At 62.1% G+C, this 230,686-nt stretch carries 196 protein-coding genes and 2 pseudogenes (2 of these 198 cut by a window edge); 90 read left to right on the plus strand and 108 right to left on the minus strand.

What is annotated here, in order from left to right:
* The 3 genes from FIU86_RS16970 to FIU86_RS16980 form a co-directional block, all read right to left on the minus strand.
* Positions 1-406: the 5' portion of a FixH family protein gene (locus FIU86_RS16970; protein ID WP_152476159.1), read on the minus strand. The gene continues 62 nt to the left of window position 1, outside the view; the window shows 406 of its 468 coding nt (coding positions 1-406); its start codon is at positions 404-406; its stop codon lies off the left edge, out of view.
* The gene (locus FIU86_RS16975) at positions 403-1,971 is read right to left on the minus strand and encodes a cytochrome c oxidase accessory protein CcoG (RefSeq protein ID WP_254703872.1); all 1,569 of its coding nucleotides are present in this window, start codon (positions 1,969-1,971) and stop codon (positions 403-405) included. Before FIU86_RS16975 ends, FIU86_RS16970 begins: the two co-directional genes overlap by 4 nt.
* Positions 1,972-2,049: 78 nt before the next feature.
* Positions 2,050-2,943: a LysR family transcriptional regulator gene (locus FIU86_RS16980; protein ID WP_152476160.1), complete on the minus strand. Its 894-nt coding sequence runs from the start codon at positions 2,941-2,943 to the stop codon at positions 2,050-2,052.
* 97 nt (positions 2,944-3,040) lie between these two features.
* Between FIU86_RS16980 and FIU86_RS22625 the strand changes: the two genes are divergently transcribed.
* Both FIU86_RS22625 and FIU86_RS16985 read left to right on the plus strand, forming a co-directional pair.
* On the plus strand, positions 3,041-3,196 hold the full coding sequence (locus FIU86_RS22625; protein ID WP_172977535.1) for a hypothetical protein: 156 nt from the start codon (positions 3,041-3,043) through the stop codon (positions 3,194-3,196).
* Positions 3,197-3,402: 206 nt separating this feature from the next.
* Positions 3,403-4,230, plus strand: coding sequence for an alpha/beta fold hydrolase (locus tag FIU86_RS16985; protein WP_152476161.1), 828 nt, complete (start codon positions 3,403-3,405; stop codon positions 4,228-4,230).
* A gap of 108 nt (positions 4,231-4,338) precedes the next feature.
* On the opposite strand, the gene ccoP is transcribed toward FIU86_RS16985, so the two are convergent.
* Genes ccoP through ccoN form a run of 4 tightly spaced genes read right to left on the minus strand, consistent with a single transcriptional unit; the run spans position 4,339 to position 7,836 of the window.
* Positions 4,339-5,205, minus strand: coding sequence for a cytochrome-c oxidase, cbb3-type subunit III (ccoP, locus tag FIU86_RS16990; RefSeq protein WP_152476162.1), 867 nt, complete (start codon positions 5,203-5,205; stop codon positions 4,339-4,341).
* Position 5,206: 1 nt separating this feature from the next.
* A complete protein-coding gene (locus FIU86_RS16995) occupies positions 5,207-5,404 on the minus strand; it encodes a cbb3-type cytochrome c oxidase subunit 3 (RefSeq protein WP_152476163.1) in 198 nt (65 codons plus the stop codon).
* Positions 5,405-5,416: 12 nt separating this feature from the next.
* Positions 5,417-6,187 carry a cytochrome-c oxidase, cbb3-type subunit II gene (gene ccoO, locus FIU86_RS17000; RefSeq protein WP_152477211.1) on the minus strand — a complete coding sequence of 257 codons (771 nt, stop codon included), beginning with the start codon at positions 6,185-6,187 and terminating at the stop codon, positions 5,417-5,419.
* Positions 6,188-6,231: 44 nt separating this feature from the next.
* The gene (gene ccoN / locus FIU86_RS17005; RefSeq protein WP_152476164.1) at positions 6,232-7,836 is read right to left on the minus strand and encodes a cytochrome-c oxidase, cbb3-type subunit I; all 1,605 of its coding nucleotides are present in this window, start codon (positions 7,834-7,836) and stop codon (positions 6,232-6,234) included.
* A 201-nt stretch (positions 7,837-8,037) separates the two neighbouring features.
* Between ccoN and FIU86_RS17010 the strand changes: the two genes are divergently transcribed.
* On the plus strand, positions 8,038-8,892 hold the full coding sequence (locus FIU86_RS17010; protein WP_152476165.1) for a universal stress protein: 855 nt from the start codon (positions 8,038-8,040) through the stop codon (positions 8,890-8,892).
* A 377-nt stretch (positions 8,893-9,269) separates the two neighbouring features.
* On the opposite strand, the gene FIU86_RS17015 is transcribed toward FIU86_RS17010, so the two are convergent.
* From FIU86_RS17015 to FIU86_RS17030, 4 genes are read right to left on the minus strand one after another with little or no spacing between them, the layout of a single operon-like run.
* Positions 9,270-9,977, minus strand: coding sequence for a sugar phosphate nucleotidyltransferase (locus tag FIU86_RS17015; protein WP_152476166.1), 708 nt, complete (start codon positions 9,975-9,977; stop codon positions 9,270-9,272).
* A 10-nt stretch (positions 9,978-9,987) separates the two neighbouring features.
* The gene (locus FIU86_RS17020; RefSeq protein ID WP_152476167.1) at positions 9,988-10,986 is read right to left on the minus strand and encodes a GDP-mannose 4,6-dehydratase; all 999 of its coding nucleotides are present in this window, start codon (positions 10,984-10,986) and stop codon (positions 9,988-9,990) included.
* Complete coding sequence (locus FIU86_RS17025; RefSeq protein WP_152476168.1) at positions 10,983-11,879, minus strand: NAD(P)-dependent oxidoreductase; 897 nt, start codon at positions 11,877-11,879, stop codon at positions 10,983-10,985. Before FIU86_RS17025 ends, FIU86_RS17020 begins: the two co-directional genes overlap by 4 nt.
* A gap of 35 nt (positions 11,880-11,914) precedes the next feature.
* Positions 11,915-12,793, minus strand: a complete 879-nt coding sequence (locus FIU86_RS17030; protein WP_152476169.1) for a hypothetical protein — start codon at positions 12,791-12,793, stop codon at positions 11,915-11,917.
* A gap of 231 nt (positions 12,794-13,024) precedes the next feature.
* Between FIU86_RS17030 and FIU86_RS17035 the strand changes: the two genes are divergently transcribed.
* A complete protein-coding gene (locus FIU86_RS17035) occupies positions 13,025-14,053 on the plus strand; it encodes a DMT family transporter (RefSeq protein ID WP_152476170.1) in 1,029 nt (342 codons plus the stop codon).
* Positions 14,054-14,067: 14 nt separating this feature from the next.
* Here FIU86_RS17035 and FIU86_RS17040 read toward each other — a convergent pair whose 3' ends face one another.
* A complete protein-coding gene (locus FIU86_RS17040) occupies positions 14,068-14,733 on the minus strand; it encodes a glycosyltransferase (RefSeq protein ID WP_172977537.1) in 666 nt (221 codons plus the stop codon).
* A 138-nt stretch (positions 14,734-14,871) separates the two neighbouring features.
* On the opposite strand from FIU86_RS17040, the gene FIU86_RS17045 reads away from it, so the two are divergent.
* Together FIU86_RS17045 and FIU86_RS17050 are read left to right on the plus strand one after the other, a co-directional pair.
* Positions 14,872-16,512: an ABC transporter substrate-binding protein gene (locus FIU86_RS17045; RefSeq protein ID WP_152476172.1), complete on the plus strand. Its 1,641-nt coding sequence runs from the start codon at positions 14,872-14,874 to the stop codon at positions 16,510-16,512.
* Positions 16,505-17,485 (plus strand): FkbM family methyltransferase, encoded by a 981-nt coding sequence (locus tag FIU86_RS17050; protein WP_152476173.1) that lies wholly within the window; start codon positions 16,505-16,507, stop codon positions 17,483-17,485. Before FIU86_RS17045 ends, FIU86_RS17050 begins: the two co-directional genes overlap by 8 nt.
* Positions 17,486-17,946: 461 nt before the next feature.
* Here the strand turns inward: FIU86_RS17050 and FIU86_RS17055 are convergent, their stop codons facing one another.
* The 3 genes from FIU86_RS17055 to fnrL all read right to left on the minus strand — a co-directional run bounded on the left by FIU86_RS17055 (position 17,947) and on the right by fnrL (position 21,254).
* On the minus strand, positions 17,947-19,137 hold the full coding sequence (locus FIU86_RS17055; RefSeq protein WP_152475289.1) for an IS91 family transposase: 1,191 nt from the start codon (positions 19,135-19,137) through the stop codon (positions 17,947-17,949).
* A 12-nt stretch (positions 19,138-19,149) separates the two neighbouring features.
* Positions 19,150-20,037: a site-specific integrase gene (locus FIU86_RS17060; protein ID WP_152475288.1), complete on the minus strand. Its 888-nt coding sequence runs from the start codon at positions 20,035-20,037 to the stop codon at positions 19,150-19,152.
* A 470-nt stretch (positions 20,038-20,507) separates the two neighbouring features.
* The gene (gene fnrL, locus FIU86_RS17065) at positions 20,508-21,254 is read right to left on the minus strand and encodes a transcriptional regulator FnrL (RefSeq protein WP_152476174.1); all 747 of its coding nucleotides are present in this window, start codon (positions 21,252-21,254) and stop codon (positions 20,508-20,510) included.
* A 68-nt stretch (positions 21,255-21,322) separates the two neighbouring features.
* On the opposite strand from fnrL, the gene hemN reads away from it, so the two are divergent.
* The gene (hemN, locus tag FIU86_RS17070; protein ID WP_152476175.1) at positions 21,323-22,678 is read left to right on the plus strand and encodes an oxygen-independent coproporphyrinogen III oxidase; all 1,356 of its coding nucleotides are present in this window, start codon (positions 21,323-21,325) and stop codon (positions 22,676-22,678) included.
* 7 nt (positions 22,679-22,685) lie between these two features.
* Here the strand turns inward: hemN and FIU86_RS17075 are convergent, their stop codons facing one another.
* The 6 genes from FIU86_RS17075 to greA all read right to left on the minus strand — a co-directional run bounded on the left by FIU86_RS17075 (position 22,686) and on the right by greA (position 26,461).
* Entirely contained in the window at positions 22,686-23,102 is a 417-nt protein-coding gene (locus tag FIU86_RS17075; RefSeq protein ID WP_152476176.1) for a GNAT family N-acetyltransferase, read from the minus strand.
* The gene (gene tsaB, locus FIU86_RS17080; RefSeq protein WP_152476177.1) at positions 23,092-23,754 is read right to left on the minus strand and encodes a tRNA (adenosine(37)-N6)-threonylcarbamoyltransferase complex dimerization subunit type 1 TsaB; all 663 of its coding nucleotides are present in this window, start codon (positions 23,752-23,754) and stop codon (positions 23,092-23,094) included. Before tsaB ends, FIU86_RS17075 begins: the two co-directional genes overlap by 11 nt.
* Positions 23,755-23,758: 4 nt before the next feature.
* Positions 23,759-24,319 carry a NifU family protein gene (locus tag FIU86_RS17085; RefSeq protein ID WP_152476178.1) on the minus strand — a complete coding sequence of 187 codons (561 nt, stop codon included), beginning with the start codon at positions 24,317-24,319 and terminating at the stop codon, positions 23,759-23,761.
* Between the two features lie 86 nt (positions 24,320-24,405).
* Positions 24,406-24,861 carry a universal stress protein gene (locus tag FIU86_RS17090; RefSeq protein WP_103764669.1) on the minus strand — a complete coding sequence of 152 codons (456 nt, stop codon included), beginning with the start codon at positions 24,859-24,861 and terminating at the stop codon, positions 24,406-24,408.
* A gap of 85 nt (positions 24,862-24,946) precedes the next feature.
* On the minus strand, positions 24,947-25,963 hold the full coding sequence (locus tag FIU86_RS17095) for a hypothetical protein (RefSeq protein WP_152476179.1): 1,017 nt from the start codon (positions 25,961-25,963) through the stop codon (positions 24,947-24,949).
* A gap of 27 nt (positions 25,964-25,990) precedes the next feature.
* Positions 25,991-26,461 (minus strand): transcription elongation factor GreA, encoded by a 471-nt coding sequence (gene greA, locus FIU86_RS17100; protein WP_152476180.1) that lies wholly within the window; start codon positions 26,459-26,461, stop codon positions 25,991-25,993.
* A gap of 283 nt (positions 26,462-26,744) precedes the next feature.
* Between greA and FIU86_RS17105 the strand changes: the two genes are divergently transcribed.
* The 3 genes from FIU86_RS17105 to FIU86_RS17115 all read left to right on the plus strand — a co-directional run bounded on the left by FIU86_RS17105 (position 26,745) and on the right by FIU86_RS17115 (position 31,046).
* Entirely contained in the window at positions 26,745-28,391 is a 1,647-nt protein-coding gene (locus tag FIU86_RS17105) for an electron transfer flavoprotein-ubiquinone oxidoreductase (RefSeq protein ID WP_152476181.1), read from the plus strand.
* A gap of 119 nt (positions 28,392-28,510) precedes the next feature.
* Complete coding sequence (locus tag FIU86_RS17110) at positions 28,511-30,223, plus strand: tetratricopeptide repeat protein (RefSeq protein ID WP_254703873.1); 1,713 nt, start codon at positions 28,511-28,513, stop codon at positions 30,221-30,223.
* Positions 30,210-31,046: a 4-(cytidine 5'-diphospho)-2-C-methyl-D-erythritol kinase gene (locus FIU86_RS17115; protein ID WP_152476182.1), complete on the plus strand. Its 837-nt coding sequence runs from the start codon at positions 30,210-30,212 to the stop codon at positions 31,044-31,046. The genes FIU86_RS17110 and FIU86_RS17115 overlap by 14 nt, the downstream gene beginning before the upstream one ends.
* 9 nt (positions 31,047-31,055) lie before the next feature.
* Here FIU86_RS17115 and FIU86_RS17120 read toward each other — a convergent pair whose 3' ends face one another.
* Positions 31,056-32,057 carry a polyprenyl synthetase family protein gene (locus FIU86_RS17120; RefSeq protein WP_152476183.1) on the minus strand — a complete coding sequence of 334 codons (1,002 nt, stop codon included), beginning with the start codon at positions 32,055-32,057 and terminating at the stop codon, positions 31,056-31,058.
* Between the two features lie 56 nt (positions 32,058-32,113).
* Between FIU86_RS17120 and FIU86_RS17125 the strand changes: the two genes are divergently transcribed.
* From FIU86_RS17125 to FIU86_RS17135, 3 genes are all read left to right on the plus strand, one after another.
* Positions 32,114-32,335: a DUF2007 domain-containing protein gene (locus tag FIU86_RS17125; RefSeq protein WP_152476184.1), complete on the plus strand. Its 222-nt coding sequence runs from the start codon at positions 32,114-32,116 to the stop codon at positions 32,333-32,335.
* Complete coding sequence (locus FIU86_RS17130; RefSeq protein WP_254703874.1) at positions 32,332-33,087, plus strand: tRNA1(Val) (adenine(37)-N6)-methyltransferase; 756 nt, start codon at positions 32,332-32,334, stop codon at positions 33,085-33,087. Before FIU86_RS17125 ends, FIU86_RS17130 begins: the two co-directional genes overlap by 4 nt.
* 111 nt (positions 33,088-33,198) lie before the next feature.
* Positions 33,199-33,363 (plus strand): YdcH family protein, encoded by a 165-nt coding sequence (locus FIU86_RS17135; RefSeq protein WP_152476185.1) that lies wholly within the window; start codon positions 33,199-33,201, stop codon positions 33,361-33,363.
* A 50-nt stretch (positions 33,364-33,413) separates the two neighbouring features.
* On the opposite strand, the gene FIU86_RS17140 is transcribed toward FIU86_RS17135, so the two are convergent.
* From FIU86_RS17140 to FIU86_RS17160, 6 genes are all read right to left on the minus strand, one after another.
* On the minus strand, positions 33,414-34,352 hold the full coding sequence (locus FIU86_RS17140; protein ID WP_152476186.1) for a transcriptional regulator GcvA: 939 nt from the start codon (positions 34,350-34,352) through the stop codon (positions 33,414-33,416).
* Positions 34,353-34,649: 297 nt separating this feature from the next.
* The gene (gene phbB, locus FIU86_RS17145) at positions 34,650-35,372 is read right to left on the minus strand and encodes an acetoacetyl-CoA reductase (protein ID WP_152476187.1); all 723 of its coding nucleotides are present in this window, start codon (positions 35,370-35,372) and stop codon (positions 34,650-34,652) included.
* 109 nt (positions 35,373-35,481) lie between these two features.
* Complete coding sequence (locus tag FIU86_RS23120) at positions 35,482-35,652, minus strand: hypothetical protein (RefSeq protein ID WP_368373138.1); 171 nt, start codon at positions 35,650-35,652, stop codon at positions 35,482-35,484.
* A gap of 36 nt (positions 35,653-35,688) precedes the next feature.
* Complete coding sequence (locus tag FIU86_RS17150) at positions 35,689-36,309, minus strand: patatin-like phospholipase family protein (protein WP_368373139.1); 621 nt, start codon at positions 36,307-36,309, stop codon at positions 35,689-35,691.
* A 73-nt stretch (positions 36,310-36,382) separates the two neighbouring features.
* Entirely contained in the window at positions 36,383-37,558 is a 1,176-nt protein-coding gene (locus FIU86_RS17155) for an acetyl-CoA C-acetyltransferase (protein ID WP_152476188.1), read from the minus strand.
* Between the two features lie 129 nt (positions 37,559-37,687).
* Positions 37,688-38,527: an EAL domain-containing protein gene (locus FIU86_RS17160; protein WP_152476189.1), complete on the minus strand. Its 840-nt coding sequence runs from the start codon at positions 38,525-38,527 to the stop codon at positions 37,688-37,690.
* A 113-nt stretch (positions 38,528-38,640) separates the two neighbouring features.
* Here FIU86_RS17160 and FIU86_RS17165 point away from each other — a divergent pair, with 113 nt between their 5' ends.
* From FIU86_RS17165 to FIU86_RS17185, 5 genes are all read left to right on the plus strand, one after another.
* Complete coding sequence (locus tag FIU86_RS17165) at positions 38,641-39,219, plus strand: DNA-3-methyladenine glycosylase I (protein WP_152476190.1); 579 nt, start codon at positions 38,641-38,643, stop codon at positions 39,217-39,219.
* A gap of 76 nt (positions 39,220-39,295) precedes the next feature.
* Entirely contained in the window at positions 39,296-41,053 is a 1,758-nt protein-coding gene (gene ilvD, locus FIU86_RS17170) for a dihydroxy-acid dehydratase (protein WP_152476191.1), read from the plus strand.
* Between the two features lie 8 nt (positions 41,054-41,061).
* Complete coding sequence (locus FIU86_RS17175) at positions 41,062-41,637, plus strand: hypothetical protein (protein WP_152476192.1); 576 nt, start codon at positions 41,062-41,064, stop codon at positions 41,635-41,637.
* Between the two features lie 99 nt (positions 41,638-41,736).
* Positions 41,737-42,507 (plus strand): DUF6478 family protein, encoded by a 771-nt coding sequence (locus tag FIU86_RS17180; RefSeq protein ID WP_152476193.1) that lies wholly within the window; start codon positions 41,737-41,739, stop codon positions 42,505-42,507.
* A 10-nt stretch (positions 42,508-42,517) separates the two neighbouring features.
* Positions 42,518-42,889, plus strand: coding sequence for a hypothetical protein (locus FIU86_RS17185; protein ID WP_152476194.1), 372 nt, complete (start codon positions 42,518-42,520; stop codon positions 42,887-42,889).
* 152 nt (positions 42,890-43,041) lie between these two features.
* On the opposite strand, the gene FIU86_RS17190 is transcribed toward FIU86_RS17185, so the two are convergent.
* The 4 genes from FIU86_RS17190 to mutL all read right to left on the minus strand — a co-directional run bounded on the left by FIU86_RS17190 (position 43,042) and on the right by mutL (position 47,331).
* Positions 43,042-43,623 carry a GNAT family N-acetyltransferase gene (locus FIU86_RS17190; protein WP_152476195.1) on the minus strand — a complete coding sequence of 194 codons (582 nt, stop codon included), beginning with the start codon at positions 43,621-43,623 and terminating at the stop codon, positions 43,042-43,044.
* 19 nt (positions 43,624-43,642) lie between these two features.
* Positions 43,643-44,128 carry a GNAT family N-acetyltransferase gene (locus FIU86_RS17195; protein WP_152476196.1) on the minus strand — a complete coding sequence of 162 codons (486 nt, stop codon included), beginning with the start codon at positions 44,126-44,128 and terminating at the stop codon, positions 43,643-43,645.
* A 108-nt stretch (positions 44,129-44,236) separates the two neighbouring features.
* A complete protein-coding gene (locus FIU86_RS17200; protein ID WP_152476197.1) occupies positions 44,237-45,472 on the minus strand; it encodes a DNA recombination protein RmuC in 1,236 nt (411 codons plus the stop codon).
* Entirely contained in the window at positions 45,469-47,331 is a 1,863-nt protein-coding gene (mutL, locus tag FIU86_RS17205; RefSeq protein WP_152476198.1) for a DNA mismatch repair endonuclease MutL, read from the minus strand. The genes FIU86_RS17200 and mutL overlap by 4 nt, the downstream gene beginning before the upstream one ends.
* A gap of 182 nt (positions 47,332-47,513) precedes the next feature.
* Here mutL and FIU86_RS17210 point away from each other — a divergent pair, with 182 nt between their 5' ends.
* Both FIU86_RS17210 and FIU86_RS17215 read left to right on the plus strand, forming a co-directional pair.
* Positions 47,514-47,891 carry a rhodanese-like domain-containing protein gene (locus tag FIU86_RS17210; RefSeq protein WP_152476199.1) on the plus strand — a complete coding sequence of 126 codons (378 nt, stop codon included), beginning with the start codon at positions 47,514-47,516 and terminating at the stop codon, positions 47,889-47,891.
* Positions 47,892-47,990: 99 nt separating this feature from the next.
* Positions 47,991-48,671, plus strand: coding sequence for a hypothetical protein (locus FIU86_RS17215; RefSeq protein ID WP_152476200.1), 681 nt, complete (start codon positions 47,991-47,993; stop codon positions 48,669-48,671).
* Positions 48,672-48,680: 9 nt separating this feature from the next.
* Here the strand turns inward: FIU86_RS17215 and FIU86_RS17220 are convergent, their stop codons facing one another.
* Together FIU86_RS17220 and FIU86_RS17225 are read right to left on the minus strand one after the other, a co-directional pair.
* Positions 48,681-49,715 carry a succinylglutamate desuccinylase/aspartoacylase family protein gene (locus FIU86_RS17220; protein ID WP_152476201.1) on the minus strand — a complete coding sequence of 345 codons (1,035 nt, stop codon included), beginning with the start codon at positions 49,713-49,715 and terminating at the stop codon, positions 48,681-48,683.
* 140 nt (positions 49,716-49,855) lie between these two features.
* Positions 49,856-50,509, minus strand: a complete 654-nt coding sequence (locus tag FIU86_RS17225) for a peroxiredoxin (protein WP_152476202.1) — start codon at positions 50,507-50,509, stop codon at positions 49,856-49,858.
* 151 nt (positions 50,510-50,660) lie between these two features.
* Here FIU86_RS17225 and FIU86_RS17230 point away from each other — a divergent pair, with 151 nt between their 5' ends.
* From FIU86_RS17230 to FIU86_RS17245, 4 genes are read left to right on the plus strand one after another with little or no spacing between them, the layout of a single operon-like run.
* Positions 50,661-52,103, plus strand: coding sequence for an aldehyde dehydrogenase family protein (locus FIU86_RS17230; protein ID WP_152476203.1), 1,443 nt, complete (start codon positions 50,661-50,663; stop codon positions 52,101-52,103).
* Positions 52,104-52,108: 5 nt separating this feature from the next.
* On the plus strand, positions 52,109-52,891 hold the full coding sequence (locus tag FIU86_RS17235; protein WP_152476204.1) for a glycosyltransferase family 25 protein: 783 nt from the start codon (positions 52,109-52,111) through the stop codon (positions 52,889-52,891).
* Entirely contained in the window at positions 52,888-53,748 is an 861-nt protein-coding gene (locus FIU86_RS17240) for an alpha-1,2-fucosyltransferase (RefSeq protein ID WP_152476205.1), read from the plus strand. The genes FIU86_RS17235 and FIU86_RS17240 overlap by 4 nt, the downstream gene beginning before the upstream one ends.
* Positions 53,749-53,803: 55 nt before the next feature.
* Entirely contained in the window at positions 53,804-54,850 is a 1,047-nt protein-coding gene (locus tag FIU86_RS17245; protein WP_152476206.1) for a serine/threonine protein kinase, read from the plus strand.
* Positions 54,851-54,908: 58 nt separating this feature from the next.
* Here FIU86_RS17245 and FIU86_RS17250 read toward each other — a convergent pair whose 3' ends face one another.
* From FIU86_RS17250 to FIU86_RS17305, 12 genes are all read right to left on the minus strand, one after another.
* A complete protein-coding gene (locus tag FIU86_RS17250) occupies positions 54,909-55,553 on the minus strand; it encodes a pseudouridine synthase (RefSeq protein ID WP_152476207.1) in 645 nt (214 codons plus the stop codon).
* Between the two features lie 95 nt (positions 55,554-55,648).
* Positions 55,649-58,099, minus strand: coding sequence for an FAD-dependent oxidoreductase (locus FIU86_RS17255; protein ID WP_152476208.1), 2,451 nt, complete (start codon positions 58,097-58,099; stop codon positions 55,649-55,651).
* The gene (locus FIU86_RS17260; protein ID WP_152476209.1) at positions 58,092-58,766 is read right to left on the minus strand and encodes a hypothetical protein; all 675 of its coding nucleotides are present in this window, start codon (positions 58,764-58,766) and stop codon (positions 58,092-58,094) included. The genes FIU86_RS17255 and FIU86_RS17260 overlap by 8 nt, the downstream gene beginning before the upstream one ends.
* Before the next feature lie 13 nt (positions 58,767-58,779).
* Entirely contained in the window at positions 58,780-59,679 is a 900-nt protein-coding gene (locus FIU86_RS17265) for a homocysteine S-methyltransferase family protein (RefSeq protein ID WP_152476210.1), read from the minus strand.
* 22 nt (positions 59,680-59,701) lie between these two features.
* A complete protein-coding gene (locus tag FIU86_RS17270; protein WP_152476211.1) occupies positions 59,702-60,772 on the minus strand; it encodes an alcohol dehydrogenase family protein in 1,071 nt (356 codons plus the stop codon).
* Complete coding sequence (locus tag FIU86_RS17275; protein WP_152477214.1) at positions 60,769-61,395, minus strand: LysE family translocator; 627 nt, start codon at positions 61,393-61,395, stop codon at positions 60,769-60,771. The genes FIU86_RS17270 and FIU86_RS17275 overlap by 4 nt, the downstream gene beginning before the upstream one ends.
* Positions 61,396-61,458: 63 nt before the next feature.
* Positions 61,459-63,903, minus strand: a complete 2,445-nt coding sequence (locus tag FIU86_RS17280; protein ID WP_152476212.1) for an FAD-dependent oxidoreductase — start codon at positions 63,901-63,903, stop codon at positions 61,459-61,461.
* Positions 63,896-64,429, minus strand: coding sequence for a hypothetical protein (locus FIU86_RS17285; protein WP_152476213.1), 534 nt, complete (start codon positions 64,427-64,429; stop codon positions 63,896-63,898). The genes FIU86_RS17280 and FIU86_RS17285 overlap by 8 nt, the downstream gene beginning before the upstream one ends.
* A 53-nt stretch (positions 64,430-64,482) precedes the next feature.
* Positions 64,483-64,851 carry a GFA family protein gene (locus FIU86_RS17290; RefSeq protein WP_152476214.1) on the minus strand — a complete coding sequence of 123 codons (369 nt, stop codon included), beginning with the start codon at positions 64,849-64,851 and terminating at the stop codon, positions 64,483-64,485.
* Positions 64,844-65,245: a GFA family protein gene (locus FIU86_RS17295; RefSeq protein WP_152476215.1), complete on the minus strand. Its 402-nt coding sequence runs from the start codon at positions 65,243-65,245 to the stop codon at positions 64,844-64,846. The genes FIU86_RS17290 and FIU86_RS17295 overlap by 8 nt, the downstream gene beginning before the upstream one ends.
* Before the next feature lies 1 nt (position 65,246).
* Positions 65,247-65,867 (minus strand): LysE family translocator, encoded by a 621-nt coding sequence (locus FIU86_RS17300; protein WP_152476216.1) that lies wholly within the window; start codon positions 65,865-65,867, stop codon positions 65,247-65,249.
* 10 nt (positions 65,868-65,877) lie between these two features.
* Positions 65,878-66,426 carry a helix-turn-helix domain-containing protein gene (locus FIU86_RS17305; RefSeq protein WP_152476217.1) on the minus strand — a complete coding sequence of 183 codons (549 nt, stop codon included), beginning with the start codon at positions 66,424-66,426 and terminating at the stop codon, positions 65,878-65,880.
* A gap of 277 nt (positions 66,427-66,703) precedes the next feature.
* Between FIU86_RS17305 and FIU86_RS17310 the strand changes: the two genes are divergently transcribed.
* A complete protein-coding gene (locus tag FIU86_RS17310) occupies positions 66,704-68,368 on the plus strand; it encodes a DM9 repeat-containing protein (protein WP_172977538.1) in 1,665 nt (554 codons plus the stop codon).
* 110 nt (positions 68,369-68,478) lie between these two features.
* Here the strand turns inward: FIU86_RS17310 and FIU86_RS17315 are convergent, their stop codons facing one another.
* Entirely contained in the window at positions 68,479-68,940 is a 462-nt protein-coding gene (locus tag FIU86_RS17315; protein ID WP_152476219.1) for a GAF domain-containing protein, read from the minus strand.
* A 69-nt stretch (positions 68,941-69,009) separates the two neighbouring features.
* Positions 69,010-70,182 carry an acetyl-CoA C-acyltransferase gene (locus FIU86_RS17320; protein ID WP_152476220.1) on the minus strand — a complete coding sequence of 391 codons (1,173 nt, stop codon included), beginning with the start codon at positions 70,180-70,182 and terminating at the stop codon, positions 69,010-69,012.
* A gap of 112 nt (positions 70,183-70,294) precedes the next feature.
* Here FIU86_RS17320 and FIU86_RS17325 point away from each other — a divergent pair, with 112 nt between their 5' ends.
* From FIU86_RS17325 to FIU86_RS17335, 3 genes are all read left to right on the plus strand, one after another.
* Positions 70,295-70,633 carry an STAS domain-containing protein gene (locus tag FIU86_RS17325; protein ID WP_152476221.1) on the plus strand — a complete coding sequence of 113 codons (339 nt, stop codon included), beginning with the start codon at positions 70,295-70,297 and terminating at the stop codon, positions 70,631-70,633.
* Between the two features lie 9 nt (positions 70,634-70,642).
* Positions 70,643-71,110 carry an ATP-binding protein gene (locus FIU86_RS17330; RefSeq protein ID WP_152476222.1) on the plus strand — a complete coding sequence of 156 codons (468 nt, stop codon included), beginning with the start codon at positions 70,643-70,645 and terminating at the stop codon, positions 71,108-71,110.
* A 204-nt stretch (positions 71,111-71,314) separates the two neighbouring features.
* Complete coding sequence (locus FIU86_RS17335; protein ID WP_152476223.1) at positions 71,315-72,892, plus strand: gamma-glutamyltransferase family protein; 1,578 nt, start codon at positions 71,315-71,317, stop codon at positions 72,890-72,892.
* A gap of 41 nt (positions 72,893-72,933) precedes the next feature.
* On the opposite strand, the gene hspQ is transcribed toward FIU86_RS17335, so the two are convergent.
* Entirely contained in the window at positions 72,934-73,260 is a 327-nt protein-coding gene (hspQ, locus tag FIU86_RS17340) for a heat shock protein HspQ (RefSeq protein WP_103762965.1), read from the minus strand.
* A gap of 201 nt (positions 73,261-73,461) precedes the next feature.
* Here hspQ and FIU86_RS17345 point away from each other — a divergent pair, with 201 nt between their 5' ends.
* A complete protein-coding gene (locus FIU86_RS17345; RefSeq protein ID WP_152476224.1) occupies positions 73,462-74,055 on the plus strand; it encodes a lytic transglycosylase in 594 nt (197 codons plus the stop codon).
* A 20-nt stretch (positions 74,056-74,075) separates the two neighbouring features.
* On the opposite strand, the gene FIU86_RS17350 is transcribed toward FIU86_RS17345, so the two are convergent.
* The 5 genes from FIU86_RS17350 to FIU86_RS17370 form a co-directional block, all read right to left on the minus strand.
* A complete protein-coding gene (locus FIU86_RS17350; RefSeq protein WP_152476225.1) occupies positions 74,076-74,672 on the minus strand; it encodes an outer membrane lipoprotein carrier protein LolA in 597 nt (198 codons plus the stop codon).
* Between the two features lie 114 nt (positions 74,673-74,786).
* Positions 74,787-75,365, minus strand: coding sequence for an exopolysaccharide biosynthesis protein (locus tag FIU86_RS17355; RefSeq protein ID WP_152476226.1), 579 nt, complete (start codon positions 75,363-75,365; stop codon positions 74,787-74,789).
* An 83-nt stretch (positions 75,366-75,448) separates the two neighbouring features.
* Complete coding sequence (locus FIU86_RS17360; protein ID WP_152476227.1) at positions 75,449-78,418, minus strand: DNA translocase FtsK; 2,970 nt, start codon at positions 78,416-78,418, stop codon at positions 75,449-75,451.
* 15 nt (positions 78,419-78,433) lie between these two features.
* The gene (locus FIU86_RS17365; protein WP_172977539.1) at positions 78,434-79,612 is read right to left on the minus strand and encodes an aminotransferase class I/II-fold pyridoxal phosphate-dependent enzyme; all 1,179 of its coding nucleotides are present in this window, start codon (positions 79,610-79,612) and stop codon (positions 78,434-78,436) included.
* Positions 79,613-79,823: 211 nt separating this feature from the next.
* Positions 79,824-81,152, minus strand: a complete 1,329-nt coding sequence (locus FIU86_RS17370) for an amidase (protein WP_152476228.1) — start codon at positions 81,150-81,152, stop codon at positions 79,824-79,826.
* Positions 81,153-81,239: 87 nt separating this feature from the next.
* On the opposite strand from FIU86_RS17370, the gene FIU86_RS17375 reads away from it, so the two are divergent.
* The gene (locus FIU86_RS17375) at positions 81,240-82,490 is read left to right on the plus strand and encodes an FAD-dependent monooxygenase (RefSeq protein ID WP_172977583.1); all 1,251 of its coding nucleotides are present in this window, start codon (positions 81,240-81,242) and stop codon (positions 82,488-82,490) included.
* Between the two features lie 78 nt (positions 82,491-82,568).
* On the opposite strand, the gene rsmD is transcribed toward FIU86_RS17375, so the two are convergent.
* Positions 82,569-83,123, minus strand: a complete 555-nt coding sequence (gene rsmD / locus FIU86_RS17380; protein ID WP_152476229.1) for a 16S rRNA (guanine(966)-N(2))-methyltransferase RsmD — start codon at positions 83,121-83,123, stop codon at positions 82,569-82,571.
* Positions 83,120-84,325, minus strand: a complete 1,206-nt coding sequence (locus tag FIU86_RS17385) for an NAD(P)/FAD-dependent oxidoreductase (protein WP_152476230.1) — start codon at positions 84,323-84,325, stop codon at positions 83,120-83,122. Before FIU86_RS17385 ends, rsmD begins: the two co-directional genes overlap by 4 nt.
* 90 nt (positions 84,326-84,415) lie before the next feature.
* Between FIU86_RS17385 and FIU86_RS17390 the strand changes: the two genes are divergently transcribed.
* Positions 84,416-84,904, plus strand: coding sequence for a peroxiredoxin (locus FIU86_RS17390; protein WP_152476231.1), 489 nt, complete (start codon positions 84,416-84,418; stop codon positions 84,902-84,904).
* A gap of 49 nt (positions 84,905-84,953) precedes the next feature.
* Here FIU86_RS17390 and FIU86_RS17395 read toward each other — a convergent pair whose 3' ends face one another.
* The 6 genes from FIU86_RS17395 to FIU86_RS17420 all read right to left on the minus strand — a co-directional run bounded on the left by FIU86_RS17395 (position 84,954) and on the right by FIU86_RS17420 (position 90,984).
* On the minus strand, positions 84,954-85,253 hold the full coding sequence (locus FIU86_RS17395; protein WP_152476232.1) for a 4a-hydroxytetrahydrobiopterin dehydratase: 300 nt from the start codon (positions 85,251-85,253) through the stop codon (positions 84,954-84,956).
* Positions 85,250-86,437: a GNAT family N-acetyltransferase gene (locus tag FIU86_RS17400; RefSeq protein ID WP_152476233.1), complete on the minus strand. Its 1,188-nt coding sequence runs from the start codon at positions 86,435-86,437 to the stop codon at positions 85,250-85,252. Before FIU86_RS17400 ends, FIU86_RS17395 begins: the two co-directional genes overlap by 4 nt.
* A gap of 59 nt (positions 86,438-86,496) precedes the next feature.
* Positions 86,497-87,264, minus strand: a complete 768-nt coding sequence (locus FIU86_RS17405; protein ID WP_152476234.1) for a glycerophosphodiester phosphodiesterase family protein — start codon at positions 87,262-87,264, stop codon at positions 86,497-86,499.
* On the minus strand, positions 87,261-87,722 hold the full coding sequence (locus FIU86_RS17410; protein ID WP_152476235.1) for a RidA family protein: 462 nt from the start codon (positions 87,720-87,722) through the stop codon (positions 87,261-87,263). The genes FIU86_RS17405 and FIU86_RS17410 overlap by 4 nt, the downstream gene beginning before the upstream one ends.
* Positions 87,723-87,940: 218 nt before the next feature.
* Positions 87,941-89,248, minus strand: a complete 1,308-nt coding sequence (locus tag FIU86_RS17415) for an HlyD family type I secretion periplasmic adaptor subunit (protein WP_152476236.1) — start codon at positions 89,246-89,248, stop codon at positions 87,941-87,943.
* A complete protein-coding gene (locus FIU86_RS17420; RefSeq protein ID WP_152476237.1) occupies positions 89,245-90,984 on the minus strand; it encodes a type I secretion system permease/ATPase in 1,740 nt (579 codons plus the stop codon). Before FIU86_RS17420 ends, FIU86_RS17415 begins: the two co-directional genes overlap by 4 nt.
* A 166-nt stretch (positions 90,985-91,150) precedes the next feature.
* Here FIU86_RS17420 and FIU86_RS17425 point away from each other — a divergent pair, with 166 nt between their 5' ends.
* Positions 91,151-91,948 (plus strand): VacJ family lipoprotein, encoded by a 798-nt coding sequence (locus FIU86_RS17425; protein WP_254703875.1) that lies wholly within the window; start codon positions 91,151-91,153, stop codon positions 91,946-91,948.
* The gene (locus tag FIU86_RS17430) at positions 91,941-92,543 is read left to right on the plus strand and encodes a phospholipid-binding protein MlaC (RefSeq protein WP_152476238.1); all 603 of its coding nucleotides are present in this window, start codon (positions 91,941-91,943) and stop codon (positions 92,541-92,543) included. The genes FIU86_RS17425 and FIU86_RS17430 overlap by 8 nt, the downstream gene beginning before the upstream one ends.
* Before the next feature lie 80 nt (positions 92,544-92,623).
* On the opposite strand, the gene FIU86_RS17435 is transcribed toward FIU86_RS17430, so the two are convergent.
* Together FIU86_RS17435 and FIU86_RS22630 are read right to left on the minus strand one after the other, a co-directional pair.
* On the minus strand, positions 92,624-94,816 hold the full coding sequence (locus FIU86_RS17435) for a transglycosylase domain-containing protein (RefSeq protein WP_152476239.1): 2,193 nt from the start codon (positions 94,814-94,816) through the stop codon (positions 92,624-92,626).
* Between the two features lie 188 nt (positions 94,817-95,004).
* Positions 95,005-95,172, minus strand: a complete 168-nt coding sequence (locus FIU86_RS22630) for a hypothetical protein (protein WP_216647186.1) — start codon at positions 95,170-95,172, stop codon at positions 95,005-95,007.
* On the opposite strand from FIU86_RS22630, the gene FIU86_RS17440 reads away from it, so the two are divergent.
* The 5 genes from FIU86_RS17440 (at position 95,162) to FIU86_RS17460 (ending at position 100,179) form a co-directional block, all read left to right on the plus strand.
* Positions 95,162-95,500, plus strand: coding sequence for a P-II family nitrogen regulator (locus FIU86_RS17440; RefSeq protein WP_057790819.1), 339 nt, complete (start codon positions 95,162-95,164; stop codon positions 95,498-95,500). The two genes, FIU86_RS22630 and FIU86_RS17440, sit on opposite strands and share 11 nt — an antisense overlap.
* A gap of 29 nt (positions 95,501-95,529) precedes the next feature.
* On the plus strand, positions 95,530-96,861 hold the full coding sequence (locus tag FIU86_RS17445; RefSeq protein WP_152476240.1) for an ammonium transporter: 1,332 nt from the start codon (positions 95,530-95,532) through the stop codon (positions 96,859-96,861).
* Positions 96,862-96,960: 99 nt separating this feature from the next.
* A complete protein-coding gene (locus FIU86_RS17450) occupies positions 96,961-97,884 on the plus strand; it encodes a CPBP family intramembrane glutamic endopeptidase (RefSeq protein ID WP_254703876.1) in 924 nt (307 codons plus the stop codon).
* Positions 97,885-97,945: 61 nt separating this feature from the next.
* Positions 97,946-98,908 carry an acetyl-CoA carboxylase, carboxyltransferase subunit beta gene (gene accD, locus FIU86_RS17455; protein WP_152476241.1) on the plus strand — a complete coding sequence of 321 codons (963 nt, stop codon included), beginning with the start codon at positions 97,946-97,948 and terminating at the stop codon, positions 98,906-98,908.
* A complete protein-coding gene (locus FIU86_RS17460; protein WP_152476242.1) occupies positions 98,905-100,179 on the plus strand; it encodes a folylpolyglutamate synthase/dihydrofolate synthase family protein in 1,275 nt (424 codons plus the stop codon). Before accD ends, FIU86_RS17460 begins: the two co-directional genes overlap by 4 nt.
* A gap of 214 nt (positions 100,180-100,393) precedes the next feature.
* Here the strand turns inward: FIU86_RS17460 and FIU86_RS17465 are convergent, their stop codons facing one another.
* Both FIU86_RS17465 and FIU86_RS17470 read right to left on the minus strand, forming a co-directional pair.
* Complete coding sequence (locus tag FIU86_RS17465) at positions 100,394-101,260, minus strand: SDR family oxidoreductase (RefSeq protein WP_152476243.1); 867 nt, start codon at positions 101,258-101,260, stop codon at positions 100,394-100,396.
* A gap of 17 nt (positions 101,261-101,277) precedes the next feature.
* Positions 101,278-101,715 (minus strand): VOC family protein, encoded by a 438-nt coding sequence (locus FIU86_RS17470; RefSeq protein ID WP_152476244.1) that lies wholly within the window; start codon positions 101,713-101,715, stop codon positions 101,278-101,280.
* 94 nt (positions 101,716-101,809) lie between these two features.
* On the opposite strand from FIU86_RS17470, the gene FIU86_RS17475 reads away from it, so the two are divergent.
* From FIU86_RS17475 to FIU86_RS17490, 4 genes are all read left to right on the plus strand, one after another.
* Positions 101,810-103,294, plus strand: a complete 1,485-nt coding sequence (locus FIU86_RS17475; protein ID WP_152476245.1) for an AMP nucleosidase — start codon at positions 101,810-101,812, stop codon at positions 103,292-103,294.
* Positions 103,295-103,508: 214 nt separating this feature from the next.
* A complete protein-coding gene (locus tag FIU86_RS17480) occupies positions 103,509-103,943 on the plus strand; it encodes a universal stress protein (protein ID WP_152476246.1) in 435 nt (144 codons plus the stop codon).
* A gap of 41 nt (positions 103,944-103,984) precedes the next feature.
* The gene (locus FIU86_RS17485) at positions 103,985-105,529 is read left to right on the plus strand and encodes a sodium:alanine symporter family protein (protein WP_152476247.1); all 1,545 of its coding nucleotides are present in this window, start codon (positions 103,985-103,987) and stop codon (positions 105,527-105,529) included.
* Positions 105,530-105,708: 179 nt separating this feature from the next.
* Positions 105,709-106,494 (plus strand): hypothetical protein, encoded by a 786-nt coding sequence (locus tag FIU86_RS17490; RefSeq protein ID WP_152476248.1) that lies wholly within the window; start codon positions 105,709-105,711, stop codon positions 106,492-106,494.
* Between the two features lie 157 nt (positions 106,495-106,651).
* Here FIU86_RS17490 and FIU86_RS17495 read toward each other — a convergent pair whose 3' ends face one another.
* Together FIU86_RS17495 and FIU86_RS17500 are read right to left on the minus strand one after the other, a co-directional pair.
* Positions 106,652-107,734: a PAS domain-containing protein gene (locus tag FIU86_RS17495; RefSeq protein WP_152476249.1), complete on the minus strand. Its 1,083-nt coding sequence runs from the start codon at positions 107,732-107,734 to the stop codon at positions 106,652-106,654.
* 114 nt (positions 107,735-107,848) lie between these two features.
* Positions 107,849-108,562 carry a Crp/Fnr family transcriptional regulator gene (locus tag FIU86_RS17500; RefSeq protein WP_172977541.1) on the minus strand — a complete coding sequence of 238 codons (714 nt, stop codon included), beginning with the start codon at positions 108,560-108,562 and terminating at the stop codon, positions 107,849-107,851.
* A 141-nt stretch (positions 108,563-108,703) separates the two neighbouring features.
* Between FIU86_RS17500 and FIU86_RS17505 the strand changes: the two genes are divergently transcribed.
* From FIU86_RS17505 to FIU86_RS17535, 7 genes are all read left to right on the plus strand, one after another.
* Positions 108,704-109,339 (plus strand): sulfotransferase family protein, encoded by a 636-nt coding sequence (locus tag FIU86_RS17505; RefSeq protein WP_152476251.1) that lies wholly within the window; start codon positions 108,704-108,706, stop codon positions 109,337-109,339.
* Positions 109,340-109,406: 67 nt separating this feature from the next.
* Complete coding sequence (locus FIU86_RS17510; protein WP_152476252.1) at positions 109,407-110,252, plus strand: helix-turn-helix domain-containing protein; 846 nt, start codon at positions 109,407-109,409, stop codon at positions 110,250-110,252.
* Positions 110,249-111,247, plus strand: a complete 999-nt coding sequence (locus FIU86_RS17515) for an ArsJ-associated glyceraldehyde-3-phosphate dehydrogenase (RefSeq protein WP_152476253.1) — start codon at positions 110,249-110,251, stop codon at positions 111,245-111,247. The genes FIU86_RS17510 and FIU86_RS17515 overlap by 4 nt, the downstream gene beginning before the upstream one ends.
* A complete protein-coding gene (gene arsJ, locus FIU86_RS17520; RefSeq protein ID WP_152476254.1) occupies positions 111,244-112,524 on the plus strand; it encodes an organoarsenical effux MFS transporter ArsJ in 1,281 nt (426 codons plus the stop codon). Before FIU86_RS17515 ends, arsJ begins: the two co-directional genes overlap by 4 nt.
* Positions 112,525-112,870: 346 nt before the next feature.
* Positions 112,871-113,158: an HU family DNA-binding protein gene (locus FIU86_RS17525; RefSeq protein WP_057790788.1), complete on the plus strand. Its 288-nt coding sequence runs from the start codon at positions 112,871-112,873 to the stop codon at positions 113,156-113,158.
* A 73-nt stretch (positions 113,159-113,231) separates the two neighbouring features.
* Entirely contained in the window at positions 113,232-114,104 is an 873-nt protein-coding gene (locus FIU86_RS17530; protein ID WP_152476255.1) for a DMT family transporter, read from the plus strand.
* A 59-nt stretch (positions 114,105-114,163) separates the two neighbouring features.
* Positions 114,164-115,006 (plus strand): methyltransferase domain-containing protein, encoded by an 843-nt coding sequence (locus FIU86_RS17535; RefSeq protein WP_152476256.1) that lies wholly within the window; start codon positions 114,164-114,166, stop codon positions 115,004-115,006.
* On the opposite strand, the gene aroC is transcribed toward FIU86_RS17535, so the two are convergent.
* Entirely contained in the window at positions 114,949-116,052 is a 1,104-nt protein-coding gene (aroC, locus tag FIU86_RS17540) for a chorismate synthase (protein WP_152476257.1), read from the minus strand. The genes FIU86_RS17535 and aroC overlap by 58 nt on opposite strands.
* A 266-nt stretch (positions 116,053-116,318) precedes the next feature.
* Here aroC and FIU86_RS17545 point away from each other — a divergent pair, with 266 nt between their 5' ends.
* The 4 genes from FIU86_RS17545 (at position 116,319) to FIU86_RS17560 (ending at position 122,413) form a co-directional block, all read left to right on the plus strand.
* Positions 116,319-117,962, plus strand: coding sequence for an ABC transporter substrate-binding protein (locus tag FIU86_RS17545; protein WP_152476258.1), 1,644 nt, complete (start codon positions 116,319-116,321; stop codon positions 117,960-117,962).
* Between the two features lie 553 nt (positions 117,963-118,515).
* Positions 118,516-119,865 (plus strand): aminotransferase class III-fold pyridoxal phosphate-dependent enzyme, encoded by a 1,350-nt coding sequence (locus tag FIU86_RS17550; protein WP_152476259.1) that lies wholly within the window; start codon positions 118,516-118,518, stop codon positions 119,863-119,865.
* Positions 119,866-120,021: 156 nt separating this feature from the next.
* Positions 120,022-121,398, plus strand: coding sequence for a cytochrome ubiquinol oxidase subunit I (locus tag FIU86_RS17555; RefSeq protein WP_152476260.1), 1,377 nt, complete (start codon positions 120,022-120,024; stop codon positions 121,396-121,398).
* A gap of 4 nt (positions 121,399-121,402) precedes the next feature.
* Positions 121,403-122,413, plus strand: a complete 1,011-nt coding sequence (locus FIU86_RS17560; RefSeq protein WP_152476261.1) for a cytochrome d ubiquinol oxidase subunit II — start codon at positions 121,403-121,405, stop codon at positions 122,411-122,413.
* A gap of 20 nt (positions 122,414-122,433) precedes the next feature.
* Here FIU86_RS17560 and FIU86_RS17565 read toward each other — a convergent pair whose 3' ends face one another.
* Positions 122,434-122,721, minus strand: coding sequence for a hypothetical protein (locus FIU86_RS17565; RefSeq protein ID WP_152476262.1), 288 nt, complete (start codon positions 122,719-122,721; stop codon positions 122,434-122,436).
* 67 nt (positions 122,722-122,788) lie between these two features.
* A complete protein-coding gene (locus FIU86_RS17570; RefSeq protein ID WP_152476263.1) occupies positions 122,789-126,367 on the minus strand; it encodes a hydantoinase B/oxoprolinase family protein in 3,579 nt (1,192 codons plus the stop codon).
* 123 nt (positions 126,368-126,490) lie between these two features.
* Between FIU86_RS17570 and FIU86_RS17575 the strand changes: the two genes are divergently transcribed.
* Both FIU86_RS17575 and FIU86_RS17580 read left to right on the plus strand, forming a co-directional pair.
* Positions 126,491-126,907 (plus strand): TIGR01244 family sulfur transferase, encoded by a 417-nt coding sequence (locus tag FIU86_RS17575; RefSeq protein WP_152476264.1) that lies wholly within the window; start codon positions 126,491-126,493, stop codon positions 126,905-126,907.
* On the plus strand, positions 126,904-127,626 hold the full coding sequence (locus FIU86_RS17580) for a 2-dehydro-3-deoxygalactonokinase (protein ID WP_152476265.1): 723 nt from the start codon (positions 126,904-126,906) through the stop codon (positions 127,624-127,626). The genes FIU86_RS17575 and FIU86_RS17580 overlap by 4 nt, the downstream gene beginning before the upstream one ends.
* Here FIU86_RS17580 and FIU86_RS17585 read toward each other — a convergent pair.
* The 4 genes from FIU86_RS17585 to FIU86_RS17600 are packed head-to-tail and all read right to left on the minus strand — an operon-like array spanning position 127,623 to position 131,522.
* Positions 127,623-128,555 (minus strand): metal ABC transporter permease, encoded by a 933-nt coding sequence (locus FIU86_RS17585; RefSeq protein ID WP_152476266.1) that lies wholly within the window; start codon positions 128,553-128,555, stop codon positions 127,623-127,625. The two genes, FIU86_RS17580 and FIU86_RS17585, sit on opposite strands and share 4 nt — an antisense overlap.
* Positions 128,552-129,751 carry a metal ABC transporter permease gene (locus tag FIU86_RS17590; protein WP_152476267.1) on the minus strand — a complete coding sequence of 400 codons (1,200 nt, stop codon included), beginning with the start codon at positions 129,749-129,751 and terminating at the stop codon, positions 128,552-128,554. The genes FIU86_RS17585 and FIU86_RS17590 overlap by 4 nt, the downstream gene beginning before the upstream one ends.
* 6 nt (positions 129,752-129,757) lie before the next feature.
* On the minus strand, positions 129,758-130,546 hold the full coding sequence (locus FIU86_RS17595) for a metal ABC transporter ATP-binding protein (RefSeq protein WP_152477219.1): 789 nt from the start codon (positions 130,544-130,546) through the stop codon (positions 129,758-129,760).
* Between the two features lie 10 nt (positions 130,547-130,556).
* Positions 130,557-131,522, minus strand: a complete 966-nt coding sequence (locus tag FIU86_RS17600) for a metal ABC transporter solute-binding protein, Zn/Mn family (RefSeq protein ID WP_152476268.1) — start codon at positions 131,520-131,522, stop codon at positions 130,557-130,559.
* A 248-nt stretch (positions 131,523-131,770) separates the two neighbouring features.
* On the opposite strand from FIU86_RS17600, the gene FIU86_RS17605 reads away from it, so the two are divergent.
* The 4 genes from FIU86_RS17605 to FIU86_RS17620 all read left to right on the plus strand — a co-directional run bounded on the left by FIU86_RS17605 (position 131,771) and on the right by FIU86_RS17620 (position 138,669).
* Positions 131,771-134,149, plus strand: coding sequence for a M10 family metallopeptidase C-terminal domain-containing protein (locus FIU86_RS17605; protein ID WP_152476269.1), 2,379 nt, complete (start codon positions 131,771-131,773; stop codon positions 134,147-134,149).
* 137 nt (positions 134,150-134,286) lie between these two features.
* On the plus strand, positions 134,287-136,986 hold the full coding sequence (locus tag FIU86_RS23040) for a calcium-binding protein (protein ID WP_152476270.1): 2,700 nt from the start codon (positions 134,287-134,289) through the stop codon (positions 136,984-136,986).
* Between the two features lie 68 nt (positions 136,987-137,054).
* The gene (locus tag FIU86_RS17615; RefSeq protein ID WP_152476271.1) at positions 137,055-137,918 is read left to right on the plus strand and encodes a sulfotransferase; all 864 of its coding nucleotides are present in this window, start codon (positions 137,055-137,057) and stop codon (positions 137,916-137,918) included.
* Positions 137,919-137,931: 13 nt separating this feature from the next.
* A complete protein-coding gene (locus FIU86_RS17620; RefSeq protein ID WP_172977542.1) occupies positions 137,932-138,669 on the plus strand; it encodes a class I SAM-dependent methyltransferase in 738 nt (245 codons plus the stop codon).
* Here FIU86_RS17620 and FIU86_RS17625 read toward each other — a convergent pair.
* The 4 genes from FIU86_RS17625 to FIU86_RS17640 all read right to left on the minus strand — a co-directional run bounded on the left by FIU86_RS17625 (position 138,659) and on the right by FIU86_RS17640 (position 144,928).
* Complete coding sequence (locus tag FIU86_RS17625) at positions 138,659-139,981, minus strand: hypothetical protein (RefSeq protein WP_152476273.1); 1,323 nt, start codon at positions 139,979-139,981, stop codon at positions 138,659-138,661. The two genes, FIU86_RS17620 and FIU86_RS17625, sit on opposite strands and share 11 nt — an antisense overlap.
* Entirely contained in the window at positions 139,978-140,721 is a 744-nt protein-coding gene (locus FIU86_RS17630; RefSeq protein WP_172977543.1) for a sulfotransferase family 2 domain-containing protein, read from the minus strand. The genes FIU86_RS17625 and FIU86_RS17630 overlap by 4 nt, the downstream gene beginning before the upstream one ends.
* Before the next feature lie 61 nt (positions 140,722-140,782).
* Positions 140,783-144,004 carry a glycosyltransferase gene (locus FIU86_RS17635; RefSeq protein ID WP_152476275.1) on the minus strand — a complete coding sequence of 1,074 codons (3,222 nt, stop codon included), beginning with the start codon at positions 144,002-144,004 and terminating at the stop codon, positions 140,783-140,785.
* 81 nt (positions 144,005-144,085) lie between these two features.
* Positions 144,086-144,928 carry an ABC transporter permease gene (locus FIU86_RS17640; protein ID WP_254703877.1) on the minus strand — a complete coding sequence of 281 codons (843 nt, stop codon included), beginning with the start codon at positions 144,926-144,928 and terminating at the stop codon, positions 144,086-144,088.
* Between the two features lie 90 nt (positions 144,929-145,018).
* Here FIU86_RS17640 and FIU86_RS17645 point away from each other — a divergent pair, with 90 nt between their 5' ends.
* Together FIU86_RS17645 and FIU86_RS17650 are read left to right on the plus strand one after the other, a co-directional pair.
* On the plus strand, positions 145,019-146,239 hold the full coding sequence (locus FIU86_RS17645) for a capsule biosynthesis protein (RefSeq protein ID WP_152476276.1): 1,221 nt from the start codon (positions 145,019-145,021) through the stop codon (positions 146,237-146,239).
* 11 nt (positions 146,240-146,250) lie between these two features.
* Complete coding sequence (locus tag FIU86_RS17650; protein ID WP_152476277.1) at positions 146,251-146,919, plus strand: ABC transporter ATP-binding protein; 669 nt, start codon at positions 146,251-146,253, stop codon at positions 146,917-146,919.
* Between the two features lie 32 nt (positions 146,920-146,951).
* On the opposite strand, the gene FIU86_RS17655 is transcribed toward FIU86_RS17650, so the two are convergent.
* Complete coding sequence (locus tag FIU86_RS17655; protein WP_152476278.1) at positions 146,952-148,091, minus strand: glycosyltransferase family 4 protein; 1,140 nt, start codon at positions 148,089-148,091, stop codon at positions 146,952-146,954.
* On the minus strand, positions 148,084-149,004 hold the full coding sequence (locus FIU86_RS17660) for a glycosyltransferase (protein ID WP_172977544.1): 921 nt from the start codon (positions 149,002-149,004) through the stop codon (positions 148,084-148,086). The genes FIU86_RS17655 and FIU86_RS17660 overlap by 8 nt, the downstream gene beginning before the upstream one ends.
* 92 nt (positions 149,005-149,096) lie before the next feature.
* On the opposite strand from FIU86_RS17660, the gene FIU86_RS17665 reads away from it, so the two are divergent.
* The 5 genes from FIU86_RS17665 (at position 149,097) to FIU86_RS17685 (ending at position 156,259) form a co-directional block, all read left to right on the plus strand.
* Entirely contained in the window at positions 149,097-150,404 is a 1,308-nt protein-coding gene (locus FIU86_RS17665) for a hypothetical protein (protein WP_152476280.1), read from the plus strand.
* Entirely contained in the window at positions 150,401-151,636 is a 1,236-nt protein-coding gene (locus tag FIU86_RS17670; RefSeq protein ID WP_152476281.1) for a glycosyltransferase, read from the plus strand. The genes FIU86_RS17665 and FIU86_RS17670 overlap by 4 nt, the downstream gene beginning before the upstream one ends.
* A gap of 140 nt (positions 151,637-151,776) precedes the next feature.
* A complete protein-coding gene (locus FIU86_RS17675) occupies positions 151,777-153,192 on the plus strand; it encodes a mannose-1-phosphate guanylyltransferase/mannose-6-phosphate isomerase (protein WP_152477221.1) in 1,416 nt (471 codons plus the stop codon).
* Positions 153,189-155,108 (plus strand): glycosyltransferase 61 family protein, encoded by a 1,920-nt coding sequence (locus tag FIU86_RS17680; protein WP_152476282.1) that lies wholly within the window; start codon positions 153,189-153,191, stop codon positions 155,106-155,108. The genes FIU86_RS17675 and FIU86_RS17680 overlap by 4 nt, the downstream gene beginning before the upstream one ends.
* Positions 155,105-156,259 (plus strand): UDP-galactopyranose mutase, encoded by a 1,155-nt coding sequence (locus FIU86_RS17685; protein WP_152476283.1) that lies wholly within the window; start codon positions 155,105-155,107, stop codon positions 156,257-156,259. Before FIU86_RS17680 ends, FIU86_RS17685 begins: the two co-directional genes overlap by 4 nt.
* 3 nt (positions 156,260-156,262) lie before the next feature.
* On the opposite strand, the gene FIU86_RS17690 is transcribed toward FIU86_RS17685, so the two are convergent.
* The gene (locus FIU86_RS17690) at positions 156,263-158,914 is read right to left on the minus strand and encodes a calcium-binding protein (RefSeq protein WP_152476284.1); all 2,652 of its coding nucleotides are present in this window, start codon (positions 158,912-158,914) and stop codon (positions 156,263-156,265) included.
* A 272-nt stretch (positions 158,915-159,186) separates the two neighbouring features.
* On the opposite strand from FIU86_RS17690, the gene FIU86_RS17695 reads away from it, so the two are divergent.
* From FIU86_RS17695 to rfbA, 8 genes are all read left to right on the plus strand, one after another.
* Positions 159,187-160,170 (plus strand): DUF2793 domain-containing protein, encoded by a 984-nt coding sequence (locus FIU86_RS17695; RefSeq protein ID WP_152476285.1) that lies wholly within the window; start codon positions 159,187-159,189, stop codon positions 160,168-160,170.
* Between the two features lie 3 nt (positions 160,171-160,173).
* Positions 160,174-160,350, plus strand: a complete 177-nt coding sequence (locus FIU86_RS22635; protein WP_172977545.1) for a hypothetical protein — start codon at positions 160,174-160,176, stop codon at positions 160,348-160,350.
* A gap of 77 nt (positions 160,351-160,427) precedes the next feature.
* A complete protein-coding gene (gene rfbC / locus FIU86_RS17700) occupies positions 160,428-160,994 on the plus strand; it encodes a dTDP-4-dehydrorhamnose 3,5-epimerase (protein ID WP_152476286.1) in 567 nt (188 codons plus the stop codon).
* Positions 160,991-162,034, plus strand: a complete 1,044-nt coding sequence (gene rfbB, locus FIU86_RS17705; RefSeq protein ID WP_152476287.1) for a dTDP-glucose 4,6-dehydratase — start codon at positions 160,991-160,993, stop codon at positions 162,032-162,034. The genes rfbC and rfbB overlap by 4 nt, the downstream gene beginning before the upstream one ends.
* 153 nt (positions 162,035-162,187) lie before the next feature.
* Positions 162,188-162,853, plus strand: coding sequence for a sulfotransferase family 2 domain-containing protein (locus FIU86_RS17710; RefSeq protein ID WP_152476288.1), 666 nt, complete (start codon positions 162,188-162,190; stop codon positions 162,851-162,853).
* Positions 162,850-163,701 carry a dTDP-4-dehydrorhamnose reductase gene (gene rfbD, locus FIU86_RS17715; RefSeq protein WP_152476289.1) on the plus strand — a complete coding sequence of 284 codons (852 nt, stop codon included), beginning with the start codon at positions 162,850-162,852 and terminating at the stop codon, positions 163,699-163,701. Before FIU86_RS17710 ends, rfbD begins: the two co-directional genes overlap by 4 nt.
* Before the next feature lies 1 nt (position 163,702).
* Positions 163,703-164,581 (plus strand): class I SAM-dependent methyltransferase, encoded by an 879-nt coding sequence (locus FIU86_RS17720; RefSeq protein ID WP_152476290.1) that lies wholly within the window; start codon positions 163,703-163,705, stop codon positions 164,579-164,581.
* An 11-nt stretch (positions 164,582-164,592) separates the two neighbouring features.
* Entirely contained in the window at positions 164,593-165,459 is an 867-nt protein-coding gene (rfbA, locus tag FIU86_RS17725; protein WP_152476291.1) for a glucose-1-phosphate thymidylyltransferase RfbA, read from the plus strand.
* A 99-nt stretch (positions 165,460-165,558) separates the two neighbouring features.
* On the opposite strand, the gene FIU86_RS17730 is transcribed toward rfbA, so the two are convergent.
* From FIU86_RS17730 to FIU86_RS17740, 3 genes are all read right to left on the minus strand, one after another.
* Positions 165,559-166,671, minus strand: coding sequence for a site-specific DNA-methyltransferase (locus tag FIU86_RS17730; RefSeq protein ID WP_152476292.1), 1,113 nt, complete (start codon positions 166,669-166,671; stop codon positions 165,559-165,561).
* Positions 166,672-166,764: 93 nt separating this feature from the next.
* Positions 166,765-167,409, minus strand: coding sequence for a ribonuclease HII (locus FIU86_RS17735; protein WP_152476293.1), 645 nt, complete (start codon positions 167,407-167,409; stop codon positions 166,765-166,767).
* A gap of 104 nt (positions 167,410-167,513) precedes the next feature.
* Complete coding sequence (locus FIU86_RS17740; RefSeq protein ID WP_152476294.1) at positions 167,514-168,044, minus strand: hypothetical protein; 531 nt, start codon at positions 168,042-168,044, stop codon at positions 167,514-167,516.
* Between the two features lie 212 nt (positions 168,045-168,256).
* Here FIU86_RS17740 and FIU86_RS17745 point away from each other — a divergent pair, with 212 nt between their 5' ends.
* The 3 genes from FIU86_RS17745 to FIU86_RS17755 all read left to right on the plus strand — a co-directional run bounded on the left by FIU86_RS17745 (position 168,257) and on the right by FIU86_RS17755 (position 170,960).
* Positions 168,257-168,499: a hypothetical protein gene (locus FIU86_RS17745; RefSeq protein WP_152476295.1), complete on the plus strand. Its 243-nt coding sequence runs from the start codon at positions 168,257-168,259 to the stop codon at positions 168,497-168,499.
* A gap of 19 nt (positions 168,500-168,518) precedes the next feature.
* Positions 168,519-169,223, plus strand: a complete 705-nt coding sequence (locus FIU86_RS17750) for a hypothetical protein (RefSeq protein ID WP_172977546.1) — start codon at positions 168,519-168,521, stop codon at positions 169,221-169,223.
* Between the two features lie 126 nt (positions 169,224-169,349).
* Positions 169,350-170,960: a BCCT family transporter gene (locus tag FIU86_RS17755; RefSeq protein WP_152476296.1), complete on the plus strand. Its 1,611-nt coding sequence runs from the start codon at positions 169,350-169,352 to the stop codon at positions 170,958-170,960.
* 46 nt (positions 170,961-171,006) lie between these two features.
* Here the strand turns inward: FIU86_RS17755 and FIU86_RS17760 are convergent.
* The 5 genes and pseudogenes from FIU86_RS17760 to FIU86_RS17780 form a co-directional block, all read right to left on the minus strand.
* Positions 171,007-171,572: pseudogene (locus FIU86_RS17760) on the minus strand (integrase core domain-containing protein); the annotation flags it as partial.
* 341 nt (positions 171,573-171,913) lie between these two features.
* The gene (locus FIU86_RS17765; RefSeq protein ID WP_152476298.1) at positions 171,914-174,349 is read right to left on the minus strand and encodes a tetratricopeptide repeat protein; all 2,436 of its coding nucleotides are present in this window, start codon (positions 174,347-174,349) and stop codon (positions 171,914-171,916) included.
* Between the two features lie 68 nt (positions 174,350-174,417).
* The gene (locus FIU86_RS17770) at positions 174,418-175,113 is read right to left on the minus strand and encodes a sugar transferase (RefSeq protein ID WP_152476299.1); all 696 of its coding nucleotides are present in this window, start codon (positions 175,111-175,113) and stop codon (positions 174,418-174,420) included.
* Between the two features lie 892 nt (positions 175,114-176,005).
* Entirely contained in the window at positions 176,006-176,662 is a 657-nt protein-coding gene (locus FIU86_RS17775; protein ID WP_152476300.1) for a hypothetical protein, read from the minus strand.
* A 155-nt stretch (positions 176,663-176,817) separates the two neighbouring features.
* Positions 176,818-177,678: a glycosyltransferase family 2 protein gene (locus FIU86_RS17780; protein WP_152476301.1), complete on the minus strand. Its 861-nt coding sequence runs from the start codon at positions 177,676-177,678 to the stop codon at positions 176,818-176,820.
* Between the two features lie 253 nt (positions 177,679-177,931).
* On the opposite strand from FIU86_RS17780, the gene FIU86_RS17785 reads away from it, so the two are divergent.
* Positions 177,932-178,672, plus strand: a complete 741-nt coding sequence (locus tag FIU86_RS17785) for a WecB/TagA/CpsF family glycosyltransferase (protein WP_152477223.1) — start codon at positions 177,932-177,934, stop codon at positions 178,670-178,672.
* Positions 178,673-178,725: 53 nt separating this feature from the next.
* Here the strand turns inward: FIU86_RS17785 and FIU86_RS17790 are convergent, their stop codons facing one another.
* The 5 genes from FIU86_RS17790 to FIU86_RS17810 form a co-directional block, all read right to left on the minus strand.
* Entirely contained in the window at positions 178,726-179,499 is a 774-nt protein-coding gene (locus tag FIU86_RS17790; protein ID WP_152476302.1) for an SDR family oxidoreductase, read from the minus strand.
* The gene (locus FIU86_RS17795; protein ID WP_152476303.1) at positions 179,492-181,081 is read right to left on the minus strand and encodes a GMC oxidoreductase; all 1,590 of its coding nucleotides are present in this window, start codon (positions 181,079-181,081) and stop codon (positions 179,492-179,494) included. Before FIU86_RS17795 ends, FIU86_RS17790 begins: the two co-directional genes overlap by 8 nt.
* 9 nt (positions 181,082-181,090) lie before the next feature.
* The gene (gene xrtD, locus FIU86_RS17800) at positions 181,091-182,635 is read right to left on the minus strand and encodes a VPLPA-CTERM-specific exosortase XrtD (protein ID WP_254703878.1); all 1,545 of its coding nucleotides are present in this window, start codon (positions 182,633-182,635) and stop codon (positions 181,091-181,093) included.
* Positions 182,636-182,892: 257 nt separating this feature from the next.
* Complete coding sequence (locus FIU86_RS17805) at positions 182,893-183,630, minus strand: GNAT family N-acetyltransferase (protein ID WP_152476305.1); 738 nt, start codon at positions 183,628-183,630, stop codon at positions 182,893-182,895.
* A 310-nt stretch (positions 183,631-183,940) separates the two neighbouring features.
* Positions 183,941-185,308, minus strand: a complete 1,368-nt coding sequence (locus FIU86_RS17810) for an oligosaccharide flippase family protein (protein ID WP_152476306.1) — start codon at positions 185,306-185,308, stop codon at positions 183,941-183,943.
* A gap of 390 nt (positions 185,309-185,698) precedes the next feature.
* Here FIU86_RS17810 and FIU86_RS17815 point away from each other — a divergent pair, with 390 nt between their 5' ends.
* From FIU86_RS17815 to FIU86_RS17835, 5 genes are read left to right on the plus strand one after another with little or no spacing between them, the layout of a single operon-like run.
* A complete protein-coding gene (locus tag FIU86_RS17815) occupies positions 185,699-186,823 on the plus strand; it encodes a Gfo/Idh/MocA family protein (RefSeq protein WP_152476307.1) in 1,125 nt (374 codons plus the stop codon).
* On the plus strand, positions 186,811-187,785 hold the full coding sequence (locus FIU86_RS17820) for an NAD(P)-dependent oxidoreductase (RefSeq protein ID WP_152476308.1): 975 nt from the start codon (positions 186,811-186,813) through the stop codon (positions 187,783-187,785). Before FIU86_RS17815 ends, FIU86_RS17820 begins: the two co-directional genes overlap by 13 nt.
* The gene (locus tag FIU86_RS17825; RefSeq protein WP_152476309.1) at positions 187,782-189,035 is read left to right on the plus strand and encodes a glycosyltransferase; all 1,254 of its coding nucleotides are present in this window, start codon (positions 187,782-187,784) and stop codon (positions 189,033-189,035) included. Before FIU86_RS17820 ends, FIU86_RS17825 begins: the two co-directional genes overlap by 4 nt.
* Positions 189,032-189,991, plus strand: a complete 960-nt coding sequence (locus FIU86_RS17830; RefSeq protein WP_152476310.1) for a glycosyltransferase family 2 protein — start codon at positions 189,032-189,034, stop codon at positions 189,989-189,991. The genes FIU86_RS17825 and FIU86_RS17830 overlap by 4 nt, the downstream gene beginning before the upstream one ends.
* Before the next feature lie 13 nt (positions 189,992-190,004).
* Complete coding sequence (locus tag FIU86_RS17835) at positions 190,005-192,119, plus strand: NAD-dependent epimerase/dehydratase family protein (RefSeq protein WP_152476311.1); 2,115 nt, start codon at positions 190,005-190,007, stop codon at positions 192,117-192,119.
* A gap of 48 nt (positions 192,120-192,167) precedes the next feature.
* On the opposite strand, the gene FIU86_RS17840 is transcribed toward FIU86_RS17835, so the two are convergent.
* Genes FIU86_RS17840 through FIU86_RS17855 form a run of 4 tightly spaced genes read right to left on the minus strand, consistent with a single transcriptional unit; the run spans position 192,168 to position 205,049 of the window.
* Positions 192,168-192,848, minus strand: coding sequence for a 4'-phosphopantetheinyl transferase (locus tag FIU86_RS17840; RefSeq protein ID WP_152476312.1), 681 nt, complete (start codon positions 192,846-192,848; stop codon positions 192,168-192,170).
* 8 nt (positions 192,849-192,856) lie between these two features.
* Positions 192,857-197,548 carry a MupA/Atu3671 family FMN-dependent luciferase-like monooxygenase gene (locus FIU86_RS17845; RefSeq protein ID WP_152476313.1) on the minus strand — a complete coding sequence of 1,564 codons (4,692 nt, stop codon included), beginning with the start codon at positions 197,546-197,548 and terminating at the stop codon, positions 192,857-192,859.
* Positions 197,549-197,562: 14 nt separating this feature from the next.
* Complete coding sequence (locus FIU86_RS17850; RefSeq protein WP_152476314.1) at positions 197,563-198,576, minus strand: glycosyltransferase family 2 protein; 1,014 nt, start codon at positions 198,574-198,576, stop codon at positions 197,563-197,565.
* Positions 198,573-205,049 (minus strand): type I polyketide synthase, encoded by a 6,477-nt coding sequence (locus FIU86_RS17855; RefSeq protein WP_152476315.1) that lies wholly within the window; start codon positions 205,047-205,049, stop codon positions 198,573-198,575. Before FIU86_RS17855 ends, FIU86_RS17850 begins: the two co-directional genes overlap by 4 nt.
* 355 nt (positions 205,050-205,404) lie before the next feature.
* On the opposite strand from FIU86_RS17855, the pseudogene FIU86_RS22870 reads away from it, so the two are divergent.
* Positions 205,405-205,745 (plus strand): annotated as a pseudogene (locus tag FIU86_RS22870) (transposase); the annotation flags it as partial.
* Positions 205,746-206,036: 291 nt separating this feature from the next.
* Here FIU86_RS22870 and FIU86_RS23045 read toward each other — a convergent pair.
* The 3 genes from FIU86_RS23045 to FIU86_RS17875 all read right to left on the minus strand — a co-directional run bounded on the left by FIU86_RS23045 (position 206,037) and on the right by FIU86_RS17875 (position 208,627).
* Positions 206,037-206,327 (minus strand): serine O-acetyltransferase, encoded by a 291-nt coding sequence (locus FIU86_RS23045; RefSeq protein WP_302848753.1) that lies wholly within the window; start codon positions 206,325-206,327, stop codon positions 206,037-206,039.
* 262 nt (positions 206,328-206,589) lie between these two features.
* Entirely contained in the window at positions 206,590-207,936 is a 1,347-nt protein-coding gene (locus tag FIU86_RS17870) for a hypothetical protein (RefSeq protein ID WP_152476317.1), read from the minus strand.
* A 73-nt stretch (positions 207,937-208,009) separates the two neighbouring features.
* The gene (locus FIU86_RS17875; RefSeq protein WP_152476318.1) at positions 208,010-208,627 is read right to left on the minus strand and encodes a polysaccharide biosynthesis/export family protein; all 618 of its coding nucleotides are present in this window, start codon (positions 208,625-208,627) and stop codon (positions 208,010-208,012) included.
* Between the two features lie 334 nt (positions 208,628-208,961).
* On the opposite strand from FIU86_RS17875, the gene FIU86_RS17880 reads away from it, so the two are divergent.
* The 4 genes from FIU86_RS17880 (at position 208,962) to FIU86_RS17895 (ending at position 212,851) form a co-directional block, all read left to right on the plus strand.
* Entirely contained in the window at positions 208,962-209,816 is an 855-nt protein-coding gene (locus FIU86_RS17880; protein ID WP_152476319.1) for an ExeA family protein, read from the plus strand.
* Complete coding sequence (locus FIU86_RS17885) at positions 209,817-211,370, plus strand: lipopolysaccharide biosynthesis protein (protein WP_152476320.1); 1,554 nt, start codon at positions 209,817-209,819, stop codon at positions 211,368-211,370.
* 241 nt (positions 211,371-211,611) lie between these two features.
* A complete protein-coding gene (locus FIU86_RS17890) occupies positions 211,612-212,265 on the plus strand; it encodes a CpsD/CapB family tyrosine-protein kinase (protein WP_172977547.1) in 654 nt (217 codons plus the stop codon).
* Between the two features lie 325 nt (positions 212,266-212,590).
* Positions 212,591-212,851 carry a hypothetical protein gene (locus tag FIU86_RS17895; protein WP_152476322.1) on the plus strand — a complete coding sequence of 87 codons (261 nt, stop codon included), beginning with the start codon at positions 212,591-212,593 and terminating at the stop codon, positions 212,849-212,851.
* Positions 212,852-213,214: 363 nt separating this feature from the next.
* Here FIU86_RS17895 and FIU86_RS17900 read toward each other — a convergent pair whose 3' ends face one another.
* The 3 genes from FIU86_RS17900 to FIU86_RS17910 all read right to left on the minus strand — a co-directional run bounded on the left by FIU86_RS17900 (position 213,215) and on the right by FIU86_RS17910 (position 217,400).
* Entirely contained in the window at positions 213,215-215,215 is a 2,001-nt protein-coding gene (locus tag FIU86_RS17900; RefSeq protein WP_152476323.1) for an acyltransferase family protein, read from the minus strand.
* Positions 215,216-215,544: 329 nt separating this feature from the next.
* Positions 215,545-215,913: an EamA family transporter gene (locus FIU86_RS17905; protein ID WP_152476324.1), complete on the minus strand. Its 369-nt coding sequence runs from the start codon at positions 215,911-215,913 to the stop codon at positions 215,545-215,547.
* Entirely contained in the window at positions 215,910-217,400 is a 1,491-nt protein-coding gene (locus FIU86_RS17910; protein WP_172977548.1) for a UbiA family prenyltransferase, read from the minus strand. Before FIU86_RS17910 ends, FIU86_RS17905 begins: the two co-directional genes overlap by 4 nt.
* 114 nt (positions 217,401-217,514) lie before the next feature.
* Between FIU86_RS17910 and FIU86_RS17915 the strand changes: the two genes are divergently transcribed.
* Positions 217,515-219,260: a glycosyltransferase family 39 protein gene (locus FIU86_RS17915; protein ID WP_152476326.1), complete on the plus strand. Its 1,746-nt coding sequence runs from the start codon at positions 217,515-217,517 to the stop codon at positions 219,258-219,260.
* A gap of 661 nt (positions 219,261-219,921) precedes the next feature.
* On the opposite strand, the gene FIU86_RS17920 is transcribed toward FIU86_RS17915, so the two are convergent.
* The 3 genes from FIU86_RS17920 to FIU86_RS17930 all read right to left on the minus strand — a co-directional run bounded on the left by FIU86_RS17920 (position 219,922) and on the right by FIU86_RS17930 (position 229,153).
* Positions 219,922-222,273, minus strand: a complete 2,352-nt coding sequence (locus FIU86_RS17920; RefSeq protein WP_172977549.1) for an acyltransferase family protein — start codon at positions 222,271-222,273, stop codon at positions 219,922-219,924.
* Between the two features lie 1,037 nt (positions 222,274-223,310).
* On the minus strand, positions 223,311-227,501 hold the full coding sequence (locus tag FIU86_RS23050) for an Ig-like domain-containing protein (RefSeq protein WP_152476328.1): 4,191 nt from the start codon (positions 227,499-227,501) through the stop codon (positions 223,311-223,313).
* Between the two features lie 749 nt (positions 227,502-228,250).
* A complete protein-coding gene (locus FIU86_RS17930; RefSeq protein WP_254703879.1) occupies positions 228,251-229,153 on the minus strand; it encodes a 2OG-Fe(II) oxygenase in 903 nt (300 codons plus the stop codon).
* Between the two features lie 337 nt (positions 229,154-229,490).
* Here FIU86_RS17930 and FIU86_RS17935 point away from each other — a divergent pair, with 337 nt between their 5' ends.
* Positions 229,491-230,686: the 5' portion of a hypothetical protein gene (locus FIU86_RS17935; protein ID WP_152476329.1), read on the plus strand. 295 nt of this gene lie beyond the right edge of the window; 1,196 of the gene's 1,491 nt are visible here — the first part of the coding sequence; it begins with the start codon at positions 229,491-229,493; its stop codon lies beyond the right edge, outside the window.

Raw genomic sequence — 230,686 nt, forward strand, 5'->3', positions numbered from 1 at the left:
GCGCTTCCATGCGGATGTTCCAGTTGCCCGCACCCAGCGGCACCGTGGCAAAATACGCCTCGCCGTCGAACCGGAATTCGGGCGTCACGTCATCCTGCACATGGGTCGCCCGCCCCACCGTGGCATCGAGCGCCGCCACTTCCACCGGCTGGCCGTCCGCATCGGTGATCTTCAACTCCAGCAGACCCGCCTTGTGCGTGGCCGCCACGCTCCAACCCAGCGCCTCCTGCGCGTCGCGCCGGTCATCGAAACTCTGGCTGGCGACGTAAGAATTCTTCGTCTCCAGCCCCGGAAAGGTCTTCACCGCCGAAAACGCCAATATCAGGTTCACCGCGATGATGATCGAAAACGCACCGGCAAAACCTGCAAAGACGTGCCATCCCTTGATCGTGAAATCGCGTTTCATTCGCCCCTCCCGTTGAACACCGTGTCCTTGTGGGCGCGGTCCCCGTTCGAGATATCTTCGACCCACAGGCGCACGTCCGTCGCATCGCTCTGCGCCGCGTCCGATCCCGGCGGCGCAATCAGGTAGACGCGCTGCAAATAGGTCTCGTTGGCGGGCACCTCTACCGTTTCATAGGGGGTTCCTTCAAGCTGCACGCGAATGGCCGGGTCGCCCTTGGCCGAAATCCGCATGGGCCGCGCCTCGCCATGCTTGTTGCGCAGCCGCACCTCGTAGGTGTTGCGGATCGACCCGTCCGACAACGTGACGAAGGTCGGGTTGCGCACCGGCGCCACCGTCAGGTCGATATCCGCGCGGATGAACAGCGCAAACAGCAGCCCCGCCCCCACCAGCGACCACAACGAGGTATACATGATCGTGCGGGGGCGCAGGATATGCTTCATCACCGGCTTGGGCGGCTTGCCCTCGCGCTCGCGCTCCTCGTCGGTCAGCGCCATGTAGTCGATCAGGCCGCGCGGCTTGCCGATCTTGGCCATGATGTCGTCGCAGGCGTCGATGCACAGGCCGCAGGTGATGCACTCCATCTGCTGCCCGTCGCGGATGTCGATCCCCATCGGGCAGACATTCACGCAGGCCATGCAGTCGATGCAGTCGCCCGGCCCCTTCGCCGCCGCCGCGGCATCGGGCACCATGTCGCTCTCGTTGTTCGGCACCGGCGTTCGGGCATAGCTGCCGCCCGCCGTCCCCCCGGCCGCGTGCGAGGCCGCCTCGGCCTTGACCGCATCCTCGGTCTGCCGCCGCCGCACGTTGCCCTTGCCCCTCGGCTCGCCCCGCCAGTACCGGTAGCCGATGGTCAGCGTGTCCTCGTCCATCATCGCCGCCTGGATACGCGGCCACGGGCAGGCATAGATGCAAATCTGCTCACGCGCGAACCCGCCGAAAAAGAACGTCGTGGCGGTCAGGATCGCAATGGTCGTATAGGCGATGGGATGCGCGTTCAGCGTGAACAGATCCACCAGCAGCGTCGGCGCATCGGTGAAATAGAACACCCACGCGCCCCCAGTGGCCACCGCGATCAGCAGCCACAGCGCCCACTTGGTCAGCCGCAGCCGCAGCTTGCGGGCATCCAGTTTCTTTTGCCGGTGCAGCCGCAGCCGCGCGTTGCGATCCCCCTCGACCCAGCGTTCCACCAGGATGAACAGGTCCGTCCACACCGTCTGCGGGCAGGCATAGCCGCACCACACCCGCCCCAGCGCCGAGGTGAACAGGAACAATCCCAGCCCCGCCATCACCAGCAATCCGGCCACGAAATAGAATTCGTGCGGCCAGATCTCGATCCAGAAGAAAAAGAACCGCCGGTTCGCCATGTCCACCAGCACCGCCTGGTCGGGCAGCGACGGCCCCCGGTCCCATCGGATCCACGGCGTGACGTAATAGATCCCCAGCGTAAAGATCATCAGGATCCACTTGAAATTGCGGAACCAGCCGCTCACGCGTTTGGGAAAGACAGGCTCCCGCGCGGCGTAAAGGCTCTGCGGGGTCTCGGGAGAATCAGATGTAGAGGACACGGATAGCTCTCGCTCCGATAAAGGTCTGTTGCGCCAGCCCGTTCTGGCACGACGGTTGTTCCAAAACCTTGACTCAGATCAACCCTTTTCGTCGCAGGGCGCGTCCTTCTGACGGCGCAGCCACGTCACGAATTGACGCGCCTTCGGGCGCAAGACACCGGGCCGGGTGACGATATGATACCCCGTCTCACCCGCATCCCGAAAGAGCAGCTTCAGCCGCCCCGCATCCAGTTCCGCCTGGACCGAGGACATGGCGGTGCTGATGATCCCCTGCCCCACGCGGGCGCCTTCCAGCATCAGGTTGCCGGGCACCTGCGTCACGCTCTTGGCGCGGCCCTCGGTGACGCCGTGCTTGCGCAGCCAGTCGGTGGATTCCGACGTGCCAAGCTCCTCCAACCACGGATAGTCCAGCAAATGCTCGGGCCGGGTGATCTCGCAGTCGCCCACCAGCTTGGGCGCGGCGGTGATCACGATATCCGAGGGCACCAGCATTTCCACCTCCAGCCCCGGCCAGTTGCCGTCGCCAAAGCGCAGCGCAACGTCATAGCCCCCCGGCGTCAGCTCGTGCAGCTCCGCCGACGGGTTGATCATCAAATCGATGCCGGGGTGCCGCGTCTGGAAATCTATCAGCCGCGGCATCAGCCACGTCGTCGCGAACAGCTGCGTGGTGGACACCTGCACCGCCCGGTCCGCATCCGCCCCGGTCAGCGCATCGACACTGCGCGCGATGGTGTCGAACCCGGTCTTCAGCGCATCGGCCAGTTCGCGGCCCTCGGTGGTCAGCTGCAACTTGCGCCCGCTGCGGTCCACCAGCGGCACGCCCATCCTGCCCTCCAGCGCCTTGACCTGCTGGCTGATCGCCGCGTGGCTGACGTTCAGCGCCGCGCCCGCTGCCTGCGCCGAGCCGGTCTCGGCAAGGGCCGCGAACGCGCGCAAGGCCGTCAGGGGCGGGAGGTTAAGCCAATCCGTCATGTAATCTCATCTTACATATCTGAATTTTTCCTGAGTCGCAATAGCACGCTATAGCTGCCAGATTGAGGCTATCACACGAACCCGAAAGGAACACGACATGCTTGGAATTCTTTCAGATAGCTTCCGCACCGCCACCCGCCTCAACGAAACCGATGCGCGCAGGGGCCGCAACCATTGGGGGCCTCACACGCGCTTCGACACCCTCCGCGATGCCGAGCTTGAAGCACACCGCATCGGCCGCCTGCCGCGCTAGACCAACGCGATGTTTGAGTCCCGCATCTTTCATCCCAAACCGGCTCCGCGCCCCCGGCCCTGTCCCTGGCCGTGGCGGACGCGCCGCTGGTCTAATGTCCCACTCCCGAGCGCACGCTGAGCGCTCGGGCGTCTCCCCCGACTGACCCGTGGTCCCGGTCGCCTGGCCGCGCCACGGGTCTCTTTTTCATCGACAGGATCACCCTTATGACCTGGCACATTGATCGCACCGCAGATACCCCCGCCGGCACCGTCGCCTGGGGCAGCACCGGGTCCGGCCCGCCGCTCGTACTCGCCCATGGCTGGCCGTGGTCGTCGGTGTCGTGGCACCGGCTCATCCCCACGCTGGCCCAAACGCATAATGTCCTCTGGTACGACATGCCCGGATACGGTCGCTCGGACAAACGCGCCGATCAGCCCACCGGCCTCGACGTGCAGGGACAGGTCTTTGCACACATGCTGCGCCATTGGGGCCTCGACCGCCCCCGCGTCGTGGCGCATGATTTCGGCGGCGCAACCAGCTTGCGCGCGCATCTGTTGCACGGGGCCGAGTTCGACCATCTGGTATTGATGAACGTGGTCGCGATGCGGCCCTGGGGGTCGGAGTTCTTCGACCATGTCGGCCGCCATATCGACGCCTTCACCGGCCTGCCCCCGCATATCCACACAGCCGTGGTGCGGGCCTATATCGATGGCGCGTTGGTCACTGACCTTGCCCCCGACGATACCGAGGCGCTCGTCGCCCCCTGGCTGGATGAGGCGGGCCGCGACAGCTTCTACCGCCAGTTCGCACAGGCCGACGAACGTTTCACCGCCGAAATCGAGCCGCAGTACGGCGATGTCCGTTGCCCGGTTAAAATCCTCTGGGGAGAGGCCGATCCATGGATCCCGCTCGACCGTGGCCGCGCCCTGCACGCCCAGATGCCGACGGCCGCGTTCCAGACACTGGCCGGCGTCGGCCACCTGCCGCAGCTCGAAGCACCCGAAGCCGTGCTAAGCGCCCTAACCGACGTCCTTGATCAACAAGACAGCTGAACAAAAAACACCGGCCCTTCCTGAAATGCGCGAACAGAGGGAAGGGCCGGTGCCAAATCCGGGGGTCTGGGTACCCAGACCTCCGGAAATCTCGTGTCAGACGTCAGGTCATTCGCCACCGCCCAGTTGGTGAACGTAAGCGGAAACCGCGCGGATCTCCGCTTCACTCAGGCGGTTCTGCCAGGGCGGCATCACGCCAAAGCGCGAGTTCCATACCGTCTCATACAGCGCGTCGTAATCCCCGCCATACAGCCAAATCGCGTCGGTCAGGTTGGGCGCGCCCTGTTCGACCATGCCCATGCCGTTCTCGCCGTGGCAGGCGGCACAGTTATATTCGAACACTTCCGCACCCGCCTCGGCGGCCTGCGCGTCCTGCGGTTCACCCGACAGGGACATGACGTAATTCACCACCTGCATGACTTCTTCCTCGGTCAGAAGCTCGTCACGGCCAAAGGCCGGCATTTCCGAGTAGCGCGCATCAGGGTCCTCGTCATTGCGGATCCCGTGGGTAACGGTCGTGTGGATCGCCTCCATAGAGCCGCCCCACAGCCACGCGTCGTCCGACAGCGTCGGATATCCCGTAAACCCGCCGCCCTCTCGCCCGTGGCACTGCACGCACCAGGTGTTGAACACCGCCTCGCCAGCCGAGCGCGCATAGCCCGCCAGTTCGTCGTCGCCGGGAATGGACGCCAGCTCGACACTGGCCAGCCGTTCGTTGATCTGAGCGTTGGCCGCCTCGGCCGCCTCGATCTCGGTCTGCACGTTGGCCCGGGTCGAGTACCCCAGATAGCCCTGCGTCGCGCCCGAGATCATCGGCCAGGCCGGATAGGCGATCGTATACCAGACGCCCCAGGCGATCGTGGCGTAGAACACCCACAGCCACCAGCGCGGCAACGGGTTGTTGTACTCCTCGATCCCGTCCCATTCGTGGCCGGTGGTCTCGACCTCATGGTTGTCTTGCGGTTTCTTAGCCATTTTATTGCTCCTCGTCCGAGGCACGGCGCGTGGCCGGGGCCGGCGCGTCTTCATTGCGGAAGGGAATGTCTGCGACATCCTGGTAGGCGCCCCGCGATCCGGGCCGCATGACCCAGATCACGACGCCGATGAAGAAGGCGAAGAGCGCCAGCAGCATCCAGCTGTCCGCGAACTCCCGCAGCAGGGAATAGGTGTCCATCGTCGTCCCTCCTTACCGGCTTGCCACGGGCGTGAAGGTCGAGAAATCGACCAGCGTGCCCAGCATCTGCAGATAGGCGATCAAAGCGTCGGCTTCGCTGATGCCAGCGCGACCGTCGAAATTGGCCACCTGCACCTTGTCGCCATACCGCTCGATCAACCCGTCATAGTCGCTGTCGGGATCGGCCTGCGCCCGGAAATCCGCCTGCGCGTTTTCCACATGCGCGTCCTCGTACGGCACACCCACCAGCTTGTGCGTCGCCAGAAGGTCTTCGACGTACTGCCCGTCGATCAGCCGCTCCTCCAGATAGCCGTATTTGGGCATCACCGATTCCGGCACCACCGATTGCGGGTCGCGCAGGTGATCTACATGCCAAGCATTGGAGTAGCGCCCGCCGACACGCGCCAGGTCCGGCCCGGTCCGCTTGGACCCCCACTGGAACGGGTGGTCGTACTGGCTTTCCGCCGCAAGGCTGTAATGCCCGTACCGCTCCACCTCGTCGCGCATCGGCCGGATCATCTGGCTGTGACACACATAGCACCCCTCGCGGATGTAGATGTCACGTCCGGTCAGCTCCAGCGGGGTGTAGGGGCGCATACCCTCCACCTCTTCGATAGTGTTCTCCAGCCAGAACAGCGGTGCGATCTGCACGATGCCGCCGATGGTCACCACCAGGAAGGCAAAGATCGCCAGCAGGGTCACGTTGCGTTCCAGGATCTGGTGCCGGTCCAGGAAGGTCTTCTTCTTGGGCCGGTCCCCCACGCCCGAGGCCGAAGCCGGCATCGGGGGTTTCTGCATTTTATCGTCAGCCATTTTTCCGGCCCTCCTTATTCAGCCGGGACAGCGGAGTTGTCGGTCTGCACCGCCGGGCTCCGTCTGACTGTCATGTAAAGGTTGTAGCACATGATCAGGGCACCGGAGAGGAACAGGACCCCACCCAGACCGCGCACCACGTACATCGGCAGCTTCGCACTCACCGTGTCGGCGAAAGAGTTCACCAGGAACCCGTTGGCATCCACTTCGCGCCACATCAGGCCCTCCATGATACCCGTCACCCACATCGACGCCGCGTAAAGAATGATCCCGATCGTCGCCAGCCAGAAGTGCCAGCTCACCAGGCTCAGGCTGTACAGCCGCTCGCGGTTCCACAGCTTCGGCACCAAGAAGTAAAGGCAGCCGAACGTGATCATCCCGTTCCAGCCCAGCGCGCCCGAATGCACGTGCCCGATGGTCCAGTCGGTGTAGTGCGACAGGCTGTTCACCGCGCGGATCGACATCATCGGCCCTTCAAAGGTGGACATCCCGTAGAAGCCAAGGCTGATCACCATCATCCGGATCACCGGATCGGTCCGCAGCTTGTCCCACGCACCCGACAGCGTCATCAGACCGTTGATCATCCCGCCCCAGGACGGCATCCACAGCACGATCGAGAACACCATGCCCAGCGTCGAGGCCCAGTCGGGCAGCGCCGTGTAATGCAGGTGGTGCGGACCGGCCCAGATATAAAGAAAGATCAGCGCCCAGAAGTGGATGATCGACAGTTTATAGCTGAACACCGGCCGCCCGGCCTGTTTCGGCACGAAGTAGTACATCATCGCCAGGAACCCTGCGGTCAGGAAGAACCCCACGGCGTTATGGCCGTACCACCACTGCGTCATCGCATCCTGCACGCCCGAAAAGACCTGAACGGATTTCGAGCCGAAGATGCTCACCGGGATGCTCAGGTTGTTCACCACGTGCAGCATGGCAACGGTGATGATGAACGACAGGTAGAACCAGTTCGCCACGTAGATATGCGGCTCCTTGCGCTTCACCAGCGTGCCGACGAAGACGGCCAGGTACGACACCCAGACAATGGTCAGCCACCAGTCCACGTACCACTCGGGTTCCGCGTATTCCTTGGATTGCGTCGCGCCCAGCAGGTATCCCGTGGCGGCCAGCACGATCACCAGCTGGAACCCCCAGAACACGAACCACGCCAGGTTTCCGCCCCACAGCCGCGCCGCGCAGGTGCGCTGCACCACGTAAAACGACGTCGCGATCAGCGCGTTACCGCCAAACGCGAAGATCACCGCGCTGGTGTGCAAGGGCCGCAGCCGGCCAAAGTTCATGTAGCCTTGCGCCCATTCGAAATTGAGGCTCGGAAAGGCCAGCTGGAACGCGATGAACGTCCCCACCAGAAAGCCCACGACCCCCCAAAGCGCCGTGGCGATCACCCCGGCGCGCACGACCCCGTCCATGTATTCCCCGGACAGATCGACCACGGGATGGTCCTCGTCCGTGTTGCGCAGCACCCAGATGAACATGCCCGCCGCCACAAGGGCGATGGTCAGCGCATTCACAAGGTACGCGATATCCCGCGCCTGGTTGGCGGCGAACAGCGCGAAAAACGCGATCAGCCCCAGCAGGATCAGTTTTACGTAGTTACCCATTTTGCGTCCCTTTGCCATACACCCGAGTCGGCCTTTTGGGCCGCCCGGGTCTTTCAGACTGTCCCGCTTATTTCCGATGCCGAGTCACCCTGCTTTGATCTCGATCAAAGGATTGCCGCCTTGCGGTTGATCGTCATCAAGGCGCCGCGGCCGAACGCGGCGTATCCTCGCGTCGAAACGGCCCTTGAAAGGAGCGATACAATGTTCTGGAAGACGATCTTCTGTGCCCTGTCCGATGCCCGCCGCGTCGAGCACACGCTGACCTACGCCGCCGACCTCGCGCGCCTACACGGCGCGCATCTCGACGTGCTTTGCCTTGGTGTCGCACGCGATGCCTCAAGTCAGTATTTTTCCGGCGCGGGCGCCGCCGGCGGCGTCGTTCTGCTTCAGAACGTCTTCGAAAACTGCCAGGCCGAGGCCGTTGAAATCGACACCGACGCCCGTGCCATCCTTGAAAAGCAGGACGGCTTCTTCTGGTCCTGCGATCAGGGCGTCGCGCAACTGGCCGATCTGGGTCAACACGTTGCCGACCGCGCCCGCTTCGCCGATGTGGCGGTGCTGCCCATGCCTTATGGCGAGGGGCTGGGCCCCGAGCTTGCCCCACTGACCGAGGCGATCCTGTTCGACGGACGCATCCCCGCGATGATCCTGCCCAACGCGCCCGACCTGGCGGTCAGCCCGAAAAAGGTGGTGGTTGCCTGGAACGATGGCCGCGAAGCGCTGCGCGCCGCCCGCGACGCCCTGCCGATGCTGCAACGGGCCGACCGCGTGCACGTGGTGGTGGTCGACCCGCCGGTGCACGGCCCGAACCGCTCCGATCCCGGCGGGCTGATCTCGCAATTCCTCGTGCGCCACGGCGTCACGGTCGAGGTCGACGTGCTGTCGAAAACCCTGCCCCGCGTCGCCGACGTGCTCTTGCGCCGCGCACAGGATATCGACGCCGACGCGCTGGTCATGGGCGCCTACGGCCGTTCCCGCGTGCGCGAGGCGGTCTTCGGCGGCGCCTCCCGCTACATGCTGGAGCACGCGCCCCTGCCGCTCTTCATGGCACACTGAGCAGCGGCGTCCGCAGACTCCCAGCGGCAAGTTTCGACAAAGGAAACAGACCGCCCCTGATGTGAGGGGGGGGCATCCAAACTCCAATGCCTCTGCAGGCATCAGTGAGGGAAACCTGATCGCGGGACCGGCCGCTATGCGGGACTTTCAAGACTTTCGGACTCGTCAAGCAAGCCTTGGCTTTCGGCCCTTAGCGGCACTTCACGGCGACTAATGACGCTGCACTGCAACTTTCGCGAAGCCGACATTCATTGCGAAGTCGACACACCCAGGTTTTTTATAACCCCAACATATCGTTGGGGTCTTTTTTTGCGCAATAAATACCGACTTTCCAAAAGCTCAGCCCGGCATTGCAGACTCGTCCCGACCCAGCCGTATCATTGCAAAAACGCTCCCGGGTTATCTGCAAATTCCTGTTGAGCGCGCTCGTATTCGCCTGGATTCCCGATATCGATCCAGCGGCATGGCTGGGTGAAGCCGGACACCTTGTGCGCCTCTTCGATTAGCCGCAAAACGAGGGACGGAGCGTCGAGGTACGCATTGGGATGGATTAAAGACTTCACGTGCGGCGAATACACATAGATCCCCATACTTGCCGCGTAAGACATCTTTGGCTTCTCGTCATACCCGGTAACTGTGTTTTCATCGCCAAGCGACAGAACGCCAAGCTGGATCTGCACCTCGGTCGTGACGACGCCGACCGTCAGGTCGGCGCCCGTGTCCAAGTGGTGCTGCATCATGGCATTGAAATCGATATCCGACAGTAGATCGCCGTTCATCACGAAAAATGGCTCATCAAGGCCCGCGATCGTACCGATGGCCCCGGCGGTGCCCAAGGGCTTTTCCTCGACGTGATAGATGATGTTCATGCGCTCTGATATCGAGTTTTGCGACAGGTAAGTCTGGATCAAATTGCCAAGATAGCCGATGGCAATCACTACGTCCGTCACACCGGCCTTTTCCAGCCGTCGCAGGATGATCTCGATGATCGGCAAATCGCCGATCGGCAGCAAAGGCTTAGGCAGAATAGCTGTATAAGGACGCATCCGCAGACCTTGTCCGCCAGCGAGGATAACCGCTTTCATATGGACCTCCTCAAATCTGGTAGCCGTCAGCGGTGAAATATTCGAGGTTCTCCTCGACCCATCGCGCGGTTTGGGCAAGCCCCTCGGCGAGTGAGACCTTGGGCGCCCAGTCCAGCATCTCCGCAGCGCGCGCGGTCGACGCGATGAGGCGGTTCACCTCGCTTTTCGCAGGGCGTTGCCGGTCGGATTGATCGGCGATGATGCGTGGCGATTTTCCCAGAACCGCGCAGATTTCCTTTACCAGATCGCCGATGCTGATCTCGACACCGGTGCCAAGCTGGGTGACCTCGCCCACAGTCGCGCCAACCTCGGCAACGCGCATGGCCCCCGCCACCGTATCCTCGACGAACAGCAGATCGCGCGTGGGATGCAGCGAGCCTAATCTGACCTCGTCGCCGCGCAGGGCTTGACTGATGACGGTGGGAATGATGGCGCGGGCCGGCTGTCGCGGCCCGTAGGTGTTGAAGGGGCGGCAAATCGCAACCGGCGTTCCGAAGGCCCGGTGATAGCTTAACCCAAGCTGGTCGGCGGCGATCTTGCTGGCGGCGTAAGGCGACTGCGCCTGAAGTGGATGCGCCTCGTCGATCGGCGCGTAAAGCGCGGTGCCGTAGACCTCGCTGGTCGAGAAGATCACCAATTTCGACACCCCTGCCGACCGCGCCGCCTCAAGCACGTTGGTGGTGCCCATCACGTTGGTCTGTACCACATCGACGGGATGAACATAGGAATAGGGAATGCCGATATGCGCGCCGAGGTGAAAGATCGTATCGCAATCCATCGCGGCGGCGCGCAAGGCTGCTGGGTCTTTCAGGTCGCCCATGACGAACCGTATACGGCGACGCAGGTCCGGATTCATATAAGCCGCGGCGCCCCCGACCCCACGCGAAGAATACCGCGTGAACACCGTCACATCCGCGCCCGCCCGGACCAGCGCCTCGGACAGGAAACTGCCGATGAATCCCGCTCCGCCCGTGACCAGAACGCGCCTGTCTTTCCAGAAATCCGTCATATCGTCGTCGATGCCTTCCTGTGAGGTTGGGTCGTCTGCATGGCCCGCTCAAGCGCGGTCTCCAGATCGTGGCGTGGCTGCCAGCCGGTGCGCGCCATAAGGTGCGCGGGGTCGCCATAACAAATGTCGACCCCCTCTTCGGCGTCGGACGGATCGCGGCTGACCCAGCTTGCGCCAAGCGCCTCGGCGATCCGATCAAGCAGATCGCGGATGCGTGTCGGGCGGCCCGTCGCCACGTTCAGTGCCTCGCCCGGCGCACCGTGCAGTGCCATCGCGATAAGGGCGTCCGCCGCATCCTCGACGTGCATGAAATCCCGGACATGGTTCACTGGCCCGACTTCGAAACTGCCGCCACGGGCCGCCCGAGCCTTGCGGATGAAGACCTCCGGTGCCAGATGGGCAGGCTGCCCCGCCCCGATCAGATTGAATACTATACCTGTCTGAATATCGTGCCCATCTCGCGTATGGGCCCGCTGGCCAAGCTCCATCGCGGCCAGTTTGGCGCGGCCATAGTCCGATGTCGGCTTTTTGGGATCATCCTCGCGCGTTGCGCGGGTCTGAGCCGCCCCGTGCCCATAGATCGCCGCCGAGCCCGTCAGGACCAGACGTGGCCATGCGCCCGCAAGTCCGAGTGCTGTGATCCATGTTTCTGTCAGGACAAGGTTGTCTGTGACGTCGCCCACCCCGGGCAGAACCCCCGCCGCGTCGATAGCATAGTCGGGGCGCGTGTTGTCCAGAAACGCGGCAAGGCCTGTGGCATTGCCGGTATGGAAGATTTCCCGCGAGACGGCGATTGCCTCCAGCTCCCACGCCGCCGCCCGCGCCACGACTGCCTGCCCCAAGAAACCCGACGCACCGGTGACAAGCAGCTTGTTTTTGCGCTGGCGGATCATGAGGCCGGCCCTTCAGTTCTGCCGAGACCGGCCGGTCATCGGCCCGCCTGCACGCTAGAAAGGTCCGGGAACACCTCCTGTGCCTCGGACGCCGGGCGGGCCAGGTAAATTTGGGCAAAGAAGTACCCGGTCGTCTCAAAGCCCGAGGTGTCATGCCCCGCGGCCTCTGCGATGGCCATGGCGCGCGCCTGTTCGCTGGCACTGTCAAAACGGCGATGCGGAAAGGGCTGCAGGCCAAGCGTGTCGATCACCAGCCCATGATCACGCAGCACGTCGAAGGCCTCAATCCTTTCGTTCCCGCGCACGGGCGACGTGACCACCCATGGCTTGCATTCCCCACAAGCGCCCAGAAGACGGTCCAGCGCGGTGGGCATCAGATGCGCCACGCTGCCGCATTCGACGATCAGGTCCACCTCGGCAAGCTGCGCGGACAGCGCAGGCGACGGCGCGTTCTGCTCCAGGTCTTCGTCAAAGCCGTGGTCGAACAACCCCACCGCCTTGCCATAGCGGACCGCGTTCGTGGCCACATCCAGGCCGGTAAAGCGCGCACCCGGATAGCGCGCTGGCAATCTCTCTAGCCAGCTCCGGTCCTGATGCTCCATCGCCGACGCGGTCAGTGTGTCCAGCGATCCGTCCTCGTAGCGGTCCAGAAACTCGGTCGCCGAAACCTCGTGCTTCATCAGCGCGGTGACGATTCCGTAGCTGCTGGCGAAATCCAGAATGTCCGGCGCCGCGATACCGCGCACCTCCATCAACCTGTCCAGTACCGCGCGGAACACCGACACCGCATGCGCATGGTTGCTGTAGCCAAGCGATCTCAGCATCCGGTAATAGCCCCTGCAATCCGGCTGGTCGTAGGTATCATCGAACAGCGTGACGAAAGGCGTTCGCGTCTCAGGCTGGGTCAATGGCATCCGGTAATCCGCTTTGGGTAAGGTCTGAAAAGGCAGTCCTACGTAATTGCAGGCTTTGAGACATGCATTCAACTTCGTTTTCCGAAACATCGTTGATTTCTTCGTGTGAAACGGCGCGTGGAATTTCACGTGTCCGTCACGCAAATGAAACAGAGCAAGATAGCATGCAGCACCTCCCACGATCTCGAATAGCCTGCAACACGTAGCTCAACGCCAGCAAGGAGACCCGACATGGCGCATACGACAAACTTGGAGCAAGGTGGCTCCAAGGTGCTAATGGGAACGCTCCTGGCCTGGCTGGCGGTGCTGATCTACGCCTCCTCGAACTCGATCGTCACGCTACTGACGGAGATCGGAGAGGTGAACCAGGTCATGGGGCGCAACGCCATCACCTTTTGCAACTTGCTGGCGCTGGGGTCGGCGATTTCACTGATCCCTATGATATTTCTCTTTCATAAGGACTGGACCCGCGACAAGCTTCGGGCGCTGACGCGCAAGGATTGGGGCGTCCTGACACTCTCCGCCATACTGTCTTCGGCCCTCACGCCGGCGCTTTTTTTCTATGCGCTCGACCATACCACCGTGACCAACGTGGTGCTGGTCGGCCGGATCGAGCCACCGCTCTTTATCCTGGCGGCCTGGTTCTTTTTGAAAGAGACGCTCGACCCTTGGGCACTGGCGGGCGGCGTCGTCGCACTTGTCGGCGCCGCGCTGATCATCGCGCTCAAGGGTGACGGGTCGTCTTTCTCGCTGGGCATGGGGGAGCTTGCAGCGGTTGCGGCAACCCTTTCCTTCATCGCCTCTACGCTGGTGGCGCGCGTGGGGTTGCAAGGCGTGCCGCTCGGCATCTTCTCGATCTACCGGACCATTCTGGGCACGATCATCTATGCGGTCATCGCGCTTTACCTCTACGGTCCGTTCCACTTTCAGGACCTGTTCGCGCCAGTCGTGCTGAAGTGGATCTGGGTTTACGCGATCATCGTCATCATTATCGGGCAATTCGCCTGGAATATCGGCCTGAAATATGCCCGCTCCGGCGATGTCGCGCTGGCCACCTCTTTCTCACCGCTGGCCGCGATCATGATCGCCATGATCCTGCTTGGAGAGGAACCGGGTGCGGGTCTGATCCCCGGCGGGGCGGTTATCATCGCCGGTGTCGCGCTGGCGCAGTATGGACGCTTTCGCAAGAAACGGGCCGAGAAGCGCGCCATGGAACGGTCGATGGAGTTGGAAGGCAGCGCGAACTTCAAGGGCGTGTGACGCCCTTGCGCAGGTCAGGCGTTGATCTTGTGGGCGTAATGCTGAAGGAACAGGTGCAGAATATTGTCGGCCATGGCGTTGTAATGTTCCTTGTTCCGCGGATCATGACTGATCTGGCCGATCGCCACCTCGATGACTTCGTGATCGGCCGCATGCACCCGCAACATCACGTCGATATCGGCCGCGTTGTTGTCGACAAGCGCGTCGATTTCGATCAGGTCGCGGTTGAACAGGTAAATTCCGGAATTTACCGCGGTTATATGCTGAAGGCCGGGGAAAATCTGCCGGATCGCGGGCCGGACCAGCAGCCGCGTCATCGGCATGTCGTCATTGGGATCCTGCCAGTTGCCCTTGACCATACCCACATTGGGCTCTCGCGATTCCGCCAGGACCACAACCATGCCCGGATCGAACGTATCCAGATCGGCGTCAAGCTTCATCACCCAGGACGATTTCGCGGCTTTGTAACCGGTTTTCAGCGCACGTCCCATTCCCAGCCGCGGCTCAGGGACCACGACGGCCCCGGCCGCGGCAGCATTGGCGGCGGTGCTGTCCCAGGAGTCGGTATCGACCACGACAACCTCGCGCACACAGGGCAGGTTGATCACGGCGGCCACGACGCTGCCGACGGTCTCGGCCTCGTTTCGTGCCGGAATGACAATCGAAATTCCGTCGGACATTGTCGGTCTTTTCCTTTTCGGGGCAGTCTTTGCGCGAAGTTGTTGCAAGTGCGGCCTAGGTTTACAATCGTGCTTGCATGGTTCCAACGACAATATGAACTGAGTAACAGGTTTCATTTTCAAGCGGCAGGGTAACCGATGACCAACACCAAACGCGCCGCACCCGTGCGCCCGATCGTGAGGAAACTCGCGCGCGAGGCGCGCGATGGCACGCTCTCGCGGCGCGAGTTCCTGGCGCTGGCCAGCACATTCGGCGCGTCCGCCGCCACCGCCTATGGTCTAATCGGCCTGTCTGCGCCGGCTCGCGCTTCCAGTGAAGGCACCAAGGGTGGCATACTGCGCATCGGCAGTCGCGTGATCGAGATCGTCGATCCGCGCAAGTTCGCCAAGACGGAACAGGGCAACCTGGCGCGCACGTTCTGCGAACCGCTCGTGCGGTGGGAGGACGACGCCACTTTCGCGCCCGTCCTTCTTGAAAGCTGGGAGGTCAGTGAAGACGCACGCACCTATACGCTCAAGGTCCGCCCCGGGGTGACCTGGACCAATGGCGACACGCTCGATGTCGATGACGTGATCCACAACCTGCGCCGCTGGTGCGATACGCGGGCCGAGGGCAACTCGATGGCCACCCGGATGGCGCCCCTGATAGACACTGCTACCGGGCGCATGGCCGAGGACCGGGTCGAGCGTGCGGACGACATGACCGTGCGTCTGCACCTGCCGCAACCCGATATCACGCTGATCGCAGGCATGGTCGATTACCCTGCCTTGGTTGTGCATCGCAGCTTTGACGACGACAGCAGCCTGATGGACACGCCCCTTGGCACCGGCCCGTTCGAGCTGGTTTCGCTTGAACTGGAATACAAGGCCGTGGTCAAGCGTCGTGAACAGGGCCAGTGGTGGGGCGGCGAAGCGTATCTGGACGGCGTGGAATTCATCGACTTCGGCGCCGATCCGGCGGGCATGGTCGCTGCCTTCGACTCGGGCGAGATCGACGCCAACGAAGATACCCCGCCCGACTACGCAGACGCGCTCGACAGCTTCGGCCTTGTGCGACAGGAACGCACGACCCAGAATACCATCGTCGCCCGGATGCGCGTCGACACAGCCCCTTATGATGACATTCACCTGCGTCGCGCCATTCAGAAAACCGTAGATAACCGCATCGTGTTGGCGCTCGGCGTCGATGGTGACGGCACCTTGGCAGAAAACCACCACGTCTCGCCCGCGCATCCCGAGTATGCCGAACTGCCGCCGTTCGAGGCTGACCCCGCCGAGGGCTTCGCCATGGCCCAGGCGGCCGGCCACGCCGAGACGTTGATCGACCTCGTGTCGATCGACGGCGACTGGCGCACCGCCACCTCCGACGCCATCGCCGCGATCCTGCGGCAGGCCGGGTTCAACATTCGCCGCACGGTCATCGCCGGACAGACATACTGGAACGCGTGGAACGAATACCCCTTCAGCACGACGGCCTGGGGCGGACGCCCGCTTGGCGTCCAGATCTACGCGCTGGCCTACAAGTCGGGCCAGCCGTGGAACGAGACCGGCTTTGACGACCCCGAATTCGACGCGCTGTTGGATCGGGCCCTGGCCGAGCCCGACGCGGAAGACCGCAGCCAGATCATGGCGCAGCTTCAGACCATCCTGCGCGACAGCGGCGTGATCATTCAGCCGTTCTGGCGCAACCAGATCATGCACCATGCCGAACACGTCCACAACTACAGCCGAGACCGCTACCGCGAGCTTCACCTGCATGAGGTCTGGATGGATGGATAACAGCGCGGCGCATACCTCGGCAGACCGCCGAACGCCTCGGGAAAAGACCACATCGCTGGCACCCGAAACGCGGACGCTCACCTTCTCGGGTCCCGGTGCACAGCTTCAATACGCGATCCTGATGGCCCTCTTCCATGTCGCGCTCAATCGCAGCCTTTTCGGCATCTTCGCGCGCGGCCTTGGACGGATTTTCCCGGCGGACAATTCGGCCCTTATCGGCATCGACGGCGCACCGCCTTTTCGCGTCTCGCTCAACGATGGCTACTGGACCCGCTTCGCGCTCTGGCATCAAACTTACGAGCCCGAAATCGCCCGTCTTCTGGCTGCCGCCGCGCCCCTTTCCGACCTTTTCTGCGATCTCGGAGCGAACAAGGGCTACTGGACCCTGCGCGCCTCGACGCGTTTCAAGCAGATCATTGCCGTCGAGGCCGCCGCAAAAACTTTTTCAACGCTCAAGGCCAATGTCGGACACCTGCCCAACGTGGCACTGGAACGCGCGGCCATCCACGCACAGTCTGGCCAGCGCATGACCTTCGTAAACGTCGCCAACAGTCATGCGTCTTCGCGCCTGCTGAACGGTGGCGCGGCCGGCGAGGACAACACGACCGAAACTGTATATACCCGCAGCATCGACGATCTGGTGCCCGCTGGTCAGCCTGCGCTGATAAAGCTCGATGTCGAAGGCGCGGAACTCAGCGCTTTCGCGGGTGCCACGCGCGCGCTCCGCGACGGCGCCGTAATCATCTACGAGGAACACGGCAGCGACCCCACCTGCGCCGTCACCCGTCACCTGTTGGAACAGCCCAATCTGCAAGTCTATTGTTACGAAGACGCGCTCCTGCGCCTGAACTCGGTGGCAGCCGTGCGCGCTCTCAAAACGGATCGTTACAAAGGTTACAATCTCTTGGCAGCCCGAGCGGACTCACCGCTTTTAAGGGGCATTGTACAGTCGTCGCCGTACACTGACACATAAGTTTTTCGGGTCTGCAGAAAGTGACGAAGCTCGTGTATTCGTGTCACTTTAAAGCATTTTCACCAACATCTGCTTTTCCAGAGCAAGCATCGGTTCCTCGCAACCACAGCGAACTTCCGATTCCCTGAAGGTTTTTCGATGCGGGCCGGGGCGCAACATTTCCTTTCCGCGAGGCGTGCGGCCCGCGTTGACAAACCTCGGAAGGAGGAAGCCGCGGGGGCTGGTTGTGGTTTATGGGGAAAGAGTGCTGGCGGATGAGGCTGACTTAGCCACGAGTGGGCGGTCGACTGTGTTTGAAGCGCTTGCCGCAGTCATTTTTCGGCACCTGGATCGTGAGCATTCCATAGATCGAGCGCTGACGATGCAATTAAGACCATCAATTTGGATGATGACTGCAAGCGATTTGGACCGATCAGCCGAAGACGGTCGGAGCGTATCGAAGTGAGTGTTAACGCAGTTGATCATGCGGCTTGCTCCCGTGGTGGCGCGCGTGACTGTGGTATCTGACCGTGCCGGAAGATCTCGATGATGCGCATGTCGCCGCCGCAGCAGGGGCATGGCTCGCGCAAAGTAAGAGGGATGATATCGGGATCTGGCTCAGGTTCAGAGGTTTGTTCGGCGAGTTGGACGCCCAGTATGGCTCGGATTTTGGTGATGTTTGTTTTGCGCGCCGCACTGGCCAACAGGCCGTAGTGCCGGATGCGATGGAACCCGTCCGGGAGAACATGCATCAGGAAGCGGCGGATGAACTCGGGCGTTGCCAAACGCATGACCTTTTGACGGTCACCACGTTTGATACGATAGTCCTTCCAGCGGAACGCGACGGTATCGGCATCCGCACTGACCAGTCGATGGTTCGAGATCGCGACCCGGTGGGTGTAACGGCTCAGGTAGGCCAGCACAGCCTCAGGCCCGCCGAACGGAGGTTTGGCATAGACCACCCAGTCGGTTTTGCGGAGCGGGGCAAGCCACTTCGCGAAGGCATCCGCTTGCGCCAGGTAGGCGAGATCGCCAAAGAAGAAAGTGAGTTGGCCAGCGCGGTGCAACTCGAGAATGCCATCCAGGAACAGGCGCGCCAAAACGCGCACATGCAGGAAGAACCCTGGCGTGCAGGCCACCCATCTGGCACCGTCCGGTGACAAGCCACCGCCTGGGACAATCATGTGGATGTGCGGATGGTGCGTCAGTGCAGAGCCCCAGGTGTGAAGAACGCTGGTCATGCCGACCTTCGCCCCAAGGCGCTCGGGATCAGAGGCAATTGTCATCACCGTTTCTGCCGACGCGCGGAACAACAGGCTGTAGACCGCCTTTGGGTTCCAGTACGCGATGCGGGCGATCTCTGCGGGCAACGTGAAGACGACGTGGAAGTACTCGACCGGCAGCAAATCTTCAGCGCGCGCTTCCATCCAGTCCCGCGCGGCGGGGCCCTGGCACTTGGGACAATGCCGGTTCTTGCAGCTGTTATACGCGATGTGATGGTGGCCGCATTTTGCGCAACCTGCCACATGCCCGCCGAGAGCTTCTGTTCGGCAGGCTTCAATCGCCGACATCACCTTGAGTTGGCCGAGACTGATGTGACCTGCATTAGCCCTTCTATATGCGGGACCATAGCTCCGGAAGATATCAGCGATCTCTAACCGCGGGCGCGGCAACCGCCGGGGCCGCTACTCAAGTCCCCGCCTGACGGTATGATCCTGGAGCTTTTCCAGCATCTCGTAGGGGCTGACCGTGCCGCGAATGGTCTTGGTCGCGACATGCGTGTAGCGCGCCGTCGTGCTGAGCTTGGAATGTCCCAAAAGCACCTGGATCACCCGGACATCCGTTCCCGCCTCGAGCAGATGCGTAGCAAAGCTATGCCGTAAGGTATGCAGCGTCGCCGGCTTGTTGATCCCAGCCATGTGCTTGGCGGACGTGAACGCACGGTTCAGTTGGCGCGGCGACAGAGCCATGATCTTTGGCTTGCCCGGAAACAGCCATCCCTCTGGCCGAGCTTCCCGCCAGTAATCGCGGAGCAAGTCAAGTAGGGCGGGAGACAGCATCGCTTTGCGATCCTTGTCATTCTTGCCCTCGTCGACATGGATCAGCATCCGGTCGCTGTCGATATCCGAGACCTTGAGATTGCAGACCTCGGATGCGCGCAAGCCAGCGCCATAGCTGATCCCCAAGGCCGCGCGATACTTCAGCCCCGGCCCCGGAACCGCCGCCAATAGGTCGCCAACCTCCTCGACGCTCAAGACAACCGGCAGCTTCTTCGCCTTGCGCCGGAACTGCATGTACCGCTTCATCTCTTCACGCCCGCAGGTCATGCCGAAGAAGAACCGCAGCGATACGATCCTCGCGTTGAACACCCCAGTCGAGACGCCAGTATCTGTCATATGGAGCTGATACGCGCGAAGCTCGTCCGGCGTCGCGGTGTCCGGTGAGCGCCCGATGAACTCTGCAAAGTACCGGACCGCCCTGATATGGCCTTGCTGGGTCTTCGGTGACATTCCACGAATGCGCATGTCCTCGATCATCCGCTCGCGCAGCGGTGTGGTCTTCTCCTCCTTCATGAGATCCTCCTGTCATCAGATTGAGAAACCTCAATCGTCAGTCAGGTCAGCGAGATCGCAAAATTCGCGCCGTGAGGGGCGGCTCATAGCGCCAGCCAAAAGCGCCATTGCCGCGATAGCGGCTTCGTCCGTCCGCCCATCTTGTCGAACGCTGCGCCGTCCACCAACGAGCAATTCTGGCTCGAAGCGGACATTGCCGCGCGCTCTCTTCACTGTTCCTCAAATACTCGTTTCACCTCGGCGACGCCCTGACGGACGCAACCTGTCCGAAAGCATGTACAACGGTCACAAAGGTCCCGGAGGGCGGGCGAAAGCCCACGGCGCGCGCGATCATTCACCAGATCCTGCCGAACGCTCTGTTAAAACGGAAAACCAGGAAATCGCACCGTCGGCGCACCACGTGAATACCGACGTGATACCGACTTGCCGATCAAGGCCAGAGCCAGGAAATTAACGCTTTTCACGCCACCTCAGGCCAGCATCCCGCCGTCACTGTCGTCGCCCGCCTCTTCCAACAGGCGGTCGAAATCGGGCACCGTCACATGCCGCTTGCCTTCCAGATGGATCACCTGGTCGCGCTTCAGCGCGCTGATCTGGCGGCTCACCGTCTCCAGCGTCAGGCCAAGGTAATCGGCCATCGCCTCGCGTGTCAGCGGCAGGTCGAACACCACCTGTCCCGCAGCCTTGGACATGTTCAGTACCGCGTTGCGCCGGCCAAGAATAGCCAGGAACGACGCGATCTTCTCCCGTGCCGTCTTGCGCCCCAGCAGCAGCATCCATTCGCGCGCCGCATCCAGCTCGTCCAGCGTCATCTCCAACAGGCGCTGACCGATATGCGGCGTGTGAATCATCATGTTTTCAAAGGGTTGCTTGCGAAAACAGCACATCACCACGTCGCTCACCGCGACAACGTTATAGGCCGCTTTCTCGCGCCCCGGACGGCCCACGAAATCGCTCGGCAACAGCAGGCCCACCATCTGCGTGCGCCCGTCCTCCAGCGTCTGCGTCAGCATCGCGATGCCGGAAACGACCGAGCCCACGAAATCCATGCGGTCCCCGGCCCAGATCAGCGTTCGGCCCGCCTCGAAGCTGCGGTAATACTTGATCTGGTCCAGCTGCTCCAGTTCCTGCGCATCACATCGCGCGCATACCGCCCGATGCCGAATGGGGCATTCCCCGCATTCACGGGGGATCGCGTCAGGTGCGTCTTTGAGCATCGACAGTACTTTCGGTCGAGTTGATCTGCATCAAGGTTTTCGTGTTTTCCCAAACCTAATCTAACGCCATGATTGATAGAGAACAACTCCGCAGACTGGGACTGTTCGACGCGAACGTACCGCGTTACACCAGCTATCCCACGGCCCCGCATTTCTCCGATTCCGTTGGGTCCTCGACCATGCGGAACTGGATCACGTCCATAGAGCCTGGCAGCGCAATCTCGCTCTACCTGCACGTACCCTTCTGCCGCAGGCTGTGCTGGTTCTGCGCCTGCCGCACGCAGGGCACCAAATCCCTTTCGCCCGTCGCTGCCTATGTCGAAACGCTCAAGGCGGAACTGGTACTTTTGAAGGCCACCTTGCCACAGGGCGTCACCCTGTCGCGCCTGCACTGGGGCGGCGGCACGCCAACCCTGCTATCGGCCGACCTGATCACCGATCTGGCCGAATCAGTGCGTGATGCGGTGCCCTTCGGCGACGACACCGAGTTCTCGGTCGAAATCGACCCGAACGAGATCGACGCCCCCCGGATCGACGCGCTCGCCGCCGCCGGGATGAACCGCGCCTCCGTGGGTGTGCAGGACTTCGACGACGCCATTCAGCAGGCCATCGGCCGCATCCAGACCTTCGACATCACCCGCGACACCATAGACGCGCTGCGCGCCGCCGGTGTGCGCAGTCTGAACGCGGACATCCTTTACGGCCTGCCGCATCAGACCAAGGGCCGCATGGTCGAAAGCGTGCAGAAACTCCTGTCGCTCAACCCCGACCGCGTGGCGCTTTACGGCTATGCCCACGTGCCGTGGATGGCCAAGCGCCAGCAGCTTATCCCGTCCGATGCGCTCCCCACGCCAGAGGAACGGCTCGAGCTTTTCGAAGCCGCCCGCCGCCTCTTCGTCTGGGACGGCTACCGCGAAATCGGGATCGACCATTTCGCGACACCCGAAGACGGCTTGAGCATCGCAAGGAAACTTGGCCGCCTGCGCCGCAACTTCCAGGGCTACACCGACGACACGTCCGAGGTGCTCATTGGGCTGGGGGCGTCGTCGATTTCGCGCTTCCCGCAAGGCTATGCCCAGAACGCCCCCGCGACCGGTGCCCATACCGGGGCGATCCGCGAGGGCCGGTTCTCGACCAGCCGGGGGCATGTCTTCAAGGGCCAGGATCTTCTGCGGGCCCGCCTGATCGAGGCCGTCATGTGCGACTTCCGCATCGATGCCGGGGAAATCTGCGAAACCTTCAGCATGTCTCGCAAAATGGTACGAGAGATGCTGGAACCTGCCGCACGCGCGTTTGACGGGCTTCTGGACCTCAGCAACGAAGGTCTGTTCATCCCGCACGAGGCACGCCCGCTGACCCGGATGATCGCCCGCAGTCTCGACGCCTACGACCTCAGCCGCGCCGGCCACAGTTCGGCGATCTGAGTCGGGCTCAGGTCAGGCGTTTCTCCAGCACCAGCGCATCGACCGGCCCACCATCGGGCCGCTTGTAATACTTCGCGCGCCGCGCAAGCTCGGTGAAGCCGAACGAGCGGTAAAGCCCCAGCGCCGCCGCATTGTCTGCCGCAACTTCCAGGAACAGGCGCTCCGAGCCGCGCGCTTGGGCCTCGGCCTCGAACGCTTGCAAAGCCGCCCGCCCGTGGCCTTGCCGCCGCGCGTCGGAATCGGTGGCGAGCGTTAGCAGTTCCGCATCGCCTGCCACCGCTTGTCCTACAGCAAAGCCCTTGGTGTCACCGACCACAAAGATATGCGGCCGGTCCAGAAGATCGCGGAACTCGCCTGCGCTCCAGGCCCGCCCCTGCCCTTCGAACGCGCGCGAATGAAGCACGGCCATGTCGTCAGGCGTCATCAAGGATCACCGGCGGAGCATCGCGCGTGGGCGCTGCGTCGGCGGGCTTGAGGTACAGCGGCGCCGGAGGGGGCACGTCTTCGCGCCAACGGGTCGCGGCGATCCGCGCGATGGCAGAGGCCGGCGCATAGGTCGCCGGAACCGCGCGTGCGCCGATCCGTGCCGCCACCGCCTCGGCCGCCGTTCCGACACAGACCAGCCCCGGCTCCATCAGGCCTGTGTCGATCTCGTCGATCGCCATCAGGTCCGGCCCAAGTGGTGTGTCCATGCCAAAGCCCTGCACATAAGCCTGTCCACGGGGTGCGTCCCGTGTCGCCAGCACCGGGCTGTCCTGTCCGTATGCCGCGGCCTCAAGAATGCTGACGCCAATAGCCGGGATATCCAGCGACAGGGCCAAGCCTCGCGCCGCAGCGACCGAAATCCGGATGCCAGTGAAATTCCCCGGCCCGATGCCGACCCCAATGGCGTCAAGGTCACCCCAACCGGCGCCGCCATTGGCCAGAGCGTCTCCCAGCGCCGGAAACAACGCCTCTGCCTGCCCTTTCGGCATGTCGACATAGTGGTCGCTCAGAACGTCCTGCCCCGAAAGCAACAACACCCCCAGCCACGGGCCGGAGGTGTCGAATCCCAAAACGAGCGGTGCGTTGGTCACGAGGTCAAACGCCGACGGGGCGAACCTCTGTCACTTCGGGGATGTAATGCCGCAGCAGGTTCTCGATCCCCATTTTCAGCGTAATGGTCGAGGAGGGGCAACCGGCACACGCACCTTGCATATGAAGGTAAACCACGCCGCGCTCGAAACCATGGAACGTGATGTCACCACCATCCTGCGCCACGGCAGGGCGCACGCGGGTGTCCAGCAATTGCTTGATCTGGTCGATGACCTCGGAATCCTCGCCTTCGCTGGCGGCGTGGCCCGACTCCGGACCGTCACCAACCATGACCGGCTGACCGGATTGGAAATGCTCCATGATCGCGCCTAGAATTGCGGGTTTCACATGGTCCCATTCCACCGCGTCCTGCTTGGTCACGGTTACGAAATCATTGCCAAGGAACACGCCGGTCACACCCTCTACGCCGAAGACGCGCGCGGCCAGCGGAGACTTGTCGGCCGTCTCGGAAGACGGGAAATCGGCTGTCCCGGCGTCCAGCACGGTCTGGCCGGGCAGAAACTTCAGCGTTGCCGGATTCGGGGTCGATTCTGTTTGAATGAACATTGTGCGCGCCCTTTTTCTATGTTGCCCAAGATATGCGCAGCGAGACCCGCAGTGTCAAGGTTTGGAACCATTCTAAAAAGCGCGACTCAGGTGATCGCTTCCAGCCGCTCCTTGCTCAGGTCACCTGGCACGATAGTAATCGGGATCGGCAAGCCACCGGAATTCTTCGACAATTGTGACACAAGCGGCCCGGGGCCCTTCTTGTCGGCGCTGGCGCCCAGCACCAGCACACCGATCTCGGTGTCCTCCTGAACCTGCGCCATGATCTCGGCCACCGGCTCGCCTTCGCGGATCACCAGCTCGGGGTCGATGCCCTGCTTGTCTCGCATCCACTTCGCGAAGACCTCGAAATGCGCGTGGATCCGCTCGCGGGCCTCCTCGCGCATGATGTCGCCCACGCCGATCCAGTGATTGAATTCATCGGGCGGAATTACCGCGAGAATCTCAACGCCGGCCTGCGTGTTCTTGGCGCGCATCGCGGCAAATCGCATGGCGTTGAGGCATTCCCGGCTGTCGTCCAGCACCACGAGAAACTTGCGCATGATGTTCCCTTCGTCTTCCGGCGTTCATATTGACGGGTTCCGGGGCGTCCGGCAACATCCGCTTTCCGTCATCAGGACCCCAGTGTCAGTCAAACGTCCCCGCCACGCGCCCGACCAACATGAAGGCGCGCGCCGTGCGCGTGTCCGACATCTCGGACATCTCGGCATCCGTCGCCATTTCAGCGAACTGGCTGATCGTGCGGTCGAACAGCCGCAGGAAATGGTGGGCGGCATCGCGAAAAATCGTGTCCTGCTTCATACGCGCCGCGGTCAGCGCCAGCGAAGAGCGGTCCCGCACACCGCCCAAAGCCGCCACCGCCCGGCCCCGTTCGCCAGCGGCAAAGCGGCGCCAAACTTCGGGCCGGGCCATGTCGGGGCGCAGATCGTCCATGTAGATGCCTTCCTGCGACAGCAGCGTCAGCACATCCTGACTGGCCTGGATCAGCTGCGCACTCTGCCGGTTCTTCAGGGCCCGGCGCAGCGCGGCAAAGCCTTCCTTGTCCTCGGCGTTTTCCGGGAAGTTCAGCGCCCGGATGAAATCTTCGGTCGCCAGCGGCGGGGCCATGTCCTCGGCCGGGGTCCCAAGCGGCAGCGCGACCTGGTCGGTGCCAGCCTCTTCCGTCACCGGCACCGGGGTGTGCCGGGGCGCGGCGGCGTCGCGCACGGTGGAAAACGTCGCCAACGCCGTCTCGGTCTTGCGCTGGGCCGCCGCGATCTCTTCCAGCTTCTTGGCCACCGAAGGCTGCGTCACCTCGTAGGCATTCTGGTTCTGCGCCACATAGGCCTGCCGGATCGCGTCGATGGCGGTTTGCAGGCGCCGGCTCTCCTCGCGCATCACCTTGCTCGATCGTGCCGCCGTCGCGGCAACCCAGATCATCGCCACCGGCATGAAGATGGCCAGCAGGATCACCACGAATTGCAGGGCCCCGCCGGATTCCGAGAACATGCCCATCGGCTCCAGCACCAGAAAGAACACCGCCGTGCCGCCAAGCCACAGAATGGTAAGCGCCAGCGCGATTACCTCGACCCCCGTGACCCTGTCCTTGCGGGGCCGGTCATAGACACCAAGCGGTGTCTGCGGTGACTGGTTTCGGTCGGTCATGGGCAAACCTGATTGAAAATTGCCGGGTCAGATATATTCGACCTTCAGCACTTCGTAGGCCTTGTCGCCACCGGGCGTGCGCACTTCTACGCTATCGCCTTCTTCCTTGCCAATCAAAGCCCGCGCGATAGGCGATTTTACGTTCAGCAGGCCCTTTTCGATATTGGCCTCGTATTCGCCCACGATCTGATAGGACTTTTCCTCGTCCGTATCCTCGTCCACCAGCGTCACGGTGGCGCCGAACTTTATCGGGCCGGACAGCTTCTTGGGGTCGATCACGTCTGACAGGCTGATCGCGCCTTCTAGCTCCTTAATACGTCCCTCGATGAACGACTGCTTTTCCTTGGCCGAATGATACTCGGCATTCTCCGACAGGTCGCCATGCTCGCGCGCCTCGGAAATCGCCTTGATGATGGCCGGGCGCTCGACGGATTTCAGCTGTTTCAGTTCCGCGTTCAGCGCGTCATAGCCGTCCTGCGTCATCGGGATCTTTTCCATGACCTGTCCTTCTTTCCTGTCCCTAGTATCACCAAGGGGCCGCCGTTACGCGACCCCGTTCATTTGCCAAAGCGTGCGCGACAGAATGACCCGACCTGACGCGCCAATGCAAGTAGGTCATGGCCGCACTCCGCACAATCACGCCGAAACTTGCGCCTTTTTGACGCTTTTGACCGCCTGTTACGTCGTGTTCGAATTGACCTTGCGCAACCCCGCGCGATAACCAGTTGCGAAGTTTCTTACGCGGGCCGGAGTACGACCGGACGACCAGGAGAGGACCAAGATGACCCAAGTCGAACGCGAAGCCATGGAATACGACGTCGTGATCGTCGGCGCGGGGCCCGCAGGCCTGAGCGCCGCGATCCGCCTGAAACAGCTCGACCCCGAGCGCGAGGTCGTCGTGCTGGAAAAAGGCTCCGAAGTGGGCGCGCATATCCTGTCGGGCGCGGTGCTCGATCCCTGCGGTCTCGACGCCCTCATCCCCGACTGGAAGGAAAAAGGCGCGCCGCTCAACGTCCCGGTGAAAGAGGACAATTTCTTCATGCTGGGCGAGGCGGGCAAGGTCCGCATCCCCAACTTCCCGATGCCGCCGCTGATGAACAACCACGGCAACTATATCGTCTCGATGGGCAATGTCTGCCGCTGGATGGCCGAACAGGCCGAGGCCTTGGGTGTCGAGATCTTCCCCGGCATGGCCTGCTCGGAAATCGTCTATGGCGAGAACGGCGAGGTAAAGGGCGTCGTGGCCGGCGAATTCGGCAAGAACGCCGACGGCACCCCCGGCCCTGGCTATGAGCCGGGCATGGAACTGCACGGTAAGTACGTGTTCCTGGGCGAAGGCGTGCGCGGGTCGCTCTCCAAGGAGGTCATCGCGAAATACGACCTTTCCAAAGGCAAGGAGCCGCAGAAATACGGCCTCGGAATGAAGGAAATCTGGGAAATCGACCCGGAAAAGCATCGCGAAGGCACCGTCACCCACACGATGGGCTGGCCCTTGGGCAAGAACGCGGGCGGTGGCTCGTTCATCTACCACCTCGACAACAACCAGGTCTACGTCGGCTTCGTGGTGCACCTGAACTACAAGAACCCGCACCTCTACCCTTACATGGAATTCCAGCGGTTCAAGCATCACCCGGTGGTGGCCGACCTGCTCAAGGGCGGCAAGCGCGTCGCCTACGGCGCCCGCGCCATTTCCGAGGGCGGGTACCAGTCGATGCCCAAGATGGTCGCGCCCGGCGTCGCCCTTCTGGGCTGTTCCGTCGGCATGGTCAACGTGCCGCGCATCAAGGGCAACCACAATGCCATGCTGTCGGGCAAGGCCGCGGCCGAAGCCGCGCACGAAGCCATCGAGGCCGGCCGCGCCAGCGACGAGTTGTCGAATTACGAGGACGAAGTGCGCAACGGCGCCATCGGCGCGGATCTGAAAAAGGTCCGCAACGTCAAACCCCTGTGGTCCAAGTACGGCCTCACCGCCTCGCTCACGCTGGGCGGCCTCGACATGTGGACCAACACGCTGGGCTTTTCCTTTTTCGGCACGCTGGGCCACGGCAAGAACGACGCCGAGGCGACCGAACCGGCCAGCAAGCACGCCGAAATCGACTATCCCAAGCCCGACGGCAAGCTCAGCTTCGACCGGCTGACCAATGTCAGCTTCTCGATGACCAACCACGAGGAAAGCCAGCCTGCCCACCTCAAGCTGAAGGACCCGAATGTTCCGGTCGAGGTGAACCTGCCCAAATATGCCGGTCCCTCGGCCCGCTACTGCCCGGCGGGGGTCTACGAATTCGTGGAAAAGGACGGCGAGCAACAGTTCGTCATCAACTTCCAGAACTGCGTCCATTGCAAGACCTGCGATATCAAGGACCCGGCCCAGAACATCAACTGGACCACGCCACAGGGCGGCGACGGGCCCAATTATCCCAATATGTAACCGACAGGCGAAATGATGCGAATGTGAGGGCGGCAATTTGGCCGCCCTCATTGCGTTAACGGGCCGCTCATACTACTTTCGCGCAAATCATCGACCGCACAGGCAGGGAGCCCAGACCCGTGAAAATCCTGACCGCAGGCGCCATCGCCGCGATTCTGCAGGGCATCGCGTTGCCCGCACTGGCCGATATCAATGTAGGGGCCTACCTCGCGGCCCGGCAGGCCCGCTACCAGAACGACTTTGACGCCGCCGCGCAGTATTACACCCAGGCGCTGACCCGCGACGCCAGCAACCCCGTCATCCTCGAAAGCACCGCCATTGCCTTCATGGCGCTGGGCGAGATCGACCGCGCCGTGCCCGTCGCCCGCCAGATCGAGGAACAGGAGCTGCAAAGCCAGGTCGCCTTCATGGCCCTCATCGCCGAGGACGTGGCCGCCGGCAATCATGACGCCGTGATCGAACGGATCGAGGCCGGCAAGGGCGTGGGCCAACTGGCCGATGGCCTCGTGATGGCCTGGACCGAACTCGCCCGCGGCGATGTGGACGCCGCTCTCGCGCGGTTCAATGACGTATCCGAAGAACGCGGCCTGAAGAATTTCGCCCTTTATCACAAGGCGCTTGCCCTCGCCTCCGTTGGCGATTTCGAGGCCGCCGAAGCTATCTTTTCCGGCGGTGAAGACGACGCCCCCCTGCAGCGCACCCGCCGTGGCACCCGCGCCTGGGCCACGGTGCTCAGCCAACTGGAGCGCAACGACGAAGCCATCGCCCTTCTGGATGACGCTTTCGGCCCCAATGCAGACCCTCAAATCCTCGCCCTCCGGGCCGAGCTTGAAACCGGGCTGCCCGTGGCCTTCGACATGATCTCCGGTCCAAAAGACGGCGTCGCCGAGGTGTTCTTTTCCATCGGCCAGGCCTTGCTGGGCGACATGGGCGACGACTATATCCTGCTTTACGCCCGCGTGGCGCAGTACCTGAACCCCGACCATGTCGATTCAATCCTGATGTCGGCGGAACTGCTGGAATCGCTGGAACGCTACGAGCTGGCCACCCAGACCTACAAGAGTGTCCCGCGCGATCATCCGTCCTTCACCGCTGCCGAGATGGGCCGCGCCGAGGCGCTGCGCCGCGCCGACAAGATGGACGCCGCCATCGAGGTGCTGGAACAGCTGCGCGACTCGCACCCCGAACTGCCCATGGTGCATGTCGCAGCCGCGGACCTTTATCGCCAGAGTGAAGAGTACGACAAAGCGGTTACGGCTTACGACGACGCCATCGACCTTCTGGGCGAAGCGCAGCCGGGACATTGGTTCGTCTACTACGCCCGCGCTATCAGCCACGAACGGCAGGATGAATGGCCCGAGGCCGAGGCCGATTTCCGCAAGGCGCTGGAACTGAACCCCGAACATCCGCAGGTTCTGAACTACCTCGGCTATTCGCTGGTTGAGAAACAGCAAAAGCTGGACGAGGCGCTCGACATGATCGAACGCGCCGTCGAGGCGCAGCCCGAGTCCGGCTACATCGTCGACAGCCTCGGCTGGGTCCTTTACCGGCTGGGCCGCTACGAGGAAGCCATTGGTCACATGGAACGCGCCGCCGAGTTGATGCCGGTGGACCCGGTGGTCAACGACCACCTCGGCGACGTCCTTTGGGCCGTGGGCCGCGAGATCGAGGCGCAGTTCCAGTGGCGGCGCGCCCTGTCCTTCGTGGACAAGGAAAACCCGTCGCCCGATGTGGATCCCGACCGCATACGTCGCAAGCTCGAAGTCGGCCTGGACGTTGTCCTGCAGGAAGAAGGCTCGCCCCCGCTGGAGGTCGCGGATGACGGCGGCTGAGGGCTTCGCCCCGGCCAAGATCAACCTGACGCTGCACATCACCGGGCAGCGTGACGACGGCATGCACCTGCTCGACTCGCTGGTCATGTTCGCCGATGTGGGCGATCACGTGACGGTCGCGCTGTCCGACACGCCGCACCTTTCGCTCAGCGGCCCAATGTCCAAGGGCGTGCCGGACGGGCCCGACAACCTCGTTATGAAAGCCGCCGACCTGATGGGGGTCAGCGCCGATATCAAGCTCGACAAGGTTCTGCCCCATGCTGCGGGTCTTGGCGGCGGCTCGTCGGACGCAGCCGCCACCCTGCGCGTGCTGTCGCGCCTGACCGACACGCCCATGCCCGCCGACGTCACTCCCTTGGGTGCTGACGTGCCCGTGTGCCTTGGCAACAGCGCCGCGCGGATGCAAGGGATCGGCGAAAAAATCGACACGGCACACGACCTGCCCTGCCTGAACGCGGTCCTGATCAATCCCGGCGTGCCCATGCGCACGCCCGACGTCTTTGCCGCCGTCGGTCAGAAGAACAACACGCCGATGCCCCCGGAAATCCCGGCAAACCTCAGCGCGATCGAATTCATCGACTGGCTTCGTGGCATGCGCAACGATCTGGAGTATGCGGCGATCGGGCAGACGCCCGTCATCGCGCAAGTGCTGGGCGCACTCAGCGTCACGGCGGGCTGCCGCATGGCCCGCATGACCGGCTCCGGCAGCAGCTGTTTCGGCCTATACACCGGCGAGGAAACCGCCCGCGCCGCCGAGGGCCGCCTGAAAGAGGAAAATCCGGGTTGGTGGGTCACCGCCACCCGGCTCAATGCGCACCCCTGAGGGTTTGTCCTAGCGGATGCGCGCAACCACGTAATCCGACAGCGCCAGCAGCATGTCCCGCACCGGATGTTCGGGCAGCTGCTCCATCGCCGCGTTGGCCTTGGTCGTCCACTCCAGCGCGTCGTCCCGCGTCGCCTCCAGCGTGCCGTGCTTGTTCAGCAACCTAAGCGCCTCGTCCAGGTCGCCCTCGCGCTGGTCACCCTTCTCGATGGTCCGCGCCCAGAACGCGCGCTCGCTCTCATCTGCCAGCGCCACCGCCTTGATTACCGGCAGGGTCAGCTTGCGCTCGCGGAAATCATCGCCCACGTTCTTGCCCGTGGCCTTGGCGTCGCCCTGATAATCCAGCAGATCATCGACGATCTGGAACGCGATGCCCAGCGCGTCGCCATAGGCATATAGCGCCTTCACCTGCGCCTCCGGCGCTCCGACAATCACGCCACCCACCTCGGTCGCGGCCGAGAACAACGCGGCGGTCTTACCGCGCACGACCTGCAGGTAGATACCCTCGTCCGTCTTCAAGTTCCGCGCCGCGGTCAGTTGCAGCACCTCGCCCTCGGCAATCGTCGCCGCCGCGTTCGACAGGATGTCCAGTACCGTCAGCGACCCGGTCTCGACCATCAACTGGAATGCCCGCGCGAACAGGTAGTCGCCTGTCAACACGCTGGATTTATTGTCGAAAAGCAGGTTCGCCGTGGGCCGCCCGCGCCGCTGCGCGCTTTCGTCCACCACGTCGTCGTGCAACAGCGTCGCGGTATGGATGAACTCCACCGTCGCGGCCAGTTTCACGTCATCGCCGCCGCCATATCCGCACAGATCCGCCGCAGCCAGCGTCAGCATGGGTCGCAACCGCTTGCCGCCTGCCTCGACCAGATGCGCCGTCACTTCCGGAATACGCGGCGCGTGGCGCGACGCCATCCGCTCGCGGATCAGGGTATTCACCTCGTCCAGCTTGCCCTGCAGATGCGAGGCCAGCGCTTCGTGCGGTTTGGTAGCGGCGTGGTCCAGTCCCATCAAACTCCTGTCACTCAGGCTCGACAATGCGCGTCCGGTGTCCTTAAGTCATCCCCATGAAGCATCTTCTCAGCACCACCGACCCGACCGTGATGGCCTTCGCCAAGGCTCTGCTTCAGGGCGAGGATATAGACTGCTTTGAATTGGACGTAAACATGAGCATCCTCGAAGGCGGCATAGGGATCTTCCCACGCCGCCTGATGGTCAGCGAGGAAGACTACTTTCCCGCCCGCCAGACCCTTGAGGACAACGGGATAGAGGTCGAGGCGCTCTCGTGACGCTTGAGACCACCTGCGACGATTATCTCGGCGGGAGGCTGAAAATCCTTCAGCCCCGGGCGGGCTATCGCGCCGGCATCGACCCGGTGCTGCTGGCCTCCAGCATCCCCGCCAAGCCGGGCGAAACCGTGCTCGATCTCGGCTGCGGCGTCGGCGTCGCGGGGCTCTGTTTGGCGCGGCGCGTGCCCGAGCTCCAACTGACCGGACTGGAACGTCAGCCTGCCTATGCCGCCCTTGCCAAGGAGAACGGCGCGGCCAACGCCCTGCCCTTCGAGGTGATCGAAGGCGATCTTGCCGACATGCCCGGCACCCTGAAAGAGCGCCAGTTTCACCACGTCTTCGCCAACCCGCCCTATTTCGACCGCGCCGCCAGCACGGCGGCCACCGATCTCGGCCGCGAAGGCGCCGTGGGCGAGGATACTCCTCTCGCCGAATGGGTCGCCGCCGCCGCCAAACGCACCCGGCCCAAGGGCACCACCACCTTCATCCAGCGCGCCGACCGCCTGCCAGAGCTTCTGTCCCACGCCGCGCGCCACCTCGGCAGCCTTAAGCTTCTGCCACTGATTCCCCGTCCCGGACGTCCCGCCAGACTGGTCCTTTTGCGCGGAAAACGCGGCGGACGGGCCGCATTCCGGTTGCATGACGGCTGGTGCCTGCATAATGGGCAAGCGCACGTTAACGATTGCGAAAACTACACGTCGGCAACGGCTTGCATCCTGCGCGACGGCGGGGAAATGCCTTTCCCGGACTGATTTAGGCAAGTTGTAGCTAAATCCCGCCAACCGATTTTGCGGGCGCAGCGTGACAGATTACATGTTTTGTGCTGCACTATCCCGTGCACATCAGAAAGAGGAGACGCATTCATGGCATTGAGTTCACATGTCGAGGAACTTAAGAAGAAACACCAGGCTCTCTCGGAACAGGTCGAAGCGGCACAGCGTGCCCCGGGAACGCCCGACACTGAAATCTCAAGCATGAAAAAGCAGAAACTCCGGCTGAAAGAAGAGATTGAACGACTTACCCATTAGCATGCCACGCAACGACTGATCGGGATGCGCCCCCGCGGCGCATCTCGTGATTACGCGGGCAACAGCGGTACCATCTCCATCTTCGCGGTCGTCTCGAACCCCTTGGCGGTTTCGGCAAGCATCCAGTCGCGAAAAACCTTTATCTGTGGCTTATTCTCCGCGCCCTCACGGCACACAAACCGGAACTGCGCTCCGGCGCTGACCGCCTTGCCATAGGGCGCGACCAACCGCCCTTCCATCAGGTCTTTCATCACCAGCGCCCGACGCCCAAGCACCACACCCACGCCGGCCAAGGCCGCATCGATCGCGTGATCCCCTTGCGAAAATCGCGGGCCGTGCGGCTCTATTGGCGGCATGCCCACCGCACGGAACCACGCCGCCCAATCGGTCGGCGGGTCCAGGAAATCAATCGACTGGTCGACGATCAGAACCGCCTTGGCCAGGCTTTCGATCGTCGGATACCGTTCGGCCAGCGCGGGTGTCATCATCGGCGTCACCCATTCCTCGGCCAGCGGCAGCGAATACAACCCTTTGTCCGCCCCGTGGCCGAACCGGATTGCCACGTCCACCTCGTCGCGGACGAAGTCCATCAGCCGGAGCGACGCCGTGAACCGCAGCTCGATCTCGGGATGGGCCTGAGCAAATTCGTAAAGGCGGGGCGCCAGCCATTTCGCGGTAAAGGCCGGTCCTGCCGTCACTGTCAGCGTGCTGTTGTCGAGCCCCCGCCGGGTCGCCGTCCAGGCCGCTGACAGCGCCGAGAACCCGTCACGGCAGCCCGGCGCCAGCGCAGCCCCCGCCTCGGTCAGTTCCACCGCGCGGTTCAACCGCCGGAACAGCGCGGCCCCCAGATGCTCTTCCAGCGACTTTATCTGGAACGACAGCGCGGCCGGTGTCACGTTCAATTCCGCCGCCGCCCTCTGAAAGGACATGTGCCGCGCCGCGGACTCGAACGCGCGCAAGGCAGTCAACGGAGGCAGGCGGTCACTCATTTCACTAAAGTAATACTTAACTGAAACCGTGAAAAGTCTCGTTTGTGGTCTTTTCTGCAAAGACGCATATTCAACCCAGTCAAGTTTCCCTGAAAGGATCAGCCATGATCGAGACAGCCACCGATGCCAAGACCCGCGATGCCTACCGCGCCGCGCATTACGAACGCAGCCGTGCTTTTGGCGAGCTGCTCAACTGGCTGGGCCGAAAGTCACCTTCCAGATGATCGTTGCAGGTCTCTGGAAACAGAAAGGGCCGGTTTCCTGACCGGCCCTTTCGCATTTTTGGGTCAGGTAAACTTACCCGAAGAACTGCGCCCCGTTGGCCGAAATCGTCGATCCGTTGATAAAGGCGGCGTCGTCGGAGGCCAGGAATGCCACGCAACGCGCGATCTCTTCCGGCTCCCCCAGGCGACCGGCCGGGATTTGCGCGATGATCGATTCGCGCACCTTTTCCGGCACCGCCATAACCATCTCGGTGGCGATATAGCCGGGGCAGACAGCATTGGCCGTGATCCCCGCCCGCGCGCCTTCTTGCGCCAGCGACCGCACGATGCCGATATCGCCCGCCTTGGTGGCCGCATAGTTCACCTGCGCGAACTGGCCCTTCTGGCCGTTGACCGAACTGATCACGATCACGCGCCCGAACTTGCGCTCACGCATACCCGGCCAGACCGGGTGCACGGTGTTGAACACGCCCGTCAGGTTGGTGTCGACCACGTCCTTCCACTGGTCCGGCGTCATCTTGTGGAACGGCGCGTCACGGGTGATGCCCGCATTGGCCACGACCACGTCGATCGGGCCAAGCTCGGCCTCGACGGTTTCGATCCCGGCCTTGGACGCGTCGTAATCGGCCACGTTCCACTTGTAGGTCTTGATGCCGGTCTCGTCGGTGAACTTCGCCGCGGCTTCGTCGTTGCCCGCATAGGTGGCAGCAACCTCGTAGCCCTCTTCCTTCAGTTTTTTCGAAATGGCCTCACCGATACCGCGGCTACCGCCGGTCACAAGGGCAACTCTCGCCATGGGAACTCCTCCAGTCTTTCTGTCCAGTGTTGGTTTTCTTGGAAACTTTGCTACTCATCATGTGCGCAAAGCGCAACATTGTTGCGCAATTCTTTTCACTTCGCGGCACTCATCCGCCGTTCAGGTACGCCTCCGCGTCTTGCTGTCCCAAAGCCCACGTATCGCGCAGCTTTTGCGGGTCGGTAAAGTCGATCTTGTCCGCAGGCGTTTCCTCGGACGGCCAGACATAAACGCGGCCCGGCACGTCCGGCAGATTTTTGTAGGGCCGGGTCAACAGCACCAGCGTCTCGCCTTCGTCTGGGTCGGGCAGCGGAGCCTAGTCGGCCATGCCGCCATCGACCACGCGCCGGTCGCCCCAAAGCGGCGGCTCGAACACCGGCGGAATCACCGCGGCCGCATTGATCAATTCCACCAGCCGCCCGTCGCGCGCCGCCTTGTTGGCATCGACCAGTTGCGAAGTCAGGCCCATTTTCTCGGCCCAGTCGAAATGCGGGCTGCCCACGATATGCAGTTCCGCCTCATAGGCCGCGGCCAGCGCCGTGCCCGTCATGGTCGGATGGCCGGTAGAGGGCGGATGCGCAATCTGGATTTGAAAGGCCGGACCACTCGCGACCCGATCCTTGGCCGACTCGTCCAGAACCGTTTCCACCACGTCGCAATAGATGCGCTGGTGCGGCGTGATGCCTGCTTCGTCTGCGGCAAAGAGGTCGAGGTTGTGGTCGCGCTTCTCGAACGCATCGCACATCACGTCCAGCAGCCGCTCCTCGATCCCGGCAATCCACGCGGCACCGGCCAACGCGCCGCCGCTCACCCCGGTCACCCGCTCGGGCGTGAACTTGCGCGTCTGCTCCAGCCGCGTCAGGAAACCGCCCTGCCAGAAACACCGCAACCCGCCGCCGGAAAACACGATCTGCGGGGGATTGTCGGGCAATTTCATGCAAAAATCCTTTCGGGAAATCACATGGAAGAACAGGCCCCGAGGGCCTGTTTCCTATTTCAGCATCAAATGCTTACGGGCGCTCGATGCACATTGCGACACCCATGCCGCCACCGATACACAGCGTGGCGAGGCCCTTCTTGGCGTCGCGACGCTTCATCTCGAACAGCAGGGTGTTCAGAACGCGGCAGCCCGACGCGCCGATGGGATGGCCAATGGCAATCGCACCGCCGTTCACGTTCACGATCGACGGGTCCCAGCCCATGTCCTTGTTCACGGCACAGGCCTGCGCGGCGAAGGCTTCGTTTGCCTCCACCAGATCCAGGTCATCGACGCTCCAGCCCGCTTTTTCCAGCGCCTTGCGGCTGGCATGGATCGGGCCAACGCCCATGATCGAAGGGTCCAGACCGGCCGTCGCGTAGGAGGCGATCCGCGCCAGAGGCTCGAGCCCGCGCTTCTCGGCATTCTCGGCACTCATCAACAGCACGGCCGCCGCACCGTCATTCAGGCCCGAGGCGTTGGCCGCGGTGACCGACCCGTCTTTCGTGAAGGCGGGGCGCAATTTCTGCATCGCATCCATCGTGGCCCCGTGACGGATGTATTCGTCTTTGTCGACGACGGTCTCACCCTTGCGGGTCTTGACGGTGAACGGGATCACCTCGTCATCGAACTTGCCCGCCTTCTGCGCCGCCTCGGCCTTGTTCTGGCTGGCGACGGCGAACTCGTCCTGCTGATCGCGCGTGATCTGCCACTTGTCGGCGACGTTCTCGGCGGTCTGGCCCATGTGATAGCCGTTGAACGCGTCCCACAGCCCATCGCGGATCATCGTGTCGATGTATTTCATGTCGCCCATCTTGTGCCCGGCGCGCAGATGCGCGGCGTGGGGGCTGAGGCTCATGTTCTCCTGCCCGCCGGCGGCAACGACATCGGCATCACCCAACTGGATGTGCTGCGCGCCCAGCGCCACGGCCCGCAGGCCCGACCCGCATACTTGGTTGATGCCCCAGGCCGCGCTTTCGATCGGCAGGCCGGCGTTCACATGCGCCTGGCGTGCGGGGTTCTGGCCCTGCGCCGCGGTCAGGACCTGGCCAAGGATCGTTTCCGAAACCTCGGCCTTGTCGATGCCCGCGCGCTCGACGATGGCTTCCAGAACGGCCGCGCCAAGATCATGGGCCGGGGTGTTGGCGAACGCGCCGGAAAAAGAGCCGACAGCGGTCCGTGCTGCCGAAGCGATAACTACATTGGTCATAGTGTCCTCCACCAATTCTTGCTGGCCGAGGAAAAAGGGCAGCATGCCTGATGCGGCCCCCGGATTCCCCGCATTACGCAGGGTGTACCGCAGTCGCCGCAACGCGGCAACTGTAGCCGTTGTCACAGGTCAGGCCATCGCGGCCGTCTGGGTCGTTCCCAGCCATGGTGCCTGTACCGTGGGCGCCCCGAAGTAATAGCCCTGAAGGCAATGCACCCCGATATTCTGAAGGTAAACGGCGTCGTTGGGCCGCTCCACGCTTTCGGCCACTGTGACCATGTCGAACTGTTCGGCGATGGCGGTCAGCGCACGCGTCAGAACCTGGTTGTCCGGGTTTTCCGCAATTCCGCGAATGAACTGCCCGTCGATCTTGAGGATGTCGAAAAAGAAATCCTTGAGGTATCGGAACGAGGTGAACCCGGCCCCGAAATCGTCCAGCGCGAAACTGATACCCTTCCTCTGCAGATCCGCCATGAAATTGACCACCAGCTCCGGCACCAGCATGGCCGAGCTTTCGGTGATCTCCAGGATCAGGCGCTCACCCAGCGTCGGGTCCTGCCCCAATCCGCGTTTCAGCGTCCGCATCCAGCGCGGATAGCCGATGGACCGCGCCGACATGTTGATCGACAGGCGGATATCAGGATACTCGCGCAAGGTGCGGATCCCCTTTTCAAGCGAAAGGCAATCGACGATGCGGCCCGTCTCCGTCGCTTCGATCGCGTCGATGAACTCCCGCGCCGGGATGATCCGGCCGGTTTCGTCCAGCACCCGTGCCAATCCTTCGTAAAAGGCCGGCCGGTCCTGCCGCCCCGACGGCACAACCGCCTGATAGGCCAGCATCACGTGGCCATGCCGCACCGCCTCCTCGACCATCTGGATCACCGACTGGTCCCGCGCCGACACGGCGTAGGCCAGCGGGTTGTGATGCCCTTTTGGCACATTCGCCCACTTCAATCTCTTTTCACCCATGAATCTCTCCGTACTCCACCGCCGCCCAATAAGCGCCACGCAGGCTAAGGAATTGTTAAACCGGGCATTTGAGTCATACTGTCCGCAACAGGCGAAACCGGGGGGCTTGAAGGATGGAAAGATGCGGCTGGGTCGGCACCGATCCGATCTACGAGGCCTATCACGACACCGAATGGGGCGTGCCCGAATGGGACAGCCGCGCGCTGTGGGAAAAGCTTATTCTAGACGGCTTCCAGGCCGGTCTCAGCTGGATCACGATCCTGAAGAAGCGCGACAACTTTCGCAAGGCTTTCCAAGGCTTTGACCCGGATCTCATCGCCACCTGGGGCGAGGAGGACGTACAGCGCCTCCTGGGTGATCCCGGCATCATCCGCCACCGCGGCAAGATCGAGGCCACGATCACCAACGCCCGCGCCTGGCAAGACATCGAGGCCGAGCAGGGGTTCGACACCTACCTGTGGTCCTACATGGGGGGCGCGCCCTTGCAGAACCGTTGGACCAGCCTGGCCGAAGTGCCCACTGAAACCGAAATATCCCGCGCAATTTCGAAAGATTTGAAGAAACGCGGCTTCAAGTTCTGTGGCCCCACCATCGTCTACGCCTTCATGCAGGCCGTGGGCATGGTCAACGACCATGTGCTCACCTGCCACCGCCACGCACCCGTGGCCGCCATGGCCACGCCGCCGCGCTGAACTTTGCCCGCGCGAAAGCTTGCCCCCGTCGCCCCTCTGGCCTAGACCGGATCCGAAGATTTCAGGGGAGGCCCAGATGACCAAGTTCGACAAAAGCAAACTGCCCAGCCGCCACGTGACCGAAGGGCCCGCCCGCGCGCCGCATCGCTCATATTACTACGCGATGGGCATGACCGAGGAGGAAATTCACCAGCCCCTCGTCGGCGTCGCCACCTGCTGGAACGAGGCCGCGCCCTGCAACATCGCACTCAACCGCCAGGCCCAGGCCGTCAAGGGCGGCGTGAAAGAGGCCAAGGGCTCGCCCCGCGAATTCACCACGATCACCGTCACCGACGGCATCGCCATGGGCCACGAGGGGATGCGCTCGTCGCTCGCCTCCCGCGAGGCCATCGCGGATACGGTCGAGCTTACCATGCGCGGCCACTGCTACGACGCCATCGTGGGCCTTGCGGGCTGTGACAAGTCGCTGCCGGGCATGATGATGGCCATGGTCCGCCTTAACGTCCCGTCGGTCTTCATCTACGGCGGTTCGATCCTGCCGGGCAAGGCCCCCCAGATCGACGAGATCCCCGAGGAGTTCCGAACCCGCGACCTGACCGTGCAGGACATGTTCGAAGCCGTCGGCTGGAACCAGAACGGCACCATGTCCGACAAGGCGCTCGACGCGCTCGAACGCGTCGCTTGTCCCTCCGCCGGGGCCTGCGGCGGCCAGTTCACCGCCAACACCATGGCCTGCGTGTCCGAGGCGATCGGCCTGGCGCTGATGAACTCCTCGGGCATGCCCGCGCCGTATGAATCCCGCGACCAATATGCGGAGGCGTCGGGCCGCGCCGTCATGGACCTGCTGGAGAAAAACATCCGCGCCCGCGACGTGGTCACGCGCAAGTCGATGGAAAACGCCGCGCGCGTCGTCGCCTGCACAGGCGGCTCCACCAATGCCGGGCTTCATCTGCCCGCCATCGCGCATGAGGCGGGTCTCGAATTTTACCTCGACGATGTCTGCGAGATCTTCCGCGACACGCCCTATTTCGTCGATCTCAAACCGGGCGGCCAATACGTGGCCAAGGACCTTTACGACGCCGGCGGCATCCCCGTGGTAATGAAGGAGCTGCGCAAGGCGGGCCTCATACACGAGGATTGCATGACCGCCACCGGCCGCAGCATCGGCGAGGAACTCGACCGCATTGAGCGTGAAGCGGACGGCAAGGTGATCTATTCCATCGATGCGCCCCTCACCAAGACCGGCGGCGTCGTCGGCCTCAAGGGCAACATCGCCCCGCAAGGCGCCATCGTGAAGGTCGCGGGCATCGCGCCCGAGCATCAGGTCTTCACCGGCCCGGCCCGCGTTTTCGAATGCGAGGAAGACGCCTTCGCCGCCGTGCAAAAACGCGAATACGAGGAAGGCGAAGTCATCGTCATCCGCAACGAAGGCCCCGCCGGCGGCCCCGGCATGCGCGAGATGCTGGCCACCACCGCCGCGCTTTCGGGCCAAGGCATGGGTAAGAAGGTCGCGCTCATCACTGATGGCCGCTTCTCCGGCGCGACACGCGGCTTCTGCGTGGGACATGTGGGGCCAGAGGCGGCCCATGGCGGCCCCATCGCGATGCTGAAGAACGGCGACAAGATCACCATCGACGCCATCAAGGGCGAGCTTTCCGTGGACCTGCCCGACGCAGAACTGGAGGCGCGCAAGAAAGACTGGCCCGGCCCGCGCGAGACGATCTACGCCTCCGGCGCGCTCTGGAAATACGCCCAGCTTGTCGGCGAGACCTACAAGGGCGCGGTGACCCATCCCGGGGCCGAGGCCGAGCGTCACGTCTACGCGGACCTCTGACCCTGACCATGCGCGCGTTCAAACCGATCTGGCTGGCGGCCTTGCTTTGGCCGCTTGCCGCCTGCGACGACGTGGGGCTTGGCACCGCCGACGACCCCAACGTCGTCGAGGCGCTGGCACTCTATGACGGCGCGGTCGTGGTGCGCGGCCCTCGCGGCTATTGCGTCGACGCGGACAACGTGCGCCGCCAGCCTTCCAGCCGCCTCGTCTTCCTCGGCAGTTGTGAATCGCTCAGCGGCGAACCGGGCGTAACCGTGCCGCTGGCCCTGATCGCGGTCAACGTGGCGGGCAAGCAGTCGGGCCGCACCCAGCCCGCCGCCGCCACCATCGCTGCCAGCGCCGCGCCCAAGAAACCGCTCGCCGCAATAGATGCCGACGGCCTCGCATTGGTGCATCTTGATGCAGGCGGCGAGCTGGCCTTGCCTGGCGGCGACCCGCGCTACTGGCGCGGCGCTATGGTCATCAACGACCATCTCGTCAGCCTCGCGGTCTATGCTCCGGCGGGCAGCAGCCTTGCCGGGGGCTCGGGCCGGCGCTTCATCACCAACCTCGCCCGCACCCTGCGGAGCGCCAGCACGCAGTAACCCAAGGCAATCAATGCATTGTTTCCAAACGCGGGTTAATGCTATGACAATGTCTCAGGGGCAAACTGCAGCAGAACCAACCGGAATCGATCCACGCATATGGGGCTGAAACGTTCAGGACTGGATTGGCTGGCCCATCGGCGCGACCTGCGGCGGTGGCGGCAAACCGTGCGCGACGCCACGTCTATGACGCTGGAACAACTCCGCGCCGAACGCTCCGAGGCGCGGAAATTACGCTATCACCTCAACGAGTTGATCAGCCACGCCGACAACAGGCTTGCGTTGCCGATGATCGGCTCCCACGCCTTTCCCAAGCCGCATGGCACCGATTGGTCCTGGCGTCCCGCAATCTGGCGCGAACCGCTGGCGGTGCCGGGCCAATCCTCGGTCCTTAGCAAGACGCAACTGGGCAGCGAGCTGACACTGTTTCACGACTGTCAACATTCCGAATTGACCCTGCGCCAGCTGCGCAACACCCGCGAGGCCGATCTTGCGCCGTTCGGCCTGCGCATGGACGTCTTCAGCTTTGACGGCTCCTTCCTGTCCCTGGTGCTCGACCTGCCCGAGGCCGCCGTGCTGGGCCTGCAACAGCGGCATCTCATCCGCATGGACACCATCGTCGAGATGGAAAAGCCCTTGGAGATCTTCGCGCGGCTGAACATCAAGCACGGCCCGAACACCGAACAGATCGTGCGCGAGCTGCCGCTGCATGAAGAAGAGATCATGGTCGAATTCGACCTCGCCTACTCCAAGCTCAACGAGAAGCGTATCGAACGGGCCTGGATCGACCTGATTTTCGAGAACCCGCAGATGAGCCAGGTCATCCTGCGCGACCTCACCTTCAGCCGTCGACCGCGCGCGGAATTCTAGGGGGACACGGATGCAGGAACTGACATTGACCAAGACGCGCCTCTTCGAAGGGGTCTGGGAAGGGGTCATCACCGGCGCCGGCGACCGCCGCCCGGACGTGTCGGTCACGCATCTGCAAGAGACCATCGCCGGGGTCGAGGTTGTCGAGAAACCCGAGGAACAGGCCTGGGTCCTGCGCGTCCCCATCCCGGCCGACCGCATCGCTGACGGGGTGCAGACCTTCCTTATTTCCGACGTCGAAACCGGCGCGGCCCTGGGCAGCTTCTCCATCGTCTCGGGCGATGCGCTGGCCTACGACATCCGGGCCGAGGTGACGCTCCTGCGCGAAGAGCTCGACATGCTCAAACGCGCCTTCCGCCGGCATTGCCTGGAAACGATGTAGGTCCGCTGTGCGGACATTCCCGACCTATGTAGCTCTTCCAACAACGGCGGCTATCGGGCGGCACAGCAAAAAAGGCTTGATTGTGAGCGCCCGCGCGCCTCCAGCCGAAAAGCGAGAGCGGCCTCCGCGCAGAAAGACGGGTACACCTCGTGTCAGGAAAGCGACTTGACCAGGAGAACCCAGTGTTCGGTTTCGGTCTCCCAGCCGTCTTTGACGCATGGGGCTTTATCCAACTCAGAGTATCCCTTTCGCTCGTATAAACGTCTCGCTCCCACGTTTTCATCGGCGACAATCACACTCATTCTTTTGTACCCCGCGTCGCGGGCTATTTCGTCAGCGACATCAAGCAGCTTCGAACCAAGTCCCTGACCACGGTTCTCCGGGTAGCAAGCCAGAACATTGACATACCAGCTGTCTAATGCTTCGTTTTCCAGTTCCTGCAAGGGATGAAACAAGGCTGGCAAGTCATCTGCAAATTCTTCTGGTTCAGATCCGATCCCATAACCAGTGAGACCGGCAACCGCTCCGTTTCCAAAGTCAATTACCACCACTTGCCCCTCTCGTGCCTTTTCAGCCTGTCGCGCGCGACCGACGGCCCAAGGATCCTCACCCTCTTGTGCGAGCCCGGTCCAGACATGGAGCGGCAGACCTTCTCCTGCAAAGTTCACCAAGTCCGCAAGTGCATGAGCATCAGCTTCAACGGCCAATCTCAAAGGTTTTTCAAGTGGTATCATTTATCTCACTCCTAAGAATTCAGAGCGTCATAGACATTTCATGCCATGCCATTCCCCCGTGATCGGAAGCGGACGGCCTCAGATAACCAAAGCCAAGCTTCTGATAGAGCGGCACGTGATGCTCTTTGCACATTAGATAAATTGTTGCTTTATCCATCCGTCGCATCCGTCCGACGAACTCGTCCATCAGCGCCCTTGAATGGCCTCTACCTTGCTCTTCGGCGTCCACCACGACAGACATGATGACGACGTTAGGTGCGTCGGGGTCATGCCCCACAAGTTCCTTAAATTCCTCATCAGACATTTCGACTTCATGGGCACATCCGCAATTGATAAAGCCAACGATCTCGCCTCGTTCTTCAAGAATAATGAAACCATCGGAATAGCCCTCGATCCTCTTATATATCTTTTCGAGGGTTGCTGCTTCGTCGCCTTCATAGGCAGCAGTTTCGATCTCAAAGCATCGCTTTGCGTCGGATCGTCGGGCATTTCGGAACCTGCTCATGCATTTACAGTATGCACGTTGGGTCAAGTTGCATAGCCGCCATTGGTTGGGCTCGCAGCATCCGGCACTTTGGGCTCAAACCTGACCTTCGCGACTTGGCCGCTTGGCTCAACTGTCTTTGCCCAGCTTCACCACGTTAACCGGATCCTCCGGCGCCAATTCCTCGAAATCGAAATTGTCCAGCTTCGCCGCCCGCTTGCCCGCACGCTCGGCGGCAGTGGAAATTCCTTCCACGTCCCGCCGCGCCTGATCGAAATGGGTCTCCAGCTTGCCTGCGCGTTCCAGCACCAGTTCCACGTCGCGGTGCAACTGCCCCAGCATCTTGCGGATGGCTCCCGCCTGTTCGCGCATCCGCGCATCTTTCAGGATCGCGCGCATCGTGTTCAGCGTGGCCATGCAGGTGGTGGGCGACACGATCCAGACCTTCTGGGCGAACCCCTCGCGCACCAGTTCCGGGAAATTCGCGTGCAACTCGGCATAGACCGCCTCGGAGGGCAGGAACATCAGCGCGCCATCGGCGGTCTCGCCATCCAGGATGTACTTCTCGGAAATGTCCTTGATGTGCTTTTTCACCGAGGTCCGCAGGAATTTCGCCGCCTCGTTCAGCTCGTAATCGCTCGTGGCGTTGCGCAGCGCCTCGTAGGCTTCCAGCGGGAATTTGCTGTCGATGGCGATCGGCCCCGGCGGGTTCGGCAGGTGGATCAGGCAATCCGCCCGCCGCCCGTTCGAAAGCGTCGCCTGCAGCGAATAGCTGTCCGACGGCATCGCCTTGCTGACGATATCGGTCAACTGGATCTCGCCGAACGCCCCGCGCGTCTGCTTGTTCGACAGGATATCCTGCAGCGACAGCACATCCCCTGACAGCTTGGTGATATTGTCCTGCGCCTTGTCGATGGCCGACAGGCGCTCCTGTAAGGCCGTCAGGCTGTTCGTGGTCTGCTTGGACGAGCCATGAAGCGTCTCGCGCATCCGCTCCTGCATCTCGGTCAGCGCCCGCTGGCTGCGCGTCGCGTTATCGGCCAATCGGTCCTGCATCTGCTGCTGCACGCCCGCCAGCCGCTGTTCGACCATCTGCGCCAGCTGTGTCTGCCCGCTGGTCGCCGTGTCGCTGACCACCTGGATCGAACTGCGCAAACCCTCCTGCCCATTGGCAAGGCTCTGCACGTTCTGCCCCAGATGCCCCAACTGCTGCGCCAGCGGCTCTGTCGCCCTTGCCGTCCGCGCCGCGGCCCGCAGCGCCAGGATGACCAAAACGAGGATCAGCAGCACCACGCCCCCCGCCGCCAGCGCGGCCATCACCAGCGGATCGTCCAACTGATAGGTCGTCTCGCCAATCGTAATCATGTCCGCCCGAACAGCCGCTCGATATCGCTCAGTTTCAGCTCCACATAGGTGGGCCGCCCGTGGTTGCACTGCCCTGAATGCGGCGTCGCCTCCATCTCGCGCAGAAGCGCGTTCATCTCTTCACCGCTCATGCGCCGCCCCGACCGGATCGAGCCGTGACAAGCCACCCGGCTCAGGATCGCCTCGATCCGCGCCTGCACGTTCAGGCTCTCACCCATGTCGGCCAATTCGTCCAGCACGTCGCGCAGCATCTTGCCCGCGTCGCACGGCCCCAGGATCGCCGGCGTCTCGCGCACCGCGATGCTGCCCGGCCCGAACGCCTCGATCACCAGCCCCAGCCGCGCCAGATCCTCGGCCATGTCCAGCAGCAGCCCCGCCTCGCCACTGCTCAACTCGACAATCTCGGGGATCAGCAGCGCCTGACTGGCCACGCCGTTCTCGGCCATCTGCCGCTTCAGCTTCTCATAGACCAGCCGCTCATGCGCCGCGTGCTGATCCACAAGAACCATGCCGGTCTCGGTCTGCGCCACGATGTAATTCTCGTGCACCTGCGCCCGCGCCGCACCCAGCGGCAGCGATTGCGGCGTGACCGCCTCGTCGGACCTCTCCACCACCTCCGGCTCGACCCGGCCGGAATACGCGCTCTGCATCTCGGCGAAACCCGCCTCCGGCGCCTGCATCTGGTAACTCGCCGCCCGCGCCGCAGCCCCGGGCCGGTCCATCTGGTACACAGGTGCGCCGCCCGCCTGCGGCACCGGCTCGGGCCGCATCGCGCCCAGCGTCGCGCCCGCCACGGTGGTCGACGCTCGGTGCCCTGCCTCGGCCAGCGCATGGCGCAGCCCCGACACCAGCAGCCCCCGCGCCACGCCCGGATCGCGGAACCGCACCTCGGATTTCGCCGGATGCACGTTCACATCCACCAGTTTTGGGTCGCATTCCAGGAACAACGCCGCCGCCGGATGCCGGTCCCGGCTAAGGAAATCGTGATAGGCCGCCCGCAGCGCACCATAGAGCATCTTGTCCCGCACCGGCCGCCCGTTGACGAACAGGTACTGCGCCACGCTCGACCCCCGCGAATAGGTCGGCAACGCGGCATAGCCGGTCATCGCGATCCCCTCGCGCTCGGCCTCGATCCACAGCGCGTTCTCGGCAAACTCCCGCCCCAGAACCTGGCTCAACCGCCCGTGCAGCGCATCGAACAGGTCGCCGCTCTCGGCATCGGCGCGAAACACCACGCGCGGCTCACGCCCTTCGCTGACGTCGCGCAGGGTAAAGCTGACGAACGGCTCGGCCATCGCCAGCCGCTTGATCACGTCGCCCACCGCCTGCGCCTCGGCCCGGTCGGTGCGCATGAATTTCAACCGCGCGGGCGTGGCATAGAAAAGGTCCCGCAGCTCCACGACCGTCCCACGGTTCAGCGCCGCTGGCTTCACCGCGCCGATCCCCCCGCCCGCCACGGTGATCTCGACCCCGTCAAACCCCTGCGCCCGGCTGGTGATCGTCAACCGCCCAACCGACCCAAGGCTGGGCAACGCCTCACCGCGAAAGCCAAAGGAGTGGATGTTGAGCAGGTCCGACCCGTCGATCTTCGACGTCGCGTGCCGGCTCAGCGCCAGCGGCAACTCGTCCCCGGTCATCCCGCAGCCGTCGTCCCGCACCCGGATCAGTGTCTTGCCGCCATCGGCGATATCCACCTCGATCCGCCGCGCGCCGGCATCCAGCGCGTTCTCCACCAGTTCCTTGACCGCCGAGGCCGGACGCTCCACCACTTCCCCGGCGGCGATCCGGTTGATCGCGGTCTCGTCCAACTGCCGAATGACCGGACGGTCCTGGCTTATATTGGGGCTTATTTCATTCATACCCCAATACCTAGCATGATCGCGTCCGATTCTGCTAGGTCCGACTGCGCCGTTAAAACCTCCGAACGCGTTTTTATCAAGAAGCGGATCGTCACCACACGCAAGGCTTCAAGGCATCACGGGAACCCGCAGCGCAACGCCCTAGTTTTCTACCAAATGCCAAGCCCACGAAAGGCCATCCCATGCACTCCGAAACCATCGGCGCCGCCACCTTCGAGACCTGGACCATCGACGAGGTCGCCGACGCCTTCGCCGCGAACGAAATCGTTCTGATCGATGTCCGCACCATTCCCGAATACGCCTTTCAGCATATCGAGGGCGCCATGCTCTTCCCCATGCCCTTCTTCGACGCGCACAAACTGCCCGGCCAGTCCGACAAGCGCATCGTCCTGCACTGCGGCTCGGGCGTCCGGTCCGAAAAGATGGCCCGCGCCGCGATCGAGGCCGGCATAGACCGCATCGCCCATATGGAGGGCGGCTTCGGCGCGTGGAAAGAGGCCGAAAAGCCTTACATCGGCACCTCCATGAGCACCGGCGGCCCCGAGCGCGTCAACGCCTGACCCGGGCGGGTCTCCGCCGCGCGGACAGGCTTTGCGCTTGATGCGGCGCCGCGCCTCGCCTATTCCCGCGCCAAATCTACCGCGAGAGGCACGCGCCCCATGACCCTTTCCACGATCCACTCCATCGACAGGATCCTGCTTGGCGTTATAGTCGCCGTACTGGTCCTGACGGTCGGCATCTATTTCTACAGTACGGATTTCTTCTCGCTGACCTACGCGCGCGAAGATGGCTATGTCGAATACGCCACCGCGATCTTCCTGTTTGTGGCCAGCCTAGTCCTCATGATGAACGCGCGGTCGCTCAAGGCCCGCGGCGCCGGTCTCGCCCTCGCCTGTACCCTGTTCTACGCGCTGCTCTTCTTCTTTGCCGCGGGCGAAGAGGTTTCCTGGGGCCAGCGCATCTTCGGCTGGGAAACCGGCGAGACGTTCCAGCAAATCAACAAGCAGCAGGAAACCAACCTGCACAACCTGATCGTGCCCACGCCCTGGGGCGATTTCCACCTCGCGAAGACGCTCTTCGGCCCGGTCCTGACGCTGATCCTGCTGATCTACCTCGCCGTCCTGCCGCTGCTCTATCCGCGCGTCGCATGGATCAAACGCTCGCTAGACCGCATCGCCGCCCCGGTCCCCGGCACCCGTCACGCGGTGCTCGCCGTCGCCGCCAGCCTCGTGATCGCCGCCATCGACGTCTCGCGCAAATGGGAGGTCTACGAGCTCGTGTTCAGCTTGCTGGCCACGTCGATCTTCCTGCTGCCCCAGAACCGCGAGCACACGACCTGAGCCACCGGCTCAGATGATCTCGTCCTCGTCGTAAAGCGGCGCGGCCTCCATATGAGCCGCGACGCCCTCGGCGGCGTGCTCGGCCCGCGGCGTCTCGGCGATGTGAAACAGCGCCTCGCCCTCGTAGACCGCCGGCATGTTCGACCGCCCGATCACGATCCCCGCCTCTTCGCACACCACCTCGCAGTCGGTCTGCCCCATCGGATCGCTGACCGCGCCCAGCACGGCACCCGGCTCCACCGCGTCGCCGACCGCCTTGTAGCCGCGAAAGACGCCGCCCACGGGCGCCCGGTACCAACTCGACGAATTCGCCACCACCGGCACGCTGCGCTGCTTCGGCACGCCCTTGGCCCCGATCATGCCCAGCTGGCGCATCACCCGCAGACACCCGCTCACCCCGGCTCGCACCGCCAGCTCGTCGAACCGCAGCGCCTCGCCTCCTTCGTACAGCAGGACATCCACGCCCTCCTCCTCGGCGGCCAGCCGCAAACTGCCTTCGCGCAGCTTCGAGGCCATCATCACCGGCGCGCCGAACGCCTCTCCCAACGCTTTCAGTCGGTCGTTGTCCGGCGTCAGCCGGATCTGCGGCAGGTTCGTGCGATGAATCGCCGCCGAATGCAGATCGATCCCCACATCCGACCGCCGCACCACCTCTTCCATGAAGATATGCGCCAGCCGTGACGCCATGCTGCCTTCCGCGCCTCCGGGAAAACAGCGGTTCAGGTCGCGCCGGTCGGGCAGATACCGCGAATGATTGTGAAACCCGAATCCGTTGACGATTGGCACCGCCAGCAGCGTGCCCGCCATGCCCTTCAGAGGCGCGGCTCGCAACAACCGCCGCACGATCTCGACCCCGATCACCTCGTCGCCGTGAATCGCCGCAGAAACGAACAGCACCGGCCCGGGCCGCCGCCCATGAATCACATGCACCGCAAGGTTCACCGGGGTGTGGTCCGACAGGGTGCTCACCGGCACGTCCACCGTCTCACGCGAGCCGGCTTTCACCACCTTCCCACCAATCTCGAATGCGTCACGTTTCGCCATGCCCGGCTATGTCGCGCAAAAACGGGGCCCTGTCCACAACCGAACAGGGCCCTCTTCTTCTGGCTATAAATATCCCGGGGAGTTTGAGGGGCAGCGCCCCTCATCCCACATATCAAGCGCGGCACAGCCGCACCTTTTGGTCAACCCGGCAACTTCGCCATCCGCAGATAGGGCAGCACGGTGTTGAACTCCCCGAACTTGGCCTTGGCGTCCTCGTCGCTGACCGAGGTCGGGATCACCACGTCCTGGCCCAGGGTCCAGTCGGCGGGCGTCGCCACGCCCTGCCCGGCGCTGGTCTGCAACGCATCGAGCGCGCGCAGCACCTCGCCAAAGTTCCGCCCCACCGTCATCGGATAGGTCATGGTCAGCTTCAACTGCTTATCCGGCCCGATGATGAAGACCGAGCGCACCGTGGCACTGTCGGCGGGCGTGCGGCCATCGGGCAGATAGGCCTCGGCAGGCAGCATGTCGAAGGCCTTGGACACCTCCAGACCATCATCCGCTATGATCGGAAAGCCCGGCTTGGCGCCGCCGGCGGTCTCGATGTCGCCCTTCCATTTCTTGTGATCCTCCACGCCGTCAACGCTGACGCCGATCACCTTGGTGCCGCGTTTCTCCCACTCGTCGGCCAGCCGCGCGACGGCGCCGAATTCGGTGGTGCAGACGGGCGTGAAGTCCTTGGGATGCGAGAACAGGATCGCCCAGCTGTCGCCGATCCAGTCATGCAGGCTGAACTCGCCCTGATCGGTGGTCACGGTCAGGTCGGGAATGGTGTCGTTGATCCGCAGTGCCATGGGGCATCTCCTTCTTTTGCAAATCGAATTCTCGCGCTCAACATAAGAAGGCTGCGCGAAATTAACAGCCGCCCACTTGCGGCAATCCGCCCCCTATGGTCATGTGCGCGCCAAATGCCCACATATGCGGCTCAGACGAAAGGAATGCGACATGATCGAGAAGAAACAATTCTACATCGACGGCGCCTGGGTCGATCCGGTCGCGGGCACCGATCACCACGTGATCGACCCCTCGACCGAAGACCCCTGCGCCGTGATATCTCTGGCCGGCGAGGCCGATTGCGACGCCGCCGTCGCCGCCGCCAAATCCGCTTTCCCCGGCTGGATGGCCACCCCGGTGTCCGAACGTATGGCCCTGGTCGAGAAACTGCGCGAGATCTACAAATCCCGCGCCGAGGATATGGCCAAGGCCATCAGTCTGGAAATGGGCGCGCCCATCGACCTTGCCCGCGCCCAACAGGTCGGCGCCGGGTCGTCGCATATGAAGGCCATCCTGAAGGCCGCGTCGGAGTTCGACTGGATCGAACCCCTGGGCGATCACGCCCCCAATGACCGCATCATTCACGAGGCCGTGGGCGTCGTGACCATGATCACGCCCTGGAACTGGCCGATGAACCAGATCTCGCTCAAGGTCATCGCCGGGTTGCTCGCAGGCTGCACCATGATCCTCAAACCGTCCGAGGAATCGCCCCTCTCGGCCCTGCTCTTCGCCGAGATGATCGACGAGGCGGGCTTCCCTAAAGGTGTCTTCAACCTCGTCAACGGCGACGGCGCGGGCGCAGGCACGGCGCTCACCGGGCACCCCGACGTCGACATGGTCTCCTTCACCGGCTCCTCCCGCGCCGGTAAACTGATCTCCAAGAACGCAGCCGACACACTCAAGCGCGTCAGCCTCGAATTGGGCGGCAAGGGCGCCAACCTCATCTTCGCCGATGCCGACGAAAAGGCGGTCAAGCGCGGCGTCCTGCACTGCATGAACAACACCGGCCAGTCCTGTAACGCGCCCACCCGGATGCTGGTCCAGCGCGACATATACGACCAGGCGGTCGAGACCGCTGCCGAGACGGCGAACAAGGTCACCGTTGGCCCCGCGTCCGAGGAAGGCCGCCATATGGGCCCCGTAGTGAACGAGACTCAGTTCAACAAGATCCAGGACCTGATCCAGAAAGGCATCGACGAGGGCGCACGCCTCGTCACCGGCGGCACGGGCCGCCCCGACGGCCTCAACCGCGGTTTCTACGTCAAACCGACGATCTTCGCCGACGTGAACAACGACATGACCATCGCGCGCGAGGAAATCTTCGGCCCGGTCCTGTCCATTATACCCTTCGGCACCGAGGAAGAAGGCATCGAAATCGCCAATGACACACCTTACGGCCTGACCAACTATGTCCAGACGCAGGACCCGGCCCGGGCCAACCGCTGCGCCCGCGCCCTGCGCTCGGGCATGGTGGAAATGAACGGCCAAAGCCGCGGCCTCGGCTCGCCCTTCGGCGGCATGAAACAGTCCGGCAACGGGCGCGAAGGCGGCAAATGGGGGCTCGAGGACTTTCTCGAGGTCAAGGCCGTCTCCGGCTGGACCGAAGGCGCCTGAGGCGCATGGAGGTCCACGTCTTCGTGTTGCATCTCGTCCGGGCCTCGGCCCGGCGAGAGAACGCGCAGGCGCTGCTGGCCGACGCCCGCGAGATCGGCGGCTTGAAAGGCGAAATATGGCCCGCCGTCGATGGCGGCGCCATGTCCTCGACCGACCTTTCGGCCAGTGTCGGGGCCGCGCTTTTCGACCCCGGCTATCCCTTTTCGCTGAAGGCGGGCGAGATCGGCTGCATGCTCTCGCACCGCCAGATCTGGGCCGAGCTTCAGATGCGCGACGCGGGCGCCGCCCTGATCCTCGAAGATGACGCCGAGATTGACCCCGACACGTTTCAGGCCGCCCTCGACCTCGCCCGGACCCATATCGACAAGCTGGGCTACATCCAGTTCCAAACCCGCGCCTCCAAGGGCCCGTCGCATCTCGTAGACACCTCCGGCGATTGCCGCCTGGTCGTCCCGCAACAGGCCGGTCTGCGCACCACCGGCCAGATGGTCAGCCGCACCGCCGCGGCGCATCTTCTGGCGCTGTCCGACCCGTTCGACCGGCCCGTCGATACCTTCATTCAGTCCCACTGGCACACCGGCCTGCGCCCGGCGGTGATCTACCCTTCGGGCCTTGCCGATATCGGGGAAGAGCTGGACGGCTCCACCATCCAGTCCGGCGACAAGCCCTGGACAGAAAAGCTGATGCGCGAGTTTCACCGCACCCGCTATCGCGCCGCCGTCTCGCGCCTGTCGCGCCGCAGCACCGCGCCCGCCGGGGGCGGCTTCGCGCAGGACAAGGGACAATGACCACGGATCGCATCATCACCCGCCTCTTTGGCGGCGCGGGCAACCAGATGTTCCAGTATGCCGCCGCCCGTGCACTGGCCGACAAGCTCTGCTGCGAGCTTCATGTCGATAACCGCTATGTCGCGGGCTCCGCCGACCGCGGCGACTGCTTCGCGCATTACGCCAATGCCCGGTTCACACGGCAGGGCCCCCTGCCGCCCGCCAAGTCCAACGGCTGGCTGCGCTACGGGCTCTGGCGCGCCTTCGGCACGTCGCCCAGGATCTACCGCGAGAAAGCGCTGGGCTTTGATCCCGATCTCTTGGAGCTGCCGCCGAACACCTACCTGCACGGCTACTGGCAGTCCGAGCGCTATTTCGCCGAGATTGCCGAGCAAATCCGCACCGACCTTACCTTCACCACCCCGCTGGACGTCTCCAACGCCGACATCGCCGCCCGCATCGCCGACACCGCCAATCCAGTCGCGCTTCACGTCCGGCGCGGCGATTACATCGCCACCGGCGCCTATGCCGCCATGACGCCCGAGTATTACCGCAGCGCCGCCCGCCACATCGCCGACACCACAGGCATCGCACCGACCTGCTTCGTCTTCTCCAACGATCCAGCCTGGGCCCGCGACAACCTGGCCTTGGACTTTGAGACCGTGGTGGTCGACCTCAACGACGAGACCACCGGCCATTTCGATCTGCACCTGCAAACCCTCTGCGCTCACAACGTCATCGCCAACTCCACCTTCTCCTGGTGGGCGGCCTGGCTAAACCACAATCCGGACAAGATCGTGGTGGCTCCAAAAACGTGGTTCACCGACCCCAAACTCTCCAACCCCGATCTCATCCCCGACCGCTGGACACGTCTGTAGGGTTGGGCTTCCACCCCACCTTTCCCCACACGGCGAAACCCTCTACACACCCCGCATGGACACCACCCCCGATATCGCGCAGGCCACCTTCGTGCCCGAGACCGTGCACAAGCGCGATATCTTCTCCGAAACCATTTCCGGCCATCTCGAAGGCCACCCCGAGATCGCCGTCGTCCTGCGCAAGCTCGACACCGTGCCGCTCTACGCCCGGCCCCTGTCGCGCTGGCTTGCCGCCAAGGAAACCCGCGGCCTGCGTGCCGTGCAGGGGATCGAAGGCTGCCCGATCCTCATTCGCGCCGACCACGTCGGCCTCTTGCGCAGCTGGACGCAAGGCACGCCGCTGCAACTGGCCAAGCCCACCGACCCCGAATGGTACCGCGACGCCAAGCGCCTCCTGCGCGAAATGCGCCGCGCCGGCGTCACCCATAACGACATCGCCAAGCCGCAAAACTGGCTGATGACGCCCGAGGGCCGCGCCGCCGTCATCGATTTCCAACTCGCCTCTGTACATCACCGCAGGGGCAAGCTCTTCCGGCTAAAGGCGCGCGAGGACCTGCGCCACCTGCTGAAACAGAAACGCGCCTACGCGCCCGATCTGCTCACCCCGTCCGAGCACCGCATGCTGGCACAGAAATCCCTGCCCTCGCGTGTGTGGATGGCCACCGGCAAGCGGCTCTACAACTTCATCACGAGGCGGGTCATGAACTGGTCCGACGGCGAAGGCACCGAGGATAGACTGGACCGCGACGGCCCCGCCCTGCGCAAGGCCCTGCTCGACCACCCGCAGATCACCGATGTGGCGCTCTGCACCTTTGCCCTGCCCGCCAAGGGCGTCGGCCTCTACGCCTTCGTCGAAACCCCGCTTTCGGGACACGACGTCACGAAACTGGCCCCCACGCCCAAACCCGAACACATCCAGACCGTCGCCACGCTCCCACGTCATCCCGATGGCACCGCCCGCCTCGACGCGCTCACCCTCGTCGCCACCAATCGCCTCGACGAACTCGAACAGCTTCAGCAGGGCGACCCCGACCTCGCCGCCACGCTGAAGCCCATCGTCGCGCAGCGCCTCAACCTGACCGACCGCGTCCTGCGCGCCTGAGTTTCACTGTTCCCAAAATACTCAAGACCAACGGCCCGATCCGGGCGCTCCGCCCGCCTCAGAACGGCGCCTTCTGACGAAAGACCATCCCCATCCCGCCATCCGGGTGTCGCAGCCGCAACTCTTCGGAGTGCAGCATCAGCCGTTCATGCTCGAGCGCCGCACCCTCGGCATAGAACGGATCCCCCAAAATCGGATGCCCAAGGGCTTGCATATGCACCCGCAACTGGTGGCTCCGCCCGGTCTTCGGCATCAGCCGCATCCGGGTCTCGCCCTCGCCATATCGCTGCACCCGCCAGTCCGTGATCGCCGCCTTGCCGGTCTCATGACACACTTTCTGCCGGGGCCGGTTCGGCCAATCCACGATCAGGGGCAAATCCACAGTCCCGGTCCGCTCCTCCACCCGGCCCAAGACCCGCGCGGTGTAGATCTTCTTCACCTGCCGCTTCTCGAATTGCAGGCCAAGGTGCCGCTGCGCGTGGGGCGTCAGCGCAAAGACCATCACGCCCGACGTGTCGCGGTCCAACCGATGCACCAACAGCGCCATGGGAAACGCCTCCTGCACACGGGCCAGCAGGCAATCGGCCAGGTGTTCGCCCTTGCCCGGCACACTCAAAAGGCCCGGCGGCTTGGCCGCGACAAGGATCTCGTGATCCTCGTGCAGCACCTCCAGCGGGGTCATCGGCGGGTCATAGTCAGACATGGTCCGCCGCATACACCACGCACATCCGCACCGCCACCCCGGGTCGCGGCCACGCTCCGCGTTTCACTGTTCCTTAAATACTCCTGCCGGAGGCATTAAACCTTCACCCGCTCCGATTTTGGGTCATACATCGGCTTCAGCGACGCTTCGGCGCGCACCCGCGTCCCCGCCACGTCGATCTCGTAGGCGGACGCCAGAACCTCCTCAGCACTCTCACCGGCGCAGGGCACATACCCCATCCCAATCGCGCCACCGAGGTGATGTCCATACGCCCCCGAGCTCAAATAGCCCACGAGCTCCCCGTCCCGCAGCACAGGCTCGTTGTGATAGACCAAAGGTTCGGGATCGGTCAGCCGGAACTGCACCAGCCGTTTCGTCAGCCCGGCCTGCTTCTTGCGCAGAACCGCGTCACGCCCGATGAAATCGGGTTTCGCTGTCTTCACGGCAAAGCCTAGCCCGGCTTCCAGCACATGATCCTCGCAAGTGATGTCGTGCCCGAAATGCCGGAACCCCTTCTCGATCCGGCACGAGTCCATCATGTGCATCCCGCACAGTTTCAGCTCATGATCCTGTCCCGCGTCCCAAAGCGTCTCGAAGACGTGCCCCGCCATATCCGCGCTCACGTAAATCTCCCAACCCAGCTCGCCCACGTAGCTCACCCGGTGCACCCGCGCGAACCCCATGCCCAGTTCGATCTCCTGCGCCGTGCCGAACGGGTTTGCCTCGTTGGAAAAATCAGCCGGACTGACAGCCTGCATCAGCTTCCGCGCATCCGGCCCCATGACCGCCAGCACGCCTTCGCCTGCCGTGACATCGGTAATCACGACGTTGAACTCGCCCTTGTGCCGTTCCATCCACGTCTGATCCGCCAGCCGCGTCGCGGCCGGCGTCACCACCAGGTACGCCGTCTCGCTCAGCCGCGTCACGGTGACATCCGCCTCGATCCCGCCTTGGTCATTCAGGAACTGGGTATAAACGATCTTTCCATTCGGTACCGAATAGTCGCCGCCGCCGATATGGTTCAGAAACGCCTCCGCATCCGGTCCCTCGACCCGGATCTTGCCGAAACTCGACATGTCGTAAAGGCCCACGCCCGTGCGGATCGCGCGATGCTCTTCGGCAGCATTCTCGAACCAGTTCTGCCGCCCCCAGCCATAGCGATACTCCCGCTCCTGGCCGTCTGTCGCGAACCAGTTCGCCCGCTCCCAGCCGGCCATCTCTCCCATCACCGCACCGCGCTCCAGCAGGTGGTGGTGGAACGGTGACCGCCGCACCCCCCGCGCCGTGCGCTTTTGCAAATAGGGGAAATGATCGGCGTAAAGCAGCCCCAGCGTCTCCTTCGACCGCTCAAACAGGTACTGCCGGTTCCCCTGGAACGGCTGCATCCGGGAAATATCCACGTCACCCAGATCGAACGGCTTCTCGCCACTGTCCATCCACTGGCTCAGCGCATGACCCGCGCCCCCGGCACTCTGAATGCCGATCGAGTTGAACCCGGCGGCCACCCACACATTGTCCATCTCCGGCGCAAGACCCAGATGATAGGCATCATCCGGCGTGAAACTTTCCGGCCCGTTGAAAAACGTGTGAATCCCGGCATCAGCCAGCATCGGCATCCGGTTGACCGCCGCTTCGAGGATCGGCTCGAAATGGTCGAAATCCTCGGGCAACTGGTCGAACTCGAAGCTCTCGGGAATGCCCTGCATCCCCCACGGCTTGGCATTTGGCTCGAACGCCCCCAGCAAGATCTTGCCCGCGTCTTCCTTGTAATAGGCACACTCATCGGGCACCCGCAGCACCGGCAGTTGCCCCAGCCCCTCGATGCCTTCGGTCACGATATAGAAATGCTCGCAGGCATGCAGTGGCACGTTCACACCCGCCATGCGGCCCACCTCGTGGCCCCACATGCCCGCGCAATTCACGATCATGTCGCAGGCAATATGCCCCATCTCGCCACCATCGTCGGCGACCCAATCCACGCCCGTCACCCGGCGGCCCTGACGCGCGATCCCGGTAACCTTCACCCGCTCCTTCACCAGCGCCCCGTTCTGCCGCGCGCCCTTGGCCAGCGCCAGCGCGATATTGGCCGGATCCGCCTGCCCGTCCTTGTCCAGGTAAACCGCCCCGGTCACATCATCCGCGTTCAGATGCGGATAGCGCGCCTTCACCTCCGCCGCGCCGATCTCTTCCACGTCCACGCCAAAGGCCCGCGCCATCGCGGCCTGCCGGTAAATCTCCTCCCGTCGCTCATCGGTCAGCGCCACGGTGATCGACCCGCAGCGCCGGAACCCGGTCGCGACCCCGGTCTCGGCCTCCAGGTTGCCGTAAAGCTCCTGGCTGTATTTCGCCAGCTTCGTCATGTTGGCACTCGCCCTCAGCTGCGCGATCAGCCCCGCCGCGTGCCATGTCGTCCCGCTGGTCAGCTGCTTGCGCTCCAGCAGCACCACGTCCGTCCAGCCCAGCTTGGCCAGGTGATAGGCCACCGAACAGCCCACCACGCCGCCGCCGATAATTACCACGCGGGCATGCTCCGGCAGGTTACTCATCGCCTGCCTCCTTGAACGCGGCATAAAGATTCTGCCACTGGTTGGTCATCGGCCCCACCGTGCGCCACTCGACGTGCAAGCCATCGCGCTCGAAATGCCGCTCGACCCAGTCCTCGATGGCCTGCGGCTGCGACATCGAGAAATTGCTCGCGCCGATCTCGAACAGAGGCAGGTCGGCGTCGATCTCGCAGGACCGCCCGAACTCGTCTGTCGCCTGCACCTGAAGCCTGTAGCGATCCGGCGCCACATGGCTCAGCGCGAGCTTCAGCACATCCGTCGAGCCATAAGAGCCCTCCTGAATCGCTGCCGGCGCCTCCAGCACATCGGGCATCTTCCGCCAGTCGAAATCGACCGTCACACCGTCCAGCGCCGCACGGTCCCGGCTGGCGAACTGGCGTTCGTCGATCTGCAGCCATTCGGTGGTCAGTGCTGGCGCCAGCAGATAGGCCATGTCCGCGTCGCCGCTCTCGTCCGGGATCTCCCGGCTCTGCGCGGCGATCATGATATCCAGTTGCACGCCCTCGGTTTCCTGACCGTTCTCGAAACTCTTCCACAGGACGAACTTCGCGTGGCTCACCTCGAAATCCAGCCGCCCGAATTCCTTGCTTTCAAAGCGGAAGCGCCCGCTTGCCGGGACCATGCCGGGGGGAAGCGTGCCGTCACTCATCTCGTCACCTCCTTCATACGATCTCGTGTCCCGCCGCCTGAAGGCAGCGCGCAATCTCCGCGATATGCGCCGGGCCGATCTCGCAGCAGCCGCCGACGATGGTGGCCCCCTGCGCGACCCAGCCCATGACGTATTCCGCGTATTCCAGCGGGCCAAGGTCCTTGCGTTGCTCCAGCGCATCCACCGTCGGCGCATCGCCCAAGAACCCGTCGCTGATCTCCGTGAACCCGTTGGCGTAACCGCCAAAGGGCAGGCCGAAATCCTTGATGACGTCCAGCGCGGCGCCCGTGGCTTCGGGGCGCGAACAGTTCACCAGCGCCGCCGCCGGCGCGTGCCTTGCTACCGTCTCGGCCAGCTCCGCCACCGGCTCGCCCGAGCGCAGTCGCGTGCCGTCCCGGTCATCCACGCTCAACGCCAGCCACACCGGCAGGCCCTGCCCCGACGCCGCCCGCAACGCACCCTCGGCCTGATCCACCGACGACATCGTCTCCAGCAGGAAAAGGTCCACGTGATCCTTCATCAGCGCCACCGGCTCGGCATAGATCTTCGCGGCCTCGGCGGCGGGCGGGCAGGTCTCGGGCTTGTAGGACTGCACCAGCGGCCCGATCGCGCCTGCCACCCGGCCCTTGCCACCGCTCGCCGCTCGGGCCCGGCGCGCCGCCCTTACCGCCGTATCGGTCAGTTGCCCGACCTTGTCCTCCAACCCGATCCGCACCAGCCGGTCGCGCAGCACCGCGTAGGTGTTGGTCGTGGCCACCGTCGCGCCGACGTTGAAGTAGTCCAGATGCACCTCGCCCACCAGCTTGGGATGGTCGATCATCACTTGCGTCGACCACAAAGCCGTCGCCCGGTCGCCCGAGCGTTTCACCAGCTCCTGCCCGATCGAGCCGTCCAACAGTGTGACCTGTGCCATGTACTTCCTCCCGCGCCCCTGTTCAGATGTCGATGCCGTCCGGGATCAGCACCAGCTTCCCGGCATGCCGCTTCGACATGAACTCTTCCTGCGCCCTGTCAATCTCCCGCATGGGAAATGTCTTCGCGATCAGCGGTTTCACCGCACCCTGCCGCACCATCTCGACCAGCCGGGCAAAGACCGCGTGCGACTGGAAGGTGCAGCCGTGGATCGTGATGTCCCGCAAATAGATGCGCCGCAGATCCGCCTCCACCACCGGCCCGGCAATGGCCCCCGCCACCGCGTAATGCCCGCCCGGACGCAGCGCGTCGATCAACGCGCCCCAGCCCGGCCCGGCCACAAGGTCGATCACCGCATGATACGTATCGGCGGACGGCACCTCGTCCCGCCCGATCACCGCCACCGCACCGGCATCGCGCACGCACTCGGCCTTGGGCGCCGACGACACCCCCGTGACCTTCGCCCCCAGCGCCGTGGCCAGTTGCACCGCCGCCAACCCTACGCCACCGGATGCTCCGGTGATCAGCACGCGCTGCCCCTCTTCGACTCCAGCCCGGTCCAGCAGCCCCGCCGCCGTACCAAAGGCGCACGGGATCGCCGCCAGTTCCACGTCGCTCAAGGGCGCGTCGCTCACGTCAAAGAGATCCCCCTCCGGCACCACGCAATACTGCGCGAATGCCCCGTCAAATTCCGACCCCAGCGCCTCGAACCCAACCGGGTTGTCTTCGGTCGGACGCGGCTGGTTGATCGGGCAGATCACCCGCATCCCCTCGGCCACCGCGCTCACGCCTTCGCCCAGCGCCACGACCTCACCGCACAGGTCCCCGCCCTGGATCAGCGGAAAGTCCAACGCCCCGGACCAGCCGCCCTCCTCGACCCCGTCCTGCGACTCGCCCGTCGCCCCTGTCACATCCGCCGAATACCAGCCCTCGCGCGTGTTGATGTCGGTGTTGTTCACCCCCGCCGCCAGCACCCGCACCAACACCTCACCCGGCCCGGGCCGCGGCACGGGGATATCCTCGCGCCACTCCAGCTTCTCCGGCCCGCCGTGGCCGGTCAGATACACGCCGGACATGGTCGCGGGCAGGCTCATCGCGCCGCCCCCTTGTCGAGATCCTTCAGCCCCAAGAGCACCGCAGCGCCCACCATCAGCATACCGCTCACCCGGTTGATCCACACCCCGGTCAGCGATGTCACACGCCCCAAGGTGCGCGTCGCGGCCCAGCCCCAAAACAGCAGCACCAGACCGTCCACCACCAGATAGGTCACCCCCAGCACCAGCAATTGCGGCAGGATCGGCGCGCCCGCATGGATGAATTGCGGAAACAGCGCCCCGAAGAACACGACCGCGTAAGGATTGGCAGACGAAGTGACAAAGCCCTGCCGGAAAAGACGTCCTTTCGCCGCCGCCCCCAGCGCCTCGGCCCCGCCTTTGCTCAGCATCAACCGCAGCCCGATCCAGACAAGGTACGCCACGCCCACCCATTTCACGACCCACAGCGCATCGGCATTGGCCGCGATCACCGCCGTCAGGCCGAAGGCCGCCAGCGTCATCTGCACCGCGTTGGCACTGAGGTCCCCCGCCACTGTCGCCAGCGACCGGCGCAGCCCGTGGCGCAAGCTGTTGGAAATGATCAGCAACTGGCTGGTGTCCGGCGGTGTTGCGAAAAACGCCGCCAGCACGCCAAGATAGATCAGATAGGTCTCGATGCTCATCATCCGCCCTTTCGCCTTCCCGTCCCGGGCCTGACCCTTCCTGCCCCTGGCTGGACCTCTAACTCATGCCGTCAGCCTTGCATTCTCCGGATCCCAAAGCGGCTGATCCGGCTGCACCACGGCCTTGCGCCGCTCGCCATAGATCTCCACTTCCAGCTCGGTGCCCGCCGCCGCCACATCCGTCCGCAGCATCGCCAGCGCCACGCTCGCATTCACACGATAGCCCCAGGCGCCGCTCGTCGTCTCGCCCACGATCTCATCCCCGTTCCAGATCGTCGACATGTAGGGCGCATCCGCCTCCCCCGCGTCGATGATCAGCGGCGCAAAGGCTTTCTTTCGGCCCTGCTGTTTCTCCGCCAACAGCGCGGCCTTGCCCGTAAAATCCTGGTCCTTGTCGAACTTCACGAATCGCTCAAGCCCGGCCTCCAGCATCGAGTAATCCGTGCTCAGATCACCCTTCCACGCCCGGTATCCTTTCTCGATCCGCAGGCTGTTCAGCGCATACATCCCGAAGGGCTTCGCCCCCGCCTCCAGAATGGCATCATAGATCGCCGGCATCTCGGCGTTCTCGGCATGAACCTCCCAACCCAACTCGCCGGTAAAGCTCACCCGGATCAGGAAGGCAGGCCGCCCCGCCACGGTGCAATGCTGATGGCTCAGCCACCCGGCCTCCAGATCGGCATCACTGATCCCGGCCAGCACCTCGCGACTCTTCGGCCCTGCCACCAAAAGCGCCGACCGCTCGGTCGTCGTCTCGGTCACACTCACACCCGCCGGCACGCTGTTTCGGATCAGCTCGCCGTCATGCCACTGCGCCGTGGCGGCAGTGATCAGCACGAAATCATTCTCCGCCAGCCGGATACAGGAAAACTCCGTCACGATCCGCCCCTGCGCGTTAGCGACATAGACAAGGTTCATCCGGCCCACCTTGGGCAGACCCCCGGTCACGAAGCCGCGCAACCAATCGTCGGCCCCAGAGCCCTGCACCCGGAACCGCGAAAACCCCGGAAGGTCCAGCACGCCGCAGGCATCGCGCACCACTTCGCATTCTTCGCGGATGCGCTGCTCCCACGGCCCCTTGCGGTTCCACGTATGGGTGCTTTCCTCCGAAGTGTCGTCATCCGGCTGCGCGAACCAGTTCGCCCGCTCCCAGCCATTGTACGCCCCCATAACGCCGCCCAGTTCCAGCACGCGCCCATGGTTCGGCGACAGCTTCTTGTCGCGCCCCGCCGGCCATTCGTGCCACGGGAAATGCATGGCGTATTCGTTGCCGTAGACTTCCATCCCCTTGGCCACACAATAATCGTGATCGGTGTAGTCGGTGTAACGGCGCGGATCGACCGCCCACATGTCCCATTCCGGCGCACCGTCCACGATCCACTCGGCAAGCACCTTGCCCGCGCCACCGCCCTGCGCGATCCCGAAGGTAAAGACACAAGCCTCGAACGCGTTTTTCACCCCCGGCATCGGCCCCAGCAGGGGCAGCCCGTCGGGCGCATAGGGAATCGGCCCGTTGATGATCCGGCTGATCCCCGCCGTGGCCGCCACCGGCACGCGCTCCATGGAATCCGCCACGATATCCTCGATCCGTTCCAGGTCATCCGACCACAGCTGAAAGCTGAAGTCCTCGGGCATCGGGTCGGACGGCTCCACCCAATGGGCGCGGCAATTGGGTTCGTAGGGCCCGATGTTGAACCCGTGCTTTTCCTGCCGGAAGTAATAGGACACGTCCACGTCCCGCAGAAGCGGCAGCTTGCGGCCCGTCTCCTTGCTATGCGCCTCGATCTCGGGGATCTCGTCGGTCAGCACATACTGGTGGCTCATCACCATCATCGGCACTGTCCGCCCGCCATAGGGCTTGAACCATTCGCCCACGGTCTGCGCATAGTAGCCAGCCGCGTTCACCACGTAATCGCAGGCGATATCGCCCTTGTCCGTGTGTACGATCCAGCCTTCACCGTCCTGCGTCACGCCGGTGGCCGGACAGAACCGCACAATCGTCGCCCCCATGTCGCGCGCTCCCTTGGCCAGGGCCTGCGTCACCTGCGCCGGGTCGATATCGCCGTCATTGGGATCGTAAAGCCCGCCCACGATGTCATGCGTTCCGATGAACGGATACCGTGCCTTGATCTCATCGGGCGTCAGGATCTCCAGATCCATCCCCTGATGCTTGCCCATCCCCTTGGCGCGCTCGAACTCCTGCATCCGCTCCTTGGAATGCGCCAGCCGGATCGAGCCGGTCTGGTGATAGTTCATCGGGTAATCCACCTCGTCCCCCAGCCGGGCATAAAGCTCGGTGGAATAGCGCTGCATGTTCATGATGCCCCAACTGGTCGAGAAGGTCGGCACGTTCCCCGCCGCGTGCCAGGTGCTGCCCGCAGTCAGCTCGTTCTTTTCCAGCAGGACGCAATCGCTCCACCCTTTCTTGGCAAGGTGATAGAGCACCGAGCACCCCACGACGCCCCCGCCTATGATCACCACTTTCGCGTTTTTCGGCAGATCAGCCATTCTTCTTGCCTCCCTTTGCTCCCTCGGCTCCGCCGGCGGGCGTTACCTCGAATTGGTTTTTACGTGTTCTCTGTTGCTCAGTGCTGCGCCGTCCCAGCTCGCGGTCAGGCAACCGATGTTCGATCATCCGTACGCTACGCGCCCAGCCTGCTTCAAAATGAGCTTCATACACCAACAAACCGGCTGACTCGGCGCCGTACCGGGCAAGCAACTTCACTGTCGCGGTCACGTCCGTTTCCGTGGTCGTGTAATCACCCTCATCGAGCAGCGCGCCGGTCTCGAACCTTTTGCGCTGTTGCTCTCGCAACCGATGCATACGCTCATGGATCAGGTTCAAGTCTTCTGGCACCGGCTCACCGAGGTAAACTGAAACCCGCTGTTGAAGACGACCGTCCGGCCTCACTTCGAATTGCCGCTGCTTTTGTCCAGGCAGGTCCTTTGTTTGAAAATGAAATTGCCACGGCTTCCGCCCTTCGGGCAGGTCCGGCAAATCTGCATGCCATGTGATAATGTCATAGACGCCCAACGCTCACGCCCCGCCTTGCTGTACGGATCTGTAGGGATGAAACGGAAGCCCGATCATTTCTGCGGAACTCCGTCCGCGATGTCGTAGTAATCGCCCTTGTCGGCGGTGAAGATATGCTTCTCCAGACGCAGCCCCGTCGGCCCGTCCAGCGCGCCCAGGGCAAAGCTCATGGTGTCCTCGTCATGCGCTTTCCAGAACAGAAACGCCCCGCAGGTCGCGCAGAACCCGCGCTTGGCGGCGGGCGTCGCCTCGTACCACGTCACCTCGCCGGCGATCTCCAAGTCAGCCTCCGGCACGAAGGCCGAGGACCACACATGCCCCGATTGCTTGCGGCATTGCCCACAATGACAGGCCGACACCCCTTTCGGCGTGCCCGCTACGCTGAACCGGACGTTCCCGCACAAACAGCTTCCCTCAAGCATTCTCACCTCCACTGAAGCGCTCGAACTGCGGCAGCCCGTCGCCGATTTCGTAATAGTCGCCCTTGTCCTCCAGAAAGACATGGGCCGTGATCCTCAACCCATGCCCCGGCTCCAGCGATGCGGCGGCAACCACGGTGCGCGGCGCATCCCCGGGCTTCCAGAACAGGCTCGACCCGCAAAGCTTGCAGAACCCTCGCCGCGCCGTGTCGCTTGACTGGAACCACGCCAGCCCCTCGTCGCGCTCCATCACCAGGCCGTCGTCCGCCACCGAGGTCGCCGCCCAGAAAAATCCCGACTGCTTGCGGCACTGCCCGCAATGGCACCCCAGTATGTCCCGCACCTTGCCCTCCAACCGGAACGCCACCGCCCCGCACGAACAGGCCCCCCGGATCATCTCACGCCCTCCCCGGCGTCGACGCAGCACCCAACAGCACGCCGTAGATCACGAAACACGCCGCCAGCCCCCGGCGCAGCCACACGTTGAACACCGCCCCCAACGCCGCCCGGCCCAGCCCCGCGCCCAGCGCGGTGTAGCCCATGTAGCTCAGCGCGGTCAGGCTCAGCGCCGTGGGAACGATCACCCACATCTGGCTCCAGATCGGCACGTCCGGTTGCACGAACTGGCTGAAGGCCGCCAGGTACCCCGCCACGCTCTTGGGGTTGATCGTCGCAATGGCAAAGGCCCGCCAGTAGATGCTGCGCCCGGCCGGCGCGGCCACCACCACCTTTCGCCGCGCCATGATCCAGCCGCGCACACCGAGGTAGATCAGAAACCCCGCGCCGATGAATTTCGCCACCTGAAACGCTTCGGGCGAGGCCGCGATCAGCGCCGTTACCCCCGCCGCCGACAGCGTCAGGAACAGTGCCGCCTGCGTCAGGATCGCCGCCACCCCCCACAGGCTGCGGCGGAACCCGATCGTCATGCCGTTGGTGATGCAGTTCACCGCGTTCGGTCCCGGCGTGGTCACGAACACAACCCAGAACAGCGCGAAGACGGTCCATCCCTCCAGGCTCATCTCCGCCCCCTCAATAGACCGGCGGCGCGATCACCCAGATCGCGACACACGGCGCGTCATAGGGGTTCGACCACGCATAGGTTTCATGCCGGATTCGAAAACTGTCCCCCGGCCCCACGGTGAACGCCCGCCCGCCGATGCTCAGGTCCAGCCGACCGGACACGATGTACCCCACCTCCTGCGTCGGCCGCGCGGCGGGGCGCTGCATCTTCGATCCGGGCCGGAACGTGGAATGGATCACCTCGAAATCGTCGCTCAAATCCGGCGACAACAGTTCTTCGATCAGCCCTTCCTCGCCCGAGCCCATCTGCCGCCGCGCCCCTTCGCGCACGATGATGCCCTGCTCCTCGGCCGGGGCGCTGGCATGAGCGAAAAGAAACGACATCGGCACGTCGAACGCACCCGCAATCGCCCGCAGATCGGAAATCGACGGCTCGGACAGGTCCCGCTCCACCTGGCTCAGCCAACCCACCGACCGGCCCAGCGCCTGCGCCATCTCGCTCAGCGTCAGCCCCCGCGCCTTGCGCAAGGCGCGCAAGTCGGCTCCGAGGCTGCGCATGGCGGAGATCTGGCTCTGTTCCAAAGGGCACTCTTCCCGTGAAATTATTGCGTCAATTTTCACGCTGCGCGAGTCGCGTGAAAAAATCAACACAAATTTCACAGCGTTCTATACGACGGCTCTGCACACCATTGCCTGAAACCGTCCTCTTCGTGCTATGATAGGTTGTTTCCGGTTTCGATTATTTATTTCACCCTCTCAAACAGGATTAATCTCAATGCGTTTACTATGTACGACTGCCTTGATCGCGGCCATCTCCACGCCCGCACTTGCGGAAATGAGCAAGACCGATCGCGCCCTTCTCGAAAAGCTCAAGAATTCTTCGGCCTTCATGAAGGACCATATCCCCCCCGGCCACACCGCCATATCGATCGAGCGCCGCGGCGGCATCTCCACCGGCCCGCTGATCTGGGGAGGCGACCCGGAAAATCTCGAGATCAAGCCGCGCGGTATTCAATCGGCTGCAAGCATCAACTGCGACCCTGATGATACAATACCCTTCGGTGGCGATATCACGGCCGAATACAGCCATGTCGGGACATTCAGGACATCCCAAGGCGCCGCGATAAGCGCCGAATTCAGCATTTCCGCGGACTGGCCCGGCGGGTCGTCCCAGGCCGCCTTCAATACCACGATCACAAGTGAAACGGGACAAGCCACGGAAACCGGGGTTATTCTGGCCTACACCCAGACTTACAACACGATGGTCGCGCCGCTGCACTTCCGTCGTGCGCAGTTGCAGGTCATCGAACAGGTGATCGAGGGCAAGCCCTTCTCGGTCGATGTCGAGATCACCGGCGATGCCGTGGTGCAATACGCCCCCGAGGTGTCATGGCGCCGCCCCGGCGATCTTGCGGGCGCGCGGCTTGTTTTGGGCGGAAGCGAGCCCGACGCCAACGGGAACAATCGCAACCTTTACATCTGCCGTGCCGAACACAACGGCTTTCTGCATCCCGGAAAACGCATCGCCGGAAAGTGCAACATCAGCTACGGCGGCAAAGAGTATGAAAAGCGCAGCTACGAGATGTTGTCGATGCCCGATAACAGCTACTACTGGGAATGGAAGGACGACTTCGAGGACAGGCATGAAACCGACCAGGCCAGGCTCGATGACCCCGACCAATCGCCCGTGATAAGCGATGTCGAGGATGATGACCCCGATCGGCGCTACAACGGTGCTCTGCTCGTCTGCCAGGCCGAATACGAGGGTGGCTGGCATCCCGGCAAGGTGGTCAACAATCACTGCATGTTCGGTTGGGGCGGCGACGAAATCCAAGTGGGTAACTTCAAGGTGCTCATGCAAAAGACGCCGGACGGCCCATCGCAGACCGACGCCTTCGACCTCTCCACCTACCTTGCGCCCGAATTGCTGAGCTTTCGGGTCGAAGGCACGTTCGAGGGCGCCAGCGCCGTGGATTCGCGCGTCGTGGTCCAGCGCCAGCAACCCGTGCGCCCCGGCGAATGCGTCGTAGAGCCGAGTGCAGAGGTTGCCGCTGATGAACTGTCGCCCCTTCAGAAAGAGGTCGAAGTGGAGCGTACCGAAGTCAACCTGACGCCCGATCCCGGCACTGACACCGGCAACGGCCAGACGCGCACCGTCAGGATGGCGAGTGTCGGGACGAAGCCCGCGAAAACGGTCACGTTCGACAACATCGCCACGGAAAAGCCGATCGAGGGCGAGGTGCAGTCCGTGGCCAGCCTCTCCCAAGAGGTCAATCCGCTCGACTGGCAGGTCCGCACCCTTCGCCGCACGAAACCGATGATGGCCGGCGATGACATCCTGATCGTACAGCGCGCCCTGACTGACGCGGGCTGGCCGGTTTTGCATGACGGCGTTTACGGCGGGTATACGCGGCGGGCGGTGATCCTGTTCCAGCGCGCGCATGGCCTGCGCGCTGATGGAATCGTCGGGCCGGCGACCGAAAAACGGCTCGGCTTGTAACGGCCATTTCCCGACCCCGCCGCGCGGTCTGTTCGCAAACGCCGTGCGGTTGGGGAAACCGACGCGCTGCCACCGGAATACCGACGCGATACCGATCGCTGTTTTCGCCGTTAACTTTCGATTCGGCCGAACACCATTTCCAGAATGCGCGCCAGCCCGTCCGCATCCCCCTGATCGAACGCGGCAGGTTGATCGCTGTCGATATCCAGCACCGCCAGCAGCCGCCCCTGCCCGTCCCGCACGGGCAAAACGATCTCCGACCGGGTCGAGCTGGCACAGGCGATATGCCCGTCAAAACTGTCGACATCATCGACCAGCTGCACCTCGCCCGTCCGCGCCGCGGCCCCGCAGACCCCCCGCGAAAACGGGATCTGCAAACACCCATGCCCGCCCTGATAAGGCCCTATTTTCAATAGCTTGGGTTCGGTCACACGGTAGAACCCCGTCCAGTCGAACCGCGCGTCGGCATGGTGCAACTCGCACACCACCGTCGCCATCAGCGCCACCGCGTCGCTCTCGCCCTCGGTCAACGCCCCGATGGTCTTGGACAACGTGTCGTAATCCGCACGCATAGCTCACCTCCCGCGCCAAGAGTTTTCAGCAAAACTCTTGGCAAATCTTTTCCGTAAAAGATTTGCGCCTCAGTCCCGCTCGATCGCGATGGCCGTGCCTTCGCCCCCGCCGATGCAGATCGCTGCCACACCACGCTTCAAATCTCTTTTTTCCAACGCATTCAATAACGTAACCATGATCCGCGCCCCGCTTGCCCCAATGGGGTGTCCCAGCGCACAGGCCCCGCCATGCACGTTCACCTTGTCCCGCGGCAGCCCCATTTCGTGCATGAAGGCCATGGGCACTACGGCAAAAGCCTCGTTCACTTCCCACAGGTCCACGTCGTCCTTGGTCCAGCCGATCCGCTCCAGCAGCTTCTGCGCCGCAGGCACCGGGGCCGTGGTAAACCATCCCGGCGCTTGCGCATGGCTGGCATGGCCCAGGATCCGCGCCCGCACCTTCAGCCCCTGCGCCTCCGCCGCCTCGCGCGAGGCCAGCACCAGCGCCGCCGCGCCATCGCTGATCGAGCTCGAATTGGCCGCTGTCACCGTCCCGCCCTCGCGGAATGCAGGCTTCAGCTGTGGTATCTTGTCGGGCCGCGCCTTTCCGGGCTGCTCATCCGTCTCGACGACCACACTGCCCTTGCGAGTCTCCAACGTCACCGGCGCGATCTCGCCGTCGAAAGCACCGCTCTTCTGCGCCTTCAGCGCCCCTTCCAGCGACCCGATGGCATACGCATCCTGCGCCTCGCGAGTGAACTGGTATTTCTCGGCGCAATCCTCGGCGAAAGTGCCCATCAACCGCCCTTTGTCATAGGCGTCCTCCAGCCCATCAAGAAACATGTGGTCGATCACCTGCCCATGCCCGATCCGCGCCCCGCCGCGCATCTTGGGCAGCAGGTATGGCGCGTTCGACATGCTCTCCATGCCCCCCGTCACCATCGTGTCGGTATGGCCCTGCGCGATCTGGTCGAACCCGATCATCGCCGCCTTCATGCCCGAGCCACACATCTTGTTCAGCGTCGTCGCAGGCACCTCTTCGCCCAGCCCCGCCCTGAAACCTGCCTGCCGCGCCGGAGCCTGCCCTTGCCCGGCCGGAAGAACACAGCCCATCAACAGCTCAGCCACAGTCGATGCGCCCGCATCATTCAGCGCCGCGGAAATTGCCGCGCCGCCCAGGACACTGGCCTCGACCCCATCGAAATCCCCCTGGAAACCGCCCATGGGCGTTCGGGCCGCACCCGCGATCACAACCTCTTTCATGCTGACTGTCCTTTCATCTTTGCGTGCCGCTTTCGGAAAGCTCTCGGGGCCAAACGGTTTGGTAAGGAATTGCGCCTAGCCTGCACGCAACTTTCCCGTGTCCGGAGGCTTCATGCAACTTACCTGCGCCACTCACAACAACATCAAGGTTATCACGGTCGAAGACAACCGCATCGACGCGGCTTCGGCGATTCGATTCAAGGATGAAATGCGCGCCCTGACGGATGACGGCGGCGATCACGTTGTGCTCGACCTGTCCGGCGTCGCCTTCGTCGATTCCAGCGGCCTTGGTGCCATCGTCGCCTCGATGAAACAAATGGGCGACGGGCGGCGGCTGGACCTTGCCGGGCTGACCCCGGACGTCGCTAAGGTATTTCGTCTGACGCGGATGGATTCGATCTTCGTGATCCACAAAGACATGGCAGCGGCGCTTCAGCGCGCGGCGGGCTGACGCGGTAAAGTGGCCGCCACCGCCCCATCGGACGCAGGGCCGCTCATCGCGCTCTCGTCCACAGCGACGGAACTTGAAGTGCGCCATATGGTCGAGGCGCTCGGCGTGGCCTTGACCGATGCCGGGATTGACGGGGACCTGCGCAGCTCGATCACCCTCGCGGTCAGCGAGGCACTCAACAACGTCACCGAACATGCGTATGCGGGCCGTGCCCCGGGCGAGGTGCACATGACGGCCAATCTTTCTGACGACCGCGTGCTGGTCACACTGTACGATTCGGGCCGCGCCATGCCGGGCGACGCCCTGCCTCCGGGCCACCTGCCGGACAGCTCAGGCGCCCGCGCGGACCTGCCGGAAGGGGGATTCGGCTGGTTTCTCCTCCACAAGCTGTGCCTTGACCTTTTCTACACGCGCCAAGCGGGTCGCAACACGCTGCGCATGACCTTTCCGCGTTACGTGGCACCGGAAAAATCCTGACGTCACCAAATTGCCCCAATCCCATCGCACAGCCGCCCCAATGGATCGACATAAACGATACTGTAGCTGCATATGGCTTCCCTCGGCGCCGCGTTTTACAGCCCCCACCCAGTACGCGGCGTCGAGGTTCTTCTCCCCCCTGATTGGCATTTCCCGACGCACTCCCTAAGGTGGCCCCAAAAACCACCAATCACCGGAGCTTTCATGCGCGATTTCCAACGCCCCGGCCGCTCGGCCGTTCTGGCCACGAATGGCATGTGCGCCACGTCGCACCCCCTGGCCGCACAGGCCGCCATCGACATTCTGAAACGCGGCGGCAACGCCATGGACGCGGCCATCGCCGGCGCCGTCCTCCTGGGGATCTGCGAGCCGCAGATGACCGGGATCGGCGGCGACTGCTTCGTTCTGTTTACGAAACCCGGCAGCGATGACATCCATGCGCTCAACGGCTCCGGCCGCGCGCCCGCCGCCGCCAGCGCCGCCGACCTGCGCGCCCGCAGCCTCGACACGGTACCCCTGCACGGCCCCGAGGCGGTCACCATTCCCGGCGCCGTCGACGCCTTCTGCCATTTGTCCGACACCCACGGCAAGCTGGGTCTCGATGCGCTTCTCGCCCCCGCCATCCACTATGCCGAGAACGGCGTGCCTGTCGCCCCGCGCGTCGCCAATGACTGGCCCAGTGCCGGTGAATGCCTGCAGGGTCACGGTCTCACCCATTTTTCGAACGGCGGCAAACCCCTGCAGCAAGGCGAGATCTTTCGCTGCCCCGGCCAGGCCGAGGTGCTGCGCCGCGTCGCCCGCGACGGGCGCGACGCGTTCTACAAGGGCGAAGTGGCCGACGACATATTGGCGGCCCTCAACGCCATGGGCGGCGTCCACACGGCGGACGATTTCGCCGCCACCGCCTGCACGCCGACGGATCCCATCAGCGGCAGCTATTCCGGCATCGACCTGGTCGAGCATCCGCCCAACGGCCAGGGCGCCACGGCGATCCTGCTGCTCAACATCCTAACGCAGTTCGACATCGCGGCGATGGATCCTCTCGGCGCCCAGCGCGCCCATATCGAAGCCGAGGCGACCAAGCTGGCCTATGACGCCCGCAACCGCTTCATGGCCGACAGCGATCATGTCGCGCGGCTGGGTCACATGCTGTCAATGGACACCGCCCGCGCGCTCGCCGCGCTCATCGATCCGAAAAAGGCCATGCCGTCCGCGACAACGCTCAGCGAGGCCGTGCACCGCGACACGATCTACATCACCGTGGTCGACCGCGACCGCATGGCGGTGTCGTTGATCTACTCCATCTTCCACGGCTTCGGCTCCGGCATCGCATCCGAAAAGTTCGGCATCCTTCTGCAAAATCGCGGTGCCGGTTTCACGCTGGAAGAGGGGCACCCCAATGAGATGGCCGGCGGCAAACGCCCCATGCACACGATCATCCCCGGCATGCTGCGCGAGGGTGGCCGCGTCACCATGCCGTTCGGCGTCATGGGCGGCGCGTATCAGGCCAACGGCCACGCGCGTTTCGTGTCCAATCTGCGCGATTTCGGCTTCTCCTCGCAGGAGGCGATCGATGCCCCCCGCTGCTTCCCCGATGCGGGCGAGTTGCGGGTCGAGAAGGGTTACGCCCCCGAGGTGCATCAGGCGCTGGCCGATCTGGGTCACAACGTCGTCGAACCCGACGAGGCCATCGGCGGCGCGCAGGCCATCGAAATCAAGGAAAACGGCGTGCTCGAAGGCGGCTCTGACCCGCGCAAGGACGGCTGCGCGCTGGGGTATTGACGCCGCAACGAGTCCGGGGCGCGGCACCGCGCCCCAAGGGCTTAGTTCAGTTGGAAGTGAAGCGGGTACTGACCATCCTCGAACGGACCGAACAGGTCCGGGATATCCGGATGCCCCACGGGCTCGCCCGAGTAATCGGCGATCAGGTTCTGTTCGCTGACATATGCCACGTAATAGGTCTGATCGTTCTCGGCCAGAAGGTGGTAAAACGGCTGATCCTTCACCGGGCGGCTTTCCTCGGGAATCGAGTCGTACCACTCCTCGGTATTAGCGAATTCCGGGTCCACATCGAAAATCACACCGCGAAACGGATGTTTGCGGTGTTTCACGATCTGACCAAGGTGATATTTTGCGCGCGTCTTCAACATTCATCTAGCCCCTACCCGCACATCCTACCGCGTTCAACCGAGTTTTGTCCAACCTGCACGAGCAATTTATCGGGAAACAGTTTGTGAACCCGGCTCCGACAATTTGCGCCGCGCGCCTCACTCATGGCGGCAAAATCCGCCATTCCCAAGCCCCGATTCTTTCGTTAAACTTAAAAGAAAAACAAACATAGCGAGAGGCAGATGAGCAGACGTCTTCGCACGATCCTTGGAATGGTGGCCTTGGCCACTCTGAACGCCTGTGGTGGCGGCCCCAGCGGCCCGCCGCCCGACAATCTGGAAAATGCCTGCGCCATCGTGGCGCAGAAACCGCACTACCTGCGGGCCTTCAAGGCGACCGAGCGTCGTTGGGGCGTGCCCGTGCCGGTTCAGATGGCCACGATCTACCAGGAAAGCAAGTTCGACGGCGAGGCGCGCACGCCCTTCCGCTGGACGCTCGGGGTGATTCCCATGGGCCGCCAAAGTTCCGCCTACGGCTACAGCCAAGCGCTGGACGGCACGTGGGAGGAATATCTGAACGACGGCAACCGCGCCGCGCGGCGCAACGACATCCGGGATGCGACCGACTTCATGGGCTGGTACATGGCGCAGTCGAACCAGCGCTTGGGCATTCCGATGCACGACGCGCGCAATCACTACCTTGCCTATCACGAGGGGCGCACCGGCTATAGCCGCGGCAGCTACAACGCCAAACCTTGGCTGTTGCGGGTCTCGGGCGAGGTCGGCGAGCGCGCCGTCGTCTACGATCAACAATTGCGGGCCTGCGGGCGGCGCTAAGCCGCCCCGCCTCGCCCGGCCTACCTGTCGATCCGCTTGAACTTGTCCTTGCCGGGAATGACGAACCTGTCATTGCCCAGCTGTGTACCCGTTGTCAGATCGCCCAGCACCACGGTGGTCTTGCTGCCGCCGCTGTCGTTGATCACCCACTGACGCAGCTCCACCGGGTTGCCGGTGAACACCAGCTCGATATTGCCGTATTCCGGGTGCGCTGGGTCCTGCGCACGCACCGTGGTGGTCTTGCCATCGCTGCTATGGCCGGTGACCATGCGCGCGCGACCGAAATCCACGTTGCGTTGCAGGATGATCTTCAGCGGTGTGCGATCCAGCGGATAGGCCTCACCCCCGGTATTGGACTTGGGGTCGATGATGCCCACCGTGTCGCCATCGGCCACCACCAGCGTCTGCTCCGGCGGATTGTACTCGAACCGTACCCGTCCGGGCCGCTTGATATAGATCTGCCCGGTGCTGATCGTGCCATCGTCGTTGATCTGGGTGAACTCGCCCGTCGCCGAACTGAAACTGTTCAGGTATTGCGAAATCTCGTTCAGCGACAGCTTTTGGGCCATCGCCGGCGTGGCCAGCAGCATACTCAAAGCCAAGGCAACCATGCGCATGAGGGGAAACCTCTCCTTAATTCATCGTCTTCGCAAGATAGGCACGCCCGCGCTGTTATGCGATAGCAATCGGTGCAATTGCGCGTGAGCACCCACGTCTCGGGGCCCAACGCGTCATGACGGGAAAAGGTTTACCGCCGCGAACAGCGCGCCGGCGCTCGCAGCGAAGGCCACCACCATCAGCACCCCGTCCCGCACCGTGATCGCCAGCCCCAGCAGGGCAATGGCCGAAAACGGGATCAGCGCCGCGAACGGCACCACTTCCAGCGGCGGGATCATCAGGGACAGGCCCACGACCACGCAGGCGGCGGCGATCTGCGCCGGCTGCCCGGTCAGCGCCTCCAACCGGTGCCCGAAATACCGGTCCATCCACTTCGCCACGGGACGCGCCTTGCCGACCGAGCGGGTGACCTTCTCATCCTCCACCGCCCGGTTGCCGATCCGGTCGGGGATCCAGAAGCTTTGCCGTCCCAGCAGGATCTGCACGGCAATCAGGATCACGAGAATGGCAAAAAGCGTTGGTACTCCGGGGATCCCGCCCAGCGGCGACGCGCCCAGCAGCGCCGTCACGAAGATAATTGGCCCAAACCCGCGCCCGCCAATCGCATCGACCACATCCTTGACCGAGACGCTGTCTTCGCCTTCGGCCAGCCGGTCGATCTCATCCAGAAGTGTCTCGGCATCGCCGGCCATTCACCTTTCCCTCGTGCGTTGTGGTTTGTTACCACGCCAACGCGACAGACAGGCAAACGTTTCCCAGGGACGAAACAGAGGCGTTATTGCTCCGGCACCAGAATCTCGCGCTTGCCCACATGGTTGGCGGAACTGACGACGCCTTCCTCCTCCATCTGCTCGACCAGCCGCGCGGCCTTGTTATAGCCGATGGCCAGCTTGCGTTGGATATAGGACGTGCTGCATTTCCGGTCGGTGATGGCGATCTGAACGGCCTGGTCATACAGGGCATCCTCGCCGTCCGTATTGCCGCCCGTCGACAGACCCAGAACCGCATCGATCTTGTCGGCCTTGTCGTCCTCGGGGCCGTCCTGCACGCCACCCACATAGACCGGCGGGCCGAAAGCCTTCAGGTGATTCACCACCTCTTCGACCTCTTCATCGCTCACGAAGGGCCCGTGACTGCGGGTAATCTTGCCGCCGCCCGCCATGTACAGCATGTCACCCATACCCAGAAGCTGCTCGGCCCCCATCTCGCCAAGGATCGTGCGGCTGTCGATCTTGCTGGTCACCTGAAAGCTGATCCGGGTGGGGAAGTTCGCCTTGATCGTCCCTGTAATGACGTCCACCGACGGGCGCTGCGTGGCCATGATCAGGTGGATGCCCGACGCCCGCGCCATCTGCGCGAGGCGCTGGATGCAGGCCTCGATCTCCTTGCCGGCAACCATCATCAGGTCAGCCATCTCGTCGACGATGACCACGATAAAGGGCATCTTCTCGGGCGCGAATTCCTCGGTCTCGAACACCGGCTCGCCGGTGTCGTCGTCGAACCCGGTCTGCACCGTCCGGCTGAACATCTCGCCCTTGGCCAGCGCATCGGCCACCCGGCTGTTGTAGCCGTCGATATTGCGCACTCCCATCTTCGACATCTTGCGATAGCGGTCTTCCATTTCCGCCACGACCCATTTCAACGCCACCACGGCCTTCTTCGGGTCCGTCACCACCGGGCTCAGCAAGTGCGGAATCCCGTCATATACGCTCAGTTCCAGCATCTTCGGGTCGATCATCACCATCCGCAGATCCTCGGGCGTCAGCTTGTAAAGCAGGCTCAGGATCATCGTGTTGATCGCCACCGACTTGCCCGACCCCGTCGTCCCCGCGATCAGCAGGTGAGGCATCTTGGCAAGGTTCGCCACCATCGGGTCGCCGCCGATATCCTTGCCCAGCGCCAGCGGCAGCTTCTGGTTGCCGTCGCCATAGTCGCGGCTCGACAGGATCTCGCGGAAACTGACCATCTCGCGGTTGTCATTGGGCAGCTCGATCCCGATCACCGAGCGGCCCGGCACGGTGCTGACCCGCGCCGACAGGGCCGACATCGACCGCGCGATATCGTCCGCCAAGCCGATGACACGACTGGCTTTCAGGCCCGGCGCCGGCTCCAGTTCGTACATGGTCACAACGGGGCCGGGGCGCACGCTGACGATCTCGCCCTTCACGCCATAATCGTCCAGCACCGTCTCCAGCATCCGGGCGTTTTCCTCCAACGCCTCGTCGCTCAGGTGATGACGCTGGATGTTGACCGGATTGGTCAACAGGCTCAGCGGCGGCAACTCGTACTCGACCTGCGGCTTTTCCTCGAATTGCAGCTTGGGCTGCGCCTCGGCCTGCGCCCGGGTGGACGGTTGCGGCGCACGGCGCGGCGGGTGCTGCACGACCTTCTTCGGCTCGGTCGCGGGCACTTCCGCGGGCGTTGCGGCGCGCGAGTAGACCGGAACCTCCGACTCTGCCTGATATGCGTCATAGGCGCCATAGCCATCTTCGATCACCTCGTCCTCGGGCGCGGCCTCGACCATCTCCTGCATCGGTGCATGGGTCGGCGCGACGCCCGGCACAGCCTGCCCGGCGGTCAGCGGCGGCTCGGCCCGCACCGTGTTTTGCGGCGCGGTGTTCAGGATCAGCGGGTCCGGCCCACGGCCCCGGCCACGGGTCAGCGGCGCCACCGACTCGACCTGTACGGCGGGGTTCTGGCGCACCCGGCTCTTGATCACGTCAGCGATCTTGGCGGTGACGCGGTCACCACTGGGGGCGGGCATGTCGGGCATTTCCGACGCCTCGATCAGTTCCGGCTCGGGCTCACGCTCGGGGCGGCGCATCAGCGACGGCATCCGCGACAGCAGCCCGCCGGTCTTTTCCGGCGCGGGGCTCATGTCATAATCCGGCGCGGCGTGCGCGACCGATGCAGCATGGGCCTGCTGCGGGGCACTCGCGACCATCGCCGGCTCGGCCCGGTGCACGCGCGGCTCCGGCACAGCGGCCTCGGCCCGGGCCATCTCGTCGGCCTCGGCGCGCTCCTGCATCCGGCGGTCCCGGCGCTCGGCGGCGCGGGCTTGCGCCGTCTTCGCGGCCCCTGCCGCGATCCCGCCGCCACGAGCCAGCAGGGCACGCAGCGTGGCATAGGTCATGATCGTGCCCACCACCAGGAACCGTGCGATCTGCGACAGCTCCAACCGGCTGAACCCAAGGATGAACGCGCCCAGCGTCACCATCCCGGCTGCCAAGAGCAGCGACAACAGCTTCAGCCCGAAGGTCGCGCTGATCGGCAGGAAACCCAACACGGTGCCCAGCGCCATCTCCCCGAACAGCCCGCCATAACCAAAGCTGTGCGAGGCCGACCATGCCGCGCTCGGCTCCAGCGACGAGGCATACATCGCCAGAAGCGCGATCCAGATCGGCGCATAGATCAACCGGCCAATCGCCCGGTCCTGACCGCGGTGCAGGGCAAAACGCACACCCCACGCTCCCAGGACAATTGCCAGGCCCCACGCCCCCCATCCCACGATCATGAAAAGCGGCGCGGCAATCGACGCGCCCATGCGGCCCAGCATGTTCTGCACCGGCTCGTCGGTTGCGGCCATCCAGCTGGGGTCGTCAGGGTGATAGGATGCGATCATCATCGCGGCGGCAAAGCCCAGTGCCAGCAGGGCCAGTCCCAGAAGTTCCTTGCCTCGCTTCTCGATCGCCTCTGCCATCGAGCTGTCCAACAGCGGGTCACGTCCGCGCGTCTGATATGCCATGTTGCCTCTTCCTCGTTAATTATATAGACAGTCACGCAGCTGCGTCAGGCCGCGTGCCACCTCCTTCTTTGGGGCCACCATCGCGACCCTTATGTATTGCTTGCCGGGGTTATGCCCGCCGGCCTCCTGTGCAAGATACGCGCCGGGCAGCACCCGCACGCCTGTCTCTTTCCACAGCTTCAACGCCGCCGCCTCGCCATCCTCGACCGGCAGCCACAGGAAAAACCCCGCCTCGGGGCCCTGATAACCTGCCACGCCGTCGAAGATTTCGTCGGCCAGCGCGTATTTTTCCTGGTAAAGCCTGCGGTTCACCTCCACGTGCTTTTCGTCCGCCCAGACCTTGGCCGCCGCGTGCTGCAACGGCATCGGCAAGGGCGTGCCCGCGTAAGAGCGCAATTGCCGGATCCGCTTCATGCTCTGCGGCCCCGCCGCCACGAAACCCGACCGCAACCCGGCCAGGTTCGACCGCTTCGACAGGCTGTGAAACGCCACCACCCGCTCGGGGTCCGCGCCCTTATTCTTGGCGACTTCCAGCGCGCCCACGGGCGGCGTGTCGCGGTAGATCTCGGAATAGCATTCGTCGGCGAAGACCTTGAAATCGTGCTTTTCCGCCAGCCCGATCAGCGTTTGCCAGTACTCCGCATCCGCCACCGCGCCCTGCGGGTTCGACGGTGAGCACAGGTACGCCACCGTCACCCGGTCCAGCACATCGGCGTCCAGACTGGCGAAATCGGGCAGAAAGCCGGTCTCGCGCGTCGCGGGCAGGAACATCGGCTCGGCCCCCACGCTGAGCGCGGCCACCATGTAAACCTGGTAAAACGGGTTCGGCAGCAGAACGATCGGCTGCTTGCCGTTCTTCGTCTCGGGGCACAGCGTCATCATCGCGTTGTACAGCCCCTCGCGCGTGCCGTTCAGCGCCATCACGTGCCGGTCCGGGCTCAACTCCACGCCATAGCGCCGCGAAACCCAGTCACAGAACGCCGTGTTCAGCGCCGGAATACCCTCGTTCACCGGGTACTTGCGGAACTCGCCCGCGTGCTTCTCGATCACGTCCATGATCCAGCCCGGGAAATCGTGCTGCGGCTCGCCGATGGTCATGTGGATCACATCACCGCCGGGCGCGTGCACGTCCAAAAGGCTCCGCAAACGCGGAAACGCATATTCCGGAAGGTTCGAAAACCGCTCGGGAAACATCAACACTGCCTCAAAGCTACGGGATCGTTGTCGCCCCGTTTTAACCAAATCTACAAAAGCGCCCGCGTTGCGTCCAGAAAAACCAACCGGGGTCGCGGGGATTGTGGCATTTTTGGCAAGTGGTTAGCGGATACCTCTAAAGTAGGCCAAGTATTGTGGCCCTCCGGCATCACCCAGACAAGATTTTGCGTCCAGCAATGATTTCGAATGTTCAGGCCAACGCCGTCTCGGCCGCCTTGGCGACCCGCAGTATCCGCTCTTCGCCAAAAGCTTCGCCGCACATCAGCAGCCCGCAACCGGGGATTCCGGTGGGCAAGTTGACAGCGGCCAGCCCCATCAGGTTGCCCACCCGCGTGTTGCGCAGCGCCAGCAGGTTTTCGGTCACGTAATACTCGTCGTCGGTCATCAGTCGGTCCACCTCGGGCGGCAGGTTCGGCGCAGTCGGCATCAGCACCGCGTCATAGGGTTTCATCCGTTCGGCCCACTGGATTCGCAGCGCCGCCAGCAGGTTCCAGCCCGCGACGTAGTCACAAGCCCGAAATTCCTTGCCGGATTCGAACCGCTCACGGATCGGCTTGAACATCTTGTCCGGATTGGCCGAAATCACGTCGCCCCAAATGCCATAAGCCTCGGACGTGAAAAGGATCGCCGACAACGGCATCGCCTGCTCGGCCTCGGGCGAGTCCACCTCCTCGATCCTCGCGCCAGCGGCTTTCAACCTCTCCAGCGCGCTGAAATAGGCATCACGCGGTTCGTCCCGGATGTCCTCGAACACCACCGACTGCAACGCGGCAAAGCGCATCCCCTCCAGCGACGCGCCTTCCAGGTCCGCTGCCCGCCCACCTTCAAGCGCCGCCAGCATCAGCGCGCAATCCTCCACGCTGCGGCCCAGCGGCCCCACCGTGTCGAACTTCGCGCAGAGCGGCACGACCCCGTCCAGCGACACGCGCCCCGACGTGGTCTTGAACCCCACCAGATCGTTCCAGGCCGACGGGATCCGCACCGACCCGCCCGTGTCCGACCCGATGCCGCAGGCCGCCAACCCATGCGCCACGCTCGCCGCCGCACCCGAGGATGATCCCCCCGGCACCAGCTTCGGGTCGTGGATATTCGGCGGCGTCGCTGTCATCGGGTTCAGCCCCAGCCCCGAAAACGCCAGCTCGCTCATATGCGTCTTGCCCAGACAGACCAGCCCCGCAGCGGTCGCGTTGCGCAACACTTCGGCGTCCCGCTCCGGCACGCGGCCCTTCAACAGCCGCGTGCCCGCCTCCGTTGCCGTCCCCGCGCTGTCGAACAGATCCTTCCAGCTAATCGGCACGCCATCCAGCGGCCCAAACCGCCGCCCGGCTTTCGCCCGTGCCTCGGCCGCCTGCGCCTCGGCCCGGGCGCGCTCATGGGTGACGACCGAATAGATCTCGTCCCGTGCAGGATGCGCATCGATCGCCTCCAGATACGCCTCCGTCAGCGCCGCCGGCCCGATCTCGCCCGCCTCGATCCCGCGCCCCAGCTCCGCCGCACTCATCGTCAGCCACTCGTTCATCCCGGATCCTCCGCGCTCTTGCCAAGTCGTCCGCATGAACGCAGATGCCTCGTCGCAAGGCAAGCCCACCCAATGACAATCCGGCGCATGGACAATTCGGCCCGCGCCAACATATTGAACCGCATGGACCATGACAGCGATATCCTCATCGTCGGCGGCGGCCTCACCGGCCCAGCGCTCGCCCTCGCCGCAGCACAGGCTGGCCTGACCGTCACCGTGATCGACACCCTGCCCCAGACCGTGCGCGAGGATGCCGCCTTCGACGGTCGCGCCTATGCCCTGGCGCTGGCCTCGGTGCGCCTGCTGAGCAATATCGGCATCTGGCCCCGTGTTGCAGACAGCGCGCAGCCCATGCTGGAAATCAAGGTCTCCGACGGCCGCGCGGGCGAAGGGGCCGCACCCTTCTTCCTGCATTTCGACCATGCCGAGATCGAGGAAGGCCCGATGGGCCACATGCTCGAAGACCGCTACCTGCGCCGCGCCTTTCTCGAGGCGATGCAGGACGAGGATCGGATCGCCCAAGTCACCGACACCGTCACCGCACAGGACGTCTCTCCCACCGGCGTCACCCTCACGCTCGCCTCCGGCAAGACCCTCGCGGGCCGCATCGTGGTGGGCTCCGACGGGCGCGCCTCCGGCACCGCGCAGCGCGCCAGCATCGCCCGCACAGGCTGGGACTACGGCCAGACCGCACTGGTGGCCGCCATCGAACACGAGCTGCCCCATAACGGCATCGCGCACCAGTTCTTCATGCCGCCCGGGCCGCTGGCCATCCTGCCCCTGCCCGGCAATGTCAGTTCCATCGTCTGGTCCGAGACCGAGGCGACCGCCGCCCGCTTCGCCGCGCTGGATGATGCCGAGTTCATGGAGGTCCTCCGCCCCCGCTTCGGCGATTTCCTGGGCGACATCTCGCTGCGCGGCAAGCGCTTCACCTACCCGCTGAACCTGACATTGGCCAACGCCTTCGTGGCCGAACGGCTGGCCTTGATCGGCGACGCCGCCCACGGCATGCACCCCATCGCGGGCCAAGGCCTCAACGCTGGCCTGCGCGACGTGGGCGCGCTCGCCCAGGTCCTTACCGACGCCACCCGCCGAGGCGAGGATTTCGCCGCTTCCGACGTGCTCGCCCGCTACCAGCAATGGCGCCGCTTCGACACCGCAACGCTGGCGGTGACGACCGACCTCACCAACCGGCTATTTTCCAACGACAACCCCCTCCTGCGCGCCGCGCGCGACATCGGCATGGGCGCACTGTCGGCCATGCCCGCCCTGCGCCGGAAATTCATCCGCGAGGCGGCGGGCCTGACCGGCGACCTGCCGGAGTTGATGAAGGGGTGAAGCCGTGCGAAGTCGAAAATCACCCGTCCCGGACCTGATCCGGGGCCTCGCGTAGGGTGGGTGAAAACCCACGCGCCCCTACCCCGCCTCCAGAACCCGGATCACCGTATCCCCGTACCCCCGCTCATCAAGCAGACTCAAACCTTCGGGCACCGTCACCGCGCCGCCTTCCTCCCAAACCACCAAGGCCCCCGGCGCAATCCACCCTCCGGCCATTGCCGCGCTCAAAGCCGCCTCGCCCAACCCCTTGCCATAGGGCGGATCGAGGAACACCAGCCCGCAGGCCTCCGTCGCCGCGCCAAGCTTGCGCGCATCCCGGCCAACCAGCGTTGCCCGGTCCGCAACACCGCACAGCGCAACATTCTCCCGGATCAGCCGTTGTCCCACGCGCCCGCTTTCCACGAACACCGCGCGGGCCGCTCCGCGCGACAAGGCCTCCAGCCCCAGCGCCCCGGTCCCGGCAAAGAGGTCCAGCACCGCGGCGCCCTCCACGCGCTCCCCGAACCGCGCCATCAGCACGTTGAACAGGCTCTCGCGCACCCGGTCCGAGGTGGGCCGCAGCCGCGCGCCCTCGTCCCCCTTGCCGACCGAGCCCAGCCGCCGCCCGCGAAACTCGCCGCCGATGATCCTCACGCCTTCAACAGCGCCTTGAGGTCCGCGCCAGGGTCCGCCACCACCGCCGGATCGGCAGTTTTCCCATTGTCGATCAAACGCTTGCCCACCATATAGGCCCGCGCATCATTGGCCGCGTCCACCGCCAACAGCGTGTCGCCCGCGAAATACCAGAAAGAAATGCCGCCCTCGCTGTCGCGCGTCACCACCCGGTCATACCCCACGTTCAGCCCGGCAATCTGCAGCTTCACATCGTACTGATCCGACCAGAACCACGGTTGCGGCACATAGGTCTTGTCCGCCCCCATGATGTTCTCGGCCACGCATTCCGCCATGTCGATTGCATTGGGCACGCTTTCCAGCCGCAGGCGCGCGCCCCGGTACGGAAAGCTCGCACAATCACCGGCGGCCCAGATCGCCGGATCGCTCGTGCGCCCCTGCGCGTCCACCTTGATCCCGTTCTCGACCTCGACACCGGCCGCCTCGGCCAGCGCCGTGGCCGGCGTAATCCCCACGCCCACGATCACGAAATCCGCTTCCAGCTCGGTGCCGTCGCTCAACAGCGCGCCACTGACCCGCCCCTCGCCGGTCAACCGCTCCAGCCCGACGCCCTCGCGAATGTCCACCCCGTGCGAGCGGTGCAACTCCCGGAAATAATCCGACGTCTCATTCGCCGCCACGCGCTGCAGGATCCGGTCCGCCATTTCGACCAGCGTCACCTGCAACCCCTTCGAGGCGGCCACCGCGGCGGCTTCCAGCCCGATATAGCCGCCCCCGACGATCAGCACCTTCGCGCCTTCGCGAAACTCCGGCCCCATGCTGTCCACGTCGCGCAGATCGCGCACGACATAGACCCCCTCCAAGGCCCCGCCGATCGCTGGCGGCAACCGCCGCGGCACCGACCCCGTGGTCAGAACCAGATGCTCGTAAGGCACGGCCTGCCCACCGGCGACGACCACCTTGTCGGTCCGGTCAATCGCCGTCACCGCCGCGTCCAGCCGCAGGTCGATCATGTTCTCGGAATAGAAACTCTCGGGCCGCAGATAGAGCCGCTCCAATTCCATCTCGCCCAGCAGGTATTTCTTCGACAGGGGCGGGCGCTGGTAAGGCGGTGCGTGCTCTTCCCCGATCAGCGTCACCTTGCCGTCATAGCCAAGCGCCCGCAGCTTCGCCACCAGCGAACTGCCCGCCTGCCCCGCGCCCACGACAACGATCCCAGACATGTCCCCTCCTGCAAATTCCACATGGCCCTCGGGCCGTCAGGGCCTATACTTACAGGCAATCGAAACGCAAACGAAAGACAGGATGCGACAATGACGATCACCACCGGCGACAAACTCCCCGATGCGACGCTGCTCAAGATGGGTGCGGACGGCCCCGAAGAGGTCGCGCTGTCCGACAAGACCAAAGGCCGCAAGGTGGCGATCTTCGCCGTTCCCGGCGCCTTCACTCCCACCTGTCACTCCGCCCACGTGCCCAGCTTCATCCGCACCAAGGCCGATTTCGACGCCAAGGGTGTGGACGAGATCATCTGCATCTCGGTCAACGACGCCTTCGTGATGGATGCTTGGGGCAAGGACACCGGCGCCAGCGACGCCGGCATCACCATGCTGGGCGACCCGCAATCGGAGTTCACCAAAGCCGTCGGCATGGACTTCACCGCACCGCCCGTCGGCCTCATCGACCGCTCCAAGCGCTATGCCATGCTGGTCGAGGATGGCACCGTGAAGGTCCTGCATGTCGAGGACAACCCCGGCGCCTGCGAGACCTCCGCCGGTGAGTCGCTGCTCGACGCGATCTGACACGTCAGGCCGGGGCGCGCACGCGTCCCGGCCTTTGGCCAAAGGTCGCTCAGCCTTCGGCCAACTTGTCCATCTTCCGCGCCAGCTTGGTGTCGCGTGAACTCAGCCCCTCCACATCGTGGCTGGTCAGCGTCACCTCGACCGTCTTGTAGACATTCGACCACTCGGGATGGTGATCCCACTTCTCGGCCCAGATCGCGCAGCGGGTCATAAACCCGAACGCCTCGACGAAATTGGCGAACTCAAAGGTTTTGTGGATGGCATCGCGGCCCTCGACCATTTCCCAGCCACTCTCCAACAGCGGCTCCAGCGTCGTCTTCCGCGCAGTATCGCTCAGCTTCTCGCTCATTCCTGCTCCTCCACGTTTGCTTTCCTGAACGGGCCGAAGCTCGTCAGGATTTCGATGTCATCCGCCACGGCCTCTCGCTCTGCCTCAAGATAACGCGCCACGGCATCCGAAAAAGGCGGGTCACGAAACCAGTGCAGCGAATGGGTCTCGACCGGCAGGTATCCGCGGGCCAGCTTGTGCTCGCCCTGCGCGCCGGCCTCGACACGGGACAGCCCGTGTTCGATGGCATAATCAATCGCCTGATAGTAACACAACTCGAAATGCATCGCAGGGTGATGCGCCGCACAGCCCCAGTACCGGCCATAAAGCGCGTCGCGCCCGATCATGTTCAGCGCGCCCGCCACGGGCACGCCGTCCTCCAGCGCCAAGACCAGCAGGATGTCGTCCCGCAGACGCTCCTGTGCGAGGTCAAAGAACTTGCGCGTCAGGTACGGCATCCCCCATTTGCGCGCCCCGGTGTCCTGGTAGAACTCCCAGAACGCCTCCCAGTGCTCGGGCCGGATCGCGTCGCCGGTCAATTGCACGATCTCGCCGCCAAAGCCCTGCGCCTGCGCCCGCTCCTTGCGGATGTTCTTGCGCTTGCGCGAACTCAGGCTTTCCAGAAAGTCGTCGAAGCTCTCGTATCCACGGTTCAACCAGTGAAACTGCTGGGTAATCCGCGGCAACAGGCCCATCTGCGTGCCCACTTCCCGCTCGAACTCGGTGCAGAAGGTGACATGCAGCGACGACAGCTCGTTGCGGTCCCCGATGCTGACCGCGGCCTGCATCAGCGCATCGCGCCCCGGCTGCTCGTACCCCGGCCGGGTCAGCATCCGCCGTCCTGTCACCGGCGTGAAGGGCACCGCCATCTGCAGCTTGGGATAGTATCGCCCGCCGGCGCGTTCATAGGCATGGCCCCAGTTGTGGTCGAAGATGTACTCGCCCTGGCTGTGGCTCTTCACGTAAAGCGGCGCGCAGGCGATCACCTGGTCGTCCATCTCCGCCACCATGTAATGCGGCTGCCATCCCGTGCCGGCCCCGACCGAGCCGCTGTCCTCCAGCGCCTTCAGAAAACGGTATGTGGTGAACGGGTCCTCCGCCCGACCCCCATCCTCGGCCTCGGGGCAGGCGCACGCATCCCACTCGGCCTGCGCCACGTCGCCCAGGCTTTCGTAGACGCTCACAAGGACCGATCCGCCATCCATCAAGACCGCTCATCACTTTTGGAAATCATACCCTCAATCTGTGGCCGACCCGCTCCGGTTCAAGCGGGAATTGCCGGAAGGTATCCCTCGAAGGTGATGTTTTGCGCCACGCGCCGTGCCTCTGCTTCCTCTTCCGGCGACCGGATCGTCCAGCACAGCACATCCGCGCCCTTGCCCTGCAATTCCGCAACCCGGGCCCGGCCCAGGTCCTGCGCCTGATGGCTGACAAAACACGCCCCCGCGCGCTCATAGTCCGGGATATCGCGCAATCGCTCCTGCACGTCAGCACGCAAAAGGGGCCAGTCGTCCACAGCATAATCGCAACTCACGATGCCGCGCACCACGTCGGGCGCAAGGTCGCGCATCGCTATCATCATCTCGGGGTTGAACGACATCACCGCCACCGGCCCGGCATAGCCTCGCAGCGCCACTGCCGTCGCGGCCTCCAGTCGCCCGTCGGTCTGGCCCATCTGACCCTGCTGGTCCTTCAACTCGATCAAAAGCGGCACGCGCCCCGCCACCAGCTCCAGCACCTCCGGCAACGCCGGTATTCCCTCGTCCCCGCCCAGCAGCGAGATTCGGCCCAGCTCCGCCGCGTCCCGCTGCTGCACCGGCCCGGCCTGCCCGGTCAGACGCCTGAGGTCATAGTCGTGAAACACCATGGCAGCGCCGTCGCGGCTGAGTTGCAGATCGATCTCGATGCCATAGCCATGGGCCATCGCCGCCGCGATCGCCGCGCGCGAATTTTCGGGCCGGCAGTCGCTCACATCATGCAAAGCCCGATGCGCCAGCGGCGCGCGCAGAAATTCCGGGTCCAGCCGGCTCATCCGATCTGAAACACGCCTTCGATCTCGACCGCCACGCCAAAGGGCAGCGCCGGCGACGACACGGCCGCGCGCGCGTGTTTGCCCGCGTCACCCAGCGCCTCGCCGATGAAATCCGACGCACCATTGATCACCTGCGGCTGCTCGGTAAAGTCCGGAGTCGAATTCACGAACCCGCCCAGCTTCACCACCCGCTTCAGCCGGTCTAGGTCACCGCCGCACGCCGCCTTGACCTGCGCCAGCAGGTTGATCGCACAAGCCTTCGCCGCCTCGGCGCCCGCGGCCACGTCCATGTCGTCGCCCAGCTTGCCGATCATCATCTCGTCGCCCAGCTTCGGCAACTGACCCGAAACGTACAGTATGTCACCCACCTGCACATACGGCACGTAATTCGCCGCCGGTGCCGCTGCCTCGGGCAGCGTTACGCCCATCTCAGCCAGCTTGTCCTCGAATTTCCCCATGATCCCGACCTCCTCGGTTGCGTTGCCGCGAACGCTAGACGCTCGGCGCACCGATGCAACCGCAAAAACCGGCACGGGCTTTTTCTTGCGAAAAATACTCACGGTCCCGTCGTCCGCCACGCAGCCCCGCCCCCGGGACCTGCGCGTCACGCCCGCCACGCGCCCCGAGACGTCCCGAAGGGATGCCGAGACACCCCTGCGCGCCGAAGGCGCTCCGCCTACTCGCGAAACGCCTTGGCGAAGTAATCCGTCAGCGGTTTCGTCAGGTATGCCAGCGGCGTGCGGTCGGCGGTGCGGATGAAGGTCTCGACCGGCATGCCGGGGATCAGCGTCACATCCTCCGGCAGACGCTCCCGCTGGCCTTCGCTCAGCGCGACCTCGGCCCGGTAATAGCTTTGCTGCGTCGCATCGTCCTGAAACGAATCGGCCGATATCTGTACCACCTGCCCGATCAGCTCCGGCGTCGTCCGCTGGTCCAGCGCGGAAAACCGCAGCGTCACCTCCTGTCCCACGAACAGCTTGTCGATATCCGTGGGGTTCACCTGCGTGTTGATGATCAGCGGACGGTCTTGCGGCACCACGTAAAGGATCGGATCGGCCGGCCGGATAACCGACCGCAGCGCAAAGACCTGAAGCCCGTAAACCACCCCGCTCACCGGCGCGGTGATGTCCAGCCGGCTCATCTGTTCGATCAGCGCACGCCGCTCCTCCAGCAATTCCAGCTCACTTAACTGTAAGTCGCGCAAACTGGTAATCGCCTCCTCCCGGCGCCGCGTGCCCAGTTTCAGGGTCTCGATATCGATCTCGGTGATCCGCCCCTCGGATTGCGCCACCTGTGCGGCCAGCTCGCCCAGCTGGCCCAGCATCCGCGATTTTTCACGTTGCAGCGCCAGCACCCGCGAAGCCTGCGCAAGCCCTTGGTCCAACAGCGATTTCTGGTCGGCCAGTTCCTTTTCTATCAGCTCCAGCTGCTCGTCCATCGCCGCTTGCTGCGCCTCGATCCCCTCGATCTGGTTGCGGATCTGCCCCCGCCGTTTCTCCAACTGGGAAATCTCGCTCGCCACGGTCTCGTTGCGCGCCGTGAAAAGCCGCCTCTGCCCGTCCAGCAGTTCGGCCACCTCCGCATTGCGCGCCGCCACGTCGCGCACCAGATCGGGAAAGACGATCTCATCCCGCTCGTCACGCTCGGCCTCCAGCCGTCCTCGCCGCGCCTGCAATTCGAAAAGCTGGTTTTCGGCAATCGCCAGCTTCGAGCGCAAGCCGGTGGCATCCAGCCGCAACAGCACCTGCCCGGCCTCCACCGTGTCGCCCTCGTCGACCTCGATCGCCGCGACCACACCGCCATCGGGGTGCTGCACCACCTGACGGTTCTGGTCGACCTCGATCTGCCCACTGGCAATGACTGCACCCGAAATCTCGGTCACCGCGGCCCAGGTCCCGAAACCGCCCACCAGGATAAGCAGCCCGGTCACTCCCACGATCATCGGCGTGCGGACCGACCACGCGCTGCGCTTGTCGTCGCTCATCGAACCCCTCCCGGCTGGCCGCTGGCATTGATTTCCCCGGCGTTCTTCACCACGTCCTTCAGAACCTCGTCCTTGGGCCCGAAGGCGCGCACCACGCCGTCTTCAAGCATCAGCAAATGGTCGCATTCCCGGATCGCCGCGGGCCGGTGCGCCATGATCAGCACCGATTTTCCTTCGGCCTTGAACTCCCGAATGGCGTGGTTCACCGCCTCGCTGCCCTCGTTGTCGAGGTTCGAGTTGGGCTCGTCCAGCACCACCAGCACAGGGTCGCCATACATCGCCCGCGCCAGCCCGATTCGCTGCATCTGGCCGCCCGACAGGCGCCCGCCCCCTGCGGTGACCCGCGTGTCATAGCCGTCGGGCAGCTTCAGGATCATGTCATGCGCATCGGCCTTCTTCGCCGCCTCCACGATCTTGGCCGGGTCCGGCTCTTCGGCCAGGCGCGAGATGTTCTCGGCGATGGTTCCCTCGAACAGCTGCACCCGCTGCGGCAGGTACCCGATATGCTCGCCCAGCACGCGCGGCTCGAACTGATCGATCGACGCGCCATCCAGCCGGATTCGCCCACCCGCCGGCCGCCACAGCCCGGTCAGCGCCCGCGCCAGCGTCGATTTGCCGGCGCCTGACGGACCGATCACGCCCACCGCCTGGCCTGGCTCTACAGTGAAACTGATGGTCTTCAGCGCCGCCTGCTGGTCGCCCGGCGGCACCACTGTGACCTGTTGCACCTGCAACAGCGCCTTGGGCTTGGGCAGCGGCGTGCGCTGCTGCTCGGGCGGCACCAGCGCCAGCAGCTCGGTCAGCGATTGCCAGCCCCGCAGGGCCCGTTGCACCAGCGCCCACTGCCCGACGGCCAGCTCGATCGGCGCCAGCGCCCGGCCCATCAGGATCGAGCCCGCGATCATCGCGCCCGGCGTCAGCTCGTTCTGCAACACAAGGTACGCCCCCAGGCCCAGCATCGCCGATTGCAGGAACAGCCGGAACGTCTTGGTCGTGGTGGTGAACGTGCCAACCAAGTCCGAAGAATTGATCTGCGCGCGCAGCGATTCACCCCGTGCCTTCTGCCAGCGCGAGAATGCCTGGTCGCGCATTCCCATCGCCTGCACCATCTCCGATTCGTTGCGGATCTGGTTGGCCAGGTTTTCGGCGGCGGCCGAGCTCAGGGCCGACTTGGCCGCCGGTTGCTTGGTGACCTTCTGGTTGATCACGGTCACCATGATGATGATCCCGCCGCCCACCAGCGCCAGCGCGCCCAGCCACGGATGGAACAGCCAGATCCCGGCCAGGAAAACCGGCGTCCACGGCATGTCGAAGATGGCCATCAGCACCGGCGACGACAGCAACCGCTGCACCGCTTCCAGGTCGCGCATCCCGGTCTCGGACTGGTCGCCGGGGGCCAGCGCCGACTTGCGGATAACCGCATCGAACACCCGACGGTCCAGCCGCGACTGGAACCGCGCCGCGACCCGGCCCATGATCCGCCCGCGGGCATAGTCCAGAAGGCCCATCATGCTGTAAAGGAATACCACCAGCACGCTCAGCGCGATTAGCGTCTCGACCGACCCGCTGCCCAGCACCCGGTCATAGACCTGCAACATGTAGATCGGCCCGGTCAGCATCAGCATGTTGACGAAAAAGCTGAAGATCCCAACGAACCAGTAAAGCCCGCGGCTCTCGCGGCGGGCAGCACGCAATTCCTCGCGGCCCGCATCAAGTCTTGCCTTGCTAAGTTGCATCCCGTCTCTTTCGCGTGCCGCTACATCGTTGCTTGAACGATACCCAGTTCCGCCTTACTACCATTGTTACGGCTTCGCCACAGACCATCGCCGAAAAGATGGCACGCCTGTGTAAATTCAGCCGTTTGTTTATGTATGCCGCAATAGCTTAACCAAAGTCTGACCGTTGCCACATTTCTCGTCTTCCAGTCAACCAAAGCTGATCGCGGCTTGCCTTGCCCTTGTCGTGACCCTCGCCGCAGCGGGTTGCACGCCAACCCCGGCGAACCACCCGGCCGACCAGCCCTTCGATCCTTACGAAGAGGAAAACCGCCGCACCCACGCCTTCAACCGGGCGCTGGACAAAAATCTGGTGGGACCCGCGGGCAAGGGCTATTCCGGCTTCATTCCCGACGATGTCGAGAACATGGTCGGCCGCTTCGCCTTCAACCTGTCGATACCCGGCGCGGTGGTGAACAACATCCTGCAAGGCAACATGAAAGGCGCGACCGAGGATACCTACCGCTTCCTCGTGAACACCACGATCGGACTGGGCGGCCTGTTCGACACCGCGTCCGAACTCAACATGCCCCAGGCCACCGACGCCGATTTCGGCCAGACCCTCTATGTCTGGGGCGTACGCGAAGGCGCCTATGTCGAACTGCCCCTGCTCGGCCCCTCGACCGAGCGCGCGGCGGCGGGCAAGATCGTCGATCTCTTCACCAACCCGCTGACCTACGTGCTGGACGAACCCGAGAACTACTATGGCACTGTCGCCTCTGGCGTCACGGGCTTGTCGGACCGTGGGCGTTATGCCGACACCATCGATTCCATTCTTTACGACAGCGCCGACAGTTACGCGCAGGCGCGGTCGCTCTATATTCAGAACAGGCGCTTCAAGCTCGGCGGTGGCTCGGGCGGGGCGTTCGAAGATCCGTATGATGCCGAATTCGGCACGCCGCTGGAGGACCCCTACGATGAATGACATTTCCAGACGTTTCCTGATCGGCGCCGGTGCGGCCGCCACGCTGCTGCCCGCAGCCGCAACCCCCGCCTTCGCCCTAACAGAAGCCCGCGCCCGCGGCCTCATCGACCAGGTCGTGTCTGATATCAATCGCGTGATCGCCTCGGGCAAGTCCACCGGCGCGATGATCCGCGACTTCGAGCGCATCTTCGCCCGTTACGCCGACGTGAACATCATCGCCCGCTCCACGCTGGGCGCCGATTCGCGCCGCGCCTCCTCGCGCCAGATGCGGGCCTTCACCTCCGCTTTCCAGGGTTATATCGCCCGCAAGTACGGCAAGCGGTTCCGCGAGTTCATCGGCGGCCAGATCACCGTGACCGGCGTGCGCCGGGTCAAGTCCTGGCACGAGGTCCGCTCGACGGTGAAGCTGCGCGGCAGGTCGCCCTTCACCGTGCTTTTCCTGGTGTCCGACCGCTCGGGCCGCGACCTCTTTTTCGACATGGTGATCGAAGGCGTCAGCCTGCGGCTCAGCGAACGCACAGAGATCGGCGCGATGCTCGACCGCAACGGCGGCAATATCGACGCGCTCATCGCCGACGTGAAGCGCGCGGGCTGATCCCGAAACAGGTCCGGCCGATCTGCCCCGCCGCCGCATAAGCTCCGGCGGTGGCGCGGGGTTTGTTGGTCTTTTCCGAGCTATCGCCCGCCGTCCGCCGGCCCCAACAACTCTTCCAGCATCCGGTTGATCGTGTTGCCCCGGTCCCGGTCCTGACGTTGCTGCGTCTGCGTGCGCGGCTGCTGCTGAACCTGCGGCTGCGGTTCGACCCGGATCATCGGTAGGTCGTTGACCGGCACACCCTCGTTCACCCGCACCATCGTCTCGCGCCAGATATCCGCCGGAAGCCCGCCGCCAGTCACGCCCTTGAGCGGCGTGTTGTCGTCATACCCCATCCACACCCCGGTCACGTAATCGGCGGTGAAGCCAAGGAACCACGCGTCGCGTGCCGCCTGCGTCGTGCCGGTCTTGCCCGCGGCCTGCCGATCGGGCAGCTTGGCGCGCGTGCCAGTGCCCGACTGCACCACCTCGTACATCATGCCCATCAGCTTCTGCGCCGCTTCCTGCTGGATCACACGCTCTCCAATGCCGCCCCCCTTGCGCATCAGCGGGTCGTCATCGCCCAGAAGCTTCAGTTCGACCAGACCGTAGGGCGTCACCGACGAACCGCCGTTCAGGATGCCCGCATAGGCCCCCGTCATCTCCAGCAGCGTGCTTTCCGAGGCGCCCAGCGCCAGCGCCGGGCCATCCGCCAGTTCGTTGTCGATGCCGAAATCGCTGGCGACCCGGCGCACCAGGTCGCGCCCCACGCTCTCCGACACCTTCACCGCCGGAATGTTGTAGGATTTGGCAAGCGCCGTGATCAGCGGCACGCGGCCATGAAACCTGTTGTCGTAATTGTCCGGGCACCATCGGCCGGATCCTGCGATGTCCAGGCAATAGGGCTCGTCCACCACCATCGAATTTGGCTCGTACCCCAACTCCAGCGCCGTCGCATAGACGAACGGCTTGAAGGCCGAGCCGGTCTGCCTCTTGGCCATCGTCGCCCGGTTGAACGCGCCGGTCACGCGTGACTTGCGCCCGCCAACCATCGCACGCACCGCGCCATCGGCGCTCATCACCACGATGGCGGCCTGCGCCTTGGACCCTTCACTAACCTTGTTCTCGAACACATGGGTCAGCGCCTCTTCGGCGGCGCGCTGCATCCGCTGGTCAAGCGTGGTCTGGATGATGACATCCTCTGTCGTGTCGCGGGTGAACAGCTCCGGCCCGCTATCCATCACCCAGTCGGCGAAATAGCCGCCCGCCTGCGCCTCGGCGGCCTCCGACAGCGTGGCCGGGTTGTCCTGCGCCGCCTGCGTCTCGGCATCGGTCAGGTAGCCCTGCTCGTTCATCAGCCGCAGGACCGTCGCCGCCCGTGCCTGTGACCGTTCCAGGTTGGTCGTCGGCGCCAGCCGCGTCGGCGCGGTCAACAATCCCGCCAGCATCGCCGCCTGCGCCGCGTTCACCTCGCGCGCGCTGACCCCGAAATAGCGTTGCGCCGCGCCCTCGACCCCAAAGGCACCGCCGCCGAAATAAGCCCGGTTGAGATAGATCGAAAGGATCTCGTTCTTGGAATACTTCGCCTCCATCGCCATCGCATAGATCGCTTCCTTGGCCTTCCGGCTCAGCGATCCGCGGCGGCAATCCTGAACGTACTCCGCCTCGCTCTCCCACTCGGACTCGTCGTATTCAACGCCAAGGCACAGCAGCTTCGCGGTTTGCTGCGTGATCGTCGACCCACCGTGACCGCTCAGCGGCCCGCGCCCCTCGCTCAGATTGATGCGGACGGCGCTCGCGATACCACGCGGGCTCAGGCCGAAATGCCGGTAGAACCGCTTGTCCTCGGTGGCCAGCACCGCGTTGCGCAACTCGGGGCTGACGGTGTCGGCTGTCACAACGCCGCCGAACTGGTCGCCGCGCCACGCGAACACGTCGCCCTCGCGGTCCAGCATGGTAACCGAGCCGCGCGCACGACCGTCCAGCAATGCGCGCACATCCGGCAACCCGGCATAGACATAGGCCACCGCCAGGGCCGTCACCAACAACACCACCGCGGTCACGCGCCACGTCACGACCCAGATCAGCCGCAAGACCCAGCGGAACAGCCGCTTGATCCACGCCACGGGGCCGCGCCCGCCACCCGAGCCGCCACCGCCCTTGCGCCGCGTGCGCGCGGTTTTCGCAGGCTTGCGCGCAGCCGTCTTGGCCCGGCCCTTCGCCGCTGTCTTCGCGGATTTGCCGTATCGCCTGTCTGCAACGAGTCGCGGCGTTTTTCGCCCCTGATTTCCCATGCCCTAACCTGCCCGGACCTCTGGTTTTGCGTTATTCTACAGGTCCTCATTCCGAAAGTAGACCCCCAAAAGCGTACGATTTCACCCGTTGCCGCCGTGTTTCTCATGCCCCGCCCGAGCTCCTCCCGGATCGCCGCTTACGCGTGAAAGACCCGAGGACTCTACGCGCCTCACCGACTCATATTTGCCTATTTATTAGTCATTTCAATTTTTTTGCGCATAATTTGTGCATATCTTAATGATTTCTGCCCGCTTCCCCAGCGCTCACCCTTCCAGCCCGGCACATCTCCGTCACTTTCTGCATCAGCGAAATAAACCTCGCCCAAGCAACCGAAAGGGACATCTGTGAAACTCATCATTGCAACCATCAAGCCGTTCAAGCTTGAAGATGTGCGCGAAGCGCTGACAGGGATCGGCGTGCGCGGCATGATGGTGACCGAGATCAAGGGCTTCGGCTCACAGTCCGGTCACACCGAGATCTACCGCGGCGCGGAATACGCCGTGAACTTCGTACCCAAGATCAAGCTCGAGATCGCCGTTGCCGCCGGCATGGTCGACCAAGTGGTCGAGACCATCGCGACGACCGCGCGAACCGGCAAGATCGGCGACGGCAAGATCTTCGTGCTCGATATCGGGCAGGCCATGCGCGTGCGCACCGGCGAAACCAACGATGACGCGCTTTGAAGACGCGCGAAAGAAGGGATAACATCACTATGAAACGCTTTATTCATCTGGGGCTCGCCGCAACCGCAATCGCGGTCCTGCCCCAATTTGGCTTCGCACAGGAAGCCGCCGAAGCCGAAGCAGCCGCACCGGGCTTTGACGAGATCGGCCCCTACATCATGACGACCCTGCTGTTCTGCATGGCCGGCTTCCTGGTGTTCTTCATGGCCGCAGGCTTCGCCATGCTCGAAGGCGGGCTGGTGCGCTCCAAGAACGTCACCATGCAGATGACCAAGAACATCGCGCTCTTCTCGATTGCCGCGATCATGTACTGGCTCATCGGCTTCAACACGATGTACCCGGGCGACTTCAACGGCTACTTCGCCATCGGGGGGCAGACTGTGCTCGATCCGGTGGGCGTGGCCGCGGCCGATGCAGCGCTTGACTATGCATCCGTCGGTTCGGACTTCTTTTTCCAGCTGGTCTTCGTCGCCGCCACCGCCTCGATCGTGTCGGGCGCGCTGGCCGAGCGGATCAAGCTGTGGCCGTTCCTGATCTTCGTCGTCATCCTGACCGGCATCATGTACCCGATCTCGGGTTCCTGGCAGTGGGGCGGCGGCTGGCTGTCCGAGGCCGGCTTCTCCGACTTCGCCGGTTCGACCGTCGTGCACTCCGTAGGTGGCTGGGCTGCTCTGGCCGGTGCCATCGTGCTCGGCCCGCGACTGGGCAAGTACGGCAAGGACGGCAAGGTGCACCCGATGCCCGGTTCCAACCTGGCACTCGCCACTCTGGGGACTTTCATCCTTTGGCTCGGTTGGTTCGGCTTCAACGGCGGCTCGCAACTTGCCATGGGCACCGTGGGTGATGTCTCCGACGTAAGCCGCATCTTCGCCAACACCAACATGGCCGCCGCGGCCGGTGCCGTGACCGCGCTGATCCTGACCCAAGTGATGTACAAGAAACCGGACCTCACTATGGTGCTCAACGGCGCCCTCGCCGGTCTCGTTTCGATCACCGCCGAACCGCTCGCGCCCACGCTCTTCGGTGCGCTCTGGATCGGTGCCGTGGGTGGCGTTATCGTGGTCCTGACCGTCCCGATGCTCGACAAGCTGAAAATCGACGACGTGGTCGGCGCCGTACCGGTGCACCTCTTCGCCGGTATCTGGGGCACCATCGCCGTCATCTTCTACGGCGAAGCCAACCTGATGACTCAGCTGACCGGCATCGTCGCCTACGGTGTGTTCACCTTCGTGGGCAGCCTGATCATCTGGTTCATCCTCAAGGCCGTCATGGGCATCCGCGTCGGCGAGGAAGAAGAGATCGCAGGCCTCGACATGTCGGAACTGGGGATGGAAGCCTACCCCGAGTTCTCGAAGGGCTGAGACCAAATCAGTATGGGTCCTCCCGACCCTTGACACTGACCCGGGCGTTCGCGCCCGGGTTTTTTCTTTCGCCCCGGGGATCGAACGCCATTGCGGTCCATGCTCCCGCGCCCTAGCTCTGGTTCCATGTTCGACGCCTACCGCCCGCACGAAGCCCTTGTTCACCCGGCGCGCCCCACCGCCTCGCTCGTGCGCCTGGTGCTGGGCGCCGTCATGCTGGCAGTGCTGTTCCTGTCGCTGATCTTCGCCGCCTCGGCGCTGCTGAACATCGTGGCGCCCGCGACCTCCTGGGACAGCACTTTCGGCGATCTGGAAACCGGCGACACCCCGGCCGGCGTTCTGGCCAACCTCTACCTCTTCGGCTTCATCATCGTCGCCCTAGCCATGACGGGCCGCGCCATCCATGGCCGTGCGCTGCCCAGCTTCGTCGGTGACCTGCGCCTTGCACGGCTCCATTTCGCCCGCGTCTGCCTGTACATGGTCGGGCTGCACCTCGCGCTGTCGATCCTGCTGCCCGCCACGCCCGGCCTCACGCCCGAGGCAAATATCGACACCACCCGCTGGCTGACCTTCCTGCCGCTCGCCCTGCCCGCCCTACTGATCCAGACCGGGGCCGAGGAACTGGTCTTTCGCGGCTACCTGCAAAGCCAGCTCGCCGCCCGCTTCGCCAATCCCCGCATCTGGATCATTGTCCCGTCCATGTGCTTCGGCATGCTGCATTACGACCCCGCCATCAACGGCGACGCCACCTGGCTGATAGTCGGCTGGGCCACGCTCTTCGGCATCGCCGCCGCCGACCTCACGGCCCGCACCGGCACCATCGGCGCCGCCCTCGGCCTGCATTTCGTCAACAACTTCTTCGCCATTCTCGTCGCCGCACCCGCGGGCAATTTCGACGGCCTGGCGCTCTACACCTACCCCTTTGCCCTCGGTGACACCGATGCGCTCTGGCTCTGGGCGCCGCTCGACCTGATGCTCTTGCTGGTCAGTTGGCTCACCGCGCGCCTCGCCCTGCGCGTCTGATTGCATTTCCCCGCGCCACGCCTTATCTCAAGGGCGATTTGCAACGGGAACTGGGCCACAGATGAACTGGATCACCAATTACGTGCGTCCGCGCATCAACTCGATCTTCTCGCGCCGCGAGATCCCCGAGAACCTGTGGACCAAGTGCGACGAATGCGGAACCATGCTGTTCCACCGCGAATTGCGGGAAAACCTCAACGTCTGCACGTCCTGTGGCCACCACATGGCCATTACCCCGCGCGACCGCTTCACCGCGCTGTTCGACGGCGGCACCTTCACGCAAGTGTCCGTGCCCCAGCCCACCGCCGACCCGCTGCATTTCCGCGACCAGAAGAAATATCCCGACCGCCTGCGCGCCGCGCAAAAGGCAACCGGAGAGACCGAGGCGATGCTGGTGGCCTCCGGCGAAATCGGCCGCACCCCCATCGTCGCGGCGGCCCAGGATTTCTCCTTCATGGCCGGGTCCATGGGCATGTATGTGGGCAACGCCATCATCGCCGCCGCCGAGGAGGCCGTGAAGCTCAACCGCCCCCTCGTGCTCTTCTCCGCCGCGGGCGGCGCGCGCATGCAGGAAGGCATACTGTCGCTGATGCAGATGCCCCGCACCACCGTCGCCCTGCAGATGCTCAAAGAGGCCGGCCTGCCCTATATCGTCGTGCTGACCCACCCCACCACGGGCGGCGTCACCGCGTCCTACGCCATGCTGGGCGACGTGCATATTGCGGAACCCAACGCGCTGATCTGCTTCGCCGGCCCCCGCGTCATAGAACAGACCATCCGTGAAAAACTGCCCGAGGGCTTCCAGCGCGCCGAATACCTGCTGGATCACGGCATGCTCGACCGCGTGACCCCGCGCGGCGAAATGCGCACCGAACTCATCACCATCCTGCGCATGCTCATGAACCTGCCGCCCGCTGTCACCGCCGACCTCCCCGCCCCCGAGCTTCCGGTTGAGGAAGAGCCTCAGGACGCGGCACAGCCCGACACGGCCGAGGAACAGACCGCGGACGAAGCCGACAAATGACCGCCCCCACATCGGACGTCATCCTCGACCGGATGATGGCCCTGCACCCCAAGATCATCGACCTCACGCTCGACCGGGTCTGGCGCCTGCTCGATGCGCTCGGCAACCCGCAGAACGATCTGCCCCCGGTGATCCACATCGCCGGCACCAACGGCAAGGGCTCGACGCTGGCCATGATCCGCGCCGGCATCGAGGGCGCGGGGAAAACCGCCCACGCCTACACCTCGCCCCACCTCGCCCGCTTCCACGAACGCATCCGGCTCGCGGGCGAGTTGATCACCGAGCCGCACCTGACCGAGGTGCTCGATGAATGCTACGCCGCCAACGGCGATGCGCCCATCACCTATTTCGAGATCACCACCTGCGCCGCCATCCTCGCCATGGCGCGCAACAAGGCCGATTACACCCTGCTCGAAGTGGGCTTGGGCGGACGGCTCGATGCCACCAATGTCGTGGCCAGGCCCGCGCTCACCATCATCACGCCCGTGTCGATGGACCACGAGCAATATCTCGGTGACACGCTGGCCAAGATCGCCGGCGAAAAGGCCGGCATCCTCAAGCGTGGCGTCACCTGCGTCGTCGGCCCGCAGGACGAGGAAGGCATGGACGCCATCGAGGCTGCCGCCCAGCGTCTGGGCGCGCCCCTTCTGGCCCACGGCCAGCACTGGCACGTCACCACCGAGCGTGGACGTCTCATCTATCAGGACGAAACCGGCCTCCGCGACCTGCCCCTGCCCAACCTGCCCGGCGCGCACCAGTACGAGAACGCGGGCGCTGCAATCGCCGCCCTGCGTCACCTGCAACTTGGCGATGCCGCAATCGAGTCGGCGGTCACGCACGCCCACTGGCCCGCCCGGATGCAACGCCTCTCGACCGGCCCGCTGGCCGAGGCCGCACCGCAGGCCGAACTCTGGCTCGACGGCGGCCACAACCCCGCCGCGGGCCGCGCGCTTGCCACGCACTTGGCCGCCCTGCCGCCCCGCCCCACGCACCTGGTCTGCGGCATGCTCAACACCAAGGATATCTCGGGCTACCTCTCGCCACTGGCCGGCGTCGCGCAAAGCCTCACCGCCATCTCCATCCCCGGCGAGGCGAACACCCTGCCCGCCGAAGACACCGCCACCGCCGCCGCCAATGTCGGCCTGCCCTCAGGCACCGCCCCCAGCGACCGCGCAGCCATCGAGGACATCGCCGCCAAGGATCCAAACGCCCGCATCCTGATCTGCGGCTCGCTCTACCTCGCCGGCGCTATCCTGCGCGAGAATGGCTGATCGGATGCTTGTGGTCGTGCCTCCGGCATAAGTATTTGAAGAACAATGAAAGCCGGGGCGACCAAACCTTTCATTGTTCAAGAAATACTCAAATAGGGCGGGCAGCACAGGGCAAGACCGTCTGAGTTTTTCAATCTGAATGACGACAACGGTGCGCCCGCCCCGGGCCTGACCCGGGACCTTCGAGGGTGGGTAATAACCTACGCGCCGGGGCTTAGCCCGCACGCGCCTCCTCTTCCGCCAACAACGCGGTCAATCCCGCCTTGTAATCCGGATAGATCAGCTCGACCCCCAACTCGTCCTTGATCCGGCTGTTATCCACCCGTTTCGACTCCGCATAGAACGACCGCGCCATCGGGCTCATGTCCGCGTCCTCGAAACTCACCGCCGGGGGCATCGGCACGCCCAGCAATTCCGCGGCATAGCCAATCACGTCCTGTGGCGGCGCCGGATCGTCGTCGCAGACATTATAGGCCGCACCCGGATTGGGCCGCTTGATCGACGCCTCCAGCACCTGCGCGATATCCTCCACATGGGTCCGGCTGAACACCTGGCCTTCCTTGATGATCCGCCGCGCCGTGCCCTTTCGCACCTTCTCGAACGGGCCGCGCCCGGGGCCGTAGATGCCCGCCAGCCGGAAGATATGCAACGGAAGGCCCGGAATACCGGCCCAGGCCGCCTCGGCCACAACCCGCCTGCGGCCCCGCTCGGTCGACGGCTCCAGCGGGCTGTCCTCGGTCACCCAATCGCCCTCGTGGTCGCCGTAAACGCCGGTGGTCGACAGGTACCCGGCCCAATCCAGCCGTCCGGCTACCTTGGCGATGTCATCCCCCAGAGCATTCAGCACCGGGTCGCCGTCCTCCCGCGGACTGACAGAGGTCAGCAGATGCGTCGCCTCTCCCAGCGCCCCGGACAGGTCACTTCCGGGCCAGACCACGCCTTCCACGCCCTCGTCCGCCAGCGCCTTGGCCTTCTCTTCGCTCCGCGTCGTCCCGATCACGCGCCAGCCCTGCGGCACCAGCCGCCTTGCCAGCGCCCGCGCCGAAAACCCGTGCCCGAAGGACAGCAACACCTTGCCCATGCGTTTCTCCTTGTGCCTCACCCGGCTGATATATCCTCCAGCGGCCGCGACGCCACCCAGGCATAGCCGTTCTCGCACAGGATGGTGGTCTCGCGCAGGCCATGCGGCTTGTCCGTCGGCGCCTGCAACACGTGCCCGCCCGCGGCCTCGGCCTTGGCCGCCGCCTCGTCCGGGTCGCTGTCGAAAAGGTGGAGCTGCGCCCCCGCGCCGCGTGGGCCGCTTTCGGGCAACAGCCCCAGCGCGGGATGGCTGCCATAGGTCCCGTCCGCATGCAGCTGCATCAGCTGATCGCCATAGAGCATGATCGCGAAATCCCCGCTCACCCGGTGGGCCGTCATCCCGAACACCGTTTCCAGAAACGCCACCTCGCGCTTCACGTCCCGCACCAGCAGGTTCAGCCCCAGCCCCCGCAGCGACGCGCCGAACACCTCCGGCCTGACCGTCTCGAAATCCATCGCCCCCTCCCGCGCAGCCAAATCCGCGCCAGCTTGCGAAGCGCCCATTGCTCTGTCAACGTGCGCCGCACAAGTTTATTGTAACGGGTACACCATGGCTCAGACCGCCGATGACGGCCGCTATCACAGCCCCCAAGCCCCCGCGCCGCAAAACTTCACCGAGGCCGCGGCGGCGGTGGCGCATCTCGTGGCCCTCTACGACGATGCGGTGCGCTTCCTGTGCGAGGCGTTCCAGGCGGCGATGCTGAACGGCCAGCCCTCGCGCCCCGTCCGCGCCTTCTACCCCGAGATCCGCATCAGCACCTCCAGCTATGCCAAGATCGACAGCCGGCTCAGCTTCGGCCATCTGGCCGAGCCGGGCACCTACAGCACGACCGTCACCCGGCCGCGCATGTTCCGCAACTACCTGACCCAGCAGATCGGCCTCCTGCTGGACAATCACGAGGTGCCGGTGACCATCGGCGTGTCGGACACGCCCATGCCGGTGCATTTCGCCGTGGCCAACGACGCCTCCATCACCGTCCCGCAACAGGGCGCGTCCGATTTCACCCTGCGTGATTATTTCGACGTGCCGGACCTGTCGAACACCAACGACGATATCGTCAACGGCACCTACACCGTGATGCAGGAGGACCCCGCGCCGCTTGCCCCCTTCACGGCCCAGCGCGTGGACTATTCCCTCGCCCGGCTCGCGCATTACACCGCCACCGCGGCCGAGCATTTCCAGAACCACGTTCTATTCACCAACTACCAGTTCTACGTGGCCGAGTTCGAGGCCTTCGCCCGCAAGATGCTGGCAGATCCCGACAGCGGCTACGACAGCCTCATAGGCCCCGGCGACGCGCAGATCACCGGCCCCGACGAGGTGCTGCGCCCCACCTCCAAGTTGCCGCAGATGCCCACCTACCACCTCAAGCGCAAGGACAGCAGCGGCATCACGCTGGTGAATATCGGCGTCGGCCCCTCCAACGCCAAGACGGCGACCGACCACATCGCCGTCCTGCGCCCGCACGCATGGATCATGGTCGGGCACTGTGCCGGCCTGCGCAACTCGCAGTCACTGGGCGATTTCGTCCTTGCCCATGCGTATTTGCGCGAAGACGCGGTGCTCGATGCCGACCTGCCCGCCTGGGTGCCCATCCCGGCGCTGGCCGAGGTGCAGATCGCGCTGGAACAGGCCGTCGCCGCCGAGACCGAACTGGAAGGCTACGCGCTGAAAAGCGTCATGCGCACCGGCACCGTGGCCAGCTTCGACAACCGTAATTGGGAGCTGCGCGACCAGTCCGGCCCGGTCCAGCGCCTTAGCCAGTCCCGCGCCATCGCGCTCGACATGGAAAGTGCCACCATCGCCGCCAACGGCTTTCGCTTCCGGGTGCCCTACGGCACCCTGCTGTGCGTCTCGGACAAGCCCCTGCACGGCGAGCTGAAACTGCCGGGCATGGCCAGCGATTTCTACAAGACACAGGTCTCGCGCCACCTGATGGTCGGCATCCGCGCGATGGAACACATCCGCGACATGCCCCTGGAACGCATCCACAGCCGCAAGCTGCGCAGCTTCGACGAAACCGCGTTCCTCTAGGCGCCACACGGCACACAAGCACACCGGCCCCGGTCCTGATCCGGGACCTCCCGACCTGCTGTTCCCGCATCGCTCAAACCAGCCGCAAACCGACCGGAATCCGGCACCCTACGGCACCGTTTTGCTTACATAAATTGAAAATCCTCGCGCCGACTCGCCTTTTGCGTCTACGCTGTCCGAATTCCGATCCGGAATAAAAAGACAGGAGAGAACAATGTCAAAAAAACTGGTCCTGGGATTTGACGACAGTGAAAGCGCCAAGGCGGCACTCGACTTCGCAACCACCCTGGCAAAGGCACAAGGCGCGGAAATCGTCGTCGCCCACGTGCTGGAATGGTCCCCTTATTCCTTCCTGACACAGGAAGAGCTCGCCGAACGGCACCAGCGGCGCAAAGAGGAACTGGCCCGCGCCGAGGAGGCATTGCTCAAGCCCGTTCTGAAACAGTTGACCGATGCCGGCATCACCGCCACCACGGTCCTGCGCTACGGTCATATCGCCGACACGCTGGTCGACATCATCAAGGAGAACAGCGCCGAGCAGATCGTGATCGGCCGCACCGGCCATTCCGCCCTGTCCTCGCGCCTCTTCGGCTCGGTCGCGGGCAGCCTCGCACAGGCGGCACCCGTGCCGGTCACCATCGTGCCGTGACCACGCGCCAAACATTCAACGACAAGTATCGAGGGACACAGATGAAACATGCATTCAAGACGCCGCTTCTGGCGCTCTTCGCCCTGCTGGCGCTCAGCGCCCCGGCCCTGGCGCAATCCATCGACGAACGGGTCAACGAGATCTTCGCCAATTCCACCGGCTGGTTCGTCAGCCTGATCTTCTCCGACTTTCCCGGCACCAGTTTCCCCTGGATCGTGGGCTGGTTGGTGATCGCCGCCACCGTCTTCACCATCTATTTCGGCGTGGTGCAATTCCGTTGGGTCGGCCACTCCATCGCGCTCGTGAAAGGCGACTATTCCGACCCCAACGACGCGGGCGAGGTCAGCCACTTCCAGGCGCTCGCCACGGCGCTTTCGGGCACGGTCGGCCTTGGTAACATCGCGGGCGTCGCGGTCGCCATCGGCATCGGCGGTCCGGGGGCCACGTTCTGGATGATCCTCGCCGGCCTCATGGGCATGGCATCGAAATTCACCGAATGTACGCTGGGCGTGAAATACCGCAACGAATACCCCGATGGCAAAGTCTCGGGCGGCCCGATGTATTACCTCTCCAAGGGCTTCAAGGAGCGCGGCATCTTCGGTGGCGGCATCCTGGCTGTTCTTTTCTCGATCTTCTGCATCCTCGGCGCGCTTGGCGGCGGCAACATGTTCCAGGCCAACCAGGCCCACGCGCAGCTTTCGAACGTGCTGGGCGACTATCCCGGCTGGATCACCGGCCTCGTCATGGCGTCGGTCGTCTTCGCCGTGATCGTCGGCGGGCTTAAATCCATCGCCAAGGTTACCGAAAAGGTCGTACCGTTCATGGGCATCCTCTATGTCGGCACCGCGCTTGTCATCATCCTGATGAACTATGACCAGATCGGCACCGCCTTCGGGCGCATCTTCGAGGGCGCCTTCACCGGCCTCGGCGTCGCCGGCGGTATGGTCGGCGCGCTGATCCAGGGCTTCCGCCGCGCCGCGTTCTCAAACGAGGCGGGCGTGGGCTCGGCGGCCATCGCCCACTCTGCTGTGCGCACCAAGGAGCCGATCACCGAAGGTTTCGTGTCACTGCTGGAACCCTTCATCGACACGGTCGTGGTCTGCACCATGACCGCGCTGGTGATCATCATCACCGACCAGCTGGTCACCGACCCCGAAACCGGCCTCTTCGTGCTGAACGAGGCGGGCACCGCGATCCAGACCGTCGGCGACAATTCCGGCGTCGCGCTGACCTCTGCGGCGTTCCAGTCCTCGATCGACGGGTTCAAGTACATCCTGGCGCTGGCGGTGATCCTCTTCGCCTTCTCCACGATGCTCAGCTGGTCCTACTACGGGCTGAAGGCCTGGACCTACCTCTTCGGCGAGGGCCAGACGAAAGAGCTGATCTTCAAGCTGATCTTCTGCGTCTTCGTGGTGATCGGCGCGGCCTCCAGCCTCGGCCCGGTGATCGACTTCTCCGACGCGGCGATCTTTGCCATGGCGGTGGTCAACGTGCTGGGCCTCTACTTCCTGATGCCGATCGTCAAGCGCGAACTGCAGAGCTACGCCGCGCGCCTGCGCTCGGGCGAGATCAAGAAGTACAAGTAAGGCACTCCGGTCCCGCACCCGGGGCCGCCAAATGAACGACACCGCCCCCGCAGGATCTGCGGGGGCGGTTTGCGTTGGCTGCCATGACAGCCGACAGGCACAAGCTCTGCCAGCGGGCGTGTATATGTCCGGCCCGCAAAAATGCTTGTAAAAAAAGCAAAATCGCGTCAGAGTTTTCGATGTTTTGGACAATTCTTTTTTATAGGCTTGGTTTGATCATGCATAAGCTCAGTAATTTCGTGAAAGCGTTGGCGCCGATACTGGTGTTTTTCGCAACCTCCCTGCCTGCGATGGCCGCGACGATGCAGGCAACTTTCACAGGTGTCTCTTCCGGCGTTTCAAGCAGCTTCCAGGATGACGCCCAGGATTGGGGATTGGCCAGCGGTGGCCCGCTTTCCTACACGGCCTCGTATGTCTACGACACGGATGTCGCGACAACATCCGACGCCAATAACGCGGCGATCGTGGCGATCCAGGCGGCCTCCCTCACGATGAACGGACAGACCTTCAACTTCGGGTCGGGCAACGCGTCCTACAGTCCCTTCATACGCGGCTCGTCGGACATCTGGGCTCAGTACACTGCCAATAGCGACATCGTTGATGGACAGTCGCGCTATGTTCTCTCCATGGGGCAACGGGCCGTGTTCAATCACCCGGATCCGGCATTCGATGCGTCCGCTGCCAGAAATGATCCGACCAACAGCGCGCTGGCCCCGGACCTCGGGTACGAATTCTCCACCAACGAATTTTCCACCCTGATCTACGGCGCGGAAAGTTTCTTCAGCTTCAGCGAATACGATCTGCTGACCGGCGCTCGTGTTTCGCATGTCTGGGGTCTTCTCGCCCCTACGCCACAGTCGATGCAGGTGTCCGCCGTTCCGCTTCCGGCGTCGTTTTCCGTGTTGTCTCTCGCTCTCGGTTTTCTGGTTCTGATGGGACGACGCAAACGCGCTTTGTCTGCCTGATCCATGCGACCTTCGCCGGACCTGTCGCACGGGGTGCCGGTGCGCGCGCGCGGCAGCCGAACCCTAGGTGGGGCAGAAACGCGCGGGTATGCGCGAACCTTCAGATAGGCGTACAGACCCGATAGCGGCCGCGCCCTTACAGACGCCCCTCGCCACATCACAACTCGACGGTCACCCGCGTGCCCTGCTCCAGCCGCTCGACCGAAAGGTCAGCCTCCAGCGATTGCGTCAGCGCCTGCACGATGCTGCCGCCCACGCCGGGCTTGCCGTCTTCGCCGGTGGTATCCAGAGCGCCTTCGTGATGCTCCGCCCGGTTCTTCTGGGCGGCGATGCTGGGCGCCGAAAAGGGCCAGTTGCTGTTCTCCGGCAACCCGTTGCCGTCATCCTCGACCATCATGTAGACGCCGCCGCCCTCGCGCCGCGCGAACCGCACGTCGAGGGTGCCCGACGACCGCCCCTCGAACGCGTGCTCGAACGCGTTGGTCATGAATTCCGACAGCAAAAGCCCGAGCCGCGCCGCTTGATCCACGGGCAGCGAGATCTCGTCGCATTCCACGTTCACACGGATCGCCCCGCGCGGCTCCAGGCTGGACACGACCGACGCGATCCGGCTCAGGTAGGCGCCCGTGGCGATCTCCTCGCTGGCGCCCGTCCCGCCACCGCTCAACAGCTCGTCATAGAGAACCGACAGCGCCTCGATCCGCCGCCCGATCGCCTTCAGCGACTCCTCGGTCACATTCTGACGGGCCTGGATGCGGATCATGCTGACGATCATCGACAGGTGGTTTTTCACCCGGTGCTGCAACTCGCGCAGCAAACCCATCGACGCGTCGTCCCCCTCGGCCCCGCCTGCAGGCTCCGGCACCTCGCGCTGAAGGCCGAAGAAGGCCGTCAACTCGCCATCTTCTCCGTGGATCGGCGCGACCAGCAGCTGGTTGCGAAAGGCCGAGCCATCGGCGCGGTGATTGGTCAGCGTGACCTCGAATTCCTGTTCCGATTTCAGCCCGTCGCGTATGCGCGTCACATGCTGCGCGTCGGTCTCCGGCCCCTGCAGGAAACGACAATTGCGCCCGACCGCGTAACGCCGGCTGTACAGCGTAAGCGCCTCGAAGGCGGAATTGACATAGGTGATCGGATTGTCCTTGATCCGCGGATCCGTCAGCACGATCGACAACGGAGAATGCCGGATCGCATTCTTCATCACGTCATCGCCATCCATGCTGGCGTCCATCGGTCTCATGGGCCATCCCCCTCTTCACAGTATCATTTACATCGTAAATCTTGGCGAAGATAGGCCGACCTTATGGGACGTCCAGCGCGAGATCTGTACGGTGTCGTACCATAATCGGAGATTTCACGCGTCCCCACCGATTTCGGGCAATAACTCGCGGTTTGCCGCCCGCACGAGGTTGTAGCATTCGCAACTGGCGTTCGTCAGCCCGGTGCGGTCGGTGATCTTGACCCGGCCCCGCCTGTAGGAAATCAGTCCGTTCTCCTGAAGATCCTGCGCGGCTTCCGTAACCGTCGCCCGCCGGACCCCCAGCATTTCCGCCAGAAAGTCGTGTGTCAGCCGCATCTCGCTGCCGTCGATCCGGTCCGCCATCGTCAGCAGCCACCGCGCCAGGCGCTGCCGCGCGCTGTGCGCCCCGTTGCACGCGCCCGAGATCATGACCTGGTAGAGCACCGATTGCGCGCTGGCGAACAGCACCCGCTCGAACGTCTCGCGCTCGGATTTCAACTGCACGAACCGCTCCGCCGGCAGGCGCAGCGCCGCGCCCGCGATCTGCACCTCATCGGTGTGGAAGTTCCGCGACTGGCCCAACATCAGGTTCACCGCCGTCGACGCCTCGCGCCCGATATTGGCCATCTCGATGCCCGACCCGTCGCTATAAGTCGCGATCGCGGAGATCACGGCGGTTTCGGGAAAATAGACCGCATGGGTCGCCTGCCCGGCGCGCTGCAAGACCGCGCCGGCCTCCAGCGTCACATCCTCGCAGTGCCTGGTCACCGCGTCGCGCGTCGTGGCGTCCAGCGCACACAGAACCCTGTTGTTCGTACCATGTGCCATGCAGGGGCAACGCCTGCGACGCCCATTCGTTCGAAATTCACCGGTGCTGCGCAAGTTCCGGCTAGCTGCATCCGCCCGCCCGGCGCTATCATGCATGTGCATTGGCCGACTCGGGCCTCGCCTTCGGAAAGGAAACACGCCATGCCGCTCAAGGTCATCGGCTCAGGCTTCGGCCGCACCGGCACCATGTCCACCAAGCTCGCGCTGGAACAGCTGGGGCTCGGCCCCTGTCACCACATGGTCGAGGTCATGCAATCGCCCGAGCAGCCGCCCCTCTGGGACGCGCTCGCCGCCGGCCATCCGGTCGACTGGGCCGAGGTCTTTCGCGACTACACCAGCCAGGTCGATTTCCCCGGCGCCGCGGTCTGGCCCGATATCGCCGCCGCTTTTCCCGACGCCCGGATCGTGCACACCGAACGCCCCGAGGACGACTGGTGGGCCAGCTTTTCCAAAACCATCGGCAAGTTCTTCGCGCTGCGCGAAACCCTCGACCTGCCGCCACCTATTGCCGCGATTTTCAAGACCATGGACAAGATCGTCATCCAGGACGCCATAGGCGGCCTCGACCGCGACACGGCCATCGCCGCCTATCGCCGCAACAACGCGCGGGTGCGCGAAACCGTGCCCGCCGACCGCCTGCTGATCTTCTCGCCGGTCGACGGTTGGGACCCGCTCTGCGATTTCCTGGACCTGCCGAAACCCACCGGCGACTTTCCCCGCAGCAACGCGCGGGATGAATTCTGGGCCCATTTCGGCGGCGAGCCCGAAACCGTCTGACCCGGATCGCGCGAGTCGCGACATGAGGCTATTGCACGCGCCGCATTAATTCAGTAATTCACGAATTATGGAAACGCTGATTCCCCACCGGCTCGCCACCCTCGGCCATCCCCAGCGCATGGCGGTCTTTCGGCTGCTGATGCGGCGCTACCCCGATGCCGTCCCGGCGACCGAACTGGCCCGCGCGCTCGACCTCAAACCCAACACGCTCTCCACCTACGTGAACGCGCTGGTTCAGGCGGGACTGATCACGCGCACGCGTATCGGCACGTCACTTCGCTACAGCGTCAAAATGACAGCGATGCGACAAACCCTCGACTATCTCATCGGCGACTGCTGCCGTGGCCGCCCCGATGCCTGTTCCCTCACCTCCCTCCACACGCTTCTCGGAGTTCCCCAAATGACCGACCGCAAATATAACGTGCTCTTCATCTGCACCGGCAATTCCGCCCGCTCGATCTTTGCCGAAAGCCTTCTGCGCTCCGAGGCGGGCGACCGCTTCAACGCCTATTCGGCAGGCACCAAGCCCAAGTCCGAACTGAACCCCTTCGCCCTCGACGTGCTGGAGCAGAAGGGCCACGACACGTCCGTGCTCGAAGCCAAGAACGTCTCGGTCTTCCAGGGCCCGGACGCGCCGCAATTCGACTTCGTCTTCACCGTCTGCAACCAGGCCGCGAACGAAGAATGCCCGGCCTGGACCGGCCAGCCCGTCAGCGCCCACTGGGGCATGCCCGACCCCGTGAAAGCCGAGGGCACCGACGCGCAAAAGGCGCTCGCCTTCCAACAGGCCTACGGTGCGCTGCAAAACCGCATCAAGGCGTTTACAAGCTTGTCACTCGACAGTCTCGACCGGATTTCCCTACAAAAAGCCGTGGACGACATCGCAAACATCGACACCGGAGCTTCCGCATGACCACATATGCCGTCAACGGGCTGGGCCGCATCGGCAAGCTGATCCTGAAACCGCTGCTGGAACGCGGCGCAGACATTGCCTGGATCAACGATGCCGTGGGCGATGCAGAGATGCACGCGCATCTTCTGGAATTCGACACCGTGCATGGCCGCTGGGACGCCGAGTTTGCCCATGACGCCGACAGCGTCACCATCGACGGCACCCGCATCCCCTTCATCGGCACGCGCGACCTGTCGGCCCTGCCGCTCGACGGAGTCGACGTGGTCATCGACTGCACCGGCGTCTTCAAGTCCGAGGCCAAGCTGGCCCCTTATTTCGACGCGGGCGTGAAAAAGGTGGTCGTCTCGGCCCCGGTCAAGGACGGCGACGCGGCCAACATCGTTTATGGCGTCAACGACGACATCTACGATGCGGATCGCCACCGCATCGTCACCGCGGCCAGCTGCACAACCAACTGCCTCGCGCCCGTGGTCAAGGTCATCCACGAGAACCTGCGGATCAAGCACGGTTCCATGACCACGATCCACGACGTCACCAACACGCAGACCATCGTCGACCGCCCTGCCAAGGACCTGCGCCGCGCCCGCTCGGCGCTCAACTCCCTGATCCCCACCACCACCGGCAGCGCCACCGCGATCACGCTGATCTACCCCGAACTCAAGGGCCGCCTGAACGGCCATGCCGTCCGCGTCCCGCTTCTGAACGCCTCGATCACCGATTGCGTATTCGAGGTCGAGCGCGAGACCACCGCCGAAGAGGTCAACGGCTTCTTCAAATCCGCCGCCGAAGGCTCGCTCAATGGCATCCTGGGCTACGAGGAACGCCCCCTCGTCTCCGCCGATTACACCAACGACCAACGCTCCGGCATCGTCGACGCGCCCTCGACCATGGTCGTCAACGGCACCCACGTGAAGATCTACGCGTGGTACGACAACGAGATGGGCTATGCCTATCGTCTCGTTGACGTGGCCCTGATGGTCGGCGCCTCGCTGTGAGCCAGACCCGCGAACGTTCCGAGGGCCTCTCGGCCTATATCGCCGTCACAGCGGCCTACTGGGCATTCATGCTCACCGACGGCGCGTTGCGGATGCTGGTGCTGCTGCATTTCCACACGCTCGGCTTTTCCCCCGTCCAACTGGCGTATCTCTTCGTCCTTTACGAGATCGCCGGCATGGTCACCAACCTCGCCGCCGGCTGGATCGCCGCCCGCTTCGGCCTGACCTCGACGCTCTATGCTGGCCTTGGAATACAGGTTTTGGCTCTTCTTGCGCTGACCCAGCTCGACCCCGAATGGGCCATCGGCCTCTCGGTCGCCTTCGTCATGGTCGTTCAAGGCGCCAGCGGCGTGGCCAAGGACCTCGCCAAGATGTCCTCCAAGTCCGCCGTCAAACTCCTCGCCCCCACGACGGGCGGCGGCCTATTTCGTTGGGTCGCCGTGCTCACCGGCTCCAAGAACGCCGTCAAGGGTCTGGGCTTCCTCCTCGGCGCGGCGCTCCTGGCACTCATCGGCTTCACCGGCGCCGTGCTCGGCATGGCCGCGATCCTCGCCCTCATCCTCGTGGCGGTCCTCATCGCCATGCCCCCCGGCCTGCCCAAGGGCCGCAAGGGCGCCAAGTTCTCCGAGGTCTTCTCCAAGTCGCCCAACGTCAACTGGCTGTCCGCCGCCCGCGTTTTCCTCTTCGGCGCACGCGACGTCTGGTTCGTCGTCGGCATCCCGATCTACTTCTACGCCGTCCTCTCCGACGGCACGGAAGAGGGCAACCGTGCCGCCTTCTTCCTCATCGGCACGTTCATGGCCGTCTGGATCATCCTCTACGGCGCCGTGCAGGCCGCAGCCCCCCGGCTCCTGCGTGCTGCCTCCCGCCCCGAGTCCGATCTGGTCTCTGCTGCCCGTGGCTGGGCCTGGGCACTGGCCGCCATTCCCGCCGCCCTGACCGCCGCCGCGCTCGCCGCGTCCGGTCCGCAGCCGTGGCTCACCGTCACGCTGGTGGCCGGGCTGCTGGTCTTCGGCGGCGTCTTCGCGGTCAACTCGTCGCTGCATTCCTACCTCATCCTCGCCTTCACCCGCGCCGAGCGGGTGACGATGGACGTGGGCTTCTACTACATGGCCAATGCCGGCGGGCGGCTCGTCGGAACCGTGCTCTCTGGCCTCACCTACCAACTGGGCGGCCTGCCCCTGATGCTCGGCACCGCGACCGCGATGGTCGCAGCCTCCGCCTTGGCCTCCGGTCGCCTCGATCCGGCCCTGGGCCAGGAACGCCCCGCCACGTAGCGTCAGTCTCCTGTTAACCACGGACGGCCGGTTAACCCGGCCTTTCGCGAAAACGGCACTGTCGCGATACCACCCAAATACCGACGCGATACCGACGTGCGCTTTCGGGCGGTTCAAGCCCCATTAACCAAGTTTCACTGGCGATTCCCCGCCTCGCTCGCAAGATTGCCATTTGCGCGTTGTGGTCCGCCGAATCTCGTGTAAAACGGCCGAAACCCCAAAAAAACAGGCCCGAAACGCCGAATTCGGCCTTGTTTTGCGACACTATTTGTTGTGTTTGCCTACAAGATACAGTTAAATCCCGCGCAGGAGGCCCAATAAACGGGCAGTTGAAGGAGACCAGAAAATGGCAAAACCGATGACCAAAACCCAGCTCGTTGCGGCTCTCGCCGAGGAAATGGGCAGCGACAAGAAAACCGCGACAAGCGCCCTCGACTCCATGATCGAGATCATCACCAAGGAAGTGTCGAACGGCGGCGCCGTCACCCTTCCCGGCGTTGGCAAGATCTACTGCCGCGAGCGTCCGGCACGCATGGTGCGCAACCCCGCCACCGGCGAGCAGATCCACAAGGATGCCGACAAGGTCGTTAAGATGACGATCGCCAAAGCCCTCAAGGACAGCGTCAACGGCTGACCTTGTAATCCTTCCAGGTTTCGGAAAGGGTCGCCCAACCGGCGGCCCTTTTCATTTCGAGGACGAGTAAAACATGGATGTTCGCGCGTTACTCATGGGGCTGGCCTTTGCCGTCATGTGGTCCAGCGCCTTCACCTCCGCGCGCATCATCGTCGCCGCCGCACCGCCCGTGACAGCACTCGCCCTGCGCTTCCTGATCTCTGGTATCCTGGGCGTCCTGATCGCCCGAGCCCTGGGGCAATCCTGGCGCCTGACACCCGCGCAATGGCGGGCCACGATCATCTTCGGCCTCTGCCAGAACGCGCTCTATTTGGGCCTGAATTTCGTCGCCATGCAGACGGTCGAGGCCTCGCTTGCCGCCATCATCGCCTCCTCCATGCCGCTGCTCGTCGGCCTCGCCAGCTGGCTGATCCTCGGCCAGCGCGTCAGCGCCCTGGGCTTTGCAGGCCTCGCCGCTGGCATGGCCGGCGTCGCGCTGATCATGGGCACGCGGATTCAGGGCGGCGCCGACCTTTATGGCGTCATGCTCTGTATCGGCGGCGTCATCGCGCTTACCTTTGCCACCCTGATTGTGCGCAGCGCGACCTCGGGCGGCAACTTCCTGATGGTCGTGGGCCTGCAAATGCTGGTCGGCAGCGCCGCGCTCGGCGTCGTCGGGCTGTCCACGGAAACCTTTGAAATCGCCTGGTCTTGGCAACTGATCGCCGCTTTCCTCTACACCACACTGATCCCTGGCCTTGCCGCCACGCTGGTCTGGTTCGCGCTGGTCAACCGCATCGGCGCGGTCAAGGCCGCGACCTTCCACTTTCTCACTCCGTTCTTCGGCGTCACCATCGCCGCCCTCGTGCTTAACGAAGCATTAGGTTTCTGGGATATAATCGGCGTGCTGGTGGTCACAGGCGGCATTCTCGCCGTGCAGCTCTCGCGCCAGACGGCCTCGCGCTAAGGCGTCGATTTCGTGATTTCTCCGCTTTCGGGTATTCTGAAACGCGGGGGGATACGATCATGCTGCAATTCAACGCCGAGACGACGCGCCTGCTGGACCTCGTCTATCAGGGGTCCGACATCATCCAGCGGCGGCGTCTGTCGTTCGACGCTGTCCTGCCGAAGCCTGCCGAGACGATCCTCGATATCGGGAGCGGCAATGGCCTCCTTTCCGCCGAACTGGCCCGCGCCGTCGGGCCCGGCGGGCACATCATCGGGGTTGACCCCAGTCAGGACATGCGGAAGGCTGCCATCGCCCGCTGCGCGGATTTCGATTGGGTCGAGTTCCTCGATGGCACAGCCTACGATCTTCCCGTCGCAACGGACTCGGTCGACAAGGCCGTCTCGGTGCAGGTGTTCGAATATCTCGATGACCTGCCACGCGCCTGTCGCGAGGTCGCTCGCGTGTTGCGCCCCGGTGGGCGGCTGGTGGTCAGCGACATCCATTTCGACAGCTGGATCTGGCACACCGAGGATCAGCCGCGCATGGACCGCATGATCGCCTCGTGGGACGACCATTTCGTTGAGCGCCGCGTGCCTGCGGTGCTGCCGCCGATGCTGCGCGACGCGGGGTTCGAGATAGAGGATATCCGCCCGGTCACGCTGAATGATCACGATCTCAGACCGGACGGTCTGGCCCGCATGATGCTGACGTTAATGGATAACTACGCGCGGCAGAACGACCTCGTCCCCGAAGCCGATTGCACCGCATGGCGCGAAGAGCAGGAAGCGCTCGCGGCAGAGGGCCGATTCTTCTTTTCGATGACACAGTTCGCGGTAATCGCCCGCAAGTCATTAAGTCGGGATCAGCCGATCACGCCGCGCGGCCCCTCACCGACCTGCCCGCGATGCAACAGCAGGTGATCGAGGATCACGCAGGCCATCATCGCCTCGGCCACCGGCACCGCGCGGATGCCGACGCAGGGGTCGTGCCGCCCCTTGGTGACCACCTCGGTCGCGCTGCCGTCCATCCGGATCGAGCGGCGCGGCGTCAGGATCGAGCTTGTGGGTTTCACGGCAAACCGCACCACGATGTCCTGCCCGGTGGAGATGCCACCAAGGATACCACCCGCGTGGTTACTGCTGTATTCCGGGCCATTCTCGCCCATGAAAATCTCGTCGGCATTGTCGACGCCGGTCAACCTAGCGGCCGCCATGCCTTCGCCAATCTCCACGCCCTTCACCGCGTTGATACTCATCATCGCCGCCGCCAGATCGGTATCAAGCTTGCCATAAACCGGCGCGCCCAGCCCCGCGGGCGCGCCGCGGCACACCACTTCGATCTCGGCCCCGACAGAGTTCTGCGCCTTGCGGATCCCTTGCAGGTACTCCTCCCAGACCGATACCGCACCCGCATCAGGCAGAAAGAAATCGTTTCGGCCGACCTCTTCCCAGTCGATCTCGTCCCGGTCGATCGTGACCTCGCCCATCCGCGTCATGTAACCCTTCACCTGCAGCCCCGGCACAAGGCTTGCCAACGCGGCCCGCGCCAGCCCGCCAGCGGCCACCCGTGCCGCCGTCTCACGGGCGGAACTGCGCCCGCCACCACGATAATCGCGGATGCCGTATTTCTGGTGGTAGGTGATGTCGGCATGGCCGGGCCGGAAGGTCTGGGCGATGTCGCCGTAATCCTTGGACCGCTGGTCGGTATTCTCGATCATCAGTTGCACCGGCGTGCCGGTGGTCTGGCCTTCGAACACACCCGACAGGATCTTCACTGCATCCGGTTCCTTGCGCTGCGTGGTGTGCTTGCTCTGGCCCGGGCGGCGCTTGTCCAGGAACTGCTGCAAATACGCCTCGTCCACCGGAACACCCGGCGGGCAACCATCCACCGTCGCGCCCAAGGCGGGCCCGTGGCTTTCGCCCCAGGTGGTGACACGGTAGAGATGTCCGAACGTATTGAGGCTCATGCCCTGTCTCCTTTGCCGCCTGCTCTACCCGTGCGCCCCATGCGTCTCAAGCAAATTCGCCGGAGCCGAAGCTCACACACGGAACAGGTCGCAAATTTACAATTTGATGTCGCAAAAATTACAGGTTGCGCGTATCCTTCCGCCCATTCTCATTCGGCGACATACCCGGTCGAATGCTGGCGGATTCTCGAAAAGACCCCGAAATTTGCCGACCTAAGCGCCGGAAAAACAGGATGGAACAACATCCGATCAACAGGGAGACTTCGATGACGTACGAAACCGAAAATGTGCAGGTACGCCCCGTCGTACGCAAGCTGGCCGAGGACACCCGCGCCGGCAAGATGGACCGCCGCGAATTCATGGCGCTCGCCTCGACCTTCGGCGCCAGCGCCGCCACCGCTTACGGCCTTCTGGGCATGGCCCAACCCGTCATGGCACAGGATGGCGAAGGCAAGAAAGGCGGCGTTCTGCGCGTCGCCATGCGGGTTCTGGAAATCACCGATCCGCGCAAATTCGACTGGACCGAGAAGGGCAATCTGGGCCGCCAGTTCTGCGAGCCGCTGGTGCGCTGGAACTCCGACTACAGCTTTACCGGCCTTCTGCTGGACAGCTGGGAAGTGTCGGACGACGCGCAGACCTACACCCTCAATCTGCGCCAGGGCGTGAAATGGAACAACGGCGACGACTTCACCGCCGAGGACGTGATCCACAACATCACCCGCTGGTGCGACAAGTCGGTGGAGGGCAACTCCATGGCCGCGCGCATGGCGTCCCTGATCGACGCGGACTCGGGCCAACTGGCCGATGGCGTGGTCGAACAGGTCGATGATTACACCGTCAAGCTGAACCTGCCGCGCCCCGATATCTCGCTCATTGCCGGCATGGCCGACTATCCCGCGCTGATCGTTCACCGCAGCCACGGCGACGACACCGACCTCGCCCAAAACCCGATCGGCACAGGCCCGTTCGAATTGGTCTCGATGGATATCGGCACCGGCGCCGAGGTGAAGCGCCGCGAAAACGGTGAATGGTGGGGCGGCGAGGTTTATCTCGACGGCATCAAGTTCATCGACTTCGGCACTGACGGCGCGGCCATCGTCGCGGCCTTCGACGGTGACGAGATCGACGTGAACGACGAGACCACGTCTGACTTCATCGACACGCTGGATGGTCTTGGTCTGGTCAAGAGCACCATGCCCACCGCCAACACCATCGTGGCGCGGATGCGCATGGATACCGAGCCCTATACCTCGAAAGAGCTGCGCAACGCCGTCCAGATGGCGGTAGACAACAACATCGCGCTGCAACTGGGCATCAACGGCGACGGCATCACGGCCGAAAACCACCACGTCGCGCCGTTCCATCCCGAATATGCCGAGATTCCCAAGAAAGAGGCCGACCCCGCCGCCGCCATCGAAATGGCCAAGGCCGCAGGTCACGGCGAAACCGAGCTGGAGCTGATCTCAATTGACGGCGACTGGCGCACGGTGACCACCGATGCCATAGGCGCCATGCTGCGCGAGGCAGGCTTCAACCTCAAGCGCACAGTCATTCCCGGCTCGTCCTTCTGGAACGACTGGACGAAATATCCCTTCTCGACCACCAACTGGGGTCCGCGCCCCTTGGGCGTACAGGTGCTCGTGCTGGCCTACAAGTCGGGTGAGGCATGGAATGAATCCGGGCACTCGGATCCCGAATTCGATTCGATCCTCGAAGAAGCGGTTGGCGTGTTCGACGCGGACAAACGGCGCGAATACTCTGCCAAACTGCAAGCCCGCTTGCAGGACAATGGCGTGATCATTCAGCCCTTCTGGCGCAACCAGACCAAGCACTTCGCAGATCACGTGAAGAATGACCAGGTGCACCAGTTCCGCTACATGCATTTCGAAAACGTCTGGCTCGACACCTGAGCCTGCGCGAGATCATCGCTTACCCAATGGCGGCGCCTCATGCGCTGCCATTTTTTTTGCGAGTCGACGTCAGGGGTTAGCGCCCGCCGCCCTCAAAACGAATCACGCGTTATTGACCGGCGCGAATCACTTCGCCTATACCTTGTAGAACAGCATGAAACGCACGGGAACAGGGGACCGGAACCGTGCATGCATCGGGGGACGCCGTGTTGCAAACGGCACTGGGGCAAATCTCAATTTCGGCACTGCGCAGGCGCGCGGGGAATGCCGCATGACCCGGGCGACGGTCATAGCGGGCCAGCCTGCCCCGGCGATCCGTCAAAGCTTTTCCGATATCTTTCAGACACACACCGCGACCCACGCATCGCGGCACACCCTGACCGGGGACGATCAACGAGACCCGGCACGGTAACCCTACAACGCGGCAGGAGGGAATGAGGGGCCGAACCAACGGCCCCCTTTCTTTTGCGCGGTTCCCAGTGGCGTCACTGGACAGAACCCCGGCGCGGTGCCACGTTTGATCAAATCCGCGACTCAGATACGGGGGCTTTCCATGAAAGACGACAATTTCCTGAGAGAAATGAACGCACGCCACCTGTGGCACCCGATGGGCCACCCGGGCGAGCAGCAGGAACATGCCCCAACCATCATCAAAAGCGCCGAGGGCGTCGAAATAACCGATATAGACGGGCACCGCGTGGTGGACGCCGTGGGCGGGCTGTGGTGCACGAACCTGGGCTATTCCAACGATGCCATCAAGCAGGCGATCAGTGATCAGCTGTGGCAACTGCCCTATTATTCGGCCTTTGCCGGCACCACTAATCCCCCGGCAATCGAGGCCTCCTACGCGGTGCAGGAATTTTTTGCCGAAGACGGCATGGCCCGCGTCTTTTTCACCTCCGGCGGGTCCGACGCGGTCGACACGGCCCTGCGCATGGCGCGGCAATATCATCGCCTGCGGGGCGAGCCCACGCGCACCAAGTTCCTCTCGCTGAAAAAAGGCTATCACGGCACCCATTGGGGCGGCGCTTCGGTCAACGGCAACAACCGCTTTCGCATCACCTACGAGCCGCTTCTGCCCGGCTGTTTCCACCTGCCCAGCCCCTACACCTATCGCAATCCGTTCCACGAAACGGACCCCGCCAAGCTGGCCGAAAAAATCGCCGCCGCGATGGTGGACGAGATCGAATTCCAAGACCCCAGCACCATCGCCGCCTTCATCATGGAGCCGATTCAGGGCGCGGGCGGTGTCATCGTGCCCGACGCCAGCTTCATGAAGCACATGCGCGAGATCTGCGACCGCTACGGGATCCTGCTGATTTCCGACGAGGTGATCTGCGGCTTCGGGCGCACCGGCGACTGGTCGGGTGCCCGGCACTGGGGCGTGCAGCCCGACATGATGACCGTCGCCAAGGGCATCACCAGCGCCTATTTCCCCGTGGGTGGCGTCCTCCTCAGCGAGACGGTCGCGGCGGTTTTCGAGAACGCCGATGCAGGTGGCGCGATCTGGACGGGCTATACCTATTCCGCGCATCCGGTCGGGGCCGCCGCTGTCGTCGCCTGCCTGTCCGAGACCTTGCGGCTGGATACGAAAACCAACGCCGCGGCCCGCGGAACCCAACTGTTCGACGGCGTGCGGAACCTGATGGAGAAACACGACATCATTGGCGATGTGCGGGGCGGGCACGGCCTGATGACCGGCATAGAACTGGTCAGCGACCGCGCCGCGAAAACCCCGATGGATGCGACCACCGTCAAACGGGTCCACAAGGCCACCTTCGAGGCCGGCGCGATGGTCCGGATCGGAGGTAACAACCTGCTGATGTCACCCCCCCTGATCATCACCGAGGCCGAGATCGACCGCGTTCTTTCGGCCCTGGACGCGGGCTTCGCCGCAGTCTGACGGCAGCACAAGCGAAACCGCAGCGGCACTGCGCGCGTCCGAAGTTCCCATTTTCGCCGCGCTCTGTGGTCGCATTGGGCGGACATTCGCGCGTTTGGCCCTAAATTGACTAGTGGCGGATAAAAACGCCCGTCGTAACCTGTCAACTTTAGAGCCATGGACACACTCCTGCTTTCGCGCATCCAGTTCGGTGCCAACATCTCGTTCCACATCCTGTTTCCCACGATCACGATCGCGCTGGGGTGGGTGCTTTTCTACTTCAAGCTGCGCTTCAATCGCAGCGGCGAGGAACGCTGGATGAATGCCTACCGCTTCTGGGTGAAGGTGTTCGCGCTCAGCTTTGGCCTTGGCGTCGTGTCGGGGATCACCATGTCCTTCCAGTTCGGCACCAACTGGCCCGGCTTCATGGAAACCGTCGGCAACATCGCCGGCCCGCTTCTGGCCTACGAAGTATTGACCGCCTTCTTCCTCGAGGCCGTGTTCCTGGGCATCATGCTTTTCGGCATGAGCCGCGTTCCGGGCTGGCTGCACACGCTGGCCACGTTTTTGGTGGCGTTCGGCACGACCATGTCTGCCTTCTGGATCGTCGTGCTGTCCAGCTGGATGCACACGCCGGCGGGGTTCGAGATGCGCGAGGGTGTGGCCCACGCGACGGACTGGTGGGCGATCATCTTCAACCAGTCCATGCCGTACCGCGTGACCCATATGCTGCTGGCCTCGGGCCTGACGGTCGCGTTCCTGCTGGCCGGTCTGTCCGCTCTGCGCTGGCTGCGCGGCGACAAGGGCGAAGACGTGCGTGTGTCACTCGTGACGGGCCTTGGCCTCGGCGCGTTGCTGATCCCGATGCAGATCCTCGTGGGCGACATGCACGGGCTGAACACGCTGGAACATCAGCCCGCCAAGGTGGCTGCGATGGAAGGCAACTGGGAGACGCAAGGCAACGCCCCGCTTCTGCTCTTCGCGATCCCGGACGAGGCCGCGCGCGAAAACCATGCCGAGATCGGCATTCCGAACCTCGCGTCGATCATCCTGACGCACCACGCCGACGGTGAAATTCCGGGCCTCAACGACTTTGTCGCCGAAGACGGCACGATCCTTCACCCGCCGGTCGCGCCGGTATTCTACGCCTTCCGCGTCATGGTGGGCACCGGCATGGCCATGCTTCTGGTCAGCTGGGCCGCCGTCGGCTTTATGGCCTTCCGGCGACGTGGCCCCGAGGGTCTGCCCAAGCCGCTGATGCTGGCGCTGGTGCCGATGGCCTTTTCCGGCTGGGTCGCCACGCTCGCGGGCTGGTATACGACAGAAATCGGACGGCAGCCATGGCTGGTCAGCGGCGTGATGACGACCGAGCAAGCCGTGGCCGAAGTGCCCGCACCGATGGTGGCGACCACGCTGGTGATCTACCTTTCGGTCTATGTCGCCCTGCTGCTGGCCTATATCGGCGTGCTCTACTACCTCGCCTGCGTCGGACAGCAGGCGAAAAAGCGGGGCCGCCCCGACATGCCCGGGCTGAACCCGACCCCGGCAGAGTAGACGCATGGACACGTTCGGAGATCCCTCGATCTGGTTGCCGCTGGCCTTTGCCGGCCTCATGGGCCTGTCGATCCTGATCTATGTCTGCCTCGACGGGTTCGACCTCGGGATCGGGGTACTCTTTCCCTTCGCCACCGAGGCCGAGAAGGACCGCATGGTCGCTTCGATCGGGCCCTTCTGGGACGCCAATGAGACCTGGCTGGTTCTGGCCATCGGCATCCTTCTGGTGGCCTTCCCCACCGCGCACGGCGTGATCCTGACAACCCTCTACCTGCCGGTTGCCCTCATGTTGGTGGGCCTCATCCTGCGAGGCGTCGCTTTCGAATTCCGCGCCAAGGCCCCGGCAAATCGCAAGCGGCTGTGGGATCTGTCATTCTGGATCGGAAGCATCATGGCATCGCTGTCCCAGGGCTTCATGTTGGGCCTATACGTCATGGGCCTGAACATGACGCCCTTCACCCTGCTCTTCGGGGCGATCACGGCGGTATTCCTGACGGTGGCCTACTCGTTTATCGGGGCGACATGGATGATCCTGAAAGCCGAAGGCGAATTGCAGGCCAAGGCCATCCGCTGGGCGCGTGACGGGATCTGGGGCGTGATCCTTGGGCTGGGGGCCATATCGCTGGCCTCTCCCTTCGTCAGCAGCCGGATCTTCGACAAGTGGTTCACCCTGCCCGAACTTTACTTCCTCGCACCGCTGCCCCTGATCTCGGCGGGCCTGATCTTTCTGCTCTGGGGCCTGCTGCGCGGCCTACCGCGGGAAAACGACGCGCTGTGCGCCGCGCCGTTCGCCTTGACCATCGCGCTCTTCACGCTGGGCTTTATCGGCATGGCGTATTCGTTCTACCCCTATGTGGTGCCCGAGCGCCTGACCATATTCGAGGCCGCAAGCGCACCGGAAAGCCTGATGATCATTCTCGTCGGCACGCTTTTCGTCCTGCCGATGATCATCGGGTACACGGTGCTGTCCTACGTGATCTTCCGCGGCAAGGCGACGGAGCTGCGCTATGACTGACGCCCGGGACGGTCAGCGCTTCAACTGAACCGCTTCCACGCATCCTGCATGGCCTTTGACATGTCGTCCCACGCCTTGTCGGCACCGGCCTTCACGTCGTTCCATGCCGCCGTTTGATTGCGCTGCAACTCGTCCAGCTTGACCTGCATCTCGTCACGCTTCGCACGAAGCTCTTTCAGGTGTTCCTCGTACTGGCCTTGCGCATCCGCTTGTGCCTTTTCGGCCTGCGCGCGCATCTTGTCGATATTGGCCTGCCACTCCTTCATCTGAGCCTCGAGCTTCTTGGTGTAGGCGTCCTTGTCGGTCATAGGTTAGGGTCCTCCCTTATTGCTGGTCTGCGATCTTCAGATTTAAACTATACCACGCCCTGTCCCTTCATGCAGAGGGTTCTCCCCAACCTCCTCCGCCGGGTGTCTCCATGCCGAAAATCGCGCCCTTCGGAAGGTCGATCTCGTCATTGCCTGCCATTTCACGCACCGTGCCGTCCGGCATCTCGACCCAGTTGCGCCCAACTTTTCCGGGCTCACCCCCGTCGCCGCCAAAGGGCGGAATGATCCGGTGATTACTCAGGGTGGTCACTGTAACGGGTTCCAGGAACCGCATGGTGCGAAAAACGCCATGCCCGCCGCGCCACTGGCCCGCACCGCCTGAATTCGATCGAATCGTGAACGCTTCCAGACGCACCGGGAAACGCTTCTCCAGCACTTCAGGATCGGTCATGCGCGTGTTGGTCATATGGCTTTGCACCGCGTCGCAGCCGTCGAAACCAGGGCCGGCACCGGTGCCGCCTGCGATGGTCTCGTAATTCTGGAAATCGTCGTTGCCCCAGACGAAATTATTCATCGTCGCCTGGCTGCCCGCGATCACCCCAAGCGCCCCGTAAAGGGCGTTGCAGGTCGCCTGGCTGACCTCGGTATTGCCCGAGATGACCGCAGCCGGATAAACCGGGTTCAGCATAGAGCCATCCGGGATGATGATATCTAGCGGCTTCAGACACCCCTCGTTCAGCGGGATGTCCGCGCCGACCATCGTGCGGAACACATACAAGACCACGGCGCGGCAGATCGACTTCGGCGCGTTGTAGTTGCCGTCGTGCTGCGCGGAAGTGCCGGTGAAATCTATGGTCGCCTCGCGTGCGTTCCGGTCTACGCTCACGCGCACCTTGATCGTCGCACCGTGGTCCATCGGATAGGTGAACTGCCCGTCAGTCAGCTTGTCGATCACCCGCCGCACGCTTTCCTCGGCATTGTCCTGAACGTGGCGCATATAGGCCTGAACCACGTCCAGGCCGAACTGGTCCACGACCTTCAAAAGCTCCTGCCGCCCGGTTTCGTTCGCCGCCACCTGTGCCTGCAAGTCAGCCAGGTTCTGCGGGATGTTGCGGCACGGATACTTGCCCGAGGACAAGACCGCTTCGGCCTCCGCCAGCTGAAAATCGCCCTCGGCCAGCAGCCTGACGTTGTCGATCAGCACGCCCTCTTCGTCGATGTGGCGGCTGTCGGGCGGCGCGCTGCCGGGCGTGCGCCCGCCGATGTCGGCGTGGTGCCCCCGGCTCCCCAGCCAAAAGACCGGCTTGTCCTCTATGAAGACCGGCGTCACTACCGTCACGTCCGGCAGATGTGTGCCGCCTTTGAAGGGCGAGTTGAGCATGTAAGCATCGCCCGGCTTCACATCCGGGTTCAGCCGCATCACAGTCTTTATGCTGTCCGACATCGAGCCCAGATGCACCGGCACATGCGGCGCGTTGGCCACCAGCTCGCCCTCGGCGTCGAAGATCGCACAGGAGAAATCCAGCCGCTCCTTTATGTTGACCGACCAAGACGTGTTGGCCAGCGTCGCGCCCATCTGGTCGGCCACCGACATGAACAGGTTGTTGAACACTTCCAGCAGCACCGGATCGACCTGCGTGCCCGCGGCGTGGTCCCGCGCCTTGGCCTCGACCCGGTCGAGGATCAGGTTCCCCAGCCGATCCACCCGAGCGGCCCATCCGGGCTCGACCATGTTGGTGCCGGTGGGTTCGGTGATGATGGCCGGGCCCTTGACACTTGCATCGGGGCCCAGCGTTCCGCGCTCATAGATCGGCACGTCCTGCCATTCACCGTCGGTGTAAATCGGCACGTGCGCGACGGCCTGCCCGCCGCCCTGTGGCACCGGCGGCGCAGGGGTGATCCCGCTCTTTCCGGTGGCCTCGACGCTAAGCATCTCGATCACTACGCCACGGTCGTGCGAGGCAAAGCCGAATCGCGCCTTGTGCGCCGTCTCAAAGGCGGCCCGTGCCTCGTCTTCGGTCTTGGCCTCGACTGGCAGCGCCTGGTGTGAGCCTTCGTAACGCAGATGCAGCCGCGTCGTTGCAGCGACCTGGGTGCCGCCCTGTGCCTCGACCTCGGCGGAGGCATCCTCGGCCATATCCTGCGCCCGCGCCAGCGCCGACCCGATCTGATCCAAAGGCGCATCCATCTGCACCTCCTTCATCGATTTGATTTCGGCCAGGCCCATGCCGAAGGCCGACAGCACACCGGCATAGGGATGAATCATCACCCGTGTCATGCCCAGCGCATCAGCTACCAGGCAGGCATGCTGACCGCCCGCACCGCCGAAACATTGCAAGGTATAGCCCGTCACGTCATGGCCGCGCTGCACGCTGATCTTCTTGATCGCGTTGGCCATGTTGTCCACGGCAATGCGCAGGAAACCCTCGGCCATGTCCTCGGGGCTGCGGGGCGTCTCGCCCGTCTCTTGCGCGACGGTCTCGGACAGGGCGGCGAATTTCTCGCGCACAACGTCGGCATCCAGCGGCGCGTCGCCATCGGGGCCAAAGACGGCGGGGAAATGTTCGGGGTTCAGCTTCCCCAGCATCAGGTTGCAATCTGTCACCGCCAGCGGGCCACCCCGGCGGTAACAGGCCGGTCCGGGATCGGCCCCCGCGCTTTCGGGGCCGACCTGAAACCGGCCATCCTCGAATTTGCAGATGCTGCCGCCGCCCGCCGCAACGGTGTGGATGTCCATCATTGGCGCGCGCATTCTGACGCCCGCCACCTCGGTCTCGAACGACCTCTCGTAACTGCCGGCATAGTGGCTGACATCCGTCGACGTGCCGCCCATGTCGAACCCTATCAGCTTGTCGAACCCGGCGGCTTCGCCCGTGGCCGCCATGCCGACAATGCCGCCCGCCGGGCCTGACAGGATCGCGTCGCGCCCCTGGAACCGCCGCGCCTCGGTCAACCCGCCGCTGGATTGCATGAACAGCAGGCGCTGGCACGCGCGGCCAAGGTCCAGCGCATCGGCCACTTGGTCGACGTATCGCCGCAGGATCGGCGACAGGTACGCATCCACCACCGTGGTATCGCCCCGTCCCACCAACTTGGCCAGGCGCGAGACATCCGCGCTGGTAGAGATCTGGGTAAATCCGATCCCGTGTGCCATCTCGGCCACCCGGTCCTCGTGATCGGGATTGAGATAGGCATGCAGCCCAGCAATGGCCACGGCTCGGATGCCCGCGTCATAAGCCTCTTGCAGCGCCAGACATACCGACGCCTCGTCCAGATCGCGCACGACCGCGCCGTCGGCACTCAGCCGCTCGTCCATTTCGACCACATCTTCGTACAGCAGGTCTGGCCGCTTGATGGCCAGGTCAAACAGCCGCGGCCGGGCCTGATAGCCGATCTTCAGCAGATCCCGAAACCCCTTGGTTATGACCAGCAGCACCCGCTCGCCCTTGCGCTCCAACAGCGCATTGGTGGCGACGGTCGTACCCATCTTCACCGCGGCGATGAACCCGTCGGCAAAATCCTCCTCGACGCCCATCACCTCGCGTATGCCCTGCACGGCGGCATCGCGATACCGCTCGGCGTTCTCGGACAATAGCTTGTGGGTATGCACCGCGCCGTCCGGGTCCAGCGCCACCACGTCGGTGAAGGTCCCGCCCCGGTCGATCCAGAATTCCCAATGGCCCATCGTCACGCTCTCCCGACTTCGCTTTGCAGCCTTGGGGCGTACCGCGCGAATGTCAACGAAGCGGCCATTGAATTCCCACCCGGTTTTTGTCCATATGGGCACGACCCGAATAGGAGCCAGACCATGGACATTCGCCCCCTGACCAAGGAATTCGCCGTCTCGCCGCAGATCGACGCGGCCCATATCAGGGAAATCGCCGGTGCGGGGTTTCACTCGATCCTCTGCAACCGTCCGGATGGCGAGGAACTTGGCCAGCCAGATTTCGACGCGATCGAGGCTGCCGCCCGGGCCGAGGGGCTCGAAGTTCGCTGCGTGCCGATCACCTCTGGCCTGATCACGCCCGAAGCCCTCGCCGCGTTCGATCAGGCACTCAAGGAATTGCCGAAGCCGATCCTAGCCTATTGCCGCAGCGGCACGCGATGCACCATGCTGTGGGCGGCGGTCGAACATGGCCGGCGCGAAGATAAAGAGATCATCGCCCGCGCGGGCAAGGCGGGTTATGATGTCGCGCCGCTGGTGCGCCAGATGCAGGCACAATGACTCGCTGGATCGCGCTGGTCCCGGACAGTTCAGGCACGGCTGGATATCTGCTCGACGGGGCGCACCTTGAACGGCAGGTCATTGCAACGACCGAAAAGGCGGTTCGCGCCGATCTGGGTGATGCACCGCGGACCGTGAGGCTCGGCGATGGTCCACCCGATCGCCTGCCCGCCGCCGTCGTACCGCAACGCACAAGTGGCCTGTCGGCGCTGGAACAAGCCGAGCCGCCCGATATAATCGCGGCTTCGGTACGCCTCTGGATAGCCGGTGCACTTGCCTCCCGACCGCATTGGGATGGTGTGATCTGCGCCACGCAAGGCGACGTAACCCATTGGATCCACGTCAGCGCTGAAGAGGCGGTGAGCGCCCAGACCGTCCTGACACCACGGCTGATCAACGCGCTCGGCGGCGCAGCTTCGGCAGATGCCGACGCGATAGCCGACACGCTCAGCCGCCCCGAACGTCTGGCCGCGCATCTTCGGCAGGCGGAAATCACGGGCGACCGCGCCGCGCTGACGGGGCACCTCGTGGGCGCAGAACTGGCGGCGACCCGGCCCTACTGGCTGGGGCAGGAAGTGCTGGTCATTAGCGTCACGCCATCCGCTCAAATGACCGCGCTTGCGGCTCAGAGCGTTCCCGCGACGGCGCTTGCCCCGGGCGACCTTGTCCCACTCGGGCTTGCTGCGCTTGGCAGGGCATTGGGCCTCGCCGAAAGCTAGGACGGCTCCGCCCTTGCGCCGCTGCGATTGCGACAGGGCCCGAACACTGCTGCCAGCGCAAGGATCACGCCGGACACCGTAGCGATCATGCCCGCGGCACTGACCGCGTCGTCAAAGCCTAGCCACAGCGGTCCATATCCTGCCAGCACATAGCCCAGAATCGCCGAGGTCACCGCAAAGAGAACCGACCACGCCACCTGCGCCTCAAGCCCGTTCGTCATCATCCGAGCCGCGGCAGGCGGACAGATGAACATCGCGATTACGATGATCGAGCCGACTGCGTCGAAGGCCGCCACCGCCGCGATGGCGGCAGCCACGACCAGCGTCAGGCCGATCAGACCGACTGGCAGGCCCATTGTGCGGGCGAACCCCTCGTCGAAGGTCGACAACTTCAAGGGCCGCCAGAACATCCAGGTCACCGCCGTGACGAACGCCAGGGTCAACGCCATACGCGGCAGTTCGGGCGGCAGGCCGCGCAGGGCCTCCGTGTCCCACAGGGATGACCAACCGACCGCGTCCAGCCAGATCAGGCTCTCAAGGTTGCCGTAAAGCGCGTGCTCGACGTCCAGATGCACCGACGAGGTGTCTGACTGCTCCAGCAACAGAACGCCGCCCGCAAACATCGCTGTGAACACCACCCCCATGGCAGCGCCCGGTTCAATCTTGCCCAGGCGGCGGATCGTTTCAATCAATCCGACAGCGACAAGCGCCGCCGCGCCCGCGCCCAGCATCATCGGCCATGCCGCCACGACGCCGGTCAACAGAAACGCCACCACGATTCCGGGCAGGACGACATGGCTGATCGCGTCGCCGATCAGGGCCTGCCGCCGCAGCAATAAGAAGTTGCCGGGAATCGCACAGGCCACGGCGGCACAGATCCCTATCGAGATCGGTGCCAGTGAAAGGACGACAAACTCCTCCCCCATCACGGCACCTCCTTTAAGCGCAGCCCGTCATCAAGCGCCAATAGCTGGTCGGGCGTCAGGATGTCATCCAGGGGCGTCAGCCCGTCATAGCTTGCTGTGGCTTCTTCATGCGCCGGATCCGAGCGCAACGCCAGCCAGCGCCGCTCGTCACGCAGCGCCGCCGCCGCTTGAGCCCGGCCTTGATCGGTCGCCACACCATCCGGCCGGATCAGACCCTTGCGACGCATAAGTCGCAAGGTCAGGCCTTCGTAGATCGGTTGGCCCTGCGCCAGCGCCAGCAACCCTTGCCGCACGTGAACCCTGGCCCGAAACCTTCGGTGGCGCAGCACGGCCGCCAAAACGCCGCGGTTCGGCGCGGCGACAAGCGAAAGAGCGAACAAGGCGAACGACACCAGAACGACGATCGGCCCGGTCGGCAGTGCCGGCGCCGTGGCCGATAGGGCCGTCCCGGAATATCCTGCCACCCCGCCGATCAGCCCGGCCAGGATCACCACGTAACCCACCCGGTCGGTCCAGAACCGCGCCGCCACCGCCGGTATGATCAGCAACGCCACGATCAGGATAAGACCCACGATCTTGAGACCGACCACGGTGATCGCAAGTGCCACGCCCATCATCGCCAGCTCTATCCGGGGCACGTTCATACCCGCGCCGGCGGCGAACTCCCGATCAAAGGCGACCATCGTCATTGGCCGCCGCAGCAGCGCCACTAGCCCCAGTACGGCTGCGCCACCCAAAGCAATCACAACGGCATCCTGCCACAACATTCCCGCGGTCGACCCAAGCAGGAAATTTTCCAGTCCGGCCTGCCGCCCGGAACTCATCGACTGGATAACCGTCAGCAAAACGATTCCGAAACCGAAAAACACCGACAGCACTGCACCGATCGCCGCATCCTCGGACAAGCGCGTGCGATTGGTCAGGGCGCTGACAGACAAAAGGCCCACGGCGGCCGACAGGGCCGAGCCCAAAAGCAACCCGGGCAAAGCTCGTCCGTCACCGCCCAGCCCGACCATCGCAATAAAGGCTAGGGCCACCCCCGGCAGCGTGGCGTGGCTGATCGCGTCGCTAACCAGCGCCCGCTTGCCCAGGAACAGGAAACTTCCCGTGGCCCCCGCCGCCATGCCAAGCAAGGCCGCCCCGACCGTGACCAGAGTGGCGTTGTAGCCCAGTTGCAAAGTCAGCGCGTCCCAGATCATGGCATATTATCCCGTGATCCCGATCTGCGCGGTCGCCAGCCGCCCGCCATAGGCCTCTTGAAGGTTGGTCTGGGTGAACGCCTCGGCGACCGGACCTTCTGCGACCTTGCTGGTGTTGATGACAAAGACCCAATCGAAGTAAGCGGCGACGGTCGACAGGTCGTGATGCACCGCCACGACCGTCTTGCCTTGCTGGCGCAGGGACTTGAGGACCGAGATGATCGCCGTCTCCGTCGCTGCGTCAACCCCGGCAAAGGGTTCGTCCAGCAGGTACAGGTCGGCGTCCTGCGCCAAGGCCCGCGCAAGAAACACACGCTGCTGCTGACCACCCGAAAGCTGGCCGATTTGCCGATCGGCAAATCCGTCCATACCGACGCGCTCCAAGCAGTTGATGGCGGTCTGTATGTGCCTAGTCTTAACGCGCCCCAGAAGGCCAAGCTGGCGATACTGGCCCATCAGCACCACATCGAGCACACGCGTCGGGAAATCCCAATCCACGCTTGCACGCTGTGGCACATAGGCGATGCGGGCACGCATCTTTTCCAGGGGATGGCCCCAGGCCGTAACGCGTCCGGACAAGGGCGTCACGATGCCAAGCGCCGCTTTCAACATAGTCGATTTGCCCGCGCCGTTCGGACCGATGATGGCCGTCATATTTCCTGGCTGAAACGTCGCGTCTACGGAGAACACAGCGGGTTTCTCTGCATAGGACACGGTCAGCCCGCGAATGGCAAGCGGGCTTGACGCTAACGCCTCCCGGTCGCTCTGATCTCTATCCGGTGTGACCAGCTTCATGCTCATTTTCTCAGCCTTCCGCCGCCAAAAGACCCTGCATGCCACGTTCCGGGGCACGACCGCCCAAGGCGTCGGCGATGGTCGTGACATTGTGGTCGATCATCCCGATATACGTCCCTTCGTAGCTGCCCGGCTCCCCCATCGCGTCCGAGAAAAGTTCGCCGCCGATCTGAACTGCATGCCCTCGCGCCGCAGCGCCCTCGACGAGAGCCCGCACGTTTCGATCACTGACCGACGTCTCGACAAAAACGGCCTGAACGTCACGCTCCACCAGCATGTCCACAAGGGTTCGTATGCGGCTCAGACCCGCCTCGGACTCGGTCGATATGCCTTGGATACCTATCACGTCGAAATCATAGGCCGAACCGAAATAACCGAACGCGTCATGCGCAGTCAGCAGCACGCGGGCGGATGGTGGAACAGTGGCCAAAGTGGCCTTCGCATACTTTCCAAGCTTGGTCAATTCCGCCTGGTACGCGGCGGCGTTGGCTGCAAAATCCGACGCGCGTTCCGGTGCGGCCGTGCTCAGCGCGTCTCGCACACCGTTCACCACATACGCCCAAAGCTGTGGCACCATCCAGACATGCGGGTCGAACTTGTTGACGTAATCCTCGTGGGCAATCCGGTCTTCACGCGGGACATTCTCGCCCACCGGCACGGCCGTTCCGCGTTGCCCGAGCTTGAGCAGGAATTCCTCCATCTGCGCTTCAAGATAAAGACCATGCCAAAGCACCAAATCGGCGCGCAGCGCGGCCTGAATGTCGGTGCGGGTCTGGCGATAAGAATGAGGGTCCACCCCGGCTCCCATCAGCGACCTGACCTCGACATGGTCGCCGCCGACGCGCCGCGCGGCATCACCGATCATGCCGGTTGTGGCGACCACTGACAGCCGTCCCGTTCTCGCGCGCGACGGCGTGCTCGCGAACGTGCCGACCGCCAATGCGCTCAAAACGACCTGACGTCGTGAGAAATGCATCGCGGATATCCTTTCCTGCCGCAGATAAAAGTGAATATGCAAGTCATTCTCAATAAGTCAAGACCATCGCATCTTTGCCCTAAAAACGCCCTACTGGATCGTCAAATTCCTCGCGACGCCACACCGACGGCGGCGAAACCTTGCAACACGGCCCGGCCGCGACGGTTCGAGCTTCAAAACCTTCACGGAAAGTTGCAAAAGCCGGAAAAGCCGAGTCGAGGCCATAAAGAGTAGCGAGAAAAGACCACATGTGCACAATTTGCAGGCTGACCCAGACATTCGATCCGATGCGCCACGACCCCGGCGTTCTGACCCCGGAATGGCCCCTCGCAGCGCTGATCTCGGAAAGCTTCGATGCCTCCGCAGGCACATTCACGAGCTACACCATGTCGGTCGGCGACACGTTCAACGGATCAATCGCCTCGGGCACGGATCAGGACTGGATCGCAATCGACCTGACGCAGGGCGATGCCTATCAGATCTCGCTCACCGGCATCACACTGAGCGATCCGTATCTTGCCATCTACGACGACACGGGAAACCTTGTCACCCTCAACGACGATGTAAGTTATCCAAGCAATCTGAACTCGGAATTGGTGTTCACGGCAAGCTATACCGGCACCTACTATATCGAGGCCGACGCCTATAGCACCGAGACCGGCAGCTATCGTGTCAGCGTCCAGGAGACAACACCGCCACTGCCGCCGTCAGTGGCTACATACGACCAGCTCGCCGATTACCTGATCGTCGGCGAGGGCCTCTATCCTGTCACGTTCTCGGCTGCGCAGGCCGCCGCGATCACCGTCGACATCTCGGGTCTGACGGCGGTGGGTCAGCAAATGGCGCGTTGGGCGATGGATGCCTGGGAAATGGTGGCTGACGTCAATTTCGTGATCCAGAGCGATGGCACGCAAGGAAACGAGATGATCACCGTCGATGACGAGGATCCTGGCGCGTTCGCGTTCTTCCCGAACTCGGGATCGACAAGCACCAACATGGGCGACAACACCGATGGCGTGGAACTGAACGTCAACAGCAGCTGGTTCAACAGTCAGGGCACGACGCTCGACAGCTATTCATTCCAGACTTTCGTGCATGAGTTCGGTCATGCGCTTGGCCTGAACCACCAAGGCGACTACAACTTCAACGGCCAGCCCATCAACTATTCCGACAGCGCCACCTTCGCGAATGACAGCTGGCACTTGTCAGTGATGTCGTATTTCAGCCAGACCGAAAATCCGACGCAACCGGCCAGCTTTGCCTACACGGCGGGTCCCATGATGGTCGACATTCTGGCGATCCAGCGGATGTATGGTGCCCCAGGCGCAAACGGCGTGACCGCAGGCGACACAACCTTCGGCTTGAACTCGAATATCGGCAACTATCTGGACGATCTGTTCAACGTGCTGGCCACCGGCAGGACAGGTCCGAATACTGACGGCACACCCATGGCCTTTACCTTGTATGATCAGGGCGGCACCGACACGCTTGACCTAAGTTTTCTGGGCAACGGAAGAGCGGCCAACGTCAACCTGCAAGGCGGAGAATTCTCGGATATCGGTAGCCGGATCGGCCAGATCGGTATCGCGGTCGGAACGGTCATCGAGAACCTCGTGACTGGTGCCGGCAACGACACAATCACCGGCAACGAAGCAGCCAATTCCATTATCGCCAGCGCGGGTCAGGACAGCGTGAATGGCGGGGACGGAAACGACACGATCCAGGGCGGAAGCGGGTTCGACACGATCGAAGGCGGCGATGGCAATGACGAGTTGGAGGGTGGAGACCTCGCTGACTTCCTGAGCGGTGGCAACGACCAGGACCACCTTGATGGCGGCGACGGCGCGGATCAGATCCATGGTGACGCAGGCAACGACACGCTGCTTGGCGGATCGGGTGCGGACCGTCTCTTTGGCGGGGACGGCGACGACTGGATCGACGCAGGTTTCAACTTCGGCACGTCTGTTGACGGCGTCGAAGGCGGCGCTGGCAACGACACGATCTTCGGCGGCGTCGGCTTTGACCTCTTGCAGGGCGGCATCGGCGATGACGAGATCCATGGCGGCGCCCAGGCCGACAACATTTACGGCGAAGACGGCAACGACACGCTGAACGGCGAAGCCGGCTTTGACCGGCTGTTCGGCGGCGCCGGGGACGACCTGCTGGAAGACTACGAAGGTTTCGGCGGCCAGTTCGGCGGCTCGGGCAACGATACGATGCGCGGTGGCGATGACAGTACCACCTTCTTCGGCCAGATCGGCAATGACCTGATCGAGGCGGGCGGCGGCGACGATCGCATCGGCGCGAATGCCGGCTTTGACACGATCGACGGCGGCGCGGGCAACGACCTGATGTTCGGGGATTTCAACGCCGACACCTTCGTCTTCCAGGACGGCCACGGTGTGGACACGGTGGGCGACTTCGATGCGCTGAACACGTTCGAGAAGATCGACCTTCAGGCGGTCACCTCGATCACGTCGCTGGCGGATCTGAACCTGGGTTCGACCACAAGCGGCGCGGCCACGCAAGCGGGCGCCAATGTCGAGATCGACACCGGAAACGGCAACCTGATCATCCTCAACGGCGTGTCCCTCAGCGACCTAGATGCCAGCGACTTCATCTTCTGATCGCAAGCGCATCACATACTGCAACGTATTGTTGAAAATGCGCTACAGGTGGATTTTCTTCGCCTAAAAACTTGTGCCGAACACAACCTCTTGTGTAGATGTCTTGATAGTTCTGGCTAATTTGATGGAGTGATCGCGTGACGCAAATCGACTTTCTTGGTACCAACAGCAGCTTTCTCGGGGACGCTTTTTTTGACAGTAACGACAGCCTCGATAGCCTTGACGTAATCAGTCCCCGAAACCAGGTCACCTCAACAATCGAACTAGAAAACTCCGACACCGGGATCTTCACGACCATCACCGGGACAAACCTGCTCGTGAACTCCGCTGGTGACCCCGTTCAAGGCACGATCACGGGGTTCAGCTTCTCGCAGAACAATGTGGCACAGGCGACAGTCTCAGGCATCTCCTGGCCAATCACCACCCTCCTTCAGGCACTGCTCGATATCGAGGCGAACGATGATCTGACCGGCTTGGCCGCGCTGTTCAACGCAGATGGTCCGATCACTTTCGACGCCAGCGCCGCGTCCGCCGCCTTCGGCTACGACATGTCAGAACTCGAGGATCTGCTGGAGTTGATCACGCAGCCGATCACGGCGATCGGTACGTCAGGTGCCGACACTCTGATCGGAGGTCAGGGAAACGATTCACTTGATGGCGGTCTCGGCAACGACATTCTTTTCGGTTTCGATGGGAATGACACGATCAATCCCGGTGACAATAACGGCAATGGTGATACGATATATTCCAGCGCCGGGAATGACACGTTCGATTTGTCGGACATCGTGGACGGCTGGGTGCCGCTTGACTACACATTCTCCACATCGCCGATCACCGCTACAATCAACGGCCTAAATAACACTGGGTCCATCAATGCGGGCGTCGAAGGCACCGATACGATCATTGACGTGATCAACCCGCTCGCCTCCGGCTGGACGACCGGCGGCTTGCGCATCAACGGCAGCACCGGAGCGGACACGTTCAACGTGACTCTGGGCGACGAGCAATGGATGGATATTGTCGGCGAAGACGGCAATGACACCTTCAACCTGAACTTCACGGGCACGGGTTACGCGCGGATATCTTATATCTTCAGCAATGGCGCGGTCACAGCGGACCTCACAGCCGGCACGATCACGCAGGACGGCTTTACCGACCAGCTCAACCTGACAAGCACCGGAAACAATTTTTACGACATCGAGCTGCGGACAAGTGCCGGCAACGACTCACTTCTCGGCAGCGGCGATGACGAATCGTTCATCGTGCGCGGCGGCAACGACACGGTGGACGGAGGGGACGGTTTCGACCGCATCCGCTATGACCGCAGCGGCTATGATGCCGTCAGCGTGGACCTGACGACAGGTACGGCGACAGGCACGTATTTCGGCGGACTCTTCACGGACACGCTCAGCAATATCGAGGTGGTACGCGGCTCAAGAAACGGCAACGACACACTCATTGGCAGCGCGGCTGACGAGGGTATCCATGGCCGCGGCGGCAATGATGGTATAGCCGGCGGCGCAGGCAACGATGTTCTGCTGGGTGAAGACGGCAATGACACGATGGACGGCGGCGCCGGCGACGACGGCATGATCGGCGGCGCGGGCACCGACACCGCGGTGCTTGCTTCCTCTCAGTCCAGCGTCGTTATCACCCAGACCAATGCAGGGTTCACGTTTAACGGATACACGTACGGCGGCAGCGGCTTGGTCGTCCGGGACAGCGACGGTGTCGATTTCATTTCCGACGACGTGGAATTCATCCAGTTCTCCGATGGCACGCTGACCTACGCACAGCTGGAATCTCTGGCCGGCATCACCGATCTTGGCACCGCGGGAGCGGACACACTTGACGGTGGGGAGAATGGCGACTTCCTGGTCGGGTTCGGCGGCAATGATACGCTCAACGGCAACGGCGGCAACGACAGCCTGCTCGGCAGCGCCGGGTTCGACTCGATCTCTGGCGGCGACGGCAACGATACGCTTCTTGGCGAAAACCAGGCCGACTTCCTGAGCGGTGGCAACGACCAGGACCACCTTGATGGCGGCGACGGCGCGGATCAGATCCATGGTGACGCAGGCAACGACACGCTGCTTGGCGGATCGGGTGCGGACCGTCTCTTTGGCGGGGACGGCGACGACTGGATCGACGCAGGTTTCAACTTCGGCACGTCTGTTGACGGCGTCGAAGGCGGCGCTGGCAACGACACGATCTTCGGCGGCGTCGGCTTTGACCTCTTGCAGGGCGGCATCGGCGATGACGAGATCCATGGCGGCGCCCAGGCCGACAACATTTACGGCGAAGACGGCAACGACACGCTGAACGGCGAAGCCGGCTTTGACCGGCTGTTCGGCGGCGCCGGGGACGACCTGCTGGAAGACTACGAAGGTTTCGGCGGCCAGTTCGGCGGCTCGGGCAACGATACGATGCGCGGTGGCGATGACAGTACCGCCTTCTTCGGCCAACTGGGCAACGACATTATCGAAGCGGGCGGCGGCGACGATCGCATCGGCGGCAACGCAGGTTTCGACTTGATCGACGGCGGCGCGGGCAACGACCTGATGTTCGGGGATTTCAACGCCGACACCTTCGTCTTCCAGGACGGCCACGGTGTGGACACGGTGGGCGACTTCGATGCGCTGAACACGTTCGAGAAGATCGACCTTCAGGCGGTCACCTCGATCACGTCGCTGGCGGATCTGAACCTGGGTTCGACCACAAGCGGCGCGGCCACGCAAGCGGGCGCCAATGTCGAGATCGACACCGGAAACGGCAACCTGATCATCCTCAACAACGTGTCCCTCAGCGACCTGGATGCCAGCGACTTCATCTTCTGATCGGCCCCTTTACCTCCCGGCGTAGTCGATATACGCTGGGCGGATAATCCTAAGGGACCTTTCGCACGATGAACGAAAAGATCTTCGGCAAGCTTTTCCTCAGCATTGGCGCCATGAAGGCCGGAACCACGTGGCTTTTTGCCGTTCTGGAACGAAACCCCGCGCTTCATTTCACGCTCGAGAAGGAAATCCACTACTTTTACCACAAGTACGTGAATGGCCGGCACCTGAGCGAACGGCGCAGGCTACAGACGGCAAAGGACCGTTACCTTTTCCGGTTCGATCCCGAGCGGGCGAATATCGATCGGATTCGTGGCAATCTGCACTGGGTTGCCAACTACCTTCAGCGTCCGGTCGACGACTTCTGGTACCGCAACCTTTTTGATCTGCGCGATACGCAGGAATGGGCCTGCGACTTTTCCAATCTGCACTCTTTCGTCCCGGCAAAGGCATGGCCCCAGATTGCCGACAGCTGTGAGCAACTGCGCGTGCTCTACACCATGCGTCATCCGGTCAAGCGGCTCTGGAGCCATACGAAGTTTCATCTGCAGATGACGGGCGGCCTGCACCACCTTGAAGAGTGGGGACCAAGAGAGTTTGAAAATTTCGTGCGGACGCCGCATATCTGGAACAACGCCGAATATGGCGCGGTTCTGCGCAGGATGCGCGAGGGCCTTAAACCGGATCAGCGCAAGGTTATCTTCTACGAAGACCTGCATGCCGACCAGCGTGGCACGTTGGCGTCAATCGAGGATTTCCTGGGGATCACGCATTTCAACTATCCCCAGCCTTTGCTGGAACGCCGCTTCACCGAAAGCGTCAATCATAGCATGCCGGATTACTTTCCCGGATTGTTCGCGGATGACATTGATCGGATCAAGCGCGAGATCGAGGCGGAAGGGTTCAAGTTGCCGGCGAATTGGCAAGGGTAAAAAGGCGAAAGCAATGACACAAGCTCACTTCAAGCAAGCAGTTGCTCAACTACATCGGAAATATCGGGCTTACCGAAATGATAATGTTCCGTTTCCAATCGAGTCTATTATTGCATGGTACAGTCTGTTTGCCGCTCAGGCGAACCTTGATGTTCGAGGTGATATCTTGGAAATGGGCGTCGAGCACGGTGGAACAGCGTTTTTAGAAGCAGTCGCTCTTCGGGACGACGAGAACCTAGAACTTGTTGATCTGAAACAATCTCCGCGGTTCAAGGCGATGGCGGACACGCTACCTGAGAGTTTGTCGAAACGGATCCATTTCCACGAATGCTCAACACGCGCACGCGAGCTGGACGCTTTGACTGACCGAAGATTTCGCTTCATTCACATCGACGCCGGTCATTCGAAATCCGATGTTGTTCATGATATAAGACGCTTCTCTGGCGCGCTTTCTCCAGAGGGAATACTTTGCTGTGACGACGTATTTGAAATCCGTTGGCCCGGTGTAACGGAGGCAGTACTTCAAGAGATGCCTGCTACGGATCTAGTGCCCTTCCTTTTTGTTAACAGAAAGCTCTATTTCTGCTGCGCCTCAATGTCCGAGAAGTACCGCCAAACATTAACCGATGCACTCCCTGATATTAAGGGTTTCGGTGATCTAAGACATTGGACGGAAACGATGTTGGAAGCCGATACACTGATCTGGAAACAAATCCCCAGATCCGCTAATTTGGGCGACCTTATTCATTAGGTAACAGCATCCTTAACAATCGGGCAAAAATATCCTCAACCGCCGCTTCTCGATCTGTTAGCCGATAGTCCCGATTTCGAGGATTGCTCTGTAGGGTCCCTGTAAAGCCGAGGTCTTCCACGAAGTTGGACGCAACAGCTTCCGGAACCATCGCGCCTTCGACCATTGAAGCCGTCCAACGTAGGCTACCAGTACTTATGCTAGCGCGATTGCCATGCTGAACGCCGGGAAGCGAATAGAACCATCCAGGCTTGTGTTGCATTGTCCCGGCATGACAAAGATAAGCGTGGCACGAAGCTATCTCATGCACGGAGTCAATTAAGGTCATTCCGGTTAAGTCTCTCAATTGAGCGCACTGTTTCCTTGGCAACGCTTCAGAAATTTGACCGATAAGGCGCTGTGCTCCAGAAATGCGTTCTTCAAAGGACAAGCGAACCGGATCGTAGATTGGGCGCGCAAAATCTTGCGGCAAGGAAAAACCATCTAGCAAGAAAACGGCATTTGGACAGCAATCAAGGAGCTTATTGATAATTAGCGCTAATACTTCTACTTGGTCTTCCAGGGTCCGGCCTTTTTCGCGAACGGTCATATAGATTTTTGGTTCTGGCGAAGGTGACCAACTTAACGGCAGACCGATAAGCTCCATCAATTCAGTTTTGGCATTTCCATCACAGAAAACCGATCCAGGCACCAAAGTTGGACGGCTCTGCCATCCCCGTGCCTCTTTTGTTCGTTCCACCTCGTCGAAGCAGATCTTGTGGGCTTTGCAGAAAGCCGCGATATTCCCCATTGGATCATGCAATATTCGAACATCAAAGTTTGAAACCGAGTGGGCGAGATGCCAAAGCCCGGGAAATTCGTTCCACATATGATGTGCAAAGTTCGTGTGACCTGTGAAAACCAATGGGCGAGCAGTCGTATCGACCCTCACATCTGGGCAAACGTTGTTCCCCAAGATCTCCTGGGCCTTCGCAATTAAGGGCGACGCTTCACTATCGGCTACGGTATAAACACTCTCAGGTGTCACTAGTGCCAGAACTGGACACCCCAATCGCACTGAAGCTGCAACAACACAGAACGGTCCAGTCGCTCCAGAAAACCAATAAAGACATCCGTTCTGAGGCCAGTGATAGTGCGCTTCCGCTTGGCACTGCTCACCAGTGGTCGGGTCGGGCACTGTGAACAGGCCAGTTTCCGCAATATTTATCTGAAAACGGCGCAGCGCTCTATCGCTTGTCCATGCGTTACCTGCGCGCAAAGCTTCAAGGGTCCTTGAAACCTGTTGATCGTTCTTTTCGGACGCAGAGCTCAAGTCTTGGACTCCTGTTTGACGCCAGGAATCTTACGAGCAACTTGGCCGCTAGTCTTTTTTGAGCACATTCCAGCCATTAACATCTGGTCGTCCAAGTTCGCCTCTTTCAGAAGCGCAACCAACTCCGGGTCGTCCCCACCTTTTTGCTCCCCGGCCATGGACACATTGCGTCGCTCCTCGGTCCAATCGAAGTCGGGATAGGCGTCCGAAATGGTGTCGGAAAGCCTGCTCAGCATTGCGCCGAAATCGGACACCACCCCCACGACAGTCAAGCGCTCCAGCGACGACTTGGCACGCTCCAACTCGGGCTCGGGGCCGGGCACGAGGCTCGCAAGCCGGTGGGTCTGGAAATTGCGGCACTGGCGGTCATTGGGCATCGCCAGCCTGACCTTTACATACCCCTCCAGGTCCGTGTGCTTGGCCAGCACGGCACCTAATGTCTCTGCATCCTGATCCCGCTCGAACCGGTAGGCCGATTTGATCCGCGCAATGGGGTCGCGCAAGAGCATGACTGACACGATCCGCACGCCCTCGACCTGCGGCAACGGTCCCATCATCGTGTGCGACGAGAACGCCACCGCATCCGGTTCTGATCGGATCCAGTTCTCGACTTGGGCCGTGTTGTTCTGGCCCTGAAATTCGCGCGTGACCCAGCGGCTACCGAAATTATGCTTGAGCACGGCGTCAAGCGACGTACCCGCGTTCTTGAAGAGGTGATAGTGCAAAATAATCGTGCGCACCCGGCTCAGCCCAATCCCTGACAAAAGATCCGTTCGACCCTAAAGCGGACATACGTGAGTTTCAACGAACCGGTGCGTTCGGCAGGAACAAGTCCGCCGCCTCGAATGCTTCGCGCATGATTAGGCGCCCCTTACGGAACGAATAGTTCTCCGCCATATAGGTGCGCGCCGCCTCGGACATCTTGTGCCAGAGTTTGTCATCGCTATCCAGCCGCTTGATCGCCTCGATCCAGTCTTCATTTGTACGCGCGATAAAGCATTCCTGCCCATCGCGCAGACCGATACCCTCGGCCGCCACCGGGGTGAGAACACAAGGCGTGCCCCGGGCGAGCGCTTCCAACACTTTTCCCTTGATACCGGCGCCGGACAAAAGCGGCGCCACGAAGATACGGTGCGGGTCAAAGGCATCGGCAACATCATCGACAAATCCAACCGGGTCGATCGACGGCCCCTTGAGCGACTTGATCTCGTCAGTCACCCCCGCCCCGTAAACCGAAAGCACAAGGTCCTTCCGCTGCGTAGTCAAAAGCGGCATGATCTCACGCGCGAACCACAGCAGACCCTCCTGGTTCGGGTGATGGCGGAAACTGCCCAGGAACGAAATACCGGACCTTTCCTCCAATGGCGTGATCGACTCAGGAAGATTCACGACCCATGGCACGTGCATCACTTTTGCCGCGCCTTCGGTGTAGGCTTCGATCACGGCATGTTCCATTTCGTTGTAACTGAGCACGATATCGACCTGGTTGATGATATCCAGCTCGGCCGTCCTGGTCTGGCGCGCGGCTTCCATCCGCCCCTCGTTGCCGTTCGACCGTGCGGCACGAATCTCTCGCAAAAAATGCAGGTCGGCATTGTTGAACAGAACCTTGGCTTGCGGCGACAGCATACGGATCTGTTGCAACACGTCCCGAGCGACATAGAATCGAGTGATATAGAACGCATCAAAATCCGCCGCATGACGTGCGATGTATTCCTGCACGCTCATGTAGAACGGGGCGTAGATCATCTCGACGCCCATTTTTTGCAAGTCCTCGGTATACTTGCCCAAATGCGCCATGTTGGTTGGCAGGAACGTGACCTTGTAACCAAGCGACTGCACAAGACGAATTTCCTGGAGCGCGGCATAAGAACCCGCATCCTGATCCGGACGCGGCGTGGTGTAATCAATGAACAGCACGCGCCCGACTATGCCGCGGTCTTTTTCCAGGTCCGGGCTGTGCCCTTCGCGGCCAAACCGGGAATAGTCACTCGCCCAGCGTCGCTTAAACTTTGGTCTGTTGACCTCTTGGAAGCGCTTGAAACCGCTTGAAACGTCCGTTCCCGAGGTCATCCCCTCGTAATGATAAATCACGGAGGACGGCACAAACCAGGTCGTGTACCCTGCCTCGCGCACCTTGAAGGCAAAGTCTGTGTCTTCAAAGTACATCGGCTCTAGGTATTGCGACAGCCCGCCGACCTCGTCCCAGATCTGCTTGGGCACCATCATTGCCGCGCCGGACAGGTAATCGGCCTGCCGCGCGTAACAATACCGTGGATCGTTCGGGTTCTGCCGGTTGCCATAGTTCCACGGATTGCCTGTGCCCCAGATGATACCGCCTGCATCCTGAAGTTTGCCGTCGGGATACAGCAATTTGGCACCCGCCAGCCCGACGAAATCGAACCGCTCGAACGCTCCGAGAAGCTCGTCGATCCATCCGGTCGTCACCTCGACATCGTTGTTCAAAAGAACGATGTAGTCGCCCTTGGCCACAGACGCACCCGCATTGCAGGCCCTTATGAAGCGTTGCGGTTCCTCGTTGTGCAACACCGTGATCCCGGAGACGATGTTTTCCAGCTCCGCAGTCTCATCGGTCGAGGCATCATCGACCACGATCACCTCGAAGCTGGCGTCGTTCGGCGCCAGCAACAGGGAACACAGCGCCAGATAGGTAACTTCGACCTTGTTGTGCGCCGGAATGACAATGGACACCTTGGGCTTGTCCACTTTCGGAAAGGACAGAGGCTTCAACTTTACTTTGCCGTAACCGCCTTCGACGGTTTCCATCGCATGAGCGAGCTGTGCGATGTCCAGGCTGTCTTCCGTTTTACTGGCGGCGCTCGCAAACAGAGCCTTAATCCCCGCAAAGCGCCGACCTGTCTGCGGAAAGATCGAGTCCGGGAAAGGGGCCGCGCTTTCGCGTTGCAGCACGTCTGCCGGCGTCAGGATCTTCGGCATCAATAGCTGACCCTCCCAGTACGCCACCGTTCCAGATGCGTCCCGCAGGCTCAGATGATGTGTCTGGCCGTCCAGGTACTCCTCGGAAATCCGCAGCGGCGTCTGCCCACGCTGTACGCTGACCTGCTGGTCATGCCGTCCATTCACGAACAGCGACAAGTTGACAGGCGCACTGCACGACACCACCAGGGTATGACCAGAACTGTCATCGACCGTGATTTCGGCCTCGGGGGGCAGCGAAAAACTTTCGCTCTGCCCGCCCTGGTTGACCGAGATCGTGGATTCCGGCGCCGGTATAGCCGGCAAGTACGCCGACAGCCAAACACCACCGCTGGGGATCTTGTCGCCGACCAGCATCTCGGGATTGAGCCTGCCTTTCGCGCTCCCTCGACGGTTCGGCCCGACATGCACATCCGAAAGAAAGAGAAAAGGTTCGCTTCCGCTTCCGTCATCTACAAAACCGGAATAGTTCAGTGTCAGACGGATCTCGAAACGGCCGCTACCGGCTGGCAAAGGAATAGAGACATCCTGGTATTCGCTTGCGTTCCGCCCGCCCAGGGCCGCCGGGTTGAAATCGATCCTGCGTTCCGACACCACGCCGGTTTCAACATGCAGGAACGTCACCTTCAGCCGCGCCGTTGCCCGGTGCACGCCCAGAAGTGCATTGAAACATAAGCCCTTCTCTTCCACGTCCACGGTGATCGGCCGATCGATATGTATTTTGCAGGGTGACTCGCGGCGTACGACCATGACCTGGATAGTTTGCGTGCCCGGCAGCGCCCAGTCCATCAGGTGGTTCACCCAAAGCGCTGCCACTTCGCCGGGCTTGGTCTCGGCAGGTTGGGTCTGCATGGCCAAGTTCAGGGAATCCGTCGGTAGATCGACACGGCTGACAAACGAATACTCTTCCAGAGCCTGAGCGTCGCATGGTGCAAAGGGAACGCGTGCCGACTGCATCGCCAGTTCCGCCGGCTTGGTCGGAGCCTTCTCGAAATTCACAAAGACATTACGGTTCACCAAAATGGCCGATCTTATGTCGTGGGCGGATGTTCCAAATTTCATCATGTCTCAATCATCAAGATACTTAGGGCGTGGGGCAGCGCCATCTCTGCACGGCTACAAGACCTCAGGCAGAGAGTATAGCGCCTATTTGTCGAGGATGTCCCTGTGGTACCGATTCAGCAAGAATAGGCCCACCAGAAGGCCGATCAGGCCAAGCATAACGGGATAGGTGGCAGACACGTAGGTCGGACTGTAATAGGGATAGAACGCGTCGCGCATCATCCCGATCGGGTGGACCAGCGGATTGTACCACAACACGCTCCTGTAGGGCTCCGGCACCGTTTCGAACAGGAAGAAAATGCAGGAAACCAGGAAAATCGGCCGGTTCAGAACCGCCCATGACGTCTGCCAGACTGGAAAGGATACAAACAGAAAGCTGTTGAGCGTGCCCACGCCGACCGAGAATATGATAAGCATGACATAGGCGGTCGCCACCTTTCCGACATCGATGGACACATCGTCGGCAAAAAACGTCAGAATTACCGCCATGACCGCGATGTGGACCATGAACTGCGTCATCACGTTAAGGATAAAGCGCGCGATCAGCGCATCGACGAAGGTCACCCGCGGATATTCCAGCAAGGCGCGCGAAAAGTTCAAAACCTGTGCCAGCTTCATCGCGATATCGCCGTACATCAAGAATGGCAGCATGGCGCACGCATAGAAGAGCGGAAAGGACGTGCCCAGCGGAGGGTGTCTAAACCCGGCGGAGAAGATGAAAGTCATCAACCCGATCCCGGCGGCTGGCTCGATCACGGCCCAGATGTAGCCCCCCGGCGAGCGTCCGTAGGACGTCGACATTTCCCGTAGCATCAGCGCGAACACTGAACGGAAGGTCGCGAACGGCATGCGCACCTCGCGCAGTTGCGATTCTTCGTCCTCGGTCAGGCGAGGATCGTGCGGTGAAGGCGAATTGACGTCAGTCATGGAAAGAGATGGTGGCAGCGCTTTTGCAGTTCGACTATGGTCGGGTCAGTTGTTCAAAATCATTCCTAAAGGCCGGAAAGTCCAGCGTACATGTCAAACCCGCCTTCCGCACCGGCCCTGGTGCCGTCTCAGCCAGTCGGTCAACCGGCACCAGAAGAGACCCGGCAGGAATCCAAAGTCCCGCCGCCCGCTGCCAAAGCCAAGCCGCAGCGACGCCACTTCGGGCTTGTTCTCAGCTTCTTTATCTGCTGGCTCGTGCCGGTCATGCTGGTCGCGGGGTATATGTGGCTGCGCGCGGCAGACCAATATGCCTCTCACCTGGGCTTTTCGGTCCGCACCGAAGAGGCAAGCTCGGCCATCGAACTGCTCGGGGGCATCACCGACCTGTCCTCTGGCAGTTCTTCCGACACCGACATCCTGAACGACTTTCTGACCAGTCAGGAACTGGTCAGAGAAATCGACCAAGCCGTCGATCTTCGTGCGATCTGGTCTCGGGTGCCCACCTCTCGCGATCCGGTCTTCGCGTTTGACGCGCCAGGCACGATCGAGGATCTTGTCGACCATTGGGAGCGCAAGGTCACGATCATCTACGACAGCGGCGCGGGCCTGATCGACATGCGCGTTCTGGCCTTCGACCCTCAGGATGCGCGCGATATCGCCCAGGCGGTGCTGGAAGAGTCGACCCAGATGATAAACCAACTCTCTGCAATCGCCCGCGAAGACGCGATCGGCTATGCCGAAGCCGAACTCGAGGTCGCGGTTGACCGGCTGAAAACCGCGCGCACCGCGCTGACCGAATTTCGCAACCGCACGCAAATCGTCGATCCCACGATCGACACGCAAAACCAAATGGGTCTGCTTGTGAACCTGCAGCAGCAACTTGCCGAGTCTCTGATCGATCTCGACCTACTGCAATCCACGACTCAGTCCAACGACCCCAGGATCACGCAGGCCGAGCGCCGCGTCGAAGTGATCGAGTCGCGCATCGAGGCCGAGCGCCGCAAGCTCGGTCTCGGCAGTTCCGGCGAAGGCGGGGAGGTTTTCGCAAACCTCGTCGGCGAATACGAAAGCCTGATCGTGGACCGCGAGTTTGCCGAGGCCGCCTATACCAGTGCGCTGGCCGCCTACGATTCCGCGCGCGCCGAGGCACAACGCCAAAGCCGCTACCTGGCTCCGCACGTCCGCCCCACCCTTGCCGAAAGCGCCCAGTTCCCCGAACGGATGAACATCATGCTGCTGTCGGCCCTGTTCCTTTTGTTTGGATGGGCGATCGGCGTGCTGATCTACTACAGCCTCCGCGATCGGCGCTGAAAGGGCGGGCGATGATCAAGCTTGATCGGCTGTCGAAACGCTTTCCCATGCGCCAAGGCTACAAGACCGTGATCGACGATCTAACGGCTGTTTTCCCCTCGGGAAAAAGCGTCGCGCTTCTGGGGCGCAACGGCGCCGGCAAGTCGACCTTGCTGCGGATCATCTCCGGCGCCTTGCGCCCAACATCTGGACGCGTCCTGTCGACCGGCACGATTTCCTATCCTGTGGGATTTGCAGGAACCTTCCATCCGCAACTCACCGGGGCACAGAACACAAGATTCGTGGCCCGTATTTACGGCGTCGACACCGATGAACTGGTGCAGTTTGTCCAGGATTTCGCTGAGCTTGGCCGTCATTTTCACATGCCTTTCAAGACCTACTCGTCTGGGATGCGCTCCAAGCTCAGCTTTGGGGTATCGATGGGCATCCCCTTCGATACCTACCTCGTGGACGAGGTCATGTCCGTCGGCGACGGCTCGTTCCGGGAAAAAAGCACCGAGCTGTTCGCCGAGCGGCGGCGCACTGCAGGCGCGGTCGTGGTCTCCCATTCTCCGCCCATGATCAAGGCGATGTGCGACATGGCGGTGGTTCTGGAAAACGGTCATGTGGCGTTTTACGACGATGTCGACGAGGCGCTGGAGCATCATGAAGCCAACATGAAAAAGCCGCGCCCGACCTGACAAATCCCTCATGCGCTGCACATCTGCGTCGCTTAACGCTCAGCCAGTATCTCCGCCACTAATGCCAGGGCATCTTGCGCAAATCGCTCCGGCGCATACCGCGCGGACCAGAACGCTCTGATTTCGGTTTGGTATCGTTCCCGGTCGGATTGAAAGCGTGCAAGACCTGCATCAATCGCCGCCGCCTGCTCGGCCGGGCTGCCCCGCAGTAGAATCGTCAGCGGATGGTCCTTCGACAGCGCCCGCGCCCCCTCGAACTCCGATAGGATCAGCGGCAAGCCGTATTCGCTGGCCTCCAGCGCCCCGATCGGCTGTCCCTCGTAGCGCGAGGTCAGCATGTATCCGTCCGCCGAGGCCAACACAGGGCGCACATCCGCGACAGGGCCCAGCAAGCGCACCCTTTCCCCCGCAGGCCCCGCCACGCGGCGCGCCAGCGCCGCGAACCGCGGATCGTCTGTGCCCGCACCGCACAGGCTGAGCGTGATGTCGTCCGGCAAATGCCGCATCAGCTGCAAGGCGGCGGTCAGGTTCTTCTGATAGCCGACCCGTCCGGTCATGACGATATGGCGCCCTAGCCGATGCGCGTCTCCCTCTGCCCGACATGGGCCGAGATGGGATGCATTACCCAGAACATGGCATCGGTGTCCGATCATCGCGGTGCCCATCGCGGCCTGCATCCAGTCCTTTTGCGACTCCGTCAGGAAAATCAGGTCCAGCGGCTCGCACGCTTTCAGCAGGCCCCTTTCAGTACGCCGTGCGATTGGGCCGGTGCCAAAGCGATGGCCCGGCCCGAACGGCAAGCCGTGATAGGTCAACGCGAGTCGCGACGTGAACGATCCCGGCCATTGGCCGGACAAGTGCAGCTGTCGCAGAAACAGGACAGGCAGCCGCGCATGGCCCCAGACAAGATCGGCCGGCAACGCATTCAGCGCCGTCGCAAGCGCGGCGCGGCCCAGACGCCAGCGCCGCGGGTCAAGGGTGCTGGCAAGTCCCGGCAGCGCGACATGCCGTGCGCCCAGCGCCTCGATCTCGTCATACCCGCCGCGGTTATCTTCACTGAAAACAGTGACGGTCGCCTGCCCTTGCAGAGCGCGCACAAGATCGGTGATGTGGCGCGGCACGCCGGACGGGAGGCCATCGCCGCCGACAAGCACGATATGCGGCTCAGACAAGCCCAAGCGCCGCCGCTCCAAAGAACCCAGCCGTCCCAAGCGGGCTTTGGCGATAGACGCCCAACCGCCGGAACGCGGCCAGACGCGACCCTATAGGCAGCCGCCGTGCCGCCTCGAACCCGTCAAACAGCTCTGCGTTCCGGGCCGTCAGCCGGTCGCGCGAGACCTCCAGCGCCGCAGCGTTCAGCGTCAGCCGTTCGGCGAACGCCCGCCGCAGCACGGCGCGCTTGCGCCGGATCTGCGCCAGCGGCCCCCGGCCTGCCCCGATCAGGTTGCCTCCATGCTGCCGATAGAGCGCCACTGGCGGCCCGTTGTCGTGAAGCACGGTGCCGCCGATGCCGCTGACAAGCTGGTACAGCCACCAGTCGTGCGCGAAAATCGCTCCTAGTTTGGGCGCGATCTCTTGGGCCACCTCTGCGGCAGCGCGGTTCAGCACCATCGTATTTCCAGCAGCGACGTTCTCGATCAGCGCATTTTCGAGACCCAAGGGCCGGCTCCGCTTTGGCATCGCCCTTTGCCTTTCACCTTTGGTACCGTTCCACGGCTGAAGCCGCGCGCAGTAAAGACCGGGATGGTTCGCGGGCACACCATCCAAAGCCTCTCGCGCCCGGGCCAGCTTGTCCGGCAGCCAGACATCATCCTGATCCGCAAACGCAATCGGCCCCGGCTCGGCGTGTCGGATCAGGTGCAAATAGTTCGCCGCGAAACCGGACTTGGGTCCGCGGATGACGCGCACATCCTGTGGCACGACCGTGGCAAAACGCTCGATGATATCGCGGCTATCCGCGCCGCCACTGTCGTCGCTGGCCAAAAGCCGCCACCCCGCCGTGCTTTGCGATGACAGGCTGCGCAATTGGTCGGGCAAGTAAGGCGCGCCATCGTAGACCGCCATGAGGATCTGAATTTCGTCCAACCCGATGTTCCGCCTTGCGCCGTCCCCTGTGGTGATCGATGTTGGATTAGTTTATTCGGACCTCAGTTGCAAAGCTTGAAACCGGACCCTTAATGAAGCAATCCCTTTACCTGTCGCTGGCCCGCCGGTTCGTCTCGACCATCAAGCAAGAAGGTTTTCGGTCTGCCCTGCGCAAGGCTCAACTCTATACGGCGCGGCGTTTGCAGGGGATCGGCGCAAGCCATCTCAACCACTCCGAGGCGCAGGGCCACAGACCCGAGGCCTATCTTCAGGGCGTCTGGGCTGACATGGCCCGCGGCGGAGGCTTTCACGTGATTCGCGACCGCACCAGACCGCCCAGGATCGCACTGATCGGCGACCTGAATCTGCCCCAGTGCCGCAAGTACCGGATCGAGCAACTTGCCGATTTTTGGCGCGCGCAGGGAGTGGAATGCGACTATTCGCACTACGGCGACATCCCACGCTCGGCCCAGTTGCTCCAGACCGCCACCCATCTTTGCGAATACCGGCTCGAGGCCATGCCCTTGACCCAGATGTACCGCTATGAGGCACGGCGGCTCGGACTGCCGGTTCTGTACGATATCGACGACCCACTGTTCTCGGTCTCGGCTTACGAGAACTACAACAACATGACCGCGCTCGATCCGGGGCTGAAGGCGCATTTTTTGTCGGTCGCGCCACGCTATGCCGAGATGATGAACAGTGCCGACGTAGTCACCGTGTCCACCCCCGGCCTTGTCGAGCATGCGCGTCTTTTTACCAGCCGCCCCGTTCACATGCGGCGCAACTTCGCCGACGAAAGCACGTTGTCGGATGGCCGCGCCGCGATGAACGAGATCGAGGAATCGGACGACGACGGCCTCTTCCGACTGGTCTTTGCAAGCGGCTCCCAGGGACACGAGGCCGATTTCGAGATCATCGCCGATGCGGTTGCCGATTTCGTCGCCGCAGCACCCGATCGCCGCCTCCGCATCTTGGGCCATTTCCGGACAGAGCTTTTGCCGCCCGCCCTGCAAAGCCGCACCGAGCATTACAAGTTCCTGCCCTACAAGGAATACCTAACCCACCTGGCTGCCGGAAATGTGGCGGTGATGCCGCTTCAGGACGATATCTTCAACCGCTGCAAAAGCGCCGTGCGTGTCATCGACGCGTCATCGGTCGGGCTTACGTCTATCGTCAGCGATGTCGGCGACTTGAAATGCCTCATCGAGCACGGAGTCACCGGCCATATTGCCCGGACTTCGGCGGACTGGCGCGGACTGCTGGAAAAACTGTCCATTAATCGGGCAACGACCCACGAAATGGGACATGCGGCACGAAGAAAACTTGAATCGCGATGGGCGGCCCAACCAGGGCCGCATATCATCGATCAGGCAGTACTGGACTGGATTGAGACATGACCGGCAGACAGCCTCATATCCTGATCGCGAACATATTTTTCGCGCCATTCTCCTACGGCGGCGCCACCGTGGTCGCCGAGGAAATCGCCCGCGCTCTGCATAACGGCGGCCGGGCGCGCATCAGCGCCGTATCACTGATCGCACGGGCAGAAATAGCGGCCTACACGGTCATCCGATCCCAGGTGAACGGGATCAACAATTACCTGATCAACATGCCGCCGGGACGCAGCGTCAGGGAGTTCTGGGACAATCCCCGGGTCGAGACCATCCTCGAAGACCTGATCGCGGATCTGTCGCCCGATCTGATGCATGTGCATTGCATTCAAGAAATGGGCGTCGGCGCGTTGCGGGCCGCTGATCGCGCCAGCGTTCCGATCATTGTGTCGATCCATGATTTCTGGTGGATCTGCGAACGCCAGTTCATGGTCCGGATGGACGATACGTATTGCGGGCAATTCCCGGTGGATGTGGAGGCGTGCAAGGGATGCGTCAGTGATCATGACGCTACGCGCACCCGCTTTTTCGCCCTGCAAGAGGCTGCCGAACTCGCCCACACCGTCACCTATCCCAGCCGCTTTGCCCTGGAGCTTTGCGAATCGTCCGGTCTTGCTCCAGGACGTGGGATCGTATGGGAAAACGGCGTGCAATTGCCGGGGCCTACGTTCTTCACCCGCCAGCAAGCCCGGCGGGACCGTGATCCGCGCCTGGCCTTCGCTTTTCTTGGCGGGCCTTCCCAGATCAAGGGATGGCCCACCATCCGGGCCGCGTTTCAGAAACTGGAGCGCGCCGATTTCCGCGTCGATCTTGTCGACGGCAGCATCGGCGGAAGCTGGTGGCGCGGGCATGACTTTTCGGACCTGCCTGGCGAATGGCGGGTCGTGCCGCGTTTCTCGCAGGACCGGATGGACGACTTTTACGCCAATATCGACGTGCTGCTCTTCATGTCGCAATGGAAGGAAACCTTCGGCCTTGCCATCCGCGAGGCGCTGGCCCGCGGCATCGACGTGATCCAGACCGACAGTGGCGGCACCACCGAACACGTCGCGGCCGAACGCGCTGACCTCATACCGATCGGCGCCCCGCCAAAGGTCTTGCAATCCCGCCTCGAGAAGCGCCTGAACGCGGCGCGCGGGATAGATCCCGTCACGGGCATACGCAGTTTCCGCGATCAGGCCAAAGCCTTTGAGGATCTGGTATGGCATCTTCTTGGGCGCGCCGAGGTTGCCGAATGACTCCTTCTGACCGTTTCACACTCCGCACTGTCGGATCCGAAAAACCTCCTGTAAATGGTGGTTCCAGCAGGATAAGAGCGTGCTGACGGTGGCGTCGTTTCCGAATGAAAGACTACACGAGTGACAAAGGGCAAGGCGAGATGATCACACCAGTGCTTCTGTGCGGCGGCTCGGGGACCCGGCTTTGGCCGCTGAGCCGGAAATCATACCCCAAGCAGTTTGTGCCGATCTGGGGCGAGGACACGTTGTTCCAACGCTCTGCGCGGCGCCTTTCGGGGCCCGATTTTGCGGCACCGCTGGTGATTACCGCATCCGACTTCAGATTCATCGTCGCCGAACAGCTGCAGGAAACCGGCGTCGATCCCGGCACCATCCTGCTGGAACCCGAGGCGCGCAATACCGCGCCGGCGATCCTCGCGGCGGCACTTCTGGTCTCAAAAACCGATCCTGACGGGTTGATGCTGGTGGCGCCCTGCGACCATGCAGTCAGCGATCCCGATGCGTTTCGGGATGCCGTCAGGGCCGGGGTGCCTGCAGCCGAGGCCGGCCAGTTGGTCACTTTCGGCATCATGCCAGATTATCCTGAGACCGGCTATGGCTACCTCGAACTTGCCGAGGATCCCGACGGAACGAGCCCCATCCCACTGTCCGGTTTTATCGAGAAACCGGACGCCACGCGCGCAGCCGAGATGGTCGCCGACGGGCGCCACCTGTGGAACGGCGGCATTTTCCTCTTCCGGGCCAGCGATATTCTGGCCGCCTATGCCGACGCCGCGCCACACCTGATCGACCCGGTGCGTGCCGCGGTGGACGAAGCAAAGCCAGACCTGGGCTTTTTGCGTCTCGCACCCAAACCCTGGGCAACGGTCGAGGATATCTCGATCGACTTTGCCGTGATGGAACGCTCAAGCAACCTGTCGGCCGTGCCGCTGACGCATGGGTGGTCGGATCTTGGCGGCTGGGACGCCATCTGGCGCGAAAGCCCGCAAGACGGCTCTGGCGTCGCCACAAGCGGCCCCGCCACGGCACTCGACTGCCAGAACACGCTGTTGCGATCGGAATCCGATCAACTTGAACTCGTCGGCATCGGGCTGAAGGATATCGTGGCGGTCGCCATGCCCGACGCGGTTTTGGTGGCCCACGCTTCCGAGGCCCAAAGCGTGAAGAAAGCCGTCGCCGCGCTCAAGAAGAAATCCGCCACACAGGCGACCCAGTTCCCCAAGGATCACCGCCCATGGGGCTGGTTCGAGTGCCTCGCCCTCGGCGGCCGCTTCCAAGTCAAGCGCATTCACGTACATCCCGGCGCCGCCCTCAGCCTGCAAAGTCACAATCACCGCTCAGAACATTGGATCGTAGTCCAAGGTACCGCCAAGGTCACCATCGACGGCAAGGAAGAGTTGGTCACCGAAAACCAATCGGTCTACATCCCGCTCGGTGCGGTACACCGCATGGAAAACCCCGGCAAGGTGCCGATGGTTTTGATCGAAGTTCAGACCGGCAGCTACCTCGGTGAAGATGACATAACCCGTTACGAGGACGTCTACGCGCGCACATGAAAAGACTTCTGCATTCCCTGAGCCGCCGGCTCGCTTCCCCGTCGGCTCCGGCTGCGCCTGCCGCCGCACAGGCCCAGCCCGCCCAGCGCGGACCGCAGCCGCCCGCGCGCCTCTTCCCGGGGATCGGCAAGCATCACAACATCATGGATGTCGGCAACTTCCTCGCCGCCCAGACGTCTGCGGCTTTTGCCAGCGCGAATTTCACCCATGCGCGTCCATTCCCCGAAAAAACCCAGATGTATCCGTGGGCCATGGCTCAAGCCAAAGGCGACGGTCTCGTGCTTGAATTCGGCGTTGCCTCTGGCGGGACGGTCAACCAACTGGCCGACCTGCACAAAGGCCCGGTCCACGGCTTCGACGTGTTCACCGGCCTGCCAGAAACCTGGCGCCCCGGCTTTCCCAAGGGCGCCTTTGCGCAGGATGCGCTGCCCAAGGTGCGCAAGAATGTGGAACTGGTCGTCGGCCTGTTCGAAGACACGCTGCCTGGCTTCGTCGCTGCCCACCCCGAGCGCGTGAAGCTTCTGCATGTCGATTGCGACATCTATTCCGGCACGGTTACGATTTTTACCGAACTGGAACGCCAGATCGACGATGACACCATCATTGTCTTCGACGAGTACCTGAATTTCCCGGGCTGGGAGCGCGACGAGCATCGCGCCTTCATGGAATTCTGCGCGCGCACCGACCGCGTGCCCGAATTCCTCGCGTTCGTTCCTGCTTCCGAACAGGTTGTCGCCCGCGCCCCCCGCCGCCGCCCGGATCAGAAAGTGCCGCAGATCGTCACCGAGATGGTGCCCGATGCGCGCCCCGAAATCCCTACAGACGGCCTGACACTGTCCCATGTCCGCCACGTCACCTTCGACCAGATGGAAGAGGCGGGGCACGACATCCGGCGCTTTGACGACGCAGCCGCGCCGCTCGACCTGACCGACGCCAAGGCGTATCCCGGTCTCCCCGACAACTGGCGCAACCCACAGGAGCTCTTGCCCACACGGGCCGCAGTGATCCATGGCGCACAGCTTTTCGCGGATGGGTCCGTGCTCATACCAGGTGGTCTATACAACTACTACGACGGCGCATTTCATCTTGAACCCTGGCAGCAGCGACACGTTCGAACGACCCTGAAATATCTCGACCAAGACACCGGCGAGGCGCTGATCAACGCCCGCGGCCCGCGCGAAGATATGCCGGGCAAGGCATTCTCGCTGATCACGAACGCGGCAGCGAATTACGGACACTTCATTCACGACGTGCTGTCACGCATCCATTACGATGAGGTCGGCGCAATCGACCCTGCCGAACACAAGATACTGGCCCCGCGCTGTCGCTTCCCGATGCAGCGCGCCCTTCTGGAAAAGGTGTTCGACGGATACCAGATCGTCGAACTTGCCCCTGGCCGCACCTACGAGGTTGAAGAGCTTTTGTGGCCTGCGAATTTTTGCTCGTCCACGCGGTTCAACCCGGCCGCCATCGCAACTCTGGCCGACCGCCTGCGCACCGCGCTCACCCCTTATCGTGATGGCACATCGCGCAAGGTCTGCGTCTCGCGCCGCGACGGCAAGGGCGGTGGCGGGCGCGAGTTCGTCAACATGGACGACTACGAGTCGCTGGCGGAAAAACATGGCTATGAGGTGATCGAGGTCTCGAAATTGGATGTCGAAGATCAGTTCGCCCTCTGGGCCAACACCACCGACATCCTCGGCGTCCACGGGGCCGGGCTCATGAACATGATTATGATGCCCTCCGGCAGTCGCTTTACCGAAATTGCGGGCGCTCCGCGCGGGCCGGCTTTCATCGCACGCTGCGCTGTCGCCGCGGGGCATGACGTGGCCGGGTTCAACGGCCATCAGAATTCCGAGAGCCAACCCGAAATCGACCTCAAGGCGCTCGACAAGCTCCTGAAGGAGCGCAGTTGAACCAGACACCCTCCCTTCACGGACCCCGCCCAGTTCTTATCGTGGGAGCGGGCTTTGCCGGCGCTGTCTATGGCCGTACCTTGGCAGAAGCCGGCTGGCAGGTCGAGATCATCGACCGGCGTATTCACATCGCGGGTAACGCGCATGATGCGGTGGATGCCAACGGCGTGCGCGTCCACACTTATGGTCCGCACTTGTTTCACACGCAGAACAAGGAGGTTTTCGACTGGATCTCCCGCTTTGGCGCGATGGTTCCCTATCGCCACAGCGTGACGGCCCAGTTGGACGATGGGCGTCTTGTGCCGCTCCCGGTCAACCGACGCACGCTGGAAATCCTCTACGATGTGTCGCTTCCCGACGCCGAGGCGGTGAACGCACTTTTGGAATCCGTCGCTCAGCCGATCAAGAACCCGGCAAATGCGGCAGAGCATCTTCTCAGCCGTATCGGTCCGACCCTGACCGACCTTTTCTTCCGGCCCTATACCCGCAAGATGTGGGGGCTGGAACTGGAAGACATGGACGCCTCGGTGGTCCGCCGTATTCCACTGCGCCACGACTACACCAGTGACTATTTCCCGGACGACACGTATCAGGTGCTGCCCCGCGATGGTTACACGGCGCTGTTCGACAGCATCCTCGATCATCCCAACATATCGGTCACCCTCGGCACCGCCTTCGACAAGGCGATGCAAGCGGACGCACATTGGTGCTTCAACTCCATGGCGATCGACGAATATTTCGACCAGTGCTTCGGCGCGCTGCCGTATCGCTCGATCCGCTTCCACACCCAAACTCGCCCGCGCGACCAGATCGACGGCACAGCCGTGGTCAATTACACCGACGATGGCCCCATGACGCGCGAAACACGCTGGGCCCTTCTGCCCAGCCACGAGGTGGACCGGGGGCCCGATACGACCGTGACCTTGGAAGAACCGTGCTCTTACGAAGAGAACAATTTCGAGCGGTATTACCCGGTTAAAACCGCCGACGGCCGCTTTCAGGACGTGTATCGCCGCTACGCCGACGAAGCGGCCCGTCATGACAGGCTCAGCTTTATCGGGCGATGCGGCACATACCAGTATCTCGACATGCATCAGGTCATCAATCAAAGCCTTGTGCAGTGTCGAAAGTGGATCGACAGCCAGTCCTGACGCCTAGAACAGGAAGTCCGTGCCATCGAGGTCGCCATAGCTGACACCGATCAACGTGATCGAGCTGTCCACGCCCGTGGCAATCACCACGTTGTTGCCCACCAGTGCCGCTTGCGCCATGACGTCCGACGTAGCAGAGAACATGTTCAGATCGCTGAAATCCAGAACCTCCAGCGCGTTCAATGCGTCGAAGCCGACAACCGTATCGTGGCCGTGACCCGTATCGAAGACAAAGCGATCTGCATTGAAATCACCGTAAAGCAGATCGTCGCCCGCGCCACCGATCAGCGTGTCGAACCCAGCGTTTCCGCCTAGGGTGTCGTTGCCATCCTCGCCGACGATAAAGTCGCTGCCCGTACCTCCGAAAAACCGGTCGTTGCCCGCGCCACCCCACATGCGATCGTTGTCGCCTTGGCCGAAATGAGTGTCGGGTCCGTCACCGCCATACAATTGGTCATCGCCAGCGCCGCCGAACAGCCGGTCGAAGCCGTCATTTCCGTAAAGCATGTCCGCGCCATCTTCACCGAATATGTTGTCGGCATTCAGTCCCCCGTCGATCGCGTCTGCGCCAGTCCCACCGATCAACAAGTCGAAGCCGACACCCCCAAAGATGGTATCGTTGCCGGCACCGCCTTCGACCCCGTCGACAGACGTTCCATAGTTGAATCCGGCATCGATCCAATCATCACCGTCGCCGCCCCAGATACGATCGGGCCCGCGCCCACCCCACATTGAATCGTTGCCGGCATCCCCGCGCAGATAGTCGTACCCGTCGCCTCCGGTGATGACGTCATCGCCCGCCCGGCCCTCGATCTCGTCTGCGTTGCCGCCGCCAGAGATCGTGTCGTTGCCACCATGGCCGATGATCGTGTCGAACCCGGCGGCACCGGTCAGAATATCGGCGCCGTTGTAGCCGACGATCCGGTCATTGCCGCCGCCACCGGAAATCTGGCTTGCGGTCTGAGCCCCCCGTAATACGTCATGTCCGTGGCCGCCCATCTGCGCACTGGCCGGGTTGACGGCCACGTACGGCTCGGGCAGCTGCGGGAAATCGAAAGAAGGTCTTTGATAGCGCAAGGTCGGTGCCAGGGCACTGCCGGTTTCCGGCCCGAAATCCGGGCTGTCATCGGGGTAGTCCGACAAACGGGTTGAAATGCTGGCGGTCATGCCGACCGCACCGCCTGCGAAATCGGACAGGGACAAGGACGCACCGCTCGCAGAGTAGACCCGCACCATCTCGTCCCCGATATGCAGTTCGGCACCCCAGCTTCGGCTGACGACGCGTATATCGTCGGCGCCCAAACCCGGCTGCGGTCCCTGCAACTCGATCCGGTCTGTGCCGGGCTGATAGTCATTGATCCGGTCGATCTGCCCGTCTGCACCAAGCACGAAAATGTCCGCGCCAGCGCCTCCGGTCAGGATATCGGCCCCGGCTCCGTCCGATATCACGTCGTCCCCTGCACCGCCGGACATCGTATCGTTGCCTGCGGCCCCAACGATCATGTCGTCGCCGCCCGTTCCGGTCAGCCGGTCTGCCCCTGCATTGCCCGCCAGTGTCAGACCTGCGTTCCCAAGTGCGAACTCGAACTCCACTAGGTAGGGCGCCCACTGCGTCGCCACAAAAATGCGGGCCATATCGCCCACCACAACCGCGTCCAGCGCCGAAATCCCGTTCAGCGGCGTTTCCAGGCTGGCCGGGATTGTCGCCACCTCCAACAATTGGCCGCCCGGCAAAAGCGACATCACGGTCAGGCCGCGGTCACTGCCCGCCGCGACGATAAAAGGCTGGCCGGCAATTTCCATGATCGCCAGGTGATCGGCGTCGTCAAACCGGGTGTCCAGGCTGTCGACCACGTGTTCCACGGGGCGCAGACTGTTGCCCTCGATTGCCAGAACCGTCAAAGACGAACTCCCCGAGGCCGCCACGACAGCGTAACTGACGCCGTCCGCCGCGGTCAGTATCGCCACCGCACCCGGCCGGTTGATCCAGGCGCCGTCGGTTGACCCCACTATATCTACCAACGACAGACGCCCGTTGCTGCCCGCTTGCAGCAGTGCGGCATCATTCGATCCGCCATAGGTAACGACAGAATAATCGGTCCCGCCGGTCTCGATCCACGCTACTGCGCTGGCTCTTTGACTGCTCAATGCCCCCAGGCCGGCCGGCGCAAGCACCGAAACCTGTCCGTTGCCTGCGAATGACAATTGCACAAGCCCCCCGCCCCGCAACGCTGCCAAGCCGGACACACCGTCCGGCGCCATCGCGATTTCGCTAATGTCACCAAGATCGAAGGCGCCGGCGTCATACACCATCGAACCGCCAAGTCCGCCGCCGGTATCGACGCGCCCGCGCAGATCGTCATCAGCCAGCCCGGCCACCATCACCCCGGTGACGCCACCCGCTCCGTCGACAAGGGCGATATCCGAACTTTCAAGCTGCAAAAGCCCGGCGGGAATGTCCCAACTGCTTTGCAGGCTGGCCGGACCGTCCCCGCTTCCCAGCGCGAAACGGCTCAACGCGCCGCCGCCCCGCGCCGCAGCGTACAGCACCGGGTTGTCGCCTTCCATGCCAATCTCCAGGTCCGTCAGACCTACCAGCAGCTCGCTGTCGGCAACATGGACAGCCCCCCGGCCGTTCAATGTGACGCGCGGCATTCCTCACTCCGTTCCACTGTGTTCGAAAAGGTAGGGATCACCCTTTCCTCAAGGCAAGCAACACCACCGGCGCGTGGTCTCATGCGGAGTAAGATTGCGTCTCAAAGCGGGCTTTTCAGGCCAATTTTCGCTGAATTGAACCGGCCTCTGCCACCTGCCCTCAAGTTTCGGTGTTGCGTCAACGCGCTGTGGCAAAGCGCGGTCGCTTTACACTTTGTTGGAGCGTCGACGTCATTTCTCGTCGCGGCTCTTTGCAACAAAGGATCGTTCACGTGTCCGACACTTCTCCCACCCTCGGCCTGCCGCTTATCCAACCGGCTCAGGCGCAAAAACACGTCACTCATAACGAGGCGCTGCGCATTCTCGACGCGGTCACACAGCTCACCGTCACAAGCGCCGATCTGGCCACACCGCCCTCGGATCCGGACGACGGCGCTCGCTATATCGTGGCCCCGACAGGTCAGAGCGCATGGGCCGGGCAGGACAATGCCATCGCGCTGTTTACTGATGGCGTTTGGGAATTCTTCGCGCCGCGGACCGGCTGGCGGGCCGACGTGGCTTCGACCAGCGCGACCCTACGATTCGACGGCACCGCGTGGCAGGACATCGCCTTGCCCGAAACTCTGCCGCAGCTCGGTCTCAATGCATCCGCCGACACGACGAATCGTTTGGCCGTCGCCGCCGACGCCACACTTCTGACGCATGACAGCGCCGGCCACCAGCTCAAGATCAACAAAAACGGCGCCTCGGACACCGCAAGCCTGCTGTTTCAGACCGGCTTCTCGGGCCGGGCCGAGATGGGCACCACCGGCAGCGACGACTTCGCGCTCAAGGTTTCAAACAACGGCACCACGTTCCATTCCGCTTTGATTGCCTCGGCCGACATTGGCGCGCTTCAAGTGCCCAGCGGCCAGCTTTTCTTTCGCGACGTCTTCATCATGGACGATACGACCTACAGTTTCGACATACCGTTTTCCAGCCCGGCGAGAATCCTGATGTGGCTGGGCATGAACGTGCAGGGGTACTATTTCCTGTTCTCGATCACCGGCTCTCTGAACGGCGCAGGGAATTTTGGAGAGATGTTCTCGAATCCCGTCGGCAAAATCACTTTTCATACCGGGCCGCTGACTGGCACGACAGGTCCCGATGGCAACATCAACTTGGCCATCGACATTACCGGCGCCACGCCGCGTATGCACCTGGAAAACCGGTTCGGCTCGAATCGCCTTTTCACAATGGCAACACTCGGAAGGTAAACCATGAGCAATCCTGACTATCACCTTGTCGATGTACCGGGCCTTGGCCGCATTCTGGCGCCGGTTACCCTGAGCGCCCAAGATGTTCTTCGCGACCTCGGCAACGAAGAGCAGAACGATCGCACAGCCGATCCATCGTCAGACACCGCACCTGATACCGGCGGTTTCCCGACAGACTGATGTTGGCCGCCGGGCTTCTTACGTGACAATCGCGCCCTCGATTGCTAAGCGCATGGCAAAGTCACAAGGAAGTTTCAGTGAAAATCACCAAGACCGCTCTGCCCGGCGTATTGCTGCTCGAACCGCCTCGCTTCGGCGACACCCGCGGCTTTTTCAGCGAAAGCTGGAATCGCAAGACACTCGCCGCGCACGGGATCGAAATAGACTTCGTTCAGGACAACCATTCATTGTCCGGACAGACCGGCACCGTGCGCGGCCTGCATTTCCAGTCGCCCCCCCATGCGCAGGCCAAGCTGGTGCGCTGCGGTCGCGGACGGCTCTTTGATGTCGCCGTGGACATCCGCAAAGACAGCCCGACTTACGGCCAATGGGTCGGCTATGAGCTGAGTTTCGAAAACGGCTTGCAACTGCTGATCCCCGAGGGCTTTCTGCACGGGTTCGCCACGCGCGAACCCGACACCGAGATCGTTTACAAGTGCAGTGACTACTACGCTCCGGAGTGCGATGGCGCGGTGCGCTTCGACGATCCCGATATCGGCATTGACTGGAACCTTTCGGGCGACGCTGTGCTGTCCGACAAGGACGCCGCCGCTCCTCTGCTCGCCGATTTCGACAGCCCCTTCACTTGGGAAGGACCGAAATGAAGATGTTGGTGACAGGCGGCGCCGGCTTCATCGGCTCGGCGGTCGTGCGCCTGGCGATTACACAGGGCCACGAAGTGGTCAACCTCGACGCCCTGACCTATGCGGCCTGCCTCGACAACGTCGCCGAAGTGGCCGGCGATCCGGGTTACAGCTTTGTGCGGGCCGATATCCGCGACCGATCGGCGCTCGACGCAACGCTGGCGCGGTACCGACCCGATGCCATCATGCACCTGGCGGCCGAATCGCATGTCGATCGCTCCATCGACGGCCCCGGCGCCTTTATCGACACCAATGTCATGGGCACCTACACGCTGCTCGAAGCCGCCCGCGACTATTGGGACGCGAACGGTCGGCCCGAAGCCTTCCGCTTTCACCATATCTCTACGGACGAGGTGTTCGGCTCGCTGGGGCCGACGGGGATGTTCACCGAAACCACGCCCTATGACCCCCGCTCGCCCTATTCGGCGTCCAAGGCGGCCTCAGACCACCTGGTGCGCGCCTGGCACGAAACCTACGGCCTGCCCGTGGTGCTTACCAATTGTTCGAACAACTACGGCCCTTACCACTTTCCCGAAAAGCTGATCCCGGTCATCATCCTGAACGCGCTCGCCGGCAAGCCCCTGCCGATCTACGGCGACGGCTCCAACGTGCGCGACTGGCTCTATGTCGAGGATCACGCCGAGGCCCTTCTGACGGTTCTGCAAAAAGGCGCCGTCGGCGAAAGCTACAACATAGGCGGCGAGAACGAGCGCACGAACCTTGAGCTGGTGCAGACGCTCTGCACAATTCTCGACAGCAAGCGCCCCAAGGACAGCGGCACATATTCCGATCAGATCACCTTCGTCACCGACCGTCCAGGCCACGACGCCCGCTATGCCATTGACCCCACGCGCATCCGGCAGGAATTGGGCTGGCGCCCGTCCGTTACCGTTGAAGAAGGCCTGGAACGAACCGTGCAATGGTATCTAGACAACGAGCCTTGGTGGCGGGCATTGCAGGATCGGCAGGGCGTGGGGCAGCGGCTGGGGTTCGCAAAGTGAACTCATCATGCAAATTCGCGATCCGATACAGGAAATCCAACGAACTGTTCTATCAGCTGGCCCCGATTACATCTCCTCTAGCATGGGCAAGGAACCCCTAAATCTGCCGCTCATCTTTGGACCTTCAAGCCTTAAAAGCTAGTTTGGAAAGCCATGCCGATAGCCCGCCTGCCCAACGGAAAGTTTCTTTACTTCGCGCATGTGCCCAAATGCGCGGGCACGGCGGTGGAACGCTACATGATGGACCGCTTCGGTGCGCTGGGGATGCATGACGGCGCCTATGCCGCGCGCAGCGATGGCGACGCGTGGTCGCTGTCTCCGCCTCAGCACATGCCCGAAACCGTGCGGCGCGACCTCTTGCCCAACACGCTTTTCGACGCCATCTTCGCCACCGTGCGCCACCCACTTCTCCGCTTGCGCTCGGCGTTCCTTTTCCAGCGCGAGGTCGAAAGGTCTCTGCCCGCTGCGCTGCCGTTTCACCGCTGGATCGAAACTTTGCCGCGCAGCCTTGTGCTGGCCCCCTACGCCCTCCACCGCCACCTGCGCCCCATGGTTGAGACAGTGCCCCCCGACGCCATCGTCTTCAGGATCGAGGACGGGCTAGACGCTCTGGTCGCCTGGCTGGACCGACAGGCTGGCACCGAGGACGGCCCGCGCGAGATCGGCACGGCAAATCGCTTGGCCGACCGATTGCCCGACGCCCTGCCCGAGGTGCCGCTGTCCCGCAAGGTGATGGCCCGTGTGGCCGACATCTATGCCGATGACTATGCTCGCTTCGACTACCCCATAGACCCCGACGACACGACGAAGGACACATGACCACACTCGTTTTCGGCACCAACGGGCAAGTCGCAACTGAATTGCGGCTGGCCAGACCCGACGCCATCTTCCTCGGACGCGACGAGGCCGACCTTTCCGATCCCGAAACCTGCGCCGCGGCCATCGAGGCGCATCGCCCAGATCTCGTGATCAATGCCGCCGCCTACACCACCGTGGACCGCGCCGAAGAACAAGAGGCGCTGGCGTACATCATCAACGGCGTCGCGCCCGGTCGCATGGCCGAAGCCGCGGCACAATTGGGCACGCCTTTTGTCCACATCTCGACCGATTATGTCTTCGATGGTAGTGGCACCCGCCCCTGGGCTCCGTCAGACGCGGTTTGCCCGCAAAACGCCTATGGCCGCACCAAACTTGCGGGGGAGGACGCCGTGCGCGCCGCCGGCGGCGTACACGCCATCCTGCGCACGTCTTGGGTGGTGTCGGCGCACGGGGCAAACTTCATAAAGACGATGTTGCGGCTCGGGGCCGAACGCGATGGCCTGGCCATCGTCGCCGACCAGATCGGTGGGCCGACTCCAGCGCGCGACATCGCCGCCGCGTGCCTGCACATCGGCGATGTGCTCTGCCGCGCGCCCGCAACCTCCGGCACATATCATTTCTCCGGCGCCCCGTCTGTCAGCTGGGCAGACTTCGCGCGTGCGATCTTTGACAGCGCAGAGCTCGACTGCGCGGTGAGCGACATCCCGACCAGCGATTACCCCACACCTGCGGCACGGCCATTGAATTCCCGGCTCGATTGCCGCACAACCAACGAAGTGTTCGGCCTGTCCCAGCCCGATTGGCCTTCGGGGCTCGACAAAATTCTGAAAGCCCTGAAGGAGGCTTGATATGCTTGGATTATTCGGCAAAGGCCGCAAAGGCGTTCCCGACGATACCGCCGCGAACACGCAGGTCGACCCCACCGGGCCCGCAGGGTCGGGTCCAGCCGCGCTTGCCGAGATTCAATCGATCTGCCAGCGTCTCAGCAAGCCGGGCTATGGCACCGTTGCCCCCGACGAGATCGACTTCATCCAATCGCTGATCGCCGAACACCGTCCCGAAAGCTTTGTCGAGATCGGCATGGCATCGGGCATCTCCACCGGCTTCATCGCGCGGTTCATGTCCGCCCACGGCGGCAAGCGGCTCGTCTCGCTGGATCACGACGACACGTTCTTCGGCGACACGTCCAAGCCCAACGGCTTTCTCGTGCCGGAAATCTTCGACGGGAAAGGCCTTGACGTCGAGCTGATCAAGTTCCGCACCGCGCTCGACATTCACGAGGTCGAGGGCAGCTTCGACATGGCGTTCATCGACGCCAATCATCAGCATCCCTGGCCGATGGTCGACATGATGTCACTCTATCCCCGCATGTCGGGTCCGAAACTTATGGTGCATCACGACCTGCGTCTGTTCCAGTTGCAGGAGGTCATGTTCGGCATCGGCCCGAAGTACCTGTTCGACCAGTTCCCCGACGACAAGCGGATCCGCTCCAGCGCCAATAACGGCAATATCTTCGCCGTCGATCTCGACATGGACCACGACCGCTTCGAAGCGCTTTGCATGGACTTGGTGAAACTGCCCTGGTCGCTGCGCACACAACTCCAACCCAAGTATATCGACCAGATCGCGGCCATGCTTGAACGCGACTACTCCAAGGCGATGCAGGACCAGTTCCACCGCTGCGTCAAACTCTACAACGTCCAGGACAGGTTCCGCTCCGGACTCTGAGAAAGCACCCCATGACCCGTAAAGGCATCATTCTCGCCGGCGGCTCCGGCACGCGGCTTTACCCGATCACGATGGGCGTATCGAAACAGCTTCTGCCGGTCTATGACAAACCGATGATCTACTACCCCCTCTCGGTACTCATGCTGTCCGGTATCCGCGAGATCGCCATCATCACCACACCCGGGGATCAGGCTCAGTTCATCCGCACCTTGGGGGATGGCACCCAATGGGGCCTCAGCCTGACCTATATAGAACAACCCTCGCCCGACGGGCTCGCCCAGGCTTACATTTTGGCCGAAAATTTCCTAGCCGGCGCGCCCTCGGCGATGGTGCTGGGGGACAACATCTTCTTCGGCCACGGCCTGCCCCGGCAACTGGCAGAGGCCAGCGCACAGGAAACCGGCGGCACGGTCTTCGGCTACCGCGTGGCCGACCCTGAGCGCTATGGCGTAGTTGACTTCGCCGCCGACGGAACTGTCAAAACGATCGTCGAAAAACCACCCAAACCACCATCCAGCTACGCGGTCACCGGGCTCTATTTCCTTGACGGCACGGCGCCCGAACGCGCGGCCCGGGTCAAGCCCTCCGAACGCGGAGAGCTCGAGATCACGTCGCTTCTGGACATGTATCTCGAAGACGGCCTGCTGAACGTCCAGCAGATGGGTCGCGGCTATGCCTGGCTCGACACCGGCACGCACGGCTCCCTACTGGATGCGGGCAATTTCGTGCGCACACTGTCGGAAAGGCAGGGCCAGCAGGTCGGCTGCCCCGAGGAGATCGCCTTTGAAAAAGGCTGGATCAGCCGGGACCAACTTGCCGACCGCTCGAAGCTATTCAAGAAAACCAATTACGGCACCTACCTCAAGCGCCTGATTTGACCGTCATGAAAAAAGCCCCCGCCGTCATGGGCGGGGGCAAGGTGAGTGCCATGTGTCAGGCCACAGGCACCGGCGGTGTTCTTGAATTCTGGGAAACCTCTAGTTGGCGCGTTCGGCCATCTCGGCCCGGATCTGCTGCCGGAACACGTCGATGGACACGGGCTTACCGTCCCGCTTGATGCACCAGTAGGTCCAGCCATTGCAGCTGGGCGCGCCTTCCAGCGCCGCGCCGACCTGGTGGATCGAGCCTTTGACGTCATCGCCCACCAGCGTGCCATCGGCGCGCAGCTTGGCCTTGTGACGCCCGTTCATGCTCAGAAGCTCCTCGCCCGGGCGCAGCATCCCGCGCTCGATCAGCTGCCCGAAGGGCACGCGCGGCTCGGCCCGCTTGCTCGTGCTGACCTGCAGCGCGTCGCGGTCATATTTCCGCACCTTATCCAGCCGTTTCTCGGCCACCTTGCGATAGGCTTCCTCGCGCTCGATCCCGATAAACTCGCGCCCCAGCATCTTGGCCACGGCCCCCGTGGTGCCGGTGCCAAAGAACGGGTCCAGCACAACGTCGCCGGGATTGGTCGTGCCCAGCAACACACGGTGCAGCAGGCTCTCGGGCTTCTGCGTCGGATGCGCCTTTTCGCCCTGATCGTCCTTCAGCCGCTCGTGCCCCGTGCAAATGGGCAAAACCCAGTCACTGCGCATCTGAATGCCTTCGTTCAGCGACTTCAGCGCCTCGTAGTTGAACGTGTATTTCGCCGCCTCGTCCCGGCTGGCCCAGATCAGCGTCTCATGCGCGTTGGTCAGGCGCTTGCCGCGGAAATTCGGCATCGGGTTCGATTTGCGCCACACCACGTCGTTCAGGATCCAGAAGCCCGCGTCCTGCAACGCCGCGCCGACCCGGAAGATGTTGTGATAGGATCCGATCACCCAGATCGCACCGTTGGGCTTCAAGAGCCGCCGCGCGGCCTTCAGCCAGTCGCGGGTGAAGCGGTCATAGACCTCGAAACTGGCAAACTGGTCCCACGCGTCATCGACCGCATCCACCTGACTGTTGTCCGGTCGTTGCAGGTCGCCGCGCAGTTGCAGGTTGTACGGAGGGTCGGCGAAGATCAGGTCGACGCTGCCTTCCGGCAGGCCGTTCATGACCTCGATGCAATCGCCACCAAGGACAGTATTCAACGGGAGCGTTTCCACGCCCTTCTTGGTCTTTGTCGTCATCTTTTCTGCCTCTGTCCCGGCGCCTTCTTGTGCGCTCTGGTCGTTGAAGCCAAGGATGAGTCAAAGCCGATTCGCGGTCAATTTCTTTTTGAATCAGTCGGTTACGTTTTTTTCTTGATACAAGATATTGTGGACCGGCTTGAACGAACGTCTATGGTGTGGGGTCACACCAAGATTTTCCAAAGCGGCCATGTGGCTTTTCGAGCCATAGCCCGCGTTCGTCTCCCAGCCATAGCCGGGATACTGTTGCGCCAAATCCCACATGAGGCGATCGCGCCTTATTTTGGCCACAATCGAGGCTGCCGAAATCGACAGACAAACCGCGTCGCCCTTGACGATCGCGTGCCCCTCGCAGGGCATGTCACGGGGCAGAAGGTTGCCATCGACCAGTGCCAGGCAGGGCGGCCGCGACAAGCTCTCCAGCGCCCGTGTCATCGCCAGCTGTGCCGCCCGCAGGATGTTGATCTCGTCGATCTCCTCGACGCTGGCATGGGCCACCGAAATCTCGGCCACCTCCACGATCGCATCGTGCAACGCCGCGCGCCGTTTCGCCGTCAGCGCCTTGGAATCGTTCAGGCCTTCGGGGATGCGCTCCGGGTCTAGGATCACCGCTGCCGCCGTCACCGGCCCGGCGAGCGGGCCACGGCCCACCTCGTCCACACCGGCCACGCGCAGCGCGCCGGCGGCCAGCGCCTCGGTCTCGAACTGAAAATGGGGGCCATGTGCGATCGTGCTCATGGCCCCTAGTATTCGCGTTTTCATGGAAGGAAAAGAAGAGAGGTGCCCGGTGGGATGCTTTGACCCGGGCCCCTCCCTTCACTGCTCGACCGGTGCCTGCGGTCTTATTTCTGGTATCTGCCACCTCTGCGGTCGAAGAACCCATGCCGCTCAAGGCAGGTGCTGCCGTAAACTACGCCACGGCGGCCATTCCCGCGGGTCTGCACCGCGCAGCGATGCGGCAGCGCGTTGAACCGCGGATAGTTGTTCAGCAGGCAGTGCCGACCATAGCCGCGCAGCACACCGCCACGGACCCGCACGTCGCGGCGACATTGCTGCGGCAGTGCAAAACGCGCGCCGTGACGCCCGCGATTGCCATAGCCGTCATGCCCGCGGCGGTACCCGCGATTGTCGTACCGGTCATGCCCGCGGCGGTGCCCATGATTGAACCGCGGCAGATGGCCTCCCTGGTGGCGCGTCACCGCGCGGTCGTCGCGGCGCTTGTCGGCGATGGCCGCGCCGATCAGCCCCAGGGCTACCGCCCCAGCCACCCATTTGGCGACATCCCTGTCACTCGCCTGAACCGGGGCCGCTGTCATCCCCGTCACGGCCAGCGCCGCGGCCAGTATCAGCGATATGAATTTCCGATGTGTCATGTCAGATCCTTTCTCTGCATTCAGCTTTGATCGGTCTCCTCCCCCGGTCATGACGTCACCGTGTCGGCCCGGGTCAGGCGATGCACCAAGGATGGGTCCAGCCGCCCCGGACAGGCAATATCGCCCGCCTGCTATCGGATAACACCGCGGAAAAGGCCGTTTGCCGCCAACCGGATATTGAATAGCGGCGGGGATAGGCGCATCTTGGCGCAATGAAACGCACGCTCCTCTCCCTCGTCGTGACGCTCGGCCTCGCCGCCGCCACGACCGGCGCCGCCCAGGCCGCCTGCTATGCCGAGTACAAGGCCAAGCGCGACACCCCGTTCGAGCTGATCTACGAGGTCGCGCAGGTCAGCGGGCCCTGTACCGTCGCCAATGCCACAGCTCAGCTTGGCGCCCGCCTGGCCGGACAAGGCCTGACCCTGCTCAAGGTCCTGTCGGTCCGCGAAGGCTAGAAGAAGGAGACTGCCGCACGTGCAGGATTTGGAAACCTCCATCACCGACACCCGCCGCTCCGGCAGCCGGATCGTGCTCTTTGCCGTCGCGGCCATCGTCACGATACTTGTCGGTGCCGCGATCCTTCTGGTTCTGACCCTGCCCGACGCCAACGCCTTCAACGACAAGGTGGCCCAGATCTTCGCCGAGAACGACGCGCTGACCTCGGATGCCGAGATCAAACTTCTGGAAATCCTCGCCCTTTCCGGCACCGCCTTTTCCGAAACGCTGGGCAGCTATCGAATGCTCATCCTCGTGCTACTGATCTTCGCCACCGCGCTGCTGGTGGCTGCGCTGGTATTCCTCGTGATGCTCGTCGGCATGAACCGCCGCCTTGCGCAGATCGAACATTCCGGCATCCAGGTCAGTTCGCTGCTCATCAGCCGCGAGGAAAACGCCGTCTACCTCAACAACATGGGCTTCAAGCTGACCGATGCGGCGATGGAAACCCTCGCCGTTCTGGCCGAGGCACGCATGGATGACGACGTGCTTTCTGGCGCGGAGATCGAAGCGGTGATCTCGGGTCGCTCCGCCGACGACTGCGAAGAGGCCGCCGGCGCGACCCGCATCAAGCGCCTGCGCGACACGCTGGGCAACCAGATGGTCTCGGAACTGCTGGTCAAGAACATTGCCCGCCGCGGCTACATGCTGGCGATCGACAAGAAAGTCATCCGCGTGATCTGACGCCTCCCGCGCCCTCTGGCGCGCGCTTCGCTTGCCGCGCTACCAAGAGTTGTGGAACTTCCACCACCCCCCTGCGTTTTCGACACTTACGACTAAAAACCGAAAACGTCCAAGGGGGACAGACATATGGAGACGTGGATTGAACGGATGGGCCTGAAAACCGATCCGGTAATTTTCTCGATATCCGCCATCTCCACCATCGTCTTCGTTCTTGCACTGGTCATCGCGCCGGAACCCATCGGCGATGCTTTCGCCGCCGGGCGCGCGTGGATCGTTTCTAACTTGGGCTGGTTCTTCATCCTCGGCGTCAACCTCTGGCTCGGTTTCCTCGTGTGGACCGCCATGAGCCGTCACGGCCATATCCGCCTCGGCCCGCGCGACTTGCGCCCCGACTACACAAACCTGTCGTGGTTCACGATGCTGTTTGCCGGCGGCATCGGCACCGTGCTGATGTTCTGGGGCGTGGCCGAACCCATGAGCCATTTCGCAACCCCGCCACTGCCGGGGGTTGAGCCCTATTCCGAAGAAGCCGCGAAGGACGCGATTTCCATCGCCACCTATCACCTCGCCCTGCACACCTGGACGATCTTCGCCCTGCCCGGGCTCGCCTTCGCCTATTTCATCAACCGCTATGACCTGCCCGTGCGCGTCAGTTCCGTTTTCTACCCTTTGATCAAGGACCGCATCTACGGTCCGTTGGGCAAGGCCATAGACATCGCGGCGGTTCTCGGCACGCTCTTCGGCGTCGCGGTCTCGCTCGGCCTCGGCTCGTCCCAGATCGCCGCCGGGCTATCCGCGCTCTTTGGCTGGGACTCCGGCGTTATGCTCAAGGTCGCGATCCTCGCTGTCCTGACAGCCGTGGCCGTAGTCTCCATCGTCGCGGGCCTCGACAAGGGCGTAAAGCTGCTGTCCAACATCAACATCGGCATGGCCGTGGGCCTGATGATCTTCGTGCTGATCTGCGGCTCGACGCTCTTTTTGCTGCGCGGCATGGTCGAAACCGTCGGGCTCTACCTCGGCAATCTGCCGCGCCTCGCGTTCTGGAACGACATGATGGCCGATATCGGCCCCAATTCCGACGGCTGGGGCTGGCAGGGCGGCTGGACGGTCTTCTATTGGGCCTGGACGGTCACGTGGTCGCCCTTCATCGGCCTTTTCGTCGCGCGCATCTCGCGCGGGCGCACGATCCGCGAATTCGTCTTCGGCGTGCTGCTGGCCCCATCGCTCTTTACTCTGATCTGGTTCTCGATCTTCGGCTGGCAGGCAATGGAGATCGACGGCATCGGCACCGCCGCGCGCGATGCCCTGGGGGACCAGGCCGGCGCGCTCAGCGATGCGGTAGCCGAGTCCGTGCCGCTCGCCATGTTCGCCTTCTTCGAAAACTTTCCCTTCGCCGACCTCGTACAGGGTATCGCCGTTCTCGTGGTCGCGATTTTCTTCGCCACATCCTCGGACTCGGCCTCGCTGGTGGTCGATATGCTCTGCACCGGCTCCCCCGATCCCGGCCCGACCCGCCAGCGCGTCTTCTGGGGCGTCTCTGAGGGGCTGGTGGCCACGATGCTGATCGTCCTCGCCGGCGACGCCGGCCTGACCGCCCTGCAACAGGTCATCACCGTCGTGGGGCTCCCGATCTTCTGCCTAGTGTTCCTGATGATCCCGGCCCTGATCCTCGGCTTGCGCAACGAAGAGATCAATCACATCAGCATCGGCAAGCGCCCCGGCCTGACCAAGTTCTGACAATGTGTGACCTGCCACTGAACTTTCATCTAGCCGGAACCGGAGCTCATTGGGTTGATACGCCTCGCCTATTGGCGCAGGTGGAGCAACCGACATCCATAAGGATCTTTCAGATGCCGCAGCGCGGGTTTCGGTTGCTGTGGTGAGGTATTCGGCGAATGCCTTTGGTGTCTGATAGCCAAGCGCCGAATGCAGACGTGTTTCGTTGAAGTCGGTCGCCCAGGTCCGGATCACGGCGCGGGCATGGGCCATGTTGCGGAACATGGTCTCGTTCAGGAGTTCGCCGCGCAGGAGCCAGTTGAAACCTTCGACGAAGCCGTTCTGCATGGGCTTGCCCGGCGCGATGTGATGCCATTCAAGCTTGCGCACCATGGCCAAGGTTAAGATCGCGTTACTGGTCAGTTCGGTGCCTTTATCAATGATGATCATGCCAGACGTTCCGCGGCGTTCGATCAGCGTCGCCAATTCCCGCGCAACACGCCGCCCGGAGATCGATGTATCCGGGATCGCCACTAAGCATTCCCGGGCGACATCTTCGACCGCGTTCAGGATGCGGAACCGCCGGCCAAAAGCGAACTGGTCATGGACGAAATCCAAAGGCCATCGGGCGTTTGTTTGACCGCCGGAAGTTCAAGACCAACGCTGAGCCGCGGGGTGCCTGTTTTGAGTTCATTGAAGGATGGTACACCTCCTCGCGTTGACACTCAGCTTTGGCATACAAGTCGCCGATCAACTGCGAAAGGACCGCCGCTTAAAAGCTGGAATCTCTAAGCCCATAATCGTCTCTGAAACCGGGAGAGTTCCAATGCGCCGCATGGGCCATATCCATTCTACTTGCTTTTTCGCAAGACAGGGGTTTTTCGCAGCCCATTCTACAGTGCGCCCGGCTTCCAATTCCGAGGCGGATAATTTGTCGCATTTTGCATTATCCGCTTATACGCTCGGCAGTATCGTCAGTTGAGCTCCATGTTCAGCCGTTCAAGCTGTACTTCGAGGTTTTCTGTGAAAGGTCTGCTGCGTCGTTCATTCCGCAGAAGCTCGGATGCTTTCCTGTATTGGTGAAGAGCTTCTTTCTTTTGTCCGAGGGACAAATAGACCTCGGCCAAATGATACTGCACTTCTGGATCTGAAACCAAAGCTCCGGCGGCGTCTTCAAGGTACTCGAGTGCCTCAGCGTCGTTGCCAAGCTTATGGGAGATCCATCCATAAGTGTCCTGAAACTGAGGTACCTCCGTGCCGCGCAACCGGCTCGCGATAGCAAAGGCACGTTCCAGGCTCACCCTGTCGCTGTGGTGGTTGGCCAAGAGGCTGGCAAGGTTGTTGGCGATCACCACGGAGGTGCTGTCGGTGGCATACAGATCCTTGTAGATAGCGATCGCCCGGTCGACGTCGCCTTGCTCCTCGGCTTCTCCAGCGGCGGCCCAGTTGAGCTTGGTGCTGGCGGGGAGCGCCTCGAGCGACCGGGCCAGCACAGATGACGCAGCATCGGCGTCACCCTGTCGGCGGTGCAGCTTGTAGAGCGTAAGCCAGACCGCCTCGGCCTTCGGAATGCCCGCAAGGATCCCTTCTAGTGCGTTGATCGCTTCATCCAATTGCCCGCTTTCGATCAGGCTGACAGCACGCAGATATTGCAGGGTCGGGTTGTCAGGATCCTTTGCCAGAAGGTCATTTGCGTATCGCAGCGCGCCAGCAGTGTCGCCTTCGGTCAGTCGCAGACGAACGATCGCGGGCGCGGCCTTGAGCGTCGCGCCGTCTTCGGCAAGCCCCAGCAGGAAATCCTCGAGCTCTTGGGCCCGGTTGCGCGCGGCGAGGCTTCTTGCAGTCAGTTCGTGGGCAAAGTTCTGTGCCGTCTCGCCTTCCTGTTTTTTCAGTGTCGAGATGACATGCGCACTCCGAGCCCAGTCCTCCATGCGCACGTAAAGGTCCCCCAGTGTGGCGAGAAGGTTCAGATGTCCAGGCTGCATACGGAGGGCAGACAACAGTACCTCCTCGGCTGCCAATAGTTTGTCGCCGCCCATTAGATACCTTGCATAGCGCAAGCTCTCTTCGGGGGAGAAGAGCGACGCTTCGAAGGCAAGAGACAGCATGTTACCCATTAAATCCGCATCGCCGGCGCGTTCATATGCGGCAGCCATGAGAGACATGGTGTCGGCGTCGCGCGGTGCGAAATCCAGCGCCGTGCGGAGTTGAATGATCGCCTCGGCAGGACGGTCTTCCTCAATAAGCCACTCGGCCTTGATTTTGAGTGCATCGATTTGACCCGGATCAGCAGCCAGTACCTCCTCCACAAGCGTTTTAGCGCTACCGATGGCACCTGTTACGAATTGCATTTCCGCCAGCGTAACCTTGATGCTGTTGGTCCTGTCAGATGGTTCGGCATCTTGTAGGATTTTCTGCATTCCGGTTATGGCCGCCGAATGCTTGCCGGTTTCAAAAGCCAGTTCCGCTCGCGCAGCCTGCAGTAGCCGCGGGTCCAGTGGCGGATCCTGAAGAAGCCTGTCGATTTCGTCGATCGCTACTGATGGACCGGCATATGTTCTCAGGAAGGCGATAAGGTCGGTCGTCGTGTCGTGCAGGTCCGCCGTCTCCGCGTTCTCGAGGCGATATCGAAGATAAGCTTCGGCGGCGTTAATCCGGCCCTGAGAGATGTGGCGCGCGATGAGAACCTTATGCAGGCCTTGGTCGGGATACCGCGCGACCAAGGCCTCCAGTTGGGCGATCACGTCGCTCTCGCGCCCCAGCTCTTCAAGCACGCCCAGGCGTTGCCGGAAAAGTTCGAAATTGTCTGCCTGCTCTAGGCCATTGTCGATAGCAGTCAGGGCCGCAGGCCAGTCCCTATTTCGGATAAGGTTGCTGATGACGACCTGACGCGCAATTGTCAGTGTTGGATCACCGGCCAGCAAAGCACTCGCGCGATCGACCGCAGCCGCGGTCTCTGTGCGGTTTTCTGCGAGCAGAGCACTACGGTAATCGAGACCTGCCCGCAGCGAGAGTAGCAGCGGATCGGACGGAGCCAGTCTTTCGGCAATCGCGAGATGACGCGCCGCTTCATCCCAATCGCGGAGATCTGTTGCCAAGCGGGCTAGTGCACGACGACTGGCAAGATGCTCGGGGTCCTGTTCGATCAGACGGAGGTACTGCGCATAGGCTTCTTCGACATGGCCCCGGCGCTCCTGCGCTTCGGCATAGGCAAGCTGCGCGCCAGTATGCGTCTCGTTGAGCTTGAAGACGTTTCGGAACTCGACAAGGGCTCTGTCCACGTCCCCTTCTGCAAGAAGAGCCAGCCCTTTCTCAAAATGCTTTTCAGCCCGCTTTTCGGCCGAGTCGCAGGCTGCGAGAAAAAGGAACACTACCAGCACCGCCCCGAGGGACATCATGCGCTTGAGCATAAAAGGTTTCCCGTCTGTTCTTTCGTGTCCGGCGTCGTCCCTTTTCTGCCAAACACCTACAGCCTAGTTCAGCATCCGGTCGCGCGAAAGACAACCCCGACAGTTCGCATCAGCAGGTGGATGTCCGTTTTGAATGACATCGCGTCGAGATATGCAATGTCGAACTTCGCGCGATCTGCGAAAGTACAATGGTTCCGATCCGACACTTGCCACAGTCCGGTTATGCCCGGACGCATACGCGTATAAATGTCCATTCTCGGATAAAGCTGATCTTGGCCTGTCATCATCGGACGAGGTCCGACCAACGACATATCTCCCTTGAGCACGTTCCAAAGCTGCGGAAGCTCGTCCATAGAGCTTTTGCGAAGGGCATGACCAATACGCGTGATCCGAGGATCGTGCGTCAGCTTCTGCTTGATGTCCCACTCTAGGCGCGCATCCGGGTTTGAAGCCAGGTAAGCCTCGAGCGTCGCATCCGCGTGTGGGACCATGGTACGCAGCTTCATCATGAAGAAGATGCGGCCATTCTTGCCGATCCGCGGTTGCCAATAAAACGGGTTGCGTCCGTCCAGAGCCACAGCCAATGCGAAAAGCGCTATCAGCGGCACAACGATGGGCAGCGACAGACCGACGAGCAGCACGTCGAATACACGCTTGAAAAAATGTGAATAAAATCCGACCCGACCTTCGAAGGACCTAACGACAAGGCCTTTGCCCGGACCTATTCCCTTCGGAACAAAAGTGCTTTCAAATTTTACAGTCATGACAATTTACGCCTAATTGCTAGAGCTATGGATAAGGAACCGGACAGCATCCGGAGAAGTGGTCTCTAATTTCCTAAAATAAGACACAATACCGACAACCTTTTGTCGAAGATACCTTTTACGATTGAGTAGTTCCCCTTGTGTAATAAGTTAACCGATGAAAGGCGTCCGCCAAAGAAATTTACGCGTACAACTAGGGCATAACCTTCAAAATTCTCGATATTTTTTCATTTAAGGTACTGAAATTTAATAATTTTTTCAAAATTAAATTAGGTTAACAAAAGTCTAATTCTTAATCGATTGTTCGGGATTTAACAACCCTTCAACACGCGCTGGTATCATCTCGACCCAGGTCGATAATCAGAGGTTGTGCAGAGTATGCGAATCACAGTTTTCCTCGAGTTCATGTGCGTGTTTCTGGTCGTGTGATCTGGCGCGGGCGAAATAAGGCAAACATGTGCAAAACAATCGTCTTGGGAAACAATGGTCTTGGGAATATGAGACTTAAATCGCTTAACTTTAAATCTTGATGCATGGCCTTGTCCGGTAAACAACTCCGATAAATCCAGTCCCGTTCCGCTATAGAGCTAATGTCGGTATCAATTCGGCCAACCCAATCTGGACGCATATTTCGTCATCGGGCTAGTGCGGATTACAAAAACAGTGGTTAAGTAACCTATACATCCTTTCAAATGAGGGTAAGCCTGCTTAATAAACCGCAAGCTGCCCTGTCCTTCAAAAATAGGTCGAACTAGGTCTTCCAAGTCTAGTAATTGTTCAAGTGGGCGTATCTTACAAACGCACCCGCTAGCTGACAGCGACACCTTAAATCAATTAACATCACACCGAGCTTCACACGTAACGTCGGCCCGAACCGGAGTAAGTTTTCAGCCTAGGCCGTCTCCAGGCGCTTAGTCTGCTTCCCAGAAACTGCGGCCTGACGGCGCCAGAGCAGAAGACCACCAAACGCCGTGAGCAAGAGCAGGCCCGACAATGGCAACGGCACAGCCGTCACGGTCAAACTGCTGAACGTTCCGGACAGACCGGAGCTCAGCGGGTTGCCAAAAAAGAACCCGCTATTTATGTCGAAAGCTGAAAGGCTCAATTGTGTCGGCAGACTGGTTGCCGAAACGGCGTCTGAATCCGAACTAATCAGACTGATACCCAGCGCACTGTGATTCGCTCCGACCGAAGCGCCGCCAACGTAAAGCAACGAACTAATCTCACCCAGCCAGTTATCCACGCTTGCGGTTCTAAGAACCGTATGCCGTCGAATTTGCGCTTCTTGACCGCCGAAGTTTGCGCTCATCCCGAGGATACCGCCGGTGAAACTTCCAACGCGGCTTGAAGCACGCGTGTCTCGCGTGTCCGATTCATAAGTAAGGCTGAAGGTCGCGGTGTCGCCAACCGTAATATTGTCATCCGCAAGCGCCGAAGACACGTGCTCAATTTCGCCAACGAAATCGATCTGATAAACGGCTGCTTCTGACTGAGATGCTTGAAAGCTCATCAATCCGACGGCGGCCGCAACTGCGTACAAAATTCTCACAAAAAACCCCCTTAGGCTTAACAATGCCGAAGTAGATACAACATATTGTTGACTTATACTTCCCCAAACACCGAAACATTCTCTCTAAATGGCTTCCAAAGCAAGTGAAACTTTGTTCGGACCTGTCTGGCTCAGCTCCTGATCCGGGTCCTGTACTAGCGGCCGCGCACCCATTCCCGGTTCGATCTTTTCAGCCGGACCACAAGGCTGACGCAGGAATATACCGCGAATCCAATGGGATCGGAGATCGCCAATCGTGAAAGCTCTTGCCAAGACAAGCGCCTTTTACCCTCATCTCTCAGCCTTGGACCAAATTGCTCAGAAAGTTCTTGCACACCTTCGTCCTGACGTTTTCGAACACGAACAAGATTCTGAAATCCCTCGATCATCGGCCAATGATATTTGGCAGGCACTTCGATTCGCTCTTCTGGATTGAATTGGCGGCGTGCATACGTGTCATCGGAGATTATATCAGGGAATTCGGCCCACCGCGCCCGGCCTGCCCGATTGACCCCGTAGAGGCCGGCCCCCACAGCACCGCCTGCGACAAACGGCAACTTGGCCCAAAATCGCCCGTACTGCCGGGTGACCCAACTGGATGCCGGCGCGACCCGCAAGCTGCCCGTGGCATATCGCGGCGCTTCTATGGACAACGCTTTGCGCAGTTGACCCAGAAGCGCGGGATCACAGCGGATATCTGCATCGTGATATACTATGAAGCACCCGGTCGCCGCCCTGTCCCCAACATTCAGCGCGTTGATCTTTCCTGGCTCATCGAGGTCGAGCACTGTCAGGGTCCAGTTCCGCGCAGAAAAAGCCGCCGTATGCTCGCGTGCAAGCGCAACGGTACGGTCGGTGCATGCATTTGCAATGACCAGAACCTCGACCGGGCCGGCGGCTGCATCCTGCGCAGCCAAAGCCTTTAGACAGTCGTCTATATAGGGTTCCTCATTGTTGGCCGGGATAATGACGCTGATGAGGTCGGGCTGATCGTCGCTCTGGGCCTGCTGTGCCATGTTTCGTAATTACCGAATACAAAGAAAGACAGTGTTGCCAAGGACTAGCCTCGTGCATCGCTGAAGGCCATGCTAAAAGTCCGGTCGATACAAAACACGTGGTGTTTTCGCGCCATTGGGGCGCGCTATGGACAAGGCCGGCTTGCTCAAAGAAGAATGAGACGACAGCGTCGGCATTGGCCGGCCCAGAACGCGAAACAGGACAATGCGGGACCTCATGCCTTTGGGCGATTTGAATGATCGGGACAATCCCATGACCTTCGTGAATGTGGCGACATGGCCGGAGTTGCTGGATGCTCTCGCAACGCGCCTTCGCGCCGGGCAAGGTTTTTCGGTGGCGACGCTCAATTTGGATCACGTGGTAAAGCTGCGTGACGATGTTCGGTTCCAGGAGGCATACCAACAGCAGACCTATGTCGTCGCGGATGGCAATCCTATCGTCTGGCTTCGGCGACTGATGCGTCAACCGGTGGAACTGATCCCGGGTTCGGAGCTGGTACACCCGCTGTGCGCGATGGCGGCGGAGATGAATGTGCCGGTAGCCCTTTTCGGGTCAACGGACGACACTCTATCCCGTGCGGCCGACAGTCTTGCCAATGTGCATAACGGCCTGCGCATTGTCTTGTGTATCTCGCCTCCCATGGGATTTGATCCGGACTCCACTGCCGCCGATGAGGCGCTGCAACAGGTCGCATCCAGCGGCGCCGGCCTGTGTTTCGTCGCGATGGGTGCACCCAAACAGGAGATACTCGCCGCCCGGGGATGCGACATCGCACCGAACTGCGGGTTCGTTTCGATCGGTGCAGGACTCGATTTCATCGCGGGCAGCCAGCGGCGTGCTCCGAAATGGGTCCAGCAGATCGCGATGGAGTGGTTGTGGCGCATGGCAAGCAATCCCGGCCGCCTGGCTCGGCGCTACGGCGCCTGTGTCGCGATCCTTCCCGGCCTCGCCTGGAAGGCCTTAAGCGCTGCTTCCGGCAACAACCCGAAATAGAAGCGCTTGTCGCCACCATGCTTAACCCCTTGTCTCAGGGGAGACGCAGCGCATCAGTCGAGACTGCGCGCGACTGGCTTCTGACCGAGAAGGGCCTGCACGACCCGCTCTTTCTTTGATCGCGGTGGCAGGACCTGCGCGTTCTCGACAAAAAACGCACCCTGCAAATCACGCTCATCCAACAGGGCGAGCGTGACGCCCCACTGGGCCGCCTTCTCTGGCGGCAGTCCGTCGGGCAGGCCCATATCGGTCTGCAGCGCGCCCGGCACCCAGTCGGTAAAAACGATGTTGGGAAACCGGTCGCCGAGTTCGGCGACGAGAGCTTTGGTCAGCACCCTCTGCGCGCCTTTCGAAACCGAATAGGCTGCGGCAAAAGGGATCGGGGCCTGATCCGCGAAAGTAACCACATTTATCACACGACCGAACCCGAGGTCCATCATCAAGGGCAGCACGTTGTGACAGGCGGAGAAGCTGCCGCCGAGGTTGACATTGACCGTGTCCATGAAGCTGTCCGGCGTTTCGTCAAGGATATCGCGGCGCGGATAGACGGCGGCATTGTTGATCAAAATCGTGACAGGGCCGAGCTCATTCTTGATCCGCGCGAAGGCCGCTTCGACTTGTTCAGGGTCGGCTATATTTGCGGTCACCGGAAGAAAGCGGCCGTCGCTTTCGGAGGCAAGGCCCGACAGCGCGTCGGTCGACCTGACGATCCCCGCCACCCGCATGCCACGGTCAAGAAAGGCTTTGACCAACTCCAGTCCCAAGCCCCGGCTTGCGCCGGTCACGACAGCTACACCATCGCGCAGCGCAGTTACGGCTTCAGTCATTTTGCTGATTTGCCTCCTTCAGACGGTCGGATACGATTTCAGCGACGCGCAGCGCATTCGCCCCGATCGTCAGGCTCGGATTCACGCCGGTCGAGGTCGGCATAAAGGACGCATCCGCAACATACAGATTTGCAAGATCGTGGGATCGGCAGGACCGGTCGAGAACGGATGATTTCGGATCGTCGCCGAAGCGCAGCGTTCCCATCGGATGACCGTAGTTGATCTGTGTCCCCTTTGTGAGATGGAAAAGACGCATGCCTTTCATCGCCTTGCGGATCGCTGACCGATAAAGGCGCCGGCGGCGATGCAGTTCCTCGGGAATCTCGTAGTGGAAAACTGGAACATCGGGATCATCCGGATCGAAAATAACGCGGTTCTCGTAGAGGGGCAGGTCTTCGACCATTCCGGCAAATATCTTGGCATTGCCGAAGTATCTGCAGGCAAGCGCAGCCAGCACGTTCAGACCGTTTCGCACAAGTTTGAGCTTCGGAAGGCGCGAGCGCTCGTAGATCTGCTTGATATGCATGGCGATGATACCGTAGGTCGCGTCGACACCGAGCGATTGTACCATACCGAACCGGTCGCCATCGCGAGAGTAGAGATCGCGAAAGGCAATAGATTTTGAGGGACCGTCGCCCGGAACCGTCTTTTTCGGCCAGATCGCGAAGTACTCGTCCAAGTGAAACATTAGTCCTCGCCCCACCCAGCCGCTGGAATTAGCGATAGGATTTTTCGACGCCGCCGCCGATGCCAGCAGCAGTCGAGGCGAATTCAATGCGCCCGCGGCGAGGATATAGATCCGGGCCCGGAGATGTAGTCGTACCCCCTGTCGGTCGCAGACAAGTCTTGAAACATACCCGTTCTCTTCTTGGATCTCACGCACATCGCACAGGTCCAGAATCTCCGCCAGGCCGGTTTCCAGGGCCGGTTCGACACCGGCAGACCGGCCATCCTTCTTGCAAGGTTTCGGACACTTCCTGCCGACGCATTGCAGGCATCCTTCAACATTCCCGATCGCGGAGTGCAGGCGGTAAGGATGCAACCCGCAGTCGCGGAAGCTTGCCAAAAGGTTTCCATCGCCCTCTGAGAATGGCGGTGGCGGCGCAAGCGGACCCGGATCCTCCCGCGACAACGGATCAGGCGTGCCGGAGATCCCAAGCAGGCGTTGAGCGTCTTCGTAGTAAGGCTGGAACGCGTCGTAGCCCACCGGCCAGCCACCGGTCGGATGTGGATGACCAGGCGTCGCCTCAAGATCGTGACGCTCCGGTCGCTCCAGCGACCCGGCGTAAAACACCGACGACCCCCCAACTCCGGCACCGATCGGCGCATAGAAATTCAGCGTCCGCCCTTCTACAATGGCTCGCACCGGGACAGGCCAGTACCCGCGCACAAGTCTCGCCGCAGGATCGGTCACGTCGTCGGCAAGTCCCTGGCCTTCGTGACGATGACCCTTGGGCCCTTTCTCGACAAAGAGCACGCGGTGGCCACTCTCTGCCAAGCGCCGGCCGACAAGACCACCGCCCATGCCGGCCCCAATTACGATAACATCCCAAACCCGGTTTTCGGCATCCAGCGTCTGCATAACTGACCTTCAGGAGCGGCTTTGGGACACGTGGCCCGCAGTTGGACCGTGACCGGGTATGAAACGCGGCAGGGGCTTGAGAACGGCCCCGAGACTGTCCTGCAAGCGCGCCTCGGCTGCGGCAATGTCTTCACCAGATTGAATCGGAGTAATCAGACGAACGATGGCGCTGTCGTTTCGACCATGCCGAACCTTGCTTTGCAGAAGGCGAAGCTTGGCGTCAAAAACCGATGCTGTGCGCAAGCCCTGCTGGTCATACCAGTAATAGACCAACATACGTTCCAGTCCCTTCTGGATGATCGCCCTGTTCAGTGTGAAAGACGCTGCGCTGTCGCCGGTGTCGATCGGGGCCGCGATGCTGTTCAGGCTCGCGATTTCCCAGCCACCACCGGGCAGGCAAACCTCAGGTGAGTGCACCCCGCCGCGATTCTGGTTCTCATACCATGCGATAAAAAGCTCAACCGGAACAGAGTGCCCTGCCCGTTCCAGCCGCACAGAGAGATAATCGTCCGCGGCCAGAACAGCCTCGGTTTCGGGATCCAAGCCGGACTGCGGCCCGCGACGCCAGCCCTCAAGCTCCTTTGGAAAAATCATGAACGGATCCCGTTCCGCAATAACGGTCGGACGGGCGGGCAGGCTTTCCGAAAAGAGCGCGCATACGGCCGTCAACAGTCCGGCGCTGATCAGGGCGGCAGAAGGATGGAGGAACTTAGCTCGCGTGACCTGCGTCCAGAGACCGTTGGTTTCAAGGTCCAGCGCGTCGACCAGACGTCGGCGCTGTGGATGCAGGCGTACCAGCATGGCGGCAAGCACGAAGAGCAGCAGCACACAGGACATGAAGATCACCCAGCCCTCGAAGAAATGCGCGAAGCCTTCGACGTGAGCGACCCCGTACTCGTTCACGACTACCGCAGCAATCGCAATGCGCAGCGCATTCATGAAGATCGTGATCGGCGCGGCCGCAAGCAAAAGCACAGCCTTGTGCCAAAACGGCCCCCGGTAGAGGACCGCAAAGATATAGGAAAAGCTGAGGATCGGAAAAAGATAGCGCAGTCCGGAACACGCCTCTGCGACGTGTAGCTTGTACACCCCGAGATCGATGATGTTGCCGTCCAGAAAGACCGAAATGTCCAGAAGCCGTACGAAAAAGACGCCGAGTTCGGACGAGATGCTCTGCAGATAGGTCGAGACCGCATAATAGAGCGCACCCGGCAACGGCAGCATGAAAACCAGATGAAGGACCGAGGGCCAGAATTGCTTGCCGGTGTCCCAGCCGAAACAGATCAGGATTATCGCCCCTATCCATAGGATCAGCCCGTACGCGACGATGTCATCGATATCGATCAGACGGCCAACCGCTCCAAAAGCCAGCGCCACCACCAAGAGAATGACGCCCGGCCAGACCCGGTCGGAAGGCCCGGCTTGTGTCGGAACGGATTTGAGATGTTGCAGGAACAGAAGCGCTGACAAGATCGGGATCAGTGGCCCATGGCTGTATTCCGGAAGCTGCCAGACCTCGATAAGTCCGGCAATGCCATTCCAGAAAAACGCCACCGTTGCGAGTGTGGCGAAAACCAGCCAAATGCCCCCCCACTTCGGCGAGTCCGTGTCGGATGTCACGTCATGCCGCGCCGCCGGTATCTCCGTCATGTGAAATTGCACTCGCTGGTCTCAAAAGCATGGCCGCACTCGGCGGGAAAAGTTACAGGCGCATACTAGTAAGATTTTGCATTGAAAAGCGACAAAAAAATCGGGCGACCCGCCGCATCGACAGCGTCGGATTTGCACAGATCCGGTTTGCGTGATCCGCTTCAGGCCGTACGGCGTTTCGTGTACACCGTCGCGCCTGCCTTCTCTTCCGAAGCGCCGGCCCTTTGAAAACCGCAACGTGCGAGCGCCCTTGCAGAGGCGGTGTTGCCATTATCGACGACCGCAAAGATTTCGTTCAGAACTGGGTATTGCAGGAATGCCTGCTCGGAGAACCGTGCAATCGCCTCTTTGGCGATGCCGCGGCGCCAATAGCGTCTTCCGACCCAGTAGCTGAGTTCGGCCGTACCGGCTCTGTCCCTCGCAACTTCCTTGTCAAAGGCCAACCGCACCTGTCCGACCGCGTTGCCGTCGAATTCGACCGCGCGGACATCGTGGTGCTGACCTTCAATGGATATGTCAATCAGGGTCCGGGCTGCCTCGGCGTCGAGAGGGTCTGGATAATCCTCGGGAAGGTGAGCCCAGATTTCAGGATCGTCCAGGAGCGCCCTGTAGACCGGCAAGTCTTCCTGCCGCCAACGGCGGAATGTACATGCGGTGGATCCCACGACGGATGCGGGCTGCTTATCCCGAGTTGCACGGACGGTCATCAACGACCCTTCGGCTTCCTCACAATCGAGGGTCACCCATCCTTGCTGCACAGGGTCGAAGGCCACGGCGATGGCGTTCTGTCGACAAAAGGCCAGTTCGTTCTGCGACAATGTTCCGTCAAACCGACGGCGATGCGGGTTGAAGGATTTTCCGTGTAAGACTTGATGCGATTTGACTTCGTTCTTGATCATAAGTCTACCTCTTCCGATGGGCCTACGGGTACTACTGCGTGTAGGTCGCTGGTTGAAATCGACACATCTACAAAAGAATTATCTTATTAAATTGTTTCGTTCGCGCGAAATTCAATAGCGTTATTCGCTCTCGCCGGGCCGTTGCCGGTTTGTCTCTCGCTTATTGCGCAACAAAAGCGGCACTATGGCAAAAAGCCCTTTAAAATTGAACTTTTGGCAACCGGGTTCGTTCACAGATCTTGCGTCCGGACGATCGGCACGCGGACCGAATGAGACCCGCCTTGCGGGAGCCGATGGTCATCGTCTCCCGCTAGATCTGGTACTCGTGCCACAGATCCAGGATGGCCGCCCAGTTCAGCCAGAAGCAAGACGCGGTGATCAGCAGCGCAATACCAACAAACAGGATATCGTGCAGCGGGTCCCACGCGCCGATGCGCCGCGCGAGCCAGACGACCACTGGATACGTCGCCACCATCGCCGCCCCCTGCCCGATCAAGGCCCCCAAGAGCCCGGCATATTCCACGCCCACGATCAGCCCGGCAACCATGAACATTGCTTTTGCAAATGCCATTATGAAGAAGCGGCGTGTATCGCCGGTCGCGACCGCGGCCTGATCGTAGGTCAGGATGATGATATGCGGAATGTGCATGATCGCCAGAACGGTAACGATCGCGCCGGCATCATAGTAGCGTGGATCGTACAGCAGGGACACAAGCCACACGCCAGCGGCGGAAAAGCCGGCGACAAGGACCATAAGACCACCGGTCATGGCCATACGCATCCGTCTCAGCGCCATAAAGTTTTCCACCGACTCATGTGGTGGCTTTTCACGGTAGATCGGGATCAGGATGCGTCTGTTCACCATGTGCCCGAGAAGTATTGGGAACGAGGCAAGAAAAAAGCCGATGCTATAGACACCGAATTGATCCAAGCTGAGATACTTCCCGAGGATCAACTTGTCGCTTTGTGACAAAACGAACCCACAAATTGTAGCAGGCAGGATCCACTTGCCGAAATTGATCAGTTCCTGCCTTGCCGCGCGTTCCCACCTGAATCGGTTCCCAGCACCCTCCAGAAAAAGAGCATAGAAAACGACAGAGAGCAGCGCGGAGATCGCAGGACCCATGACCAGGGCCCAGACCGACTTGTACCACCATGCCAGAACGATTGTAAAAAAGACCGTCAAGGATTGGACGCAAAGGTCAAGTATCGTGAGACGGCCCAGCTTCAGATGGCGTTGGGCGGTCTCCAGGCGTGTTGTCTTGAAGCCATCGATGAGAAGCGACAAGCCCGCCACTGGAAGCAAACCGACCAGCGCAGGCTCTCCGTAGAGCTGCGCCATAGGCCATGCCAGCGCTGCGGTCATGAGCCAGAGGCAAACCCCGCGTATGATCTGGATAGTCCAGGCCGTGTTCAGAAAATCGGGGTCGTCTCCACGACGCGACTGCATGATCGCCGGGCTTATCCCCATGTCCGAAAACTGACCAAGCCCGATAAGAACCACCATGACCAGAGCCATAAGACCAAAGGCTTCCGGAAACAGAAGACGTGTCAAAATAAGATTGCTTGCAAGCCGAATCAGCTGGCTCGTTCCGAAGCTTGCCACCGTCAACGACAGCGATCTGGCCGCGCGAGCTTCTAGGCTAGTACCATGTGAAAATTTTGACAAAAGCCTCATTTAGGAGGTGCAAGGTCTATGGTTGTCACGGCAACGTATTGGGCAATCAATCATTTAAGCTATCCGATAATGAAACTGGAACGCAGTTCTGTCGATGTAGCAAGCATCTTGCGTTCCGATCAAGCGTCTTGACGCCGTGGACCCTGCGCCACAAACTGCGATTCCCCAGCCGGATGACCGCCACGGCGCAACAATGCCGGGGAACGTGGTGAATTGTTACGCCATAGGGTGGATCTGACGGTGTTTTGGACAATTCCGCCCAATTCCGTTGCCAAACCTCCCTGAATAATGGCAGCTTACAGTCGATTGAAACAAGGTTTTGAACGTCGTCTTTTTTAAAGTACTTGGATTGCAATGCCGGGACGTGGCGCGGTTTCAGAGAAATGTGGAATGAGCGATAGAATCTGTTTGCTGGGATGCGGGTTTGTCGCGGATCTTTACATGCGGTCCCTCAGGGGCCATCCGGAAATCTCCGTTGTCGGGGTCTACGACAAGAACGAGACCAGGTTGAAGCAATTCTGCGACTACTGGAACCTGCCGGCGATGTCCTCGTTCGAGGCATTGTTGGATGCGGCATCCGGATCGCTGGTTCTAAACCTCACAAATCCGTCCGCGCATTATGATACGACTCTCGCCTGCCTAGAAGCCGGTCATCCGGTCTATTCCGAAAAGCCGCTGGCGATGTCCGTCGAAGATGCCAAGGCCCTTCACGCGCTGGCACACGAGAAGGGGCTGACACTCGCGTCCGCGCCGTGCTCGACCCTGGGCGAGGCGGCACAGACGCTGGGACATGCACTGCGCCGGGGTATTGCAGGCACGCCGCGCGTCATCTATGCCGAACTCGACGACGGATTCATCCCGCAGGCCGCCTATCACAAATGGATCTCGGAAAGCGGCGCACCCTGGCCCTTCGAGGATGAATTTCGCGTGGGATGCACGCTTGAACATGCCGGCTATTATCTCGGGTGGCTGATCTCATGGTTCGGGTCGGTGCGCACCGTGGTGGCGGCCTCGGCAGAGTGTTATCCTGAAAAGGAAGGCCAGGGACCATTTGCGCCGGACATGTCCACGGCCACGCTCTTTTTTGAGAATGGGCCAGTGACGCGCCTGACCTGTTCGATCCTTGCCCCGCACGATCACGCGATCCGGATCACGGGCGATACCGGCGTGCTGGCCTGCAAGGCGGCTTGGGACAACGCAGCGAAGGTGACGTTCGCCCGGCGGATGACAATCCGGCGGCGGCTGATGGAGCACCCGTTTCCGCGCCGTATCCGATTGCCGCAACCGACCCACCCCAAGGTCGCGCGCAAGGGCGCGGCAGCAATGAACTTCATGCTCGGTCCCGCCGAGGCTCTTGCTGCGATCCGCGAGGGGCGCGAGTGTCGGCTCGGCGGGGATTTTGCGCTGCACATGACCGAAGTGACACTCGCGATCCAGTCCGCGGGCAAGACAAGCGGCGCGCAAAGCATGACCACGCGGTGCGCCCCTATGGAGCCGATGCCATGGGCGATGTGACCCGGATACTGATCACCGGGGCAAGCGGCTTCATCGGCCAGGCGAGTGTCCGGGCCGCGCGGGCGCGCGGGCTCGAGGTCTTCGCGATCTACCGCAGCACACTGCCGCCCGACTGGGCCGCCGATGCAGGGATCACGCCGCTTCGGATCGACCTGTCGGACGATACCGCCCGAGCTTCTCTGGCCGATGCGCTGGACCATGTCGACGCAGTAATCCATGCCGCCGCGCATCTCGGTGGAGATGCTGATGCACATGACCGCGACACTGTGGCAGCGACGCAAATGCTTTTGACGGCACTGTCGGAAAAGCCGCGTCGCCTCGTTCATGTCAGTTCGATCGCCGTCTACGATCCGATGACGCTGCCGGATGGCGACACGGTGACCGAGGAGACAGCGCAGGACACTCCCGAGACCGCGCGCGACGCCTATACCGCTGGAAAGCTCCGGCAGGAGGAACTAGTCATTGCTGCGGGCCAACCGGCATGGCTTATGCGCCCCGGGGCAGTCTATGGCCCCGGTCGCACCTTTCATCCCTTGCTTGGCTTCTGGGTATCAAAGCTCTTCGTCTGCATCGATGGCGGGGGAGAATTGCCGCACACCCATGTCGATCACACGGCCAAAGCTCTGGTCGCGGCGGCTTGCACGGATCCGGGCGGGGTGCGCGCGCTCAATGTGCTGGATGATGATCGCCCGACGCGCATCCGTTTCGTGCGAACGCATCGCCGGATTGCCGGTTGGCCACACCTTGTGCTGCCTCTTCCCTATCGTATCTGGCTGATGACAACCCGGCTGCTGCGCCCCCTGGCACCGCGCCTGCCCGGTTTGCTGCAAGAGCCGATCCTGCGCGCCCGGCTCATGCCGTTGCAGTGGCCCAACACGGCGCTGCGAAGCGCACTCGGCGGGGAGGATCAGGCCGACTTCGCCGGAATGCTGCAAGCTTCTATCAGTAAGACCGAGACATGAACCGTACCAAACTCGCCTATCTGACCGGAGAATACCCGCGCGCGTCGGATACGTTCATCCAACGCGAAATCGCCGCACTGCGCGAGCTCGGCCACGACGTTTTGACCTGCTCCGTTCGCACGACGGGCGCGGAACATCTGGTCGGGCCGGAACAACGGGACGAACACGCGCGCACTTTCAAGCTTCTTGACGCCTGCAAGAAACCGCTGACCGTCTTGCGCGCGCATCTTCACTGGCTGCGGCGGCCCGCCCGATATCTTTCGGCGCTTGCACTGGCTTGGCGGGCGGCCCCGGCGGGGCTCAAGGGCCGGACTTACAACCTTATCTACTTCATCGAGGCGGGCGTTCTCGCGCGGCGTCTGGCGGAGCAGAACGTCGCGCATCTGCACAATCACATCGCCAAGTCCTCCTGCACGGTGGCGATGCTGGCGTCAAAGCTGTCCGGCATCCCCTACAGCTTTACCATTCACGGGCCCGACATCTTCTTCGATCCGATCCACTGGCGCATCGACAAGAAGGCGGAGCACGCACGCTTTGTTGCCTGTATCTCGGAATTCTGCCGCAGCCAGCTCATGTGCTTCGCAGACGCGGCGCACTGGAACAAGTTCCACATTGTGCATTGTGGCATCGAGCCCGACCGCTATCGCCCCGCACCGCACGAGGGCCAGAGACTCTTGTTCGTGGGACGGCTCGCGGGTGTGAAAGGTGTGCCGGTTCTGCTGGAAGCCCTGGCCGGGCTGTCAGACCGTCCGGACTGGCATCTGGACCTGATCGGAGACGGACCGGAACGCGAGGTCATCGAAGCACGGGCAAAAGCGCTGAACCTGTCGGACCGTGTCGCGTTCCAAGGCTATCGCAGCCAGGCGGACGTGGCCGAAGCGCTTGGCCGTACGGACCTGTTCGTGCTGCCCAGCTTTGCCGAGGGCCTTCCGGTCGTCCTTATGGAGGCCCTTGCCGCAGCCGTTCCGGTCGTCACGACGCGTATCGCGGGCGTGTCGGAACTGGTCGAGGATGGCGAAAGCGGCCTTCTGGTTCCGCCCGGCGATGTCGAGGCCCTGCGCCGGGCCATCACGAAATTGCTCGACGACCCGGACCGCCGCAAACGGATGGGCGAGGCCGGCCGGGTCAAGGTCGCCGAAGCGTTCGACATCCGACACGAAGCCGCGTGGCTCAGCGCCTTGATCGAGGGCTATGCCGCCGATTCGCCTCCGGCAACAAAGCGGCCCGGCGATGGCGGAGATGCGCCATGACCCCTGTGGACGTCGTTCTGATCGGCCGAAACGAAGGCCAGCGCTTGATCGATGCTCTGGCCTCGGTCGGCGGTCAGGCTCGGCAGTTGGTCTATGTCGATAGCGGATCGACCGATAACAGCGTCGCGGAGGCGCAAAAGACGGGCGCGACGGTGGTCAGCCTGGACATGTCCGTACCGTTCACGGCCGCCCGCGCCCGCAATGCCGGGTTCGCGGCGCTTCACGCACATGACTATGTCCTTTTCATCGACGGCGATTGCAGCCTCGTGCCCGGTTTCGTCGACGCCGCGCGCGCCCATCTGGACGATCATGACGAGGTCGGTCTCGTCACCGGTTGGCGCTCTGAGGTGAGACGCGACGAGAGCCTTTACAACCAGCTTTGCGACTGGGAATGGCACCGTCCCGCAGGCGAAATCGCGACCTGCGGCGGGGACATGATGGTCCGCGCGCGGATCTGGGCAGAGCTTGGCGGCATGAACCCCCAGGTCATCGCCGCCGAGGATGACGAGTTTTGTCAGCGCTTGCGCAAGGCAGGCTGGCAGTTGCATCGCATTCCGGTCGGGATGACCCGCCACGACGCAGCCATGTCGCGATTTTCGCAATGGTGGAAACGCGCGGTGCGGACGGGTCACGGCTTTGCACAAGTGGGCCACCTGCATCCCGATTTCTTCGTTGCCGAACGGCGGCGCGTGCTGATCTACGGGCTGGCATTGCCCTTGGCGATCCTGCTCTCCCTGTTCCTGAGCCCTTGGCTGGCCGTCGCGCTTCTGGGGTTTTATGCGCTGAATTATATACGCACGGCGCGGGGCCTGATCCGAGAGGGTCTGCCCAGGAAAGAGGCGTTCGGTCATGCGTTGCTTCTGACCTTGTCGAAATTCCCCAATCTCATCGGTATGGCCAAGTATTTCTGGCGGCACCTGACCGGGTCCGACATGCGCATCATTGAATACAAGTGAAACGAGGTTCTTCATGTCCAAACCCATTTCCGTCGGGCTGATCGGCGCAGGATATATCGCAAGCTGGCACGCCGACGCGCTCAAGGACACGCCCGGCGTGACGCTCGCAGCGGTCTGCGATGTCAGCGCCGGAGCGGCGGAGGCACTTGCCGCCGCGCATGGCGCGCGGTCATTCACCTCGGTTGAGGATCTTCTCGCGTCCGGCGTTTGCGAGGCCGTGCACATCCTCACGCCGCCGCATCTGCATGCCGCGCTCGCCATCCAGTGCCTGGAAGGCGGGCTTGACGTACTGGTCGAAAAGCCCGTCGCCGAAAGCGCTGAAGACACGCGCAGGATTTTGGACACCGCCAGGCGTACCGGACGCAGGTTCACGCCCGGGCACAACTTTCTCGGCCTTCCGGCCTATACCCGGATGAAGGCCGACATGCAGGCCGGCGAATATGGGCTCATCTCGACCGCAGAGATCACTTGGGCGCTGCCGCTCGCGCCGCTACGGTCGGGCCCGTTCAACCTTTGGCTTTTGCGCGAGCCCAAGAACCTGCTTCTGGAACTCGGCCCGCACGCTTTCGCCTTCGCGCACGATCTCTTTGGTGAAATCGAGGTGTTGAGCGCGCAGGCGTCTTACCCGGTCGACTTGCCAGGAAACGATCCACGTCCGCAGGGTTTTCGTATCCTCGCCCGCGCGGGCGGCGTCGACGTCACGTTTCACCTGACCATGGTCGAGGTGATCGACGACCGGTCCGTCACATTGCGCGGCTCCTCTGCGCGGGCACGGCTTGACTATGCTGCCGACGTCTTGACCGTCGAGCGCGAGAATGCGTCTGATCTGGTGCTAAACCCACTGAACCGCCAGCGGCGGCTGGCGCGGGAACACCGGCGCGCAGGCTGGTCCAACGCATGGGTTCAGCTGCGCTCGCTCAACACGCTCAATCCCTATGGCCGCAGTTTTAGAGGCATGACCGCCGCGATCTATGGTGGCTCCAAGGACCAGCGGTTTGATGGCGCCTCAGCCCTGGCCGTCATGCGGGCGATTGACGCCGCCATTGATGCGCTTCCGGCTGAACAGATGACGCCCGCCGCGCCCGCCGTGCAAACCCGCAAGCCGCAACCGACCGCCATGGTCATTGGCGGCACGGGGTTTATCGGGCGCGCCCTGACCCGCCGCCTCGTGGCCGACGGCCGGGACGTGCGGGTACTGTCGCGTGGCAAGACCGGCCCGTTTCCCGATCTGCCCGACAATGTAGAGACCGTCGGTGTTTCGCTGCGCGATCGCGACGGCCTGACCGAGGCGATGAAGGGGATCGACGTGGTCTTCAACCTGGCCAAGGCGCTGGAAGACACGTGGGAGGCAGCGCTCGAGAACGATGTGGGTGTTGCACTTCGCGTCGCCGATGCCGCCGAGGAAGCGGGCGTCAAACGGTTGATCTACACCGGCACCATAGCGTCATACGACATGTCGGATCCCAGTGCGAAGATTACCGAGGACACTCCCTTTCCCGCCGACATGACGACCCGAAACCTTTACGCGCGATCCAAGGCGGAATGTGAACGCCAGCTGCTAGCAAGGCACCGTGAGCGCGGCCTGCCACTGGTCATCGCCCGACCCGGTATCGTTATCGGACCGGGCGGCCCGCTTCAGCATTGGGGCATCGGGCGCTGGCACGGCGCGGGGGCGGTCCGGATCTGGGGCCACGGGCGCAACATCCTGCCGTTCGTGCTCAATGACGATATTGCTGACGGGCTGGTACGCATGATCGACGCGGACGTTGAAGGCCAGAGCTTCAACCTGGTCGGGGACCCGATGCTGTCTGCCCAGGGCTATTTCAAGGCAATCCATGAGGTTCTAGGGGCAAAGATCGACGTGCAGCCCGGCAATCTCTATGCCTTCTATGCCGGCGACGCGGTGAAGTACGCGCTCAAGAAATACGCCCTGCGCCGGCATGGGGTTGTCCGGCCATCACTGGCAGACTGGAAAAGCCGTGCGCATTTCTCGCGCTTCGTGAACGACCGGCCCAAGGATCTTCTGGGCTGGCGTCCGGAATCTAACCGCGACGCTTTCATCCAGCGCGGCATCGCCGAGGCCAACCTGTTCGGACTGGACCACAGCCGGTCTATTGGCCAGACCTGAGTCAGGCCATGCCGAACCAGGCGCCAGCACCGACATTGGACCCCAGGATCAAGCGTCGTAACCGTTGGCACCGGTCTCGGGGATCGAGAGGACAGACAGGATAACGTCATCCGCGACGACGGACAGGCCGTTGAGGGTTTCGGGAAGTCCCGGAGAATGAGGTTCGATGCGCGCTGCGAACCCTGTTTTTGTAAGCACGACCTCGACATCGAGAAATCCCAGCAGACGCCCGGTCACCGGATACTGCGCTTTGAACACGGCTTCCTTTGCGGAAAAGATCCGCTTTGCCGCGATCCCGCCTGAGACAGAGGCGGTCTCGGCCCCGCTCAGGACGATATTCCACAGGTCCGGCGCCAGCGGCACGGCATCTTCCAGATCGACACCTATGGCGCGCATGTCGCGGCGAAAGGCCACAAGCGACAAGGCATGTAGATCGGTATGAGTGATCGACCCGGTCAGCCCCTCCGGCCAGATGGGTGCGCGATCCGCGGCCATCGGCACGCCCGACGCATCAACGCCGAGTTCCGCCATCGCCAAGCGCGCGGCGGCCCGTCCCGCCGCGAATTCCCGGAGCCTCTTTTCGACCATGCCCCCGGTCGCTGTCTGCTCGGACGGCCAAAGCCCTTCGGCGCGCGAGCTTGTGTCGGCAAGCCCGATCCCGACGCGGGTTGCGGCTTCTGCGCCGAGATAAGCTTCGATGGCGTCCCGGAGCCTCCGTGTCGCAAGCATCGAACCGGTCAGGAGCCCCGGCGACGCCGCGCACGCATCTCACGTCGGCGCGCCATGGCATCCTCACGCGACACGGCCGGCGCCTCGGTTGTTTCTGGCGCGAGCACGGTTTGGGAAGTCGTCTTCATAGCCGGCGCTGAACGGGCCGGGGCGCGGCCGCCGTCGAGCTTGTCGCCAACCGCCTCTGCGAGATCTCCCAGAACCGGAAAGCGGAAAATGTCGGTGATCGACAACTTTGCCACCCCCAGCTTCGACTTGATTTCGCGATGTGCCTGTACTGCAAGAAGCGAGTGCCCCCCCAGATCGAAGAAATTATCGCGCGCCGATATGTTGCCGACGCCAAGTATCGCGCTCCAGATCGCGGAAATCTCGCCCTCGACATCTCCGTCGAATCCGGCAGTTGTCGGCGGAGTGTCCGCGTCTGTTGGTGTTGAGGCAGGTTTTGGCGCCGCGGCCACCTCGCGCTCGGGCGCGGACCACGCCGGCAGGGCGCTGCGATCCACCTTCTTGTTGGGCGTCAGGGGGAATGCGTCGAGCGTCACGAAGCGTGCGGGAATCATGTGCGCGGGCAGAACTTCGGACAGCGCAGATTTCAGGGCCGCCTCGTCTATCGCAGCATCGGCGAGAAGATAGGCCACCAGTACCTGCGTACCCGGAATATCCTCCCGCACCACGACCACGGACTGGCGCACAGTGTCCAGCCTATCCAGGGCGCTCTCGATTTCACCCAGTTCGATCCGGTAACCACGCAGCTTGACCTGGAAATCGGCGCGACCGAGGAAGTCCAGCTCGCCCTCCGGCAGCCATCGCGCCAGGTCGCCCGTGCGATAGAGCCGCGCGCTCGTTCGATCCGAGAACGGATCGGGGACAAAGCGTTCGGCCGTCAGATCCTCGCGCTTCCAGTAGCCCCGTGTGACGCCGTCGCCGCCGATATAGAGTTCACCGGGCACGCCAACTGGCACCGGCTCCATCTTGTCGTCCAGAACGTAGACCTGCGTATTGGCGATGGGCGTACCGATACCGACAACGCCCGCGCCCGTCTCGGCCTTGCGCGTCGTAGACCAGATCGTCGTTTCCGTCGGCCCGTACATGTTTTCAACATGTGCATCTGTCAGCGTTGCAAGCTCGCCAACCAGCGCGCCGGGCAACGCCTCGCCGCCCAGCATCAGATGCTTGACCTGCGACAGGGCCGCGCTGGATTCCTCGTTCATCAACAGCATTCGCGCCATCGAGGGTGTGCATTGAAGATGCGTGACCTTGTGGCGCGAGATTTGCGCCGCGATTGAGAAATCGTCCGCTGCCGGACCCGCATTGGCATCGGCCCGTGCCACAACCTCCGCCAGCGGCGTCAAACCATCGAGCAGGGTATCGACCTCGATGCCGTAGTCGATCAGGCAGGCGATTTCCGTCACCCCGATCTCTTTAACCTGCGCGACCCGCGTCATCGCGTCTTCGATGGTGCCAAAGAGGCCGCTGTCGTTGAAATAGCGTTCGAACGCGAAATCCAGAATGCCCTCCAGTTCCTCTTCGGTCAGCGACCCGAGGTCGAGTTGGAAGGCATTGTCGACACCCTTCGGCTTCTTGAAGGCCGGGAAGGCCCAGGCGTATTGCTTGATGAGGCCCGCCGCAGAACGCAGGTAATCCTTCATCGGTTCGCGCGCGATCTCGCGCGCCGCCTCTCGGCTGTCGGCGAGGAAGGTATGCAGCATCAGCGTGACCTTGAAGCGTGCCGGATCGTGTCCGGCGGCTCTGAGGGCTTCGTGATAGATCTCGATCTTTCCGGCGACCTCGTCGATGGACTGGCCAAGAAGATGCGTCAGCACGTTGCACCCGTTGCGCCCCGCTTCCTTCCAGGTTTCCGGGTTTCCGGCGGTCGTGACCCAAAGTTCCGGCGTCTTAGAGATCGGACGCGGCTGGGTGACGACTTCGTGCATCTCGCCATTCTGGCGGGCAAAGGCCACGGGCTCGCCCGCCCAAAGGCGGCGCAGTTCGGCAATCTGCCGGAACATGGCAGGCTTGTTTTCTGGCGGCGTATTCTCAGGGCGCAGCACGAAATCATCGGGTTGCCAGCCGCTTGCAATGGCAAGGCCGGCACGCCCTTCGGTCAGGTTGTCGATTACGGACCATTCCTCGGCGATGCGCGCAGTATGGTGCAGCGGCGCCACGCAAGAGCCTGCCCGCACACCGATATTCTGCGTCAGCCCCGCCACCGCGGCGCCGGTCACCGATGGGTTTGGATAAGGGCCGCCAAAGGCGTGGAAATGGCGTTCGGGCGTCCAGACCGCGCAAAAGCCGTGCGTATCGGCGAACTTCGCCCCTTCGAGCAAAGACCGATACTTGCCGCGTCCTGTGCCGTCGTCATTGCCCCAGTAGTACAGGCTGAATTCCATGCCGCCGACCCCGGCGCCGCCCCCTGCCCCGTCGCCCGCGACCAAGGCCCGGCTTTCATCACCCGAGATCACCAGCTTGAAACCGCGCGCTAGCGTCCAGAACAGTTCCAGCACCGAAATATCGAAGGACAGTGACGTAACGGCAAGCCAGACCCCGCCCCGCTCGTGGTCGATCCTGTCGTCCATGCCCGCAAAGAAATTGGCGACGTTGCGGTGCTCGACCATCACGCCCTTTGGCCGTCCGGTCGAGCCGGACGTGTAGATCATGTAAGCCAGATCCTCTCCTGTCACGCCGCTGTCGGGGTTTGTCTCGGGCTGGTCTGACATGTCTTTGTCGATATCGAGAACCTCAGCCTCACTTGACGGGAGCGCTGCGGCCAGTGCGGCGTTGGTCACGATCACGCCGGCCTCACTGTCCTCGAGATATAGCGCGGTGCGGTCGGCCGGATAAGAGGGATCCATAGGGAGATAAGCGCCCCCCGTCTTGAGGATTGCAAGTGCCGCGATGACCATCTCCGCCGAGCGCGGAAGGTGCAGCCCTACAATCACTCCGGGCTTGACCCCCATACCAATCAGACGATGCGCCATCCGGTTCGCGGCGGCGTTCAGCGCGGTGTAGGTCAGACTCTCCCCTTCAAATGCAAGCGCCTCGGCCTCTGGTGTGCGCGTCACCTGCGCTTCGAACGCCTGATGCATGCATTGCGCGGCATCATAATCCGTCTCGGTGGCGTTCCAGTCCACCAGCATGGTCCGACGCTCTTCCTCCGGAAGGATCGGCAACGTAGCCGGGTCATCGCTATCGCCCAGATGCGCCACAAGATGCGAAAGACGTGCGGCATAAAGATCCAGCGCCGCCGCTGAAACGCGCGCCGCATCTCCGTAAAGCGTCGCAGTGCCTTCCGTGGCCGCCAGCGTCAGCGCGGACGGACCCACCAGACCCGCCTCTGCGTCCTCCGACAGCGCAAGTTCCGGCAGGGTTGGTCTTGCTCCGGGCAGGCGCGCCAGAAGATCCGCCGCAAACGGTCCGCGTGCGCGCGCCGCCGAAATCGAATTCGATAGGTCACCTGTCATCTGGGAGAAACTGTCTGATTGCGCGAGCCGCACCGGCACCCACTCGCAGACTTGCGCCGCCGCCGGTCCGGACAGCCGCGGCACCGCAAGTGCCAGATCGGCTGTTGCGCTGCCGCTCAGTCGAGCCATCATCAGGGCGAACGCGGTGCGAACCTGATCGGCCGTTACTCCTGGCGGGATAGACACGTTCCTCGCCAGTGGTCGAGCCGGACCGGACGCGGCAGATATCAGCGGCAGTTCGACGGGCTCAATCGCTTCGAGTGCAAGGCGCCAAACCGGGTCGTGCTTGGCAAGCGGTGCAAGGTCTTTGTGAATCTGTTTTCTGAGATCGGCCGGAGGACTTTGTAGGATCGCGCCAACGCGAGTGATCTCCGATGGTTGCACGCGCGCGCCGTCGAGGGCCGTGACGGATGTCAGAACAAGATCGCCGCGTTCGGTGGCGATACAGAGCTGATCGTCATCCGCCGCAAGCACCGCACCCGGCGCCGCTTCCGAGACACTTTCCGATACATGCCCTTCACGGGCGAGATACACCCGCCCGCCAGTTTCGAACTTGGGCAGGCAGAGCGGGTTCCAGTATTCACCGTGGTCGAGCGCACGTATGAGGCGCAGCAATTCTTCGGCCGGCTTGTTGAAGTTCATGACAGCCCCGGCCATCGGTCGGGCGTCACGCGCAAAATAGCTTCGTTGCTCCAGATCCTGTGCATGACGGGCCGGCGCGGATCCCGACAGCTCCGCCATCAGATCCGTGAAGCTTTCAATCGCGGCGACGTAGGACTTTGTGTTGAGCGAAAAGGCCGTGTCCTCATCGGTGATCTCGAACGCCTTGGAGGCAATGATATCGCCCTCGTCCACACCGCCCTCGATCAGGTGCCAGGAGATTCCGTGCCGGTTCTCTCCCGCCAGTTTCGCCCAGACCGGCGCATTCAATCCGGCATAGGCGGGCAAGGGTCCATCGTGAAAATTGACCGCGCCTCGCCGTGCCAGGGCGATCACGTCCTCCGGGATGAGATCGAGATTGGCAATCGACAGCAACCAGTCGAACTCAAGCCCGCCAAGGCGCGCGCCGAGGTCACGGCCCGGCGCGATCACCTTCAGCCCCGCCGCCTCGGCCCAAGCTGCGACATCCTCGTTGCGCGTCACCACGGCGGTGATCTTGTGACCCGCGCCGCGTAACAGATCGCCACACTGGATCAGGAGGCTTTCGTTGCCGATGAGAAGTGAACTGAACTGGGTCATAATGAGATCAATGCCTATGCGTGGAAATTTGGAACAGGGCCCTTCGTGGCGGGCTCGCGGATTGCGGCACGTCCGCGAAACAGCGCCCGAAGATCATGAAGAAGAAGCGTCCGGAGAAAGCGAGGCGGATCGTTGTGCCTGCGTCTGGTCAACAGACACCGCAGCCGATGCAGCGCGCCGCCCGCGACATGGGCCAGCGTCGCCGTGATCGCATAGAGCGTCCCATGGTTCTTGGAAAAGTAATGCCAACGGCTGTCAAACCAGTAACCCGGAACGCGCCGCCATGTCTTCATGCCGGTCGAGACCGACCCGATATGCGCTACCTTGCTGGCGGGAAGATAGTCGGTCTGGTGTCCGGCTCGGCGGGCGCGCAGGCACAGATCGGTTTCCTCAAAATACAGAAAGAAGGTCTCGTCGAAGAGACCTATTTCATCCAGAACCGACTGCCTCATCAGCATCGACGCGCCGGCCAGCCAATCGACCGTCCGGGTCTCGGTCGGGGTCTCAATCGGTACGCGGTACTTTCTGAACAGGCGCGAGACCGGGCCGAAGTGGATTGAACCTTCGAATTCACTGGCAATGGACGGAAATCGAAAGCTGGTCAGATGAGTATCGCCGTCTGGCCCGTGAATATAGCTTCCGGCAAAGCCCGTCTCGGGCGTCGCTTCGAGATGATCCAGAAGTATGCGCAGGGCGTCCGGGGCCGGAAAGGCGTCGGAATTGAGGATGTAGACGTAATCAGGTGCCGATCCGTCGGCCAGCCCGGCGCGTATCCCAACGTTGTTGCCCGCTCCAAAGCCGCCGTTGCGCGGCGACATTATCACGCGGACGCGACCTTCCGCATCCCAGCCACGTGACGCGACCTCTCCGGACAACATCTCAAAGGATCCATCTTGACTATCGTTGTCGACAATCGCGATCCCGCCCGATAGTCCATCCATAGCATCTTTGACCGCCTCGACGGCCCGGAGCGTCATCTCTGCGGTCTTGTAGTTCAGCACGACGGTCAAAACAGTGGGACTGCTCATGCGACGGCGTCCTCGTAGATCGGCGCGTCCTCTACCGGGCGTTCGGCAATCTCGGCTTCGGCGCGTTCCAGAACACGCTTGATCCGAGACGCCAGCACCCGGACATTCGGCTCAAGTACCATGGAGTCGTGATCGCCCGGCACCTCGTAAACCTCTACCGTCGGCACGAACCGGGTCCAGTCATTGTCCGGAAAGAGGTACTGCCGTTCGCTATTGACCAGGCGGCCCGGCGCCACTTCCCACCGCGCCATGAGCGGCGGGCGGAACAGCGCGAGCGGACCTTTCCAGGGTCGCACTTGGTACTTGCCCACGCTTTCCATGAACGCCGCCTCGATTGCAGCATCATGGAACTTGGGACCGTCATCTTCCGCGTCTCCGCCGCCACGGCGTTTCTGCATTTCCCAGGCGATGCGATTGCGGACCCAGGCCGAGAAATAAGACGGACCCTGCTCTTTCAGGTTCAGCCAGTTCAGCATGATCCGGTCTCGCCGCGTCAGCGGTGGCCGCACCGGCATGGGCGAATCCAGTAAGATGACCGATGCGATTTCTTCGCCGGCGTCCTCCAGCTGACGGGCAATCTCGTAGGCCGTGATGCCGCCCCCGGAAAAGCCGCCGATCATGTAGGGTCCCTCGGGCTGCACCTGCCGCATCTCGGCGATGTAATCGCGCGCGGCCTCCTCGATGGTGAAATGCGGCTCCTCGTCGCCATAGAGCCCCCGCGCCTGAAGGCCATAGAAAGGACGGTCATTGCCCAGCAGATGCGCCAGATGCCGCAGGTTCAGGACATTGCCGAACATCCCGGCCACCAAGAAGAAGGGCGTGCGCGGCCCACCTTCGCCGGAATGCATGGGCACAAGATGGGTAAACCGCCGTTCCGGCCGCGCGGCGGACCCGCTATCGTCCTTTCCGTCAGACTGCGCATCGTCCCCGGTGTCAGACACACCCCGTTCTGCGATCAGGCCAGCGACCTTGCGGATGGTCGGGGCCTCGAACAGCACGGAAATGGGGAAATCGACATTCCAGGTTTTGCGGATCTGCGCGAACAGCCGCACCGCGATAAGCGAGTGACCGCCCAGGTCAAAGAAGCTGTCCTCGGCGCCAATAGTGTCCACGCCCAGAAGTTCGGCCCAGAAGCCCGCGAGCGTGGTTTCGATGGCGCCCTCCGGTTCCACGAACTCACTGTCGAGCTGTGGCCGCTCGAATGTCTGACCGCCGCTCTTCTGCGTGTCTTCGGCCTGTCCCGCCTGCTGGATCAGGGACGGCAGGTCCATGGACGAGAGGATGACCGTAGGCGCCTTGTCCAAGGCAAGTGCGCGCAGGAACAGGTCGCCCCCTTCTTCGGCGCGGATACCCTGCGTCAGGTTGTGACGGAGCTGTTCCTCGGCGGGCGACAGTGGCGCGATTGTCTCCTCACCGGCCTTGGTGGCGCTCTGATCCGAGGCGGCGAAACCGACAGAGGTCTCCATCCGCCGAATAGAGAAGCCATGGATATCGACGCAGACCTCGCCATCGGGCGTTGCCAGCGTCACATCGAAGGTCGCGATATCGCCCTCCGCCCTGTTGTCACCGGCGTTTCGCACCCAACTGACGATGCGTTCGGGCAGGTCGCGGAAAACCTTGACCGACCGATACGACACCGGCACCCAGAGATAGGCCTCGGGATCATACCCTTCGATCAGTTCCATCGCCCAGCCGGTCGCGAGGTCCAGCATCGCCGGATGCAGCCGGTACCCGGCCCGCGTATCGCCGCGGGCAACCTCGGGCAAGGCCAGTTCTGCAAGCCCCTCGCCATTGCCAAGAGCGGTCGACTGGATCACGCCCCAGCGTGGCCCAAAGCGCAGATGGGTTTCCTGCGCACTTCTGAGCGAGCCGCCCTTCGCCGCGCGCACCGGTGTGGCGCAGCGTGCGGCGATCCCGGCAATGTCCAGAGGACCGGGCCTGCGCATCGGCAAGATCGAAATCTGTGCCTGCGCGTTCACTTCCCGCGCGTCCTCGGCACCGCTTTCGACCACAAGCTCATAGCCCGTGTCGGTTCTGGGAAGGCGCAGGTAAACCGGTCTCGTCTCACCCGCGCCCACCGCCAGCGGGCGCATGAAATACAAATCGCGGATTTCGAACGCGGCGGTTTCCCCTTGCCCTGCCAGAGCCTCCGCGGCCAATTCCAGGTAGCCAGTGCCGGGCAGCACAGCATGGCCCGCGCCGGTTCGGTGATCGTTCAGGATCCAACGATCCTTGGCGACGTACTCGGCGGTAAAGACGCGGTTGCCCACGGCGTCGAATGTCTTTTTGTCCAGAAGTGGCAGGCCGGCGGGAAGCACGGGTGCGTCCTTGCCGGCGCCGGTGCGCAAGGCCATGGCATCGGCGGCCATGCCGGTATCCGCCCAGATCCCCCATCCGATCGCGAGCACACGCGTCTTGTCGCCGGCGCGCGACCGGGCGTAAGCGTTGAGATACTCGTTCGCCGCCACGTAATCCACCTGCCCCGTTGGCGCGGTGGCGGTGGAGCTGGACGAAAACAGAACCAGCCAGTCCACGTCTCCATCCGGAAAGACGTCCTCGAGAACGCGCGTGCCGTGCAGTTTGGGGGCAAAGACATTCTCGATCTCGGTCATCGACTTGGTCTGGATCAGACCGTCCTCGACGACGCCGGCAGCATGGATGATACCGTGCACCGGCCCCATAGTCTGCTCGATCTCGGCACGGGCGTCGCGCAGATCCTCGACATTCGAGACATCTCCGGCGAGGCAGATAACCTCGCCGCCCGCGTCTTCGAGCGCCTTCACCGCGCGGATGTGGCGCGCCAGAGGATCGCCCGGCGCGGTATTCTCCAGCACTTGGTCCCAACTGTCCTTTGGCGGCAGGCCGCTGCGTGACATCAACACGATGCGCGCGCTAGCAACCTCGACCAGCCGCCGCGCAAGGGTCAGGCCGATACCGCCGACACCACCGGTGATCAGAACAACGCCCTTCTCCTTGAGGCGCGGCACTCCGGCCTCCGGGTCGTCCAGAGGCTTGGGCCGCCACACCATTTCATAGCGCTTCTGCCCGCGCACGGCCGCCTCCAACGCCGCCGGCGGCGACAGGATCTCTTCCAGCACGGGGATCGTGAAGGACGACAGGTCGGGCATGGCCCGACCCTTCGCCTGCGGCAGGTCTAGATCGAGCGACGAGACCGTCATCTGCGGAAACTCCCGCCCGATCACCCGACCCGGCCCCGCGAGCGTCGCCTTCTCCGGAAAGAGCAGCGCCTCGTCGCGGACTTGCACCGCCCCGGAACTCAGGACAGTCACATGCAAGGAATGACTCCAGCCTTCGTCGCCGATGGCTTGGGCCAGGAACAGCAGGCTGAAAAAGCCCTGCTCCAGGTTTCGGTGGAAAAAGCTCGATCCCGGTCGATGACTTTCCCGCGTGGTCGCCAGCCAACCGTGAACGACACGGTCGGGCAGAAACTCGCGGTCCATCAGATCGCCGATCAGCGCGTCATAGCTCTCGCGGCCGCGTTCAGGCGACAGGATATAGCCTGCTTCTCCGTCCCGCGCAAAAGTGTCACCTGCACGGACCGTTATCACCTCGTGGCCCGCTGAGCGCAGACGCTCCGTCACGCCATCGCAAAGGCCCCCGTCATCTTCGAAAATAAGCCAGCGCTGCGGCGAAAGATTGGAAAGATCCCCGGTCACATCGGTTTCGCAGGCGGCATAGGCTGGACGCCAGGCCGGGGCCCAGCCCCAGTTCTCGGGCGTTTCGTCGCGCATGAGCCACTTGCTGTCTACCTCGCTTTCGACCTTTCCCGGTTCGATGAAATAATGCGACCGGCGGAAGGCATAGGTCGGCAAGGGCAAGCGGACACGTCGCGCCTCGCCCCAGTACTGTGCCCAGTCGATCTCTCCGCCAAGGGCCCAGACACGCCCCAGCATCGCAAGGAAATACGCGTCATCCGGCGTCTCGTCCTGTGGGTGCCGCAAAGTGCCTATAACCTGGTTGGCCTCGATTTCCGGGTGCTGACCGGCCAGAGAAGACAACGCCTTGCCCGGGCCTACCTCGATGAAGATCCGATTTTTCGCGGCCAGCGTACTCATGCAATCGGCGAAAAGGACCGTGCCGCGCAAATGATTGACCCAGTAATCGGGATCGGTCGCCTGTTCGGGCGAAATTATCTCGCCGGTTCGATTTGAGGCAAAGGGAATCTGCGGCGGCTTGAGGTCGATCGACTTCAGATAGGTCCTGAAATCCTCAAGAATGGGATCTAGCATGCGGGAATGAGCCGCGATATCTATCTGTATCCGTTGGAAGTCGATGTCACGCCGCTTAAGGTCTTGTTCAAGCTTTTCGAGAGCGGCTTTTGGCCCGGTGGCCACTGAAAGCGACGGTGCATTTACTGCCCCCAGATCAAGGTCATCCCCCAGAAGCGGTTTCAAATCTTCCGCTGCGAGCGCCACTGAAAGCATGCCACCGGCGGGCACCGTGTCAAACAAGCGCCCACGTAGATGTACAAGCCCGATACAGTCTTCGAAGGACATCACGCCGGCGACACAAGCCGCGGTGTTCTCACCCATCGAATGCCCGACAAGCGCGGCAGGTTTGACACCCCAACTCATCCACAGCTGAGCCAGCGCATACTCGCAGATCATGATCAGCGGCAGCTGAACCGACGGTTTCTGCAGCTTGGCATCGGCATCGTCTTCTGCGCCTTCTTCCGGCAACCATAAGGCACGGATGTCAAAGTCGAGCTTGGGATCAAGGATCTCGAGCCCGCGATCCATCCATTCGGCGAACACCGGTTCGGTCTCATAAAGATCGCGTGCCATTCCGGCATATTGCGAGCCGCCGCCCGGGAACATGAATACCGTGTCCGGCCGGTCGAGGGCAACGTGATTGAAGACCTCGCGCGGATCGTTGGCGTCCAGCTTGGCGGCCGCTTCCTCGTGGGTTTCGGCAACCACAACGCGACGGTTCTCGAAAGCGTGGCGGCCTTCCTTGAGCGTCCAGGCGACGTCTGCCAGATCCCCGTCGGTATGTTCGCGCAGATGGGCTGCCAGGTTCTGCGCATTGCCATCGAGGGCTGCCTTTGAACGTGCCGACAGCAGCAGCATCTGGAACGGCCAGTCCGACGGCTCGGACGCCGCGCGTTCCGGCGCCTCTTCGAGCACGGCATGGGCATTGGTGCCGCCAACGCCAAGCGAGTTGACGGCCGCACGGCGCGGCCCACTGTGGCTCACCCAGTCCGACAATTGGTCGTTGACGCGGAACGGAGAGTTCTCGAAGTCTATCGCCGGGTTCGGCTTTTCATAATTCAGCGATGGCGGGATCTGGCGGTGGTGAAGCGCCAGGGAGGTCTTGATGAGGCTCGCGACCCCGGCAGCGGTGTCCAGATGGCCGATATTCGTCTTGACCGACCCCAGTTTGCAAAAGCCTGTCTCGGAAGTGGTTTCCTGAAATGCCTGGGTCATCGCGGCCACTTCGATCGGATCGCCCAGATACGTCCCCGTGCCGTGGCACTCAACATAGTCAATCGTGTCGGCGGTGACACCGGACATCACATGCGCCTCGGCCATCGCCTCGGCCTGCCCCTCTACCGATGGAGCGAGATAACCCGCCTTGGATGCGCCATCGTTGTTGATCGCCGAGCCCTTGAGCACCGCCCAGATGTGGTCTCCGTCCCGGATGGCATCTTCCATTCGACGCAGAACTACGGCCCCCGCCCCGGAGCCGAACACGGTGCCCTGAGCGCGATGGTCGAACGCGTGGCAATGGCCGTCGGGCGAAAGAACCTCACCTTCCTTGTAGATGTAGCCACGGTTTTGCGGCAACTCGATCGTCGAGCCACCGGCGATTGCCATATCGCAATCCCCGTTGAGCAGCGCTTGCACCGCATAATGCGTCGCCACCAAAGAGGTCGAACAAGCGGTCTGAACGTTCACGCTGGGGCCGGTCAGGTCAAAGATATGGCTGACGCGGGTTGCAAGGAAATCCTTGTCGTTACCGGTATGGCGCAAAAGAAACAGGCCAACATCATCGACGAGATCACGGTTGGTGCAGACGTTGAAATAGAAATAGCTGCCCATACCGCAGCCGGCATAGACTCCGATGGGCCCTGTGGTGCCCGACGGGGGATGACCGGCATTCTCAAGCGCCTCCCAAGCGACTTCCAGAAACTGCCTGTGCTGAGGGTCCATGATCGCCGCTTCCTTGGGCGAGAGCCCAAAGAATTCGGCATCGAACTCGGCGAAACCCTCCAAAGGCCCGGCTGCGGGCACGTAATCAGGGCGATCCAGCATATGCGGCGCCTCGCCCGACGCGATCAGTTCCTCTCGCGTGAATCTGCGGATCGACTCGATGCCATCACGCAGATTCCGCCAGTATGTCTCGATTCCGTCGGCTCCGGGCAGATGCGCGGCCATCCCGACAATCGCGATATCCGTCGCGGTTGAGTCCGCGCTCTGAGACTCGGCGTTCTGCGTGATCAAATCATTCATAAAATCACCCTGTATATTACTAAACCTATCAAACCAGCGTCATACCACAAAATGCATTGAGTCAATAATCTCTCCCCTATTTTGCGGCATCAAAGCCCGCGCTGTTCATGTCCCGGGCGCAATACCCGCAACGCGGTTCTATTTTCGCTTATACAGAAAATCGCCTGCGCGGCGAATCACGGGAATCAGCTGATTCTGCCCTCTAATCTGTCAGTGCTCGTTTTCCGAGCTTGCTTATTTTTGGCGTGTGAGGTTGCCTTTGTTCTCTTCTGTAATCCGTCAGCGCCTACCGGACAGGTTTATGGGTTTGAGCAACGGAGGATTTCTGGTTCATCGAAGCCATTATGGAGCGAAGATGCACAAAGCATCCGGAACATCGGAAGACACGGCTGACAAGCTGGTCAGGGGCATCAAACGGAAGACCCGCAAACACTACTCGGCTGAGGAGAAGACCAGGATCGTCCTGGCTGGCCTGCGTGGCTAGGAGAGCATTTCCGCTCTGTGTCGCCGCGAGCAGATTGCCGAGAGCCTGTATTATTCCTGGTCCAAGGAGTTCCTGGAAGTCGGGAAGTCCCTGCTTTCGGGCGACACTGCGCGCCAGGCGACGACACCCGGGGAAAACAGCTGCGGTCAGAATCGGCCGTTCTGAAAGAGGTGGTTGCTAAGCTGAAGCTTGAGAATCGGCTGCTCCAAAAAGTACGATCGGGCGCGCTCTGCAGAATGCTACGCATTCGCCTTCCGGGTAATAGATTGGGAATACGGAGAATGAGATATGGCTGCAGAAATCGGCATGGTAAGTCCGGATCCCCGACAGATCCACAAACCGGTCGATGGAGCGCAGTAGCTGGCTATGCGGCACATGCTCCGCAAGCGAGAAATCGTAAAACAGCGCCGGCTGCCCCTCGTGCCGCGGCCCCATCATCGGCCTTCCTCCCACCCCGTGCATGAATTGAATTGGCCAGAGGCCTCTCGTTCAAGAACAAGTTCTCAACGAGATACGCCCAACGCTTTCTTCGACAGAACGCGCGCGGGCACCCCCACGGCGGTCGCGCCGGCCGGCACATCGCTCAGAACCACGGCGTTCGCGCCGATGACCGCGTGATCCCCGATCGTGACCGATCCGAGAATTTTCGCCCCCGGCCCAACATCGACATGCCCACCCAACAGCGGCGCCCCGTTATCACCCCGATTCGTCCCGAGTGTAACCTGCTGGAAAAGAATGCAGTTCGGCCCGATTACGGTATCGGGATGAACCACGATCCCGTTTGGATGCAGCATGATCAAGCCGCCGCTAATCTGGGTTGTCAGCGGTAGATCCGCACCGGTCACCGCCGACCAGAACCTGTGCCGAAGCGCGACAAGTTTGCGTCTCGTTCGGGACAGGCGCCGGCCCTCCAGCGCCTGGTACTCCCGAATGCACTTCAGCAACCTGCAGGACGGGTCCCACCAGCGAGTCGGAGCTTCGCGGCTCCAATCGGCTTTGCTAGCTGATATGTCCTTCACCGTGCCATTTCCAATCGGTACTGCAAACTGTGATGCCTCAGCGTAAAAGCTCGAAATCACGCTCCAGCGAGAAGAAAACGCCGTTCGACGTTCCCCGCCCGAGCGGCGCACCCTCATCGATAAACCGATGCTCCAGCCCTAGGCTCATATCCCAGTCTGCCGTCAAATTGCGCCGATAGGTAAGGTAGACACTCCCCTGTTCCTGACTCACCCCCGCAGGATCCGGACCGTCCACCGCGATATCGGCGTAGGCCACATCAAACGAGAGGCTTGAGAGCGCCGTAAGATCAACTTCGTAGCCTGCGTCCATCCGGGTCGTGATGGTGGCGTCGCTCACGATATCACTGATCGCGACATCGCGCGACAAAGCCACGTCGAAGCGACTGCGCGGCCACTCCGTCATGTATGCGATCCGGCCAATGGGCAGCGGATCGAACGTATCGCCCTGCGCCACCCCGAGGCTGATATCCAGCGATCCCGTCGGAAGTTCCAGCCGCCGTCCGACCTCGAATTCGTTCTGTCTGCCAAGCTGCGTCAGGATCGTGGAGGCGTCGATCGACAGTTCTCCGTTCGGCATCTCCCGGGTGTAGCCGACGCCCCCCACAAGACCACTTGTCGAGCTTCTGGCGACAGGTGCGAGCAGCCGTTCGGTGATCTCCGTGTGGCCGACTTCCAGAGAGAAGACCGACACGGGCGACGTATCGTATTCCAGGCCGAGAGTAATGTCGCGGGTGTCCCGTTCCGTGTCACGGATGTCTTCCGCCTCGAAGCGCTCTTCCTCGAACGAAAGCGTCGCACGGGCGACAGGCGAAAAGCGGAAAATGAATCCGAGCTGCGCCCGATCTGTGCGGTTCTCAAACAAAAGAGGATCGGTCGTGTCGCTGTAATCCAGCCTTCTGCTATCCGCCTCGACAAAAAAACCCAAAGGCGCTTCAACTCCGGTTTCAAACCGAAATCCACCAACGATCTCTTCTCTCGTGCCGCGGCCTCGGAAGAAATCCGCTACCCCCAGGCTGCTTTGCGACAACGGGTCCGAAAAGGCCAGGTCGAGTTTCGAGTAGTTCGCGAACAGAGCCAGTTGGCTGTTGCCGTTGTCTCGCTCATATCTCACGTTCAGGCGCGGGTCACTCAGGCGGGCCTCGCGGCCGACCAGAGGATCGTCAAGCAGCCGCAGGACCGACTCCGCCGACAGCGAGAAGCTGTCGATATCCGTTTCGGTGTCCAGTCCAAAGGACAATCGCGTGTCCGAGGCATAGGTGGTGCCCGCAGAGCTTGGGGCCAGGATCAGGTTGTCGCGTGCATAAAACGTCTGGCTGACACCGAACGTGATCAAACGGCCAGGCTCGCCATCCTGGCCGCTGGCCGGCAGGACGCCCGCGCCCAACAGGCACAAGGCGCTGCACGCCAGTCTAGGCGCGGGCGCGGATATTCTGGCCCATCTCATCCTGAGGCGTCTGCTATTCAAACAGTCTGCGTTGCGGTGCTTCGACCACATCGCCCGGCGCCAGCCGCGTACCGCCGCTTATGCCCGTCGCACTGCCGGCCGGCGTCCGGGAATTGAACCGGTACGTGTTGACGCGGCCAGTGTGCCGGTCGGTCCTGTGCAGTTCGATGCGCTTGTCGGCGGCAAATCGGCTCAGACCGCCGGCTTCGGCCAGGAATTGCAACAGGGTCGTGCCCGGTTTGACCTCGATGCGCCCTGGCTCCTCGAACTCGCCGATGGCGTAGACATCCATGAGGTTGCTCGTTTCCTCGATCTCGGCCAGCTCGTCGATCGCCACATAGACAGTGGGCGCCGAGGCGAAGTTGGGAGTGAGCGCCGTGGTCAGATTGCGCCGGACTTGTTCGACCGTGCGTCCGGCAGCCCTGATCGCGCCCACCATGGGAAAGTTGATACTGCCATCCGGCAGGACCAGCAAACGACGGTTCAAGCTCGAGTCCTCAAGCACATCGACCTGCAGAATGTCCCCCGACCGAATGACATAATTTTGCGCCGATGCTGTCAGGGCGGAGGCCAGAAGCAGCCCGAGGCCCAGGACGAGCGCCGCAAACCGATTTCCAATGCTATTGCGCATGAATACACCTGTTGTTTGTTATGCAAGTCCTGCCTGCAAGCAGATCGTTGCTTTGGAGGGACTATGACAAATCCGACGCGCCATGTGTATGAAAATCGCTACAAAACATGGTCACTGCGGCAGATTTACCGATTGGTCGAAACAATGCGCGTCCCTCAGGACACAGAAGTGTACCGGTTTCTTGATAATGTGGCAGATTCGTGCTGCACTTTCGCCTCCGTGTCCCTATGCAAGGTTCGGGGTGCGCAAGGAGAGCGGTGAGTGGGTCGGAGCCGGCTCGGGTGCTCAGGGCCTTTACGTCGCACGACCGCTACAGGGGAAACTTGGACGCAAAATGTCGGCAGACCAGCTTTACGAGTCCTTTTTCGGGTTAACGGAACGGCCGTTCTCGCTCGTGCCGGATCCCGAATACATGTACTGGACGCCGGAACACAAGCGCGCCTATTCGATCCTTGAATTCGGGATCATGTCCCGAGCGCCGATCACTCTCATCACGGGCGAGGTGGGGGCCGGGAAGACCACGCTGCTTCAGAAGCTCCTGTCGGATATTGATGATAACGTCACCATCGGTCTGATCTCTAACGCGCAGGGCGGACGTGGCGAACTCGTTCAGTGGATCTTGAACGCATTGGACATAAACGTCGACCCCGCGGCGGCCTACGTTCAGTCTTTCCGGGTTTTGCAGGATTTTCTTCTGTCGGAATACGCAGCCGGATCGCGGGTCGTTCTGATTATCGACGAGGCCCAGAACCTGTCCGCAGAAGGGCTGGAGGAGTTGCGAATGTTGACTAACATCAACTCCAACAAGGATGTTCTGATCCAGCTGATCCTTGTCGGCCAACCGGAACTGCGAGATATGGTTAACGCGCCGAACATGAAACAACTGGTTCAGAGAATTTCGGCGAACTTCCATCTGTCGCGCATGTCCCGCGAGACCGTTTCGCAGTATATCTCGCATCGTCTCCGCACGGCTGGTGGAACGGGAAACGAATTCACACGCGAGGCCTGCGATCATATATTCAAGGAAACCGACGGTGTTCCCCGATTGGTTAACCAGCTTTGCGATCTGGCGTTGCTCTACGCCTGGAGCGCGGAGGAAAACACCGTTGAAAACCGGACGATTCAGGCAATCATCGACGATAATGTGTTTATGAACCGCGCGGCAGATACCGAAGAGGACGGATCCTGAATGGAAGACCTGCGCTATTATCTTGCCGTTTTCAAAAGGCGCCTGCCCTATTTTCTTATCGTGTCGACCTTGGTGTCAGCGATATCTGTCGTCGTGGCCTATACCCTGCCTCCGGTCTACGAAAGCCGGATGGTCCTGCTGGTCGAGGCCCCGAAGATTCCCGAGGACTTGGCAAGCTCGACCGTCCAGACACCCGCGTTTGAGCAGTTGCAGCTCTTGCAACAGCGCGTGTTCACACGAAACAACCTACTGACCATCGCGCGCGAGCACAACGCGCTACCGGAAATGTCCGAAATGTCCCCGGACGAAATCATTGGCCGAATGCGAGATCGCACAGGGATACAGACCAGCAACCGTTTCGCGCAGGAAGTTCCACTTATGACCGTCAGCTTCGAAGCGCCCGTCGCGATCACGACGGCGGCGGTGCTGAACGCGTACCTGGACCTCATCCTGCAGCAGGATACAGAGTTCCGGCGTGGACGGTCCACCGAAACGCTGGAGTTTTTCCAGCAGGAGCTGGAACGTCTGGGAGCCGAGATTGATCGGCAAGGGGCTCGTATCCTTGAATTCAAGCAGGCCAACACCGATGCCCTGCCCGATAGTCTGGATTTCCGGATGGACCAGCAGTCCGACCTTCAGGACCAGTTGGCTGAGATCGACCGCGAGATAAACGGTTTCCGCAGCCAGCGGTCCCGGCTGGTGCAGCTCTATGAACTGACCGGCGGGGTCGAAGACGCCACCACGCCGGTCCAGAGCGCCGAAGAACGGGCGCTTGAAGAGGCAAAGACCGAGCTGCAGAACGCGCTTGCGATCTATGCGCCCGATAACCCTCGGGTAAAGCTTCTCGAGACCCGTATCAAGAACCTGAAGGCGGCCGTCGACGCCTCTGCCGATATTTCCAATGAAACGCGCGAGCCGGTTTCGGAAGAAGACCTGCCGCCTGTGCTGCGGGTGCAACTTGATGAAGTCGACGCAAGCATAGATGCGCTCCAAGCCCAAAAGGAGCGAATTCAGGAACGCATCGACGCGCTGACGACCACGATCGAGAGAACGCCAGAAGTGGCAATCGTTCTCGAAGAGATGAATCGCAAGTACGAGACCATTCAGGATCAATACGAGCGGGCCGAAGAGCGCCTCTCGGCAGCGCAGATCGGCGATCAGATCGAAACCCGCTCCCGCGGTCAGAGGATCACGGTAATCGAACAGCCCACGGTCCCGGACAGGCCCACCAAACCGAGCCGCAAGAAACTGGCGGTAGCGGGCAGCGGACTGGGGATGCTGGCCGGCATCGCGCTTATCGTACTCCTGGAATTCATCAACAATACGGCCCGTCGGCCCGAGGACATCATCAAGCGCTTCGGGGTCACACCGATCTCGACAATTCCTTATATCCAGACCAAGGGGCAGCGGATTTGGCGACGCGCGCGGCAACTTCTGGTTCTTCTGCTTATTGTGGTCGGGATTCCCGCCGCGCTCTATGCGATCCACATCTACTACCTGCCGCTTGATCTTCTCGCCGAGAAGGTCATGGAAAAACTGGGCATACGGCTATGACATGCCTTTGCCCCCTTGCCCGCCTTTGCCCCCTTGCTCGTGACGAGGACCTCTGATGGAACGTCTCCAAGCCGCAATTGAGAAGGCCCGCGCACAGCGCGACAAGACCGAAACCGGCGCTCCGAGGTTTCGAAAAAAGCCGGCGGCGCCCCCAAAAACCGGACAAAGCGACACCGACCGACCCGAGTGGGAGGCCCTTGAGGCGCTGCAGATCGACCGCAAGTGGTTATTGCGCAACAGGGTGACGACATACGAACACGACGCCGAAAGCGCACCATTCGATCTTCTGCGCACCCGGATGCTCCAGCAGGCGCATGACAACGGATGGCGGCGCATCGGCCTCGTGTCGCCTCATGCCGGCTGCGGCAAGTCCACCGTCACAGTGAACCTCGCATTCAGCCTCGCGAGACACAGGGATATCTATTCGCTGGTGCTGGATTTCGACCTACGCCGCAAAGGTATGACGAATGTGCTTGGCCAGTTTCCATCTCTTGGCACGGCTGACGCGTTGCGGCGAGAGGCCGATTTCTCCGATGTGGCGCGTCGTTTCGGACCCAATGTGGCCTTCGGCCTCAACAGCGAGCGACGGGTTCAGGACCCGTCCGAAATCCTGCAAAGCAGCATGACGGCCGAGTTTCTCGAAAAGATCGAAACCAAGTACCAGCCGGATATTGTTCTATTCGATCTCCCGCCGATCATGGACAGCGACGACAACTTTGGTTTTCTTAAAAACGTGGATTGCGCTCTAATCGTCATAGCAGCGGAAAAAACGCCGATGTCCCAGATCGACGTCGCAGAGCGCCACGTGGCCGAACTCACGAACGTGATGGGACTGGTACTCAACAAGTGCCGCTACCCATCGAAAACCCAGGGTCACGTTTACGGCAAATACTGACAATGGCCTGCCTCCGCGAGATAGCGGTTCGAATCGCGGTCCTGATTTGGCCTACTAGGTGCGCTGACTGCGTCATCTCGCGGAAATTGATGTCCAGAGATTTCTATGACGATCCGGCAAAAAGGCACGGCTTCGCCGAAAAAAAACGGATATCGGCGGATTTCCATCGCGTGCGGCGGTTGCCGCCACATTGGCCGCATTTTTGACACACATTAAGCTTAGTTTTCGCGTGACATGTTTACCGGTGTGCACTAACTCGCCTTTAAGGTTTGTTAAGGATTAGTACGTAATCTACGCCCAGTAGAGGCGCTCAACCGGAGACGTAATGACCTTAGGATACATCATCATCGGCATCGTTTCGGGGCTCGTGGCGTCGGCTTTTGCACTCTTTAGCGGCGAGTCAATTCCCGCAGCCTTCGGAATTTACGTCGGTGTCGGTATCCTGATGACCTTGATAGGCCCGCTATTGATGATTTTGCGCGAAATAATCAGAAAACGTATTACCCATGCGTCATCTTCACGCATTGCACAATCTCCTGCTTGGTCGGTTCACCGCGTATCAGCGAGCACGACGAAGCGTCGCTAAGCGAGAAACTCGGGCACACTGACCGATCCCCTCGCACGCCAATCCATCACCCACCGCAGGTCGAACGCACTGGGGCTTTCGCTGGTGCCCATGTCCCGCGCCGGATGCGCCCGCCAAATCTCCCACGAAACCTACCGCTTCGTGATGTAGCGTTTGCTCAATCATTGGAAGTAGCAACGGATACGACGGAAAGTGGAGGGTTTTTACAGTCGCGACAATCACTCCGCGCGCATTCAAGCCTCGTCGGCCTCACCAGGCGAGGGTCTCACCAAAGGTCAGAAAAGGACCAAGCTCTCGACAAAGATATCTAAAGCGTCCGACTGGAGAAGGTCAGCGAGCGGAGCCAAGACTTATCGATCGGCCCTACAGATCACCTGCCGCATCGAAAACCGGCTTAAAGCTGTTGCTGAGTGCGATCGCACCGGTATTCGTGACGTGGTTGTTGTCGAAATAGAAAATCTCTGAACCCTGCAACGCGCTACACTTGTCTCCGGAACAGAGCCGCGGCCAGATGTCGATGATCGGAACGCCGAGGTCCGCCAAGATTGCATCGACCGACGCATTGCGTTCTTTCAGCTCCCTCCGACTCGTCGTCGCAATGGTGTTTGTCACATCCCGCAACGTCATTTGCCCGTAGACCAGAGCGCGCGCCATTTCCCTCGCCCCGAAATCAAAGATTTCGGGAGCCTGCCGCAGAACGAACGTCTCAGCACCGGCATCCGACAGGCGCTGTATCGTTTCCCCAAAAGCCTGCACAAGCAACTCTGGCGCGGTTTCGCCGGAAATGCGCGCACCGGGCGCAGGTGACAGGCTGATCCGGTTTTGCGCATCGGCCCCGATGCCGCGGCCATCGGCGTAGTAGGTCCACCGAGCCAGAAGGAGCGCTGCATCAATCGATCCGGGCAGCTTGCTCAGAACCTCATCCATGGCTTGATTGCTCTGCGTACACGCGGCGTCCTCAAAGGCGGTGGCCGCCTTTTCGGTCTTGCTCAGGCCGAGAAGCGGCGGGCATCCCGCGCGCCAGATCAAAATACCCGGCACGTCCTCCTGAAACGCAAGATGTTCAAGACCCTCCTTGAAGGCCCGCGCGTGGCTGTCTCCCCAGATCAGCACCCGGGGGGCTCCCTCCGGACCGATCGGGCAGATCTCGATGCCGGAAAAGGCGCCCTCGCTCGGCGTGTGACATCGGCTCCAGTCCTGTAGGAAATCCCGTGTGGCGAGGATAGCAGGGCGTTCAGTGGGGCCAAAACGCTCGATAAGTCCGTCTTTTGAATAGAGCACGAACCCGACGCCCAGCACCACTGCCGACGCTGCCAGATACCCCGAAAAAAGAGGTATTGCACGGATGCTGCTACGCCGGACCGGGTTTTCCACCAATTTCAGAGACAGCCAGGCAACCGCAACGGAGATGGCAATCAGCACAACAGACATCCCAAGGCCCAGAGCATCACCGGTGTAATACTTCGCCAGGGTCACGATCGGCCAGTGCCACAAATAAAGGGAATAAGAGATCGCCCCGAAGAACAGAAACACCGGTGTCGTCAGGACACGGTTCACCGGATTGGCCTGCTTGCCGTTCGCAATCATCAGGACGGTGCCTGCAACCGGCAACAGCGCCAGCGCTCCAGGAAAGGCGTCTCCCGGTTCCAGCATCAAGACAGCCAACAGGATCAGCGCGAGGCCAGCCCAGCTGACCCAGGCACCGATCTCCCATTTGAACCCGCTCTCGCGCCCATAGATGGCCAAAAGCACGCCCGCCAGAAGCTCCCACGCCCGAAAAGGAAACAAGTAGAAGGCTGTCGTAGCGGATGTTTCTGTGACTACGATACAGGCCGCAAGGGAAACAAGACCGATCGTCGACAGTACCCATGGCAAGGCTGTCCGGGCCCGCGCCAGAAGCAAGAGAAAGAGAGGCAGGAAGAGGTAAAACTGCTCTTCGACGGCGAGTGACCAGGTATGCAGGAGTACCCGTTCTTCGCCCAGCACGTCGAAATAACCGGCGCTCCGCCAGAACAGGACGTTGGACAGGTAAACCGTGGCCGCGATCAATTCCTTGCCGAATTCGCGGAACTCGAAGGGCAGCAGAATAAACCAAGCGGCGATAAAGCTTGCGAATGCCATCACGTAGTAGGCGGGCGCAAGCCTGCGGACACGACGCAGGAAAAACCGCCCCAATCGAATACGACCGGTCTCGCGAAGCTCGTCCCACAGGATTCCACCGATCAGAAACCCCGAGATTACGAAAAAGACATCCACCCCGACGAAACCGCCTTGGAGACCTGCAAGATTGAAGTGAAAAAGTACGACCGGAATGATCGCAATCGCGCGCAATCCGTCTATCTCGGCCCGATATCCGTGAATCATGAACTTATCAATCGATCCAAGACAACCTTCGTTGCGGCAGCGCTTTGCAAACACAAAGACAATTCCGGCCCGTATTATCTGAGCTTTATCACCACTCGTTTCAGCAGGCTAACTTTTTTGGCGCCTATCCGCAGCCGATGTGCAGACAAGACACAGTCGCAAACGCGTTCTGGAAATCCCGTCTGCAATGGACCGAACAGGCACCTTGAGAAATCTATTGCGAGTCACCTTGTCCGGACTTGGGCCAGTTCCGTTCAGTTCATTTGAGTGAGGGCTGACAATCCCTCGGGTTTGCCCACCTCTCTGTGAAAGTCATCAAGCGTTGATCGTTAGTGGCCGAATGCCATCACCAGAAGGCCCGCCACGATCAGAGATAGACCGACAACTCTTGCTATTGTTAGCGTTTCACCAAGAAACAGCACAGCAGACGCGGCCACCATGACGAAGCTCATCGCGACAAAAGGATAGGCGAGCGACAGATCGATCCGCTTGAGCGCAAACAACCAAAGCACTGTGCCCACCCCATAGGCTGCCAGCCCGGCAAGCACACCTGGCGACGTCAAGAGACTGACGGCCTTTAACAGGGTCGAGGCGCCTTCGGCGAAATGCGCCTGCCCGACACCCGCTTTGAAAAGGGTCTGGCCAAGCGCCGACAGCGAAACACTGGCGAAAATAAGCGTAAAGGCGGCGATCGTCATTGCAGTATAGGCTCCAAGGATACGTAGCGGGCGAGAATGACCAGCAAAAGCATCAGGCCGAGAGAGATACGGCTGATCTTGTCCTTGAAGGCAAAGAGAACCGGATCGTCATGCACCTTACCGCGACTGGCCCACATCCAAATACGATATGTCCAAAACATGAGCAGAGGAATGATCAGCCACAGCAAGTCCTTTCCGGAATAGGTCAGACGGACGTCCGGGTGCATGAGGTATTGAGATAGCGTCAGCAGGCTGAGCGCCGCCGTGGTGATTCCAAAACTCTGAACCACCGACAGTTCCTCGCGCCAGTAGTTCCGGCTGGGAAGCTTTTCGGCATCCTTCATTTTGAACAGTTCGATGTAACGTTTCAAATAGGCGAGACTGACGAAGAAGAAAAAAGAAAAGGTCAGCAGCCAAGGGCTGATCAGGATTCCGGTCGCCAGACCGCCCGCGACCACGCGAACCGTAAAGAGCAGACCCAGCACGATCACATCGATGGTCGAAAGCGACTTGAGCACAAAGGTATAGGTCATCGTCATCACAAGGTAGGAGAGCAACCCCATACCGAACCCAAAGCCTATCCCCCAGAATCCTGCCAAAAGCGCGCCACCGATCAGCGCCACGGCCACCTTGACGCCGGTCAGGGGCGTCACTACGCCAGCTGCAAACGGACGGTTGCGTTTGCGCGGATGCTGCCGATCGGCCTCTATATCAAAGAGATCGTTGATCAGATAGGTGCCGGATGTCAGAGCCGAAAACACAACGAAAGCGGCACAGGCCAGGGCCACGGTTTTCAGATCGCCATAGGCATGGGCAAAGAGAACCGGGATGAAGACCAAAACGTTCTTCACCCATTGATGCGGCCGCATCGCCTTGATCAGGCCGCGCCGCGTATCAGGCTTGTCCTGCACAAGGACTGTCAGGGCATCGCCCGCCTGTTTCGACGCGTCATATGCCTTACCCGTCGGATTGACAAAGCCGCGTCCCGCAGCCGCCTGCCAGATCGGCAAATCGGCGTCGCTGTCGCCCAGATATTCAAAAGGCGCATCGCCGCAATCGCGCTTGATGGCCGCGAGTTTAACCTTGCCTTTCTGGTTCGCACCGGGCTCAGTGGCAATCACCGCGTCAAAAACACCGAGGTGATCGGCCACGGCGTGCGCAACCTTGGCATCCGCGGCCGTGGCCAGAACGACGCGCCGTCCCTCGGCCCGGGCCTCGGCGAGATAGTCGACAACTTCCGCATTGTAGGGCAGACGCGCGGCATCCAGCAGCGCATGGTCGGCAGAGACGCGCTTGATTTGCGTTACATCACGGTTCATCGCGGCACGAAGAAGTGCTCTGATGCCGTCCGGTTTCCTCAGGGTTGCAATAAGCATTTCCTGTGCCGCATCAGACCGGATGAGCGTTCCGTCGAGATCTACATAAAGAGGCATGGCAGCCGGGCTTTTAGCCTGCTTTGTCGGCAAAGCGTGGTCCTGGGCAGACATGTTCATCTCCATCCCAAGAGCGCAAGGCATCTGCTGTGAACACCTGGGTATTGTGACCATTCTCGCGTGCGGCTATCAATAAAAGGCAATTTTGCTCTCGAATTCAGATTTCAAATGCGTTTCTTGCTTAAACACAAACCTGCGATCCTCCTAACTATTTTCCCGTGCGCGGCACTTTTTTTGCTTGCTTTTGTCCTTCGTGCACTGGGCGTCGACTATGGCTATTTCCATGGCGACGAGAGGATCTCGGATGCCGCCAAGGTGCTGACGGGGGATCTGATTCCGGGACAGCACTTCTACCCGCCGTTCATAAACTACGTGAACGGAATCGCTTTTGGAGCCCTCTTTGCCGTCGGCCTTCCTTTCGGGTGGTGGGATGGCGTCGGATCCTTTCGTGCGCAGTACTTCGACGATCCTACGGTATTCTACGTCACCGCCAGGCTGGTCACGGCGGCTTTCGGTGCGCTTTTGGCACCGATCTTCTACCTCTGCGCGCGCCGAATCGGTCTGGCCCCGGGTACCTCGCTGATCACAGGGTTGCTGGCGGCGCTTTTTCCGCTGGCGGTCTACCAGTCTCATATCGCAAAGGGCGATGTTGCGATGGCGACGTTTATCGTGGCAGCCATCGCCGCGACGCTGGCGCGCGTCGGCACAGACCGTCCGTTCCGCTGGGACGCGCTCTTCGGTCTTGCTGTGGTACTGGCCCTAAGCTTCAAGCATTCCGCCGTGTTCGTGCTTGCGCCGCTTGCTCTCGGACACCTGCTCATCTTGGGCTTTCGCGAGGGCGCGCGTGCCGCCGGGCTGGCTTTCTTGCGAGGTATCATCGTGGTGTTGATCCTCTGGCCAATCCTAAACATCGGCACCATTTTGGACTTCAAAACCTTCCTCGAGTACCAGCAAATTCAGTCGGTTATGTCCATTCGTGGCAACGATGGACCGTTGAGCGGTGTCGCAACCCTGGCCGCACGACTGCCTCATCTCGTGCTTGGGCTAACCCCGGTCTTTGGTCTTGTCGCCTTGGTGTTTCCCGTTTGTCTGCTCGCACCGATAATTGCGCGGCGATTCAAGCCACACCTGCTAATGATCTGGCTCGCCTTGATGATCGGCACGCTCAGCACGGCGGTTCTGGTTGGTCCGCGACAGCCCGAGCACCTCTGGATCGGCAACTTCGCTGGGTTCCTCCTTTTGGCCGGGCTGGGTCTGGCCGGGTTGCTTTCCGGCGTGCGATCCGGCCTTCGCCCTGTGGTCACGGTTCTGATCATCGCGGGGGTCGGTCTTGCGACCTTGGGTGCCGCACGTCCGATCATGCAGGCCATCGCAGACCCGGTCTATCTTGAGACTGATGACATTCTGCGCGACCGGTATGTCGGTACACGGGTGCTCAGCATGGTCGAAACGGACATACCGATCAAGGAGGCTGCCCGCGATATGCAGATCGCTCGCTGGGAGCGACTGGCCGAGAAGTACCAAGTGACATTACCTGACATGGCCGAGGAACGGTTGCAAAAGACTGAGGCGCCTGACGCTCAGTTCATCTTTCCCATGCCAGTTGCGATGTACGGGCTAGAGCACGTCGATGAGGACGCCGAAGACTACACCGTTCAAGCCCATGCCTGGCCCTTGCAGTCACAGGAATGGCAGTTGGACTACTGGCTGAAACAAGGGTTTACCGTGGTGATCCTCAAGGATCTCGACTACATGCGCAACGAGGTCTCCTCGCAGCTCATCCGTGCCTTTGCAGAAGAACTGGTCGGGCGCTGCACGATCGTCGACAGTATCGAGCCGAGAAAGCCACTTTTTCTCGAACGAGAGATCAGCGTCTTCGAATGTGCCGAGGCAGACGATAATGCGAGTGGCTGACGCTTTGCGCGACGGCTTTGGGTCGCTGAAAGACACGCCCTTGTACACGGCATGAATGTGAGAAATTTCTCGATCCCGCCAAAGCGGGTGGCGTCGGCCAAGTGCCGTATTGACGCCTGCGACGACGTGAGATGCTTCTGAGTGTTTGGTGGCGATACGGTCGGTCAGCGCATCACCGGCAATCTGCCGGGCACAGCGTGGTCGGCTGTTATAGGCATAGAAACCGCTGCGGGACGCCCCCGGCGTGCGCGACATCAACTGGATCAAATACGCGGCTTGGGTCGCGGTCAAGAACTTGAAGACCTCCGCGATGTCACATCGTTTTGTGCAAACCACGCCGCAGCCTTTGACAAGATATCTCGTTCTTGGCGCAGCTGCTTCACCTCGCGCCGCAACTGACGCGACCCTTCCAGCTCAGCGCCTGTCAGGCGGTCATCACGTTCACCATCCTCAGCTTCCGCCTGCTTGGCCCAGTCATGAATCGTGCCAGCGCAGGGTTCGTACTCCGCGCCAGGCATTCAACACTGCGCTCAGCTCGCGCTAGTGCAACCAATTGCTCCCTAAATCCCGTCGGGTGCGGATTCCTCGTTCTCGGTATGAAAAACACACTCCCTCATCAGGGAAAAAGTGTCCACGAAACCGGGGGAACTCCATAACTGCATCACCATCTTCCGCTAAACACAGCGAAGAGGCCGAACCTTTGCAGAGCGAGGCAAGCAAGGACCGGAACGGCGATACCTGCGCCCAGCCCCGCGACTATGTGTATGCCCAGATCCTCCACACCGGCAGAGTAGAGCGCGCGCCGGGTCGCCGAGGTTGCAAAGACGTGCCAGAGATAAATGTAGAATGTATAGGGTGCTATGCGTTTGACAAACGGCAGGTACGCCGAAACGAGCAGGCAGAGGAACACAAGCGGCAGGCCAATCAGAAAACCCGCGGGATGTGGCATCAGCAGGACGCCCCCGGTCCGGTCGAACACCAGATAGGCGAAGACTATGCCTGCGAGCGACGTGGCGCCGATCACGATCAGGGTAAGCCCGGGCCGCTGCGCCAAGGTCGCGATCTTGTCGCTCAGCAGGATGCCCAAGGCATAGAATGGACCCAACACCAGGATGCCGTTAATCGACAGGATATTGGTCCCGAAAAGCCACGGCATCGCGATTGGCAACACCACGAGCGCAGAAAGTGCGATAAACCGCAGACGCTCCGGAAGCCGCATCGCGGCATAGACAACAACCACGAGGAGGATCAGGGTCTGGATGAACCAGAAATGCTCGTAGGGGTACAGGAATACATCGGCCAGTCCGGGAGGATGCGCGCCGGAACTGCGGCCGATTGCACTGACCAGACCCGCGAATGCCAGCATGCTCAGCACCGTGGGCACGATGAGCGTCTTGAACGTTGACTGGGCGAAGTTAGCTGGCCGCATTGCGGCTGTTCCCAGAAGGGCGAAGGACCAGCCGGAGACAAAGGCGAAGAGTGGCATCTTGAAATAGTTGGCGAACTCGTTGAAGAGCCGCATCGGATGATCACCCGGCAGGTGCAATCCGCTCTCGGGCGTGTCACCGATCACATGCGCCAACACGACAAGAAACGCGCATGCGGCGCGCGCGGCCATCTGGTCGAATTTCAGAGACCAGCCGTCAGAGCCTGCGGCCTGCGCAAGCTCACGAACTGTCGCTGTATGCCAATCGCCTGGATCGTGGCCAAGACTTTGTTCCAGAGCGAGGCTCAACTCGACATAGTCGAGGGACGTCCCGCCAACCGACTCCAGTGTCGTGTCCGGCGTAATCTTCGCGCGGGGAAACTGCCGCTCGAACAACGCGATGACGGTGTCCAGACGAGTTGCCGCGCGGACGCGGGCAGGGGGCATGTCTGATGCAGGAGCATTGTCTTCCGACGCGGCCATGAGCGTCTCGCGCAAAGCTTTACGGCGAACCTTGTTGGTTTGGGTGCGGGGGATGTGGTCGATCTCGCTGACCTGCACCGCGCCTTTCAGCGCGGGATGGATGTCTGTCAGAACTGTTTCGGCGATCTCTTTCAGTGTCTCCAACTCGAGTCCCGCATCCGGTTCGGTTGCGACCAGAACCTTTTCGCCTCGCAACGGATCGGAAAAAGGTGTGACCGCGACGCGGGTCGGGTCAGGAACAACGGCATGCAGCTTCTGCTCAATTGCTTCCGACGAGACTTTGACGCCAGACACATTGATCACGTCATCGGCACGTCCCAGAAACCACAACTGGCCATCCCGGAATTCGCCAAGATCGTTTGACTGATACCACCCGTCCATATCCGTCAAATCGCGCTGTTCGCCTTGTTCCAAGGCATAAGAGGCCACGTGGGGTCCGCGGATCCGGATGCGGCCATCCGGCGCCAGCGCGAGCTCTACCTCGCCGTAGGCATGACCAACGCCGCCGAGAGCCTCGCCTGTCGTCTCGGACACGATCTGAAACGTGGTGCGCGATGCCTCGGTCATGCCGTAATGCATGACAATGCGAGCATTCGGGAAGATCTCGCAAAGGGCCGCCTTTTCTTCCGGCGCCATGTACTGACTGCCAATTTCGATCCAGCGCAACCGCGCGCCGCATTGATCGAAGAGTTCCGGGTTGCGCAGGACGAGGCGCAGCAGGGTTGGAACCGCAGACAGCGCATTGACCTTCCCATCCCTCAGCATCGCTGCGAAGTCGGTCAGGCTGAAACCCTTTTCTGGGATGTAGGCCGCTCCGCCCGCGCGACACACGGCGCGGCAGCGACCAAAACCGAAAGAGTAGTAGACCGGGACACCGATATACTCGCGGATGGTTTCATCAACTTCCATTACGTCGTTCAGTCGGCTGACGGTATCCGACAAAGCCCGATGAGAGATTGCGATGCCCTTGGGCGTGCCTTCTGTCCCGGACGTAAAGGTGATCTGCGCTATACTGTCAGGCGGGTACTCACCAAAAGATCGCTGCAGCCAGCCACCGCCCGACCGGGGTGACTCAACCGAGGTCAAACTGATCTGCGGCGGCATCTGAAGTGCGGGATCGTTGATCGGAACGACGATCGCCCCTGAATCGTAGAGATCAAAGATCGTCTCGACGTAGGCCGGCGCATTGACAGCCTTGACACCAACATAGGGTCGCGCGGTCTCTTGGTATGCTTTGACGGTCAAAGGTCCCTCTGAAATTCTCTTGGATGCCCTAATCGGTGAAATTCTGCGCGCACCGCGTCAACGGTTCTTGTGCGTGGAACGAAAAGCTCCTGAAAAACCAGAACTGACACCTAAAAAATAACACTATAAAAATAGGCTTGTCACAAATACCAAGACTCCTGTTTCTCGAATTGAAAAGCCCTTCGAGCGCAAACCTGCCTTCTTGTGGCAGCACTGACAACTTATTTTTGTTCCACGACTGCGAGTATTTTCGAGCCCAACTCGGACTCGGACCGACAAAGGCGAAGAACTTTTCGCAGTGTCGCGACTAATGAAGGCGAGGTGATCTCGAATGAGGTTACCAGATCGAGCCTCGGCGCCACGTGTCAGGACCTTTCCCGAAAACTGTCGCCACGGAGGTTTGCGCCAGCGCGCATCATTGTGGGCATCGTTTCGAGTCTATGGGGTTTCCGGTTCGTCGCATTCACTCACGTTTCGCAATGCCACTCTCAAAGCTGAAAGCTCCAGCTTCACCGAATTGGCGCACGGAGTTTTATCGGCTTGTTTGAGGCGCTCGGCGACGTCTGCGACTTGTTCACACCCTAGGAGTGCTAGAACTACTTTCGCCAGGTCGGATACGCTACAACGTGAAATGGAACCGCTTTAGAAGACATGAAAACAAGCGGATCCCATCGATGCCAGATGCAAGAAAGCTCCACAAAAGGCCGGATAGATTGACGCATCCAATGCTGTAGGTGCCGTCGCCCCGAAAACACCTTGTGCAGGGGGCGTCCATAGCTCCACTCCTTTGAAGCCGCGATGCGCCTGAAAGCCTCCGTTGCTCAAACCGCTGAATCTGCCCGGTGGGCGCTGACGTCAGACAAGGTAGCTGACGTCAGACAAGGTGAAGGGTCCGATCAGAAGATGAAGTCGCTGGCATCCAGGTCGCTGAGGGACACGTTGTTGAGGATGATCAGGTTGCCGTTTCCGGTATCGATTTCAACATTGGCGCCCGCTTGCGTGGCCGCGCCGCTTGTGGTCGAACCCAAGTTCAGATCCGCCAGCGACGTGATCGAGGTGACCGCCTGAAGGTCGATCTTTTCCAGAGCGTTGAGTGCGTCGAAATCGCCCACCGTGTCCACACCGTGGCCGTCCTGGAAGACGAAGGTGTCGGCGTTGAAATCCCCGAACATCAGGTCGTTGCCCGCGCCGCCGTCGATCGTGTCAAAGCCGGCATTCGCGCCGATGCGATCGTCGCCGCCGCCGGCCTCGATCAGGTCATCGCCGGTCTGGCCGAAGAAGGTGGTACTGTCATCGCCACCGCGCATCGTATCGTTGCCCGAGCCGCCGAACTGGCCGCCGAAGCCTTCGTAGTCTTCCAGCAGATCGTCCCCGGCGCCGCCGAACAGCCGGTCAAAGCCGGCTTCGCCGTTCAGCGTGTCGTTGCCGTCTTCGCCGTAAATGTTGTCGGCCTGGGCGCCGCCATGGATCTCGTCATCGCCGGTGCCGCCCTGCAGCAGGTCAAAGCCGTCGCCGCCAAAGATCGTGTCGTTGCCAGCGCCGCCTTCGACACCGTCCACCGACGCGCCGAAGTTGAAGCCTGCGTCGATCCAGTCGTCGCCGTCCCCGCCAAAGAGACGGTCCGAGCCCAACCCGCCAAGCAGCGTGTCGTTGCCTGCGTCACCATGGATCTGGTCTGCGCCGTCGCCGCCATCAAGGTGGTCCTGGTCGTTGCCACCGCTCAGGAAGTCGGCCTGATTTTCGCCAAAAAGCGTATCGTTGCCGTCGCCGCCGAAAATCGAGTCGAACCCGGTGCCGCCCAGCAGGCTGTCGTTGCCGCCATTGCCGTTGAGCGTATCATTGCCGCCTTCCCCCTGCAGAACCTCGTCGGCGTCATTGCCGTTGAGCGTATCATTGCCGCCGTCACCCTGCAGAACGCCGGTGCCTGCGCCGCCGTCGATTCCCATCTCGTTGCCGATCGCCGTGACGATGTCAGCGTAATTCGCGCGCACCAGCGGGTGCACATCCGCAGGGATGTTGTAATCAGCCGGTGGCAGCGAACCGAACGTGTCGACATACGTCACCAGGCTCGCCAGGAAGTATTTCGTCGGCGTTCCGTGCGGGGCGTCATCCTCGTAGAGGTCAGTGGGCGACAGCTGGTTGAGGGGACTTTGGGTAAGCAGCGTGGACAGAACCGTTGCGACCGGGATCATCTTGATCTCGACATCCGGCCGGGCCGCCTGCAACGCGCTCATATACTCTGTGTACCAGTCGTTATACTCGCCCAGGTTATAGGCGTAATAGTCTGCGAGCTCCTGCGCGGAAGGCGGAAAAGATCCGGAAACGAATGGGCCCATGTCTGCCCAGCCCTGATAGATCAGGATCTCGACTCCCGGTTCGGCCGCGGTCACGTAGTCGATTATATCGAGCGTGGATTGCACGGGCGAGCCGTTACCATCCCAGTAGGACTCGGTCGGCCCGCGCCACTGGACATAGTTCAGAGGATTGATCTGGACGGACGTGAAATCCGCGTCCGCAAAGCTGATGTCGCTGTCCGGGCTCCAGGCGCTGGTCACGCCGTCGAAAGTCCAGTTGGCCTCAGGGCCAGAATTCTCGAAGTCGCGAAGGAAACTATACATACCCGACATCGCGTAGGTATTGCCATCTTGCGCGGCAAGACGCGCGAGCCAATAGGGGGTCGAGGTCAGGTCCGTGCCTTGACCCCATTCGTGGTTCACCAAGCTGTTGCCAACCACGTAACTGCGCACATCCGAAACTGGCGTCGGAGCAGGTTCTACCGGTGTCAAATCCTCTCTCACGTTCACCGTCACGCTGGCAGTGGATTCGGCGCCGCTCGGGTCGGCGATGGTATAGGTAAACGTATCAGTCCCGGTAAAACCATCATCGGGGGTGTATCGGACCTGACCATTATCAATAAGAACCTGTCCGTTAGCGGCTGCTCCAACGCTGTCAATGACAAGTGCGTCGCCATCGGGATCGCTGTCGTCGGCAAGAACGTCGATCAGAACGGTGTTGCCTTCAACCACCGCGGCAGCATCGTCCCGTGCCGCAGGAGCACCATTGGCCGGCGGTTCCACGGGATCGACGGGATCGACTGGGTCCACGGGATCCACAGGGTCGACAGGGTCGACAGGATTTCCCGGCGCGTTGAGCATCTGGTCGAGCGACAGGACGTCGCCGTTCTCAAACACGAACTCCTCGATATTGATTACGTATTTCTGACCACTGAATCCGGAAATGATATATCCGTCGCCCGACGCCGTGATGGCATAGTTCTCGGGCGCGCCGCGCAGCAGCAATGTATCTTGACCGTCTCCGCCGTTGACGCCGTCATCGCCGTCTCCGACCATGAACCCATCGTCGCCTGCGCCGCCGGCAAGGAAGTCTTCCGCATCCGTACCCACGATGATGTCGTCACCAGATGTACCGGTTTCCGTGACACCCTGAAGATAGGCCGGGTTTGCGCTGGCGCCCCACCAAGTCGAGGCGTTTTCCATTTGGTCGAAAATGTAGTCCGCTCGCGGATTGGTGTCGTTGAGACTGTCGAGAAGCCCCCAGGAGCCCCATTGCGATGCCGGCTCTACGTCAACGAACTGCATGAAGGCGCCGTCTGAGACCTCGGTCCATCCATCCCACAACTGTTGATAAAGCGCCGCCATCTCCGGCCCGCGCACGTAGTCTGTGAAGAACTGGGTCAGGGTCTCGATCTGAGCTTGTGAAAGGCCGCTTACAGCAAAACTGTGATGCACATGCTGGCCGCCTTCATATGCGACGAGCCCCATTCCGTAATTCTCTGCGATCGATTCCATCTCGCGCAGCGAAGAGATCACGTTGGGAATTGACGTATCCCTGAGATAGGCGGTAAGCCACTCGTTTGCGTCGATATTGGGATCCTGGATCGCATTGATCAATTGTGTACGCGTCGAGTCGTCGACCACGACACCGACACCAAAATAGGTCGTGGCGGCAAGTTCCTCGAAAACGGTTGCCGGGTCGATGAAGCCTGCCGGATCATTCGCCTGCCAGCCTGAACCGGACAGGATCTGATCCGCCAACCAAGGGTTGTCTTGCTGTGCACCAAGCACGTTTACAAGCGTCGGCGCGTCGGAGTTTTCCGCAAACACGTCTTCCCAGATCCGACCGACCTCGGTCGCGCGCATGATATGATAATTCTGATAGCCGAGATAGGATGTGTCGCCCCACTCCGCCGCAGCCTGATCGCGCAGCCATCCGGCCTGCTCGAAGGCCCAATTCCATGTTTCGTTCGAATACTCGACTCTCGCTGTAAGGTCCGGATCGAGATTGTCCCGTACGTATTCGGCAAATCGACGCACATAATCGTCATCGGCCATGTGCGGAATGTTGAACCACGGATCAACACCGGCCTCGTTCGCAAGTCGAACCATGACTTCAACGGGAGCATCACCGGACCATGTGTAGTTGTTCAGTGCGGTCTGATCGTCCCAAGTCACCCTGTGGGAATTGTTCGTTTCCATCCAGTCCATGAATCGGAATTCACGCGAGTCAGCAAAAAGAGCCAGCCAGTCCGGGTTGAACATCGCGCCAGCTTCGAAGAGCTCAAGATGTTCTTCGCGGACAATCGAGATGTCGCGGATATAGTCGCCGGTGTTGTTCGGATCTGTTTCAAGGATATCCATCAACAGCGTGCCGCCGTTGAAATCGAACGTGATCTGGCCGTTTTCCTGGCTGATCACGTTGGCACCGCTAATATTGATGGTGCCTTCGCCCTCATACTGAAGAACGTAGGTGCCGCCTGCGTCATCGGCCATCGCTCCGCTCATATCCCAAGCGGACCCGATCCGGTCGAGTTCGTCAGGAATGGCGGTGGGCCAGCCGTTCTCGTCCAGGTAGCCCCCTGCCTCGAGGTCGCTTTCCCCCCAGCCGCCCCAGCGGCCTGGCTCATGGCCGATCCACGTCCGCATCACTTTGGTGATATCCAAGAACGGCATCTGTCCCGAAAAATCGGAGATACTGGACAGACCGAAAGAAACGGCCGGATCGTCGTTACCTTGTGCCGACATGTCCGTGGCAAAAAGGTTGTTGATCGTCGCTTGCGAGATCGCCATGTTTAAAGTCCTTCACGTATTCGGTTGCCGGGCAAATACCCGGTTTCTTTTGTGCTTTTTGGGCGAAGGTGTGGTAAAATTCGGCACCTCTGCCCGGTTTCCGCCGCATTTACACATGTACATAGAGGGTAAGGAGGCGCCGTTCAGAGACGCAGGCGCACCAGTCCCGTGCGCCGGAAATCGCGTTAAGCGACCAGCGTACCCCACACTGTTTACGAACTGTGAACGTTACTGCTTATCCACGTTTATTGATCACGAGTGGTTATCGAACTGCTATATGAAAATAAAACTAACGTGAATCGGTCTCCGCTCGAGCGGCGTGAAATCGCTCAATTGCCGTTGCGCCGGAGGCACAAACTTGCCTCTTGATCGCGTGGCTTTGCATGACGACGTGTTACGGAATTTGCGTGCTGCGGCGGTCACTGAACCCCAGCCCGGAGTCCTGGCACACGTTAGGACTTTGGGAAGTAACGCTATTCATCGGAGCGATGTCGCGAAAGACACGTTCCCGCCGGACGCCTGATGCGTGTCCGCCGCCAGGAACTGCGTTCATAATGCCGCGCACGGACAGATACAGCTGAAAACAGCCGGATGTCCAAAAATTCATCGATTGATTCTGTTTTGCAAAGCTTCCGGCAAAGCCCGCCACACTGGACACGCCGAAAGTTCGAGTTCAATCGACCGGTTTCGTGACGTGACAAACACCTCGAAAGCCTGATTCTCGGTGCCGGGTACGCGGCGACGTTGCTTCAGAAACCGAAGCGCTGCAGACGATGGCCTATTTTGCGGTGGATGAACGGTGGCAAAACATCCTGAAGCCACTCTCGGCGCGCGATGACCCGATCGGGTTGGTCGGCGGTTCCAGGACGGGGTTTAAACAAGGTTGTGTGTCCCTTGCGCGTACTGTCCCAAGTCGCGGTATAGTAATAAAGCGCGATCGACATGCGGGCCTCGCCGTTGGGGTGGTTGACCGTTTCGGGATTGCCATGCCAACTGTCGGAACTGGTGTTGAAGCAGCACATGCGATTGAAAACCGGAACGAAGCCTTCGACCTTTTCCGTCATGTCCTTGTTCCAGATCTCGAACGAGCCGCCGTACTCTTCTTTCCAGTTCTTGTTCAGATAGATCAGGATATTCAGCCGCCGCTCCAAATTCATGAGCTTGTGGTGATTGAAGTCCGCGTGAATATCAAGATGCCCACCATTTGCGACGCGGTGGATCCCGCCGCCCATGAAATACGGATCGGGAATAAGTCCGCGGATGCCCGTCAGCTCCTCGAGAAACGCAAGGACCGGGCGGGAGTTGAGCGCATAGAAGAGCGCGCGGGTGTAGGGTGGAAGGCGCTCGGGCTGATAGCTTGTCTTGAGCTTCTCCTGCGCCCTATCAAAGCTGGTTTCCGCGTCGGGTAGTTGCGACATCTCTTCGAGCACGCGGTCGAGTATTTCAGGCGGCAGGAAATCGTCGAACCCACCATATGGGTAGGGTTCTCTGTTTTGATAGATTTCAGCATGCGGCTTCGCCGCATTCCGCGCGGCATCGGTTGATATCAAAAGGGTTTCGGGATCGAGATTAAGAATTGCCATATCGTAATGCTCCGCTTTTAACGGACAGTCTCCAAAAAGAATACTAACCAGTTCCGAAGGGTTGCCCAAACGTTCTATTTTTTCAAGTAGTTTCTATGTATTCGCGTCCGCCATTCGATGGTTCTCGCATCCGTCGCATGGCCGGGTCCTTACAGTCATATTCTGCGGCGCGAGATCGGCGAAAGACTTGATATTCCAACTTATGTCAGAGCTCGGCCTCATGCCGGTCAAGCCAGGGATAAAAAGGGCCGCGCACGGGAGGCGCCCCCCACCGGAAAACAGCGTGTTTCCAGAACGAGTGCGAATTTCACCTGCTTCGCCCCAATTGCGCAAGCTGCTTAGTTGTGTCGTACCGAAAACTCTCGCAGAATGATCGGACGCTTTCGAGAGGCCGCTGAACGACCGAATGCCGAACCTCACCGCCTATATTGTTCTTTTTACCTTTCCTTTAGTGGTGGTGATCTTGTTCAAGCGTATGCCCCTCCAGCACGCGCTGGTTTGGTCTATTGTCGCGGGCTATCTCTTGCTGCCGTTGCGAGCTGGGTTTGATTTGCCCGTACTTCCGCCTGTCGACAAGACGCTGATCCCAGCAGGCTGCGCCGGCTTGATGTGCCTTATCGCGTCGCGCTCTGACCCCCATCCCTTCAAGATCGCGCGCGGGCAGAGCATCTTCTGGGGACTCATTGCGTTGCTCACGGTCGGCCCGGTCATCACCGCCCTGCAAAACGGACAGCCGATCATCATAGGCGCCACGTACCTGCCGGCCATTCGGCCCTATGACGCGGCTTCAATGGTTCTCAGTATGCTGGTCATGATTCTGCCTTTTCTACTGGGCCGCCGCTACTTGGGCACGGAAGAGGGCCAGTGGATCCTGCTTCGGGTTTTGGTGCTCTCAATTCTCGCCTATTCGCCGCTGATCCTGTTCGAGTCTCGCATGAGTCCGCAGCTCAATCAGATGATCTACGGATTTTTCCCCCATATTTTCGAGATGCATGTCCGGGGAAACGGGTTCAGACCTCTGGTGTTCCTCAATCATGGCCTCTGGCTCGCGATCGCCGTAGCAACCGCCTTCGTGTCGTGCCTCGCGATGGTGCGGCTTAGTCCGGACGGCAAGATGCGCGCGAGATGGATGATGGCTGCCTTTTATCTCTTTTTCGTCCTGCTTTTGTGCCGCTCGCTCGGACCGCTCAGCCTGAGTCTCCTGGCCGCCCCGCTCGTCCTTCTGTTGAGCCCCCGCCTACAAGGGCTCGTTGCCGCCGTCCTCGCCGCGACGGTGCTGCTCTATCCAATCCTGCGCGGGTCCGATCTCGTGCCGACAGAACAGGTCTACCAGATCGCTGAGTCGATCAACGAAGAACGCGCGGCCTCGTTGCAGTACCGCCTCGACAACGAGGACCTGCTTCTCGAGAAAGCAGAGCAGAAACCTCTGGGAGGCTGGGGCAGCTGGGGTCGAAACTTCGTTTACAACCAAGAGGGACAGAACATCTCCACGACGGACGGCTACTGGATTATCGTTATTGGTGTTTATGGCTGGATCGGGTATCTCGCACAATTCGGCTTGCTGACCTTACCGATGATATTACTCGGCTTGGCCCGCATCCG

The organism is Roseovarius sp. THAF9 (assembly GCF_009363715.1).
GTDB lineage: Bacteria > Pseudomonadota > Alphaproteobacteria > Rhodobacterales > Rhodobacteraceae > Roseovarius.

Coding starts and splice junctions, on each gene's coding strand:
- FIU86_RS16980 (WP_152476160.1), bottom strand. CDS start 2,943: ATGACGGATTGGCTTAACCTCCCGCCCCTGACGGCCTTGCGCGCGTTC.
- FIU86_RS22625 (WP_172977535.1), top strand. CDS start 3,041: ATGCTTGGAATTCTTTCAGATAGCTTCCGCACCGCCACCCGCCTCAAC.
- FIU86_RS16985 (WP_152476161.1), top strand. CDS start 3,403: ATGACCTGGCACATTGATCGCACCGCAGATACCCCCGCCGGCACCGTC.
- ccoP (WP_152476162.1), bottom strand. CDS start 5,205: ATGGCTAAGAAACCGCAAGACAACCATGAGGTCGAGACCACCGGCCAC.
- FIU86_RS16995 (WP_152476163.1), bottom strand. CDS start 5,404: ATGGACACCTATTCCCTGCTGCGGGAGTTCGCGGACAGCTGGATGCTG.
- ccoO (WP_152477211.1), bottom strand. CDS start 6,187: ATGCCGGCTTCGGCCTCGGGCGTGGGGGACCGGCCCAAGAAGAAGACC.
- ccoN (WP_152476164.1), bottom strand. CDS start 7,836: ATGGGTAACTACGTAAAACTGATCCTGCTGGGGCTGATCGCGTTTTTC.
- FIU86_RS17010 (WP_152476165.1), top strand. CDS start 8,038: ATGTTCTGGAAGACGATCTTCTGTGCCCTGTCCGATGCCCGCCGCGTC.
- FIU86_RS17015 (WP_152476166.1), bottom strand. CDS start 9,977: ATGAAAGCGGTTATCCTCGCTGGCGGACAAGGTCTGCGGATGCGTCCT.
- FIU86_RS17020 (WP_152476167.1), bottom strand. CDS start 10,986: ATGACGGATTTCTGGAAAGACAGGCGCGTTCTGGTCACGGGCGGAGCG.
- FIU86_RS17025 (WP_152476168.1), bottom strand. CDS start 11,879: ATGATCCGCCAGCGCAAAAACAAGCTGCTTGTCACCGGTGCGTCGGGT.
- FIU86_RS17030 (WP_152476169.1), bottom strand. CDS start 12,793: ATGCCATTGACCCAGCCTGAGACGCGAACGCCTTTCGTCACGCTGTTC.
- FIU86_RS17035 (WP_152476170.1), top strand. CDS start 13,025: ATGGCGCATACGACAAACTTGGAGCAAGGTGGCTCCAAGGTGCTAATG.
- FIU86_RS17040 (WP_172977537.1), bottom strand. CDS start 14,733: ATGTCCGACGGAATTTCGATTGTCATTCCGGCACGAAACGAGGCCGAG.
- FIU86_RS17045 (WP_152476172.1), top strand. CDS start 14,872: ATGACCAACACCAAACGCGCCGCACCCGTGCGCCCGATCGTGAGGAAA.
- FIU86_RS17050 (WP_152476173.1), top strand. CDS start 16,505: ATGGATAACAGCGCGGCGCATACCTCGGCAGACCGCCGAACGCCTCGG.
- FIU86_RS17060 (WP_152475288.1), bottom strand. CDS start 20,037: ATGAAGGAGGAGAAGACCACACCGCTGCGCGAGCGGATGATCGAGGAC.
- fnrL (WP_152476174.1), bottom strand. CDS start 21,254: ATGCTCAAAGACGCACCTGACGCGATCCCCCGTGAATGCGGGGAATGC.
- hemN (WP_152476175.1), top strand. CDS start 21,323: ATGATTGATAGAGAACAACTCCGCAGACTGGGACTGTTCGACGCGAAC.
- FIU86_RS17075 (WP_152476176.1), bottom strand. CDS start 23,102: ATGACGCCTGACGACATGGCCGTGCTTCATTCGCGCGCGTTCGAAGGG.
- FIU86_RS17085 (WP_152476178.1), bottom strand. CDS start 24,319: ATGTTCATTCAAACAGAATCGACCCCGAATCCGGCAACGCTGAAGTTT.
- FIU86_RS17090 (WP_103764669.1), bottom strand. CDS start 24,861: ATGCGCAAGTTTCTCGTGGTGCTGGACGACAGCCGGGAATGCCTCAAC.
- FIU86_RS17095 (WP_152476179.1), bottom strand. CDS start 25,963: ATGACCGACCGAAACCAGTCACCGCAGACACCGCTTGGTGTCTATGAC.
- greA (WP_152476180.1), bottom strand. CDS start 26,461: ATGGAAAAGATCCCGATGACGCAGGACGGCTATGACGCGCTGAACGCG.
- FIU86_RS17105 (WP_152476181.1), top strand. CDS start 26,745: ATGACCCAAGTCGAACGCGAAGCCATGGAATACGACGTCGTGATCGTC.
- FIU86_RS17115 (WP_152476182.1), top strand. CDS start 30,210: ATGACGGCGGCTGAGGGCTTCGCCCCGGCCAAGATCAACCTGACGCTG.
- FIU86_RS17120 (WP_152476183.1), bottom strand. CDS start 32,057: ATGGGACTGGACCACGCCGCTACCAAACCGCACGAAGCGCTGGCCTCG.
- FIU86_RS17125 (WP_152476184.1), top strand. CDS start 32,114: ATGAAGCATCTTCTCAGCACCACCGACCCGACCGTGATGGCCTTCGCC.
- FIU86_RS17135 (WP_152476185.1), top strand. CDS start 33,199: ATGGCATTGAGTTCACATGTCGAGGAACTTAAGAAGAAACACCAGGCT.
- FIU86_RS17140 (WP_152476186.1), bottom strand. CDS start 34,352: ATGAGTGACCGCCTGCCTCCGTTGACTGCCTTGCGCGCGTTCGAGTCC.
- phbB (WP_152476187.1), bottom strand. CDS start 35,372: ATGGCGAGAGTTGCCCTTGTGACCGGCGGTAGCCGCGGTATCGGTGAG.
- FIU86_RS17150 (WP_368373139.1), bottom strand. CDS start 36,309: ATGAAATTGCCCGACAATCCCCCGCAGATCGTGTTTTCCGGCGGCGGG.
- FIU86_RS17155 (WP_152476188.1), bottom strand. CDS start 37,558: ATGACCAATGTAGTTATCGCTTCGGCAGCACGGACCGCTGTCGGCTCT.
- FIU86_RS17160 (WP_152476189.1), bottom strand. CDS start 38,527: ATGGGTGAAAAGAGATTGAAGTGGGCGAATGTGCCAAAAGGGCATCAC.
- FIU86_RS17165 (WP_152476190.1), top strand. CDS start 38,641: ATGGAAAGATGCGGCTGGGTCGGCACCGATCCGATCTACGAGGCCTAT.
- ilvD (WP_152476191.1), top strand. CDS start 39,296: ATGACCAAGTTCGACAAAAGCAAACTGCCCAGCCGCCACGTGACCGAA.
- FIU86_RS17175 (WP_152476192.1), top strand. CDS start 41,062: ATGCGCGCGTTCAAACCGATCTGGCTGGCGGCCTTGCTTTGGCCGCTT.
- FIU86_RS17180 (WP_152476193.1), top strand. CDS start 41,737: ATGGGGCTGAAACGTTCAGGACTGGATTGGCTGGCCCATCGGCGCGAC.
- FIU86_RS17185 (WP_152476194.1), top strand. CDS start 42,518: ATGCAGGAACTGACATTGACCAAGACGCGCCTCTTCGAAGGGGTCTGG.
- FIU86_RS17190 (WP_152476195.1), bottom strand. CDS start 43,623: ATGATACCACTTGAAAAACCTTTGAGATTGGCCGTTGAAGCTGATGCT.
- FIU86_RS17195 (WP_152476196.1), bottom strand. CDS start 44,128: ATGAGCAGGTTCCGAAATGCCCGACGATCCGACGCAAAGCGATGCTTT.
- FIU86_RS17200 (WP_152476197.1), bottom strand. CDS start 45,472: ATGATTACGATTGGCGAGACGACCTATCAGTTGGACGATCCGCTGGTG.
- mutL (WP_152476198.1), bottom strand. CDS start 47,331: ATGAATGAAATAAGCCCCAATATAAGCCAGGACCGTCCGGTCATTCGG.
- FIU86_RS17210 (WP_152476199.1), top strand. CDS start 47,514: ATGCACTCCGAAACCATCGGCGCCGCCACCTTCGAGACCTGGACCATC.
- FIU86_RS17215 (WP_152476200.1), top strand. CDS start 47,991: ATGACCCTTTCCACGATCCACTCCATCGACAGGATCCTGCTTGGCGTT.
- FIU86_RS17220 (WP_152476201.1), bottom strand. CDS start 49,715: ATGGCGAAACGTGACGCATTCGAGATTGGTGGGAAGGTGGTGAAAGCC.
- FIU86_RS17225 (WP_152476202.1), bottom strand. CDS start 50,509: ATGGCACTGCGGATCAACGACACCATTCCCGACCTGACCGTGACCACC.
- FIU86_RS17230 (WP_152476203.1), top strand. CDS start 50,661: ATGATCGAGAAGAAACAATTCTACATCGACGGCGCCTGGGTCGATCCG.
- FIU86_RS17235 (WP_152476204.1), top strand. CDS start 52,109: ATGGAGGTCCACGTCTTCGTGTTGCATCTCGTCCGGGCCTCGGCCCGG.
- FIU86_RS17240 (WP_152476205.1), top strand. CDS start 52,888: ATGACCACGGATCGCATCATCACCCGCCTCTTTGGCGGCGCGGGCAAC.
- FIU86_RS17245 (WP_152476206.1), top strand. CDS start 53,804: ATGGACACCACCCCCGATATCGCGCAGGCCACCTTCGTGCCCGAGACC.
- FIU86_RS17250 (WP_152476207.1), bottom strand. CDS start 55,553: ATGTCTGACTATGACCCGCCGATGACCCCGCTGGAGGTGCTGCACGAG.
- FIU86_RS17255 (WP_152476208.1), bottom strand. CDS start 58,099: ATGAGTAACCTGCCGGAGCATGCCCGCGTGGTAATTATCGGCGGCGGC.
- FIU86_RS17260 (WP_152476209.1), bottom strand. CDS start 58,766: ATGAGTGACGGCACGCTTCCCCCCGGCATGGTCCCGGCAAGCGGGCGC.
- FIU86_RS17265 (WP_152476210.1), bottom strand. CDS start 59,679: ATGGCACAGGTCACACTGTTGGACGGCTCGATCGGGCAGGAGCTGGTG.
- FIU86_RS17270 (WP_152476211.1), bottom strand. CDS start 60,772: ATGAGCCTGCCCGCGACCATGTCCGGCGTGTATCTGACCGGCCACGGC.
- FIU86_RS17275 (WP_152477214.1), bottom strand. CDS start 61,395: ATGAGCATCGAGACCTATCTGATCTATCTTGGCGTGCTGGCGGCGTTT.
- FIU86_RS17280 (WP_152476212.1), bottom strand. CDS start 63,903: ATGGCTGATCTGCCGAAAAACGCGAAAGTGGTGATCATAGGCGGGGGC.
- FIU86_RS17290 (WP_152476214.1), bottom strand. CDS start 64,851: ATGCTTGAGGGAAGCTGTTTGTGCGGGAACGTCCGGTTCAGCGTAGCG.
- FIU86_RS17295 (WP_152476215.1), bottom strand. CDS start 65,245: ATGATCCGGGGGGCCTGTTCGTGCGGGGCGGTGGCGTTCCGGTTGGAG.
- FIU86_RS17300 (WP_152476216.1), bottom strand. CDS start 65,867: ATGAGCCTGGAGGGATGGACCGTCTTCGCGCTGTTCTGGGTTGTGTTC.
- FIU86_RS17305 (WP_152476217.1), bottom strand. CDS start 66,426: ATGCGCAGCCTCGGAGCCGACTTGCGCGCCTTGCGCAAGGCGCGGGGG.
- FIU86_RS17310 (WP_172977538.1), top strand. CDS start 66,704: ATGAGCAAGACCGATCGCGCCCTTCTCGAAAAGCTCAAGAATTCTTCG.
- FIU86_RS17315 (WP_152476219.1), bottom strand. CDS start 68,940: ATGCGTGCGGATTACGACACGTTGTCCAAGACCATCGGGGCGTTGACC.
- FIU86_RS17320 (WP_152476220.1), bottom strand. CDS start 70,182: ATGAAAGAGGTTGTGATCGCGGGTGCGGCCCGAACGCCCATGGGCGGT.
- FIU86_RS17325 (WP_152476221.1), top strand. CDS start 70,295: ATGCAACTTACCTGCGCCACTCACAACAACATCAAGGTTATCACGGTC.
- FIU86_RS17335 (WP_152476223.1), top strand. CDS start 71,315: ATGCGCGATTTCCAACGCCCCGGCCGCTCGGCCGTTCTGGCCACGAAT.
- hspQ (WP_103762965.1), bottom strand. CDS start 73,260: ATGTTGAAGACGCGCGCAAAATATCACCTTGGTCAGATCGTGAAACAC.
- FIU86_RS17345 (WP_152476224.1), top strand. CDS start 73,462: ATGAGCAGACGTCTTCGCACGATCCTTGGAATGGTGGCCTTGGCCACT.
- FIU86_RS17350 (WP_152476225.1), bottom strand. CDS start 74,672: ATGCGCATGGTTGCCTTGGCTTTGAGTATGCTGCTGGCCACGCCGGCG.
- FIU86_RS17355 (WP_152476226.1), bottom strand. CDS start 75,365: ATGGCCGGCGATGCCGAGACACTTCTGGATGAGATCGACCGGCTGGCC.
- FIU86_RS17360 (WP_152476227.1), bottom strand. CDS start 78,418: ATGGCATATCAGACGCGCGGACGTGACCCGCTGTTGGACAGCTCGATG.
- FIU86_RS17365 (WP_172977539.1), bottom strand. CDS start 79,612: ATGTTTCCCGAGCGGTTTTCGAACCTTCCGGAATATGCGTTTCCGCGT.
- FIU86_RS17370 (WP_152476228.1), bottom strand. CDS start 81,152: ATGAACGAGTGGCTGACGATGAGTGCGGCGGAGCTGGGGCGCGGGATC.
- FIU86_RS17375 (WP_172977583.1), top strand. CDS start 81,240: ATGGACAATTCGGCCCGCGCCAACATATTGAACCGCATGGACCATGAC.
- FIU86_RS17385 (WP_152476230.1), bottom strand. CDS start 84,325: ATGTCTGGGATCGTTGTCGTGGGCGCGGGGCAGGCGGGCAGTTCGCTG.
- FIU86_RS17390 (WP_152476231.1), top strand. CDS start 84,416: ATGACGATCACCACCGGCGACAAACTCCCCGATGCGACGCTGCTCAAG.
- FIU86_RS17395 (WP_152476232.1), bottom strand. CDS start 85,253: ATGAGCGAGAAGCTGAGCGATACTGCGCGGAAGACGACGCTGGAGCCG.
- FIU86_RS17400 (WP_152476233.1), bottom strand. CDS start 86,437: ATGGATGGCGGATCGGTCCTTGTGAGCGTCTACGAAAGCCTGGGCGAC.
- FIU86_RS17405 (WP_152476234.1), bottom strand. CDS start 87,264: ATGAGCCGGCTGGACCCGGAATTTCTGCGCGCGCCGCTGGCGCATCGG.
- FIU86_RS17410 (WP_152476235.1), bottom strand. CDS start 87,722: ATGGGGAAATTCGAGGACAAGCTGGCTGAGATGGGCGTAACGCTGCCC.
- FIU86_RS17415 (WP_152476236.1), bottom strand. CDS start 89,248: ATGAGCGACGACAAGCGCAGCGCGTGGTCGGTCCGCACGCCGATGATC.
- FIU86_RS17420 (WP_152476237.1), bottom strand. CDS start 90,984: ATGCAACTTAGCAAGGCAAGACTTGATGCGGGCCGCGAGGAATTGCGT.
- FIU86_RS17430 (WP_152476238.1), top strand. CDS start 91,941: ATGAATGACATTTCCAGACGTTTCCTGATCGGCGCCGGTGCGGCCGCC.
- FIU86_RS17435 (WP_152476239.1), bottom strand. CDS start 94,816: ATGGGAAATCAGGGGCGAAAAACGCCGCGACTCGTTGCAGACAGGCGA.
- FIU86_RS22630 (WP_216647186.1), bottom strand. CDS start 95,172: ATGAGTTTCACAGATGTCCCTTTCGGTTGCTTGGGCGAGGTTTATTTC.
- FIU86_RS17445 (WP_152476240.1), top strand. CDS start 95,530: ATGAAACGCTTTATTCATCTGGGGCTCGCCGCAACCGCAATCGCGGTC.
- FIU86_RS17450 (WP_254703876.1), top strand. CDS start 96,961: ATGCTCCCGCGCCCTAGCTCTGGTTCCATGTTCGACGCCTACCGCCCG.
- accD (WP_152476241.1), top strand. CDS start 97,946: ATGAACTGGATCACCAATTACGTGCGTCCGCGCATCAACTCGATCTTC.
- FIU86_RS17460 (WP_152476242.1), top strand. CDS start 98,905: ATGACCGCCCCCACATCGGACGTCATCCTCGACCGGATGATGGCCCTG.
- FIU86_RS17465 (WP_152476243.1), bottom strand. CDS start 101,260: ATGGGCAAGGTGTTGCTGTCCTTCGGGCACGGGTTTTCGGCGCGGGCG.
- FIU86_RS17470 (WP_152476244.1), bottom strand. CDS start 101,715: ATGGATTTCGAGACGGTCAGGCCGGAGGTGTTCGGCGCGTCGCTGCGG.
- FIU86_RS17475 (WP_152476245.1), top strand. CDS start 101,810: ATGGCTCAGACCGCCGATGACGGCCGCTATCACAGCCCCCAAGCCCCC.
- FIU86_RS17480 (WP_152476246.1), top strand. CDS start 103,509: ATGTCAAAAAAACTGGTCCTGGGATTTGACGACAGTGAAAGCGCCAAG.
- FIU86_RS17485 (WP_152476247.1), top strand. CDS start 103,985: ATGAAACATGCATTCAAGACGCCGCTTCTGGCGCTCTTCGCCCTGCTG.
- FIU86_RS17490 (WP_152476248.1), top strand. CDS start 105,709: ATGTTTTGGACAATTCTTTTTTATAGGCTTGGTTTGATCATGCATAAG.
- FIU86_RS17495 (WP_152476249.1), bottom strand. CDS start 107,734: ATGAGACCGATGGACGCCAGCATGGATGGCGATGACGTGATGAAGAAT.
- FIU86_RS17500 (WP_172977541.1), bottom strand. CDS start 108,562: ATGGCACATGGTACGAACAACAGGGTTCTGTGTGCGCTGGACGCCACG.
- FIU86_RS17505 (WP_152476251.1), top strand. CDS start 108,704: ATGCCGCTCAAGGTCATCGGCTCAGGCTTCGGCCGCACCGGCACCATG.
- FIU86_RS17510 (WP_152476252.1), top strand. CDS start 109,407: ATGGAAACGCTGATTCCCCACCGGCTCGCCACCCTCGGCCATCCCCAG.
- FIU86_RS17515 (WP_152476253.1), top strand. CDS start 110,249: ATGACCACATATGCCGTCAACGGGCTGGGCCGCATCGGCAAGCTGATC.
- FIU86_RS17525 (WP_057790788.1), top strand. CDS start 112,871: ATGGCAAAACCGATGACCAAAACCCAGCTCGTTGCGGCTCTCGCCGAG.
- FIU86_RS17530 (WP_152476255.1), top strand. CDS start 113,232: ATGGATGTTCGCGCGTTACTCATGGGGCTGGCCTTTGCCGTCATGTGG.
- FIU86_RS17535 (WP_152476256.1), top strand. CDS start 114,164: ATGCTGCAATTCAACGCCGAGACGACGCGCCTGCTGGACCTCGTCTAT.
- aroC (WP_152476257.1), bottom strand. CDS start 116,052: ATGAGCCTCAATACGTTCGGACATCTCTACCGTGTCACCACCTGGGGC.
- FIU86_RS17545 (WP_152476258.1), top strand. CDS start 116,319: ATGACGTACGAAACCGAAAATGTGCAGGTACGCCCCGTCGTACGCAAG.
- FIU86_RS17550 (WP_152476259.1), top strand. CDS start 118,516: ATGAAAGACGACAATTTCCTGAGAGAAATGAACGCACGCCACCTGTGG.
- FIU86_RS17555 (WP_152476260.1), top strand. CDS start 120,022: ATGGACACACTCCTGCTTTCGCGCATCCAGTTCGGTGCCAACATCTCG.
- FIU86_RS17560 (WP_152476261.1), top strand. CDS start 121,403: ATGGACACGTTCGGAGATCCCTCGATCTGGTTGCCGCTGGCCTTTGCC.
- FIU86_RS17565 (WP_152476262.1), bottom strand. CDS start 122,721: ATGACCGACAAGGACGCCTACACCAAGAAGCTCGAGGCTCAGATGAAG.
- FIU86_RS17570 (WP_152476263.1), bottom strand. CDS start 126,367: ATGGGCCATTGGGAATTCTGGATCGACCGGGGCGGGACCTTCACCGAC.
- FIU86_RS17575 (WP_152476264.1), top strand. CDS start 126,491: ATGGACATTCGCCCCCTGACCAAGGAATTCGCCGTCTCGCCGCAGATC.
- FIU86_RS17580 (WP_152476265.1), top strand. CDS start 126,904: ATGACTCGCTGGATCGCGCTGGTCCCGGACAGTTCAGGCACGGCTGGA.
- FIU86_RS17590 (WP_152476267.1), bottom strand. CDS start 129,751: ATGATCTGGGACGCGCTGACTTTGCAACTGGGCTACAACGCCACTCTG.
- FIU86_RS17595 (WP_152477219.1), bottom strand. CDS start 130,546: ATGAAGCTGGTCACACCGGATAGAGATCAGAGCGACCGGGAGGCGTTA.
- FIU86_RS17600 (WP_152476268.1), bottom strand. CDS start 131,522: ATGCATTTCTCACGACGTCAGGTCGTTTTGAGCGCATTGGCGGTCGGC.
- FIU86_RS17605 (WP_152476269.1), top strand. CDS start 131,771: ATGTGCACAATTTGCAGGCTGACCCAGACATTCGATCCGATGCGCCAC.
- FIU86_RS17615 (WP_152476271.1), top strand. CDS start 137,055: ATGAACGAAAAGATCTTCGGCAAGCTTTTCCTCAGCATTGGCGCCATG.
- FIU86_RS17620 (WP_172977542.1), top strand. CDS start 137,932: ATGACACAAGCTCACTTCAAGCAAGCAGTTGCTCAACTACATCGGAAA.
- FIU86_RS17635 (WP_152476275.1), bottom strand. CDS start 144,004: ATGATGAAATTTGGAACATCCGCCCACGACATAAGATCGGCCATTTTG.
- FIU86_RS17640 (WP_254703877.1), bottom strand. CDS start 144,928: ATGACTGACGTCAATTCGCCTTCACCGCACGATCCTCGCCTGACCGAG.
- FIU86_RS17645 (WP_152476276.1), top strand. CDS start 145,019: ATGTCAAACCCGCCTTCCGCACCGGCCCTGGTGCCGTCTCAGCCAGTC.
- FIU86_RS17650 (WP_152476277.1), top strand. CDS start 146,251: ATGATCAAGCTTGATCGGCTGTCGAAACGCTTTCCCATGCGCCAAGGC.
- FIU86_RS17665 (WP_152476280.1), top strand. CDS start 149,097: ATGAAGCAATCCCTTTACCTGTCGCTGGCCCGCCGGTTCGTCTCGACC.
- FIU86_RS17670 (WP_152476281.1), top strand. CDS start 150,401: ATGACCGGCAGACAGCCTCATATCCTGATCGCGAACATATTTTTCGCG.
- FIU86_RS17675 (WP_152477221.1), top strand. CDS start 151,777: ATGATCACACCAGTGCTTCTGTGCGGCGGCTCGGGGACCCGGCTTTGG.
- FIU86_RS17680 (WP_152476282.1), top strand. CDS start 153,189: ATGAAAAGACTTCTGCATTCCCTGAGCCGCCGGCTCGCTTCCCCGTCG.
- FIU86_RS17690 (WP_152476284.1), bottom strand. CDS start 158,914: ATGCCGCGCGTCACATTGAACGGCCGGGGGGCTGTCCATGTTGCCGAC.
- FIU86_RS22635 (WP_172977545.1), top strand. CDS start 160,174: ATGAGCAATCCTGACTATCACCTTGTCGATGTACCGGGCCTTGGCCGC.
- rfbB (WP_152476287.1), top strand. CDS start 160,991: ATGAAGATGTTGGTGACAGGCGGCGCCGGCTTCATCGGCTCGGCGGTC.
- FIU86_RS17710 (WP_152476288.1), top strand. CDS start 162,188: ATGCCGATAGCCCGCCTGCCCAACGGAAAGTTTCTTTACTTCGCGCAT.
- rfbD (WP_152476289.1), top strand. CDS start 162,850: ATGACCACACTCGTTTTCGGCACCAACGGGCAAGTCGCAACTGAATTG.
- FIU86_RS17720 (WP_152476290.1), top strand. CDS start 163,703: ATGCTTGGATTATTCGGCAAAGGCCGCAAAGGCGTTCCCGACGATACC.
- rfbA (WP_152476291.1), top strand. CDS start 164,593: ATGACCCGTAAAGGCATCATTCTCGCCGGCGGCTCCGGCACGCGGCTT.
- FIU86_RS17730 (WP_152476292.1), bottom strand. CDS start 166,671: ATGACGACAAAGACCAAGAAGGGCGTGGAAACGCTCCCGTTGAATACT.
- FIU86_RS17735 (WP_152476293.1), bottom strand. CDS start 167,409: ATGAGCACGATCGCACATGGCCCCCATTTTCAGTTCGAGACCGAGGCG.
- FIU86_RS17740 (WP_152476294.1), bottom strand. CDS start 168,044: ATGACACATCGGAAATTCATATCGCTGATACTGGCCGCGGCGCTGGCC.
- FIU86_RS17745 (WP_152476295.1), top strand. CDS start 168,257: ATGAAACGCACGCTCCTCTCCCTCGTCGTGACGCTCGGCCTCGCCGCC.
- FIU86_RS17755 (WP_152476296.1), top strand. CDS start 169,350: ATGGAGACGTGGATTGAACGGATGGGCCTGAAAACCGATCCGGTAATT.
- FIU86_RS17765 (WP_152476298.1), bottom strand. CDS start 174,349: ATGCTCAAGCGCATGATGTCCCTCGGGGCGGTGCTGGTAGTGTTCCTT.
- FIU86_RS17770 (WP_152476299.1), bottom strand. CDS start 175,113: ATGACTGTAAAATTTGAAAGCACTTTTGTTCCGAAGGGAATAGGTCCG.
- FIU86_RS17780 (WP_152476301.1), bottom strand. CDS start 177,678: ATGGCACAGCAGGCCCAGAGCGACGATCAGCCCGACCTCATCAGCGTC.
- FIU86_RS17785 (WP_152477223.1), top strand. CDS start 177,932: ATGACCTTCGTGAATGTGGCGACATGGCCGGAGTTGCTGGATGCTCTC.
- FIU86_RS17790 (WP_152476302.1), bottom strand. CDS start 179,499: ATGACTGAAGCCGTAACTGCGCTGCGCGATGGTGTAGCTGTCGTGACC.
- FIU86_RS17795 (WP_152476303.1), bottom strand. CDS start 181,081: ATGCAGACGCTGGATGCCGAAAACCGGGTTTGGGATGTTATCGTAATT.
- FIU86_RS17805 (WP_152476305.1), bottom strand. CDS start 183,630: ATGATCAAGAACGAAGTCAAATCGCATCAAGTCTTACACGGAAAATCC.
- FIU86_RS17810 (WP_152476306.1), bottom strand. CDS start 185,308: ATGAGGCTTTTGTCAAAATTTTCACATGGTACTAGCCTAGAAGCTCGC.
- FIU86_RS17815 (WP_152476307.1), top strand. CDS start 185,699: ATGAGCGATAGAATCTGTTTGCTGGGATGCGGGTTTGTCGCGGATCTT.
- FIU86_RS17820 (WP_152476308.1), top strand. CDS start 186,811: ATGGGCGATGTGACCCGGATACTGATCACCGGGGCAAGCGGCTTCATC.
- FIU86_RS17825 (WP_152476309.1), top strand. CDS start 187,782: ATGAACCGTACCAAACTCGCCTATCTGACCGGAGAATACCCGCGCGCG.
- FIU86_RS17830 (WP_152476310.1), top strand. CDS start 189,032: ATGACCCCTGTGGACGTCGTTCTGATCGGCCGAAACGAAGGCCAGCGC.
- FIU86_RS17835 (WP_152476311.1), top strand. CDS start 190,005: ATGTCCAAACCCATTTCCGTCGGGCTGATCGGCGCAGGATATATCGCA.
- FIU86_RS17840 (WP_152476312.1), bottom strand. CDS start 192,848: ATGCTTGCGACACGGAGGCTCCGGGACGCCATCGAAGCTTATCTCGGC.
- FIU86_RS17845 (WP_152476313.1), bottom strand. CDS start 197,548: ATGACCCAGTTCAGTTCACTTCTCATCGGCAACGAAAGCCTCCTGATC.
- FIU86_RS17850 (WP_152476314.1), bottom strand. CDS start 198,576: ATGAGCAGTCCCACTGTTTTGACCGTCGTGCTGAACTACAAGACCGCA.
- FIU86_RS17855 (WP_152476315.1), bottom strand. CDS start 205,049: ATGAATGATTTGATCACGCAGAACGCCGAGTCTCAGAGCGCGGACTCA.
- FIU86_RS23045 (WP_302848753.1), bottom strand. CDS start 206,327: ATGCTGCATCCAAACGGGATCGTGGTTCATCCCGATACCGTAATCGGG.
- FIU86_RS17875 (WP_152476318.1), bottom strand. CDS start 208,627: ATGCGCAATAGCATTGGAAATCGGTTTGCGGCGCTCGTCCTGGGCCTC.
- FIU86_RS17880 (WP_152476319.1), top strand. CDS start 208,962: ATGTCGGCAGACCAGCTTTACGAGTCCTTTTTCGGGTTAACGGAACGG.
- FIU86_RS17885 (WP_152476320.1), top strand. CDS start 209,817: ATGGAAGACCTGCGCTATTATCTTGCCGTTTTCAAAAGGCGCCTGCCC.
- FIU86_RS17895 (WP_152476322.1), top strand. CDS start 212,591: ATGACCTTAGGATACATCATCATCGGCATCGTTTCGGGGCTCGTGGCG.
- FIU86_RS17900 (WP_152476323.1), bottom strand. CDS start 215,215: ATGATTCACGGATATCGGGCCGAGATAGACGGATTGCGCGCGATTGCG.
- FIU86_RS17905 (WP_152476324.1), bottom strand. CDS start 215,913: ATGACGATCGCCGCCTTTACGCTTATTTTCGCCAGTGTTTCGCTGTCG.
- FIU86_RS17910 (WP_172977548.1), bottom strand. CDS start 217,400: ATGTCTGCCCAGGACCACGCTTTGCCGACAAAGCAGGCTAAAAGCCCG.
- FIU86_RS17915 (WP_152476326.1), top strand. CDS start 217,515: ATGCGTTTCTTGCTTAAACACAAACCTGCGATCCTCCTAACTATTTTC.
- FIU86_RS17920 (WP_172977549.1), bottom strand. CDS start 222,273: ATGCCGCCGCAGATCAGTTTGACCTCGGTTGAGTCACCCCGGTCGGGC.
- FIU86_RS23050 (WP_152476328.1), bottom strand. CDS start 227,501: ATGGCGATCTCGCAAGCGACGATCAACAACCTTTTTGCCACGGACATG.